Origin of the sequence: Streptomyces sp. CA-142005 (genome assembly GCF_050942335.1) — a bacterium.
Taxonomy (GTDB): domain Bacteria; phylum Actinomycetota; class Actinomycetes; order Streptomycetales; family Streptomycetaceae; genus Streptomyces.
In genome coordinates, this window is sequence record NZ_CP192078.1 from 2,573,257 (window position 1) to 2,755,000 (window position 181,744).

The following is a 181,744-nucleotide window of genomic DNA, read 5'->3' on the forward strand; positions in this document are numbered from 1 at the left end:
CCGCCTGGCAGACCCGGGAGATCGCCGACGCCATGGTCAAGGACTCCGGCGACGAGCTGGTGGCCCTGAAGGTGGACGGCGGCATGACCTCCAACAACCTGCTGATGCAGACCCTCGCCGACGTCCTGGACGCACCGGTGGTGCGCCCGATGGTCGCCGAGACCACCTGCCTCGGCGCCGCCTACGCCGCCGGTCTCGCCGTCGGCTTCTGGTCCAGCACCGACGAGCTGCGCGCCAACTGGCGCCGGGCCGCCGAGTGGACCCCCCAGATGGACGCGGACACCCGCGACCGCGAGTACAAGAACTGGCTCAAGGCCGTCGACCGGACCATGGGCTGGATCGAGGACGAGAGCTGAGCGGCCCACACCGGCTCAGACATCTCTGACGAGGAGTAAGTACCCCACATGACCAGTCAGTCCACCCTGAGTTCCGTGCCTGCCCTGGGGACGCACCCGGCCTCCGGCTCCAACCCGAGCCGGGCCGAGACCAGGGAGCAGCTCTCCAAGGCGTCGTACGACCTTCTGGTGATCGGCGGCGGCATCCTGGGCATCTCCACCGCCTGGCACGCCGCGCAGTCCGGTCTGAGGGTGGCTCTGGTCGACGCCGGCGACTTCGCCGGTGCCACCTCCTCCGCCTCCTCCAAGCTGCTCCACGGCGGTCTGCGCTACCTGCAGACCGGCGCGGTGAAGCTGGTGGCGGAGAACCACTTCGAGCGCCGTGCGGTCTCCCGCCAGGTGGCCCCCCACCTGGCGAACCCGCTCACCTTCTACCTCCCCGTGTACAAGGGCGGGCCGCACGGCGCGGCGAAGCTCGGCGCGGGCGTCTTCGCCTACTCCGCGCTCTCCGCGTTCGGTGACGGCGTCGGTCACCTCCTGTCCCCCGCCAAGGCGGCGCAGGACGTGCCCGAGCTGCGCACCGAGAACCTCAAGGCCGTGGCCGTGTACGGCGACGACCAGATGAACGACGCCCGCATGGCGCTGATGACGGTCCGCGCGGCCGTCGAGGCGGGCGCGGTCGTCCTCAACCACGCCGAGGTCACCGGCCTGCGCTTCACCCGGGGCCGGGTCACCGGTGCCGACCTCAAGGACCGCACGTCCGGCGACGAGTTCGGGGTCAACGCCCGTCTGGTGCTGAACGCGACCGGGCCGTGGGTCGACCACCTGCGCCGGATGGAGGACCCCGACGCGGCGCCGTCCATCCGCCTGTCCAAGGGCGCGCACCTGGTCCTGAAGCGGACGTCCCCGTGGAAGGCCGCGCTGGCGACCCCCATCGACAAGTACCGCATCACCTTCGCCCTCCCCTGGGAGGACATGCTGCTGCTCGGCACCACCGACGAGGAGTACGAGGGCGACCCGGCGGACGTGTCCGTCACCGACAAGGACATAGCGCAGATCCTGGACGAGGCCGCGTTCTCCGTCCGCGACCAGCAGCTCCGGCGCGACCTCATCACCTACGCCTTCGCCGGCCTGCGCGTGCTGCCGGGCGGCCCCGGCGACACCGCCAAGGCCAAGCGCGAGACCGTGGTGACCGAGGGCAAGGGCGGCATGCTGTCGGTCGCGGGCGGCAAGTGGACCACCTTCCGGCACATCGGCCGCACGGTGATGAAGAAGCTGGAGGCGCTGCCGGGTCACCCGCTCGGCGACGACTTCGAGCCGATCTCCTCGCTGCCGAAGAAGCTGCCGCTGCCCGGTGTCGCCAACCCGCGTGCCGTCGCCCACCGCCTGCTGGTGGACCGTCCGGCTCCGGGTCCGCGCATGGCCGCCGACACCGCCAAGCACCTGGCCACCCACTACGGCTCCCTGGCCTTCGACATCGCCCGCCTGGCGAACGAGAACCCGGAGCTGGCCGAGCGCGTCCACCCCGACGCGCCGGAGATCTGGGCACAGGTCGTCTGGGCCCGCGACCACGAGTGGGCCGAGACCGCGGACGACGTGCTGCGCCGCCGTACGACCCTGACGATCCGGGGCCTGGCCACGGACGAGGTCCGCGCGAGGGTGCAGGACCTGCTCGACAAGAAGTAGGCCTCGGTGGCGGCCGGTCCGTTTCCCTGACCGGGACCGGCCGCCACCGCGGCGCCGGACCCCGCCGCACCGGGTCCGGACGACCGAGAGGGGCGGCCCCGCGCCGATGGGGCCGCCCCTCTCGCCTGCCCGGGGGAGCACTGTCAGTGCCGGGTGCTTCCATGGGGGCATGAACAACGATCAAGCGGATCCCGCCGACCTCGCGGCTCTGCGAAAGGCCTTCGCGGTGGACGACGGCGGCACGTCCGCCCTCGGCTGGGCGGCCGTGCACGCATTCGAGGCGGAGCACCACGTGGTGCTGCCCGAGCCGTACCGGACGTTCGTGGCCGAGGTGACCGACGGGTCCTACCAGGGGCCGCCGGAGTACGGGATGGCCGGGCTCCTGGCATGCGCCGGGCACCAGCGGCTCGCCGAGCCGTTCCCGCTCACCCGGACGTGGGTGTGGGAGGCGGACGACGGCCCGTACGAGGACCCCGAGGCCGTGATCGAGCGGGTGGCCCACGACGGTTCTCTGCGGCTGGGGACCGACGGCTGCGGCATGGACTGGCATCTGATCGTCACCGGCCCGCACCGGGGTCACATATGGCAGATCACCGGTGAGGGCGCGCTGCCCTTCGCGGCGGAGTTCGGTCACACCACCGCCGAGCCCGGCTTCGCCGGCTGGGTGCGGCACTGGGCGGACGGCAAGGAGTGGTTCGACGCGCCGCCCGCATAATGTGGCCTGAGACATCCGATGTCTGAGCCACCGCGCGGGCGACAGGGAGGCCGTCATGGCAGTCACCGATGAGGCGATCGAGAAGATCAAGGGCATGATCGTCTCCGGTGCGCTGCGGCCCGGGGACCGGTTGCCCAAGGAGAGTGAACTGGCCGCCGAGTTGGGGCTGTCGCGCAACTCGCTGCGGGAGGCCGTGCGGGCGCTGTCGCTGATCCGGATCCTGGACGTGCGGCAGGGCGACGGCACGTACGTCACCAGCCTCGATCCGCAACTGCTGCTGGAGGCACTGAGCTTCGTCGTGGACTTCCACCGCGACGACACCGTCCTTGAGTTCCTCGCGGTGCGCCGGATCCTGGAGCCGGCCGCGACCGCGATGGCCGCCTTCCGGATCAGCGAACAGCAACTGGACGCGCTGACCGCCCAGTTGGACGCCCTCGGTGCCGAACCCTCGGTGGAGGAGCTGGTCGCCGCCGACCTGGAGTTCCATCGCGGCATCGTGCGCGGCGCCGGCAACTCGGTGCTGTGCTCGCTGCTGGACGGCCTGTCGGGGCCGACCACCAGGGCCCGGATCTGGCGGGGCCTCACCCAGGAGGACGCCGTCGGCCGCACCCTGCGCGAGCACCGGGCGATCCTGGCCGCGCTGCGCGACCGGGACGCGGAGGCGGCCCGCTCCTGGGCGACCGTGCACATCGCGAGCGTGGAGCAGTGGCTGCGCAGCACGCTGTGAAAATGCTTCGCGGCGCCCTGCGAAAGTGCTGCGCCGCAGCCCGCGAAAGCGGTGAAACACCTGTGCGGATCCGTCCGGGCTCCCGGTTGACGGGGGGTGTTCCGCGGTGGCGAACGGGGCAGTGATCCGGTCACTGGCCCCCGCAAGGGGGCTGCGGGCGCCCCCGCCGGACGCCGTAAGGTTGGTGAGTCAAGCGAGGGCACGTCGGAAGGAGGCACTGGGTGATCGAGCTGGAGGGGGTTCCCGAGCTGATCGACCCAGTCATGGTGGCCGCGTTCGAGGGCTGGAACGATGCCGGCGACGCCGCCTCCACGGCGGTCGCGCATCTGGAACGCGAGTGGAAGGGCGAGGTCTTCGCGGCGCTGGACGCCGAGGACTACTACGACTTCCAGGTGAACCGCCCCACGGTGTTCATGGACGCCGGTGTGCGCAAGATCACGTGGCCGACGACAAGGTTGTCGGTGGTGCGGGTCGGCGGCGAGAAGCCGCGCGACCTGGTGCTGGTCCGCGGCATCGAACCGTCCATGCGCTGGCGCTCGTTCTGCAACGAGCTGCTCGGCTTCGCGCACGAGCTGGGCGTGGAGCTGGTGGTCATCCTGGGCGCCCTGCTCGGTGACACCCCGCACACGCGTCCCGTGCCGGTCAGCGGGGTGACGTCCGACCCGGACCTGGCGCAGCGGATGGACCTGGAGGAGACCAAGTACGAGGGCCCGACGGGCATCGTCGGCGTCCTGCAGGAGGCGTGCACGCACGCCGGCGTCCCGGCGGTGTCGCTGTGGGCGGCCGTACCGCACTACGTCTCCCAGCCGCCCAACCCGAAGGCGACGCTGGCGCTGCTGAACCGGCTGGAGGACCTGCTGGACCTGCGCATCCCGCAGGGCGAGCTGCCGGAGGACGCGCGCGCCTGGCAGGTGGGCGTGGACCAGCTGGCCGCGGAGGACAGTGAGGTCGCCGAGTACGTCCAGACGCTGGAGGAGGCCCGGGACACCGCGGAGCTGCCGGAGGCGTCGGGTGAGGCGATCGCCCGTGAGTTCGAGCGGTATCTGCGGCGCCGGGACGTGGGCCCTCCGGGGGGCAAGCCGCGTCCTGCCCCCGGCGGTTCCAAGGACGACGAGGACGACACGGAGGACTGAGGCACCGGGGTACGGCGAAGGGGCGGTTCCCGGGGTTGGGAAGCGCCCCTTCTTTGCGGTGCCGACGCGGTACGGGACGCCGCTTCGGGTTGCCGGGCGGCTGCGGGTCCGTTGTGGTCGTTCGCGCCCACGCGGCGGTAGCCGCATATCAAACACAGCCCCGCGCCCCTGTGGGGCGCTTCCCCTCGCGGTGTTTACAGGGCTACCCCCAGCAGTGCGTCCACCGCGCGGGTGACGACGCCCGGGGCGCCCGTGTCCGTGCCGCCCTGCTCCTCCTGCCGGGCCGCCCAGCGGTCCACCGCCGCCAGGGCGGCGGGGGCGTCGAGGTCGTTGGACAGGGCCTCGCGGATCTCCTCGACCAGGGTGTCGGCGGGCGGGCCGTCGGGGCGGGAGACGGCCGCGCGCCAGCGGGCGAGGCGGGCGACCGCGTCCCGCAGGACCTGGTCGGTCCACTCCCAGTCGGCGCGGTAGTGGTGGGCGAGCAGGGCGAGACGGATGGCGGCCGGGTCGACACCGTCCCTGCGGAGCTGGGAGACGAAGACCAGGTTGCCCTTGGACTTGGACATCTTCTCGCCGTGCAGGGCGACCATGCCGGCGTGGACGTAGGCCTTGGCCATGGGGAACTCGCCGGTGAGCACCTGGGCGTGCGAGGCGCCCATCTCGTGGTGCGGGAAGGCGAGGTCGGAGCCGCCGCCCTGGACGTCGAAGGTCATGCCGAGGTGGTCGAGGGCGATGGCCACGCACTCGATGTGCCAGCCGGGCCGGCCCCGGCCGAGGGAGCCGCCGTCCCAGCTGGGCTCGCCCTCGCGGGCCGCCATCCACAGCATCGGGTCGACGGGGTTCTTCTTGCCCGGGCGGTCCGGGTCGCCGCCGCGCTCGGCGGAGAGCAGCCGCATGGCGGCCGCGTCGAGGTTCGAGACCTTGCCGAAGTTCGGGTCGGACTCGACGGAGAAGTAGATGTCGCCGTCCAGCTCGTAGGCCGCGCCGAGTTCGCGCAGCCGCTCCACGAGGGGGACGATGCCCGGTATCGCCTCGACGGCGCCTATGTAGTGCCGGGGCGGGAGCATCCGCAGGGCGGTCATGTCCTCGCGGAAGAGGGCCGTCTCCTTCTCGGCGAGGGCGACCCAGTCGACGCCGTCCCGCTCCGCGCGCTCCAGCAGCGGATCGTCGACGTCGGTGACGTTCTGGACGTAGTGGACCTGCCGCTTGGTGTCGAGCCACACGCGCTGCACGAGGTCGAACGCGTTGTAGGTCGCCGCGTGCCCCAGGTGGGTCGCGTCGTACGGGGTGATGCCGCAGACGTAGATACGGGCGACGGGACCGGGGTCGAGGGTGACGAGGCCGCCGGTCGCGGTGTCGTGGATCCTCAGGTCGCGGCCCTGACCAGGCAGGGCGGGGACCTCGGAAGCGGGCCAGGCATGCATGTACATGAGCCTAACCGGCCGCCCGCCGCGGATACGAACGGGATCGCGCCCGATGGCCGGTTACGCGGTCTTGTACCTCGAGGCCGGATGTGCCGGCGGTGCTCACACCGGCGGCCAGGGGATGGCGGGCCATTCGCCGTTCGGCTCCGGGTGCACTCCCGTGCTGAGCAGCGCCTCGACACGCGCGCGCGTGGCGTCGATCTCGGCCGCGCTGATCAGCGCGGTCAGCCGTTCGCCCAGCGGCCCGGCCAAGGCCCCGTGCAGCCCGCCGAGGACGTCGACGGCCTCGGTGGTCAGCGGCTCCCCGGCCCAGCCCCACAGCAGCGTGCGCAGCTTGTTCTCGACGTTGAAGGTGACGCCGTGGTCGATGCCGTAGAGCCGGCCGTCGGTGGTGGGCAGCAGATGGCCGCCCTTGCGGTCGGCGTTGTTGATCACCGCGTCGAGGACGGCGAGCCGGCGCAGCCGCTCGTCGTCGGCGTGCACGAGGAGCGCGGTGCGGCCCTCGCCGACCTCGGCCAGGCCGATCGCCTTCCAGCCCGGCTCCGGTTCCTCGGCGTCGACCAGGGCGAGCAGCTCCGCCTCGGCCTGGACGTCGATCCACAGCTGGCACATGCCCTCGCCGTACGGCCCGTCGCGCAGCACGGTCGGCGGGACCAGCCCCCAGCCGATCGCCTCGGAGACCTCGTAGGCGGCCACCTCGCGGGCGGCCAGGGTCCCGTCGGGGAAGTCCCACAGCGGGCGTTCCCCGGCCACCGGCTTGTAGATGCAGGAGGCTTCCCGGCCGTCGAGGGCGATGGTGCAGAACAGTGCGGCGTTGGACGCCTCGCGGATCCGGCCGCGCACGGTCAGCTCACCCCGCGCGAGCAGCTCGGCGGCGGCCGAGTCGGCTGCGGCGTCGGTGGGCGTCACGCTCCGCGGCGGTATCCGTTCTGGCGCGGACATACGTGTCCTTCCGGATCGAGCGGGAGGCTGCACAGCGGGCACGGCGGCCGCCCGGCGTTGACGACGTCGAGGGCGCGCTTGGCGAAGGCCCGGGCCTGCGCGCCGGTCAGCCGGACCCGCAGCATCGGGGGTCCGTTCTCCTCGTCCTGGAGCAGGCGCTCCTCGGCCTCGGCGAGGTCCTCCTCGGTGTCGGCGTCCAGCTCCACCAGGGCCTGCGCCTCGACGATCATGCGCTGTTCCTCACCGTCCCAGGCCAGCGCCATGGTGCCGACGCGGAACTCCTCCTCGATGGGGGTCTCCAGCGGGGCGGTGTCGGAAATCTCGGTGGGCGCCATGGCGGGGACGGCGGCGCTGCCGCCGCTGCGCCGTACGACCTCGTCGAGCAGTTCGTCCATGCGCTCGGCGAGGGCGGCCACCTGGGTCTTCTCCAGAGCCACGCTGGTCACCCGGGAGCCTGCGGTGGCCTGGAGGAAGAACGTACGGCGTCCGGGCAGTCCGACCGTGCCGGCCACGAAGCGGTCCGGCGGGTCGTAGAGGAACACCTGACGGGACACGTCCTGTCTCCATTGAGAGTGAGTGCGGAGAGTGGGTTCGAGAGTTTCAGCGGTGCGGGCCGGTGCGGATACGCGACGGTGCGGACCGCTTCACCCTACTGCGGCCGACGATCACGGTGCGCCCGCACCACCTCCGACCGGTGCGTCGCCCTCGGCAGGTTCCTCGCGCGGGACGAGCGAAGCGAAATCCCCGGTGTCGCCGAGGCGAACGAGGAACGGCCGCAGCCGGGTGTAGCGGATCGCGGTGACGGAGCACGGTTCCACGGAGATCCGCTGGAACAGGTCGAGGTGGAGTCCGAGGGCGTCGGCGACCAGGGATTTGATGATGTCACCGTGGGAGCACATGAGGTAGACGGCGTCGGCGCCGTGCTCGCGCTCCACGCGCGCGTTCCACTCGCGTACGGCCTCGGCGGCGCGGGTCTGCATGGCGCGCATGGACTCGCCGCCGGGGAAGGCGGCGGCCGACGGATGGGCCTGGACGACCTCCATCAGCGGCTCGTCCTTGAGCTCGGCCAGCTTGCGGCCGGACCAGTCGCCGTAGTGGCACTCCCCGATCCGCTCGTCGGTGTGGACGCGCAGGCCGGGGCGGGCGTCCAGCAGCGGCCGTACGGTCTCCTGGCAGCGCTGCAGGGGGCTGGTGACGACTTCCGAGACCGGCAGCGCGGCGAGCCGGCCGGGCAGCGCGGCGGCCTGGGCGGCGCCGCGCTCGTCCAGGGAGACGCCTGGCGTCCACCCGGCGAGCATTCCGGAGGTGTTGGCGGTCGAGCGTCCGTGCCTGACGAGGATCAGCGTGGGCATGCGGCCCAGGGTAGGCGTATCAGCACATGCACCGGTGAACGGGCGAAGGGAGAATGCGCTCCGTGATCGTCGACTGCGCCATCTACCGGCACGGACACCGCACCGAGGGGCCGGAGGACCTGTCCGACGCGCTCTCCGAGGCGCGGGCCGAGGGCGGGTTCGTGTGGATCGGCCTGTACGAGCCGTCCGAGCGGGAGTTCGACCTGGTCACCCAGGAGTTCGGGTTGCATCCGCTGGCGGTCGAGGACGCGCTCAACGCGCATCAGCGGCCCAAGCTGGAGGTGTACGACGACTCGCTGTTCATGGTGCTGAAACCGGTCGTGTACGAGACGCGGAGCGACACCGTCTCGACAGGCGAGATCATGATCTTCGTCGGCAGCTGTTTCGTGGTCACCGTCCGCCACGGCGAGGGCTCGCCGCTGGCCGCCGTACGGCACCGGCTGGAGGAGGAGCCGGAGATGCTCGACAAGGGCCCGACCGCCGTGCTGTACGCGATCTCCGACGCCGTCGTCGACCACTATCTGGAGGTGGCGACGGAGCTGGGGACCGATCTGGAGGAGCTGGAGGCGGAGGTGTTCCTGCCGGACGGCGGCGGCGCGCGGGGCACCGCGTCCCGGATCTACGGCTTCAAACGGCAGATCCTGGAGTTCCGGCGGGCCACCGGCCCGCTGGCGCTGCCGCTGACCCGGCTGGCCGGCACCGGAGCGCTCGGCGGCGGCGGCTCGGTGCCGTTCGTGCACGACAAGGCGCGCCCGTTCTTCCGGGACGTGAGCGACCACCTGGCGCGCGTCAACGAGTCCGTGGAGGCCCTGGACCGGCTGGTGTCGGACGTCCTGTCGGCGCATCTGGCGCAGATGAGCGTGCGGCAGAACGACGACATGCGGAAGATCTCCGCGTGGGCGGCGATGGCCGCGGTCCCCACGATGATCGCGGGGATCTACGGCATGAACTTCGACCACATGCCGGAGCTGCACTGGTTGTGGGCGTATCCGGCGGTGATCCTGGCGATGGCGGCTCTGGAGGTCCTGCTGTACCGCTTGTTCAAGCATCGCGGCTGGCTGTGAGGCGTTCGCCACTCGGGTCCGCGGCTCAGGCGAACTCGTGGGCGGGGGTGGCGGGGCCGCCGAGGGGGTCGCGGCGCTCGGGCATGCGGAGGGTGACCATGCGGCGCCAGCCGGCGAGGCGCTCGTAGGCGTACACCGCGTGTATGCCGGCGGCGAGCAGGGCGTACCTGGCCGTGGACCAGCCCAGGATGCGGCCCATGCGGGCCATCACGGCGAGGCTGACGTCCCGGTGGATGCGGATCTCGGCGAGGGCGCACTCGCGCAGGGTGCGCTGGATCAGCCGGCCGTGCCCGGCGGCGGCGAGCCGCAGCAGTTCCTCATGGGTGTAGGCGAGGTGGTTGACCTCGTCGTCGCAGATCATGCGGACGGCCCTGCCCACCTCGGGATGGTCGGCGAACAGCCTGAGCAGCAGCTCCATCTGCTCGGCGGCGCGCTGTTCGGTGACGCGGCTGTGGGAGAGGTAGACGACGATGTCCCGCTCCGTGAGCGGCTCGTCCCGCCTGAGCCTGTCGTGGGCGAGGCCGATGCCGTGCCGCTCCAGCAGCATCGTGTAGTCGGTCTCGGGCGGTACGGCGACGGGGGCGAGCCCGCGCTTCTTCATCAGGGCGGTGAAGATGCGTCCGTGCTTGTCCTCGTCGGCGCCGTGCCGGGCGATCTTCGGGGCGAGGGCGCGTTCGCCGTGCGGGACCAGCGCGGCGATGCGTCCGTTCTCCCAGCCGCCCTGGGACTCCCCGCCGGCGGCGATGGAGCAGAAGAGCCGGAAGGACTCGTCGTTGTCGAGGATCTCCTGGAACAGTCGCTTGGCCGACAGCATGAACGCCACCTCTCCGCAGGACTCCGCGGCACTCCGCGAACAATTCCGCAGGTTTCCACAAAGAACGAGTCAAATGCGGGCAGAGGCGAGCCGCAACACGGGTGTCCGGCGACTCCGCCGAAAGAAGGAACGCCGGGGTCGTAACCGCGCGGCGTCCGGAGCGTTGTTCCCGGTGACGGCCGTGGCGGGGAAGACCCCCGAGCCCCCACCACGGCCGCTGAAGCTTCCTGGGGCCTAGGCCAGTCCGGCGCGCTCCAGGGCCTCGCTGCCGGCCCGCAGGGAGGCGAGCCGCTCCTCCAGGGTGAATCCGGCCGGCGACAGGCTGAGTGTGGTGACGCCGGCGGCGGCGTAGGCCTTCATCCGGTCGGCGATGCGGTCGACGGAACCCAGCAGAGTCGTCTTGTCGATGAGGTCCTGCGGGATCGCGGCCGCGGCGCCCTGCTTGTCCCCGGACAGGTACTTCTGCTGGATCTCGGCGGCCTCCTTCTCGTATCCCATGCGCTGGGCGAGCTGGTTGTAGAAGTTCTGCTTGGCGCTGCCCATGCCGCCGACGTACAGCGCGGTGTACGGCCGGAAGGTGTCGGCGAGCCGGGCGACGTCCTTGTCGTCGCCGACGGCGATCGGCAGGGTCGGGCAGACGTCGAACCCGTCGAGGCTCTTGCCGGCCTTCTCACGCCCCGCGCGCAGGTACTTCAGGGTGGTGTCCTCCAGGTGGTCGGCTGCGGGGAAGATCAGCAGGGCGCCGTCGGCGATCTCACCGGTCTGCTCCAGGTTCTTCGGGCCGATCGCGGCGATGTACAGCGGGATGTGCTCGCGCTGCGGGTGCACGGTCAGCTTGATCGGCTTGCCCGGACCGCCGGGCAGCGGCAGCGTCCAGTGCTCGCCCTCGTACGTCAGCCGCTCCCGGGTCATGGCCTTGCGCACGATCTCCACGTACTCGCGGGTGCGGGCGAGCGGCTTGTCGAACTTGACGCCGTACCAGCCCTCGGAGACCTGCGGGCCGGACACGCCGAGGCCGAGACGGAAGCGGCCGCCGGACAGCGAGTCGAGCGTCGCGGCCGTCATCGCGGTCATCGCGGGCTGGCGGGCCGGGATCTGGAAGATGGCCGAGCCGACGTCGATGCGCTCGGTCTGCGCGGCGACCCAGGACAGCACGGTCGCCGCGTCGGAGCCGTAGGCCTCGGCGGCCCAGCACACGGAGAAGCCCAGCCGGTCGGCCTCCTGGGCCACGGCCAGATTGTCCCCGTCCATTCCGGCACCCCAGTAGCCGAGGTTGATACCGAGCTGCATGGCCGATCCCCTTACCCATGAGTAACGTTCTGCTGGGGCGACCTTAGCGCGCGGACGGCGATCGGGGGCAGGCGCCGGGCACCTGAAAACAGACGGCTCCACACCCCGATCGGGTTATCCACAGGCAACCCACCGCAGGGGTTCTGGCCAGTAATCTCGCCCGCATGGAGCAGAGGCATCTCGGCCGTACCGGCCTGCGCGTGTCCCGGATCGGACTCGGCACCCTCACCTGGGGCCGGGACACCGACGAGCACGACGCCGCGGACATGCTGAAGGCGTTCTGGGAAGCCGGCGGAACCCTCGTCGACACCGCGGACGTGTACGGCAACGGCGAGGCGGAGTACCTGCTCGGGCAGCTGATGGACGGCCTGGTGCCGCGCCGGGACCTGGTGCTCTCCACCAAGGCGGGCAGCGTCCCCGACCCCGACCGCCGCTTCGACGGCTCCCGCGGCCATCTGCTCGCCGCCCTCGACGCCTCCCTGGCCCGCCTGGGCACGGACCATGTCGACGTGTGGCACGTCCACGCCTACGACCCCGGCACCCCGCTGGAGGAGACCCTCCAGGCCCTGGACACAGCGGTCAGCAGCGGCCGCGCCCGGTACGCGGGCGTCTCCAACTTCTGCGGCTGGCAGCTCGCCAAGGCCGCCACCTGGCAGCTCGCGGCGCCGGGCATCCGCACCCGGCTGGCCAGCACGCAGATGGAGTACTCACTGCTGCAGCGGGGTGTGGAACGGGAAGTGCTGCCCGCCGCGCTGGATCTCGGCGTCGGCCTGCTGCCCTCCTCCCCGCTCGGCCGGGGCGTGCTGACCGGCAAGTACCGGCACACCACTCCCCCGGACTCGCGGGGCGCCTCCGAGCATCTGGCGCCGTTCGTCGAGCCGTACCTGGACGACACGGCGACCCGCATCGTGGACGCGGTGACCACGGCCGCCGACGGGCTCGCCGTGACCCCGCTGCAGGTGGCCCTCGCCTGGGTCCGGGACCGGCCCGGCGTGGCCGCGCCGATCGTCGGCGCGCGCAACACTCAGCAGCTCACGGCGGCGTTGTCAGTGGAGGCCCTTAGTCTTCCTGACGAGATCTGCCGGGCGCTGGACGATGTGTCGGCGCCCGTGCACCGCTATCCCGATCACGACTGGAGCACGCTGTGAGCACGGAGCCGGAGACCACGGAGGAAGCCGGGCCGGGGACGCCGGACACGCCGGAGAGCCCGGGCAGCGAGGCCGCGCCCGCGGGGAGCGGTGCGAACGGCCTTGAGGCGGGCGACGCGGAGGGCGCGAGCGGCGCGGGGGCGAGCGGCGCCGAGGGTGCGAGCGAGGCCGGGGGCGAAGTGGCGGATTCCGCCGGGCAGTCCGGGTCCGAGCCCGAGGGCGAACCGGTCGGCGCCGCGCAGCCCTCCGAGTCCGGGGGCGAAGGCGCTGACTCCGCCCAGTTGTCCGAGGCCGAGGCCGAGTTGGCCGCGCAGCGGATCGAGCGGGAGCGCATCGAGCGGCGCAAGGCGGAGAGGAAGGGCACGATCGAGAGCGGCGCCAAGCTCAGCGGCAAGGCGGCCGACCTGCTCGCGGCGGTGCGGGCGGTGGAGAGCGGCGAGAAGCCCGTGGACACGGCGTTCACCGAGCCCGCGCCGGCCCCGCGCCGCCCGGCCCCGGAGCCCGTGCGCCGGCCGCAGCCCGCGCCCGCCCCGGCCGCCGTCACACCCGGCGCCCCGGCACCGGAGACGGTGGAGGGCGTCCGCCGGGTGCTGGCCGAGGGCGGCGCGCCCGAGGCCCTGGCCGCCCAGGTGGCCGCGGCACTCGGCGAGGGCGCCGATGCGGCGCTCCGCGAGGACCCCTGGCAGCTGCTGCGCGTCGGCGGCGTACGGCCCGACCAGGCCGACGGCTTCGCACGGGCCCTGCTCGGCGCCGCCTGCGGCCCGGGCGACGAGCGGCGGGCTCGCGCGATCACCGTCTGGTTGCTGGAGCAGGCCGCCCTGGCCGGGCACACCGCGCTGGAACTGCCCACGCTCGCCGCGGCGCTGGGCCGGCAGGGCGTCCCGGACCCGGACGCGGCCGTGCAGAGCACGCTCGCGGAGGGTGAGGCCCTGGCCTTCCAGGACGCCCTGGAGGAACCGGGAGCGGCCGCGCCCCAGCCGGCGGAGGAGGGCGAGGACGAGGGCAAGGAGGAGCGGCCGGTCCGGGTCCTCGTGGGCCTGGAGCGGTACGCACTGGCCGAGGAGAGCCTCGCCGACGGCCTGGCCCGGCTGGTCAACTCGCTGTCCAAGGAGACCGAGCAGGCCTGGCAGGCGGCGGTCGGCGCCGCCTTGGGCGGTGCGGCCGAACTGGTCCGCGCGGTCGCCGGGCACGGCCTGGTGCTGCACACCGGCGGGGAGGCGGCCCGCGCCGAACCGGCCGCGCTGCTCGGTGCCGCCCGCGCCGCCGGCCTGCGCGCCTTCGCCGTCTGCCACACGCCGGACGGACGCCACCGCCTCGCCGCGCTGCCGGGCGCGGCGGAGGACGGCGTGGGCACGGTCGCCGGTCTGCTGTCCGGCGCCGAGGGACCGGGCCGGGACGCGGACGGCTCGCTGGAGCTGGATCTGCTGATCGTGCTGGACGCGCCGCAGCTCGACGTGGAGAGCGCCGCGATGCTGGTGGAGTCGCTGCCCGACGGGGCCCGGCTGGTGCTCAGCGGCGACCCGGCGGTGCTGTGGTCGGCCGGACCGGGGCGGGTCTTCGCCGACCTGCTCGCCGCCCGGGTCTGCCCGCAGCTCGCCTCCCGCCTTCCCGACCCGGGTCCGATCGGCGAGCTGGTCTCGGGCATCGGCATCGGCGAGCTGAACCAGGTCGCCGCTCCGGGCAAGGAGGTCGTCATCGTCCCGGTGCGGGAGGCGGGCGAGGCCGTGCACCGGACCGTCCAGCTGGTCGCCGACTCGGTGCCGCGGGCGCTCGGCGTCCCGGCCGACCAGACCGTGGTGATCACCCCTGGGCACGGCGGCGCCGCGGGCACCCGCGCCCTCAATTCCGCGCTGAAGGAGCGCCTCAACCCCGGCCCGGGCCGCTTCGGCGGCTTCGACCCCGGCGACCGGATCGCCTACTCCCCCGCTCCGGGCCGTACGGTGCCGGGCGTGGTGGTGAAGGCGGACGCGGACGGGCTGCACCTGTCGTGCGCGGGCGACCCGGTGGTCGTGCCGCGCGAGCGGGTGGAGGGTGCCGTACGGCACGGGTGGGCGCTGACCGCGCACCAGGCCGTGGGCGCGCGCTGGCCGGCGGCGGTCGTCGTGCTGCCCGGCGACGCGGCGCAGGCGCTCAGCAGACCCTGGGTGTACACGGCCTTCGGCCGGGCGGAGCGGCATCTGTCCGTGGTGCACGGCGTGGAGCAGGCCCTGCCGAAGGCGGTGGCGGAGATCCAGGCCAAGCCCCGCACGACCCGCTTGCAGACGCTGCTGCGCACACAGGTGCCGGCGAGCTGATCGTCCTTCCGCCGCGTCGGCGGGATCCGGCGGTGCCGTACGGGCCTCGGGCCCCACGGCACCGCCGGGCGGAGATCATCTCCGGGCGTCCTCCGTCTCGTCGTCCTCGACGAACTCGAGGTCGTCCTCCTCGTCGGACTCGTCCTCGTCGTCGAACACCGCGCTCACGTCGAACCGGCACACCACCCCTTGCGGATCGATGTGCTCGAACGGCGCCTCCAGCCATTCCCCCGCCTCGGGGGTCTCGTCCGACGCGGTCACCCAGAGCGTGGAGTCGCCCTCCTCCAGGCCGAACTCCTTGTGCCGGGAGGCGATCTCGTCCGGTTCGAACTCGCCGAACAGGATCCCCAGCGCGCCCGGAACCGTGCCGGCGGCATCCTCGGCCAGGCCGCCCGCGGCCTCGTACTCCGCCGCCTCGACCCGGTCGGCCTGCGCCAGCAGCCGCTGGGGTTCCACCACGGCGTAGTCGCGGCGGATCAGCACGCTGATCGCACTCGGTTCCTCGGGGCCCGCGTACGGCGGCAGCTCCTCCGCACCGGGGATCTCGAAGGGCGTGACCTCGTCGTAGCGGTCGTAGAGCAGCTCGTCGTACGCCTCTGCGGCCGCGGCCAGCTGGTTGAACGCCTCCAGGACGGCCGGGTCGTCCTCACCAGACCTGCGTTCGACCGCGGCGAGATGACGGTCGAGCGCGGTCTTGATCGCCTCGGCGGCGGCGCGTACCTCGGCAGCGGTGGGCTGCGCAGCATCAGACATAGTGCAGACGCTATCCGTACCGGGCCCCAGCCCGCACAATAGATGCGATGCCGGAATACGAATTTGTCGACGTGTACGTGCCTCGCGGGGTGTCCCGCAAGGAGGCCACACGCCTGCTGACGGACCATGCCGAGTACGGACACTGGGAGTTGGACCGACTGAGCCTGCTGCGCGACGGCAGCCGCAAGGTGCGGTTGCGCCGGCGGATCATCCGCCAGGTGCGTGCCACGTGGTGAGGCCGACCACCTGACGGAGCGGGCCCCGCCGGCAAGGCGGGGCCGCTCCGCACCCGACGCTGCCCGCTAGGCCGCGGCTCGCGCCTTGCGGTAGAGCAGCGCGCCCGCGAGCAGTGCGCCCGCGCCGACCGGCAGCGCGAGGCCGACCGGCAGGTCGCTGCCGGTGTGCGCGAGCTGCGCGTTGGTCAGGGGCTGGGCGGACCGGCCGCCCGTCTGCTTGACCTGACTGGACCCGTGGGACCCCTGAGGCGTGTCGCCACCCTTGCCGGGCGGGGTCGTCGGGCTTCCCGGGTGGCCGGGCTGGTGCGGGGTGCCAGGGTGACTGGGGTGACCCGGATGGCCCGGGTGACCCGGATGGCCCGGGTGACCCGGATGGCCCGGGTGACCCGGATGGCCCGGGTGGCCCGGGTGGCCAGGATGTCCGGGGTGGCCCGGCGGGTTGCCGTGGCCGCCCGGCGGCTGGTGATCGCCGCCCCCGTTGCCGCAGTCGTTGCCCGTGGTGGCGTTGCCTGCCCCGATGACGTTCACGCTGTTGCCGCAGACGTTCACCGGGACGTCGATCGGCACCTGGACGGTGTTGCCGGAGCCGACCCCCGGCGAGTCGGCGGTGCGGCCGCTCGCGTGCGAGCCGCCGGAACCGCCGTGGCCCGCCGAGGCGCCGCCGTGGTTGGCGCATGTGTTGCCCGCGGACGGGTTGAGCAGCCCGACGACGTTCACGGTGTTGCCGCACACGTTCACCGGCACGTGCACCGGTGCCTGCACCGTGTTGCCGGACAGTACGCCGGGTGAGCCGGCGGCGATGCCGGACGCGCCCGCGTCGGCGTGGGCGTAGCCGCTCGCGGCGGCGATCACACCGGTGGCGGCCGCCATCGTCATCAGGCCCTTGCGGGTGCCCTGTCGCATGGTGAGTTCCCCCCTGCCTTCGTTGTTTCGATCCTTCGGATCCTCGGGACCGGATCCGATTCCGGGTGAAAAGACCGGTCGGCCCCGGAGCGCACGGCGCGCGCTCCGGGGCCGACGGCTCGTAGAAGACGCCCCCTCGGGACAAACGCCCCCTCAGGGAGCCGGCGTCAGTGGTTGACGCAGGTGTTGCCGAAGGCGGGGTTCAGGAGCCCGATCACGTTGACCGTGTTGCCGCAGACGTTCACCGGCACGTGCACGGGCACCTGGATGACGTTGCCGGAGACGACACCCGGAGAGTGCACGGCGGCACCCTGGGCACCGGAGTCGGCGACGGCGAGGCCCGCTCCCGCGAGGACCAGCCCACCGGTGGCAGCCGCAGCAGCGACGACCTTCTTGATCATTCTTCCTCCTTGTTGGCAATGCGACCCCAAGGTGCGGGATCGCATCACCTGTAACGAGGAGGGAGTAATGAGGCTACGAGCTTATGGTCGCATTCACCCTTCTCAGTCGTTGTCGTACGGCTGCCCGAATGTCCGCAGGCCACGCCCTCACGACGCGTCGATGAACCGGTCGAGCACCCGCACGCCGAACCGCAGCCCGTCCACCGGCACCCGCTCGTCCACGCCGTGGAACATGCCGGCGAAGTCCAGCTCCGGCGGCAGCTTCAGCGGGGCGAAGCCGAAGCCGCGGATGCCGAGGTCGTCGAAGGACTTGGCGTCGGTGCCGCCGGAGAGCATGTAGGGGATCGCTTTGGCGGTGGGGTCCTCGGCGACCAGCGCGGACTGCATGGCCTCCACCAGCGCCCCGTCGAAGCTGGTCTCGACCGCCTTGTCGGTGTGCACGTCCTCGCGCCGGACGTGCGGCCCGAGCAGCCGGTCGAGGTCGCCGAGGAACTCCTCCTCGTGGCCGGGCAGGAAGCGGCCGTCGATGTGCGCGGTGGCCTCGCCGGGGATGACGTTGACCTTGTAGCCGGCGTTGAGCTGGGTGGGGTTCGCGGTGTTGCTGAGGGTCGCGCCGATGAACTTGGCGATGCCGCCGAGCCGGAGGAGGGTGGACTCCATGTCCTCCGGGTCCAGCTCGGTGCCGAGGGCGTCGCCCAGCTCGTCGAGGAACGCCCGGGTGGTCTTGGTGACCCGCACCGGGAACTTGTGCCGGCCGACCCGGGCCACGGCCTCGGACAGCTCGGTGATGGCGTTGTCGCGGTGGATCATCGAGCCGTGCCCGGCGGTGCCGGCCACGGTCAGCTTCATCCAGTGCATGCCCTTCTCGGCCGTCTGGATCAGATAGAGCCGGCGCTGCTCGTTCACGGTGAACGAGAAGCCGCCGACCTCGCTGATCGCCTCGGTGACGCCGTCGAACAGCTCGCGGTGGTGGTCGACCAGGTGACGGGCGCCGTACGTGCCGCCGGCCTCCTCGTCGGCGAGGAAGGCGAGGACGATGTCCCGCGGGGGCCGCCGCCCGCTCCTGAGCCGGTCGCGCACGACCGCGAGGGTCATGGCGTCCATGTCCTTCATGTCGACGGCCCCGCGCCCCCACACGCACCCGTCGGCGACCTCGCCGGAGAACGGGTCGTGGGTCCAGTCCGCGGCGTTGGCCGGTACGACGTCCAGGTGGCCGTGGATCAGCAGCGCGGGCCGGGACGGGTCCTCCCCCTCGATGCGGGCCACCGTGGAGGCGCGGCCCGGGTGCGACTCGAAGATCTTCGGCTCGAGACCGACCTCGGCGAGCTTCTCGGCGACCCACTCGGCGGCCTTGCGCTCGCCGGGGCCGGAGTGGTCGCCGTAGTTGCTGGTGTCGAATCGGATCAGCTCGCGGCAGAGGTCCACGACCTCGTCCTCGCCGGTGACGCTCCTGGCCGTGTCCGTCTCGCTCACGTGCTTCCTCCCGCGCTGTCGCTGCTGGTGGTCCTCCACATCCTCCCTCTCCCCCGGCCGCGGCCCAAGACCGGTCCCGGCCCGTCACACACCGTTCACGGACGACCGGCGCCGCGGGCGGGGGTGATCAGCCACCCCCGAAAGCCTGGTAATGTTTCCTTCGTCGCCGCGAGGGAAACCCCGCCGAAAGGGTTCCACAGCACGACAGACACCTTGTCCGGGTGGCGGAATGGCAGACGCGCTAGCTTGAGGTGCTAGTGCCCTTTATCGGGCGTGGGGGTTCAAGTCCCCCCTCGGACACCAGTGAGGGCCCCTGCTCAGCAGGGGCCCTTCGCTTTGCCCGCGAGCCGGCGGAAACCTCAACTGCCCCGGGATACCCCCTTGTTGACCGTGTGTGAGGCATGTCTCGCCCGGCGTGAAGTCGGCAGGTCAGGGGCCCGGAGGCGGGTCGCCGCGGTCACCCGAACGGCCCTCCCGGGCGGCTGCGCGAAGGGACGAAGCCTAGCGTCGTACTAATATTTCCGGCTTGTCACTCAGCCGGACCCGACGTGAGGACCCGATGGCAGCCATAGACGAGAGCAGCGCTCTCGGCCTGCTCGACGAAGAGATCCGCACGCAGTTCGGCGACCGGGCACGCTTCTCCGCCGGTCCCGCCGCCTCGCCGCGGACGCTGGTCGACGTCTTCGACGCGACCGTGCGGTCCCACCCGGACGAGCCGGCGCTGGACGACGGCACGACGTGCCTCACCTACCGTGCGCTGGCCGCCGAGGTGGAGCGGCTGCGGCAACGGCTCGCGAGCGCCGGGGTCGGACTCGGGGACCGGGTCGGGGTGCGGGTCCCCTCGGGGACCAACGAGCTGTACGTCGCCATCCTCGCCGTACTCGCCGTCGGTGCCGCCTATGTCCCCGTCGACGCCGAGGACCCGGACGAGCGGGCGGAGCTGGTGTTCGGGGAGGCGGAGGTACGGGCCGTCATCGGCGCCGGGCACAGCATCGGCGTCCAGGGCGGCACCGGTATGGGCACCTCCGGCTCCCCGGCCGCGCGGCCCGGCGCCGAGCACGACGCCTGGATCATCTTCACCTCCGGGTCCACCGGGAAGCCCAAGGGCGTCGCCGTCACGCACCGCAGCGCCGCCGCGTTCGTGGACGCCGAGGCGGCCCTGTTCCTCACGGAGGAGCCGATCGGACCCGGCGACCGCGTCATGGCCGGGCTCTCCGTCGCCTTCGACGCCTCCTGCGAGGAGATGTGGCTGGCCTGGCGGTACGGCGCCTGTCTGGTGCCGGTGCCCCGGTCGCAGGTCAGGAGCGGTGCCGATCTCGGGCCCTGGCTGGTCGAGCAGGAGATCACCGTCGTCTCGACCGTGCCCACACTGGCCGCGCTGTGGGAGCCGGAGGCGCTGAGCGACGTACGGCTGCTGATCTTCGGCGGTGAGGCCTGCCCGCCCGAACTGGCGCAGCGGCTGGTCACCGAGGGGCGCGAGGTGTGGAACACCTACGGGCCGACCGAGGCGACCGTGGTTGCGTGTGCGGCGCTCATGACCGGCGAGGAGCCCGTCCGGATCGGGCTTCCGCTGCGCGGCTGGGAGCTCGCCGTCGTCGACGACGGCGAGGAGCCCGTGCCCATGGGCGGCACCGGACAGCTCGTGATCGGCGGGGTCGGGCTCGCACGGTATCTCGATCCCGAGAAGGACGCCGAGAAGTACGCGCCGCTGCACTCGCTGGGCTGGGAGCGGGCCTATCGCAGTGGTGACCTGGTCAGGGCCGAGCCCGAGGGGCTGATCTTCCTCGGGCGGGCCGACGAGCAGATCAAGCTCGGCGGGCGGCGGATCGAACTCGGGGAGGTGGACGCCGCGCTGCAGGCCCTGCCCGGGGTCGCCGGGGCCGCGGCCGCCGTGCGCACCGCCCGCGGCGGCAACCAGCTCCTCGTCGGTTACGTGGTCCCGCAGGACGGCTGGGACCAGGCGGCCGCCGTGGAGAGGCTGCGCGCCGAGCTGCCCGCCGCGCTGGTGCCGCTGCTCGCGCCCGTCGCCGAGCTGCCGACCCGGACGTCCGGCAAGGTGGACCGGGACGCCCTGCCCTGGCCCCTGGAGGGCGTGGAGTCCCCCAAGGCCGAGCTGTACGGCACCGAGGCCTGGCTCGCCGAGCAGTGGGCGGAGGTGCTGGGCATCCCGGTGACCGGCGCGTCCGACGACTTCTTCGCGATCGGCGGCGGCTCGCTGGCCGCCGCCCAGCTCACCACCCGGCTGCGCACCCGCTACCCGAGCGCCGCCGTCCTCGACATCTACCAGCAGCCCACGCTGCGCAAGCTGGCCCGGCGGCTGGACGCCTCGGCGCAGGACGACGGCCGGGCCCGCACGATCGCGCCGGTTCCGGTCCGCGCCCAGGCCGTCCAGCTCCTGCTGCTGCTCCCGCTGGTCACCCTGCTCGGGCTGCGCTGGACGACGGTCCTGGCCGCCGTCGGGAACCTGCTGCCCGGCTACTCCTGGCTGCCGACCGCCCCCTGGTGGCTGCTCGCGGCCGGGGCCCTGCTGTTCTTCACCCCGCCCGGCCGGATCGCCCTCGCGGCGGGCGGGGCGCGGCTGCTGCTGCGGGGCGTGCGGCCCGGCCGGTACCCGCGCGGGGGAAGCGTGCATCTGCGGCTGTGGACGGCCGAGCGGCTGGCCGAGTTCAGCTGGGCCACCTCGCTGACCGGTTCCTGGCTGGAGCGGTACGCCCGCGCCCTGGGCGCGAAGGTCGGGCCCGAGGTGGACCTGCACTCGCTGCCGCCGGTCACCGGCATGCTCAAGCTGGGCCGGGGCGCGGCCGTGGAGTCCGAGGTGGACCTGTCCGGGCACTGGCTGGACGGCGACCGTCTGGAGATCGGCCCGGTCAAGGTCGGCGCGCACGCCACCGTCGGGACCCGCAGCATGCTCTTCCCGGGCGCCCGCATCGGCAAGCGGGCCGAGGTGGCCCCCGGCTCGGCGGTGAACGGGCAGATCCCGACCGGCCAGCGCTGGGCCGGCGCGCCCGCGGTCAAGCTGGGCAAGGCCAAGCGCAACTGGCCCAAGGAGCGGCCGCAGCGGGGCACGCACTGGCGGGTCATGTACGGCATCACCGGCCTCGGCTTGAGTTCGCTGCCGCTGCTCGCGGGGGTGGCCGCGCTGCTGGTCGCCCGGCTCTTCGTGACGCCCGGAAGCTCGCTCACCCGGGCGCTGCGCGGAGCCGCGCTCGGGCTGGTGCCGGCCACGCTCGCCTACGGGCTGGCGTACGCGCTGCTGGTCCTGGTCGCCGTACGCGTGCTCAGTCTGGGGCTGCGCGAGGGCACGCATCCGACGCACAGCCGGGTCGGCTGGCAGGCGTGGACCGTGACGCAGCTGATGGACCGGTCCCGCGAGACGCTGTTCCCGCTGTACGCGGGGCTGGTCACGCCGGTGTGGCTGCGGCTGCTGGGGATGCGGATCGGGCGCCGCGCCGAGGTGTCGACCGTGCTCGCGCTGCCGAGCCTGACCACGGTGGGCGACGGGGCCTTCCTGGCGGACGACACGCTGACGGCGCCGTACGAGCTCGGGGGCGGCTGGGTGCGGATCGGGCGTGCGGAGATCGGGCGGCGGGCCTTCCTGGGGAACTCCGGGATGACCGGTCCGGGCCGGAGCGTGCCGGACGGCGGTCTGGTCGGCGTGCTGTCGGCGACGCCGAAGAAGGCGAAGAAGGGCACCTCGTATCTGGGGCTGCCGCCGGTGAAGCTGCCGCGCAGCGCGGCCGGCGGGGACCAGAGCCGTACGTACGAGCCGCCCGCCCGGCTGCTGTGGGCGCGCGGTCTTGTGGAGCTGTGCCGGATCGTGCCGGTGCTGTGTTCGGCGGCGCTGGCCGCGGCGACGGTGGCGGCGCTGTGTGCGCTGGGTCCGTGGGCCTGGGCGCTGTCGGGGCCGGTGCTGCTCGGGGCGGGTGTGGTCGCGGCGGTCGTCTCCGTGATCGCGAAGTGGCTGCTCGTGGGGCGGCACCGTACCGGGGAGCATCCGCTGTGGAGTTCCTTCGTGTGGCGGGGCGAGCTGGCGGACACGTTCGTCGAGGTGCTGGCGGTGCCGTGGCTGGCCGGGGCCGTGCCGGGGACGCCGGTGATGACGGCGTGGCTGCGCGGACTCGGCGCGCGCATCGGCCGGGGCGTGTGGGTGGAGAGCTACTGGCTGCCGGAGGCGGACCTGGTGACCCTGGGGGACGCGGCGACCGTCAATCGCGGCTGTGTGCTGCAGACACACCTCTTCCACGACCGGATCTTGCGGACGGATACTGTGGTCCTCCGTGAGGGCGCCACGCTGGGCCCTGGCGGGATCGTGCTGCCCGGCAGCACGGTCGGGGCCCGTACGACCCTCGGGCCCGCGTCGCTCGTCATGGCCGCGGAGTCCGTCCCGGACGACACCCGCTGGCTCGGCAACCCGATCGAGGCATGGCGTCCCTGAGCGCGGGCCGCGCGGGGCCGGTGGGCGCACCGGCAGCCAGTGGTGGCACAGCGCAGGGAGCGGACACAGCAGTGGCAGTTCAGCAGTCGGCCGACCGGGACCCGTACTTCCCGGACAACGGTGACCCCCGCTACCGGGTGCACCGCTACGAACTCGCGCTGGACTACCGCCCCGGCCCTAACCGGCTGTCCGGCACGGCCCGGATCAACGCCATAGCGGGCCGCGCGCCGCTCACGGAGTTCCAGCTCAACCTGGCCGACTTCAGGATCGGCCGGGTGCGGGTGGACGGCCGGCAGCCGCACTTCACGCACCGCGGCGGACGGCTGCGGATCCGCCCGGCCAAGCCCGTCCGGGCCGGCGCCGCGTTCACGGTGGAGGTCCAGTGGTCCGGCAACCCCAGGCCGGTGGCCAGCCCGTGGGGCGGGCTCGGCTTTGAGGAGCTGGCCGACGGGGCGCTGGTGGCGAGCCAGCCGGTGGGGGCGCCGTCCTGGTACCCGTGCAACGACCGGCCCGCCGACAAGGCGTCCTATCTGCTCTCGGTGACCACCCCGTCCGCGTACACGGTGGTCACGGGCGGGCGCCTGCTGACCCGGACGACCAAGGCGTCGACGACGACCTGGGTGTACGAGCAGTCCGCGCCCACGTCCAGCTATCTGGTCGGCCTGGTGATCGGCAGGTTCCAGACGGTGCTGCTGGGCGACCCCGGCCCGGGGGGCGTGCCGCAGCACGGGCACATCCCGGCACGGCTGCTGCCCGAGTTCTCCCGTGACTTCGCGCGGCAGCCGGCGATGATGGAGCTGTTCCAGGAGCTGTTCGGGCCGTACCCGTTCGACGGTTACGCGGTCGCGGTGACCGAGGAGGAGCTCGATGTGCCGGTCGAGGCACAGGGGTTGTCGCTGTTCGGCGCCAACCACGTGGACGGCGCCCGGGGTTCGGAGCGGCTGGTGGCGCACGAGCTGGCGCACCAGTGGTTCGGCAACTGCGTGACCATCGCCGACTGGCGGCACATCTGGCTGAACGAGGGCTTCGCCAAGTACGCGGAATGGCTGTGGTCCGAGCGCTCCGGCGGCCGCAGCGCCCAGCAACTGGCCGCGGCGGCGCACCGGTTGCTGGCCACGCTGCCGCAGGACCTCAGGCTGGCCGATCCGGGCCGCAGGGCGATGTTCGACGACCGGCTCTACGAGCGGGGCGGGCTGACCCTGCACGCGGTGCGCTGCGCGCTGGGCGACGAGGCGTTCTTCCGGATGCTGCGCGGCTGGGTGCGGCTGTACCGGAACGGGTCGGTGACGACGGAGGCGTTCACCGGGCACGTGGCCCGGTTCGCGCAGGAGCCGACGGACGGGCTGTTCCAGGAGTGGGTGTACGGGGCGAAGCTGCCGCCGCTGCCGGTGCTCCGGAACGTTCCGTAGCGGTTTGCCCGGATCCGTGGCGGTCTTTCTAGACTTGAAGGGTGGCCCGGCCCAATGACGAGGTCGAGGCGCTCCTGCGGGAGTACGCGGACCTCATCGCGATCACCGGAGGCGACGCCTTCAAGGCGCGCGCCTACGAGAAGGCGGCGCGTGCCATCGGCGGGTACCCGGCCGACATCTCCAAGCTGGGCGAGGACGGCCTGAAGGAGATCCCGAACGTGGGGAAGTCGATCGCCGACAAGGTGGCCGAGTACCTGCGCACGGGGAAGATGGCGGTGGTCGAGGAGCGCCGGGCGAAGATCCCCGCCGGGGTGCGGGAGCTGATCACCATTCCCACCCTGGGCCCGAAGAAGGCGCTGCGGCTCTATGAGGACCTGCACATCTCCTCGGTGAACGAACTGGCCGCGGCGATCGAGGCGGACGCGCTGGCCGATCTGAAGGGCTTCGGCGAGAAGACGCAGGAGAACATCCGGCACGGCATCGAGCTGCTCCAGCGGGCGGGCGCCCGGGTGCCGCTGTCGCTGGCCCTGGACACCGCGGAGGAGATCGTCGCGGAGCTGTCCGCGGTGACCGGCTGCAAGCGCTGCGCGTACGCGGGCTCGCTGCGCCGGATGCGGGAGACCGTCGGGGATCTGGACGTCATCGTCGCGGCGAGGAAGTCGGAGCCGTTCATGGCGGCGCTGTGCGAGCTGCCGGCCACCGCGGAGGTCATCGCACGGGGCTCGAAGAAGACGTCGATCCGCACCGCGAAAGGGCTCCAGGTCGATCTGCGGGTGCTGCCGCCGGAGTCGTGGGGCGCCGGGATGCAGTACTTCACCGGTTCCAAGGCGCACAACATCCGTACCCGCACCATCGCCGTGCACCAGGGGCTGAAGCTGTCCGAGTACGGCCTGTTCGACGCCGAGAGCGGGGACTCCCTGGCTTCGCGCACCGAGGAAGAGGTGTACGCCCGGCTCGGCCTGCCGTGGATCACACCGGCGCTGCGGGAGGACCGCGGGGAGATCGAGGCGGCCCTGAACGGCGAGCTGCCCGAGGTGGTGACCGAGAAGGACATCCGGGGCGACCTGCACTCCCACACCGACCTCACCGACGGGCTGGCGCCGCTGGAGGAGATGGTGGCGGCGGCCGCCGAGCGCGGCTACACGTACTACGCGGTCACCGATCACGCGCCCAACCTGTACATGCAGCGCATGACCGACGAGAAGATCCTCGCCCAGCGGGAGCGGGTGCGGGAGCTGGACGGCGCCCATCACAGGATGCGGCTGCTGCACGGCACGGAGCTCAACATCGACCCGGACGGCGGGGTGGACTGGCCCGGGGAGTTCCTGGCCGGCTTCGACCTGTGCGTGGCCTCGCTGCACTCGCACTTCGACCTGGGCCGCAGGGCGATGACCCGGCGGCTGGTGCGGGCCTGCGAGAACCCGTACGTCAACATCATCGGGCACCCGACGACCCGGCTGATCGGCAAGCGGCCGGGCGTCGACGCCGACTGGGACGAGGTGTTCGCGGCGTGCGCGCGTACCGGCACCGCGCTGGAGGTCAACGCGCAGCCGGACCGTCTCGACCTGCGCGACGAGGACATCCTGCGCGCCAGGGAGCAGGGCGTGAAGTTCGCCGTGGACACCGACGCGCACTCCGTCCCGCACCTCGCGCAGTTGCGCTACGGCGTCGGCACGGCGCAGCGGGGCTGGCTCACCCGGGACGACGTGATCAACACCTGGCCGCTGACCCGGCTGCGGCGGTTCCTGCGCAAGGGGAGGTGAGGCGCCTCACTCCCGGTCCAGCCACAGGGGTGAGAGGTCTTCCTCCTCCTCCGTGTCGGCCGCTCCCACAGCCCTGATGTCCCCGTCGGCGGCGCGCAGCAGCCTGCGGCCCATGGCGATCAGGGCACGTCCGGCGGCGAGTTCGTCGCCTATCTCCGGCACATCGGGGTCGTACGGGTTGCGGCGGGCCTCCGCGTGACTCTCCAGGACGTTGTCGCCGGTGTCCAGGACGATCCGGGCGGTGGTGTCCGGGTCGTGCTCGGACAGGTACAGATTCAGCCGCCACTCCTTGACGGCCGGAGGACGGCTGGTCATGGGTCGAGTCATAGTCCGCCTCCCAGGGCTGCGTCGCCCTTCCACTGTGCACCCCGCCGACGTCGGACGCCTCCCCTGGTACAGGGAGAATGTGGCCCATGACCTCCCGTGACTGCCCTTGCGGACTCCCCCTGCCCTACGACGCCTGCTGCGGCCGTTTCCACACGGGAGCGGCCGCCGCGCCGAGCGCCGAGTCGCTCATGCGGTCCCGGTACAGCGCGTTCGTGAAGGGGGACGCGGGGTATCTGCTGCGCACCTGGCATCCGCGGACCCGGCCCGAGCGGCTTGACCTCGACCCGCGGACGAGGTGGACGGGGCTGGAGATCCTGGACACCACCGACGGGTCGGCCTTCCACACCACCGGCACGGTGACCTTCCGCGCCTCCTACCGGGGCGGCTCGCTGCACGAGCGGAGCCGGTTCGAGCGGGTCGACGGCGCCTGGGTGTACGTGGACGGGGACTTCCTGGACTGAGAGGTGCGGGACCGGCCCGGACTAGGGCGCCAGGATGTCCAGTTCCTGCAGCGCGCCCACGGTGATCTCCCTGGTCAGCTGCTCGGCGCGGGTCACGTCGCCGCCGCGGATCGCCTCCGCCAGCTGCACATGCAGGGTGACCGCCGCCGGGTCGGGGTCCTCGAACATGACCTCGTGATGGGTACGTCCCGCCAGGACCTCCGCGACGACGTCGCCGAGCCGGGCGAACATCTCGTTGCCGGAGGCGTTCAGGATGACCCGGTGGAAGGCGATGTCGTGGACCAGGTACTTCTCCAGCTTGTGGCCGCGTGAGTTGGCCACCATGCCGAGCGCGCACTCGGTGAGTTCGGCGCACTGCTCCGCCGTGGCGTGCTTGGCGGCGAGGCCGGCCGCGACCGGTTCGATCGCGGAGCGCAGCACGGTCAGCGAGCGCAGCTGGTGCGGGCGGTCGGCGCCGGCCAGGCGCCAGCGGATGACCTGCGGGTCGTAGACGTTCCACTCGGACTTGGGGCGGACGGTCACGCCCACGCGTCGGCGGGACTCCACCAGGTGCATCGACTCCAGCACCCGGACCGCCTCACGCATCACGGAGCGTGACACCTCGAAGCGCTGTGCGAGTTCGTCGGTGCGCAGCACGCTGCCCGGCGGGTACTCGCCCGCCGTGATCGCGGGGCCGAGGGTCTCCAGTACATGGCCGTGCAGCCCCCGGCCCGGTGTGGTCATGCACTCAGCGTACGGCGTGGATCACCGACTGAAAAAGTCAGACTTATATGTCACACACTCTTGAATTCGTCGTACCTAATGGGTTTCAGTGTGGCGACGCCGCTGCGGCGTCGGATGTCGAGGAAGACAGCGAGGCAGTGATGCGAACCCCCCAGGTCGTCGTCGTGATGGGCGTCGCGGGGACGGGCAAGACCACCATCGGTCCCTTGCTCGCCGCGCGGCTGGGCGTCCCGTACGCCGAGGGCGACGACTTCCACCCGCAGGCCAACATCGACAAGATGTCGGCCGGGATCCCGCTCGACGACACCGACCGGTGGCCCTGGCTGGACGCCATCGGTCACTGGGCGCACGGGCGGGCCGGACTGGGCGGGGTGGTCAGCAGCTCGGCGCTGAAGCGGTCGTACCGCGACCGGCTTCGGGCCGCCGCTCCCGGAGTGGTGTTCGTGCACCTCTCCGGCGACCGGAAGCTGATCGAGGACCGGATGAGGCAGCGGCAGGGGCACTTCATGCCGACCGCGCTGCTGGACTCCCAGTTCGCCACACTGCAGCCCCTGGAGCCGGACGAGGCGGGAGTCGCCGTGGACGTCAGCGGCAGCCCCCAGGAGATCACCGAGCGTGCCGTGAAGGCACTCGAGGCGCTTCCCGACACCACCGCGTAGCACTCACCCCCGTCCCCCCGTAACGCAAGGGAACACCCGTGACCAGACTCAGCGTCGAGATGCTGGCAGCGGACACGCCTCCGCCGATCACCTCCGCCGGACACGCCCAGCTGGGCATCGCCGTCCTGGTGGGCATCGCCGTGATCGTCCTGCTCATCACCAAGTTCAAGCTCCATGCCTTCCTGGCGCTGACCATCGGGTCGCTGGCGCTGGGCGCGGTCGCCGGAGCACCGCTCGACAAGGCCATCACCAGCTTCACCACCGGGCTCGGCACCACCGTGGCCGGCGTGGGCGTCCTGATCGCGCTCGGGGCGATCCTGGGCAAGCTCCTCGCCGACTCCGGCGGCGCCGACCAGATCGTCGACACGATCCTCGCCAAGGCCGGCGGGCGCGCCATGCCGTGGGCGATGGTGCTGATCGCCTCGGTGATCGGCCTGCCGCTGTTCTTCGAGGTCGGCATCGTGCTGCTGATCCCGGTCGTGCTCATGGTCGCCAAGCGCGGCAACTACTCCCTGATGCGCATCGGCATCCCGGCGCTCGCCGGCCTTTCCGTGATGCACGGCCTGATCCCGCCGCACCCCGGCCCGCTGGTCGCGATCGACGCCGTCAAGGCCAACCTGGGCGTGACCCTGGCGCTCGGTATCCTGGTCGCCATACCGACGGTGATCATCGCCGGTCCGCTGTTCTCCAAGGTCGCCGCCCGTTGGGTCGACGTCCAGGCGCCCGACCGGATGCTGCCGCAGCGCGCCTCGGACGAGTTGGAGCGCCGTCCGGGCTTCGGCGCGACGCTCGCCACCGTGCTGCTGCCGGTGGTGCTGATGCTGGCCAAGGCGCTGGTGGACATCGTCGTCGACGACCCGACGAACCTGAACCAGCGGGTCTTCGACATCATCGGTTCCCCGCTGATCGCCCTGCTCGCCGCCGTGCTCGTCGGCTTCTTCACGCTGGGCCGGCCCGCCGGGTTCAGCAAGGAGCGCCTGCAGCAGACCGTCGAGAAGGGCCTGATGCCCATCGCGGGCATCCTGCTGATCGTGGGCGCGGGCGGCGGCTTCAAGCAGACGCTGATCGACTCCGGCGTGGGCCAGATGATCCTGGACATCTCCAAGGACTGGTCGATCCCGGCGCTGCTGCTGGCCTGGCTGATCGCGGTCGCGATCCGGCTGGCCACGGGTTCCGCGACGGTGGCGACGGTCTCGGCGGCGGGCCTGGTGGCCCCCCTCGCAGCCGACATGTCGACCACCCACACCGCCCTGCTCGTCCTCGCCATCGGCGCCGGCTCACTCTTCTTCAGCCATGTCAACGACGCCGGTTTCTGGCTGGTGAAGGAGTACTTCGGGCTGAGCGTCGGACAGACCGTGAAGACATGGTCGGTGATGGAGACGATCATCTCCGTGGTCGCCGGCGGTCTGGTCCTGCTGCTGTCCCTCGTGATCTAGGAGCGCCACGGCGATGACGGCTCACCCTCTCTTCGACATCGGCGGCCGCACCGCCCTGGTCACGGGCTCCAGCCGGGGCATAGGCCTCGCGCTGGCCCGGGGCCTGGCCGAGGCCGGCTGCACGGTCGTCCTCAACGGGCGCGACCCCGGCCGGCTGGCCAAGGCCGCGGAGCACCTCCCCGGTGACATCCGTTCGGCGGTGTTCGACGTGACCGACGGTCCGGCCGTGGCCGCCGGGATCGCCGACGTCGAGGAGCGGGTGGGCCCGCTCGACATCCTCGTCAACAACGCGGGCATGCAACTGCGCGCCCCGCTGCTGGAGTTCACCGACGCCGACTGGCACCGGATCCTGGACACCAACCTCACCAGCGCGTTCCTGGTCGGCCGCGAGGCCGCCCGGCGGATGACGGAACGCGGCCACGGCAAGATCATCAACATCTGCTCGCTGCAGAGCGAGGTCGTCCGCCCCGGCATCGCGCCCTACGCCGCCACCAAGGGCGCCCTGAAGATGCTCACCAAGGGCATGTGCGCCGACTGGGGGCCGTACGGCGTCCAGGTCAACGGCCTCGGCCCCGGCTACATCGAGACCGAGCTGACCCGGCCGCTGGTGGCGGACGAGGAGTTCAGCGCCTGGGTTCGCCGGCGCACCCCGGCGGGCCGCTGGGGCCGCACCGAGGACCTGGTGGGCGGCCTGCTCTTTCTCGCCTCGCCGGCCTCCGACTTCATGGGCGGGCAGATCCTGTACGTCGACGGCGGCATGACGAGCGTGCTCTGAAAGGGGCTGCGGCGATGCGGGGTTGTGTGGTCCACGGCGCGGGCGATCTGCGGGTGGAGGAGCTGCCGGTGCCCGAACCGGGGCCCGGCGAGGCCCTGGTGGCCGTCCGCTACGGCGGGGTGTGCGGCTCGGACCTGCACTACTGGCGGCACGGCGGGGTCGGGGACTTCCGGCTCCGGGAGCCGATGCTGCTCGGGCACGAGGTGGTGGGCACGGTGGTGTCCTACGGCACCGGGGCCACGGGTCCCGCGCCGGGTACGGCCGTCGCCGTGCACCCCGCCACACCGTGCGGGCACTGCCCGGAGTGCTCCGACGGGCGGGCGAACGTGTGCCGGGACACCCGCTACCTGGGCAGCGCGGCCCGCTTTCCGCATGTCCAGGGCGCCTTCGCCGAGCGGATCGCCGTACCGGCCGGTCAGCTGCGGGCGCTGCCGGACGGACTCGGGCCGCGGCGGGCCGCCCTCGCCGAGCCGCTGTCCGTCGCGCTGCACGCGGTGCGGCGGGCCGGGGACGTGTCCGGCCGGCATGTGCTGGTGACCGGGGCGGGGCCCATCGGGTGCCTGGTGGTCGCGGCGGCGAAGGCGGCCGGCGCGGCACGGGTGACGGTGACGGATCTCGTGCCGGAGGCGCTGGGTCACGCGGCCGGGGCCGGGGCGGACACGCTGGTACGGGCCGACGATCCGGGCGATGCCGGGTGGCCGGGGGAAGTCGACGTGGCCGTCGAGGCGTCGGGGGTCGCGGCCGGGCTCGACACCTGCCTGCGGCGGGTACGGCGCGGTGGCGTGGTCGTACAGCTCGGGATGCTGCCGCCGGGACAGTCGCCGTTCGCAGGGAACCTGCTGGTGAGCCGGGAGATCGAGCTGCGGGGAGCGTTCCGCTTCGACGCCGAGTTCGACGACGCGCTGGAACTGCTGGCCGCGCGGGCGGAGTTCGACATCCTGGTCAGTGCCGTGGTTCCGGTGGCACAGGCCGCGGACGCGTTCGTGCTGGCCGCGGATCGGAGCCGGTCCTGCAAGGTGCTGTTGGAATTCTGAGGGGCGACAGCGGCTGACACGTGGCCGCGCCACAAGGGTTACGGACGCCACAGCGGGTGCTCCCGCTTCGCCCACTCCCTGCTCACCGTCCCCGTGCGCAGCCCCCGTCTCGCCTCCGGGTCGCCCAGGGCCATGCCGATGTGGCCGGCCAGGACCACGCCGATGGTCAGGGCGAGCCAGTCGTGGACGAAGGTCGCCGAGGTGCGCCACTCCAGCGGGGCCAGGTGGGTGAACCACATCAGCAGGCCGGTGCCGAGCATGACCAGGGTGGCGCCGGCGATCCAGGCGGCGTAGACCTTCTGGCCGGCGTTGAACTTCCCCGCCGGGCGCGAGGAGCGGCGCTTGTCACGGCGCAGGGCGGCGCGCAGCCAGAGCCGGTCGTGCGGGCCGAAGCGGTTGAGGAAGCGCAGGTCGCTGCGGAAGGCGCGGGAGGCGAGGCCCAGCAGGACCGGGACGGGCAGGGCGAGTCCGGCGCACTCGTGGACGCGGACGACCAGTTCCCGGCGTCCGACCATGACCGCGAGCTGGGGGATGTAGAGGACGGCCGCCGTGAGCACGCAGACGCCCATCAGCGCGGCGGTGGCGCGGTGCACCCAGCGCTGGACCGGGCCGAAGCGGCGGATCCGGGTGCCGGGCGGGGCCGGGGCGTCAGCTCGTAGGCTCATCGGTCCGTCCGTTCGACCGGCCGACCCAGGCGTCGACGTCGTAGCCGAGGCGCTCCCAGTAGCCGGGCTCGACCTGGTCGGTGACCGTGATCCCGGAGAGCCACTTGGCCGACTTGTAGAAGTACATGGGGGCGACGTAGAGCCGGACCGGGCCGCCGTGGTCGTGGCCGATGTCCTTGTCCTGCATGCGCAGGGCGACCAGGATGTCCGGGCGGCGGGCCTGGGCGAGGGTGAGGCTCTCGGTGTAGGTGCCGTCGAAGCAGGTGAAGTGGATCGCCTTCGCCCCGGGACGGACCCCGGCCGCGTCCAGGAGGTCGGAGAGGCGTACGCCCTCGAAGGGGGTGCCGGGGACCCGCCAGCCGGTGACGCACTGGACGTCCTTGACCAGCCGGGTCTGCGGGAGGGCGCGCAGATCGGCCAGGGTGTAGGTGTGCGGGCGGTCGACCAGGCCGCCGATCTTCAGGTGGTAGTCGGCGGCGTTCAGGCGCGGCACCGACGCGGCGACGGAGTAGTAGCGGAATCCGCCGCCGTTGGGCAGCAGCCCGGTCAGTCCCGTGGGGTCCTTGCCGGCGACGGCGCCGAGGACGCCTTCCAGGCCGCGTTGCAGCGTGGGCGCGGCGACGACGCCGAGCGCGCCCAGGCCGAGAGTGCCGAGGAAGACCCGGCGGCCCATGGGTGTGCCGTCCCGTTCCTCGGACTGTTCAGAGTTCACGCGTTCATTCGAGCACTCGGGGCCCCCGGGGGCCAGGGAATCCGGTCAGTGGTCAGGGTTCTGTAATCACTTCTTGCGTACGTCGCGCGGAGGCATGCCGTTCAGTGCCCCAGCGCGCGGGCGCGGGCCGTGCGGAAGGCCGCGCGGGGGTCGCGGTGGACGTAGGACCAGGGTGCCGGGGTGGCGTGCCGGCCGATGCGCCGGAAGAGGGCCGCCGCCTCGGCCGGGCGTCCGGCGCAGGACAGGGCGAAGGCGAGGTGGTTGAGGTCGATGTGACGGCGGGGGTGTTCGTCGTGCTCCCACTCCAGCCACCAGTCGAAGCAGGCGCGCAGGATGCGGCGGGCCCGGGGGCCGGACCAGTGGCCGGAGGCGGCGGGGCCGGCCGGGGCGAGACCGGTGGCGGCCAGGACGCGGTAGCGCTCGGCGTAGGCGACGACCGGCAGGACGGCGAGCGGGGAGTCGGCGGGGGCCTCGGCGGCGGCCAGCTCGGCGACGTCGTACACCTCGTGGTCCTCGGCGGCCCGGCCGCCGGAGGGCCGTTCGGCGAGGCGGGCGAGGAGCAGATGGTGGGCGTGGTGGTGCTCGGGGTGGCGGCGGCGCAGCTCGGCGAAGGTGCCGAGCACCTCGCGCTCGGGGCCGAGGGTGCGGGCCAGCTGGAGTAAGCCCAGCCAGGGGGTGGGGTCGGCGGGGGCGAGCGCGGCGGCGGTGGCGCAGGACTCGCGGGCCCGGTCGGGGTCCTCCTTGCCGCGCAGGGCGCGCTGGACCCGGGCGAGGGCGTACAGCGCGGCGGCGTCGGCGGAGCCGGGTTCGGCGTGCAGCCAGTCGCGGGCCCAGGCCACGGCGTACGGCTCCCGGGCGAGCACGGTGAGGCGGTGGCCGCGGCGGTCCCAGTCGTCGCCGGTGTGCCGGAGCAGGGAGCGGGCGGCCTGCCGCCGGCCCTGGGTGAACGCGGCGCGCGCGGTGCGCAGTTCGGCGTCGTCGAAGGTGCCGTCGAACATGTCGTCGAACGTGCCGTCGAAGCCGCCGTCGATGGCGCCGGAGTGGTCCGGGGCGGTGTCGCCGGACGGGTCCGTCGGGGCCCGGCGGTCGCCGAGCAGGGATGGGAGAGGGGGCACCGCGGAACTTCCTGTTTCTCGGGCTGCCATCGGCCGATCACGCACAGCAAACCCCCAGCCGGGGTTTGCGTCAAGCGGAGCAGGGCTGTTACCGGGTTCAACTGCCGTTGCACAAAGGAAAGTTGAGGAACTCCGCGCAGGTGGGCCGGGGCCGGGGCGGGGGTACCCGACGGCCCGCTGTGGCGTACGCCATGGCGCCGGGCCGGCCGGCCCTCCAGCATGGCGGGTCAACCGCCCTGTTCCGCGCACTTCCGGGTCGATGCCGTCCCGGGGACGCTACAGTCGGCCCCTACGCACCCGTGGTCCGGCCGGATGATCGAGGTACGCAGCGTGTCCGTTCTGGTTCTCCTTCTCGCCGTGAGTGCCGCCTGCTGTCTGGGCTTCGGGTTCGTGCTCCAGCAGAACGCGGCGCAGAAGGCACCTCTGAGCGACTTCCTGTCCTTCCGGCTGCTGCTCGACCTGATGCGGGTGCCGCGCTGGCTGGGCGGGCTCGGTCTGATGGTGGCCGGCATGGTGCTCGGCGCGGTCGCGCTCGGCAAGGGCGAGATCTCCCTGGTCGAACCGCTGCTCGCGACCAATCTGCTGTTCGCGCTCGCCCTCTCCCGGCACCAGACCAAGCAGCCCCTGGGCCGCCAGGGCTGGGCGGGGCTGGCCCTGCTCGCCGGCGGGGTGAGCGCGTTCATCCTGGCGGGCGAGCCGCGCGGCGGCAACGCCATCGCCGATCCGCTGCGGCACTGGCTGATCATCGGTGCGATGGTCGGCGCGGCCCTGGTGCTCACGACGTACGGCAAGCGCTCCCGGCTGAGCTGGGGCCCGGTGCTGCTGGCCACCGCCGCCGGACTGCTGTACGGCGTACAGGACGCGCTGACCCGGGTGAGCGGGACCCGCTTCTCCGAGGGCGGCTTCGCCGAGCTGTTCACCGGCTGGCAGCCGTACGGCGTGCTGGTGTGCGGGGTCACCGGGCTCGTCCTCGTGCAGAGCGCCTTCGAGACGGCCCCGCTGCGCATGTCCCTGCCGGCGCTGACCGCGGCCGAGCCGCTCGCCGGGATCCTGTGCGGGGTCGGCTTCCTCGGTGACCGGCTGCGCACCGACACCGGGGCGCTGGCGTGGGAGGCGGCCGGCCTCGCGGCGGTGGTCGCGGGCATCGTGCTGCTCGGGCTGCACCCGGCGATGCCGTGCGGCTCGGCGGAGTCCGAGCCCCCGGCCCGGAACCTCCAGCGGCGCTGACGCCGCCTGCTTGGATGAGGGCATGAACCCTGCTGACGAGATCCTCGACATCGTCGACGAGCACGACCGGGTCGTCGCCCAGTGCCCCCGCGGTGAGGCGTACGCCCGCGGGCTGCGCCACCGGTGCGTGTTCATCCAGGCCCGGGACGCGGCTGGCCGGCTCTTCGTCCACCGGCGCACGGCCACCAAGCTGGTCTTCCCCGCCCTGTACGACATGTTCGTCGGCGGCGTCGTCGGGGCGGGCGAGTCCTACGACGAGGCCGCGCTGCGGGAGGCCGAGGAGGAGCTGGGGGTGACGGGCCTCCCCCGGCCGACGTTTCTCTTCAAGTTCCTGTACGACGACGGGGCCGGGAACAGCTGGTGGTCGTCGGTGTACGAGGTGCGCTGCGAGCTGCCCGTACGGCCGCAGGTGGAGGAGGTCCAGTGGCACGCCTTCCTGCCCGAGGAAGAGGTCGAGTGGCGGCTCGGGGAGTGGGAGTGGGTGCCGGACGGGCTGGCGGCGTACGAGAGGCTGAGGGCGTTCCGGGCGGCCAGGTGACCGCCGGGTAGGGTCGGCCGCGTGAGCGAATTCGTACGGAACATCCGGCTGTGGTTCGCGCCGGAGCAGGTGCGGGACGAGGGCGGCACGCCCGACTACCGGTTCTCGCTGGCCAACGAGCGCACCTTTCTCGCCTGGCTGCGCACGGCGCTCGCACTGATCGGCGGCGGATTCGCGGTGGACCAGTTCCTGCCGGACCTGCGCTGGGCGTGGCGGGTCGGTCTCGCGCTCGCGCTGCTCGGCGCCGGGGTGCTGTGCTCGCTGCGCGCGGTGAACCACTGGGTGCGCTGTGAGCGGGCGATCCGGCGCGGTGAGGACCTGCCCGCGTCCCGGTTCCCGGCGCTGCTGAGCCTGGTCGTCGCGGTGGTGGCGGTGGTGATGGTCGTGGTGGTGCTGGCCGGATGGGCGGGGTGAGCCCGGCCGGGCGCGACCCCGGGCTGCAGCCGGAGCGCACCCGGCTGGCCTGGCGCCGTACGACCCTCTCCGCCACCGTGGCCGCCGTACTCGCCGTCAAGACCGCCCTGCACGGGGGCGCCTCGGCCACCGGGGTGACCGTCTGCGCCCTGTGCTGTGGGCTCTTCCTGGGCTTCCTGGCCGTGGCCCACCGCCGGATCCGGGCCCTCGCGAGCGGTCCCCGCCCGCAGGCGCTCGCTCCCCGGCACGCGACGGCGGCGGCGCTGTGCGCGGTGGCGCTGGCTTTGTGCGCGGCGGTGCTCGTGGTCTAGGGCCTGCCGTGGTCTAGAAGGTGCCCTCCTGACTCGTGCTGTAGAGGGTGCTCTCCTCCCCCCTGTTCCAGACGGTGCCCTCCGCCTCCTCCCGGTCCATCGTGACCACGATCTTGCCGCGGGTGCGGCCCTCCTGGTTCAGCCGGTGCGCGTCCGCCGTCCGCTCCAGCGGGAAGGTCTCCTGGACGTGCACCGAGATCACGCCCCGCTCGGCGAGGTCGGAGAGCCTGCCGAGGTCCTGGGCGTCGGGGCGGACGAAGCAGTAGCGGCCGCCGAGGCCCACCACCCCCGGGTCGGCGATCGACGCCAGCCGGCCCTCCGGGGCGAGCAGGTTGGCGGAGGTCTTCAGGGTGTCCCCGCCGACGGTGTCGAAGACGGCCTCCACGCCGTCCGGGGCGAGCGCCCGCACCCGTTCGGCCAGGCCCTCGCCGTAGGTCACCGGCTCGCCGCCGAGGGCGCGCACATGGTCGTGGTTGCGCTCGCTGGCCGTACCGATGACCCGGGCGCCGAGGTGGGCGGCGATCTGGACGGCGAGGGATCCGACCCCGCCGGCCGCCGCGTGCACCAGCACGGTCTCGCCGCGCGCCATCTCCAGCGCCCTCACGAGCACCTGATAGGCGGTGAGTCCGGCGAGCGGCAGGCCGGCGGCCTCCTCGAAGGACAGGTTGCGCGGCTTGCGGGCCAGGGTGCGCACGGGTGCGGCGACGTACTCGGCGAAGGTGCCGCGGGAGAGGAAGTCCTCGCGGCAGTAGCCGATGACCTCGTCGCCGACGGCGAACTCCGTGACCGCGGCGCCGGGCTGGACGACCACACCGCTGACGTCCCAGCCGGGGATCACCGGGAAGACGGCGTCCAGGACCGCGTCGAGGTATCCCTCGCGGCACTTCCAGTCGACCGGGTTGACGGCCGCGGCACGGACCTTGACCAGCACCTGGTCGGGGCCGACCTTCGGGTCGCGCACCTCGCCGTACTCCAGCACCTCGGGCCCGCCGTAGTGGCGGTAACTGATGGCCTTCATGCCCTCGACCCTCCGGGGTACTCGTACGGCACGCAAGCCGTATGCACCGATATGCACCACATCGCCCCATAGCCTGTCCGTCGCCGACACCCCGTATCCCCGAAGGTGAGCACCATGACCACCCTTCACCAGGAGCACAGCGAACACGGCACGCACAGCCACGGTCCGGGCTGCGGGCACAACGCCGTGCCGCACGGCGACCACCTGGACTACGCACACGACGGACATCTGCACCGCGAGCACGAGGGTCACTGGGACGAGTGCGAGCCGTCCGGGCACACCGTCCACGAGGGCCATGAGCACGTGCACTACGACGAGTGCGGGCACGCGCAGGTGCCGCACGGCGATCACATCGACTATCTGCACGGCGGCCACCGGCACGCCGAGCACGACGGCCACTGGGACGACCACTGACCACCAGGCCCCGACAGGGCCGACGGCTCCCCGGGCAGCGCTCCGGGGGGCCGTCGGCCTATCGTGGCTCCGGTCACGTTTGACCTTCTGATCGCTCCGCGTACTGGACTACATACCGACCGGTCGGCATCATGAGTCGAGTCCTGTTCACCCGTTCGTAGGAGTGATGTATGAGCGCCGACCACCCGCCCGGACTCGACCTGGACCGGCTGCGCGCCCACCTCGACCGCGAGCGCCCCGGGCTGGTGACCGGCCCTCTCACCGGCCGGCTGATCGAGGGCGGACGGTCGAACCTCACCTACGCGCTCTCCGACGGCACCTCTAAGTGGGTCGTACGCCGGCCCCCGCTCGGTCATGTCCTGGCCACCGCGCACGACATGAAGCGCGAGCACCGCGTGATCAGCGCCCTGCACCCGACCCGGGTGCCGGTGCCTCGCCCGGTGCTGCTGTGCGAGAACCCCGAGGCCAACGAGGTGCTCGGGGCGCCGTTCTACGTCATGGAGTTCGTCGAGGGCACCCCGTACCGCACCGCCGAGCAGCTCGCCCCGCTGGGCCCCGAGCGCACTCGGAACGCCGTGCTGTCCCTGGTGGACACGCTGGTCGAACTGCACGCGGTCGACCCCGCCGCAGTGGGGCTCGCGGACTTCGGGCGCCCCGAGGGCTTCCTGGACCGGCAGCTGCGCCGCTGGGGCAAGCAGCTGGACGCCTCCCGCAACCGCGAACTGGCGGGCATCGACGAACTGCACGCCGCCCTCGGCCGCTCCCTGCCCGCCTCCCCCGCCCCGGCCGTCGTCCACGGCGACTACCGGCTCGACAACGTCCTGATCGGCGACGACGACAAGATCAAGGCGATCCTCGACTGGGAGATGTCGACCCTCGGCGACCCGCTCACCGACCTCGGCCTGCTGGTGATGTACAGCCGGCCGCTGGGCATGGCCGAGTCCCCGGTCTCCACCACGGCCGAGGCCCCGGGGCACCCGTCCCCCGCAGAGCTGATCGAGCGGTACGCCGAGCGCTCGGGACGCGATGTCTCCGGCGTCTCCTGGTACACGGCGTTCGCCTGGTTCAAGCTCGCCGTGATCCTGGAGGGCATCCACTACCGGTACACGCTGGGCCAGACGGTCGGGCGCGGCTTCGACCGGATCGGCGACCTCGTGCCCGTCTTCATCGACCACGGACTGACCACTCTTCAGGAAGGCTGATCCGGACATGGACTTCGCGTTCGACGCGCGCACCGAGGAACTGCGCGCCAGGCTCCTCGCCTTCATGGACGAGTACGTTTACCCCGCCGAGGCGGTCGCCGAGGAGCAGCGGGCCGCGCTCGCCTCCCCGTGGGACACCCCGGCCGTGGTCGGGGAACTCAAGGCCGAGGCCCGCAGGCAGGGCCTGTGGAACCTCTTCCTGCCCGACGCCGAGTACGGCGCGGGACTCACCAACCTCCAGTACGCGCCCCTCGCCGAGATCACCGGCCGCTCCCCGCATCTGGCGCCCACCGCGACCAACTGCGCCGCGCCCGACACCGGGAACATGGAGGTGCTGGCGCAGTTCGGCAACGAGCAGCAGCAGAAGCAGTGGCTGGAGCCGCTGCTGGCCGGTGAGATCCGCTCGGCGTTCGCGATGACCGAGCCGGAGGTGGCCTCCTCGGACGCCACGAACATCACCACGCACATCGAGCGCGACGGCGACGACTACGTCATCACCGGGCGCAAGTGGTACATCTCCGGCGCGATGAACCCGGACTGCAAGATCTTCATCGTGATGGGCAAGACGGACCCGGACGGCGCCGACATCCGCCGCCAGCAGTCCATGGTCCTGGTCCCGCGCGACACCCCGGGCGTCACCGTGAAGCGCGCCATGCAGGTCTTCGGGTACGAGGACCACTCGCACGGCGGCCACGCCGAGGTGATCTTCGACCACGCGCGCGTGCCGGTCACCAACCTCATCGGCGAGGAGGGCGGCGGCTTCGCCATCGCCCAGGCCCGGCTCGGCCCCGGCCGGATCCACCACTGCATGCGGCTGATCGGCATGGCCGAGCGGGCCATCGAGCTGATGTGCCGGCGGGCGGTGTCCCGTACGGCGTTCGGCAAGGCGCTGGCGCAGCAGGGAGTCGTCCAGAACTGGATCGCGGACGCGCGGGTCACCGTCGAGCAGCTGCGGCTGCTGGTGCTGAAGACGGCCTGGCTGATGGACACCGTCGGCAACAAGGGCGCCCACACCGAGATCCAGGCCATCAAGATCGCCACGCCGCGCGCGGTGGTCGGCATCCTGGACCGCGCGATCCAGCTGCACGGCGCGGGCGGGGTGAGCCAGGACTTCCCGCTGGCCGAGCTGTACGCGAGCGCCCGCACCCTGATGCTGGCCGACGGTCCGGACGAGGTGCACCAGCGGTCGCTGGCGCGGCGGGAGTTGAAGAAGTACCTGTGAGGTGCCTCTAGTAGCCGCCTGAGTAATGGTGGTCCTCGCGGGCGAGGGTGCGGAGGAACGCCAGGAACCGGTGCAGGAGATTCGGTCTGCGAGTCATGCGTCCAGCGTGGCCCGCAGGCCGTCCACCGGTCCAACAGATGGTTTCGCTGGACCGCATCTCTAGAATAGATGGATGGAGATGCGTCAGCTGCGCCACTTCATGGCGGTGGTGAACGAGGGCAGCTTCACCGCCGCCGCACGCGCCGAGCTCATCGTGCAGTCCGCGCTCAGCACGTCCGTCCGGAACCTGGAACGGGAGCTGGGCGCCGACCTGTTCGACCGTGCAGGCCGCCGGGTGGTGCTCACCGAGGCCGGCCGGGCCCTGCTGCCCCAGGCCCGCGCGCTGCTCGCGGGCGCCGATGCGGCCCGGGAGGCGGTCGCGGCCGTGGCGGGACTGGCCGTCGGCCGCGTGTCCATCGGTACGATCCAGACCCTGACCTGCGTGGACCTGCCCGCCGAACTCGCCGGCTTCCACCGGGATTTCCCCGGCATCCAGGTCTCCGTGCGGGACGCGACCGTCGCCGAGCTGACCGAGGCGCTGAGAGCCGGCGAGCTGGACCTGGCGTTCGTCGCCCCGGAGGCGCGCGACCTGCCCGAGGGTCTGCACGCGCACGCCACCTGGCACGAGGAACTGGTGCTGATCACCGCGCCGGGACATCCGCTGGCCGAAGCGGGCCGCACGCTCATCAGGGACCTCGCCGACGAGCCCTTCGTGGACTTCCGTGCGGGAACCGGCCTGGAGACGGCCGTACGGCGCCTCGCGGCCCACTGCGGCCTGGACCGCCGTATCACCTGTGATGTCACCCAGATCGGGCTGCTGGTGGACCTCGTCCGGGCCGGGATCGGGGTGGCGTTCGTGCCCCGGGCCATCGGCGAGCGGGCCGGGCTGCCGTGCGTGCGGATACGGCAGCCGGAGCCCGGCCGTACGGTCGTTCTCGCGGGACGCGGCCCACAGCCCCGGAACCCGGCCGCCGCGGCCCTCGTCCGTCACCTCACGGACGCAGCGCCCGCAGCAGCAGGTCGGCGAGGTGGTCGGCGACCTGCTGCCCGGTGAGGGGGCCGTCCGGGCGGTACCACGTGGACAGGTGGTGGACGGAGCCGAAGTGGTAGTCCACCACCAGGTCGGCCGGGGTCGCCGTGGAGAAGACGCCCGCCTTCTGGCCCTCCTCGATCAGCGCGCGGAACCGTTCGTGGTAGCGCCGGCGCTCGGCGCGCACCTGCTTGTTCTTCTCCGGGCTGAGGTGGTGCATGGACCGGAAGAAGATCATCGCGTCGTCGAGGTTGTCGATCGTGGTGACGACCACGTCCGCCGCGGCGGCTCTGAGCCGCTCCTCCACCGGCGCGTCCATGCCGGCGAAGTGGTCGAGCCGCTCCTGCTGGATGCGCAGCACGCGCGCGTACACCTCGTGCAGGAGGTCGTCCTTGGAGCCGAAGTAGTGGTACAGCGCCCCCTTGGTGACGCCGGCCGCCTCGACGATCTCCTGCACGGAGGTGCGGTCGTAACCCTGCTCGGCGAAGAGCCGCGTGGCGGCGGCCAGCAGCCGCTGCGGAACGGGCGTACCGTCTCCGTCCGTCGTCCTGGGCACTGCCGCCACCTGCCTTTCCGTGATGCTTACCGAATGTCCTGCGTGCGGGAACGCAGTTCCCGACGGAGGATCTTCCCACTAGCCGTCTTGGGCAAGTCGGGCAGGATCTCCACCTGACGCGGGTATTTGTAGGCGGCCAGTCTCTCCTTGCAGTACACCGCGAGTTCCTCCGGGGCCGCCTCCGCGCCCTGGCGCAGGCTGATGTAGGCCTTCACGGTCTCGCCGCGGTAGCCGTCGGGGACACCGACGACGGCCGCCTCGCGCACCGCGGGGTGGGTGTACAGCACGTCCTCGACCTCGCGGGGCCACACCTTGAAGCCGGACGCGTTGATCATGTCCTTCTTGCGGTCGACGACGTACAGCCAGCCCTGGGCGTCCATGAAGCCGATGTCGCCGGTGCGCAGCTCGCCGTCCGGGAAGGACTCGGCCGTGGCGTCCGGGCGCCGCCAGTAGCCGGGGACGACCTGGGGTCCTCGTACCACGATCTCGCCCTGCTCCCCGAAGGGCACCTCCGCGCCCTGCTCGTCCACGATCCTGACGACCGTGTCGGCGCCGGGCAGCCCCACCGACAGCGTCCCGGAGACGGGGTCCACGGGGGCCTCCAGGCCGGGCGGGACCGAGGCGCAGGGGGCGGTGCACTCGGTCAGGCCGTAGCCGACGCGTATGTACGGCCCGAAGCGCTCGCGGAACTTCTCCACCAGGGCCGGGGGCACGGGGGCGCCGCCGGAGGAGATGTTCACGAAGGAGGCGAAGTGCTCGCGGGTGGCGTCCGGGTGGGCGGCCAGCGCCATGAACGCGGTGGACGGCCCGACCGTGTAGTGCGGGTGGTGCTCGGCGAAGGCCTCCAGAACGAGGCCGGGCTCGAAGCGGTAGGCGAGCACCAGGGTGCCGGCGCTGTTCAGGCAGGCACCGAACTGGCAGACCATGCCGGTGATGTGGAACAGCGGCGCGAGCGCGTAGTAGACGGGCGCCTCGGGCAGCGCGAGCCCGGTCCGCTGCCGCTCGGCGTTGTGCATGATGTTGCCGTGCGTGTTGGTGGCGCCCTTGGGGGTGCCGCTGGTGCCGGAGGTGTAGCTGATCAGCGCGATGTCGTCCGGGCGCGGGTCACGGCCCTCGGGCGCCTTGCCGCCCTGCCGGGCGACGGCCACGAGGTCGTCGGTGTCCGGCGCCTGGGGCAGCCGCTCGAAACCGAGCACGCGCGCGTCGTTGCGGGTTTGGAAGTCCAACTCGCTCGTGGTGAGCACGATCCGCACCGGCGAGCCGGCGGCGGTCTCCCCGAGGTACGACTCCCAGGCCCGCTCGGAGCAGACCAGCGCGGCCACCTCGCCGTCCCGCAGGATGTGGCCCATCTCGGCCGACTTGTACATCGGGTTGACCGGGACGACGGTCGCGCCGGCCTTCCAGGCGCCGAGGACGGCGAGCACGAAGTGCGGGGAGTTCTGCAGCAGCACCGCCACCCGGTCGCCGGGCTCCAGCCCGCGCGCGGCGAGGTGGGCGGCGACGGAGTCGCTCAGCTCGTCGACCTCGCGATACCTCAGCCGGGCGTCGAAGTAGGCGAGGAAGGTGCGCTCGGGCGCCTCCGCCACGGCCGCCCGCAGGGCGTGCACCAGCGAGTCGGCGGGGTCGATCGGGCCGCGCTGGGCTTCGTCGAGCAGGGCCAGCCAGGGCCGTGCGGCGTACCGGGAGGCCGTCACCGGGCCTCCTCCCACTTGCGCTGGATGTGGTTCATGCCGCTCAGCCAGCGATCCGGATCGGTGGCCCGCGCCTGGTAGTACTCGGCCACCTCGGGGTGCGGCAGGATCAGGAAGCGGTCCTCGGCGATGCCCCGGAACAGGGCGTCGGCGACGGCCTCCGGTTCGATCGCGGTCGGCTGCAGCACCAGGTCCCCGGCGCTGCCGGTGGCGGCCAGCATGTCCGTGCGCACACCCTGCGGGCAGATCGCGTGCACCTTCAGACCCCGGTGGCGGTACGTCAGCGACAGCCACTCGGCGAAGGCGTAGGCGCCGTGCTTGGTGACGCTGTACGAGGGCGCGCCGATCATGGTGAGGAGCCCGGCGGCCGACACGGTGGACACGAACCGCCCGGCGCCCCGCTCCAGCCAGGACGGCAGCAGTTCGTGGGCGGCGCGGACGTGCGCCATCACATTGACGTCCCAGGCGACCGCCCACGACTTCTCGTCGAGCGGCCCGCCCGCGCCGCCGTCCTCGAAGGCGACACCGGCGTTCGCGCAGTAGACGTCGACGGTGCCGCCGAGTGCGTCACGGGCCTCGGCGACGATCGCGGAGGCGTCGCCCGGCACGGCGATCCCGCCGATCTCCCCGGCCACCGCCTTGGCCTTCTCGCCGTCCAGGTCGTTCACGACGACCCGGGCCCCCTCGGCGGCGAACCGCCGGGCCAACGCGGCCCCGATCCCCCCGCCGGCCCCGGTGACGACCACTCCCGCATCCTGCACGGCTTCCACCATCGGTCTCCTTCGACACGACTCAGCGCGGCGCGCATCGGCTCTGGTCGGGCCAGACTAACCGGTCGGTATGTGTGAAGGAAGGGCCACCGCACCAACCTCTAGCCATGCATCTGTCTCGACGGAACTTGCTCGCATCGGCCTCGTTGGCGGCCCTGCCGGCCGCCCCCGCACACCGCGAAGAACTGCGCACCGGCTTCGAGAGACTCGCAGCCGACGGCTACTCCCTGCTCCAGGGCCGGCGCGTCGGCATCGTCACCAACCCCACCGGCGTCACCCGCGACGTCCGGCACATCGTCGACGTCATGCACGCCGACCCCCGTGTGAATCTGACGGCCGTCTTCGGCCCGGAGCACGGCTTCCGGGGCACCGCCCAGGCCGGCGGCTCCGAGGGCCGCTACGACGACCCGGCGACGGGACTGCCGGTCTACGACACGTACCTGAAGAGCGGACAGCCGCTCGCCGACGTCTTCACCGCCGCCGGCGTCGACACCGTCGTCTTCGACATCCAGGACGTAGGCGCCCGCTTCTACACCTACATCTGGACGCTCTACGACTGCATGGAGGCCGCGCAGCTCGCGGGCAAACGGTTCGTCGTCCTCGACCGGCCCAATCCGGTGACCGGCCGCGAGGCCCAAGGCCCCGTCCTGCACAAGGAGTTCGCCACGTTCGTCGGCCGGCAGCCGATCGCCCAGGCGCACGGGATGACCGTGGCGGAGCTGGCGCGACTGTTCAACGGGGAGTTCCTGAGCAGGCCGGTCGCGCTGGACACCGTACTGATGACGGGCTGGAGGCGAACCCGGTTCTACGACGCCTCCGGGCTGCCGTGGGTGCCGCCGAGCCCGAACATGCCGACCCCGGACACCGCTCTCGCCTACTCCGGCACCTGCATGTTCGAGGGCACCAACGTCTCCGAGGGCCGGGGCACGACCAGACCGTTCGAACTGCTCGGTGCCGAGGGCGTCGACGGCCGCTGGGCCGCCGCGGCGAACGAACTCGCGCTGCCCGGTGTCCGGTTCAGAGAGGCGTACTTCACGCCCACCTTCTCCAAGTTCCAAGGCAAGACGGTCGGCGGGGTGCAGATCCATGTGCACGACCGGGCCGCCTACGACCCCGTCCGCACCGGCATCGCGCTGCTGGTGACCGTCCGTAAGGTCTGGGACGGCTTCGCATGGCGGTCGGACAACTGGATCGACAAGCTCACCGGCTCCACCCGGGTGCGCACGATGATCGACGCGGGGGCCGGCACGGACGAGGTGGTCGGCGCCTGGCAGGAGGAGCTGGCCGCCTTCCGGCGGGTGCGAAAGGAATATCTCCTCTACAGGTGAGGCGCCGTGTATGGCCAACCCTGCCCCGGAGCAGGACGATGCGTCCGCAGCACATCGTTACGCATCGTTGCAGGCGGGACGAGGGAGCCTGGCATGGCGGATCCCGGGATGAGCGTGTCTCCCTACTGGGAGCTGACCTTCGACGCGGACGGGGACGTGGACGGCCCCGAACGCGACCATCTGATGACACAGGTCACGGAGTACGGCGTCCGTGACCTGCTCGTCTTCGCGCACGGTTGGAACAACGACCGGTCCGGCGCGACCGCGCTGTACCGGCGTTTCCTCGCACCGGTCCCGGGGCTCGCGCCCCGGGCCCGGCTCGGGTACGTCGGCGTGATCTGGCCGTCGATGCGGTTCAGCGACGAGCCGATCCCGGACTTCCCGGCGTCGGTGGCGGCCGTGGCGGATCGGACCGTACCGGGTCCGGCGCTGGACAAGGACACCCGGCGGGCCCTGCTGGAGACCTTCCCGGGGCGGGCTCCGGTCATCGACCAGCTGGCCCGGATGCTGGACGAACGGCCCGTCGGGGACGCGGGACTGACCGAGTTCGGACGGCTCGTGCGGCTGCTGCTGGACGAGGGGCGGCGGCTGGGCGCGGCCGACACCGACGAGGACGGCGAGCCCACGGTGTTCACCGAGGACCCGGCGGCCGCCTGCGACGAGTTCGCCGAGGCGCTGGCCGCCGTCCGATCGCCCGGCGCCCCGGCCGGGTTCGGCATCCCCAACCCCTGGGAGGGCGCCAAGGAACTGCTGCGGCAGGCGACGTACTACACCATGAAGCGGCGGGCCGGGACGGTCGGCGAGCACGGGCTCGGGCCGGTGATCGGGCAGTTGGCGCACGCGGCGGCCGGGGTGCGGGTGCATCTGGTGGGGCACAGCTTCGGCGGGCGGCTGGTGTCGTTCGCGCTCGCCGGGCTGCCGGACGGGGTGGGCACGGTGAAGTCCGTGACCCTCCTGCAAGGCGCCTTCTCGCACTACGCGTTCGCGGACCGGCTACCGCAGGACCCGGGCAAGGCGGGGGCGCTCAAGGGCCGGCAGCGGCGCGTCGACGGCCCGCTGGTGTGCTGCTACTCGCACTTCGACGCCGCGCTCGGCACGTTCTATCCGCTGGCCTCCCGGCTGTCCGGGGACGACCGCTCGTGTGCGGGCAGCGAGATCGCGGCCGTGCTGGGGCCGCAGTGGGGGGCCATGGGGCACGACGGAGTGCAGGCGGTACCGGGCACCGCCCGGCTGGACCTCGCGTCGGCCCTCGCCGGAGCGCTGCCCGCGTCGGGGTGCGTGAACGTCGACGCGGCCGCGGTCGTCCGCCGCGGCGGCCCGCCGTCCGGGGCGCACAGCGACATCGTCCATCCGGAACTGGCACGGCTGGTGCTGGCCGCGGGCCGCATCACGTGACCGGCCGCCAACGGCAGTCGGCCCGGCGGCGTTCGCCAACGGCCGTGGGCCTGCTGGTGCTGGCCCACGGCCATTGGCTGCCAGCGTTGGCCAACAAGCGTTGACCTTACGGGCAGTGGCCTACGGCTGTTGGCAAACCCGCGCTGGCACACCGCCGTTGGCAAACAGGCGGTGGCCCACCGCCGTTGGCAAACCGGCGCCGGCCAACAGCCGTTTGCCAACGCCGGTTTGCCACCCCTTGGTCACCGGTGCGACGTGTACTCCACCACCTGCTGGAACGTCGGCCGGTTCTGCCAGCTGATCTTGCCGTGCTTGATGCCGCCCAGGGTGCGCTGGACGATCGAGTCGGCGCACCACTGGTCGCCGGCCGAGCACTGGTCGTCGCCCGGGTAGACCTGGGCGGCGGTCATCCCGGCCGCCTGGTCGAGGGTGCCGATCAGGGCGTCCCGGCAGGCGCCGAGGCTGCCACCGCCGCAGTACTTCTCGGCGAGCCCGCCCTGCACGTTCTCCCCGAGCACCGCCCGGATGTCCTTGTCGACATAGCTCCACCAGCCGTACTGGAAGGAGCTTCCGGCGTGCGAGCCGGTCGGGCCGTGTCCGGCGGACGGGGCCTCGTCCACGGGGATGTCGTCGGTGATCGCGCTGTACAGATCGCTGCCGAGGCCCGGTTCGAACTCCGCCTTGACCAGCAGCGGCCACCAGGCGTCCAGGATGCGGATCGCGTCGGCGTCCCGGTAGGTCTTCGAACCGGCCGACGTCTCCGTGCGCTTGGCGCCCGCGCTCACCCACGCCTGCAGCTTGCCCACCGCCGCGGCGGCCGTGGAGTCGGTCACCGGCGATGAGTTGATCACCTTGAGCAGCTTCGGCAGCACGTCCTCGGCGCGCAGGTCGGCGAGGGCCGCGTCCGCCATGGCCTGCACCAGCTTCGTACGGGTCACCCCGCCCGCCGCCACCAGCTTCTTCACCCGGTCCTGAAGCAGGTTGCCCCGGTGCACGGACCCGTCGCCCCAGGAGGAGGTCGTGTAGTCCTTGGCCTGCTTGTTGTTCCAGGAGATGTAGTAGTCCTGGTCGACGGAGTTGGGGTGGGCGGAGGCCGGGGTGTAGTCGGCCGTGTTGGTGGCCGGGTCCCAGTTCCGCCACTCGTACGCCGGCTGCGCCCAGACCGGGAACTCGGCGTCGACGCCGGACGCCCGGACCGGGTTGTCACCGCTGTTGTAGTACGCGGTGTGCTGGGAGTCGGCGTAGAACCAGTTGAAGGTGTAGTTGATGTGCTGGGCCGCGCTCTGGAAGTCCTTGGGGCCCTTGACGTAGTCGGGGTCGTTCAGCATCTGGAAGCCGATGATCGAGTCGGCCTCGTGCAGATACGAGGACCGCAGTGTGGTGTAGGCGACCTTCTTGCCGCCGACGGTCGCGCGGTACTCCACCGGGCCGTACTTCGTCCGCCACACCCGCATGGTGTACGACCCCGCCGGCGTGCTGTCGGCCGTGGTCGGTGACCAGGAGTTCTTCTGCTCGACCTTGTCCATGGCCGTACAGGTGCCGTGGTACAGGTAGTGGTAGTCGTCCTGGCACAGTTCGACGGCGTAGGTGTCGATGATGTCCTGGCCGGAGGTGGTCGCGCTCCAGGAGTAGTCCTGGCCGCGGCCGAGTTCGACGTACATGCTCAGGCCCGCGAAGGAGGCGCCGCGGGCGCTGATGCCCGGGCCCTGGATCTCCTGGAGCATGAGCAGCTGCGGTGCGAAGTAGCCGGTCTGCGGTCCGAAGACGGCGATCGGGTGACCGCTCGCGGTGTACTTGCCGCTGACGACGAGCGCGTTGGACATCCCGCGCTTGGCGGAGCCGAGCGTGGTCCTGGCGGCGTTGGCGGACGTGCTCCGGGCGGCCGCGGTGGCCGCGCTGCCCGTACGGTCGTAGACCAGCGGTTCCTGGGCGACCGAGCCGGCGTCGGGGAGGGCCTCGCCCTGGGCGTCGGCGGGCTTGGTGCCGTACGGGAAGCTCGTGCCGTCGTGGACGGTCAAGACGGCCTCGGGATCGTTGCGCTCGCGGAAGGACTCCCAGACCCTGGTGCCCTCCTCGACGCCGTACTTCTGCTGGGCGGCGAGCAGCGACAGGGCGTTGTTGACCTCGCCTCCGCCGCCTGAGCCGAACAGCGAGCCGATCACGGAGGCCAGCGCCACGAGGTCGGTGACCTTGAAGTGCTCGATGGTGCCGGCGTTGGTGATCGGGTCCTTGTGGCCGGTGAGGTCGTACTCTCCGGGGAAGTAACGGCCGCTGTCGGAGGCGTCGATGTAGGCGTTGACGCCGTCGAGGTAGGCCTTGACGTCGGCGAGGGCCTGCTGACCGCGGGCGCCGCTCTTCGCGACGGCGTTGTCGATCTGCGCCTGCAGGTCGGCCTCGGTGTAGGGCGCGTTGCGGTAGAACTCCTGCTCCAGGCCCTGGTTGGCGGCGGCGCCGCCGGCGAAGGAGGTCAGCTGCCCGCGGCCGACGTGCCGGAAGACGTCCATCAGCCACAGCCGGTCCTCGGCCGCCGCGTAACCGGCGCCGTACTCGGTGCCGTACCGGGTGGAGCCTGTGATGTGCGGCACACCGGTCTTCTTGTCCCGGACGATCGTCACGTCGCCGCGACCGCCGGGCTTCTCGGTGGAGGCGACCTGGTCGGACGGGACGCCGAAGGAGGCGTCGTTGAAGAAGTTGCCGATGGTGGAGTCGGTGAGGCCCGAGTAGCCGGAGGCCAGGCCCGCGTACGGGCCGAGCTGGTCCTCGGCGTGCGAGGGCTGGGTGCCGAAGGCCTGGTTGAGCAGGATCTGGGCGAGCGTGGCGTTGCCGTTCTCGCCGGGCGGCAGGATGTCCGAGCACTGGCCGCCGCAGTAGTCGTTCGAGGCGGTGGCGGCGGCCGCGGTCTGGGTGAGGGGGGAGAGAAGTCCGGCGACGAGAACGCATATCGACGCCGTCTTCAGGAACCCGGCGAAGCGGCGGGACGTTCTCAGTCTGTCAAGGGTGGTACGTGGGGTTCGCCGTGGCATGGCAGCTCCTAGCGACAGAGGTGGCCGAACGTTACCGCCGGTATCCCCAGCTTTAAAGATGAACATGCGTCACTTTCCGGAGTACGCAAGCGGGACCACGAGAAGAGATGGAGCCGAATCGCCTGTCGATACGTCTATTCGGCGACGTCCGTGCGACGACGCCGAAGTGACCGAAGTACAGGTGCAGGTGTGACGGAGGTGCAGGGCGATGGCCGGTTTCCGGAGTCTGGCGAGACAGGTACGCGATCCGGACTGCGATCTGGCACTGCGGCGGTACTCACTGCGCAAGTGCCTTGAGAAGTTCGCCCCTTACGGGCATCGGGCGACCTGGGACCATCTGTGCTCCCGGGCGGGCTTCGGCCCCGAGGACCGCTCCCCCGACCCGGCGCGGCTCGTGGCCGCACTGGAGGAGCTGGAGGAGGCGCGGTCCGTCTGGCTCGCCTATGAGACCGACTTCACCGAGCGGCGCAGGAAGGAGAAGCACGACGGGCTGCGCCGGCCGGGCAGCGTGGACGACTGGCACCGGCTGACCTGGGGAGGCTTCGGGGTCGCCTGGTGCGACGACCCGCGGCTCCACCCCGACGAGCCGCTGGCCGAGGTGCTGCGCCGGCTGATCGCCGCCCTGGAGCGGGAACCGGGCTCGGGCTGCCCGGTGTGCGGCGGGCACCGCCTGGTCTGGCGGTACGGCCTGGACCACGAGCCGTCGTCCGGCCCGGTCTGCACGGACTGCGGCATCCTCGTGCCGCGTCCTGTGCTCACGCCGCGGGCGCTGGAGTTCGCCCGCCGGGGCGCACTGCTGATGTCGGCCTGAGCGGCGGCATCACAACGGGGGGCTTTTCTTGGGGGGCGTGTAGGGGATGCCGCGCCCCCTGCCGTGCGGCGAGCGCGGAGAGCGCGGCCGTTGTCGGTGGTGACTGTCACCATCGGGGCATGGTGCAGGTGTGTCTCAACGGAAGCCGTTCGGCCGCTGTCGGCGCGGGGCTGCCGATGTCGCCCGAGGAGATGGCCCGTTCCGCGGCCGAGGCCGTGGCGGCCGGGGCCACGTCGGTCCATGTCCACCCGAAGACGCCGTGCGGGCACGACAGCCTCTCCCCACGCGTCCTCGCCCCGACCCTGGCGGCGATACGGTCGCGGGTGCGGGTGCCGGTCGGGGTGACCACCGGTGCCTGGGCGGAGCCCGATCCGGCGGCGCGGCTCGCCCGGGTGCGCGGCTGGTCCGTGCCGCCCGACTTCGCGTCGGTCAACTGGCATGAGCCGGGCGCCGAGGCGGTCGCCGAGCAGCTCCTCGCCATGGGCGTGGGTGTCGAGGCGGGCATCTGGTCCGGCACCGACGGCGCGGCCCGGTTCGCGGCCTCTTCTCTCGCGCCGAGGGTGCTGCGCGTGCTGGCGGAGGTGACGGACCCGGACCCGGCGACGGCCGAGGCCTCGGCGCGGGCCCTGCTGGCCGGGCTGGGCACCACCCACGGCCGCCCGGTGCTCCTGCACGGCGAGGAGGGCGGCACCTGGCCGGTGCTGCGGCTGGCCGGACGGCTGGGCCTCGCCACCCGGATCGGTCTGGAGGACACCCTGTTCCTGCCGGACGGTCGACGGGCGGCGGGAAACGCTCAGTTGGTCGCGGCGGCACTGGTCCAGTACGGGTCGTTCCAGCGCTCGCCGTAGGGCAGCCCGACGAGCCGGGCACGGATCGCCAGGTCCGGCTCTCCCTGGGCGCGCAGCCGCTGCGGGGCGTGCCGGGCGAGCCAGGACTGGAGTTCGGCGACGGCAGCGGCCTGGTCCTCGGGCTCCCACCAGGTGAACGGCCAGTCATCGGTGACCAGCTCGTACAGCCAGGAGCGGGCGCAGGCGACGAGGTGGGCGTCGGCGGCCGGACCGGGCTCCCACCGGTCGAGCAGCGGGGTCATCGTGCGCAGGATGGAGGCGCAGGTCTCGAAGACGTGCTCGGCGCTGTACGGCGGCTCCGGCGAAGCGAGCACCTCCTGCCACCAGGCGAGCGTGAACGCCTCGACGGCCGCGGCCTGCTCGGCCGGCCAGGACCGCCAGTCCACCCGGCTCAGCCCGTGCGGCGCCCAGCCGACATCGTCCAGTGTGCCGTCCGCCATCGCGTGCGCGCACTGGGGCAGCAGGCGCCGCATCACGGCGGCGTGGTCCTCGAAGTGGTCCGGCACCTTGCGGACGAAGCGGCTCAGCAGGTCGGCCCGGAGACGGGTGTACGGCGTGCGCAGATACGCCGTCTCCTCCTGTGCGAAACAGCGCTCGCAGCCGGTCTCGGCGGGGCTGGAGAAGCCGTTGAAGACGGTGTCGATGTCCGCGAGGGCGGCGGCGAGGGCGGGCGTGGGCATGGGAGTGGGCTCCCGTCGGTACTCCGCGCACGGCGTCGCCGCCGGCCGGAGATCACGACGCTACCAGCCGCTAATCCACTGGCTCCAGCCATTTCCGCTCCGGAGAGTGGGACGCGATGACACACGTCTGAGGGCCCTCAACGCGCCCGTTCACCCCAGGAGTTGTGATGTCGACGCTGCGCGTCACCGCCGAAGTGCTGACCGTCCACGAGCATCCGAACGCCGACGCGCTGGAGCTGGCCCAGGTGGGTCTGTACCGGGCCGTCGTCGCCAAGGGCGCGTACCGCACCGGTGAGGCCGCCGTCTACATCCCCGAGCAGTCCGTGCTCCCGCCCGGTCTGATCGAGGAGCTGGGTCTGACCGGACGGCTGGCGGGCGGCGAGGCCAACCGGGTCAAGGCGGTGCGGCTGCGCGGCGAGCTGTCGCAGGGCATCGTGTGCCGGCCGAAGGCGCTGGCGGACGTCGATCTGGCGCGGGCGGCGGCCGAGGGGACGGACTTCGCCGGGCGGCTGGGCATCACCAAGTGGGTGCCGCCGGTCCCGCCGACCATGAGCGGCGAGGTGGAGTCCGCTCCCGGCCTGCTGCCCTGGGTCGACATCGAGAACATCCAGCGTTACCCGGACATCTTCACCCCGGGTGAGCCGGTCGTCCTGACCGAGAAGCTCCACGGCTCGGCCTGCCTGCTGACGTATGCCGCCGACGAGGGCCGGGTGTTCGTGTCCTCCAAGGGCTTCGGCGCCAAGTCGCTGGCCCTGAGGGAGGATCCGCGCAACCTGTACTGGCGGGCGATCCGGGGCCACGGCGTCGCGGAGGCGGCGGCCCGGCTGGCCGAACGGCTCGGGGCACGCCGGGTCGGCATCTTCGGTGAGGTGTACGGCGCCGGGGTGCAGGACCTGTCGTACGGCGCCGACGGGCGGCGGGACACGCTGGGGTACGCGGTGTTCGACGTCTCGGCGGACGTGGCCGGCACCGTGCGCTGGCTGGACGCGGCGGAACTGCTGGAAGGGGAGCTGCCGGTGGTGCCTCGGCTGTACGCGGGGCCGTACGGCATCGACCGGGTGCTGGAGTTCGCGAGCGGCCGGGAGACGGTGTCCGGGCGGGGGCTGCATCTGCGGGAGGGCGTGGTGATACGGCCCGCCGTGGAGCGGTACAGCACGGTGACCGGGGGCCGGGCGATCGCCAAGGCGGTCAGTCCGGCGTATCTGACGCGCAAGGGCGGCACCGAGTACGAGTGACCGGGCGCCCGGTGCCGTGGCCGGGCGCCGGCGCCGGGCCTCAGCGCCCCTCCGCGAACAGCCGCGACCCCGTCAGCCGCTCGCCGAACACGTCGTCCGGGTTGGACAGGACGCAGGTCTCCAGGGACAGACACCCGCAGCCGATGCAGTCGGTGAGGTGGTCGCGCAGACGGTTCAGCTGCCTGATGCGTTCGTCGAGCTCCGACCGCCACTTCTCCGACAGCCGCGCCCAGTCCTCCCGGGTCGGTGTCCGCTCCTCGGGAAGCTCGGCCAGGGCGTCCCGGATCGTGGACAGCGGGATGCCGACGCGCTGCGCGGCCCGTACGAAGGCGACCCGGCGCAGGGTGTCGCGGCTGTACCGGCGCTGGTTGCCGGGCGTGCGGCGGCTGCTGATCAGGCCCTTGGACTCGTAGAAGTGCAGGGCGGAGACGGCGGCGCCGCTGCGCGCGGACAACTGGCCGACGGTCAGCTCGTGGATCTTCTCGGGGATCTGGGGCACCCCTCAGAGCCTAGTCGCCCGGTGAAGGCCGCGATCCGTTGACAGGCGCCCCTCACCCGACCATGCTAAGCAGTTGCTTAGAGACGTGAGCGGTACGCGAGCGAGAGGCCGGAACCATGGCAGAACCGAGGACCTTCACCTCCCCCGACGAGCTGAGGGCGGCCGTCGGCGAGCAGCTGGGGTACACCGACTGGCTGGAGGTCGACCAGAAGCGCATCGACCTGTTCGCCGAGGCCACCGGTGACCACCAGTGGATCCACGTGGACCCGGAGAAGGCCGCCGCGGGCCCCTTCGGGACGACCATCGCCCACGGCTATCTCACGCTCTCCCTGCTCCCGCTCTTCGGCCCGCAGCTGATCCGGGTCGAGGGCGTGAAGATGGGCGTGAACTACGGCACGAACAAGGTCCGCTTCCCCTCCCCCGTCCCCGTCGGCTCCCGGCTGCGCGCCACCGCGACGATCAGCGGCGTCGAGGACGTCACCGGCGGGGTACAGGTGACGGTCGCCTTCACCGTGGAGCGCGAGGGCGGCGACAAGCCGGTGTGCGTCGCGGAGTCGGTGTCCCGGTACTACCTGTGACCCGGAGGGCGCCCTACCCGGCGCCCACCATCCGCAGCACGAGGTCGGCGTAGAGCGCGCCGACCTCCTCGGGGGTGAACGGGCCGTCCACGTTGAACCAGCGGGCCACGTCGATGCACAGCGACAGCACGGCGAGGGTGGTGCCCTGCACGTCCAGCACGTCGAACTCGCCCGAGGCCACGCCGTCCTCGATGATCCCGCGCACCTCGGCGTCGACCTGGCGGCGCAGCGCGACGATCTCGGCGCGGCCCTCGGGGCCGAGGGCGTCGAGTTCGTACTGCACGACCCGGGCGGTGGTGCGCCGCCCCGCGTGCCAGCGGACGAAGGAGCCGACCGCGTCGGCAAGCCGCTCGGTGGCGGTGCCCTCCCGCTGGGCGGCCGTGCGCAGGATGTCGAGGGCCTTGTCGTGGCCGATGCGGCTGATCCGGTGGAGCAGCTCTTCCTTGGTCTTGTAGTGGATGTAGAGCGCGGCCGGGCTCATGCCGGCGCGGCCCGCGATGTCGCGGGTGGTCGTGGCGTGGTACCCGCGCTCGGCGAAGGCCTCCACGGCGGCGACGAGCAGTCGCCGGGCCGCGTCCGGGGTGACCTCTTCCCACGGCTCCACTTCGCCGCCGGTCGTCTCCTCCGCCGTACTCATCGCTCGCTCGCCCCTCTCGGTGACAGGAGCACCACCATACCGCCGTCGGTGAGCGAGCGCTTAGTGCGCCTGCTCAGATCTTCTCGAAGGGGTCGTGCTCGGCGAGGAGCTTCTCCAGGCGCGCCTGGTCCACGCGGCTGACGATCCGCCCCGCCTCCTGGCGGTCCCGGATCACCTTGGCGAGGGTGAAGGCGGACGTGACGAGATACAGGACCGCGATCGCGAGGAAGGCCCGGACCCAGGCGTTGGTGTCGAGCTGGTAGATGCCGACGGCCGTGGCCGCCATGGCGATGGAGAAGGAGGCGACGGCCTGCCCGTAGAAGGCGGCCGTGCTCTGCTGCTTGACCGGTGTCTCACTCATGGAGAAGAGCATCGGCGGACGTGGTCCGCGCCACATCCGCCGAAGTACTCAGGCGCGTACTCAGATGCTCAGAACGCCGAAACCCCGGTCAGGGAACGGCCGATGAGCAGCTTCTGGATCTGGCTGGTGCCCTCGTAGAGGGTCATCACGCGGGCGTCGCGCAGGAGTTTGCCGGCCGGGTACTCGTCGATGTAGCCGTACCCGCCGAAGACCTGCAGGGCGTTGTTGGCGGCGCGGACGGCGGCCTCGGAGGCGAACAGCTTGGCCTTGGAGGACTCGACGGCGAACGGCTGCCCGCGGTCGATCAGATCGGCGACGCGCCAGGTGAGCAGCCGGGCGGCGTCCACGTCGACGGCGATGTCGCTGATCAGCTCCTGCACCAGCTGGTGGTGAGCGATCGGCCTGCCGAACTGCTCGCGCTCACCGGCGTACCGCACCGCCGCGTCCAGCGCGGCCTGGGCGATGCCGACGCAGCCCGCGGCCACCGACATCCGCCCCTTGGCCAGCGCGGACATGGCCACGGAGAAGCCCTTTCCCTCCTCGCCGAGCATCGCCGACGCGGGCACCCGCACGTCCTGGAGGACCAGCTCGGCGGTGGCCTGGCCGCGCAGGCCGAGCTTGCCGTGGATGGTGCGGCGGGTCAGTCCGGGGGTGTCGGTGGGGACGAGGAAGGCGGAGACGCCCTTGTGGCCGGGGGCGTCGGTGGAGCGGGCGAAGAGGAGGACGACGTCGGCCCAGGTGCCGTTGGTGATGAACATCTTGGCGCCGTTGATGACGTAGTCGTCGCCGTCGCGCACGGCGCGGGTGGTGAGGTTGCCCGCGTCGGAGCCGGTGCCGGGCTCGGTGAGGCCGAAGCAGCCGACGTACTCGCCCGCGGTCAGGCCCGGCAGCCAGCGCCGCTTCTGCTCCTCGTCGCCCCATGCGGCGATCGTCTTGGCGACGAGCCCCAGGGACACGGACACGATCCCGCGCACGGAGGAGTCGCCGCGCCCCAGCTCCTCGGTGACCAGGCAGTACGCGAGATGGTCGCCACCGGAGCCGCCGTACTCCTCGTCGATGGTCAGCCCCAGGAAGCCGACCTCGCCGAGCTTCTTCACGATCCCCCGGTCGACCTCCTCGGCCCGGTCCCACGCCACGACATGCGGGGCTATCTCGCGCTCCACGAAGTCCCGGGCGAGCTGCCGTACGGCGGCCTGCTCCTCGCTCAGCTCCAGGTTCACCACGTGATCACCCCACACAGAAAGGATCCGTCGACGGATCTTGAAAGCTGTACATTTAAATTAGCACTGCTAGTTTACGGTCGCAGCCCTACTATGTGCGCCATGGCCCGACCGCGCAAGCCCCTCCTCAGCACCGACCGGATCGTCGAGACGGCCCGGGACCTCGTGGACCGGGAGGGCCTGGCAACCGTCTCCACCCGCCGGCTCGCCGCCGAACTGGGCGTGAGCGGGCCCTCGCTCTACAACCACTTCCGCACCAAGGACGAGATCCTGGAGGCGGTCGCCGACTCGGTGAGCGGTCTTGTCGACCTGTCGATGTTCCAGGACGGCCGGAACTGGCGGACCGCCCTGCACGACTGGGCCGTCTCCTACCGGGCCGCCCTGCGCGACCACCCGAACATCGTCCCGGTGCTGGCGCGGGGCCCCGGGCGCCGCCCTGCCGCGCTGCGCCTGGCCGACGCCGTGTACGGCGCGATGGTCGACGCCGGCTGGCCGCCGGCCCAGGCGACCTCCATCGGCGCGCTGATGCGGTACTTCATCATGGGTTCCGCGCTCGGTTCGTTCGCCGGGGGCTTCGTGGACGACGCGAGCGCGTACGACCCCGCCGACTACCCCCATCTCGGCCAGGCCCATCTGCTCGCCGAACAGCAGGAGAAGATCGACGAGCGGGCCTTCGAGACCGGCCTGACGGCGCTGCTGGACGGGCTGGCGCAGCAGTTCGAGCAGGTGCGGCAGCAGGCGCAGCAGGGCGTGCAGCGATAATTCGGTGGGGGCCGAAGTGTCCGTGCCCCATCCTGGACGGCATGACCGCCAAGGATCCGCAGGCGGCCGGCCTGGCCGCGCTCGCCTCCCTGATCGCCGACGAGACCCGGGCCGCGTGTCTGCTGGCGCTGCTCGACGGGCGGGCCTGGACGGCCGGTGAGCTGGCCCGGCGCGCGGGCGTCGCCCCGTCGACGCTCAGCGAGCACCTGGGCAAGCTGGTGGCCGGGGGCCTGCTCGCGGAGGAACGGCAGGGGCGCCACCGGTATGTGCGACTGGCCGACGCGCGGGTGGCGGCACTGGTCGAGGATCTCGCCGCGCAGGTGCCCCCGGCGGCCGTACGACGGCCTCCTCGCACCTTGAGTGAGTCGAGCGCCGGGTCGGCCATGGCTCGGGGGCGTACCTGTTACGACCATCTCGCGGGGCGGCTCGGGATCGCGGTCACGGACGCGCTGACCCTGCGGGGGTTGCTGCGGCAGGACACCGGGTTCGCGCTCACCGACGCGGGCGTGGAGTGGTTCCGTGCGGCGGGGATCGCCCTGGAGGTGTCGGGTCGGCGTCCGCTCGCCCGGGCGTGCCTGGACTGGACCGAGCGGCGGCCTCATCTCGCGGGGGCTGCGGGGGCCGCGCTGTGCCGGCACGCGCTGGACGCGGGATGGTGCGTGCGGATCGGGTCGGAGCGGGCGGTGAAGGTGACTCCGTCGGGGGAGCGGCAGTTGGCGTCCCTGCTGGGCATCTCGCGGGAAGAGCTGTGCTGAGTGCGGCCCCGGCGCCCCGTCCGATTTCCGCCAGCCCGGAGAACAGTCGATGCCTAACCTCGGGAGCATGATGAACGCCGCCCCACGCCACCACCTGCTGCCCGCCGGCGCAGCCGCAGTCACCGTCGTGCTCTGGGCGTCCGCCTTCGTGGCGATCCGGAGTGCGGGACAGGAGTACTCCCCCGGCGCGCTGGCCCTGGGGCGGCTGGCGTCTGGGGCCCTCGCGCTGGGGGTCATCTGGGCCATACGCCGGGAAGGGCTGCCGCCCAGGGCGGCCTGGCGCGGGATCCTGCTCTCCGGGCTGCTGTGGTTCGGGTTCTACATGGTCGCCCTGAACTGGGGCGAGCAGCAGGTGGACGCCGGTACCGCCGCCCTCGTCGTGAACGTCGGCCCGCTGCTGATCGCCCTGCTCGGCGCCCGGCTGCTCGGTGACCCGATGCCGCCGCGGCTGCTGGCCGGGATGGCCGTGTCGTTCGCGGGCGCGGTGACCGTGGGGCTGTCGATGTCGGGCGGCGGCCGCAACTCGGTCCTCGGCGTGCTGCTGTGCCTGCTCGCCGCCGTCGCCTACGCCTCCGGTGTCGTCGCGCAGAAGCCGGCCCTGGGACACGCCAGTGCCCTGCAGGTGACGACGTTCGGGTGCCTGGTCGGCGCCGTGGCCTGTCTGCCGTTCACCGGGCAGCTGGCGCACGAGGTCGCCCACGCGCCCGCGTCGGCGACCCTGAACATGGTCTACCTGGGCGTCTTCCCGACCGCTCTGGCCTTCACGACCTGGGCCTACGCCCTGGCCCGCACGACCGCCAGCCGGATGGGCGTGACGACGTACGCCGTGCCCGCGCTGGTGGTGCTGATGTCGTGGCTGGCGCTCGGCGAGGTACCGGGCGTGCTCACGCTGGGCGGTGGTGTGCTGTGTCTCGCGGGCGTGGCGGTGTCGCGGTCCCGGGCGCGGGCCGGCCGGACGGTCCGGGTCGCGGCCGGTGAGGAGCCGCGACCCGAGAAGGTCACCTGAGCCGCCGGACCGGCCGGCGGCGGGCGACCGGCGTCAGAACACCACCAGCGCCCGGCCGCCCTTGCCCGCGAGCATGTTCTCGAAGGCGGCCGGGATCCCCTCCAGGGCGATCCGTTCCGTCACCAGCGCCGAGAGGTCCAGGCGGCCCTCCCGTACGTGCCGGGCGAGCACCGGCACATCGCGGGCGGGGTCCGTGTTGCCGTAGACGCAGCCGGACAGGGTGCGGCCCCAGTGGAAGATCTCCAGGGCGTTGAAGGTGACCTCCTGGTCCTTGCCCCCGATGCCGACGACCGTCGTACGGCCGCCCCGGCGGGTGGAGTCCCAGGCCGCGCGGATCGACATGGCGCGGCCCGCGCACTCCACCGAGACGTCCACGCCCTGCTTGCCGGTGAGGGCCCGGATCTCCCGGGGAGTGTTCTCGGAGGCGAGGACGTAGTCCGTGGCGCCGGCCGCGCGGGCCAGCTCCTCCTTCTCCGGGGACACGTCGACGGCGATGATCCGGGACGCCCCCGCGATGCGGGCCGACTGGAGGGTGGCGAGGCCGACCCCGCCCGCGCCGAAGACGGCCACCGTCTCGCCCGGGCGGACCTTCGCCGAGTGGTGGACGGCGCCGTAGCCGGTGAGGACGGCGCAGCCGAGGAGGGCCGCGTCCACCAGCGGCACACCCTCCGGCAGGGGCAGCACGCAGGACGCGGAGACGACCGTCTCCTCGGCGAACGCGGCCACGTTCAGACCGGGGTGCAGGTCGGTGCCGTCCGCGGTGCGGGCGTAGACGTCGGCGGCGCCGTTCAGGGCGTTGGCGCACAGCCAGACCTCGCCGAGCCCGCAGGCGTGGCAGCTCCCGCAGGACGGGGCCCAGTTGAGGACGACGGGGTCGCCCGCGGCGACATGGGTGACGCCCTCGCCGACGGCCACGACCGTGCCGGCGCCCTCGTGGCCGAGGACGGCCGGGACCGGGACGCGCATGGTGCCGTTGGACAGGGACAGGTCGGAGTGGCAGACACCGGCGGCGGCGAGGCGGACCCGGACCTGGCCGGGGCCCGGGTCGGGCAGGTCGATGCCGGTGATCTCCAGGGGCGCGCCGACGGCGGGCAGGACGGCGGCTCGTACGGCCATGACTCGCGTACTTCCTTAGAACTGGAGGGACTTGGTCTGGAGGTACTCGGTGAGTCCGTGCGCGCCGAGTTCCCGGCCGACTCCGGACTGCTTGTAACCGCCGAAGGGGGCGAGGGGGTTGAACCGGCCGCCGTTGATGTCCACCTGGCCGGTGTCCATGCGCCGGGCGAAGGCCACCGCCTCGTCGTCGTCACCCGCCCAGACGGCGCCGGCGAGGCCGTACACCGTGCCGTTGGCGATGCGCAGGGCGTCCTCCTCGTCCTCGTAGCGGAGGACGGACAGGACCGGGCCGAAGATCTCCTCCTGGGCGATGGTCATGTCCTCGGTCACGTCGGCGAAGACCGTGGGGCTGATGAAGTAGCCCTTGTCCCGAGGGGATTCGGGGCCGCCGGCGACCAGGCGGGCGCCCTCGGCGACGCCCTTCTCGATGTAGCCGCGCACCCGCGACCGCTGCTTGGCGTTGACCACGGGGCCGATGCGGTCGCCGTACTTGGCGGCGGCCGCGGCGGCCAGCTCGACGGCCTCGTCGTACCGGTCGCGGTGGACCAGCATGCGGGTCCAGGCGCTGCAGGTCTGGCCGGAGTTGGACATCACGTTGGCGACACCGACGTTCACCGCCTTGGCGAGGTCGGCGCTCGGCAGGATGACGTTGGCGGACTTGCCGCCGAGTTCGAGGGCCACCTTCTTGACGGCCGCGCCCGCCACCGCGCCGATCCGCCGGCCGACGGCCGTGGAGCCGGTGAAGGAGACCAGGTCCACGCCCGGGTGCTCGGCGAGCGCCTGGCCGGCGACCGGGCCGAGGCCGGTGACCAGGTTGAACACACCGGCCGGCACGCCCGCCTCGTGGACGGCCTCGGCGAACAGCTGGGCGGTGAGCGGGGTGTCCTCGGCGGGCTTGAGGACCACCGTGCAGCCCGCGGCGAGCGCCGGGGCCACCTTGGCGACGATCTGGTGCAGGGGGTAGTTCCAGGGGGTGATCGCGGCGACCACGCCGATCGGCTCGTGCAGGACCGTGGAGTTGCCGACCTTCTCCTCGAAGGAGTGGGTCGCGGCCAGCTCGGCGTAAGAGCCCGCGACCGCGATCGGCACGGCCGCGTGCACGGCCTGGGAGAACGGCAGCGGGGCGCCCAGTTCGGCGGTGACCGTCTCGGCGATCTCGTCCTTGCGGGCCACGAGGACGTCGCGGAGGGCGCTCAGGCGCGCGGCGCGCTCGGCCGGCGGCGTGGCGGCCCAGGCGGGCAGGGCGGCCCGAGCCGCGCGTACGGCGCTGTCGACGTCCAGGGCGCCGCCCGCCGGGACCCTGGCGATGACCTGCTCGTCGGCCGGGTTCACGACCTCGATGACATCCGGGCTCTCGGCGGGGCGCCAGGCGCCGTCGATGTACAGGCCGTCGTGTGCCTTCATGGTGCTTCCTCCCGGCGGGTCTGCGTCGTCCGGGCACACAAACTAGCGGCGTTAGTTTTTTGGCGCCAGACGTACCCGGACATCATCGCCGGGCCGGCCGGTACGCATGCGTCCGGGTGCCGGTCCGCACGCGCCCGGGTGCCTGTGTTCGCCGGTCCCGGGTGCGGGTGCTCATTCGTCCAGGTCGGGCAGCCGGTCGGGGGACGGGCAGATGCGATCGCCCTGCTGGTCGAAGACGAAGAGATGGGCGAGGTCGACGAGGAGCGGGACCTGCATGCCGTGGTGCAGCCGGAGGTCCGGCGTGGTGCGCACCACCAGATCGCCGGGGAGACGGCCCTCCGGGGGCGCGGGCTCGGGCCCGCCGTCCGCCCCGTGTTCGAGCACGACCACCGGTCCGGCGCGCCGCGCACCGGCCCGTTCCCGCAGCCGGTCCAGCGCGGTGGGGCCTTCCCTGCGTCGCCGTCGCGCCGGCCGGGCGGCGGGGCGCGGGGCCTCCAGCTCGGGTACGACGGCGGGCCGGGAGCCGGTGCTGAAGTGGACGAGGATCTCGTGCCCCTGGAACTCCACGTGTTCCACCAGCCCGGTGATCGCCACCTCCCCCGGCCGGGCGGAGCTGTGCTTGGCGATGCGCACCGCCTCCGACCGCAGCCCGACGATCACCTCGCGGCCCTGCTGCACGCGCAGCAACTGATGGTCCAGGCAGAGCGGTTCGGGCAGCCGCAGGGCCTGCTTGCCCAGGCTGATCGTCATCGCGCCGTCCAGCGGGGCGCGGACCAGGCCGCGCAGCAGGTTGATGCGCGGGGTGCCGATGAAGGCGGCGGTGAAGACGTTGCGGGGCAGGGCGTAGACCTGGCGCGGGGTGCCGACCTGCTGGAGCACGCCGCCGCGCAGTACGGCGACCCGGTCGCCGAGGGACATCGCCTCGGCCTGGTCGTGGGTGACGTACACCGTGGTGACCCCCAGCTCGCGGGTGAGCTGGGATATTTCGGCGCGCAGGTGGTTGCGGAGCTTGGCGTCGAGGTTGGAGAGCGGCTCGTCCATCAGGAAGGCGGAGGGGTGGCGCGAGATGGCCCGGCCCATGGCGACCCGCTGCCGCTCGCCGCCGGAGAGCTGGCTCGGGAAGCGGTCGAGCAGGTCCTCGATGCCCAGCATGCGGGCGGTGGCGGAGACACGCGGGCCGGGGTCGGCTCCGGGGTCCTCGATGCGCAGCGGGAAGCCGATGTTGTCGCGGCCGGTCATGTTCGGATAGAGGGCAAAGTTTTGGAAGACCATGGCCATGCCCCGCTCGGAGGGCTGCCAGTGGTTGGCGTACTCGCCGTCGAGCAGCAGCTCGCCCTCGTCGATGTCCTCCAGGCCGGCGATCATCCGCAGCACGGTGGACTTGCCGCAGCCGGACGGGCCGAGCAGGACCAGGAACTCGCCGGGCGCGATGTCCAGCGAGAGCCCGTCCACCACGCGCGGGCCGCGTGGGTAGGACTTGCTCACGTCGTGCAGTTCGATGGCGCGTGTCATGCCTGCCGCCCCCGGGGGCTGTCCGGAGCGCCGCTGCTCCGTGGTCCGAAGACCCCGCGCGGGTCGAACGGGGCCTGTGGGTCACGGAAGTTAACGGAATGTACCCGGCCGGGGGAAGACATCGCGCGGCCCGGCCCGTCACTTGGCCGCGGTCAGGTGGGCGAAGACCACCACGTTGCTGGTGTAGCCCGTCCGCCGGCTGAAGAGGCCGCCGCAGGTGAGCACCCGGAGTTCGGGGCGCCGGGTCCGGCCGTAGACCTCCTTGTCCGGGAAGCCCGCCTTGTCGAAGACCTTCACCCGGTCCACGGTGTAGACGGCGGTACGACCGTCGGCGCGCCCGACCTCGACGGTTTTGCCGGGTCTGACATAGGCGAGCGCGGCGAAGACGGCGGGGCCGGTCCTGGTGTCGCGGTGGCCGACGGCGACCGCGGTGCCGGTCTCGCCCGGTGTGGGCCCGCCCTCGTACCAGCCGACCAGCTTCGGTTTGTCGACCGGCGGCGTCTCCAACTGCCGTTCTTCGTTCAGCCGGACGCCCGCGACCGGGGCGTTGATCCCCAGCGAGGGGATGCGGAAGGACGTCGGCCGGGACCGGGGCAGCGGGCGGGGCGGGGGCGCGGGGCGTGCGTCGGCACGGGAGGGGCCCGGTCCGGCGACCGCCACCCCGTCCGGGCCGCCCGCCTCGCCGGTCCGGCCGGACCCGCCGTGTGCCCCGCACCGGTTCCCGGCCGTCACCAGGACGGTCACCAGCAAGGCCGTCCTGGTGAGGCGGTAGGCGCGGGTCCGGTACCAGGGCCTGCGTCTGCGCCTACGCGGCGCCATGGGGCCGCCGGCGGTTGCGCCGGAGGTACACGGCACCGCCGACCGCGGTCAGACCCACGACGCCCGCGGCGGCCACCGGGGAGTACGCCGCGGCCGTGTCGATCAGGCCGCCGCCACCCGCGTGCACGCCGCCCCTCGGGTCGTAGTGGTCGCCCCGTCCCCACGCTCCGTCGTCCCGGTGGTCGTCCGAGATCTGACCGCCCGGGTCGTGTCTCTCCTCGTGCCTTCTGCCGTGGCAGTTGACGTGGAAGATCTTCTCCTTGGTGGCGCCGGAAACGACCCAGGAGAGCGTGTACTGCCCGTCGGCCAGCCCGATGGTCTCCGTGCGACCGGCACCCCCGCCGAGCTGGAGGGTACCGGTGGTGGTGGCCGCGGTGGGCAGCGGGGGCATTGGCGTGATCGTGTAGGCGATGGTGGGCAGGCGGTCGAAGTTGATGGCGTCCAGCTTGAACTTGCAGACCACCGGCGCGTCTTCCGCGTCGCCGGGGTGCGTGCCCACTGGCTGGATCCTGATGTCGCCGTTCTCCCCGATGGCCGCCGCGGTCGGCGCCGCCACCCATGACGCGCCCGCGATGCCGAGGGCGGCGAGGAGGACAGTGGCGCCCGCGCGGGAGCCGAAGGCACGTGGTGAGGTCAGGGTGGGCATGCACATTCCTCCGCGTCAGACGATTTTCATATAAATCGCTTGTTCGTCTGGACTGTGCTTGATGAGCATGACATCTGACGATCCGACACCCGGCGCGTCGTCAGAGATCGCTCGTGCGGCGCAACCCCGGGCGCCACGGCCCCCGACGCGCGGTCGGTCCGAGCCCCTCCGGGTTCCGCGGCGACCGCAGCGCCACCCCCGAGGACAGCAGCAGCAACGCCCCCAGCATGACGAACGGTGCCGCGACCCCCGCCAGCCCCGCGACGAGGCCCGCCGCGGCCGGCGCGGCCACCTGGCCGAGCCGGTTGCCGGTCAGGCGCAGCGCGAGCGCCGTGGAGCGGGCCTCGCCCGGCGCCGCCTGCACCACCGTCGTCATCGACAGCGGCTGGCCCACCCCCAGACAGAAGCCCAGCACCGTGAGCATCAGACCGAGCGCCCACACCGGCACCGGCACCGCGACTCCCGCGCACAGGACCGCCGCCAGGAAGCAGGTCAGGGTCAGGAGAGCGGGACGGCCGAGCAGCCGGAGCAGTGGGGTGGGGACCAGACGGCAGGCGATCGTGGCGCCCGCGCGCAGGCTCAGCAGGACGCCGATCACCGAGGGGGCGATGGCCCGGTGTTCGCCTACCACCGGGAGATACGCGGTGAGGATGTCCGTCGCGGACAGCACGGACAGGCTGATCAGCATGCCCGCGGGCACTCCCCGGGCGCGCAGGATGCGGCCCACCGGCACGGGATCGCCCTGCCGGGTACGGGACTTGACGGCCGTACGGTCCTCGATGCGCCACAGCGAGGTGAAGGCGACCGCCGCGCCCGCGCCCGCCACCACGAGGGCGAGCGCGCTGCTGTGCGCCATGTCCGGCCCGCCGATCAGGGCGCCGGCGGCGACGGGGCCGATGAGCTGGCCGAGGGAGGCGCCGATGGTGAAGTGCCCGAAGTTGCGGTCCTGTTCGTGCGGCGCGGACTGGCGGGCGACGAGCGACTGGGCGCCGATGACGAAGCACAGGTGACCGAGGCCCATCACCCCGCTCCACAGGGCCATCGCCCACAGGGAGTTCACCAGTCCGCTCAGCGCGCAGCCGCCGGAGATCAGGACCACGCCCACCGGCAGCAGGGGGGCGCAGCGGCCGTGGTCGGTGCGCCGGCCGAGCGGTACGGCGGCGAAGAGGGGCAGCAGGGCGTAGACGCCCGCGATGACGCCGACCGCCCGCTCGTCGGCGCCCAGCGCGAGGGCCCGGTAGGAGACGGCGGGCCGGGCCATCGACACCGCCCCCTGCGCGAAGCCGAAGGCGAGGACGAGGCGGAGCAGCCAGCCGCGGTTCCCACCGGGCGCCATGGAAGATCCCTCCCTGGAGAGTCAGATGATGCCGAAGAGGAGTCCCGCCCCGAGGACCACCAGCGAGGTCAGGGCGGCCCACTTGACCACGAACCGGGTGTGGTCGCCGAACTCCACCTTGGCCATGCCGACCAGGACGTAGACGGCGGGGACGAGCGGGCTGGACATGTGCAGGGGCTGGCCGATGATCGAGGCGCGGGCGATCTCCAGGGAGGAGACGCCGTGCGCGTGGCCCGCCTCGGCGAGCACCGGCAGGATGCCGAAGTAGAAGCCGTCGTTGGACATGAAGTACGTGAGCGGGATGCTCAGCACACCGGTGACGAGGGCCATGTGCGGGCCCATCCCGGCGGGGATGTTGTCGACCAGCCACGTGGCCATGTGGTCGACCATGCCGGTGCCCTGGAGGACGCCGGTGAAGACGGCGGCGGCGAAGACCATGCCGGAGACGTTCAGGACGTTCTCGGCGTGGGCGGCGATCCGGGCCTTCTGGTCGGGCATGTGCGGGAAGTTGACGGTCAGGGCGAGCGCCGCGCCGAGCAGGAACAGCACCGGGATCGGCAGCCACTCCATGATCATGGCGGTGAGCAGGACGACCGTGAGCAGCGCGTTGAACCAGTACAGCCTGGGCCGCAGGGTGGCGCGGTTCGGGTCGAGGCCCTGGAAGCCCTCGCCGTCGTCCGGCTCCTCGGGCAGGCCGCGCCCCGGACCGCCGGCAGGCGCAGGGGACTTGGCGGAGCCCGCACCGACGAGGGCGGTCTCCTTCTCCTCCACCAGCACCTCGTCCAGCGTGAGCACGCCGAGCCGCTTGCGCTCGCGGCGGCCGAGGACGTAGGCGAGGCAGAACACGAACAGCAGACCGACGCCCAGCGCCGGGATCATCGGCACGAAGATGTCGCTCGCGTCGACCTTCAGCGCCGTCGCGGCACGGGCGGTCGGGCCGCCCCACGGCAGCGTGTTCATCACGCCGTTGGCCATGGCCGCCACGCCGGTCATCACGACCAGGGACATCTTCAGGCGCTTGTACAGCGGGTACATCGCCGAGACGGTGATCATGAAGGTGGTGGAGCCGTCGCCGTCCAGGGAGACGATCGCGGCGAGGACGGCCGTACCGACGACGATGCGCAGCGGGTCGGCCTTGCAGAACCTGAGGATGCCCCGCACGACCGGGTCGAAGAGGCCGACGTCGATCATCACACCGAAGTAGACGATCGCGAACATGAGCATCGCCGCGGTGGGGGCGAGGCCGGTGACGCCGTCGATGACGTAGTCGCCGAGCTTGGCGCCCTTGCCCACGAACACGCAGAACAGCGCGGGTATGAGCACGAGCGCCGCGATCGGCGACATCTTCTTCAGCATGATCAGGACCAGGAAGGTCGCGATCATGGCGAAGCCGAGGATGGTCAGCATATGAGTGGATACCTAACGTTCGCCCTTGAACATCCCACCTGAGGGTCGGCGGTGCGATGACGTTAGGTCGCGTCGACTGGCGTTAACAAGATGTTGACGCGTGAGCAATAAGCGCGAAAGTCCAGGTCACAGGCTTGCGGCGAGCTGGACGGGGACGCCGTTGAGGACCGCGTTGCCGGAGAGCGGGTCGAGCAGGGTGCCGTCGAGGAGCTGGTTGACGTTGACGCCGGGGCTCTTCATGGCGTGGCTCATCCGGGTTCCGGCGCGGTCGTGGCCCCAGCCGTGCGGCAGGCTCACCACCCCCGGCCGTACGGCGTCGGTGACCTCGGCCGGCGCCACCACCTCTCCCCCGGCGCCCTTCACGCGGACGTCCGCCCCGTCCCGGACGCCGAGCCGGGCCGCGTCCTCGGGGTGGATGTGCAGGGTGCAGCGGTTGGAGCCGCCGGTGAGCGCGGGCACGTTGTGCATCCAGCTGTTGTTGGAGCGCAGGTGGCGGCGCCCGACGAGGACGAGGCCTTCCGGGCGCTCGCGCAGGGCCTGGTGGAGCCGGGGCAGGTCGGCGGCGATCGGCCCGGGCAGCAGCTCCACCTTGCCGCTGCGGGTCTTCAGCGGCTGCGGCAGCCGCGGGCGCAGCGGGCCGAGGTCGATGCCGTGCGGGTGGGCGAGCAGCCTGGCCAGGGTCAGCCCGTCGGGCCGTACGCCGAAGCCGTCGCCGTACGGGCCGAGGCGGAGCATCAGGTCGAGCCGCCGCTCGGGGCCGGTCTCGCCGGTCAGTTCGGCGGCGAGTTCGCGCGCGTCACGGCCGTACACCGGGGAGTGCTTCTCCTGGACGGCCTTGCCGAGGGTCTGGTCGATGACCATGGCGTCGACGGCGGCCGGGTCGGCGCCGTGCATGCCGGTGGCCGCGAGGATCAGCCGGGCGAGGATCTCGCTCTCGGCCATGCGGCCGGGCTCCAGCGGGACGGCGGGGCGTGAGTAGCGGACCTGGTTGCGCACGGCGAGGGTGTTGAAGGCGAAGTCGTGGTGCGGGCTCTGGGAGGGCGGGGGCGGGGGCAGTACGACGTCGGCGTGCCGGGAGGTCTCGTTCAGATACGGGTCGACGCTGACCATGAAGTCCAGCGAGTCCAGCGCCTTGTCCAGGCGGTCGCCGTCGGGCGCGGACAGCACCGGGTTGGCGGCCACGACGATCAGGGCGCGGATCGGCTCGCCTGCGTCCGTCGCCGTGTCGATCTCCTCGGCGAGCGCGGAGAGCGGCAACTCACCCTTGGCTTCGGGGAGTTGCCGGACCCGGGAGTACCAGCGGCCGAGCGTGAAGCCGCGGCCGGGGCCGGCCGGGCGGGGCGCCTTGTCGGTGGCGGCCTGCGGGAAGAGGGCGCCGCCGGGCCGGTCCAGATTGCCGGTGAGGACGTTGAGGACGTCCACCAGCCAGCTGGCCAGGGTGCCGTGCGGGACGGTGCAGCTGCCGATGCGGGCGTAGACGGCGGCGGTGGGGGCGGCGGCGAGTTCGCGGGCGAGGGTGCGGATGGTCGGCGCGTCGACGTCACAGGCCTCGGCCACGGCTTCCGGAGTGAAGTCGCGTATGGCTTCCCGGAGTTCGTCGAGACCCTGGACGTGCGGGGCGAGGTGGGCGAGGTCGGCCAGGTCCTCCGCGAAGAGGGTGTGCGCCATCGCCGCGAGCAGCAGGGCGTCGGTGCCGGGGCGGATCGCGAGGTGCCGGTCGGCGAGCCTGGCGGTGCGGGTGCGGCGCGGGTCCACCACGGTGAGGTGTCCGCCGCGGGCCTTGAGCGCCTTGAGCTTGCCGGGGAAGTCGGGGGCGGTGCACAGACTGCCGTTGGACTCCAGCGGGTTGGCGCCGATGAGGAGCAGGTGGTCGGTGTGGTCCAGGTCCGGTACCGGGATGGCGTTGGCGTCGCCGAAGAGCAGGCCGCTGGAGACGTGCTTGGGCATCTGGTCGACCGTGGAGGCGGTGAACAGGCTGCGGGTGCGCAGGCCGGCGAGGAGTACCGGCGGGTAGAGGGCGCCGGCCACGGTGTGCACGTTGGGGTTGCCGAGGACCACGCCGACGGAGTCCGGGCCGTGGCCGTCCACGACGGGGCGGAGCCCTGCGGCGACCGCGTCGAAGGCCTCCTCCCAGGTGGCCTCGCGCAGCTCGCCGTCCCGGCGGACGAGGGGGCCGCGCAGCCGGTCGGGGTCGGAGTCGACGGCCCCGAAGGAGGCGCCCTTGGGGCAGATGAAGCCCTTGCTGAAGACGTCCTCGCGGTCACCGCGGGCGCCGGTGACACGGGTGCCTTCGATGGTGAGGGTCAGCCCGCAGGTGGCCTCGCACAAGGGGCAGATTCGCAGGGCGGTGCGGGACACGGGTCCTCCCGGGGGTGGGCGGCGATGCCGGGCGAGCGCGGAACGGCTCGGGGCGAGCATACCGACCGGTATGCACGGAGGGGAGGGCTCTTCCCGTGAACGATGAGCGGTGAACGTCAGTCGAGCACGCGCGCCAGATACGCCCGCAGCAGCTCACGGGTCTCGGCGATGATCGCCTCGTCGCCGTCGGGGTCGGTGCGGAAGGCCAGTTGGACGAGGGCGTCCGCGCTCTCCACGGCGACCAGGAAGACCCGGCGCAGGTCCTCGTCGGGGGTGCGGCCGAGGTAGCCGGAGAGCAGGTCGGTGAGGCGGTCGGCGACGCGGGTGTTGGGCTCGGCGTGGCGGGCGCCGACCGGTATCTGGTTGCCGAAGTCGACCAGGGAGAAGCCGGGTGCGGTGCGCTTCATCGCCAGGTACTCGTCCAGGACCGCGTCCATCGCGGCGCGCCAGTCCCCCCTGCTCGCCTTCTTCAGCCGCTCGGTGACCCGCTCGGTGTACCGCTCCAGGTTCCGCTGGGCGAGGGCGTCGGCCATCTGCCGCTTGTTGCCGAAGAACCGGTAGACGGAGCCGATGGGCACACCGGCGCGCAGGGCGACCGCGCGGGTGCTCAGGGCGTCGTAGCCGACCTCGTCGAGGAGTTCGGCGCAGGCGTCGAGGATCCTGGTCAGCCGTTCGGCGCTGCGCCGCTGTACGGGCGCGCGGCGGAGCGATGTCGCGTGGGGCACGGACTTCATGATGCCTCTCCGCCGGGATCGGGTGAACCTCGCCCTCCACTACGCGCAGGAGTGGCCGGTGCACTCATGTCCCGGCGGACGGGGGCGCCGTGCCGGCCGAGGGCTCGGCCGGCGAGGTCTCCGCGCCGGACACCGTTATGTCGGCGGTGCTCTGCACCGGTTTGCCGTGCACGGCCCACACGGTGCCGTCGTCGGCGTACAGGCGGGCGGTGACGTGGTGCGTGCCGTGCGGGACGAGACCGTCGGGCAGGTGGTACGCGGGGGTACGCAGCCGGGTGATCCGGCGGCCGTCGACGAAGAGGTACACGAGCCCGCGCCCGCCGACCGCCGTGGCTCCGGTACCGGGTGCGGAGCAGCGGAAGCGGTGGAACGTCAGCCGGACGTCCCAGCCGCCGCCGGAGTCCGGGGTCACCTCGACCCCGACCTCCGGCGCGTTCTTCTTGTCGACCTCGCGCAGATGCCGGCCGCTGTCGTCGGTGTCGTCCAGGACCTTGCCGACCGGCGACGGCGACACCGTGCCGGCGCGGGCGTGCCCGGTCGTGCAGGCCACCGCGCCGAGCGGCAGCAGGGCGCCCGCCGCGAGCGCGGCGAGCGTCCTGCGGGTCCACGACGTCCTCGGCATGCCCCGGAGAGTAGAACAACCCTCCGGTCCCCCGAATCCGCCTGAAGTCTGGTTCCGCGCACCCCGCGAGGTCCCCCTGGCGGAGTACGCGCGGCCGTGTACGGACGCACCCGCGGTCAGCGTCGGGGCGAAGTCACGGCGGGTGCCATTCGAAGAGTCACGGCGGGTGCCATTCGAAGAGCAGGATGCTCGCGTCGTCCCGCAGCCGGTGGCGCTGGTGGTCGAGGAGGGCGTGGATGAGCAACCGCAGCACCTCGGCGGGGCGTTGCCCGGCGGCGGAGGAGCGGATGATGAAGTCGGTGAACCGGTCGAGGCCGAACTCCAGCCCGTTCGCGTCGCGTGCCTCCACGACCCCGTCGGTGTACAGCAGGATCTGGTCGCCCGGTTCCAGTGTCGTCTCGTGGACCTGCCGGGCTGCCGGAGCGAGCTCGCCGGCCAGGCCGATCGGCGGCTGCGGGGGGCTGTCCAGGGCGCCGTGGACCACCCGCTCGGAACGGATCAGCAGCGGCGCGGGGTGACCGCAGTTGACCCAGCGCAGCACCCCGGTGACCGCGTCGAGCCGGCACAGCACCCCGGTGCAGAAGTGGTCGGGCAGCCACCGGGCGAGCGCCTGGTCGACGGAACCGACGACGTCGGCCAGGTCGCCGCCGCCGCGGCGGGTGTTCCGCGCCGCCGCCATGGCGACCGACGTGGTCAGCCCGGAGGCCAGATCGTGGCCCATGGAGTCGAGGATCATGGTGTGCAGCACGTTCTTGACCACCGAGTGGTCGAAGGCGTCGCCCGCGATGTCGTAGGCCGGTTCCAGGACCGCGGTCGAGACGCACCTCCGGCTGCCGATGGTGCGGGGTGGCAGGAACGCCCGCAGCATCTCGGCGGGCAACCCCATGGTCGCGGTGCGGATGCGGGCGGCGAGCCAGTCGCTGTAGGCGCGCTTGGAGGTGATCAGCATGGCGAACAGATGGGCCAGCATCCTGCTGCGGCGCATGCGTACCCCGTCCAGCGAGGTGGTACGCACCGCCAGCACACCCAGCCGCTCCGCGCCGTCGACCAGAGGCATCCAGACGATCACGCCGTCGTCGGCGTCGACCACGCGCGGGGAGATGGTGCGGTACGCCCAGCCGGCCGACGAGCCGGTCACCGACAGCGGCTCCACAGCCTCGTCGAGTGGGATGAGCAGCCGTTGTTGCAGGTCGGCGAGGTAGATCAGCGCACTGTCCAGGCCGAGTGCCGAAGCGCCCCGGTCCGCCAGGGCGGCCAGTTCGAACGGCAGGGCCGTCTGCGCCTCGATGATCAGCTCTTCCAGCCGACCCTCGTCGACGGCGGCGGCGTCGGAGCCGGCGGACGCCTGCGGTGGGTCCGGCACGGGATCACCCCTTCCGCGCCCAGTCTCACACCGATACCGCTCCCTCTCACGTCAGGCACGGTCGTGCCGGGCAGGGGGTCTCTTCGCGTCTCCCGCCCGCCGGCGGAGTCCTGCGGTCCTCTTGCGCCCGCCTCCACCTATTCCTACGGTGATGCATAGGAATCAGGAGCGCGAGGGAGCGATCATGAGCGGGGACGCGCGGAAGACTGCCGCGGGACTGTCGTATCTGACCGGATTCGGCAACGAACACGCCTCGGAGGCGGTGCCGGGTGCGCTGCCCGAGGGCCGCAACTCACCGCAGCGGGCGCCGCTCGGGCTGTACGCGGAGCAGCTGAGCGGTACGGCGTTCACCGAGCCGCGGGCGCACAACCGCCGCTCCTGGCTCTACCGGATCCGCCCCTCGGCCGCGCACCCGCCGTTCACCCGCACCGACAACGGCGCGATCCGCACGGCCCCCTTCACCGAGACCGTGCCCGACCCCAACCGGCTGCGCTGGAACCCGCTGCCCGAGCCTCCGGCCGGCACCGACTTCCTCGCCGGCCTGTGGACGCTCGGCGGCAACGGCGACGCCACCCAGCGCACCGGCATGGCCGTGCACCTGTACCACGCCAACACCTCGATGGAGCGCGTCTTCTCCGACGCCGACGGCGAGCTGCTGATCGTCCCGGAGCGCGGCGGACTGCTCCTGCACACCGAGTTCGGCCGGCTCGCCGTGGAACCGGCACATGTGGCGCTGATTCCCCGTGGGGTGCGCTTCCGTGTGGAGCTGATGGACACTGCGTCCGATGGCGGGCAGAGCCCGACCGCCCGGGGTTATGTGTGCGAGAACTACGGCGCGCCGTTCCAGCTGCCCGAGCTCGGCCCGATCGGCGCCAACGGCCTCGCGCACGCCCGGGACTTCAGGGCACCGGTGCCGGCGTACGAGGACGTGACCGGCCCGGTGGAGGTGGTGAACAAGTTCTGCGGCAACCTCTGGACGGCCACCTACGACCACTCCCCGCTCGACGTGGTCGCCTGGCACGGCACCCATGTGCCGTACGTCTATGACCTGCGCCGTTTCAATGTGATCGGCACCATCTCCTACGACCACCCGGACCCGTCCATCTTCACGGTCCTGACCTCCCCGTCGGACACCCCGGGCCTGGCCGGGGTCGACTTCGTCGTCTTCGCCCCGCGCTGGCTGGTGGGCGAGGACACCTTCCGGCCGCCGTACTTCCACCGGAACGTGATGAGCGAGTACATGGGCCTGATCGAGGGCGCGTACGACGCCAAGGCGGAGGGCTTCGTGCCCGGCGGCGGCTCGCTGCACAACATGATGTCGGCGCACGGCCCGGACCGGGACACCTTCGACAAGGCCAGCGCGGCCGAGCTGAAGCCGCAGAAGATCGACGACGGGCTGGCGTTCATGTTCGAGACTCGCTGGCCGGTGACCCTCACCCCGCACGCGGCGGGTGCGGACCACCTCCAGCAGCGCTACGACGACGTGTGGCAGGGGCTCCAGCGCCATTTCCGCGCCTGACGCGTGTGTTGCGCCTGACGTTCATCGACAGGTACGGATAGCCGAGTGACCTCCTTCGCCCCGGATTCGATCGTCCTGAACCGCAAGCTGCCGCTGTGGTACCAGGTGTCGCAGTCGCTGCGCGCCTCGATACTCGGCCGCTCCCCCGAGGACCCGCTCCGGCTGCCCACCGAGGAGCAGCTGGCGGAGCACTACGGCGTGAGCGTGCTGACCATGCGGCAGGCGCTGAAGGAACTGGAGGACGAGGGACTGATCAGCCGCCACCGGCGGCGCGGCACGTTCATCGAGCCCGGCGTCCGGCGGGGCGCGCCCGTCCGCCTGCTGGGCTCGGTGGACGCGATCGTGGCCCAGCAGTCCGGGATGACCACCGAGCTGCTGGACCACGGCAGCACACCGGTGCCCGCCGGTCTCACCGAGTACTTCCCGGACCTCGCCGAGGTGGCGGCGTACCACCGCCTCCGCAGCGACGAGAAGACCGGCGAGCCGACCAACCACGCCGTCAACCACGTCCGCCCCGAACTCGCCGCCCGCATCGACCTGGACGACCTGGTGCGCTGGCCGATGACGAAGGTGCTGCGGGATGTGGTCGGGGCGGACATCAGCCGTATCACGGACACGGTGGAGGCACGGCTCGCGGACCCGGAGACCGCCCGGCTGCTCCAGGTGCCGCTGCTGAGCCCGATCCTGCACTACACGGGGGTCACGTACGACAGCGGCGGGCGCGTGCTGGATGTGGCGGTGATCCAGTACCGGGGTGACCGGTTCTCGTTCACGGTCACCTTGGACGCGACCTGATACCGGGTCGGGGACAGGTCGTACCATGCCCTGCGTGACGCACGACGACGCTCCGCTGCTGGCGGACCTCATGCCGTGGTCCGTCGCACCGCTGCGGCCCGGCCGCACCTGGCCGACGGCACCCGATCCCGGTTCCCTGAAGGCCCGCTGGGAGGCCCTGCTGAAGGCCGAGGGACCGGACCGTGAGGCCCTCTTCGAGCCGACCCGCGCCCGCACGCCGAACTCCGCGGTGGGCCAACTCCCCGGCTGCTCCACCGGTACCGAGCGGCTGGCCCGTGCCGAGGGTCCCTGCGCCGAGCCGGTCCGCGTCCTCGCGGCACCCTTCGACGAGCAGTGGCTGATCCCGGACCACCGGCTGATCGACGCCGCGCGCCCGGAGTTGTGGCGGGTGGCGGACGCCCAGCAGGTCTTCGCGGTGGAGTCGGGGGACGAGCACGCCCCGCTCCTGGTGACCTCGCTGCTGCCGACCCTCCGCACGGGCCGCGTCCGCCCGCTGTACCGCCGCCCCGGCGGCGAGGAACCGAACCTCGCGCCGGGCCTCACGGCCCACCTCGCCGACCGCCTGGGCGCGTCCCCCGCTCCGGTCGACGTCCTCTCCTGGATCCTGGCGGCCGCCGCTCCCGGCCTCACCGTCCCGCTCACCGACGACCCCGGTCTCTGGTCGGCCGGCGTCGAGGTCGGCCGCCGCATGCTGTGGCTGATGCGCCGCGACGGCGAACGCCCCAAACTGCCCGGCGGCCGCCGCCCCTACGTCCGCGCACCCCTGCCCGCCCGGCCCGTCACCCTGCACTACGACCAGGACGAGGAGACCCTCCACGTGGACGAGGGCCGCATCTCCCCCGTCCCGCCGGAGGCCTGGGAGTACGAGGTGGCCGGGGTCCGGGTCCTGGAGTCCTGGTTCGGCACGCGCACGGCACCGGCCGAGCCGGGCACTCTGGCCGCGATCCGCCCGGCCGTCTGGCCGCAGCCCTGGACGTCGGAACTGCTGGAACTGATCACAGTCCTGGCCCTGCTGGCGGAACTGCGGCCGCAGCGGGCCGAGCTGAAGGTGACGACCGCGATCACGGCGACCGACCTCCGGGAGGCGGGCGTCCTTCCGGCGCCGGAGGCGTCCCGTCGCCCCGCCTCGGTCCTGGACCATCACGAGGAGGGCCCGGAGGGCCAGTTCGTCCTGATCTAGCGGCGCTTCAGGGCGGCCTCCAGCCGTGCGACGTCCTCCGCGTCCTTGGCACGGCGCGGCCGGGAGGGGTCCCAGACGGGCATCATGCGCTTGATCTCGATCTGGGCGAGGGGACCGACGATCGGCGCCTCGACGGCACCGATGCGACCCGGCGCGGCGTCCAACAGGCCCTCCGGCCAAGGGGTTCCGGCCCAGGGGCCGCCCGCGACGACCACGCGTCCGGCCGCGTCCCGGTCCACCAGGGTGAAACTGCTGTCCAGCCCGTCCCGGACGAAGTCGAGCTGAAGACCGGGCGGCGGCCCGGGGACCGGCGTGTGGCCGAGCCGGGTCAGCAGGGCGGCGACGGCCGCCGAGTCCTTGGACCAGGCGAACCAGTCGATGTCCCCGTGATCGCGGGTGACCTCGCCCAGGAAGAAGTCCATGGCCCAGCCGCCGCGCAGCCAGAGCCGGATGCCGTCGTGGCGCGCCGCCGCCAGCGTCTGCTGGACGAGCAGGAGTTGACGCCCGGCGCGTTCGTGGTTCACCGGCTTCCGCGCTCCGGGTCGAAGCCGTCGAGCACCCTGCCCAGCGCCCGCTCGAAAACGGCCTCCAGGTCGATCGGCCCCGCGTCCTCCGCGAACGCCGCCGCCATCCTCGGATACGCACCGGAGGCGACCTGGCCCCCGAGATAGGCGATCCGCACCGCGTTCTCCTCGTCCTCCGACCACGGCAGCGCCCGCACCCGTTCGGCCGTGTCGAGTTCGTTGCGGACGTACGTCGTCACGACGCCGTTCAGCATCGCGATCAGCTCCAGCTTCGTGCCGTAGGACGCCTCCAGCGGATCCAGGCAGGCCAGGCAGTGCTCCAGATACCGAAGAGCGTGCGGGCTGAAGCCGTAGACCGGGGACATCAGCCGGGGAATCCACGGATGCCGGTGCATCAGCGAGCGCGTCTCGCGGGCCACCCGGAGCATGTCGGCCCGCCAGTCCCCGCCCGGCTCCCACAGGACGTGTTCCGCGCTGACCGCGTCCATCATCAGCTCGTACAGGTCCTCCTTGCGGGGGACGTAGTTGTACAGGGACATCGTGCCGCAGCCCAGCTCGGCCGCGACCTGCCGCATCGAAACCGCGTCGAGCCCCCGCGCGTCGGCGATCCGGACGGCGGCCGCCGCGATGTCGTCGCGGGTGTACGCCGGCTTCGGACCCCGGCCGGTGCGCTCGGGGCGCGCCCAGATCACTTCGGGGACGGCCCCTCGGACTGACATCGGTCATCACCTCGGTCACCATCCTAGTTACGTACAGCGTACGCAGTGCGGTATGGTCACAGCATGGCTACTACGTACGCTGTACTTAGTGAAGGTCTGGAGAAGCGCTTCGGCGCCGTGCACGCCCTGCGGGGACTGGATCTGGCCGTGGCCGAGGGCACGGTCTGCGGGCTGCTCGGGTCGAACGGGGCCGGCAAGACGACGGCCGTACGGCTGCTGACCACGCTGCTGCGGCCGGACGCCGGCTCGGCTCGGGTCGCCGGGCACAATCTCGTCCGGGAGGCGGACGCCGTGCGCCGCCGCATCGCCGTGACCGGGCAGTACGCCTCGGTCGACGGCGACCTCACCGGCCGGGAGAACCTCCGGCTGTTCGCCCGGCTGCACCGGGTGCGTGAGCCGGCCGCACGGGCGGACGAGCTGCTGGAGCGCTTCGGGCTGACCGAGGCCGCCGGCCGCAAGGCGTCGGCCTACTCCGGCGGCATGCGGCGCCGGCTGGACCTCGCGGCGAGTCTGGTCCGCCGCCCCGACGTGCTCTTCCTCGACGAACCGACCACCGGACTCGACCCGGCCAGCCGCGCCCGCGTCTGGCAGGCGGTGCGCGACCTGAAGGCGGACGGTACGACCGTGCTGCTGACCACCCAGTACCTGGAGGAGGCTGACCAACTCGCCGACGACATCGCCTTGGTGGACCGGGGCCGGGTCGCGCACACCGGCTCGCCCGTCGAACTCAAGGCGCTCATCGGCTCCTACGCGGAGGCCGTGGTCGCGGACGGCGACGCACTGCCGAAGGCCGCGGCCGTGCTGGACCGGCTCACGGGCCGCGAGCCGGCGTTCGACCGTGAGCGCAACGCCGTCGGGGCCGTCACCACCGACTCCACCCTGACCCTCCCCCGCCTGGTGCGCGAACTCGACGCGGCGGGCGTGCCGTTGCTCGACGTGAGCCTGCGCCCGCCCACCCTCGACGACGTCTTCCTCCGGCTCACCGGAGAGCCGACGCAGACCAAGGAGCTTGCCGCATGAGCGCGCTTGCGTTGACGTACGACGGACTGGCGATGACCGGCCGGCAGCTGCGCCGGGTCCGCAACAACCCGGGCCTGGCGATCCTCACCCAGATGATGCCGATCAACATGCTGCTGTTCTTCGGCTATGTGTTCGGCAGCGCGCTGGCCATGCCCGGCCGCGAGTACCGGTCCTTCCTGGTGCCGGGGCTGCTGGTCGCGACGGCGGCGGGCGGGCTGATGACCGGCATGTTCCAGGCCGCCGCGGACACCCACCGGGGCGTGATGGACCGGTTCCGCACGATGCCGGTGAGCCGGGCCGCCGTACCGCTCGGACAGGCGGCCGCGGACCTCGTCGTGACCGGTATCGGGACCGTGCCGCTGCTGCTGGTCGGGCTCGCGGTGGGCTGGCGGATCGAGGGGTCCGCGCTCGACGCGGCCGGTGCGGTGGGGCTGCTGCTGCTCTTCCGGTTCGCCTGCACCTGCGCCGGCATCTTCCTCGGGCTGCTCACCCGCAGCGAGGACGCGGCCGGGCAGCTCGGGGCCTCCTCCTTCGTGCTGCCGCTGCTGTCCAACGCCTACATCCCCACCGACAACCTGCCGGGCTGGCTGCGCGCCCTCGCCGAGTGGAACCCGATCAGCGCGGTGACGACCGCCCTGCGGGACCTGTTCGGCAACGCGACGGTCCCGCCGGACTCCGCCTGGCCGGTGGCCCACCCGGTCGCCGGGTCGCTGGCCTGGAGCCTGGTCCTGACCGCGGTGTTCCTGCCGCTCGCGGTACGCCGGTACGCACACGGGGAGCGCTGAGGGGTAGCCGCCGCGCTGCTGACAAAGCCGCCGGTCACGGGCCATGATCCGGTCATGGAACAGCCCACGGATCAGCAGCCCCTGCCCCTGCCCCTGGACGGCATCACCGTCGTCGCCGTCGAACAAGCCGTGTCCGCGCCCTTCGCGACCCGGCAGCTCGCCGACCTGGGCGCCCGGGTCATCAAGGTGGAGCGGGTCGACGGCGGCGACTTCGCGCGCGGGTACGACACGGCGGCCCGCGGTCTCGCCTCGCACTTCGTGTGGTGCAACCGCGGTAAGGAGTCCCTCGCGCTGGACCTGAAGGACCCGCGCGGCCTGGAGGCCGTACGGCGGCTGATCGCGGACGCGGACGTGTTCGTGCAGAACCTCGCCCACGGGGCGGCGGCCCGGCTCGGCCTCGACGCGGCCACTCTCTGTGCGGCGCACCCGCGGCTGATCGCCGTGGACATCTCCGGGTACGGCTCCTCGGGCCCGTACGCGGACAAGCGGGCGTACGACATGCTCGTGCAGTGCGAGGCGGGGCTCGTGTCGGTGACCGGGACGCCGGAGCAGCCGGTCAAGGCGGGCGTCCCGGCGGCGGACATCGCGGCGGCCATGTACGCGTTCTCGGGCGTCCTGGCGGCTCTCGTCCGGCGCGGCACGACCGGGCGGGGCGGACCGGTGGAGGTGTCGATGCTGGAGGCGCTCGCCGAGTGGCTGGGGCATCCGCTGCACCATGCGATGCACGGGGGTGAGCCCCCGGCGCGCACGGGCCTGGCGCACGCCGTCATCGCGCCGTACGACGCCTATGCGACGGCGGACGGCGGGCGCGTGCTGCTGTCGGTGCAGAACGACCGGGAGTGGCGGCGGCTGGCCGAACAGGTCATAGGGCGCCCGGAATTGGGGATGGATCCGGCATACGCGACGAACGCGTCACGGGTCGCGAACCGGGAGAAGACGGACGAGCTGGTGGCGCGGGCGCTCGGCGTGCTGGACGCCGACGAGGCAATGGCCCGGCTGGAGAAGGCCGGCATCGCCTGCGCCCGGCTGCGTGATCTGCACGAACTGGCCGGGCATCCGCAGCTGGCGGCCCGGGAGCGGTGGCGTGAGGTGGGGTCGCCGGTCGGGCCGCTGAAAGCGCTGCTGCCTCCGATCACACTGCCGGGCGGGGACGAGGCGCGGATGGGTGATGTGCCCGCGCTCGGGCAGCACACCGAGGCGCTGCTGCGTGCCGTGGGGATGACGGACGACGAGATCGCAGCGATGCGCCGGGACGGTGTGGCGGCCTGAGCGCGCGGCACACTTCAGTGCCGGTGGCCGCCGAACAGCGAACGGCGCAGTCGACGCAGCGGGGCGAAGAGCGAGACCCGCCTCACCCGGGCACCCCGGCCCGTACGCTCGTGCGTGGTGTCACGCGACGTCAGCTCGCGCATCAGGGAGGTCGCCTCGACCGTCTCCCGCTGCGGTATGGCGGGACCCGCCAGCACCGACAGATGGCGGTCGAGGCGCGAACTCGTCGCACTGCTCCCGCAGGTGATCGCAGGGACCCTGGCCCTGCTGCGCACTGTTATCTGCTCCATGTCACTCCCCACCCGTACGAGTCCACCCGGCCCGGGCAGAGTAACCCTATCGCCCCAGGGGGGCACGCGTGTATCGCGTCCACAGGATTCACCTTCCCCGCAAGGCTGTTGACCATCCCACTTCGACTACTCTCCGAATCCGACCGATTTCAGGGTGAGTTGGACAATGGGCTGGCCGGTGGGTTGCGGTGAGCCGCCGTCAGGCTCGACGGTTACGGCGAGTGACGTCGAGGACGTGTCGAGACCCTTCGCGACCAAGGGCGTGTCGCCCGCGAAGAGCCCGAGGGAGCGCGGTTGCGCCCGGGGGCGCATGAGCCAGAGCTGCCGGACGCGGCCGGCGGGCGGGCTGCCGTACCCGCTGAGGGTGACGACGGCTTCCCCCTCCGAGGCGGAAGCGATCACTCCGACAGCGCGGCCCCGGGCGTCCTTGCTGGTGATGGCGCGGGCGTCGGGCGCGGCCAGAACGTGGGCGATCTCACGTCCCCGGGCCCGCTCCGCGTCCAGCCGGTCCTGGGTGTGCCGGGCCTGCACGGCGAAGAGCGAGGCGACGACGAGGGCCGCCGCAGCGGTGGCCGTGGCGAACGGCACGAACAGGGGGCGCCTGCGGGGCGCACGGATGCGTCCCGGCGGGGGCTGGGTGCCCCAGACGTGCGGCGGCAACTGGGGCGTGCGCTCCCGGGCCGGGCCCTGCTCCTGCTGGGTGGTCTGTACGGCGGCCAGGACCCGCTCGCGCAGCGCGGGCGGCGCGTGGGCCGCCGTGGACCAGGCGAGGCGCACCGCGTCCTCGGCCAGCTCCCGCACCTCGGCGGCGCAGCGGTCGCAGCCCTGCAGGTGTTTCTCGAACCGGCGCCGCTCGCCCGGTTCGAGGGCGTCGAGTGCGTAGGGCGCGGCGAGGGAGTGCAGGTCCTCGCGGCGCAGCAGCTTGCCGAGGATGCTCATGCGGCGCCTCCCAGGCACTCGCGGAGCCGGGTGAGCCCGTCGCGCATCCGCGTCTTGACCGTGCCGAGCGGCAGTGAGAGCCGCTCGGCCACCTCACGGTAGGTGTAGCCGTCGTAGTAGGCGAGGGTCACGGACTGGCGTTGCAGGTCCGTGAGCCGCCGTAGACAGCGGCGCACCCATTCGCGTTCCAGCCCCGCCTCGACCTCCTCGGCGACCTGGTCGAAGGCGGGCTCCCCGGCCCGCAGGGCCTCCCGCTGCTCGCGTTCGCCGGCCGCGCGGGCGCTGCGCACCCGGTCGACGGCGCGGCGATGGGCGAGGGTGAGGATCCAGGACAGCGCGCTGCCCCGGCCGGGGTCGTACCGGGCGGCCGAGCGCCATGTCTCCAACAGCACCTCCTGGGCGACCTCCTCGGACTGGGCGGGGTCGCGCACCACCCGTCGCACCAGTCCGTACACCGGCCCGGACACCAGTGCGTACAGATCCTCGAACGCCCGCTGGTCGCCGCCCGCGACGAGTATCAGCAGCTCGTCCGCCCGCATGCGGGCCCCCTCTCCGTGGCCACAGCCGGCCCTACCGCGCACTCCACGCATCCGCACGACCGCACACCTCCCGCGGGAGATACGGATCGGCGGGCCGAAAACGCGGGTCGGGACGTGTCCAAAAGTTTTTTTCCGGCCGACCAATCCGATCGGCCGGCCCGCTCCGAAGACCCGTCCGTCAAAGGCAAGTCGGCACTGAGGACGGACGGCATGACACCTCTCTTCTCCAGGGGGCCCTTCTCAAGGAGCGGCACGGGACGCGCGGGCCTGGCCGTGCTCCTTTGTGGTGCGCTGGGGGCCGGAGGGCTCGCGGCCGCCGGCGTCGCCGTGCTGGAACCCGGGGCGGCCTCCGCCTCCTCCCACCGCGAGGCCCCGCTGATCTCGGGGACCCCGCAGTACGACAACACCGACCTGTACGCGTTCGTCAGCCCGGATAAACCCGACACGACGACCATCGTGGCGAACTGGATCCCGTTCGAGGAGCCCGCGGGCGGACCGAACTTCTATACGTTCGCCGACGACGCGCAGTACGACATCCACGTCGACAACAACGGTGACGCGCAGGGCGAGTTGCTGTTCCGCTACACCTTCAAGACCCACACGAAGAACGGCAACACGTTCCTCTACAACACCGGTCCGGTCACCAGCCTGGCCGACCCCGACCTCAACATCACGCAGACGTACGACATCGATCTGATCCGGCTGAAGAACCAGCACGTGATGTCGGACACCAAGCTCGCGGACGACGTGCCGGTGGCGCCGTCGAACGTCGGCAAGGCGTCCATGCCGGACTACGCCAAACTGCGTGCGCAGGCCGTGTACAAGACGGCGGGCGGCGCCGCGACCTTCGCCGGGCAGGCGGACGACCCGTTCTTCGCGGACCTGCGCGTCTTCGACCTGCTGTACGGCGGCAACCTCAGCGAGGTCGGCCGGGACACCCTGAAGGGCTACAACGTCAACACCATCGCCCTGCAGGTGCCGAACGACCTGATCCGCGAGTCGGCCGGGCAGCCGGTCGTCGGCATCTGGTCCACCACCCAGCGCCGCAACGCCCAGGGCTACTACAGCCAGGTCTCCCGCCTGGGCAACCCGCTGGTCAACGAGGTCGTCAACCCGCAGAAGGACAAGGACAGGTTCAACGCCTCGCAGCCCTGGTACGACGCCCAGTTCCTGAAGAACGTCACCAATCCCGAACTGCCCAGGCTCATCGAGTCGATCTACAAGATCAAGGCGCCCGGTGAGCCGCGCAACGACCTGGTCGACGTCTTCCTGAAGGGCGTGAAGGGCCTCAACCAGCCGCCGAACGTGCGCCCCGCGGAGGAACTGCGCCTGAACACCTCCATCAAGCCGGCCATGCATCCCAAGCGACTCGGCGTCCTCGACGGCGACAACGCCGGTTTCCCCAACGGGCGCCGGCTCACGGACGACGTGATCGACGAGGCGTTGCAGGTCGTCGAGGGTGAACTGGTCGGCTCGAAGAACGACTTGGGCGACGCGGTGGACAAGAACGACAAGGGCTTCGAGAAGTACTTCCCGTACGTCGCCGAGCCGACCTCGGGTTCGCGCGGCCGGCTCGCCAAGGGCACGACCGCGGGAACGGACGTCCGCAGCCAGCTGGGCGACGCCCTGCAGCCGGCCGGGTCCTCCGGCGCCGGTTCCGGCAACACGGTGCTGATCGCGGCGTCGGCGGCCTCGGGCGCGGCCGGGATCCTGCTCCTCGGCACGGCCGTCGGCTGGTGGCGCCGGCGCATCCGGCGCCCGTACTGACCCGCCCCACCCCAGACCGGCGCGGCCCGTACCTTCCCCTCCCCCACGGCGGGCCGCGCCTTCCACACGACCGACCACGCAGGAGACGGCATGGGCCCGCGCAGACAGGACGACGACATGGACGGGCGGAAGGGCGACGCCGGGCAGGAGGCGAGCAGCGGGCGCCAGGGCAGCGCCGGGCCGATGGTGGGCGCCGCCGACGGTGATGTGCCGGACGCTGCCGACCCGGGCTGCTCCGAGGCCGAACGCGCGGAAGCCGGTTCCTGCGAGTCCCGGGACGCGGGCACTCAAGCGCCTGCGCCCGGCGTCGACGGGTCCCCGGCCCCCGGGGCCGACCAGCGCGTGGCCGCCGTTCGGCGGTTCGTCACGGCGGGTCGGCGCTGGCGGGCCGCTCGACTCGTCGGATGCGCGGCCCTGCTGGCCATGGCGCTGACCGGCGGGGCCATCGCCCTCGGGACCGATCGGGGGGCCGTCACCGTGCCGGCCGCCTCCATCGCCGTGGATCCCGGTGTGCTCGGCGGCGGTGACCTGGACGCGGGCATCACCGCGCTGCAGACGCATCTGCGGACCCAGCCCAAGGACTCCGGCAGCTGGGCCACGCTGGGCCTGGCCTACGTCGAGCAGGCACGGACCAAGGGCGATCCCTCCCGGTACGCGCAGGCGGACAAGTCACTGCGGCGGTCCCTCGCGCTGGTCCCGGACAACGACCAGGCGCTGGCCGGCCGCGCCGCCCTCGCCGCGGCCCGGCACGACTTCGAGGACGCCCTGACCTACGCGGAGAGGGCACTGCGGCAGAACCCGTACAGCGAGCGCGCGCTGTCCTCCCGTATCGACGCCCTGGTCGAACTCGGCCGGTACGCCGAGGCCTCGAAGGCCGCCGAGACCGCCGACGCCCGCAAGCCGGGCGTGCCGGTCTTCACCCGGTACGCGTATGTGCGTGAGCTGCGGGGTGACGTGGCGGCCGCACGCCGGGTCCTCAAGCAGGCGCTGGCGGGTGCGACCTCACCGGGTGACATCGCGTACGTGTCCGCCCAGCTCGGCCAACTCGCCTGGAACCAGGGCGACTACAGGACGGCGCTCACCTGCTACGCCCAGGCCCTCGCCGCCGACGACACCTACCTTCCGGCGCTGGAGGGCCGGGCGCGGGCGCAGGCGGCGAGCGGGGACCGCGCGGCGGCGATCAAGGGGATGGAGACCGTGGTGGCCCGGTATCCGCTGCCCGGTCCGCTGGTCGAACTGGGCGAGCTGTACGAGGCGCGGGGCGCGGCCGGCGACCGGGCCAGGGCACGGCGGCAGTACGCCCTCGTGGACGCGTGGATCGCGCTGGCCCGGGCCAACGGCGTCGACGCCGACCTCGACACCGCGCTGGCCGCCGCCGACCACGGCGACCGGGCGGCCGCCCTGCGCGCGGCCCGCGCCGAATGGGCCCGCCGGCACACCGTGCACACCGCGGACGCGCTGGCCTGGGCGCTGCATGTGAACGGCCGGGACGCCGAGGCCCTGCCGTACGCCCGCCGGGCCACCGCCACCGGTTACCGCAACGCGGCCTTCCTGTACCACCGCGGAACGATCGAGCTGGCCACCGGCCACCGCACGGCCGGCCGCGCCTCCCTCACCTCGGCCCTCCGCCTGAACCCCGGCTTCTCCCCGCTCGGCGCGGCCGAGGCCCGCAAAGCCCTGGAGGCCGCGCAGTGAAGCTCCGCCTGCCCTTCCTGCTCCTCGCCGGCTGCGTACTCGCGCTGCTGCCGGCCGGCCCGGCGAGCGCGCACCCGCTCGGGAACTTCACCGTCAACCGCTACGACGGCCTGGTCGCCGCCCCCGGCCTGCTCCGCGTCGACCACGTGGAGGACCTCGCCGAGATCCCGGCGACCCAGGCCGGGCCCGACCTCAGGCGGCTCGGCATGGGCGAGTGGGCCCGGCAGCGGTGTGCGCGGGCCGCCGAGGACAGCAGGCTCACGGTCGACGGCCGTACGGCCACGCTGACCGCCGTCGGCGCCACGGCGCGGCTGCGCCCCGGTCAGGCCGGGCTGCACACCCTCCGCGTGGAGTGCCGGCTCACCGCCCCGCTCCCCCGCCGCGCCACCGTGGCCCTCGGCTTCCACAGCGCGGACGCCACCGGCGGCCCCGGCTGGCGGGAGATCACCGCGCGCGGCGACCGTATGACGCTGACCGCGACGGACGTGCCGAAGGCATCGGTCTCGCACGAACTGACCACGTACCCGAAGGACTTGCTCTCCTCGCCGGCCGACACCACCGCCGCCTCCGTGCGCCTGCGCCCCGGCGGTCCGGCCCTCGCCGAGGAGCGGCAGACGGAGCCAGGAGCCGCGATCCTGCCGCGGGGCGCCGACCGCTGGACCCGCGCGCTGGACGACCTCGTGGCCCGCCACGACCTCACCGTCGGCTTCGCCGCGCTGGCGCTGCTCGTCGCGGTCGTCCTGGGCGCGATGCACGCGCTCGCCCCGGGCCACGGCAAGACCCTGATGGCCGCCGCGGCGGCGGCCCGTGGGGGCCGGGCGAGGCTTCGGGACGTGCTGCCGCTGGCCGCCTCGGTCACCGTGACCCACACCCTCGGCGTGGTCGCCCTGGGCCTGCTCGTCACGGCCGGATCAGCCGCCACACCCTCGGTGATCGCCTGGCTGGGCATCGCGGGCGGGGCGCTGGTCCTGACGGCCGGCGCGGGCCTCGTACGGAAGGTGTGGTCCGCCCGCCACCACCAACACGCCCACAGCCACAGCCACAGCCACTCCGGTCACAAGCACACCCACTGCGGACACACCCACACCCACACCCACACCCACGGAGGCCACACCCTCCGCGGCACCCTCCTGCTCGGCTTCGCCGGTGGGCTGGTGCCCAGTCCCTCCGCCGTGGTGGTCCTCGTCGGTGCCGCCGCGCTCGGCAAGGCCTGGTTCGGGCTGCTGCTCGTCGTGGCCTACGGCGCCGGGCTCGCGCTGACGCTCACCGCGGCCGGGTTCGCCGTGGTGCGGCTGGGTTCGGGGGTGAGCCGGGTGCTGGAGCGGCGTCCACGCTGGACCGCCCACCCGGTGGCAGCGCTGGTGCGCCGCTCGGTGCCGCTCGCGTCCGCGCTGGTCGTCATGGCCCTGGGCGCCGGATTGGTGCTCAAGGGGGCCGCATCCGCGCTCGGCTGAGCTAACTTGGGGTGAAATCACGCGACGGGGAGAAATCGCACACCTTGCCTTGGGGGGCGCCCGTGTCCGAAGAGCCGGGCCGCGAACGTGTGATCGCGGGCCGCTACCGTCTGCTGTCCCCGCTCGGCGAGGGCGGCATGGGCACCGTGTGGCGCGCCCGGGACGAGGTGCTGCACCGCGAGGTGGCCGTCAAGGAGGTGCGGGCCCCGGCCGGCTTGCCGGCCTCCGACGTGGAGCGGTTGTACGCGCGTCTGGAGCGGGAGGCGTGGGCGGCGGCCCGGGTCGCCAACCGCAATGTGGTCACGGTGTACGACGTGGCCATGGAGGGCGGCCGGCCGTGGATCGTGATGGAGCTGGTACGCGGGCTGTCGCTCGCGGACCAGTTGGAGGCGGAGGGGCCGCTGTCGCCGCAGCGGGCCGCGCACATCGGTGCCGAGGTGCTGTCCGCGCTGCGCGCCGCGCACGCCGCCGGGGTGCTGCACCGGGACGTGAAGCCGGCCAACGTACTGCTGGCCAACGACGGCCGGGTGGTGCTGACCGACTTCGGGATCGCCTCGGTCGAGGGCAGCTCGGCGCTGACCATGACCGGCGAGGTGATCGGCTCGCCCGAATTCCTGGCCCCGGAGCGGGCGCTGGGGCGGACGCCGGGGCCGGAGTCGGACCTGTGGTCGCTGGGGGTGCTGCTGTACGCGGCGGTGGAGGGCGTCTCGCCGTTCCGGTACGACACCCCGATCAGCACCCTGCGCGCCGTGGTGGACGAGGAGTTGCCGCCCGCGCACCGGGCCGGCCCGCTCGCCCCGGTCATCGAGGGGCTGCTGCGCAAGGACCCCGCCGAGCGGCCGGCCGCCGAGCGGGCGGAGCACGACCTGCGGATCGTCGCGGCCGGCGGTGCCCCCGCCGGCGGAGGTGCGCCCCGGGCGGCCACGATGCCGGTGCCGCCGTACACCGCTCCGACGGTCGCGGCCCCGCACCGACAGCCCTCCCCCACCCCGCCCCTGCCCGGCACCACGGCGCCCACGACGTCCACGGCGTCCGACGAGCCGCACCGCGACCGGCGGGCGGGCGCGGTGCTGGTGGCGGGCCTGCTCCTGGTCGCACTGGCGCTGGCGGGACTGACGTACGCGCTGCTGAACCGTCACAACGGCGGTGGCGAGGCGAACGCGGGCGACGGCACCCGGACCAGCGGCGCTGTGCGGACGCCGAGCGCGCACGGCACCACGCACTCGGGCACGACCTCGCCGCCGTCGGCGAGCGCCGGCACCTCGGCGAGCACCCAGCCGGCGCAGTCCGTGCGGGTCACCGTGGCCGGCGCGAACACGACGTACTCCGGGAGCTGTCCGCCGCCGGACGCGCAGACGCCCTCGTTCACGGCGACGTTCACGGTGGGACGGCTGCCCGCGCAGGTGGAGTACCGGTGGGTGACGACCCGCGGATCGGTGTCCGACCCGGGATGGCACACGCTGTCGTTCCCGGACGGCGGCGGGAAGTCCCGGCAGGTGCGGGTGACCCTGACGGTGTACCGGGGCGGCGGGACGACCGAGGACCAGATCAGTGTGAAGGTGCGGGCCCCCGTGCAGACCACGTCGAACGCGGTCCCGTTCACGGTGAGCTGCACGACCGCCACGGCGACGGAGACCCCGTCGGGCGGGGCCTCCGCTTCGGCGTCGGGCTCGCCGGAGAGTTCACCCTGAGGGGCGAGCCCGTTCGGGTCACGCGTTGTTCGTGAACACCGGCAGATAGCCGCCGGAGTGGCCGGCCGCGGTGGGGTGGTACGACTCGCCGATGTCGAGCCAGTTGACGCTGTGCAGCCAGGAGGCGCCGGAGCAGATCTCGTGGGTGGAGAACGCGGAGCGGACGTCGCCGAAGACGAAGCCGTGGGCCTGGGCGCGTTTCTGGATGGCGGCGTCCATGTAGTCGGCCGCGCCGTTGATGGCGGACCGCTTGGTGTCGGAGAGCCCGAGACAGGTCTGGCCGAGCAGGTAGAAGCGGGGGTAGCTGAGCACGACCACCCGGGCGTTGGGCGCCTTGGCGCTGATCGCGTTGTAGACGGTGTCGAGCTTGCCGGGGAGCGTGGAGTCGACGTACGCCTCGGCGGTGGCGATCCTGGACAGGCAGGCGCTGTCGGACTGGATCACACAGGTCGTCATGACGTCGGAGAATCCGGCGTCGTTGCCGCCGATGGTGATGGACACCAGTGAGGTGGAGGAGTTCAGGGAGCCGAGCTGGTTCGCCATCACGTCGTCCGTCGTGGCGCCCGAGCAGGCGTTGAACGCGAACGAGGACGGGCTGTGGGCGGCGTTCCACAGGTACGGGTAGGCCTTGGTGCTGCGGTCGCAGGAACCGCTGGAGCTGATGTAGCTGCCCGCGCCGACTCCGGAGGAGTAGGAGTCGCCGAGGGCCACGTAGCCACCGGTGGCGGCGGTCGCGTGGCCGGCTCCCGTGAGACCGAGGCCGGCGGCGAGGAGGAGCGAAGTAACGAATCCGGTAAGTCGGGAACGTCTCATGGAACCTCCTTTAGCAGGATCTCTGCCACAACTGTCGTAGCAACTACGCGTGTTGACGGGAAGTGTCCATGCCAAGACTTTTCCGGCCTCAACGGGATCAACGCGAAACGTTCACCGCTCATCCGGTGTGCATGCGTGCGAGGGTCGTTGACAGGGCGTCAGTGACCGGCAAAGGGGGGAATGAATGTTTAAAGACGGATCGTCCGTCTTGACGCCCTCCCGGGGGCTGGGCCACATTGAAGCCCGACATCAGGCGCGTCGGGGGGCAAAGTCGCCAATGCAGACCATACGCATCAAGACATCTTCATTGCCGCTGCTCGCGGGGGGCGCGACCGCGGCGGCACTGACCGGCGCGCTGCTCGCACTCATCGATTCCCCTTCTCCGCTGCGCGGCCCGTGCACCCTGCTCTTCCTGTTCGCGGCGCCGGCCGTGGCGCTCGCCGCGGCACTGCGCGGGCTGGATCCCTTCGGCCGTGTGCTCTGCGCGCTTGCGGGCTCGGTCGTCGTCAACATGCTGGTTGCCCAGGGCATGCTCGCGGTCCACCGCTGGTCGGTCCGCGGCGGGGTGGTCGCGGTGACCGTGCTGAGTCTGCTGCTTCTGCTCCTCGCCGTGATCCGGGAACGAATTTCCGGAAAAGGCACACAAGACCGAGCAACACCGGCCAAAGTTGTGTAACGGTCAAACCAACAAAACCGTGAGGCAGCCCCCAGGGGTTGCCTTTAGGGTTCAATCGTCAATACCGTCGTACATCTCACCCGCACCGGCACGTCGGCACTCGGCACCAGGGGAGGGCTCAGGGGCCGCGACGTCCACCGGCGCGGGGCGCGGTAGGGGGGTGCCGTGCTCGGTGACCGCAACTGTGACCGAGTCGTGCCGCGCGACCGGCTGCCGTCTTTCTCCGGCGGACCGGCCAGCTTTGCCAGCTCATCGGCGTGCACGGAGACCAGTTCACCGCGCCGAAGATGAGAACCCCCCTTTCGAACCGGACACAGAGCCGGGCCGCCCGGGGGTGGGCGGTCCACCGGACGAGAGGGAAAAGACCCATGAGTTCCGTCCTGCGCCCGCCTAGTTCGGGGCAAGATCCTTTAATCGCCGCGCACTACCGGCCGATCTCGTCCCACCTGGCGATCACTCCGCCGGTGAGCGTGGTCATTCCCGCCATGAACGAGGCGGAGAACCTGCCCTACGTCTTCAAGACGCTCCCGGACTGGATACACGAAGTCGTGCTGGTGGACGGCAATTCCACGGACGACACCGTCGAAGTGGCCCGGTCCCTGTGGCCGGACGTCAAGGTCGTCGAACAGCGCGGCAGGGGCAAGGGGGATGCCCTGATCACCGGGTTCGAGGCCTGCAGCGGCGACATCATCGTGATGGTCGACGCGGACGGCTCGGCCGACGGCGGCGAGATCGTGAGCTATGTCTCCGCCCTGGTCTCCGGCGCCGACTTCGCCAAGGGCTCGCGCTTCGCCAACGGCGGCGGCACCGACGACATGACCTTCATCCGCAAACTCGGCAACTGGGCGCTGTGCACCGTCGTCAACCGCAAGTTCGGCGCCCGCTACACCGATCTCTGCTACGGCTACAACGCGTTCTGGCGGCACTGCCTGGACAAGATCGACCTCGACTGCACCGGCTTCGAGGTCGAGACGCTGATGAACATCAGAGTGGTCAAGGCCGGCCTGAAGGTCCAGGAGATCCCGAGCCACGAGTACCTCCGCATCCACGGCACCAGCAATCTGCGGGCCGTGCGCGACGGGTTCCGGGTGCTCAAGGTCATCCTCGGGGAACGCTCCAACCGGCGTGAGCTGCGCCGTCAGGAACGCCACTCGCCGATGCTCGACACGGTCCGGGGAGAGGTGTCTTGACAGATCCCGGCATCTCCGTCGTGATCTGCGTGTACACCGAGGACCGCTGGGAGGACATCCTCGCGGCGGTCTCCTCGGTGCGCGCGCAGTCGTACCCGGCGCTGGAGACGCTCCTGGTCGTGGACCACAACCCGGCCCTGAGGGACCGGCTGGAGCGCGAGTACAAGGAGACCGGCGGCGTCCGGGTGCTGGCCAACGCGGGCCCGCGCGGCCTGTCCGCCGGCCGCAACACCGGTATCGCCGCCTCCCACGGCGAGGTCATCGCCTTCCTGGACGACGACGCCGTGGCCGAACGCGACTGGCTGCGCCGCTTCGCCGAAGGCTACGCCGACCCGCGTGTGATGGCGGTCGGCGGCCGTACGGTGCCCGTCTGGGCCTCGGGCCGGCGGCCGGCCTGGTTCCCGGAGGAGTTCGACTGGGTGGTGGGCTGCACCTACAAGGGGCTGCCGCCGGGCCGGGTCCGGGTGCGCAACGTGCTCGGCGGAAACGCCTCCTTCCGGCGTACGGCCTTCGCGGCGGCGGGCGGATTCGCGACCGGCATCGGCCGCGACGGCGACCGCCGCCCGCTGGGCTGCGAGGAGACGGAGCTGTGCATCCGGCTCACCCGCGCCCGCCCCGACGCCGTCCTGCTCATCGACGACCGCGCGGTGATCCACCACCGGGTGCCCGAACCCCGCGAGCACTTCGCCTACTTCCGCACCCGCACCTACGCCGAGGGCCTGTCCAAGGCGCTGGTCGCGAAGAGCGTCGGCCCGGACAAGGGCCTGGAGTCCGAACGCCGGTACACCACCAGGGTGCTGCCCGCGGGGGTCGCTCGTGGCCTGCGGGACGCCCTGCTGGCCCGGCCGGGCGGCGCCGGACGCGCGGGCGCGATCCTCGCCGGGGTGCTGAGCGCCGCCGGCGGCTACGCGCTCGGCAGCCTGCGGGCGCGGCGGGGCGGTACGACGTTCTCGGTGGCGCCGATCGAAGGGGGCACAGGTGAGCGGACCGAAGGGGGCACAGGTGAGTGACACTCCCGTACCGATCCTGATGTACCACTCCGTCGCCACCGCACCCAACGACGCCACCCGTGCCCTGTCGGTCGCGCCGGAGGCGTTCGCGGAGCAGATGGCGCTCATCGGCGACCTGGGTCTGACCCCGGTCGGCACCGCCGACCTCGCGGGACGCTGGCGCTCCGGGCGCCCGCTGCCGGCCCGGCCGGTGCTGATCACCTTCGACGACGGCTACGAGGGCGTGCACCGGCACGCCCTGCCCGTCCTCGCCAAGCACGGCTTCCCGGCCACCCTGTTCGTCTCCACCGGCTGGATCAGGGGCGCGTACGACACCGGGGGCGGCCTCGACACCATGCTCGACTGGCGGCAGGTGCGCGAACTGGCCGCCGCCGGCGTCGAGATCGGCGGGCACAGCCACACCCACCCCCAGCTCGACCAGCTGGACGACGGCGCGCTGCGCACGGAACTGATCCGCTGCACGGAGATCGTCACCGACGAACTCGGCGCGCGGCCGGTGTCCTTCGCCTACCCCTACGGTCACTCCGACCGCAGGGTCCGCCGGGCCGTGCGCGAGCACGGGTACGGCCAGGCCCTGGCCGTCGGCAACGGTCTCGCCCGCCGTCGCCAAGGGCCGTACGCGCTGCAGCGGGTCACGGTCCGGCGCACCACCGGCGCGGAGGAGTTCGAGCGGCTGCTCCACGGCCGGGCCCTCGCCCGCACCTTCGCCAGGGACCGCGCCCTCACCAAGGGCTACGCCCTCGTCCGCAGAGCCCGTCAGGTCCGCCGGAAGGCCATCCGTTCCCGTGTCTGACACGACCACCACCACGACCGAGTCCACGACGACCGGCGCCGAGACGCCCCGGAAGTCCGGGCGCCGCCTCCGGCTGCCCGGAACCGGCCGGTCCTCCGGCGGCAGCCCGCTGTTCCGCAACGCCTACGCGCTGATGCTCAACACCGGCATCTCCGCCGTCCTCGGACTCGGCTTCTGGCTGGCCGCGGCACGCTACTACTCCGATTCGGCGGTCGGGCAGGGCTCGGCCGCCATCGCCGCCATGAAGTTCCTCGCCGGGCTGACCGCGGTGACCCTGACCGGTGCCCTGGCCCGCTTCATCCCGGTCGCCGGGCACCGCACCGGCAAACTCATCTTCCGTACCTACGCGGGCAGTTCGCTGCTGGTGGCGCTCGCGGCGGGGGTCTTCCTGCTGACCCTGGACACCTGGGGGCCGTCGTACCGCTTCCTGCACGGGACGGTCAACGGGCTCGGGTTCATCGCGGCCGTCGTCGCCTGGAACGTGCTCACCCTGCAGGACGGGGTGCTGACCGGGCTGCGCAGCGCGACCTGGGTGCCGGTCGGCAACACCGTGTTCTCGGCGGTGAAGCTGGCCCTGCTCGTCGCGTTCGCCGTCGCCATCCCGACCACCGGTGTCTTCGTGTCCTGGGTGGCCGCGATCGCCACCTCGGTGGTGCCGCTGGGCTGGCTGGTGTTCCGGCGGCTGGTGCCCCGGCACGTCAGGACGACCGAGGGACGCGCCGAGCCACCGACGCTGAAGCAGGTCGGCAGGTTCCTGGCCGGGGACTACACCGGTTCGCTGTTCTCGCTCGCCGTGATCTACCTGGTCCCGGTGATCGTCGCCGCGCAGGTCAGCTCCGCCGAGAACGCCTACTTCTACATCGCCACCACCATCGGCGGCACCACCGACCTGCTCGCCATCAACATGGGCGCGTCCCTCACGGTCGAGGGCTCGCACGACCCGGGACGGCTGGCCGCCAACACCCGGGCCGCGCTGAGGCGGATGGCCCGGATCATGCTGCCGATCGCGGCCCTGTGGATCATCGGCGCGCCCTGGATCCTCGGCGTGTTCGGCTCGGGCTACGCGCACGCGGCGACCCCGCTGCTGCGCTGGCTCGCGGTCGGCTCGGTGCTGCGGGTCGTGATCGAGACGTACTTCGCGGTGCTGCGGGCGCGCAGCCGCACCGCCGGACTCGCCTGGCTGCAGGGCCTGCTGTGCGTGCTGACCCTCGGCCTGACCCTGCTGCTCCTGCCCCGGATGGGGCTGACCGGCGCGGGTCTCGCCGAGGCCGCCAGCCTGGCGGTGATCGCCGCGATCGCCGCGCCGAGGCTCTTCAGGACGATCCGTACCGCGGCCGACGCCGTGCCCGACACGGCGGCACCCGACGGGGACCTCGCCGACCTCGGGGCGCGCGAGGCCCGCGAGCTCCCGGCCGCCGCCCCGGCGCGCCGGCACAGCCCGGCCTGGGCGCTGGACTCCGACACCCTCGCGCTCGGCGTGCACGTCGACTTCGACCACGTGGAACGCCGTCCGGACGTCCGCCCGGGACCCGGCACCCCGCCCGCCGGTACGCCGGTGCTCCCGCCCGCGCGTCCGGTGGGGCTCCCGGTGGAGGAGCGGGAGCCCGGCAGCGAGGCCTCACTGGGTCCCGCCGAGGCCGAACTGCTGCGGGAGGCGGAGGCGGCGGAGGTCGACGCGCCGTTCACCGAGGAGGAACTCGACGCGTCCGTCGGCGGGATCGACTCCAGGCTGGACATCGACGCGCCTCTCGCGCAGGAGCCGGCGGACCCCGCCGTACCGGACGAGCCCATGCCCGACGAACCGCCCGCCCCGGTGTCGCTCCGGCAGCGGCTGCTGCCCACCCGCACCGGTGTGGTCCTCGGCTGTCTGCTGATCGCCGCGCTGCTGCTGTACTGGGTGCCCGCGCTCCGGCTCGACGAGGCCGACCTCGACCGGATGGGCGGGCTCGGGCTGGTCTCGGTGCTGCCGCTGCCGACGCTGGTCGGAGCGGCCCTGCTGGTGACCGTCTTCGCCGCGCTGCTCTGGCTGCGCCGCGAGCACCGGGCGCTGCTGCTGCTCACCCTGCTGGCGACCGTCGTGTCGCTGCACGCGCTGCCCGCGGTGATCGAGACCGAGCCGCGCTTCCCGACGGCCTGGCAGCACCTCGGGTTCATCGACTACATCGACCGCACCGGGTCCGCCGTGCCGGACCTGGACGCCCGCTGGAGCTGGCCGGGCTTCTTCGCGGTGGCCGCGTTCGTCGGCCGGGCCTGCGGGGTCACCGACTTCACCGAGGTCATCCGCTGGTGGCCGACGGCCGTCCAACTCGCCTATCTGGCACCGGTGTTCCTGCTCACCCGGTCCCTGCGGGCGAGCTGGCGGGCGAAGTGGACCGGCGTGTGGCTGTTCGTGCTGTGCGGCTGGGTGGGCCAGGACTACTTCTCCCCGCAGGGCTTCACCTACCTGCTGTACCTGATGTTCGTGGCGATCCTGCTGGTCTGGTTCCGCCCGCCGCGCGTGATCTGGACGAAGTTCCGCCCGGGCGAGGCCGAGGTGGAACCGGCCGACCGCCGCCGGCGGGCGGTGCTGCTGCTGGTGCTGATCGGCCTGTACGCGGCGAGCGTGCCCGCGCACCAGCTCACCCCGTTCGTCATGCTCGGCGTGCTCGCCGCCCTGGTCCTGCTCGGCCGCTGCGAACTGCGCGGGCTGCCGCTGCTGTTCGCGGTGCTGGTCGCGGTGTGGGTGGGCTTCATGGCCGAGCCGTACTGGTCCGGGCACTTCGACGACCTGTTCGGCGGGGTCGGCGGCGTCGGCAGCAATGTCTCCACGTCCGTCTCCGGCCGGATCCAGGGCGGCAGTTCGACCCACAAGCTGGTGCTGTACACCCGGGTGCTGCTGGCCGGCTCCGTGCTGGCCCTCGCCTGCTGGGGCTGGTGGCGCCGGCGCTTCCACCGCTACCGCGAACGTTCGCTGCTGGTGCTCACCTTCGTGCCGTTCCTGGGCTTCGGCATGCAGTCGTACGGCGGCGAGATGGCGCTGCGCGTCTTCATGTTCGCGGTGCCCGGCGCGGCCCTGCTCGGCGCCCTCGCCCTCTTCCCGCGCACCGGCGTCACCGAGAAGGAACGCGAGAAGGACCGGGTCAGCCTCGCCCCGCTGGCCGCGCTGCTGGCCGGACTGCTGCTGATGGGCGGCTTCCTGGTGGCCCGCTGGGGCAACGAGCCCTTCGAGCGCACCCGGCCCGGCGAGGTCGCCGCCATGAACTGGGTGTACGCCCATGACAAACCGACACTGCGGCTGCTGTGGCTGACCCAGGACACGGTCAACGACGTGACCCCGGCCATGCCCTGGGGCGCGAAGGACATGGAGCGGGTGAACTACGTGCCCACTTTGGCCCCGACCGACCCGGTGCTGGTGTCCGGCCTGGTCAAGGCGCTCAAGGACGCCGGCTTGAACTCGTATCTGATGATCAACCGCAGTCAGGTGACCTATCTGCAGCTGGACGCGGGCTACTCCGCGACCTGGGAGCCCCGGCTGATCGAGAACCTGGACAACCGGCAGGAGCTGAGGAAGGTCCTGGTCAACGACGACGTCACCCTGTTCGCGCTGCGCGAGCGGCCGGCCGGCGCGGTGCCCAGGCCGCATCCGGGACCGATCGGGCCCCAGGTGACCTGGACCCCGTGGTCGGTGGTCGGCGCGCTGGCCGCCGTCGTGCTGATCCTGCTGCTGGCCGGCCGGGAGGTCGTACGCGTCGCGGTCCCGCCCGGGGTACGTCAGCTGCGGCTGCTGCAGGGCGCGTTCTGGTTCTCGCTGCCGCTGCTGGCGGTGGTGCTGGCCTCGCTGGTGCAGCGGTTCCTGACCATGAAGTGAGGGCGGCTCGGCCGGTCAGCGGTCGAGCCACTTCAGTTCGTACGCACGCAGGTCGAACCGCTTGCCGTCGACCTGTGCGCTGATGGTCCGGTCGAGGGTGTTGACCACCAGGACGGTCCTGCTGTCGGCCAGGACCCGGACGTTGGGCACGTCGTCCGCCGCGACCTGGACCGTCTCGTACCTGGTGCCGGGCGGGAACGCCTTGGCGAACCGGGACACCAGGTCGTACATGGGCAGGGCCCTGCCCCCGTCGGAGCCGTCGGTGGGCGTCCACAGGCAGCCGGCGCAGCCGGTGCCCGTCTTCTCCTCCGGGTTCCAGTAGAAGCCGGACCCGGCGCCGCCCTTGACCATGGCGATCATCCCGGTGGCCTGTACGGCGACGCGGTGCTGCTCGGACCAGCCCTTGCGGTCGTCGTTGCCGTCGCCGGGCTCCACGTAGTACTCGGCCCACCACAGCGGCAGGCCGTGGGTCTGCCGCCGTACCCAGGCGCTGACCGCCGTCAGCTTGTCGGTGGCCGCGAACTCGTCGGGCAGCATCTCGTCGTCGCGGGTGTAGCTGGAGCCGTCGACCACGGTGAAGTCGGCGCCCGCCTTGTGCGTGTTCCAGTAGGAGAAGGCGTCGAGCACCCGCTGGTCCATGGCGCCCCAGGGCCCCTTCAGCGCGGTGGAGGCGTCCTGGTCCCGCGGGTCGACGCTGTCCATCACCAGGTAGGGCCCGCCGACCATGATGTCCTGGTCGACCTTCTTCAGCGCCCGGTACACGAGGTTGTACAGCTTCGTGTACCCCTCGTAGTCCCAGCGGGACTTGGCGTCGTTCCAGAAACCCTTGAACTCGTTCCAGACGATGAAGTGCTTCACGTCCGGGTAGCGCCGGGCCACGGTGGCGGCGAGGTCGGCGAAGTCCTGGTAGTGGTCGGGGGTGGGCGCCGTCTCCAGGGCGGCCTGGCTCCAGTTCGTGTTGTCGGCCCCGGCCTTGCCGCCCTTCATCCAGTCCGGGGAGCAGCACAGGGTGATCACCGGGGTGCCGCCGGAGGCGCGCATGAAGTCGACACGGCGGTCGAGGGCGCCGAAGTCGTAGTGCCCCCGCACCGGTTCGGGATTGTCGGCGCCCCAGCCCATGATGTGCTGGTTCTGCGCCAGCCCGGCGTCCTGTCCGAGCAGGTGCCTCACCCGCGCGGTGGCCGCGCCGGCGCCTTCGTCGGCGCTGTACTGGGTGTGCGTGAACCCCCAGCCGACGTACGGCTCCGGCTTCGCGCCGGGACGGGCGGGGGTGCCGTGCACCTTGTCGCCGTCACGTGTGGTGCCGGCCGTACTGGGCCCGTCGGACAGCGTGCTGAACAGGGTCACCGCGAGGGCCAGCGCGGCGACGCCCACACCGAGCAGGGCGGTGAGCCGCCACCGCCGAGTATCCGAATCCCACCCATGACGTCCCATCGGGGACAACAGTAACGGCGGAGGCAACGCCTCCGGCAGCTCTCGGGAACACCCGGAACAGTCTTGGAACACCCGGAACAAGGGGAGGAAATGCCGTGCGCCGAGCGCATCCGTGCCGGATCATGGCCGCATGTCTGCGAACCCACACGACGCTCTGCCGATCCGGCTCAACGTCGACGACTCCGACTCGCCGTCCGACGTCGTCGACGCGCTGTTCCTCGGCCGCTTCGCGACGGGCGAGCAGCCGTTCTCGCACGCGGCGAACATCGACCGGGTCCGCTCCGGCGCGACCCTCGTGCCCGACGGCGCCCGGGTGCTGCGCGTCGCCCGGGACGACGACCGCAGCGCCACCCTCGCCGAGGGCGACGGCTGGACCCTGCTGGTCTCCCGCTGGAACCGCGGCGCGGACGTCACGGTGACCGCGACCAGCGCCGAACTGGCCAAGAAGGTCCTCGACCAGGCCACGGACGGCGCCGCCGACGAGCCGGAGCCCCAGCCCGAGAACGTCACGATGGGCTTCTGGTACGTCTCCCCCAGGCGCGGCCCGCACCGCACCACCCGGCAGATCTCCGCGGGCACCTGGGAGGAGGTCCGGCCCAACTACACGGCCCCCGTGGCCGAGGCCATGGACCGCCTGATGAAGACGACCCCGGAGGACATCGCGGGCCGCCTGCTCCTCCTCCACGGCCCTCCGGGCACCGGCAAGACCTCCGCCCTGCGCACCCTGGCCCGCTCCTGGCGCGACTGGTGCCAGGTGGACTGCGTCCTGGACCCCGAGCGCCTCTTCTCCGACGTCGGCTACCTGATGGACATCGCGATCGGCGAGGAGGACGGCCCCGGCAAGGGCCGCTGGCGGCTGCTGCTGCTGGAGGACTGCGACGAGCTGATCCGGGGCGAGGCCAAGCACACCGCGGGCCAGGCCCTGTCCCGGCTGCTGAACCTCACCGACGGCCTGCTCGGCCAGGGCCGCAACGTCCTGGTCGGCGTCACCACCAACGAGGACCTGGAGCGCCTGCACCCGGCCGTGGTCCGCCCCGGCCGCTGCCTGGCCCGTATCGAGGTGGGCAAGCTGACCCATCGGGAGGCGGTGAACTGGCTCGGCGGCGACGCCGACGGCCGGGAGGACGCCGTCGGGCGGGAGGGGGCGACGCTGGCCGAGCTGTTCGCGCTGCGCCGGGGCACGGCACCGACCTCGGTGCCGGGGGCGCGGGACGGCGCGGACGCGGGCCTGTACCTGTAGTGCTTTGATGGTGCTGTGACCTTGTTCGTCGGCACCTCCGGGTGGCAGTACCAGGACTGGCGGGACCTCGTCTATCCGGCCGGGGTCCCGGCGCGGCTGTGGCTGGAGGAGTACACGCGCCTGTTCGCGACGGTGGAGATCAACAACGCGTTCTACCGTCTCCCCTCCCGCGAGAACTTCGAGGCGTGGCGGGACCGGGTCCCGGAGGACTTCGTGGTCGCGGTCAAGGCCAGCCGCTATCTGACCCACATCAAGCGCCTGAAGGACCCCGAGGAACCGGTCCACCGCCTGATGAGCCACGCGGCGGGCCTCGGCGACCGCCTGGGCCCGGTCCTGCTCCAGCTGCCCCCGACCCTGCGCGCGGACCCGGAACTGCTGGACGCCTGCCTGGCCCGCTTCCCGTCCGGTACGCGGGTCGCGGTCGAGCCGCGTCACGACTCCTGGTGGACGCGGAAGGTACGGGACGTCCTGTCGGCCCGGGGCGCGGCCCTGTGCTGGGCGGACGTCCTGGCCCGCCCGGTCACCCCGCTGTGGCGCACCACCGACTGGGGTTACGTCCGCTTCCACCAGGGCCGCGCCCACCCCTGGCCGCGCTACGGCAAGCGGTCCCTGGAGACGTGGGTGGACCGCATCGCGACGACCTGGGAGCGTGGGGAGGACGTGTACGCGTACTTCAACAACGACCCGGGCGGGGCGGCCGTACGGGACGCGGTGGCGTTCGGGAGGGCGGCGGACCGGGCGGGCCTGCGGGTGACGCGCATTCCGGAGCCGGCGAGCCTGCGCTGACCTCTCCCGTGGCGAAGGTGCCGGGACTCTCCTCAGCCCCCTTCGTAGGCCGCCCGCAGGGCATCGCGCACGGCGGCCGACGCCGCGTCCTCGGTCAGCCCGAGCCGCCGGGCACGCTCGGCGTACGCCTGAGCCGCCAGGGAGGCCTCGCGTTCCGCGGCCGAGCCGGCGGCGGCCACGAACGTGCCGTTGCGCCCCCGCGTCTCGATCACCCCGTCGCCCTCCAGCGCCCGGTACGCCTTGGCCACCGTGTTCACCGCGAGGCCCAGGGACTCGGCCAGCCCCCGCACGGTCGGCAGCCGGTACCCCACCGGCAGCGCCCCGGACCGCGCCTGCTCGGAAATCTGCGCCCGCACCTGCTCGTACGGGGGCGCGCTGTCGTCGATGCGGATCTTCAGGTTCACGGGGCGATTGTCGCGCACCCGCCGGAAAATGAGAGGCATCCCCGGCGCGTACCGCCGTACGGTGCATCCCCATGACTGTGATCGTGCGCGACCTCCGCCCCGGCGTCCCGGCCGACACCGAAGGCTTCGTCCGGGTCCGCCATCTCGCCCTTCCGTACATCCTGTTCACCTCGGACTCGATCCGTCACGACGCCCTCCACATGCCGCCCGAGGCGCGCTACCGCCCGCTGGTCGCGGAGGAGGACGGCGAGGTGATCGGCACCGCCCAGGTCCACCTGGCCCACGACAGCGTCGAGCCGGGCCAGGGCCTGGTGAACATCTACGTCCGGCCGGACCGGACCGGTCGCGGCGCCGGCGGGCTCCTGCTGCGGGCGGCCGAGGAGCACCTCATCGCCCAGGGAGCGACCAGGCTGCTCGGCTGGGTCCTCGACGAACCGGCCAACCGCGACTTCGCCGAACGCCACGGTTATCGGGGCAGCCGGTCCGCCCACTTCCTGCGCCTCGGCCTGGCGAGCGCCTCCCTCCCGCCCGTCCCGCCGACCCCGCCGGGCGTCGAGCTGCGCACGGCCGCGGAGTTCGCGGCCGACCCGCGCCCGCTGTTCGAGCTGGACGCGGAGACGATGCTGGACGAACCGGGGGACGTCGACCACGAGTTGACCGACTACGAGGCCTGGGTCGAGCAGTACTGGAAGCATCCGCTGCTGGACCGCGACCTGACGGTGGCCGCGTGTGTCGAGGGCCGGCCGGTCGCCTTCAGCGTGGCCTACACCGACGGCGGCACCCGCTACGTCTCCGCGATGACCGGCACCGCACAGTCCCATCGCGGGCGCGGCCTGGCCAAGCTCGCCAAGATCCACTCCCTGCACCGGGCCCGGGCGGCCGGCATCACCGAGGCCTTCACGGGCAACGACACCGGCAACGGCCCCATGATCGCGATCAACAAGTGGCTCGGATACGAGATCTGCGCCACGGAGGTGCGTTATGTCCGCGAACTCGGCTGAACCGACGGCCCGGCTGGACGTCGTCCTGGTCAAGGCCGGCCGGACGAAGATCCGTTACCCGGCCGAGCTGCTCGATGACGACGGCACCCGCATCGCCGTACGCGCGCCCTGGGCGGGCTCCGGCGTCCGCGACTTCGGCTTCGTGCGCTTCGAGGCGGGCGACGTCTTCACCGAGTACTACTGGCGCGACCGCTGGTACTCGGTGAAGGAGGTGCGCGCCGCCGACGGCACCGTGAAGGGCTGGTACTGCGACATCACCAGGCCGGCGGTCCGTACCGATGGTGAACTGGTCGTGGAGGACCTCGACCTGGACCTGTGGCGGTCCGCCGACGGCAGGGACGTACGGCGGCTGGACGAGGACGAGTTCGCGGAGAGCGGCCTTGCGGAGACGGACCCCGGGGCCGCGTCCGCCGCCGTGGCCGCACTCGACGAACTGGAGGCACTGGCCCGCACCGGCGGCTTCCACCGGTTGCTGACCTGACACCCCCGGTCAGAGGGGCGCCCCCTGCCTCACACCCCCGCGACCACCGCGTACCGCTCGTCCTCCACCGGCTTCCCCCACAACAGCGAGTCGTCGGACAGTCGCTCCACGCGCACGTCCGGGCTCAGCGGTGCCAGGAGTGCGGTGAGGCGGTCGGCGGGGATTCCCGTGGGGTGCAGGGTTCCCCACACGCCCTCGATCAGCACGAAACGGCCCCCGGGGCGCAGAAGGTCCCGCCAGTGCCGCACGGCCCGGCCGGGCTGCGGCAGAGTCCACAGGACGTGCCGTACCAGGACGACGTCGAAGCGCTGCTCCCCCACCGGTGGAGCGGCCGCTTCTCCGCGTAGGACCACCGCGTCGCGCCCGGCGAGCTTGGCGCGGGCCCGCTCGACCATGGCCGGGGACGAGTCGACGCCCGTCACCCGGTGTCCCTGTTCGGCGGCGAGGAGCGACAGGCTGCCGGTGCCGCAGCCGAGGTCGAGGACGTCGGCGGGGCGCTCGGGCAGCCAGGAACGGAGCCGGTCCGCCCAGGCCGCGCGGGTCTCGGGGTCGCGCAGGCCGTGGTCCGGCTCGTCGTCGAAGGCGCCGGCCTCGGCGTCCCAGTCGACTTCCGGGGTACTCGTCGCACCTGTGTCGTCATTCACGTCCGTCATGCCCCAAGAGTGACAGCCGCCACTGACAACCCGGCTCCGATGAGGAACTCTCGCCAAAAGCGTCTACCACCGTGACAACACGGAAACACGGTAGGCACTGAAGGAGGCAGCCATGCGCCGCGTAACCGTGCAGAAGCCCCTGAAGAAGACGGACGGCCGCCGAATCCGCGAAGAGGCCGACGACAACCCCGCGAAACGTCCCGAGGTGCGCAAGGACATCGCGCGCACCTGGTGGCCCGACGGCTGACCCCGCCAGGGCCGTTTCAGTCCAGCCGCTTGCGGTAGTGGATCCGGTCGTAGGGGCCGTCGACACGGCGTTCCACGACCTCGTATCCGTACTTCGGATAGATCTCCTGGTTCTCCCACATCAACGCGTTCGTGTAGAGCCTGATCTCGCCGAGGCCCAGCTCACGCGCGCGTGCCTCGACGAAACGCAGCAGCCGCCGTCCGACGCCCGTGCCGTGGGCGTCGGGGTGGACGGCGATGCTGTCCAGGAAGAGGTGGCCGGCGAACGCCTCGATCACGACCAGCCCGTCGACGGGCTCTCCGGTGACGAACACCTTCCCGGCGGCCACGTTCGCGGCGTGGTCCGCCTCCATGGGCTGCGGCACCACACCGATGCGCTCGATGTAGGGGCGGTAGGCGGCGTCCGTCACGGCCGCGACGGCCGGCACGTCCTCGGCGCGGGCCGGCCGCACCCGCTCCGGGATCTCCTCGATCATGGACGCACGCTATCCGCCCGAGCCCGGCACGGGCACCCCTTGGTCAGCGGGGGCGGCCCGCGCCGTCAGGAGCCGGCGGCGGACAGGTGGCGGGCCGATTCGGCGGCCGGGCGCCGCATGACCGTGCGGCTGGCGCGCCGCATGGTGGTCCGTACGACGGGGGCCGCCCGCCGGCCGGCCGGCGGGCGCGCACCCAGGCGTACGTGAATGAGACGCGGCTCCCGCCGGCGGGCAGCGGGTCGATGACGTAGGTGATGCCGTAGGCCCGGCGCCCGGCCGACCGCGCTGACGTTGTGTTCGACGACGCGCCGCGACGCCTCGGCCTCGACGACCTCGATGGTGACGTCGGTCCGCAGCGCCAAGTCCCCGCCGGAGAACACCCAGCCAGGGGTGCCAGGAGCCACGGCCGATGGGGATGTCCGGGGTTCATCGCCTCCCAGCTCAACCCATGGGCCGGAAGCCTGCCGAGCGGTAAGCGGAAGGCTTCCGAGATGTCCCGCCTCGCCACGCGCTGTGCCGGAGGCTCTGCCTGATCACCGGGGCGAGCCGAACGGTGGAGGCCGGGCTAAGATCGCGCCATCGCCGTTGCGGTCACCGCACGTCGAAGCGATTGGCGAGGGCTTCATCGCCTCCCTGAACCCAGTTGGCCGAAGGTTCGGGCTCCGGGAGGCTCCGTAAAGGGGAGAGGCAGGGGGGGCTCACCATGGAAGAGCCGCGTCGCCATGGCGGCCGGTACGAGCTGGGCACGATACTCGGCCGTGGTGGCATGGCCGAGGTCCATCTCGCCCATGACATCCGCCTGGGCCGCACTGTCGCGGTGAAGACGCTGCGGGCGGACCTCGCCCGCGATCCGTCGTCCCAGGCCCGGTTCCGCAGGGAGGCCCAGTCAGCCGCCTCGCTCAATCATCCCGCGATCTGCGCGGTCCACGACACCGGCGAGGACTTCGTCGACGGCGTCTTGATCCCGTACATCGTCATGGAACACGTGGACGGCTCGACCCTGCGCGAGCTGCTGCACAGCGGTCGCAAGCTGCTGCCCGAGCGCGCCATGGAGATGACCGTCGGCATCCTCCAGGCGCTGGATTACTCCCACCGCAACGGCATCGTCCACCGGGACATCAAGCCCGCCAACGTGATGCTCACCCGCACCGGCCAGGTGAAGGTGATGGACTTCGGCATCGCGCGCGCGATGGGTGGCTCCGGCATGACGCTGACGCAGACGGCCGCGGTGATCGGCACCGCACAGTACCTCTCGCCGGAACAGGCGATGGGCCAGACCGTTGACGCCCGCTCCGACCTGTACTCCACCGGCTGCCTGCTCTACGAACTGCTCACCGTTCGGCCGCCCTTCATCGGCGACTCCCCGGTCGCCGTCGCCTACCAGCACGTACGCGAGGCCCCGCAACCGCCGAGCTTCTTCCATCCTGAGATCCCGCCCGAGGTGGACGCGATCGTCCTGAAGGCGCTGACCAAGGATCCTGGCTACCGCTACCAGTCCGCCGACGAGATGCGCGCGGACATCGAGGCGCACCTCGACGGCCGGCCGGTCGCCGCCATGGCCGCGCTCGGCGCCGTCGGATACGGGTACGGCGGCTACGCGGACAGCGCACCGACCACCGCCCTGCCGACGCTGCAGCAGCCGCGTCCCGCGCTTGTCCAGCAGCCCCCGCAACCATCTGGCTACAGCGACGACGGCGGCCGCCCGGGCGGCGCCGGCTTCGACGCCGGGTACGCCGATCCGGCACCTGCCGGAGACCGGCGTCTGTCGCGGGCCGCGCTCATGGGCATCGGCGTGGCCGGCCTCGCTCTGATCGGCATTGTCGTGGGCAACACGCTGGACGTCGGCGGCAACGACCAGCAGCCGACCGCCGACACCTCCGCCACCTCGAGCAGCGGCCAGTCCGGGACGGACACCGCGCAGGCCCAGGCGAAGTCGCTCGACGCGCTGCTGCAGTCGAGCAAGAGCAGCCGCACGGCGGTGATCGGCGCGGTCGCCTCCATCAAACAGTGCAGCGACCTCGCTGGTTCGGCGACCGACCTGCGCACCGCCGCGAGCCGGCGCGACGACCTGGTCACCAAGCTCTCCCAGCTCACCTTCGACAAACTACCCGATCACGGCGACTTGGTGGCCCAGCTCACCACGGCCTGGAAGGCGTCCGCCGCCGCCGACAACCACTACGCCGCCTGGGCCGACCAGGCGGCCGGCGCCAGCGGCTGCCATAACGGCCACGCGACGAAAACCGACCAGACCGACCAGGGCAACGCGGCCAGCGACCAGGCGACCCGCGCCAAGAAGAAGGCTGCCGCCCTGTGGAACCCCATAGCGCGGCAGTACGGTCTCCCGCAGCGCCAGTTCAACGAGCTCTGAGCCGCCGGCCGCGGCACCGAGCAGACCGTATGAACCGAGCCGGTCGCCGAGACGACAGGACAGGTTCGGGCCGCTGTGGTGAGGCTCGGCGCAAGGGCGCATGGTGGGCGCTTCTGGCGCATGTCATCGGTGGCAGCACGCTTGAGACATCGTCTGGACGGTTCCCCGGTGCACGCGCTGGCGCGAGCCAATCGGGGAGCCGTCCGGGGCGTCCGACTGCGAACGAACCTGAACGGGCGCGGACAGTCACGCTGCTCGGGCGCTGGTGGACCACCGGGTTCCTCCCCCTCTTCCTGAGCCCCCGGTTAGTCCGGCCTTAACGGCACCATAAGGATCTCCTCCGTCCGCCTCCGGCAGGCGATTTCGCGGTTTCTTGGGGCTAGTTTCGGATCACCCCCTACGGGTTCCACCCGAGTTCCCCCGGTTCCCCCCGGAGTTCCGACCCCACCGATGGACCGTTTGCCGAGGAGTTCCGCATGCCCGTTCGCGCCCGTCGTAGGGCCGCCGTCGTCGCCGTGCTCGGTCTGCCGCCCCTCGCGCTGACCGTGCTCGCCGCCTCTCCGGTGTCCGCGCACGGTTCGATGGGCGACCCCGTCAGCCGGGTCTCGCAGTGCTACGCGGAGGGTCCGGAGAGCCCGAAGTCGGCCGCGTGCAAGGCGGCCGTGGCGGCCGGCGGCACGCAGGCGCTGTACGACTGGAACGGCATCCGGATCGGTGACGCCGCCGGGCAGCACCGGAAGCTGATCCCGGACGGCAAGCTGTGCAGCGCGAACAACGAGGAGTTCAAGGGCCTCGACCTGCCCCGCGCCGACTGGCCGGCGACGAACGTGCACAGCGGGCCGTACACCTTCAGGTACCGGGTGACGGCGCCGCACAAGGGCACCTTCAACGTCTATCTCACCAAGCCCGGTTACGACCCCGCCAAGCCGCCGGCCTGGTCCGAGCTGGACCTGGAGCACCCGGTGGCGACGGTCACGGACCCGGTCGCCGCGGGCGGTTTCTACACGTTCTCCGGCACGCTTCCCCAGCGGACCGGCCGGCAGCTGCTGTACGCGATCTGGCAGCGCTCGGACAGCCCGGAGGCGTTCTACTCCTGCTCGGACGTGGACTTCGGCGGCACCGGCACGGGAAGCGCGGGCGGCGGCCCCGCCCCCCACGGCTTCCGCGCCCTCCGACCGGCAGACAGCGGCCGGTGCCGACAAGTCGACGATGCGGCACCACGGTCACGTCGGCGACACCGCCGGCACGCCGGCCCGGCAGCCCTCGCAGCAGTCCTCGACCGCGCCCAACGAGCCCAAGGCGGCGGGTGCTTCGCACGGCCTCGCCGAGACCGGCGCCTCCGCCGGAACCGGCTACCCCGCGATCGGCGGTGCGGCGGCGCTGGCACTCGGTTCGGCGGCGCTGTTCCTGTCGGTGCGGCGGCGCCCGGCGGACGGGCCCACCGCCGCTGAGGTTCCGGGGCCTGTCCGGCGGCTCAGGCCGGACAGGCCCCGGCGGCGCGTCAGCTGAAGACGGACGCGCAGGTGGTGGCGGTGGCGTGGGGCGGGTCGAGCGCGTTGGTCACCTCGTGGAAGGCGATCCGGTCGAACAGGCCGATGGCGACGTGCTCGGAGAGGTCGAGCGGGCACAGGTCCTGGAGCAGGACGTTGTGGACGTCGGAGCCGCTCAGGTACTGGCTCTGCCAAGGGGTGGCCACCTCGTCGTACTTGGTGGCGATGACCGTGTAGTGCACTCCGGGGACGGTGTCGCCGCCCGCATTGAGCTTGGTGAGGAAGTCGGAGCCGGGGATCTGGTCGGCGAGACCGGGGGTGGTGGCCTTGACCAGGTCCGAGGCGCCGGGGAAGTACGGCAGCAGGTTGGTGAGGCCGCTCAGCGTGGCGCCGTGGTTGTCGGGAGCCAGGCCGACGAGGGCGTTCACCTTGCCGGCTCCGCCGAGGAACTTCAGGTAGTAGCGGGGCATCATGCCGCCCTGGGAGTGACCGACCAGGTCGGCCTTGGCGGCTCCGGTCGCGGCGAGCACCCTGTCCACGAAGGCCGACAGCTGGTCGGCCGACTTGTCGATGGGACCGAGGCCGTAGAAGAGGGGGACGCCGGTCAGCTGGCCGTAGTCGAGGGAGTAGACGCAGTATCCGCGGTCCTTCAGGTACGGGGCCAGGGAGAGCCAGTTGTCGACCGAGTTGCCCAGGGTGCCGTGGACCAGGACGACGGGGCGGGGGTGGGCGGCGGAGGGCTTGCAGGAGAAGTCGTTCCATCCACTGGAGGGGGCCGTGTCGGCGGCAGCGGCGGTGGCGGCGGGAACGGTGGCGACGGCGGCGGTGAGGAGCAGCGCGGCGAGCGGTCTGAGCGCTCGCTTCCAAGGCAGCATCGTGTGATCTCCTTGCGGCTCAAGGGAGGTGGGGGCCTTACCCTGTGATCCGGATCACGAGGATGCTGTTCATTCGTCAAGTTACGGGCGAGTAGCGCACGTGTGAAGTTACGCGTCAGTAAAAACTTCCAGTGATAACCGGAGCACCACCGGACCCTGACGGATCATCACCAGGCCGGCCTCACCGGACCATAGGGAGCGATCCGCGCCAAACGCTCCCCCAACACGCGCACTTCACCCTCGCCCAGCAGTTCGGCCCATCGCCCCACGACCTCGGCCGCCGCCGCCTCCGCCGCCCGGGTGCAGGCCCAGCCGCGCTCGGTCAGCACGACCAGCCGCGCCCGCGCGTCCCGCGGATGCGGCCGCCGCTCGGCGTACCCCTTCCGCACGATCTCGTCCACCAGCTGGCTCGCGGCCTGCTTGGTCACCCTGAGGTGCGCCGCGAGGTCGGTGACCGTGGCCCCGTCCGGGGCGAGCCGCGCGAAGGCGAAGCCGTGCGCCGGCCGCACATCGGCGAACCCGCGCGCCACCACCCCGTCATTGATGCGTTGCGTGAGGTCGCCGGCGGCGGCGAGCAGGGCGGCGGACAGGGCCATGGCTTCGGAGTTCTGCACGGAGGCATTGAAACACCGTTGACAAGTTGGTCAAGCAGCTTGACCATATAGTCAAGTCACTTGACCAGTTGAACGGAGAACACCGGCATGCCCGTCGTCCGCTCTTCCGAGGCCACGACCCATGAGATCCACGGCGCCCGCTTCGTCTCGTACGCCACCCCGCTCACCGGCAGCAAGGAACTCTGCGCCTGGCGCGGGGAGATCCCGGCCGGCACCAAGGCGCCCGCCCACACCGTCAACCGCGAGGAGATCTTCCATCTGCTCGTGGGCGAACTGCTGATCACCCTCGACGGCCGCACCGAGCGCATCGGCGCGGGCGACACGGTGATCGTCAACGCCGGTACGACCTTCGCCGTGGAGAACCCGGCCGATCACACCGCGCTGTCCTGGGTCACCACCTCCGTCGGCCTGCAGGCGGAGCTGGCCGACGGCACCCGCATCACGCCGCCCTGGGCCAACTGACCGACGTGGAGCCGCCACCACGCCCCAGCGCTCCCGGCATCACCGCCCTGGGCCCGAACTTCGCCCGCGCGCGGTCCGCGACCTCCTCGATACGGCGGACCCTCTCGTCCACGGGGTCGAAGGTGAGCTGGTAGGAGGCCTGGTCGGCGGGGGCCAGGCCCTCGGCGCGCAGGGCGAGCGCGCGGACCCGGGCGCGCTGCAGGCCGAGCGCCTCGTACATGCCGTAGGCCGCCCTGGTCAGGGCCGCCGAGTGCGCGGTCGGCTCCTTCAGGGTGCGGCTGCGGGTGGTGGAGGACCGGTCGGCGTAGCGCACGGTGAGGGTCAGGGTGCGGCAGACCTTCCGCACCGCGCGCAGCCGGGCGCCCAGCTCCTCGGCTGCGGACAGCAGCGCCCTGCGGTGCCGGCCGGGGTCCAGCTCGTCGAGGTCGAAGGCGCGTTCCGTGACCAGTGACCGCGATACGGAGTTCGGTACGACCCGCCCCCGGTCGATGCCGCTCGCCTTCTCGTGCAGCTCGCGGCCGGCCTTCGCGCCGATCAGCCGCTGGAGCGTGGACAGCGGCGCACCGGCGACCAGGCCCAGGGTGTCCAGGCCGTACTCGCTCAGGGTGCGGGCGGTCGCCGTGCCGACGCCCGGCAGCGCGGACACGGGCCGCTCGGCGAGGAACTCCGCGATGCCGTCCGGGTCCTCGGGCACGGCACACGTCACCCCGGGCCGGGCGTCCTGCAGCGCCACGCGGGCCAGCATCGGGCCGGGACCGGCGCCGATCACACAGTCGACGCCGTACAACGCGAGGGCCCGTACCCGGATCACGGAGGCCAGCTCCACCGCGCCGCGCCCGAAGTACCGCTCGGCACCGCGCAGATCGGCCAGCGCCCCGTCCGGCGGCAGCGCCTGAACGACCGGGGTGAAGTCCTCCAGCAATCCGAGCAGTCCCGGCAGGGCCGCCTCGTGCATCGGCGGCAGCTGGAAACGTAGGCAGAGGATGGTCATCCCGCACTCCCCGGACTCTGGTGCCACAACTTCCGTACGGCAGCAGGCCCTTGTGCGGCCTCCTGCCCCGCGGGCCGCAGGTCGGCCCACGGATGCATCTGGTATCCGGTCGGCAGCTGGATCCGCCGCCCACCGGTCGGATCGCCGCCCGCTCCCTCGGCCACGGGCTCCGCGAGCCGCGCCGCCACCTCGTCGAGACCGCCCTCGGCACGCAGTTCCACCAGCTCGGCGAGGTTCCAGGCGGCGGACCCCACCACGCTCAGACTGCGCGGACCACGCCGCTGCACCACTCCGCGCACCAGCAGCAGCCACGAGTGGAAGACGGTGTGGGCGCACGCGTCGTGCGAGTCGTCGAAGAACGCCAGGTCGACCAGCCCCGTGCCGTCGTCCAGCGTGGAGAAGATGACCCGCTTGCCGGAGCGGATCGGCGGGGTCTGGGTGGCCGCCTTGGCGCCCGCGACCAGCACGGTCTCGCCGTGCCGCGCCTCGCGCAGCCGGCGCGCGGAGACCACGCCCAGTTCCTTCAGGAACTCCCGGTGGTCGTCCATCAGATTGCGCGAGGCGTCCATGGACAGCACACCCAGCTCGGCGCTGAGCCGTTCCGCCGACGTCAGGTCCGGCAGCCCCGCCGGCGCGGTCTTCCGCCCGCCCGCTGGGGGCACCTCCCACACGTTAGGTAGTGGGGGAGGAAGCTGACCGCCGCCACCGCTCCGGGCACCCCGGTGCAGCTCGGTCAGGTGCAGTTGCAGATCGCGCCGGTTGGCGCCGAAGGCGTCCAACGCCCCCACCTGGGCGAGCCTCTGCGCCAGTGGCCGGCTCGGCCGCGCCCGCTCCCAGAAGTCCACCAGGGAGGAGTACGGCTGCCCGTCCGCGATCCTCTTCGCCTCGGCCTCGCTGATGCCGTGCACATCGGAGAGGGCGAGCCGCAGTCCCCACTCACCCGATTCAGACACCAGTTCGATCCGGTGGGCGACCCCTGACACGTTCACGTCCAACGGCAGGATCGGCACCCCGCGCCGCCGCGCGTCCGCCAGCAGCAGCCGCTTCGGATACATCCCGGGGTCGTGCGTGAGCAGCCCGGCGTAGAAGGCGGCCGGGTGATGGGCCTTCAGCCAGGCCGACTGGTAGGTCGGTACGGCGAAGGCGACGGCGTGCGCCTTGCAGAACCCGTACGACCCGAAGGCCTCCACGATCTCCCAGGTCCGCCGAATCGTTTCCGCGCTGTACCCCCGAGCCGCCGCCTGCTGTGCGAACCACACCTTGATCCGCCCCTGCGACTCCGGGTCGGACAGCCCCCGCCGCACCCGGTCGGCCTCGCCCCGCCCGCACCCGGTCATGATGGCGACGATGTCGATGACCTGCTCGTGGAAGACGACGACGCCGTACGTCCCGCGCAACGGCTCTTCCAGATCCGGATGCGGATAGCGCACCGGCGCACGCCCGTGCCGCGCCTCGATGAACGGCCGCACCATGTCGGCGGCGACCGGTCCGGGCCGGAACAGCGAGATGTCGACGACCAGATCATGAAAGGTGCTCGGCTGCAGCCGCCCCACCAGATCCCGCTGACCGGGCGACTCGATCTGGAAGCAGCCCAGCGTCTCGGTGGACCGGATCAACCGGTACGTCTCCGGATCCCCGGCCGGCAGCGCGTCCAGGTCGACCGGCTCGCCCGTCACCCGCTCCACCTCGGCGACCGCGTGCGCCATGGCCGACTGCATCCGCACGCCCAGCACATCGAGCTTGAGCAGCCCGAGGTCCTCCACGTCCTCCTTGTCGAACTGCGACATCGGCAGCCCCTCACCGCTGGTGGGCACCACCGGCGTACGGGCGAGAAGCGAGGCGTCGGACAGCAGCACCCCGCACGGATGCATGGCGATGCCGCGCGGCAGGGCATCGAGCGCCTCGACGAGCTCCCACAGCCTGCCGTACCGCTCCCCTTCCCGCTGAACCTCCCTCGCGAGCCGCTTCAGCTCGGGCAGCTCCTCCAGCGCGGCGCGCGCGTCCCGGGCCCGGATGTGCGGAAAGGACTTGGCCACCCGGTCGATCTCACCCGGATCCATGGACAGGGCGGCACCCACGTCCCGGATGGCATGGCGCACCCGATAGGTCTCCGGCATGGAGACGGTCGCCACCCGCTCCTCGCCGAACCGGTCGATGATCGCCCGGTAGACCTCCAGCCGCCGGGCGGACTCCACATCGATGTCGATATCGGGCAGCACCACACGCTCCTTGGACAGGAAGCGCTCCATCAGCAACCCGTGCTCGATCGGATCGGCGTGCGCGATACCCAGCAGATGATTGACGAGGGAACCCGCCCCGGAACCACGAGCGGCCACCCGGATCCCCATCCTCCGCACGTCGTCGACGACCTGAGCGACCGTCAAGAAGTAAGAGGCGAAGCCATGATGGGCGATGATGTCCAGCTCGTGGTGCATCCGCTCCCAGTACGCGCGCCGGCCGCCGTACCCGAGCCGCACCATCCCGGCCGCGGCCCGCGAGGCAAGGGCCCGCTGGGCGGTGCGCCGCCCGGCACCCACCAGATGCGCCTCGGGAAAGTGAACGGTCCCGATACCGAGATCCCCCTCGGGGTCGACCCGGCACTCGGCGGCCGTGGCCAGGGTCTGCTCCAGCAGCCGGCGGGCGGTGTCCCGCCGGTACCCGGCAGCCTCCACGACCCGCTCGGCGACCTGCAGCATGGCCTGCGCGTCCTTCAGCCAGGCCTCGCCGGAGTCCAGCTCCCCGCGCGGGTCGATCGGGACCAGCCGCCGCGCGGCGTCCAGCACATCGGCGACGGGCCCCGCCCCCGGATCGGCATACCGGACGGCGTTGCCGAGCACCGGCCGGATCCCCTGTTCGGCGGCGAACCCGACGGTACGGGCGGCCAGCCGCAGCGAGCCGGGCCCCGTACCCCCACGGCCGTGCCAGACGGTCTCCAGTCGCAGCGCGTCACCGTAGACCTCGCGCCAGGGGCCGAGCAGCCGCGCGGCCCGGTCGGGGCGTCCCGCGGCAAGCGCGCGACCCACGTCCGACTCCGGACCGAGCAGCACGGTCAGGCCGTCGCCGTGATTGTCCGGCCAGGGCAGCAGGGGCACACCCGCTCCCGCGTGCGCCGCCGTGACGATCCGGCACAGGTCGGCCCATCCCCGGGCGCCGTCCCGGGCAAGAAAGATCACACGAGGAGCCGACTCGTCCACGAAGGCCCCACCGCGCACCGGCACCTTCCGCCTCTCCCCCCGGCTCCGCTCGAGCGGGGGGACTCCCGCCCGGGGCACGGCCTCGGCCGCGCCCACCGCCAGATCCACCCCGAAGACCGGCCGCACCCCCACCCCGGCACAGGCCTTGGCGAAGCGCACCGCCCCCGCGACGGTGTCCCGATCGGTGAGGGCGAGCACGTCCATCCCCCGCTCCGAGGCACGCTCCGCCAGCCGCTCCGGATGGGATGCCCCGTACCTCAGGGAGAACCCGGAGACGGTGTGCAGATGCGCGAAGCCCGGCACGCGCACCTCCCGCAGTCGTGAGCCCCGAACAGCTCTCGAACATCAGTTCCCTACTTCCACCCCCACCATACCCCTCATTCTCGAACGCGTGTACGACATCCGCTCGACCGTCTGCCACCTGCGCAAACCCCGCCCACCAGGGGATACGACGGAGCCCCGCCCCCACGCACCCGGGGGACGGGACTCCACGAAACGCACGCACACCCACAAGGCGTCAGCCGATCTGCGCCCCCGTGGCGGACAGCGCGGCGGTCACCGGCTGGAAGAACGTCTCCCCGCCGGAGGTGCAGTCACCGCTGCCCCCGGAGGTCAGCCCGATGGCGTTGCTCCCCGAGAACAGCGACCCGCCGCTGTCACCCGGCTCGGCGCACACATCGGTCTGGATGAGACCGCTGACGGTGCCCTCCTGATAGTTCACCGTGGCGTTCAGCCCGGTGACCGTGCCGTCGTGCACATGGGTCGTCGACCCACTGCGCGTCACCTTCATGCCCACCGTCGCCTCGGCGGCACCGGTGATCTTCTGCGTGGACCCGTCGTACAGGTCGACCTCGCTCGGATGGTCCACCTGCGCCGTGTACTTCACGAGCCCGAAGTCGGTCCCCGGGAAGTGGGACTCCGCGTTCTGCCCGATCTCCTGGCCGCTGGAGTCCGACCAGGTGGAGATCGCCGCGGTGCAGTGCCCGGCGGTCAGGAAGTACGGCTGCCCGTCCTTGACCACGTTGAACCCGAGCGAGCAGCGTCCGCCGGACCCGCTGATCGCGTCGCCACCGGCGATGAAGGGCTTGAACTCCCCCTTCGACCTCCTCAGCGCCGCCTTGCCGCCGAGCCCGTCGACCACCTTGCTCAGCTTGGCCCACTCCGCGCCGGAGACCGTCTTGTCGGCGGTGACGACGACCTTGTTGCTCACCGGGTCGGTCGCCCAGGACGTCCCCGGTATGGTCGCGTCCTTCTTCAGCGTGGTCCGCGCGCCGTCGAGGGCGGCCGGCGAGTTGGTCACGAGTCTCGCCCTGGCTCCGGCCGCCTCGACCTCGCTCACCGCGCCCTGGTCGAGCACGTTGACGACGAGACTCCTGGCCCGGGCGTCGTAGTAGCTCCCGGCGGCGTCGGAGCCGAGGTTCTTCAGCAGCGTCGAGGCGAGGTTTCCGGCCGCCGGAGCGGACAGGACCTTCGGTTCCGGAGCCGACTTCGCCGGCTCGCTGGCGTTCGCATTCTGCAAGGTGACACCCGCGGCGACCAGTGCGGCGATTCCCGCGCCGGCCACGGCGATCCGCCGCCTGGGTATGCGTCGGTGCTTCAACTCACGTCCTCCTGTGGGGGGATGACCGGCCAGACCGTGGGGGACCTGACAGGCCGGAAGGCTGGTTGACGAGCGCCCACTCTTCCGAACGACACAGGGAGCACACAAGGTTGACTTCAGGACGCGCGTAGAGAGGGCTTGCACACCCCTCTCTACGTGACCGTGGATAGTCACGCCAGGGACGTTCGCACAGCAAACACGACACACACGTAACCCACACCGAACGGCGACGACACCGCCTGGCCGAAACCGAACATCCCCGCACCGACGAGAAACCCCCGCACACCCCAAGGCGTGCGGGGGCTCCGAGGAAGCCGGAGTCGGACTCGCTACGGCAGCGTGACCCCGTAGTAGCTCAACGCCTCGGTCACCGGCTGGAAGAACGTCGTACCGCCGGAGGTGCAGTCACCGCTGCCCCCGGAGGTCAGACCGTAGGCCACGGTCCCCGCGTACAGCGGACCACCGCTGTCGCCGCCCTCGGCGCACACCGTGGTCTGGATCAGCCCGTAGACGATGTCACCGCCGCCGTAGTTGACGGTCGCGTTCAGCGCGGTGACCCGGCCACTGTGCGTACCGGTGGTGGAACCACGCCGGTACACGGTCGTGCCCACGGACGGCGTGGCCGCGCTCGTGATGGACTGGCTGCCCACGGAACTCGGGTGCGAGATCGAGGAGTTGGTGTACCGCACCAGGGCGAAGTCGTTGCCCGGGAAGCTGTAGCCGACGTTGGTGCCGAGCACCGTGGTGTGGCTGGAGTTGCTGTACCAGGTGGAGGCCACCTCGCCGCAGTGACCGGCGGTGAGGAAGTAGTACGTGCTGCCGCTGTGCACGTTGAAGCCGAGCGAGCAGCGGTACTGGCCACCGTAGATGGCGTCGCCGCCGGTGATCAGCTTGTTGAACGTGCCGGGGGTGTGCTTGATGGTGAGCGCGCCCGCGTCGGTGCCGGCCTGCCGCTTGATCTTGGCGATCTCGGCCTTGGACACCGTGCTGTCGACGGTGACGACGACGCGGTTGGTCTTGCTGTCCACCGCCCAGGCCGTACCGGGTATGTCGGCCTTGAGAACGGCGGAGTTGGCCTTGCTGAGCTGGGCGGCGCTGAACGTGTGGGCGTCGCTCGCGTTCGCCGTGGGGGCAGCGAAGGCGGCCGCGGCCAGGAAGCCGGTGGCCACGGCGATCAGCCGGGTCCGTCTGGCGGTGCCGCTGCCGGAAGTGGTGCGCTTGATCCTCACTTGTCGTTCCCTCCCAAGGGAAGTCGGGGGCCCGCGTGGGGTCGGGGCCCGTGAGGCGCAGCCAGGAGGGGGTGACCGGGTTCCGCACACGCATGCCCCCTGACCAGCGCTGGGGGGAGTATTCGGCCGAACGACCGGTCGGCACAAGAGTGCCTTTCGGCCGTTGGCTTTTAAACCACCTTTGCCCGGTGGTCCCCTGACGTCCGATCAGCGCACGCCGACGTCAGCTCACCGCACGCTCCCCCGCCTCGATCGCCACGTCCAGTCGGTTGCCGGGCGGCGGGAACGGGCAGATGAAGTGGTCGGCGAAGGCGCACGGCGGGAGTTGGGCGCGGTTGAAGTCGACGGTCGTACGCCCCTCGGCGTCCGGCGGGGCCGGGTGGAGGAAACGGAACCGGAAGCTGGTGTCGCCGCTGGTGGCGTCGGCGAACACCGCCCACAGCTGCCCGTCGCCCTGCTGTGCGACCCGCAGCGTCAGCTCCCGCCCGTCCAGGGTGAAGGCCAGCTCACCGGCGAGGGCGAGCCCCCGCTCGCGCCCGTCCGCGTTGCCGACCCGCACGGTGCGGGTGTCGTCGTACGGCGTGAACCGCCCCGGGACCGACCAGCGGGCGTCGTACGGGGTGGCCTCGATGCCGTCGAAGGCGCGGCGGGCAGCGGACCCGGGGTCGTACACCCGCACCCCCCACACACCCTCGCGCACCAGCACGACCAGCCGCTTCTCCCCCAGCGCGACGCGCGCCTCGGCCGCCGGCCCGCGGTCGGCGGCGAGCCGGACCTCACCCGCGAACGGTCGTCCGTCCACGCTCAGGCCGTCGGCCTCGGCGGCGGTGAGCACCACGCCTTCCCCATCGGCCACCCAGGTCCCGGGAATGGCCGGAATTCGCCCGTCCGGAAAGTCCTCGACCCAGTGCGTGGCGGTCAGCGCGAGCGGGCCGTAGGGCTCGGAGACCCTCTCGACCCGCTGCTCGTGCCACTGCTTCCACGCATCGGCTGCGTCCGTCGTCATGCCGTCTTTCCCTTCGTCTGCGTCATCTGCGGTCGGGCTTCCCGTACCGGGTGATCCAGCCCGAGATGGGAGCGGAGAGTGGTGCCCTGGTATTCCGTACGGAACACGCCGCGTTCCTGGAGCAGCGGCACCACCCGGTCCACGAACTCCTCCAGTCCGTCGGCCGCGAGAGCGAAACCGTCGGCCGTTCCCGCGCGGACATGGGCGTCGAGGTCGGCGGCGACCGAGTCGGGCGTGCCGACGAAGGACGGCCCGCCGCTCGCCTCGATCACGGTCTCCCGGCTGGAGAGTCGCTTCGCCTCCGCCAGCGCCCGCCATCTCCCGACGCGTGCCAGGGTTTCGGCGTCCCCGCTCCGAGGAGCGATCCCGGGCAGCGGGCCGTCGGGGTCGTGGCCGGAGAGGTCCACGCCCCAGAGCCGCTCCAGCACGTACCGCGCGTACTGCGGGGTGACCCGTCGCCGTCTGATTCCGGCGGCCCGCTCGTGCGCCTCGGCGGCGGTGTCCCCGAGGACGACGGTGACAGCGGGCATGATCCTCAGGTCCTGTGGCGCACGGCCGTGGGCCGCGAGCCGCCGCCGGACCTCGGCACGGCGGGCGCGGGCCGTCTCCCACGAGCCGTGCCGGGTGAGGAGCACATCGGCCGTGGCCGCGGCCAGCTCCCGTGCCTCCTCGGACTCGTCGCCCTGGATCACCACGGGCCGCCCCTGCGGTGAACGCGGCGGCCCGAACGCGCCGGCGAGGTCGAAGTGCCGGCCCCGGTGCGTGAACGGCCGGGGCGTCCCGTCGGGTGTCCAGGAGTCCCACAGCAGCTTCGCCACGGTGACGAACTCGGCGGTCCTCGTGGAGTGGGGGGCGCGCTCCGGGGGGGGCGCCGGGGCGGAAGTTCCCGGCGGCGTCCGGCGTGGCCGCCACCCGCCAGGCCGCCCGGCCCCCGCTCAGGTGGTCCAGCGTGCCGATTCTGCGGGCGAGTTCGTACGGCTCACCGAAGGCGGTGTCCGCCGTGGCGGCGAGCCCGAGCCATGTGGTGCCTGCGGCGAGGGCGTTCAGTAGGGTGACCGGCTCGGGCCATCCCACCGGGTCCAGGTCGTGCGGCCGCCCCCGGTGCTCGGGCAGCCGCAGCCCCTCGTCGAGCAGCAGGAAGTCGAACCGCCCGCGTTCGGCGGTGCGGGCGAGGTGTTCGCAGGCGGGGAAGGCGATCCGCGAGCCGGCGCGGGGAGCGGCCCAGACCGCGGTGTCCTCGGCCGCCGGGAACCGGACCGCCAGATGCATCCGCGGTCGTGCGGTCATGACGTTCCCCCGGTCATGACGCTCCTCCCGGTCACGGTGTTCTCCGTGGTCACGGCGTACTGGTTGGCGGGCCGGGCCAGGCGCAGGTGCTCGCGCAGGGTGCTGCCCGGGTAGAAGGTGCGGAACAGGCCGCGGTGCTGGAGCAGCGCCACCGTGCCGTTGACCAGCCGCTCCAGGTCACGGCGTGGCTCGACGGGCACGAGGTGGAAGCCGTCGGTGACACCGTCGGCGTGCCAGCCGGCGACCAGTTCGGCCAGGTCGACCGGGCCGCCCCGGTACAGCGGGCCCCGCCCGGTCGCCCGCGGGCCTCCGCCCCCGTGTCCGGGCTCGGCCGCGTGCTCCCCGTCGCCGAGGTCGACCAGCAGGCTCACCAGGACCCGCAGGGTGTCCGGGTCGCGCCCCGACTCGGCCGCGCGAGCGCGCAGTTCGTCGCGTACGGCGGTGGCCTGCGCCGGGGTCGCGGCGCGGACCAGGGCCACGTCGGCGTACCGGGCGGCGACGGTACGGGCCTGGCGCTCGGTGGCGTCGACCAGGCGGACGGGGTGGCCCTGCGGTGGCCGGGGCACGGTCGAGGGGCCCCGGACCGAGAAGGCGGTGCCGGTGTAGTCGACGTGGTGCAGCTTGTCCCGGTCCAGGAAGCGGCCGGTCGGCAGGTCCCGGATCTCGGCGCCGTCCTCCCAGCTGTCCCACAACTTCGCCGCCACCTCGGCGACTTCGCCCGCTTCCTGCCACAGCTCCCGGACGGGCGCCGCGGTCCGGCGGCCGAAGAGCCGGGCCTCGTCCTCACCGGCGGACACGTCGATCCGCCAGCCGGCCCGCCCGCGGCTGACCCAGTCCAGCGTCGCCACCGCCGCCTGCACCCGGAAGGGCTCGGTGTGGGTGGTGGTGACGGTCGGGACCAGGCCGATACGCCGGGTCGCGGGCGCCGCCCGGGCCAGCACGGCGAGCGCATCGGGTCCGGGCCGGGCGAAGGAGTCGTCCAGCGTCACGAAGTCCAGCCCTCCGCGCTCGGCCAGCCGGACCAGTTCGACGTACGGTTCGGCACCGGGACAGTCCGGCAGATCGACGGCGGCGGCGAGGTGCAGCGGCCCACGGCCGTACGAGGCGCCCATGTCTCACAGCACCTTCGCCAGGAACGCCCGGGTCCGTTCGTGCCGGGGCCGGTCCAGCACCTCGGCCGGCGGCCCCTGTTCGACGATCCTGCCGTCGGCCATGAACACCACCGTGTCGGCGACCTCACGGGCGAAGGCGATCTCGTGCGTGACGACGATCATCGTGGTGCCCTGGGCCGCCAGGTCCCGGATGACGTCGAGGACCTCGCCGACCAGCTCGGGATCGAGCGCCGAGGTCGGCTCGTCGAACAGCAGCAGCCTGGGCTCCAGCGCGAGTGCCCGTGCGATGGCCACCCGTTGCTGCTGCCCGCCGGACAGCTGCCGTGGGTACGCGTCGGCCTTGTCGCCGAGCCCCACCCGCTCCAGCAGCCGGCGCGCACTCTCGACCGCCTCCTTCCGGGGGCGTTTCAGCGCGGACACCGGGGCCTCGACGACGTTGTCGAGGACCGTGAGGTGGGGGAAGAGGTGGAAGTTCTGGAAGACGAACCCGATCCGGGTGCGCTGCCTGAGCACCTCGCGCTCGGGCAGCTCGTGCAGCTTGTCCCCGGCGCGCCGGTACCCCATCAGCGAGCCGTCGACGCTGATCTCGCCCCGGTCCGCCTTCTCCAGATGGTTGATGGTGCGCAGCAGCGTGGACTTGCCGGAGCCGGAGGGGCCGAGCACGACCGTCACCTCGCCGGCGCGCACCTGGAGATCGACGCCCTTGAGGACGGCGAGCGGGCCGAAGCTCTTGTGCACCGACCTGATGTCGACCATGACGCTCATCGCGCGAGTTCCCTTTCGAGTGAGGTGCTCAGGAAGGCCAGCGCCGCCCGGGCGGTGGCGTCGTTCTGCCGGAACGCGGCCCCTCCGGTGCGCGGCCGGGTGAAGGCGCCGGGGGTGCGGGCGTCGGTGTACGGGCCGAGCGCGAAGCGCCGGGGATGCGGACGCCCGGCGCGATCGAGGATCCGGCCGTCGCCGGGGTCGACCCGGAGCAGTCCGTCGGGGGTCTCGGCGGCGCCGTCGGTGTGCAGTGCGCGCAGCAGGCGGTCGCGGGCCCGTCCGACGGTGGGCTCCGGCAGCCGGGCCTCGACCAGCGCCCGGGCCTCGACGCAGAAGCCCGGCACGGTGGGACTCGTGGCCCGGAACACCCCGTCCTCTGCGGTGACGGTCATGTCGGCGCCGACGAACCTGAGCAGGCCGGCCCGGGACAGTGCGAGCATCTGCCGCAGCCGGGGTCCGGGCGGCCCGGACGCCAGGTAGCTGAAGAAGCCGTGCCACCAGGGGCCGATGTTCCCGAGGCGGACGAGCTGCCCGTAGACGGAGAGCAGCCCGAGGAAGACGCCCAGGTCCGCGCTGTGCGAGGCGTCGTGCCGGCGGTTCAGGTCCGCCTCGACATACTCCCGCAGGCCCTCCTGGAAGTCCTCGTGCGAGGCGTAGCGCACCCCGTCCAGCGGATGGTCGAGCGCGGCGAGGTCGAGCCGGTCGGCCGGATCCGGCACGGCGGCGGCGACCAGCGCCCGGACCTCGGCGACGTCGCTCGCGGCCGCGTACTTCTCCTCGAAGTCGGTCCAGGCCGTCGCCGTACGCTCGGCGTGGGCGGTGAAGAGGCGGTGGTAGTGGGCGAAGCCCAGCTCCTTCTCCACCAGCGGCCACACATCGCGCCGGAAGTCGAGGCCGCCGGGACGCGCCCGCAGGGCCTCGACCTGGGCCGGGCCGAGGAAGCGGGGCAGCGGGGGCCGGTCGCCGGTCCAGTCGTAGCCGATCTTCGCGTGGTACGGCACTCCGCGCCGGGAGCCGACGAAGAGCACCGGCTCCCGCCCCGAGGGAACGTAGGTGTCGCCCTCGTACCGTCCGCCGCGTCCCTCGGTGAGCAGCACCATCAGGTCGACGAAGGCCAGCCCGAAGCCGCGCACGAGGACGGGTTCGCCGGGCTTCAGCGGGGACAGGTCGCTGTCGGCGGTGAAGTCGGGCGGCAGGTGCACCAGGCCGTGCTCGTGTGCGTACGCGGCCAACTCGCCTTGTTCGGCGTCCAGTCGGGCGTCCAGGTGGCCGATCGCGAGGATCACCAGGTCGGCGGGGAGGGGACGCGGGTCGCCCTCCAGCCACACCTGCTGGCGGCCCTCGCGTGGACCGCCGATCCGCACGGCACGCCGGGGATGGTGCCGAACGGTGATGCCCTCGGGCAGCTCGGCCCGGGCGCGCTCGTACACCCAGCGCAGATAGCGGCCCTGGAGCTGCCGGTCGGCGAAGGTGCCGCCGTCGAGGCCGGCCCACTCGTGCAGGGTGGGGCCCTCGTGCACCGGTCCTTCCATGGTCACCGTCTCGTCGGTGAACATGGTGACGTCCTCGGCGTGCGAGTTCATCCACAGCAGCGGTGACTGCGCCTGGCGCCAGATGCGACCGCCGCCGGGCGGATGCGGGTCGACCAGATGGATGTCGAGGCCGCGGCCGGCGTACAGCTCGGGGGCGTTGGCGGCGATGCGCTCCAGCAGTCCGGTCCCCCGCGGCCCGGCTCCCACGATCACCAGCTGCGGCCTCATCGGGCGTGCTCCGTGCCGCGCGCGTAGTACTTCTCGATGTAGTGCTGGCCGAGGCCGAGTGCCGAGGTGACGACCGCGTACCAGAGGGTCGCGACCATCAGCAGCGGGATGACCTGGTAGGTGCGGTGGTAGATCAACTGGGCGGAGAACAGCAGGTCGTTGACGGCGAGGACGCTGACGATCGAGGTGCCCTTGAGGGTGCCGATGAGCATGTTGCCGGCGGGCGGCACGATGGAGCGCATGGCCTGCGGCAGCACGATCCGCCACCAGCGCCGCGACCGGCTCAGGCCCAGTGCCTGGGCGGCCTCGATCTGCCCGCGGTCGACGGAGAGGATGCCGGCCCGGACGACCTCGGCGGCGAAGGCGGCCTCGTGCAGGGTGAGTCCGACGATCGCGACGGCGACCGGGGTGAGCAGGTTGACGGTCTTCACACCGAAGACCTGCGGGTACAGCGCCCCGATGTTGAACCACAGCAGCAGCTGCACCAGGATCGGGATCGACCGGAACAGCCACACATAGCCCCAGCCGACCGCGCGCAGCACGGGGTTGACGGAGAGCCGGAACGCGGCGAGCAGGGTGCCGAGGGCGAAGCCGAGGACCATGACGACCGCGGTCAGCCACAGGGTGAGCCAGAGGCCGCGCAGGACGGAGCCGGAGGTGAAGTAGTCGGCGACGACGTCCCATTGGAACGCCTTGTTGCGCAGGACGGAGGTGACGGCGAACCCGAGCAGCACGAGGACGACGACGGCCGCCGTCCACTGGCCGTAGCGGCGCTGCGGGACGATCCGCGGGGCGTCCGCGGGTTCGGGAATCCCCGATGGGGTGGGGGTTTTGGCGAGGGTGTCGGATGACATGCGAAGGCTCCGTGACGCGAAGAGACGTCAGAACACGGGTGGTGCCTTCACACGGACGCGCCGTGCGGCGCGGGTACGGCCGAGCCCCTCAGCAGGGCCGTCCACCGAGAGTACGTGGGCGTTCGCCTCCGCTGTCAAGGCTGTCCGAACTGTGAGCCGTACGTCTCAAGTCAGTTGACGCGGAACCGGATGCCTGTTCCACTTGGCCCATGCATCCACAGCAGTGGCTGGTCACCCGCTCCCACATCGACTTCGGTCGCGTGTGGTCCTCTTCCTGTTGAGCTGACCCCCTGCCTGCGCCTGCCCTCCGGGCGGGCGCCCTCGCGTTCTCCCTCTTCCTCTTTTCCTCGCCTTCACACGCGCACCCCTCCCCTCGCGCTCTGCACCCCCGTCTGACCCCAGGAGACCGCTACCGATGCGCACGCGGCTTTTTGCACCTTTTGTCAGCATTGTTTCCGCCACCCTGCTCCTCACCGCCTGCGGCTCCGGCTCGGGCGGCACGGACGCCTCCGCGGTGGCGGCGAAGTCCGGCGACGTGCCCACCACGGACGTCGTGTCCACGGAGAAGAAGGACGCGGCGGCGGCCGGGTTGCTGCCCGCCGGCACCACCCGCCTCACCGTCGCGATCAGCGTCGGCGGCACCCCGCCCGGCACTACGTATCTCTCCGACGGCAGAACGCTGACCGGCCAGGACGTCGACTTCACCAAGGCGGTCGCCAAGGTGCTCGGCATCCGGCTGAAGGTGGAGCAGGCGAGCTTCGAGGCGATCCTGCCCGCGCTGGAGAGCGGCAAGTACGACTTCGGCGCGTCCAACTTCGGCGTCACCGACGAGCGCCGCAGGACCGTCGACTTCGTCACCTACATCAACGACGGCCAGGGCTTCGCCACCCGCAAGGACAGCAAGCTGACGAGGATCACCGACCTGAGGCAGCTGTGCGGGCTGAACGTGGCGACCGGCGCCGGCACGACCTTCGAGGCCACGCTGGAGGAGAACAAGCACGTGTGCACCGACGCGGGCAGGAAGCCGTACCAGGTGCAGACGTACTCCGAGCCCAGCGCGATCTGGTCCTCGGTGCAGCAGGGCCGCAGCGACGTGGTGATGTCCACCATCAACGGCCTGCGCTACGCCGTGGCCCACCAGCCGGGCCTGAGGTTCCTGGGCGAGTACCACCGCCTGGACGTGGGCTTCGCCTTCAAGAAGGGCACCAGGCTGGCGCCCGCCTTCCAGGCCGCGGTGAACAGGCTGCTGGCCGACGGCACGTACGAGAAGATCCTCAGGAAGTGGGGCACGACGGGCTCGGCCATCGCCAGGTCGCGGATCAGCCCGCCGGAGCTGAAGAACTGAGCGGGACGGTCACAGCCCGCAGTCACAGCACGAGCAGCACTCACAGCACTCGCAGCACTGGCAGGCCTCGCAGCACGACCCGTCGCAGTCGCAGTTGGCGCAGCAGCCCTCGCGCTTCTTCCGCGACCAGGGGCCCTCGAACTCGTCGGCGCAGCACACCTTGCAGGTGCAGCACAGGCCGAGGGCGGCCGCGCAGCCGGCCCAGAAGCCCCGCTTGTCCGGGTGCTGCGGCTGCCCGCCGAAGGGGTTGCCGTACGGATGGCCGGGCGCGTTCGGCGCGTGGTGACCGGGCGGAGGTCCGAACGAGGCCTCGGGGGCGTGTCCGCACGCGCGCGTGCCGAACGCGCGGTCCACGGAGCGCTCCAGCTCGTGCACGAGCAGCAGATGGACCAGCCTGCCGTCGGCGAACTCGGCCTCCCGCAGGGCGAGCCGGATGCCGTGCAGGGCGTCGTCGGCGAGCCGGCGGGCCTCGGTCCGGGAGGTGCCCGTGGCGGTGAGCGGGTTCCAGGCGCCCGCCGCGGCGTCGGCCTCCTGGTCCTCCACGGCGTCCAGCAGATGCGCGAGCCGGCCGAAGAGCCGGCCCGCCTCCGCGAGCACGGTCGCGTTGCCCGGCCGTCCGGCCAGCGCCGCGGTGTGGGCGAAGGCGGCGGCGGTCGCGGTCTCGGTCGGCTCGGTGACCGTCAGGATCGGGGTGCCGTGGCCGGCGAGGGTCTCCAGGCCGAGCTGCCGGTCGACGGCCTCGACCAGGACGCCGGTGTCGAAGCCGACCGCTGCGCCGCTGTGGGCGCCGGCCCTGCCCCAGCCCGCGGCGACCCGGCGCGCGGCGGCGGCCAGGGGCCTGCGGGCCAGCAGCCCGTCCCGGTCGGCGACGTGGTCGCGCACCTTCGCCGCGGCGAGCACCAGCGAGACGGCGGCGGCGAGCCGGGCGCCCTCGCCCTGGGCGACGGAGGCGGTGCGCATCCCGCGCAGCGCGCACGGCCCGGCCGTACGGCGGCCGTCGGCGGTCCGGCCCGTCTGAGCCTCCGTCAGGACCGATATGAGAAGTCCGTCATAGTTCGTCACGATCCGCGCGAGTTGCCCGTGATCGCGGCGCAGGGCGAGGCAGAGTCCGCACAAGTGCGCCATCCACTCGGCCTTGAGACTCTCGCCGAGTCGATGAGAGCACGGTCTGACGATTCCGAACACGACGATCCCCCGTGGTGTGGTACGACGTTGACATTCACCCGTACGCACCGATGATCACCCATCCGCCGCAGACAATCATATTTCACTCTCAGTCAGCAGCCGTATGTGTCGCGACCCTTGGGGCACAAGGACTCTCGACGGATCGGCTGTGCACCAGTACCGTCACAAACCCCCCGCGCGGCGTCTATCCACTTGGCGCGCCGTCCGCATCATGGATGACCATAGGGACGCGGAAAGCAGAAAGAGACCGCTGTGAGAGGAGGCGTCCATGGGATCGGTACGCAAGGCGAGTGCGTGGCTCGGCCTCGTCGACGACAACGATGACGAGCGTTACTACGACGACGAGTACTCCGAGGGCTCCGAATCCGGGGACGCCTGGGTCACCGACCCCCGGGTGAAGGTGGCCTCGGACACGGCCGAGGAGAAGGGCCGCCGGATCGGCACGGTCACCCCGGACAGCTTCCGGGACGCCCGTGTCATCGGCGAGCTGTTCCGGGACGGTGTCCCGGTCATCATGAACCTCACCAACATGGAGCCCGGCGACGCCAAGCGCGTCGTGGACTTCGCGGCGGGGCTCATCTTCGGGCTGCGCGGTTCGATCGACCGCGTGTCCAACCGGGTGTTCCTGCTCACGCCGGCCGACACCCAGATCATCAGCGGCGAGGCGTCCGCCCACCGCGAGGACGGCTTCTTCAACCAGAGCTGAGGCAGGGCCGCCCGCCGGCCCTGCCCGCCCCGGGCCTCACCGGAAGGCGTCGAGCCCGGTGAGCGCCTTGCCCAGCACGAGCTGGTGCATCTCGACGGTGCCCTCGTAGGTGAGCACCGATTCGAGGTTGGTCGCGTGCCGCATCACGGGGTATTCGAGGGAGATCCCGTTGGCACCGAGGATCGTCCGCGCCGTACGGCAGATCTCGATGGCCTCGCGGACGTTGTTGAGCTTGCCGAAGCTGACCTGCTCGGGACGCAGGCGGCCGGCGTCCATCCGCCGCCCCAGATGGTGGGCGAGCAGGATCCCCTTGTGCAGTTCCACCGCCATGTCGGCGAGCTTGGCCTGGGTGAGCTGGAAGCCGCCGATGGGCCGGCCGAACTGCTCCCGCGTCCGCGCGTAGTCGAGGGCCGCCTCGAAGCTGCTGCGCGCCGCGCCCATCGCACCCCAGACGATGCCGTACCGGGCGTGCGACAAACAGCTGAGCGGTCCGCGCAGTCCGGTGACCTCGGGTAGTACGGCCGTAGCGGGCAGCCGTACGTCGTCCATCACCAATTCGCTGGTGACGGAGGCGCGCAGGGACCACTTGTGCTTGATCTCCGGTGCCGAGAAGCCGGGGGTGTCGGTGGGCACGACGAAGCCGCGGATGCCGTCCTCGGTCTGCGCCCAGACGACGGCCACCCCGGCGACCGACCCGTTGGTGATCCACATCTTGCGGCCGTTCAGAACCCAGTCGTCGCCGTCGCGCTTGGCGTGGGTGCTCATGGAGGCGGGGTCGGAGCCGTGGTCGGGCTCGGTCAGGCCGAAGCAGCCGATGACCTCGCCGGCCGCCATGCGGGGCAGCCACTGGAGCTTCTGTTCCTCGCTGCCGAACCGGTGGATCGCGTACATGGCGAGGGAGCCCTGCACGGAGACGAGGGACCGGATGCCGGAGTCGGCGGCCTCCAGCTCCAGGCAGGCGAGCCCGTACTGCACGGCACTGGCCCCCGCGCACCCGTAGCCGCTGAGCGACATCCCGAGCGCCCCGATCCCGCCGAGCTCCTTCGCGAGCTCGCGGATGCCGGGCAGCTCCCCCTGCTCGTACCACTCGGCGACGTACGGCAGCACCCGGTCGGCCGCCCAGGACCGCACGGTGTCCCGCACGGCCAGGTCCTCCGGTTCCAGCAGGTCGTCGAGGCCGAGCGGGTCGGCGGGGTCGAACGGGGGCAACTTCGCGGACGCGGACATGAGGCACCCTCCGGCACACAGAAAACTAGCACTGCTAATCACATGGGTGCCGCCGACGTTACGGCGCGGTGTCCCGCACGTCCAGTACGCCGGGCGCGTCAGGCCGAGACGCGGGGCTCCGCCACTTCCCGCTGTGCGGGCAGCTCCACCGCCTCCACCGCCGTCTCGGGTTCCGCGCACTGCATGACCCGCGGCAGCCGCAGCGCCATCACCGCGCCCAGCAGCAACAGCCCCGCGCTCACCAGCAGCGTCACGTGCAGCCCGTGCACGAAGGAGTCCCGGGCGACCCGGCGCAGCGCCGCCCCGGTGGCTCCGCCCAGCCGGCCGGCGACGTCGTAGGCCTCGCCGAGCGAGTGACCGGCCGCGTCGGAGGCGTCCCGGGGGACGCCCCGCACCGCACGCAGATGCGGCGCGTAGGCCGCGTTCATCACGCTGCCGAGCAGCGCGATGCCGATGCCGGCGCCGAGCTGGTACGACGTCTCGCCGATCGCGGCCGCGCCGCCGGCCTGGTCGGCCGGGCACTCGTTGAGCATCGACTCGTACGCCCCGAAGAGCGTGGTCTCCAGACCGAAGCCGAGCAGGACGAAACCGGAGAGCAGCAGCGGTGCGTTGTCCGTGCCGCCCATCGCGGTGAGCGCCAGGACCGCGGCGGCGGTGAGGCAGAAGCCGAAGCAGACCATCCGGCGCGGCCCGAAGCGGCGCAGCATCCGCGCGCCCGCCAGGCCTGCCGCCATCGCCGCGACGGTCAGGGGCAGCAGCCTCAGACCGGTCTGCAGCGGGGAGAGCCCGAGCACCAGTTGCAGATACTGGGCGGCGATCAGCTCCAGGCCGACGAGCGCGAGCATCGCCAGCACGATGCAGCCGACCGAGGTGCTGAACGCGGGCCGGCGGAACATCCGCAGGTCCACCAGCGGATGGGCGAGCCTGCGCTGCCGTCGTACGAAGAAGAAGAGCAGGGCCGCGCCGGCCAGCAGCGGCAGCAGGGTGAAGGGGCTCGCCGGTGCCTCGCCGCCGCCCAGCCGCTTCACGCCGAGGACGACGCCGAAGAGACCGCCGGCCGCCGTCAGGGCGCCGACGACATCCCAGGGACCGCTGCCGTCACCACGCGATTCGGGCAGCAGGATCCGGCCGACCGGCAGGCTGACCAGCATCAGCGGGATGTTGACGAGGAAGACCGCACCCCACCAGAAGTGCTCCAGCAGGAAGCCGCCGAGCAGCGGGCCGACGGCCGCGCCGACGGCGGCCACCGCGCTCCAGATGCCGATCGCGAGCGCGCGCTCGCGCCGGTCGGGGAAGACCTGACGCAGGATCGACAGGGTCGCCGGCATGATCATGGCGCCGCCGACGCCGAGCAGCGCGCGGGCGAGGATCAGCGTCTCGGCGGTCTGCGCGAGGGCGGCCACGGCGGAGGCGACGCCGAACAGGCCGTAGCCGAGCAGCAGGACGCGTCTGCGGCCGACCCGGTCGCCGAGGGTGCCGAAGAGGATCAGCAGCGAGGCGCAGACCAGCGGATAGACGTCGACGATCCAGAGCAGTTCTATGGCACTGGGCTTGAGGTCCTCGGTGACGGCGGGGACCGCCACGTGCAGCACGGTCGCGTCGAGGGCGACGAGCAGCAGGCTGACGCAGAGGACGACGAGGACGACCCAGCGGTTGGCCCCGGCACCGGTCCCGGCCGCCCGACGGCGCGGCCGTACGGCAGCCGTGGTCGTCCCGGACATGTACGTACCTCCCAGATGTGCCGCGCGCGGGGCGGACCGACGGGGTGGGGACTCCCTGTCGTACGGCCGGAGAGGAGCGGGGTCTCCGGCCCGCGCAAACCCACGCGGGTGACTCGTCAGCGTACGCGAGTTCGCCACGGGGGCACGTGGCGGACCTCTCACACACGGGACGGAACCCGTGTGGCGTACGCCACGTCGTTCCCTCTTGACCACGCCCCGGGGGCCGTTCCGGTTCCGCGGCCCGGCCCGTCGATAATCGAGTCCGTGACCGATCTTGAGACGCGTGTGGCCCCGCCCCACACCCCACTTCTGCGCCGGGCGGCCCCCGCCCTCCTGGGCTATGCGGCGGTCCGCGCCCTGGGGCTGGTCGTGCTGGCGTTGTGGAGCGCCGCGCGCGGCAAGAGCGCGTACACCCTGCTGACCGCTCGCTGGGACTCGCTCTGGTACACCCGGGTCGCCGAGCTGGGGTACGGCTACGAGGTGCGGCTGCCGAACGGCGACGTCCACTCCAATCTGGCGTTCTTTCCGCTGCTGCCGTGGCTGGAGCGGCTGGGGCACGCGGTCACACCGCTGTCGTACGCGGACTCCGGTTTCGCGGTCGTCCTGCTCGCCTCGCTCGCCGCGGCCTGCGGGATCTTCGCCGTCGCCGACCGGGTGTACGGCCCCCGGGTGGGGATCTGCGCCGTCCTGCTGTGGGAGGTGCTGCCGGTCGGGATCGTGCAGTCGATGGCGTACAGCGAGTCGTTGTTCACGGCGCTGGCGGCCTGGTCGCTGTACGCGCTGCTGACCGGCCGGTGGATCACCGCGGGCACGCTGGCGGCGCTGGCCGGGCTGACCCGGCCGGTGGGGGCGGCGGTGGTCGCGGCGGTATGGGTGGCGGGCGGGCTCTCCTTCGTATGGGGGCGGAGCGCGGTGCGCACGCCCAGCGCATACGACAACGGGCACGCCCCAGCGCACACACCCGGCGCATCGGACGACTCGCACGCCCCCGCGCGCACGCCAGGCGCGCAGAACGCTTCACACAACCCACCGAACACCGAGCCCTCGAAAGTCACTCAAGCCCCCGCAACCCCACCCGCCCCCGCATGGCGCCGTGCGCTCGGCATGGCGATCGCTCCGCTCGGCGCCGCCGCCTATGTGCTCTGGGTCGGGCGGCGGACCGGGAAGGGATTGCTCGGATACCTGGACGTTCAGGCCGGATGGCGCAATGGGTTCGACGGCGGCTACGCGTTCGCACGCTTCGTGGCCGACAAGTTCACGTCAATTCCGTCCGCGTTCGCCGGCGCCGGTCTGATCATCGGAGTGGCCCTGCTGCTGTGGCTGTACGTGACCGGCGTCCGACAGCGCCAGCCGGTCGAACTGCTGGTGTACACGGGCGTCGTCCTCGTTCTCGCCCTGTGCGCGTCAAGTTACTTCGGCTCCAAGCCGCGACTGCTGATGCCCGCCTTCCCCGTGCTGCTGCCGCTCGCCGGCGCCCTCGCCCGGCTGCGCACGTCCCGAGCGGTGCTGGTCACGGCCGGGTTGGCGGTGGCCACGGCGGTCTACGGGGCGTTCTGGCTGAACGGCTCCGGTCCCCCGTGACCGACGCGACCGGCCGATGACGTCACGGAAAATTCCACGCCAGGACCGGGTTAACACATTCATAAGCGCCGTATAAACAACGCCCGGCATGATCAAAGGAATTGAAGGGAACCGCCTCGCAGGATTGCGGAATGCCGTGAATTCGGGCCGCGCTTGAGAGGTTTCCCACATCACATCGTCATCACAAAGCCGCTGTTTCGACCGGGAACACAGCTCACTCGCTGTAACGTCGATTGGGTGCGTACCGAACGAAACCTCACCCGGCGTCTGGACCGGGTGTTCGCCAGACTCGACCGTGAGCCGGAACGACCGGCCCACATCGATGTGCCAAGGATGAGCCGGCACCGGGTCGTTCTGTTCACCGCGACCCTGGCTTTCTACCTGGCGATCGTGTGGGCCGTGGTGATCACGTCCTGGCTGGTCCGGCTCGACTGGCAGGTCATGTTCTTCCGGCCGTACCAGCAGTGGCCGCAGATCCACGCCTTCCTCGACTACTACGTGGTGCTCGGCCAGCGCGGCCCCACCGCGGTGATGGTCGCGGCCTGGCTCGGCTGGCGCTCCTGGCGGCAGCACACCCTGCGCCCGCTGCTCACCCTGGCCACCTCGCTGCTGCTGCTGAACATCACGGTCGGCGCCGCCAAGCTCGGCATGGGGCGCCTCGGTCCGCACTACGCGACCGTGATCGGCTCGAACGAGATGGGCCTGGGCGGCGATATATTCCCCAGCGGCCACACCGCCAACGCGGTCGTGACATGGGGCATTCTGGCCTATCTGGCCTCCACCCCGAGAGCGCGCCGCTGGCTGTCGGCGCTGTCCGCGATCACGGCGCTGGGCGTCGGTCTCACCACCGTCTACCTCGGTACGCACTGGCTGAGCGACGTGCTGCTGGGCTGGGCCGCGGGCCTGCTGATCCTGCTCGCCCTGCCGTGGTTCGAGCCGCTGATCGCCAGGACCGAGGTGGCGCTCTTCGACCTGCGCGACCGCTGGCGCGCCCGCCGCAGCCGGCCCGTGCCCGAACCGGCCGTCCCGGTCACGCCGGTGGTGCTCAGGCCGGCCCGCGCACCGGCCGAGCAGCCCGCCCCGGCGCGCGAACCGGCCGCGTCGACCCGTGCCTCCAGAGGGCTGGCGCATCTGGCCCCGGGACCGCACACGACGCGTTCGGAACGCACCCCGGTCACCCCGGTGGGCAGCCGTCGCACACCGACCACCGCCTGCCGCGCGGCACCACCCAGCCGGCCCGGCCGCTGACCGGCGGCTGAGGCACGGACCGACGTCGGGGCCCGGTACGCACAGCCGCCCCGCACCACGACGAAGGCCCCGCTTCCCGGAGGAGGGAAGCGGGGCCTTCGCCCTGCGGGTGTCCGAAGGCGCGGCCCTCAGCCCTTCCACGCGCGGGTCACCACGTCGTCCCGCACCTCGAAGTTGAGCCGGCCCACCCGGTACTCCATGGTGATGATCGCGCCCGGCGGCAGCGACCGTACCGTCGTCCACCCCCGCTCCCGGGCGAGCCGCTCGGCGAGCGCCGCGTCGAGGCCGACGTACCCGTCCGGACTGTCCTGGGGCTCCGCTGGCGGAGTGGGAATCGGTGCCATGCCGCCACGCTACCGCGCAGCGCAAGGTAAGGGTCGTATCCGGCTCCCGTCACACTTCTGTCACAGCCGCCGGCCCGCGTTTCCCCCGAACCGAGTCACACGTACGGGCGTTTCCACGGGGCGCACCGGGGTAATCGAACGGAATTCACAGCACTCCTGAGCGGCCCGCGGAATTACCCGGCGGAAACTTCCACCGCCGGGATCCGCACTTGGTCCAGAGGGGTGATTCCGCGCGCAATCCGGCGGGGCCGGCAGGGCATCTGACGCCGCATAGAAATTTTCACGAATTCAGCACATCGGCGGTGTACGCCCCCTGTCGGAGCGGGTCACCCCGCGAGCATCATGGCGCCGGCACGCGGGTACGCGGGCCGGCGGACCCGGGCGCGACGATGCGAAGGGGCGAGCGATGGGGACCGAAACCGCGGGAGCGACGGCAGGGCCGGTGTGCGGCAGGAACCGGGCCGGCCGGCTGGTGGTCGACTGGCTCACCACCACCGACCACAAGAAGATCGGGCATCTGTACCTGATCACGGCGTTCGGCTTCTTCCTGGCCGGCGGGGTCATGGCGCTGCTGATGCGCGCGGAGCTGGCCCGGCCGGGACTGCAGATCATGAGCAACGAGGAGTACAACCAGCTGTTCACGCTGCACGGCACGATCATGCTGCTGCTCTTCGCGACCCCGAGCTTCGCGGGCTTCGCCAACGAGCTGATGCCGTTGCAGATAGGCGCGCCCGATGTGGCGTTCCCGCGCCTGAACATGCTGTCGTACTGGCTGTTCGCCTTCGGCGGGCTGATCGTGCTCGGCTCGCTGTTCACCCCGGACGGGCCCGCGGCCTTCGGCTGGTTCGCCTACGCGCCCCTCAACAGCTCGCTGCACTCCCCCGGCGTCGGGCCGGACCTGTGGATCATGGGGCTGGCGCTGTCCGGCTTCGGGACGATCCTCGGCGCGGTCAACTTCATCACCACGATCATCGGGATGCGCGCGCCGGGCATGACGATGTTCCGGATGCCGGTCTTCACCTGGAACACGCTGTTCACGTCGATCCTGATCCTGCTGGCGTTCCCGGTGCTGGCGGCGGCACTGCTGGTGCTGGAGGCGGATCGGCGGTTCGGCTCGCAGGTGTTCGAGGCGGCGAACGGCGGGGCGCTGCTGTGGCAGCACCTGTTCTGGTTCTTCGGGCATCCGGAGGTCTACATCATCGCGCTGCCGTTCTTCGGGATCGTCACGGAGATCATCCCGGTGTTCAGCCGCAAGCCGGTCTTCGGCTATCTGACGCTGGTCGCCGCGACCATGGCGATCACCGGGCTGTCGGTCGTGGTGTGGGCGCACCACATGTTCGCGACCGGCGCGGTGCTGCTGCCGTTCTTCTCCTTCATGTCGTTCCTGATCGCGGTGCCCACGGGCGTGAAGTTCTTCAACTGGACCGGCACCATGCTGGGCGGCTCGCTGTCCTTCGAGACGCCGATGCTGTGGGCCACGGGCTTCCTGGTGACGTTCCTGTTCGGCGGCCTGACCGGGGTGATCCTGGCGTCCCCGCCGCTGGACTTCCACGTCACGGACTCGTACTTCGTGGTCGCGCACTTCCACTACGTCGTGTTCGGCACGGTCGTCTTCGCGGTCTTCGGCGGCTTCTTCTTCTGGTGGCCGAAGTTCACCGGGAAGATGCTGGACGAGCGGCTGGGGAAGATCCAGTTCTGGACCTTGTTCACCGGTTTCCACACCACGTTCCTGGTGCAGCACTGGCTGGGTGCCGAGGGCATGCCGCGCCGGTACGCCGACTATCTGGCGGCCGACGGCTTCACCGCGCTCAACACGGTCTCCTCGATCGGCGCGTTCCTGCTGGGCCTGTCGACGCTGCCGTTCCTCTACAACGTCTGGAAGACCGCCAGGTACGGCGAGAAGGTCGACACCGACGACCCCTGGGGCTACGGCCGCTCGCTGGAGTGGGCGACCTCCTGCCCGCCGCCCCGGCACAACTTCGTCACACTCCCCCGGATCCGCTCGGAGTCCCCGGCGTTCGACCTGCACCACCCGGAGTACGCGGCGAAGGAGCAGGCGCCGCGGTCCGCGCCAGAGCCGCATCGAGCCGGTCCCGGATCCTCCTGATCTCCTCGGTCAGCCCGGCGGGCTCGATCACCTCGAAGGGCAGGCCGGTCATCATGATGTGAACGACCATCACCTCCAGGTTCGGCGCTCCGCTGCGCAGGACGCAGGCGTCCTCCCCGTCCGCCTCCAGCGTCCCGGCCGACGGCGAGATGCGCTCCGCGGCCGCGTGCAAGGGCACCAGCAGCCGTACGGCGGAGTGCGTGGCGTAGGCGCGCGTGGAGACGCCCGTGGAGACGTAGGCGGCCAGATCCTCCGCCGGGGGCTCGCGCGGGGTGAAGCGGGGCCCGTGCGGCGGCTTGGGGGTGATGCGGTCGACGCGGAAGGTCCGCCAGTCCGCGCGGTCGACGTCCCAGGCGACCAGGTACCAGCGCCGCTCGGTGCACACCAGCCGGTGCGGCTCGACGGTACGGCGGCTCTCCGCGCCGTCGTGCGTGCGGTACTCGAAGCGCAGCCGCTCGGCGTCCCGGCACAGGTTGGCCAGTTCGGTCAGAAGCGCCGGGTCGACGTCCGCGGCCGGCGGGCCGCCGCGCAGCATCGGCACGGTGAAGGCGCCCAGGGCGCTCACCCGGCGGCGCAGCCGGCCCGGCAGCACCTGCTCGAGCTTGGCGAGGGCGCGCACGGAGGTCTCGCCGATGCCCTCGATGCCCTGCCCGGCGGCGGTGCGCAGGCCGACCGCCACGGCCACGGCCTCGTCGTCGTCCAGCAGCAGCGGCGGGAGTTCGGCGCCCGCGCCCAGCTGGTAGCCGCCGCCGGTGCCGGGGCTGGCGTTGACCGGGTAGCCCAGCTCGCGCAGCCGGTCCACGTCCCGGCGGACCGTACGCGTCGTGACACCGAGCCGGTCGGCGAGTTCGGCGCCGGACCACTCGCGGTGGGCCTGGAGCAGCGAGAGCAGACGGAGCAGACGTGCCGAGGTCTCCAGCATGGTCCGAGTCTGCCAGGAGATGCGGACAGCCGCTGTCCTCGACGGACAGCGGCTGTTCTGCGGGGGTGCTCAGAGCGCGAGGCGCTGGCCGGGCACGATCAGGTTCGGGTCCTCGCCGATGACCTGCTTGTTGGCGGCGTAGATCCGCTGCCAGGTGGTGCCGTGCCGCTCGGCGATGGCGCTCAGGGTGTCGCCCTCGCGGACGGTGTAGTCACCGTGGGAGGCGCTGCGGCCGGTGTGGGCCGCCGAACGTTCCGGCGTCTTCGCCGGAGCGGACTTCACGGGCGCGGACTTCGTCGTCACGCTGCTCTTCGGGGCCGCCGAACCGGAGGAACCGGTGTGCGCCGCAGCGGGAGCGGCGCCGGAGGCTCCGGCGCGGGCGGAGCAGACCGGCCAGGCGCCCCAGCCCTGGGCCTGCTGGACCTTGGTGGCGACGGCGATCTGGGCGCTCCTGGAGGCCTGGTCGGCCGTCGGGGCGTAGGCGGTGCCGCCGTACGCGCGCCAGGTGCCGGCGGAGAACTGGAGCCCGCCGTAGTAGCCGTTGCCGGTGTTGATGTGCCAGTTGCCGCCGCTCTCGCACTGGGCGATGCGGTCCCACACTCCGTTGTCCGCCGCGGCGGCGTTGCCGGTGGCGGCCAGCAGTCCCAGCGGGGCCAGCAGCGCGGCTCCGGCCAGCGCGGCCGCCGTACGGCCCTTGCGGGCGCCCTCGGGACGGGTGGTGTTGCGGGTGGTATCGGCACATTCGGACATGTAATTCCCTCTCCACGAACCCGGGCTCCCCCAGGCGGAGCACGTCTCGCCGCGCAGGACCGCGGTTGCTCGTGCCCGCCCCGTCCGGGTGACCGGTGCCGGCGCTGGTGCTGTGCCGGTGCCGGGCGTCGGACGTACCCGAGCGGTGCTCGCTGCACACGGCGGAGGAATGTAGGGAGGACGAGCGGTCGGAATCAACCAACTCTCTGTCATTCCAGGCCAGTTGCCCATTACCCCGGGTAGCGGCGATTTTCGGCCACCCACTACATCCCCTGATTTCCTGATTTTTCGACCAACGACTGAAGCGATCTGTGACCCACTTCACCGCTCCAAGTTCCTTGACTCGGCGACGAGTTGACCGTGAGTAGCGCATTCCGGACCGTTGGTGACCGTATGCACCGGTCGGTTCGAACCGGTTGCCGCCGGGGCGTGACTCCCACCACAGGACGTCCGTTGTCTTCTTCATGAGCCCGGAACCCCGGGACTCAGCGGCCGGGAGCCACCCGGCCGACCCAGCACCGCATCCCGAGGGAGCCACCGTGCCGCGCATGCTCGACGTCAGTGACGCCGTACGCGCCGAGATCGGCGACGAAGAAGCCGACCGGCTGCTCGCCGGAGAGAACGCCCCGGGCAGTTACGACTGCACGTCCTGCCGCACCCCGGGCGACTCCGAGCAGGAGCGCACCAGCACCGTTCTGTTCGTCGGCGACGAGACCGCCGTCCTCGCCTTCGCCCACGCCAGCTGCCTGCCCTCGCAGGTCGTCCAGGTCACCGAGGAGCAGCTGCGGGGCGCCGTCCGGTCCATCGGCGACGTCGCCGCGGGCTCCGCTGCCGCGGGTTCCGCCGCCGCGGGTGAGCCGCACAGGGCCGTGCCCGAGCAGGCGGTGCTCGGCGTGACCAGCGGACTCGTCCTGATCGAGGGCGAGTTGCACCCCGCGCTCGTCGTCGAGCCGACCTCGCCGATCGTGCGCCCGGGCTCCACCGGGATCGGCGACGACTTCCTCCCGCTGCTCATCGAGCAGGGGTTCATGCCGCTGACCGAGCTGGCGTCCGTGCCGCCGGTGCTGCACGGCTGGTCGGTGCTGCTCGCCGTGGGCCAGCTGCACGCGGTGCTGCAGCCTTCGGCGAACGGCGGGCAGGTGGCCTGGTGGCAGGCGCATCAGCCGCTGCAGGTGACGGACAGCTGGCGGGCCGCTGCGAACAAGCACCAGCAGGTGCTGATGTTCGCGGCGCCGGTGGGTTCCATCGGCCGTCAGCCGCGGGAGGATCTGCTGCGGGAGTCTCTCGACAGGGCCGCGGCCAGCGGGAAGTTGGTCGCTGCGGCGCTTCCTCTCGCGGGTACGTGATTCCTTTCGACCGAGTGGGTGGGGAGCCACGGCGCGTTCGCGAGGGCGGCGCGCCGTGGCCGTCCGCGCCCGCGCGGCGGAGCCGCACATCGGCACCGCCCCGCGCCCCCAAAGGCATGCCGCACAGCCGCATCTCTTTGGGGACGCCGTCGTTTGGACATACGTGCACGCATACGACGCTCCCCCTCCCCGCCGGTCCGCCTTCGTCTCTGTTCCCTCTGCGCGGTTGGCGCAGGACGGGGGCGGTGGGGTCTCGGCCACTCCCATCTACGACTCGCTCTACGCGGAGTGGGTCAAGACCTTCCGTACGCTGCCGGGTGACCGCAGCGGGGAGGAGGAGCTGACGTTCAGCCCCTTCGGGCAGCTCGTGGACCGCTCGGTGTCCTACGGGGGCCACCGGGCGGGGTCGTTCAGCAGCTCGTACAGCGCCTACAGCGCGGGGGCGTACAGCGCACGGCAGCAGTCGCAGTGGCAGCGGGTGGGCACGCTGGGGCGGCACCAGCAGGACACCGGGATGCAGCACGTGCCGGCGGCGCTCCCTCCGGGGCCGCGCCGGGGCGTGTGACCGGCACACGGTGAAGGGCGGCACCCGGATCTCCGGGCGCCGCCCTTCACGTCGTACGGCCTTGTTTCTCCCCGCCGTTACTTCTTCTTCGCGCCGCGCTTCTCGCGCACCCGCACGGAGATGTGGATCGGGGTGCCCTCGAAGCCGAACTCCTCGCGCAGGCGGCGCTCGATGAAGCGCCGGTAGCCGGCCTCGATGAAGCCGGAGGCGAAGAGGACGAACCGCGGGGGCTTGGTGCCGGCCTGGGTGCCGAACAGGATGCGCGGCTGCTTGCCGCCCCGGATCGGGTGCGGGTGGGCCGAGACCAGCTCGCCGAGGAAGGCGTTCAGGCGGCCGGTGGGGACACGGGTCTCCCAGCCGGCCAGGGCGGTCTCGATGGCCGGGACCAGCTTCTCCATGTGGCGGCCGGTGCGCGCCGAGACGTTCACGCGCGGGGCCCAGGCGACCTGGCCCAGCTCGGTCTCGATCTCGCGCTCCAGGTAGTAGCGGCGCTCCTCGTCGAGGGTGTCCCACTTGTTGTAGGCGATGACCATCGCACGGCCCGCCTCGACGGCCATCGTGACGATGCGCTGGTCCTGCACGGAGATGTTCTCGGAGGCGTCGATCAGGATGACGGCGACCTCCGCCTTCTCCACCGCGGCGGCGGTGCGCAGGGAGGCGTAGTAGTCGGCGCCCTGCTGGAGGTGGACGCGCTTGCGGATGCCGGCCGTGTCGACGAACTTCCAGGTCACGCCGCCCAGTTCGATCAGCTCGTCGACCGGGTCGCGGGTCGTGCCCGCCAGCTCGTTGACGACGACGCGCTCCTCGCCGGCGACCTTGTTCAGCAGGGAGGACTTGCCGACGTTCGGGCGGCCGATGAGCGCGATGCGGCGCGGGCCGCCGATGCCGGCCCCGCCGAAGGTCTCGCGCGGCGCGTCCGGCAGCACCTCCAGGACCGCGTCGAGCATGTCGCCGGTGCCGCGGCCGTGCAGCGCCGAGACGGGGTGCGGCTCGCCGAGGCCGAGGCTCCACAGATAGGCCGCGTCGGCCTCGCCGCTCGGGCCGTCGACCTTGTTGGCGCACAGCACGACCGGCTTGCCGGCCTTGCGCAGCAGCCGTACCACCGCCTCGTCGGTGTCGGTCGCGCCGACCTTGGCGTCCACGACGAAGACGACCGCGTCGGCCGCCTCGATCGCGTACTCGGCCTGGGCGGCCACGGAGGCGTCGATGCCGAGGACGTCCTGCTCCCAGCCACCGGTGTCGACGACCTTGAAGCGGCGGCCGGCCCACTCGGCCTCGTAGGTGACGCGGTCGCGGGTGACGCCCGGCTTGTCCTCGACGACCGCCTCGCGGCGTCCGATGATCCGGTTCACCAGGGTCGACTTGCCGACATTGGGGCGGCCGACGACGGCGAGCACGGGCAGCGGACCGTGGCCCGCCGCCTCGATGGCGCCCTCGACGTCCTCGATGTCGAAGCCCTCTTCCGCGGCGAGCTCCATGAACTCCGCGTACTCGGCGTCGCCGAGAGCCCCGTGGTCGTACTCGTGCTCAGCCGAGTCGCCGGGCTGGATGTCGTCGTTCATGTAGTCCGTACCTCGTCGTTCTTCGTGGTGATCGGTGGAAGTGGCCCTGCCGGGGTGAACCCTCGCGGGCTGATCCACTACTCAAGTGTCGCCTAGCGCCCGGTCAGGCGCCTGGCGTTTTCCAGGTGGCTGGTGAGCTGCTTCTGGATGCGCTCGGTCGCCTCGTCCAGCGCCTTGCGCGTGCGCCGGCCGCTGCCGTCGCCCGCGTCGAAGGGGTCGCCGAAGACGATGTCGATGCGGGAGCGCAGGGGCGGAAGCCCCTTTATCAACCGGCCGCGCCGCTCGGAACTTCCCAGTACGGCGATGGGCACGATCGGCGCCCCGCTGCGTACGGCGAAGTAGGCGAGCCCGGCCCGCAGCGAGGCGAAGTCGCCCTCGCCCCGGGTGCCCTCCGGGAAGATGCCCAGCACTCCCCCGGCCTCCAGTACGCCGAGGGCCCGGGTGATCGCGGTGCGGTCGGCGGCGGCGCGGTCCACCTTCAGCTGGCCGATGCCGGTCAGGAAGGGGTCCAGCGGGCCGACGAAGGCCTCCTTCTTGATCAGGAAGTGCGTCGGCCGGGGCGCCACGCCCATGACCATCGGGCCGTCGACGTTGTGGGAGTGGTTCACGGCGAAGATCACCGGGCCGCTCGTGGGCACCTTCCAGGCGCCGAGCACGCGCGGCTTGAACAGCCCGTGCATCAGGCCGACGCCGATGCGCCGCCCGACCTCGGCGCCCCGCAGCGAGGGAAGCTTCTCCGAAGCAGCTGACGGACGGCTCACTTCCCGGCCCGCTTCTCCTCGACCAGGGTGACCACGCACTCGATGACCTGGGTGAGGGTGAGTTCGGTGGTGTCCACCTCGACCGCGTCGCCGGCCTTGGCGAGGGGCGAGGCCTTGCGGGAGGAGTCGGCCGCGTCCCGCTTGATCAGGGCCTCGCGGGTGGCGTGGATGTCGGCGCCCTTCAGCTCGCCGCTGCGGCGGGCCGCGCGGGCCTCCGGGGAGGCGGTGAGGAAGATCTTCAGGTCCGCGTCCGGGAGGACGGTCGTACCGATGTCACGGCCCTCGACCACGATGCCGTTCTCCGCGCCGGCGGCCAGGGAGCGCTGCAGCTCGGTGATCCGGGAGCGCACCTCGGGCACCGCGCTGACCGCGCTGACCTTGGAGGTGACCTCCTGGGTGCGGATCGGGCCGGACACGTCGACGCCGTCGACGGTGATGGCCGGGGCGGCCGGGTCGGTGCCGGAGACGATCTCCGGCTTGCCCGCGACGGCTGCGATGGCGGTCGGGTCCTCCAGGTCGATGCCGTTGTTCACCATCCACCAGGTGATCGCCCGGTACTGGGCGCCGGTGTCCAGGTAGCTCAGGCCGAGCTGCGCGGCGACGGCCTTCGACGTGCTCGACTTGCCCGTGCCGGAGGGGCCGTCGATCGCGACGATCACGGGCTTGGCGGTCGGGGCGGCGCCGTTTTCCACGGAGGGACACCTTCCTGGGTGCGGTGTGGGCGGGTGCGGGGGGCAGGAGCGCCCTGCACAAGGTTACTGGGTGCGGGTCACTCGTCCGGACGCACAGGCCCGCCCTACTGCCGCAGCGCCCAGCCCCGCTCCCGCAGCGCCTCCTTCAGCACCGGCGCCGCCTTCAGCTCCACGCTCAGCTGCACCAGACCCGCCTGCTGCCCGGTCGCGTGCTCGATGCGCACGTCCTCGATGTTGACCCCGGCACGTCCGGCGTCCGCGAAGATACGGGCCAGCTGGCCGGGCTGGTCGTCGATGAGCACGACGACGGTCTCGTACACGCGCGGCGCGCTGCCGTGCTTGCCGGGTACCCGCACCTGGCCGGCGTTCCCGCGGCGCAGCACGTCCTCGATGCCGGCGGTGCCCTCGCGCCGCTTGGCCTCGTCGGAGGACTGCAGGGCGCGCAGGGCCTCGACGGTCTCGCCCAGGTCGGCGGCGACGTCGGAGAGCAGGTCGGCGACCGGGCCCGGGTTGGCGGACAGGATGTCGATCCACATGCGCGGATCGGAGGCGGCGATCCGGGTCACGTCCCGGATGCCCTGCCCGCACAGCCGTACGGCGGACTCCTCGGCGTGCTCCAGGCGCGCGGCGACCATGCTGGACACCAGGTGGGGCATGTGGGAGACGAGGGCGACGGCGCGGTCGTGGGCGTCGGCGTCCATGACGACCGGCACGGCCCGGCAGTGCGAGACCAGCTCCAGGGCGAGGTTCAGCACCTCGGTGTCGGTGTCCCGGGTCGGGGTGAGCACCCACGGGCGGCCCTCGAAGAGGTCGCCGGTCGCGGCCAGCGGGCCGGACTTCTCCCGGCCGGACATCGGGTGGGTGCCGATGTACGACGACAGGTCCAGGCCGAGCGCCTGAAGCTCGCGGCGCGGGCCGCCCTTGACGCTGGCCACGTCGACGTAGCCGCGCGCCGCGCCCCGGCGCATGGCGTCGGCGAGGACTCCGGCCACATGGGCGGGCGGAGCCGCCACGATCGCCAGGTCGACCGGGCCCTCGGGGGCCTCGTCGGTGCCGGCGCCCAGCGCTGCGGCCGTACGGGCCTGCGCGGGGTCGTGGTCGGCGAGGTGCACGGTGACACCGCGCTGGACGAGGGCCAGGGCGGCGGAGGTGCCGATGAGGCCGGTGCCGATGACGAGGGCGGTTCTCACTGGGCGATGTCCTTGCGCAGGGCGGCCGCGGCGCCGAGGTAGACGTGGTTGATGTCGGCACGGGGCCGGTCCGACTCTATGTGCGCCAGCAGCCGTACGACCCTTGGCATGGCGCCCTCGATGTCCAGTTCCTGGGCGCAGATCAGGGGGACGTCGACGATGCCGAGCTTGCGGGCGGCAGCGGCCGGGAAGTCGCTGTGCAGGTCGGGGGTGGCCGTGAACCAGATGCTGATCAGGTCGTCGGCGGTCAGTGCGTTCCGCTCCAGGACGGCGGTGAGCAGGGCTCCTACCTGCTCGTCCATGTGCCCGGCCTCGTCCCGCTCGAGTTGGACGGCTCCCCGGACCGCTCGTACCGCCACGGCGCTGCTCCCTGCTGACATGCGGATCTTTTCTTGGTCCGTCCAGCGTAGTCAGCACGCGCGGACCAAGCGCACGGCGCCCGACCGCTGAGACGATGCGGTGGATCCGGAATCCGGTATGTACCTGTTTCGACGTGTTGTACGGAGGTCGGCATGGCTGAGGGCGCGACGCGGCGCACGGTTCTGGCGACGGGCGCGGCGGCGGTCGTCGCACCCGTCGCGGCATGCGGTGGCGGCGGCAGCACGAGCGGCGGCGCGGAGCTGGCCAAGACCAGTGACATCCCCGAAGGCGGAGGCAAGATCTTCAAGGACCAGAAAGTCGTCGTCACCCAGCCGAAGAAGGGCGACTTCAAGGCCTTCTCGGCGATCTGCACGCACTTGGGCTGCACGGTGAGCAGGGTCGCCGACGGCACGATCGACTGCCCGTGCCACGGCAGCAAGTTCCACGTCGCCGACGGCTCGGTGGCCCACGGCCCGGCGAAGAGGCCGCTCCCGGCGAAGTCGATCAAGGTGGAGGGAAATTCGATCAAACTGACGTGAGGGGTCGGCGTACGCTCCCGGAATGCAGCCCGAGACCCTGGTACGCGACCACACCGTCTACGCCTGCGTCATGGGTTCCCGGACCTTCGGTCTGGCGACGGACACGAGCGACACCGACCGGCGGGGCGTGTTCCTCGCCCCCACCCCCCTGTTCTGGCGGTTCGAGAAGCCGCAAACGCACGTGGAGGGGCCGGGCGAGGAGCAGTTCTCCTGGGAGCTGGAGCGGTTCTGCGAGCTGGCGCTGCGCGGCAACCCGAACATCCTGGAGTGCCTGCACTCGCCGCTGGTGGAGCATGTGGACGACACCGGCCGGGAGCTGCTGTCCCTGCGCGGGGCCTTCCTCTCCCGCCGGGCCCACGACACCTTCACCCGTTACGCCCTCGGCCAGCGCAAGAAGCTGGACGCGGACGTCCGCACGCAGGGTGCCCCGCGCTGGAAGCACGCCATGCATCTGCTGCGGCTGCTGACGAGCGCCCGTGAGCTGCTGCGCACGGGCGAGCTGCGGATCGACGTCGGCGACCAGCGGGAGCCGCTGCTCGCGGTGAAGCGGGGCGAGGTCTCCTGGGCCGAGGTCGAGAGGTGGATGGCCCGGCTGGGGACGGAGACGGAGCAGGCCCTGCGCCACAGCCCGCTGCCGCCGGAGCCGGACCACGCACGCGTGGCCGACTTCCTCTTCCGCACCCGCCGGGCCTCGGCGCTGCGCTGAACGCTCCGGCACAGCGCCCCGGCGCCCCGGTCAGCCGCCCAGGCGGACCCGGACCACGAAGTCGTGCAGCGCGTCGTACGCACCGGGCGCGTCGGGCAGGGACGAGGCGGACTGGGCCTCGTCGAGCTCGGCGTGCAGCCGCTCCACATCGGCCTCCACGCGCGTGTGCGCGACATCCGCGCTGCCGTGCTCCCGCTCCGCCTTGGCGGCTATCAGCTCGGACAGATAGCCGGGGGCGTCGAGGTCCTCCAGCAGCGTGGGCAGGTGGGCCTGGACCTCCCGGTCAGCCGCCCAGGCGGACCCGGACCACGAAGTCGTGCAGCGCGTCGTACGCACCGGGCGCGTCGGGCAGGGACGAGGCGGACTGGGCCTCGTCGAGCTCGGCGTGCAGCCGCTCCACATCGGCCTCCACGCGCGTGTGCGCGACATCCGCGCTGCCGTGCTCCCGCTCCGCCTTGGCGGCTATCAGCTCGGACAGATAGCCGGGGGCGTCGAGGTCCTCCAGCAGCGTGGGCAGGTGGGCTTGGACCTCGCCGCTGCGCATGAGGTGGATGCCGGTGAGCAGCACCCGGAACGTGTAGAGCAGCGGCTTGAGTTCGCCGGTCTTCTCGAACAGCCGCCACTGGGTCACCGCGAAACCCCGGTAGTGGTGGGCGTGGTGGCTGGTGAGGACGCCGGGGGCGAGGGCGGCCAGCTCCCGGTGCGCGTCCCCGGTGTGCACGACCAGCGGCGAGAGCAGCTGCTCCAGCACATAGCCGTTGCGGCGCAGCATCAGCCGTACGAACTTGCGCAGATCGTGGGTGACGAGGTCCAGTTCGACGCCGTAGCGCACCCAGGTCCGGGAGCGGGTCTCCTCCGGCTCGCGCAGCCCGACGAGGTCGGCCGCCGGGAGCACATGGACGCCCCGCAGGTCCACGTCGGAGTCCTGCGAGGGGAAGCCGTACAGATGGGCTCCGGAGACGGTCGCGAACAGCAGGGGGTCGGGCTGTTGCGCGACCACCGGCTTCAGGTCGATGTCGAGGTCGTCGATCATGGGCCTAAGCGTCCCAGAGCGTGCCCAGCGCCGACAGATCGCCCCGGTACTCGATCCGTTCCGTCCAGTCGGCCGGCCAGGCGTCCTCGCCCAGCCACGCGCCCGCGAACGCGCCGGTGAGGCAGGCGATGGAGTCGGAGTCGCCGGAGGAGCAGGCCGCCCGGCGCAAGGCGGTGACGGGCTCGTCGGGGAAGAGCAGGAAGCACAGCAGCCCCGTGGCGAGGGCCTCCTCGGCGATCCAGCCCGCGCCGGTGGCCAGGCACGGGTCGGTCTCCGGGGAGACGGTCCGCACGGCCTGCTGCAGCCGGTCGAGGACGGCCAGGCACTCGTCCCAGCCACGGGCGATGAAGTGCTCGGGGGTGGGGTCCTGGGAGCGGGTCCACAGGTCGCCTAGCCAGGTGTGGTCGTAGTGCGTGCGGTGGTCCAAGGCGTACGAGCGGAGTTGTCCGACCAGTCCCGTGGGGTCGGTGCCCCGGGCGAGCAGGTGGACGGCGTGGGCGGTCAGCTCGGAGGCGGCGAGCGCGGTGGGGTGGCCGTGGGTGAGCGCGGACTGCAACTGGGCGGCGCCGGCGCGCTGTTCGTCGCTCAGACCGGGGGCGAGCCCGACGGGGGCGACGCGCATGTTGGCGCCGCAGCCCTTGGAACCGACCTGACTGGCGTCCTGCCAGGCGCGGCCCTCCTCCGTCAGCAGGCCGCACGCGGTCAGGCAGGTGCGGCCCGGGGCGCGGTTGTTCTCCGGCGAGTGGTACCAGTCCACGAACTCCTCGCGCAGCGGCCGCTCCAGCCGCTGCGGGGCGAGGAACCCGCGGTCCATGGCCGTCCTGAGCGCGCGCCCGACGGCGAGGGTCATCTGGGTGTCGTCGGAGACGAAGGCGCGCCGCGGCAGCTCCATCTCCCGCCAGGGCCCGCACTTGGCGAGGATCGACGGTACGTCGTTGAACTCGGTCGGGAAGCCGAGGGCGTCCCCGAGGGCGAGGCCCAGCAGTGCCCCGGTGGCCGCACGCTTGGACATAGGATCACCATCCCCCTTTATCGTCACTCTGACAATAAAGGGGGATGGTGATCGCGGCAAGGCGTTTTCGAGGTCGGCCTAGAGGTCGACTTCCTTCATCAGCATCCCGACCTCGGTGTTGGACAGGCGCCGCAGCCAGCCCGACTTCTGGTCGCCGAGGGTGATCGGCCCGAAGGCGGTGCGGACCAGCTTCTCGACCGGGAAGCCGGCCTCCGCCAGCATGCGCCGCACGATGTGCTTGCGGCCCTCGTGCAGGGTCACCTCGACCAGGTAGTTCTTGCCGGTCTGCTCCACGACCCGGAAGTGGTCCGCGCGCGCGTAGCCGTCCTCCAGCTGGATGCCGTCCTTCAGGCGCTTGCCCAGGTCGCGCGGGATCGGGCCGACGATCGCCGCGAGGTAGGTCTTCTTCACGCCGTACTTGGGGTGGGTCAGGCGGTGCGCCAGCTCACCGTGGTTGGTGAGCAGGATGACGCCCTCGGTCTCGGTGTCCAGCCGCCCCACGTGGAACAGCCGCGTCTCGCGGTTGGTGACGTAGTCCCCGAGGCACTGCCGCCCCTCCGGGTCCTCCATCGTGGAGACGACACCGGCGGGCTTGTTCAGCGAGAAGAACTGGTACGACTGCGTCGCGACCGTCAGGCCGTCGACCTTGACCTCGTCCTTCTCCGGGTCGACCCGGCGGCCCTGCTCCAGGACGATCTCGCCGTTGACCTCCACCCGCGCCTGCTCGATCAGCTCCTCGCAGGCCCGCCGCGAGCCGTAGCCGGCGCGCGCGAGGACCTTCTGCAGCCGCTCGCCCTCCTGCTCGGCGCCCGGGAAGGTCTTGGGCAGCTTGACGTCCTTCTTGCCGGCGTAGCGCTCCCGGTTGCGCTCCTCGACCCGCGCCTCGTACTCACGCGAGCGCGCGGGGGCCGTCCGGCCGCGCCCGCCGCCCTGCTGGGCCTGCTTGGGGCCGCCCTTGGCGCCACCGCGGGCCGCGCCGCCGCGCCCGGACTTGGGGCCGTCCTTCGTGGCCCCGGGGCCCACGTCGTAGCGGCGCTCCTCGGGGCGGGGCTTGCGGGGACGGCCCTGCCCCTGCCGCTCGTCCCGGTTGTTGCCGGCGCCGCGGTAGTTACCGCGCCCGCCGCTGTTCCTGCCGCTGCCGCTGCTTCGCATCAAGGTTTCCGTCTTAGTCGTCTGCGTCCTGAGCACCGGGCGCGTCGGGCGCGTCCGGGTCGAACGACGGCACCCCTTCCTGGGTCTCGGCCTCGATCGCCTCCGCCTCCGGGAGGAAGGGCGCGAGCTCCGGAAGCTCGTCCAGGCCACGCAGGCCCATCCGCTCCAGGAAGTAGTTCGTCGTCCTGTACAGGATCGCACCTGTTTCGGGTTCCGTGCCCGCCTCCTCGACCAGACCCCGTTGCAGGAGGGTGCGCATCACACCGTCGCAGTTGACTCCGCGTACGGCGGAGACGCGGCTGCGGCTGACCGGCTGCCGGTAGGCGACGACCGCGAGGGTCTCCAGCGCGGCCTGGGTGAGCCGGGCGGTCTGGCCGTCCAGGACCAGCCGCTCGACGGCGGGGGCGTACTCGGCGCGGGTGTAGAAGCGCCAGCCGCCCGCGACGAACCGCAGCTCGAAGCCGCGGCCCTGCACGGTGTACTCGTCGGCCAGCTCCCGCAGCGCGTCCGCGACCTGCCGTCTCGGCCGCTCCAGCAGCTTGGCCAGGTGCTCCTCGGTCGCGGGCTCGTCCACGACCATGAGCATCGCCTCCAGGGCGGGCTTGAGGTCGAGGTCGGCGACGCCGCGCAGTCCCTGGGGGAGTTCCGTGGTCTCGCTCATGCCTTCTTCTCCTCCTTGGGCTGCTCGGGCGGCCGGTCGAACTCGTCGGTGACCATCGGTGCCGTGTCGGTGTCGCCGCCGGTCCAGCGCACCAGCAGCTCCCCGAGCGCGGCCTCCTGTTCCAGGGCGACGGCCTTCTCGCGGTACAGCTCCAGCAGGGCGAGGAACCGGGCCACGACGGTGAGGGTGTCGTCGGTGTCCTCGACCAGCGCCCGGAAGCTGGCCTCGCCCAGCTCCTTCAGCCGCGCGACCACGATTCCGGCCTGTTCCTGCACGCTGACCAGCGGGGCGTGGATGTGGTCGACATAGACCTGCGGCTTGGGCTTGGGCTGCATCGCCTTGACCGCGAGCCTGGCGAATCCCTCGGGGCCGATGCTGATGACGACCTCGGGCAGCAGCTCGGCGTGCTGCGGCTCCAGGCCGACGGTACGGGGCCAGCGCCGGGCTTCCTCGTCGAGCCGCCGGTTGAAGATGTCCGCGATCTGTTTGTACGCGCGGTACTGCAGCAGCCGCGCGAACAGCAGGTCCCGCGCCTCCAGCAGTGCCAGGTCGGCCTCGTCCTCGACCTCGGCGGCGGGCAGCAGCCGGGCCGCCTTCAGATCGAGCAGCGTGGCGGCGACGACGAGGAACTCGGTCGTCTGGTCCAGGTCCCAGTCGGGTCCCATGGCCCGGATGTGCGCCATGAACTCGTCGGTGACCTTGGAGAGCGCGACCTCCGTGACGTCCAGCTTGTGCTTCGAGATCAGCTGGAGCAGCAGATCGAAGGGACCCTCGAAGTTGGCGAGCCGCACCTTGAAGACACCGTCGACGGAGCCTTGGGACTCCACGGTCTCTCCTGTCCCACCGACTCCGGGCACCGAGGCATCGGCGAACACGGCCGCCTCCGGCTCGACGACCGCGAGAGCCCCGGGCTCGGCAGCTGTACGAGCTTCCGGCCCGGTGACCGCAGGAGCCTCGGGCTCGGCGGGCGCGGACCCCTCGGAGCCGGAAACCGCGGGCGCCTCCGCCCCGGCGACAGCGCGAGCGTCGGACTCGGCGGCTGTACGAGCTTCCGGCCCGGTGACCGTGAAGGCTTCGGGCTCGACGGCCCCCCGCTCTCCCGGCTCGGCGAGCGCCGGCCCGTCGGAGCCGGCAACCGCAGGCGCCTCCAACCTGCCGACTGCGCGGACCCCGGGCTCGGCAGCTGTACGAGCTTCCGGCGCGGCGACCGCGGGAGCCTCGGGCTCGGCGGGCGCGGACCCCTCGGAGCCGGAAACCGCGGGCGCCTCCGCCCCGGCGACAGCGCGAGCGTCGGACTCGGCGGCTTTACGAGCTTCCGGCCCGGCAGCCCCCAGCCCTTCCGGCCCGGCGGGCACGGACCCTTCTGAGCCGGAAACCGCTGGCGCTTCCGGCCTGCCGACTGCGCGGGCTTCCGACCCGGCGACTGCGGGAGCGTCGGGCTCGGCAGCTGGGCGAGCTTCCGGCTCGGCAGTCACCAGCCCTTCTCGCTCGGCGGGCACTGGCCCCTCGGAGCCGCCACCCACGGGTACTTCCGCCCTGCCGACTGCGGGAGCTTCCGGCTCGGTGGTCGGTGGTTCTTCGGGCGGTGTGGGCGCCGGTGACTCGGGTGGGGTGGTTGCGGGTGTCTCTGCCGGGAGGCCTTCGTGCCCATCGGGCTGTGCCGGAGACTCGGACCCGGGCGCCGGATCGCTCTCCGGCGAGACCGGCGGAGCCACTCGGGGGACCCCTGGACCCCGCCCCAGCGCACGCCGACGGCCGGCGCCGGCGCCGGGGTGGGGAACGTCGTTCGAGGTCATGGCCCCCGCAGGCTACCCCTACCGCCCCCGCAGCCGGCGTACGAGGATGCTCGCGTCACCGCGGGACTCCAGGTCGGCCAGGACCACGGCCACCGCCTCGCGGACGATCCGCCCGCGGTCGACCGCGAGCCCGTGCTCACCGCGGAGCACCAGCCGGGCGTGCTCGAGATCCATCAGCTCCTCGGCCGACACATACACCGTGATCTTCTCGTCGTGCCGCTCGCGCCCGCTGGGCCGCCGCGTCGCCGCCCGCCCCCGCTTGCGCGGCGCCTCGGCGGCGGAGGGTGCGACAGAGCCGTCCGGCGCCGCCTGCCGACGCGCCGGGCGGGTGCGGGACTCGCCGGCCCCGTCCTGCTCGGCCTCCGCCGCGGCGTGCTCCGCTCCCTCGCCGTCACCGCCCTGGACCGGCACCGACTGCGGTGCGTCCTCGCCGGCGGCCGCGTCGTCGCTCTCCCCCGCGGGAGCCGGCACCCGGGCCTCACCGCCCGCCGCGCGCCGAGGAGTCGACGGCTGAAGCGCCGTCCCCCCTGTCGTACGGAAGAGTTCGTCGGCCCCGGGCAGACTCACTCGGCGTGACACCGGGCGAGCACCTCCCTGGCGAGCTGGCGATAGGCGGCGGCACCGACGGAGTTGGAGGCGTACGTGGTGATCGGCTCACCGGCGACTGTGGTCTCCGGGAAGCGGACCGTGCGGCCGATGACGGTGTGGTAGACGTGGTCGTCGAAGGCCTCGACCACACGCGCCAGCACCTCACGGCTGTGGACCGTGCGCGAGTCGTACATCGTGGCGAGGATGCCGTCCAGTTCGAGCTCGGGGTTGAGCCGCTCCTGGACCTTCTCGATCGTCTCGGTCAGCAGGGCCACACCGCGCAGGGCGAAGAACTCGCACTCCAGCGGCACGATCACCTTGTGAGCGGCCGTCAGGGCGTTGACGGTGAGCAGGCCGAGCGAGGGCTGGCAGTCGATCACGATGTAGTCGTAGTCGGGCATCAGCGGCTTCAGGGCACGCTGCAGCGTCGACTCGCGGGCGACCTCGGAGACCAGCTGGACCTCTGCGGCCGACAGGTCGATGTTGGAGGGCAGCAGGTCCATGTTGGGGACCGCGGTCTTCAGCAGGACCTCGTCCGCGGACATGCCCCGCTCCATGAGCAGGTTGTAGACCGTCAGATCGAGTTCCATCGGGTTGACGCCGAGTCCCACCGACAGCGCGCCCTGCGGGTCGAAGTCCACGAGCAGCACGCGCCGCCCGTACTCCGCGAGCGCGGCACCCAGGTTGATGGTCGACGTGGTCTTGCCGACGCCGCCCTTCTGGTTGCACATCGCGATGATCTTCGCGGGGCCGTGGTCGGTCAGCGGGCCCGGGATCGGGAAGTACGGCAGCGGGCGTCCGGTCGGACCGATGCGCTCGCGGCGCTGGCGGGCCGCGTCGGGCGCGAGCGTGGCCGCGTACTCCGGATCGGGCTCGTACTCGGCGTCGGGGTCGTAGAAGTGCCCCTCGGGCAGTTCGTCGTAGTCGGCGAAGTGGTTGTGGGGCGCGCCACTTCCGTCGCCGGCCATGGCGTTCACGTGATGGCCATCCATGCTCGGGTGTGCTGTCCCGGCCGCCTGCGGACCGGAACTCTGGTGGGCTGCGAAGGTGCGCACAGCTACGGAGCCGACAGCCTCGAATCCCGCGGGGCCCTGGCCCCGTGCAGGCATTCCTGGTTGACCACCCCCGGGAGAAAATGTCGACTCATTCACAAGTCGTCTTACCTCCTTGGTGACCAGGAAACTTCTAGACAAGGTCAGCGTGGCACCATGCCGACGGTTGGCGACTCTATGGCGTGTCGGCGGTCCGCAGCAACACAATCCGCCGGACCCGGCAGGATGTGTCGGCAATGAAACATCTCGCTGTCAAGGGCGTACGGCCGTCGCACAGCAGGTTTCACCGGTGTACGAATCGGTCGAAGAGTTGCGTTCGAGGCGAGTTGACCAAGAGTCGCCAAGTGACCATACACACATCCGGCCGGACCTTGTCGGGCAAGGTCCGGCCGGGTGCGCGCTATTGACGAGCCGTGTTGACGAATCGCCTTTTACGACCTGGTGACTTAGCGACTCAGCAGGTCACGGGGGTCAGCCGAGCAGGGTCTCCAGCTCGACGTGCTCCAGGCCGTGGGCCTCGGCGACCTCCTTGTAAACGACCTTGCCGTCATGGGTGTTGAGACCCTTGGCGAGCGCGGCGTCGCGGCGCAGCGCCTCGACCCAGCCGTTGTTGGCGAGGGAGACGATGTAGGGCAGCGTCGCGTTGGTGAGGGCGTTGGTGGAGGTGTTGGGCACCGCGCCGGGCATGTTGGCGACGCAGTAGAAGACCGAGTTGTGCACCTGGAAGGTCGGCTCGGCGTGCGTCGTCGGGTGAGAGTCCTCGAAGCAGCCGCCCTGGTCGATCGCGATGTCGACAAGGACACTTCCGGGCTTCATGCGGGCCACCAGCTCGTTGGTGACCAGCTTCGGGGCCTTGGCGCCCGGGATGAGGACCGCGCCGATGACGAGGTCGGCGTCGAGGACGGCCTTCTCCAGCTCGAAGGAGTTGGACATGATCGCCTTGACCTTCGTACCGAAGATCTTGTCGGCCTCGCGCAGCTTGTTGATGTCGCGGTCGAGCAAGGTCACGTCGAAGCCCATGCCGACGGCGACCTGGGTGGCGTTCCAGCCGGAGACGCCGCCGCCGATGACCACGGCCTTGGCCGGGGTCACACCGGGGACGCCGCCCGGCAGCACGCCACGGCCGCCGGCCGCGCGCATCAGGTGGTAGGCGCCGACCTGCGGGGCCAGCCGGCCCGCGACCTCGGACATGGGGGCGAGCAGCGGCAGCGCGCGGTTCGGCAGCTCGACGGTCTCGTAGGCGATGGCCGTGGTGCCGGACTCGATGAGCGCGTCCGTGCACTCCTTGGAGGCGGCCAGGTGCAGGTAGGTGAAGAGGATCTGGTCCTTGCGGAGACGGTGGTACTCCTCCGCGATGGGCTCCTTGACCTTCAGCAGCAGGTCGGCGGTGGCCCACACCTCGTCGGCGGTGTCGAGGATCGCGGCACCGGCGGAGACGTACTCCTCGTCCGTGATCGACGAGCCGAGGCCGGCGCCCCGCTCGACGACGACCTGGTGGCCGTTGCGCACCAGCTCGTGCACACCGGCGGGGGTGATGGCCACCCGGAACTCGTTGTTCTTGACCTCGCGGGGGATGCCGACCTTCACGTCGATCACGGTCCTTGGCTCAGAGGGTATGGGGGTGCTTCAAGACGTACCCAGACATGCAAGGGCATACCGGGAGACACCGCAGGAGAACGTGCGGCAGAGCCAGTTTAATGAAGGTGTTCCGAGTGTCTAGCCTTCCATTGCATCAATCTTCGCTGGATGTACTGCGGATTTCGCAGGCATCGGCGTCCTGTTTGGGGCTTGTCCCGTCCTCCGAGCCCTCCTCCTCCAGCATGCGCCCGGCCGCCGCGCGGTGCAGACGGGCGGCGGCGGGGTCGCCGAGATGGTCCAGCGTGTCGGCGAGCCGGAGCTGCAGCGCGGCCTGCAACCGGACGTCCTCGGCGCGCCGCGCCCACTCCACCGCCTCGAGGCAGGTGCGCAGCGACTCCTCGAACCGTCCCGCGTACTCCTGCACCCGGGCCAGCTCGCTCAACGCCCGCGCGTGGGCGGCGACATCACCGCCCCTGCGATAGCCGGCGACGGCGGCCCGCCAGTTCCGCAGGGCCTCGTCGTAGCGGCCCGCGTAGGTGTGGGCGGTGGCGATCCGGCCGTACAGCCGGGCGGCCTGCTCACGCTCGCCGCGCGCCAGCCGCTCGGCGAGGGCCCGGCCGAACCAGTCCGTGGCCCGCTCGTAGTCCCCGAGCTCCTGGTAGGCACCACCTACGGATTCCATTGCGCGGCCGGTCGCGTACGGGTCATTCGCTCTGCGTCCGGCGGACAGAGCCAACCGATACCGTGCCAGTGCGTCCTGGGTACGGCCGGTCTGCGCGTCCACGTCGCCCAGGTTCAGCAGGGCCGCGGCCTCCTCCCGGGCCAGTCCCCGCCGCTTGGCGACATCGAGGACCAGGCTGTGCACCTCGTACAGGTCGGGAGCGGCGGCCTGCGTGCCTTCGTGCGCCACCATGGCCCTGACCAGCTGGGACATCAGCCGCCGGGCGAGGGTGTCCAGCTCACCGTCGGCCACCGCCAGGCGTGCGCACGCCAGCAGCGCGGGGCGCCGGACGCGCAGCCAGTCGGCGGCCGCCCTGGGGTTGGGGAAGCGCACCTCGGGGGGCATCGCGCTCAGCTTCTCCCGGGCCTGCTGGCTGTCCGTCTCGGTGATCGCCCGGCACGACTGCAGCAGCCGCACCGTCCGCTCCAGCATCCGGGCGCGGGCCAGCTGCAGCTCCGCCGGCCGCTCCTGGCTCTCGGCGCAGGCCCGCAGCAGCGGGTGCAGACAGCCGGGGACGTCGTACTGGGGCAGCGGGGAGTCCACCGCGCGCAGCAGGCCGAGGGCGACGAGCTCGTCCAGGCCGGCGCGGGCGGCGCTCACCGAGCAGCCGGCGAGAGCCGAGGCGGTGTGCGGGTCGATCAGGCCGGCCGGGGCGAGGGAGAGCAGGCGCAGTATCCGGGCGGCCGGGCCGGGCAGGTCGCCGAGGACGTGCCGGAAGACCCGGGCGAGCGGGGTGCCCTCCGGGCCGTCTTCGGCGGCCGCGTGCAGCCGTTTGGCGAGGTCGGAGACGGCGGCCTTGGGGCGGGCGGCGAGCCAGCCGCCCGCCAGCACCAGCGCGGTCGGATGGCCCTGGCAGGCCTCCACCAGGCTCTCGGCGGAGCGCGGGTCGACGGTGATGCGCACGGTGCCGGTGTAGCGGGTGAGGAGTTCCACCGCCGACTTGGTGTCCAGGCCCCCCAGGGTGCAGGGGCGGACGTCCGCGATGCCGGTGAGGGGACCCGCGGAGACGGCCAGCACCAGGCAGTCCGGCGCCTCAGGGAGCAGCGCGTCGACCTGCTCGGCGCCGGCCGCGTCGTCCAGGAGCAGCAGGGCGCGCCGGCCGGCGAGGGCGGTGCGCAGCGCCTCGGTGAGGTCGTCCTCGGCGGCGCCGGCCGGGGCCGGGAGCTCCAGCGCGGCGAGCAGGTCACGGGCGGCGCGCCCGACGGGGAGGGGGGTGCCGTCGGGCTCGCTGAGCCGGGTCCGCAGCACTCCGTCGGGGTAACGGTCCTCGATCTGCCGGACGAGTTCCTCGGCCAGAGCGGTGCGGCCGGAGCCGGGGCGGCCCGCGATCAGCAGCACGCGCGCGCGTGGCGCCTTGCGGCCGGAGAGGGTGTCCAGTCCCGCGCGCTCGATGTCCGCGCGCAGCTCCTTCAACTCCCTTGTGCGGCCCAGGAAATGGTCGTGTGCGCCCTCGTGCGCCGACAGTCGCACGCCGCCTGTGTCCACCGCCTGATCCGTCACGGGCCACACTCCCGTCCCACCGCACACGCAAGCCCGCCGGATCTTCCGCTACGGGCGTGCAAGAGCCTAGTTCACGCTGTGCGAGGTGCCGTGAGGAGCGTGACGGCCAGGTCCCCTGATCGGATCAGGCGATCGTCACACCAGTACGCCGGTCGAGTCCGGTTCCAGGCTCCTGGTGCGGCTCAGGACCGGGCTGCGGGTGCGGGTCAGGACTGGAAGGGCCGGGCCGGCCATTGCGCGTCGGCCGGGCGGAGCGCGTCGAGGCCGTCGCCGCCGCGCGCGGCCACCAGGGAGAGGACGCCGACGACCAGGCAGTTGTTGTGCACATCGCCGGCCAGGATCCGGCGCACCAGCTCCTCGACGGGCACGCGCGCGTGCTCCATGTCGGTCTCCTCGTGCTCCGCCTCGAACCGCTCGCCCTCGGCCTCGGACAGGTCGCGGGCGAGGAAGATCCGTACGGCCTCGTCGCAGCCGCCGGGCGTGGTGTAGACGTCGGTCAGCACCCGCCAGTCCTCGGCCTTGACGTGCGCCTCCTCGTACAGCTCGCGCTGGGCGGCGTGCAGCGGGTTCTCGCCGGGCACGTCGAGCAGACCGGCCGGGATCTCCCACAGCTTGTGCCGCACCGGGTGGCGGTACTGGTTGATCAGCAGCACCCGGTCCTCCTCGTCCAGGGCGAGGACGGCGACCGAGCCGGGGTGGACCTGGTAGTCGCGGCGGGCCACCGATCCGTCGGGCATGACCACGTCGTCCGTGCGGACGGAGGTCTTGTTGCCCGTGAAGGGGGTCTCCGTCGCCCGGATCTCCCACTCCTCGGGGGTGTCCTTGATCGTCATGCCCTGTCCTTCCCCAAAACGCCAAGCGGCCGGGGCGCGATCGTTCTGAACCCGCGCGCCCCGGCCACCGTACAACCCTTGTGTTACTTCGAGATCTTCCGCTCGACCGCGGCCTTCACCAGGCCCGCGAACAGCGGGTGCGGACGCGTCGGCCGCGAGCGCAGCTCCGGGTGGGCCTGCGTGGCGACCAGGTAGGGGTGGACGTCACGCGGGTACTCCACGTACTCCACGAGCTTGCCGTCCGGCGAGGTGCCCGAGAAGAGGATGCCGGCCTTCTTCTCCAGCTCCGCGCGGTAGGCGTTGTTGACCTCGTAGCGGTGGCGGTGCCGCTCCTCGACGTACTCCTTGCCGTCGTACACCTCGCGCACGATCGAGCCCTCGGCCAGCTTCGCCGGGTACATGCCGAGGCGCATCGTCCCGCCCATGTCGCCCTCACCGGCGACGATGTCCAGCTGCTCGGCCATGGTGGAGATGACCGGGTGGCCGGTGGCCGGGTCGAACTCGGTGGAGTTGGCGTCCGGGATGTCGGCCAGGTTGCGCGCGGCCTCGATCACGATGCACTGCAGGCCGAGGCAGAGGCCGAGCAGCGGGATCCTGTTCTCGCGGGCGTACTTGATCGCGCCGACCTTGCCCTGCACACCGCGGTCGCCGAAGCCGCCCGGGATGCAGATGCCGTCGACGTCGGACAGCTGGGCCTTGGCCCCGGCCGGCGTCTTGCAGTCGTCCGAGGTGACCCACTTGATCTTCACACGCGCTCGGTTGGCGAAGCCGCCGGCGCGCAGCGCCTCGGTCACCGACAGATAGGCGTCGGGCAGGTCGATGTACTTGCCGACCAGCGCGAGGGTGATCTCGTGCTCGGGGTTGTGGACGCGGTCCAGCAGGTCGTCCCAGGTCGTCCAGTCGACGTCGCGGAACGGCAGGTCCAGCTTGCGCACGACGTAGGCGTCCAGGCCCTCGCCGTGCACGGTCTTCGGGATGTCGTAGATCGAGCGGGCGTCGGGGCAGGCGACCACGGCGGCCTCGTCGACGTCGCACATCAGCGAGATCTTCCGCTTGATCGCGGTCGGCACCTCGCGGTCGCAGCGCAGCACGATCGCGTCCGGCTGGATACCGATGTTGCGCAGCGCGGCGACGGAGTGCTGGGTCGGCTTGGTCTTCAGCTCGCCGGAGGGGCCGATGTACGGCAGCAGCGAGATGTGCACCACGAAGACGTTGTCCCGGCCGACCTCGTGGCGGACCTGGCGGACGGTCTCCAGGAACGGCAGCGACTCGATGTCGCCGACGGTGCCGCCGACCTCGGTGATGACGACGTCCACCTCGTCGGTGGCCATGCGCCGGATGCGGTGCTTGATCTCGTTGGTGATGTGCGGGATGACCTGCACCGTGTCGCCCAGGTACTCGCCGCGCCGCTCCTTGGCGATCACCGTGGAGTACACCTGGCCGGTGGTGACGTTGGCGGTGCCGTCCAGGTCCCGGTCGAGGAAGCGCTCGTAGTGGCCGATGTCCAGGTCGGTCTCGGCACCGTCGTTGGTGACGAACACCTCACCGTGCTGGAAGGGGTTCATCGTGCCCGGGTCGACGTTCAGGTACGGGTCGAGCTTCTGCATCACGACGCGCAGGCCCCGGGCCTTGAGCAGCATGCCCAGGCTGGAGGCGGTCAGGCCCTTGCCGAGCGAGGAGGCGACGCCCCCGGTGACGAAGATGTGCTTGGTCGTCGTGGATTTGGGCGGCATGGCCAAGAGGGGGCTCCCGTGGTCGCTGTCTGTGATGCGGTGCGGCTGCCGTCCCGGATGTCTCCGGAGGTGCCGTCGCTGCGGTTCGGGGGTTTCGGGCCCACCGGTCCACGGGCTACCAGGGTATCAGCGCCTGGCGCGGATGGCTTCCGGCCACGCTCTGCGCTCGCCTGGGCACGGGGCGATCCGCCACACTGGGCACAGGCACGCAAACGTCACATGGTCATCACCCGCTGCTCACCCGTTCGGCCCACACAGGTTGCCCGGAGCGGCGCGCAGATCATCTACGTGCGTCGTATCCTGCTCGGACACTCGCTGCCGAGCCCGGCCGGAACGACGGCACACCCCCGCCACCATCACCCCGGAACAACGTGAGCGCGGCAGTTCGTTGAGCAAAGACTGTCGTATTGCCTCAGGGCTCGGCGGGCTGCTTTGCTTCACCGCTCAACGACGCATAACAACGACCCCTTGACCGCACTAGCGACAGCCCCCCTGCGCGGGGGTGACGTGGCCGTTCGACTGGAGTTGCACGTGGCCGGGCGCATCGAAGACTACGCACTCATCGGAGACATGCAGACCGCAGCCCTGGTCTGCCGGGATGGCACGGTGGACTGGCTGTGCCTGCCCCGCTTCGACTCGCATGCCATCTTCGCCGGCCTGCTGGGCACCGAGGAGCACGGCTTCTGGCGGCTCGGACCGGCCCACGCCGCCGACTGTCCGCCGCCCACGGCCGCCCGGCGGAGCTACCGGGGCGACTCGCTGGTCCTGGAGTCGGAGTGGGACACCCCGCGCGGCACGGTCCGCGTGACCGATTTCATGCCCCCGCGTGAGGGCGCGCCCCAGCTGATCCGGATCGTGGAGGGCGTCACCGGCCGGGTGCCGATGCGCTCCGCGCTGCGGATGCGGTTCTCCTACGGCCGGGTCATCCCCTGGGTGCACAAGCACGAGGGCCGTACGGTGGCGGTCGCCGGACCGGACTCGGTGTGGTTCGACACGGAGGCCGAGACCTACGGGAAGTCGCTGACGACGTACGCGGACTTCACGGTCGCCCCGGGTGACCGGATCGCCTTCACCATCTCGTGGCAGCCCTCGCACAAGGAGCCGCCGTCGCTGCCGGAGCCCGAGGCCTCGCTGGAGGCGACGGAGGAGTTCTGGCGCGAGTGGGTCGAGCACTGCACGTACCACGGGCCGTACCGGGAGGCGGTGATCCGCTCGCTGATCACCCTGAAGGCCCTGACGTACGCCCCCACGGGCGGCATCGTCGCGGCCCCGACGACCTCGCTCCCGGAGGACATCGGCGGGGTCCGCAACTGGGACTACCGCTACACCTGGCTGCGCGACGCCGCGATCACCCTGTCCTCCCTCCTGCGCACCGGCTACCGCGAGGAGGCCCGCGCCTGGCGCGAGTGGCTGCTGCGCGCGGTCGCGGGCGACCCGGACAACCTGCAGATCATGTACGGCATCGCCGGCGAGCGCGAGCTGGGCGAGGCCGAGCTGGACTGGCTGCCGGGCTACGAGCACTCGGCCCCGGTCCGGGTGGGCAACGGCGCCGCGCACCAGCTCCAGCTGGACGTGTACGGCGAGGTCACCGAGGCCCTGCACCTGGCGCACATGACGGGCCTGGCCCGCAACGACTACGCCGCCCTGCTCCAGCTCAAGCTGATCCGCTACCTGGAGGACCACTGGCAGGAGCCGGACGAGGGCATCTGGGAGGTGCGCGGCCCGCGCCGGCACTTCGTGCACTCCAAGGTGATGGCCTGGGTCGCGGTCGACCGCACCATCAAGCTGATCGAGTCCGGGGACGCGGACGGCCCGCTGGAGCGCTGGAAGGAACTGCGCGACGACATCCACCGGGACGTCTGCGAAAAGGGCTACGACAAGGAGCGCAACACCTTCACCCAGTCCTACGGCTCCCAGGAGCTGGACGCCTCGCTGCTGCTGATCCCGCAGATGGGCTTCCTGCCGCCGGACGACAAGCGGGTGATCGGCACGATCGAGGCGATCCAGCGCGAGCTGTCCACCCCGGACGGGTTCATCCTGCGCTATCCGACGGAGGGCGCCCACGCGGGCGTCGACGGCCTCCCGGGCGACGAGGGCGCCTTCCTGGCCTGCTCGTTCTGGATGGCGGACGACCTGGCGATGATCGGCCGGGTCGACGAGGCCCGCAAGCTGTTCGAGAGGCTCCTCGCGCTGCGCAACGACCTCGGCCTGCTCGCCGAGGAATGGGACCCGCGCCTGCAGCGGCAGGTGGGCAACTTCCCGCAGGCGTTCAGCCATGTGCCTCTGATCGATACGGCCCTGCGGCTGACGGCTTCGGGGGCGTACGGGGGCTGAGCGGCCCGCCTAGGCTGGAAGGCGGCACCCTGCCGGAAAGGGGGCTGCCATGGCTGTCCGTTCCAAGGCCCACTCCGCCCTCGCCGCGCTCCGCGAGGATCTGGCCGGCGACGTGTTCGCGCCGGGGGACCCGGGCTACGACGAGGCCCGGGCCGTCTTCGACGCGATGACCGACCGGCGGCCTGCCGTGATCGCCCGGTGCGCGAACGCGGCCGACGTCGTCCGAGCCGTGCGCTTCGCGCGCGACCTGGACCTGCACATCGCCGTCCGCGGCGGCGGGCACGGGCTGGTGGGGGCCCGGGTCGACGGTGCGCTCGTCGTGGATCTGCGCCGAATGCGCGAGGTGACCGTCGACCCGGCGGCCGAGGCGGTCCGGGTCGAGGGCGGGGCCACGACGGGCCACCTGGACCGGGCCACCCAGGCGTACGGCCTCGCGACCCCCGGCGCCCGGACTCCGGCCACCGGGGTCGGCGGATTCGTCCTCGGCGGCGGCACCGGCCGGCTGGACCGTGCCTTCGGCCTCGCCGTGGACAACCTCATCGGCGTGGAGCTGGTGACCGCCGACGCCGAGCGGGTGCACGCCAGCGCCGACGAGAACCCGGAGCTGTTCTGGGCGCTGCACGGCGGGGGCGGCAACTTCGGCATCGCCACCGCGCTCACCCTGGAACTGCACGAGCTGCCGGAGTTCTCGGTCGCGCTGCTGCTGTTCCTGCCGGAGTTCGGCCCCGACGTGATCCGCACCTTCCGCGAGATCATCCGTACCGGTCCCGACGAGGTGAGCGGCGCGGTGATGTACCTGGCGCTGGACACGGTGCTGTGCGGCGCGCTGCTGACGTACGTCGGCGGCGAGAGCGGGCTGCGCAAGCTCGCCGAGCCGCTGCTGGCGCTGCCGCACGAGACGCAGGCCGTCGGCGCCCTGCCGTACGCGGATGCGCAGGGCCTGCTGGAGCCCTTGACCGGCCTCCGCACCCACTGGTCGGCCGAGTGCCTGACGGAGCTGCCCGAGGAGCTGGTGGACCGCTTCTGGGCCCGCGCGGACGGCATGCCCGTGGCGCACGGCAGCCGGCACGTGATCTTCCCGCTGGGCGGCGCGATCGCCGCCGGGCCCGGTGCGTACCCGGTGCCGTACCGGGACGCGTCCTGGATGGTGCACCCCTGCGCCTCCTGGGCGGACCCGGCCGACGACGAGCGGGCCATGGCCTGGGTACGGGACGCGTGCGCCGACGTACGGCCCTGGAGCACCGGTGCCGTCTGCCTCGACCTCGTCGGCGACGAGGGCCCCGAGCGCGTCCGGGCGGGCCTGGGCGCCGGGAATCTGCTGCGGCTGGAGAAGGTGAAGCGGCGCTACGACCCCGACAACGTCTTCCGCTTCAACCACAACATCAAGCCCGTCTGACCGGGAGCTGTCCCGAGGGCGTTTACGCAGGTAGCGTCCGCTGCATGGACAGCCGCACGGACAACCGATTCGACACCCAGGGCGCCGGGATCACCGTTCGGCGGGCGCTGGAACTGCCGGGGCTGCGCAGCGGGCTGCCGGAGATCCTGGCGGGTGCCGACCGGCTGGGTCGCACGGTGCGCTGGGTGCACGCGGGCGAGGTGCCCAACATCGCCTCGCTGCTCAAGGGCGGCGAGCTGCTGCTCACCACCGGCTACGGCCTCGGCACGCGTCCGGCCGAGCAGCGGGCGTTCGTGCGCACCCTCGCCGACCGCGGGATCGCCGCCCTGGTGGTGGAGCTGGGCCCGCGCTTCAGCCGGCTGCCCGCGGCCCTGGTGGACACCGCGCGCGCCGCCGGGCTGCCGCTGGTCCAGCTGCACCGCGAGGTGCCGTTCGTGACGGTGACGGAGGAGATCCACACCGAGATCGTCAACGGCCACTACGCCCTGCTCCAGCGCGCCGAGGAGGTGCACCGCCGCTGCACCGAGGCGCTGCTGGGCGGCGGCGGGGTGCCGCAGGTGCTGGGCATCCTGGCGGACTTCAGCGGCAACCCGGTGTTCCTGGAGACGGCCGACGGCCGGCTGCTGTACGCCGCCGGGGAGGGGCCCGAGGGCGCGGACCCGCTCCAGGTGTGGGAGGGGCTGCGCGGCCCGCACAAGGACGTGCCGCCGCCCGCCGGTTCGGTGCTGGTGGACGTGCCCGGCGGCGGCCCCGGTACGGCGGGCTCGGTGCGCGCCCGCCTGGTCCTGCTGCCGGTCCGCGCGCCGCTGGCCCCGGTGCACCGGATCGCCGCCGAGCGGGCCGCGGGCATCCTGGCGGTGGTGCTGATGCAGGCCCGGCAGGAGGAGGAGCTGGCGGCGCGCGGGCGCGGTGACTTCCTCACCGATCTCGCCGAGGGCCGGATCACCGCGGAGGACGCCCCGGCGCAGGCCCGGGTCCTCGGCTTCAAGCCCGGCGACAGCCCCCTGCTGCCCGTGGTGATGCGGATCGGGGACAGCCTCTCCCCCGGCGGTGGCTGGGCGGTGCTGGCGCGGGCGGTCTCCGAGGAGCTGGCCGCGGTGGGCGTGCCGGTGCTGCTGGGCGTGCGGCCGGTGGAGGGCCGGGTGCTGGTGCTGCTGGGCTTGCGCTCGGAGTCGGAGCGCTCGGCCGTCGCGGACCGGGTGGCGGCCGCGCTGCGGGCGGGCGTGGAGCGGGCCGGGATGCGCCGGCCGGCCTCGCCGCCGCCGGTCGTGGTGGTCGGTGTGGCGGGCGGCTGGGCGGCCGCCTCCGCGGGGCTGCGGCACGCGGCGGAGACGGCGACGGCCGCGCAGGGCCTGACCGACCGGCCCTGGTACGACGCCCGCCGCCTGGACATCGACCTGCTGCTGTGGCGGCTGCGCGACCACCCGGACCTCGCCGCGTTCGTGGACCGGGCGATCGGCCCGCTGCGCGAGCACGACAACCGGTCCAAGCCGCCGCTGCTGCCGACCCTGCAGACCTATCTGGCGCACGCCGGCCGCAAGGCGGAGACGGCCCGCGAACTGCACCTGAACCGGCAGACCCTGTACAACCGGCTCGCCCGCATCGGGGAGTTGCTGGGCACCGACCTCGACGACCCGCAGACGGTACTGGCGTTGAGCCTGGCCCTGCGGGCCCGCAGACACGTGCCCTAGGCGAGCGGCCGGGGCTGGGTCAACTCGTCGTAGACGCTCAGCACTTGGGCGACCGTCTCGTCCTCGGTCGGCCAGCTCGCGGCCTGCCGCGCCCCGCGCTCACGCAGCTCCTCCCGGCGCCCGGGGTCCGCGAGCAGCCGTACGACGGTGGACGCGAGTGCCTCCGGGTCGCCGTACGGGACGAGTTCGGCCGCGTCGCCGACGAGGTCGGGGATGCCGCCGACCCGGGTCGCGACGAGGGGCACGCGCGCGTGCAGGGCCTCCTGGGCGAGCACGGACCGTGACTCCCAACTGCTCGTCAGCAGCGCCAGATCGGCGGCGGCGAGCAGCTCGGGCACGTCCTCGCGGGTGCCGATGAGCCGCACCGGCAGCTCCTCGTCCTCGATCCGCCGCTGCAGCGCCGCCCGCAACGGCCCCTCCCCGGCGATGACGACCAGCGGCACGGGGTCCAGGTCCCGCCAGGCGCGGGCCGCGTCGAGCAGGAGGTCGTAGCCGCGGTGCCGGTCGAGGGAGCCGACCGCGATGAGCAACGGGCGGCCGATGGCGCCGAGTTCGGCCCGGGCCTTGGGGCGCAGCCGGTCGGGGTCGTCGAGGACGACCGGCCGCCGCTGCCCCGGCAGGCCGACGGCGGCGAGCCGGGCGTCCCGCGCCCCCGTGTCCCGGGCCCGGTCAACGAGGTCGGAGCTGGTACCGAGGACCACGGCCGCCGTCCGCACCACCCGCCGCTCCAGCAGCCGCAGCAGATGCGCCCGCGGACCCTCCGCCCGGGCCCGGTTGTGCCAGGTGACCACCAGCGGGGTGGACCGGCCGCTGAGCGCGAGGACGGCCCGGAAGGAGGCGTGCAGCCCGTGCGCGTGCACCAGGTCAGCGTTGGCGCAGGCGGTCCGCAGCGCGGCCACGGCGACGGGGTCGCTGCTGCGCGGCACGTGCACGTGATCGGCTCCGGCGCCGGTGAAGTCGTAGGCGCGGTCGGCCTCGACGGGGGCGCACACCGTGACCCGTACGCCCCTCGCGACGAGCCCCTCGGCCAGCGAGCGCACGTGCGCGCTGCTGCCGGCGTTGCCCCCGCCCAGCACCTGCACGGTGCGCAGCGGCGACTGGCCGTGCGGTGCGTTGCTGCTCAGGGGGCTCACGGGGCCGGGGCTCCTGGTTCGGCGTGGGCGGTCACGAGGAAACGTACAGAAGGTAGCGGGCTCAGGGGGGCGGAAGGACATACCCCGCGCGCCTCCCGCGCGGACCGGTGTGTGTCCTCAAGCATGCCAGGGTGAACGGCCGTTACGGGAAATCCGCAGGGCGCACTGTGCGGCGGGCCGGGGCAATGCGCCGGAGCGCGTCACCCACACGAGTGAGGGAAACGGCGGCACGGCCGAGCGCCGTGCGACCGCGTCCGGCGAGGTCAGACGCTCACAGCGCCCGCGCCCACGCGCTCACCCGGTCCCCGTACACGGCGGCGGCCACGACCGCGGCGGCGTGCACGAGAAGTCCCGCGCGCCGGTTGCCCGCCACAACGGCCGCCCCCAGCGCGGCGCCGAGCGCGTGCGCCCCCGTGTCCCCGATCATCACGCGCTCCCCGAGGTCGTCGGGCAGCACGGCCGCGGCGCCACCCATCGCGACGGCCGACAGCTCGGCCGCGGGTCCCTTCCGCGACAGCCCCGGGGCGCCGAGCGCGAGCACGGCGCCGGCGGCCCGCCCGGGCCGTACGTCGAGGAGGTTGACGAAGTGCGCGGCACCGGCGATGACGACCCCGGCGAGCACCTTGTCCGGCACCCGCTCCTTCATCACCGCCCCCGCGACCAGCCCGGCGGCCGAGATCCCGAACAACTTCACGGCCCCGCTGGTGACTTCCCCGTCCCGCAGCGCCCCGAGATGCGCCCGGAACCCGCGCCGATGGTCCCCCGCGACATCGTCGTACGCCCCGCAGACCCCGGCGGCGAGCACGGCGAGCCCGGCCCCCGGATGCACCCGCGCGGCGGCGACAGCCGTACCGAGCGCCGAGGCGGGCCCGGCGTACAGCCCGACGGTGCGCCCGGCGTGGTTCTTCCGCTCCCACGACTCCCGCCCGCCGGGCGCCGCCTTGCGCAGCACGGCCTGGCCGGCCCGGGTGAGCGCGGCGGACAGCAGGAAGGAGCGGGACGTACGGTCGGCGATCATCCCGCCACTCTAGAACCCGAACCGGCTACAGGTCCGCCCTGGCCGTCGCCAGGAGTTCCTCCGCGTGGGCGCGGGCCGTCTCGGAGTCCTCCTGGCCGGCCAGCATGCGGGAGAGTTCGCGGATGCGTTCCTCGCCCTCCAGGACCTTGACGCCGGAGCGGGTGACCGAGCCGTCGTTGGTCTTCTCGACCAGCAGCTGCCGGTCGGCGAAGGCGGCGACCTGGGGCAGGTGGGTGACGACCACGACCTGCGCGGTCTTGGCGAGCTTGGCCAGCCGGCGCCCGATCTCCACCGCGGCCTTGCCGCCGACACCGGCGTCGACCTCGTCGAAGAGGTAGGTCGGCACGGGATCGGTGCCCGCGAACACCACCTCCACGGCGAGCATCACGCGGGACAGCTCACCGCCGGACGCGCCCTTGGCGATGGGCCGCGGCGGGGCGCCCGGGTGCGGGGCGAGCAGCAGCTCGACCTCGTCCACGCCCGACGGCCCGTAGGCGACCGGACGCCCGCCAACCTCGACGCCCTCCGGGTCCTCGGTCTGCCGGATGGCGAAGGACACGCGCGCGTGAGGCATCGCCAGCGAGGCCAGCTCGGCCGTCACGGCGGCGGCGAACCGCTCGGCGGCCTCCGTCCGCGCGTCGGTCAACGCCTGTGCCAGACCGCCCAGTTCGACACGGAGCGCGTCCCGCTCGGCGGTCAGCTCCCCGATCCGCTCGTCGTCGCCGTCCAGCTCGGTCAGCCGGGCGGCGCTCTGCTCGGCCCAGGCGAGGACGGCGTTCACGTCGTCGCCGTACTTGCGGGTCAGCGCGTTGAGGGCGGCCCGCCGCTCCTCGACCGCCGCCAGCCGCAGCGGATCGGCGTCCAGGTCGTCGGCGTACCCCGCCAGCTCCCCGGCGACATCGCCGAGCAGGATCCCGATCTCCCCGATCCGGTCGGCGAGGGAGGCCAGCGCCGGGTCGTGCGAGCGCACGGCCTCCAGCGCGCGGTGGGCGCCCGCGACGAGGGTCGAGGCGTCGATGCCCTCGGGGTCCTCGGGATTGCCCGCGAGAGCGGCGTGCGCGGCCGTCGCGGCGGACGACAGCGCCTCGGCGTGCCCCAGCCGCTCGGCCTCCTCGGCCAGCTCGACGTCCTCTCCGGCGCGCGGCTCGACGGCGGCGATCTCCTCCAGGCCGTACCGCAGCATGTCGGCTTCCTGCGCCCGCTCACGCGCGCGCGTGGTGATCTCCTCCAGCTCGGCGGCGACGGCCCGCAGCCGCCGGTAGGCCTCGGTGTACTTGGCCAGGGGTACGGTGACGGCGTCCCCCGCGTACCGGTCCAGCGCCTGCCGCTGCCGGGACAGCTTCAGCAGCCCCTGCTGGTCGGTCTGCCCGTGCACGGCCACCAGGTCGTCGGCCAGCTCGGCGAGCAGCCCCACGGGCACGCTGCGCCCGCCGAGGTGCGCCCGTGAGCGCCCCTCGGCGGAAACGGTACGGCTGATCAGCAGGGCGCCGTCGTCCAGCTCGGCCCCGGCCTCCTCGGCACGTACGACGGCGGCGGCACCCGCGGGCACGGTGACCCGTCCCTCCACGACCGCCTTCTCGGCCCCGATCCGCACGAGCGCCGGGTCCGCCCGCCCACCGAGCAGCAGCCCCAGGCTGGTGACCACCATGGTCTTGCCCGCACCCGTCTCACCGGTGACGGCGGTGAACCCGGGCGACAGCTCGACGACGGCATCGTCGATGACCCCGAGCGACCGTATCCGCATCTCCTCCAACACGGAGAAGACCTTACGAGGTCGCAGGGCCTGAGTGCGACGGGCCCCGGTCCGGTTGTGTGAAGGTGCAGGTGACGGATGCGGATCGGTTCCGCATTGTCACCCGGGCGAGTGCTGCGTCCGCGGGGCGGCGCCCCGAGCGTGGCGTCCTCAGTGCGGTCCCTCGAGCAGGGCGACGCCGTCGGGCACGCCCCAGCCGGTGACGGCGCCGTACCCGGACTTCACCGGACAGCCCACCGCGGGCGGGTGCGAGGCGTTGTCGTGGGCGGCGGCGATGTCGCGGCAGGCGACCTCGCCGAGCGGCCGGCCGTTGGTGCCGGTGTCGTAGAGGAACGGCGTGAAGAAGCGCTGCTGCCTCTCCGCCGGCAGCAGGGCGTTGATGCGGGCGATCAGAGAGGCCACAGCGGGGCGGAGGCACTGGTGCCTCCGGCGGGGAGCGGAGCGCCCTGGAAGACCAGGTCGTATCGAGCGCGACGCTAGTGCGGCGCCCCCCGCCACCCCGTGGTCGGCAGCGCGAACTTCGCCACCAGCCGGTCGGTGAACGACGAGTGGTGCAACCGAGCCAGCCGCACCGGTACGGCTCCCCGCCGTACCTCCACCCGCGCCCCCGGCGGCAGCTCGACCGTCCGTCGCCCGTCACACCACAGCACGCCCGGCGGAATGTGCGGCAGGACCTCCACCGCGAGCACCGAATCCGGCGACGTGACCAACGGCTTCGCGAACAGGGCGTGCGCGCTGATCGGCACCATCAGCAGGGCCTCGACCTCGGGCCACACCACCGGGCCGCCCGCGGAGAACGCGTACGCGGTGGATCCGGTGGGCGTCGACAGGACCACCCCGTCACACCCGAACCCCGTCACCGGGCGCCCGTCGATCTCCAGCACGACTTCCAGCAGCTTCTCGGCGCCGGCCTTCTGCACGGCCGCCTCGTTCAGCGCCCAGTCGGTGTGCACGATGTCCCCGTTGCGGTGCACGACGACGTCGACGGTCATCCGCTCCTCGACCTCGTACGACCGCGCCACCACGCGGTCGACCACCCGGTCGAGGTCGTCGCGTTCGGCCTCCGCGAGGAAGCCGACGCGCCCCAGGTTGACGCCGAGCATCGGCACCCCGGACGCCCGGGCGAACTCGGCACCCCGCAGCAGCGTGCCGTCTCCGCCGAGCACGATCAGCAGCTCGCACCCGTCGAGGCACTGCGGAGTGGCCTCCTTGACCAGCTGCACCTCGTCCGGCAGCGGCAGGTCGAGCGCCTCCTCCTCCAGCACCCGCACCCCGATGCCATGCCGCAGCAGGCCCTTGACGACGAGTTCCGCACTGCGGATCGCCGCGGGCCGCCCGGTGTGGGCGAGCAGGAAAACAGTACGCGCCAGGTTCTGTGTCAACGCGGCCCCTCCGCCACTGCACGGTCGACGTCGGCCGGGTCCACCTGGGGTGCCCCCGCCCGCAGCCAGAGAAAGTACTCGACGTTCCCCGAGGGGCCGGGCAGCGGACTGGCGGTGACACCCTGCACCCCGAGCCCCAGCTCCCAGGCCTTCTCGGCCACTCCCCGCACGGCCTCCGCCCGCAAGAGCGGACTCCGTACGACACCCCCGCTGCCCAGCCGCTCCTTGCCGACCTCGAACTGCGGCTTGACCATCATCACCAGGTCGGCGTCCGGCTTCACGCACCGCTTCAGGGCCGGCAGCACCAGTCCGAGCGGGATGAAGGACAGATCGCCCACGACAAGATCCACCGGTTCTCCATCGATCGCCTCGAGCGTCAACTCGCGTACGTTCGTACGGTCCTTGACGGTGACGCGTTCATCGTTCTGGAGAGACCAGGCGAGCTGTCCGTATCCGACGTCCACCGCGACGACGTGCGCGGCGCCCGCGCGCAGCAGGACGTCGGTGAAGCCGCCGGTGGACGCGCCGGCGTCCAGCGCGCGCCGGCCCTCCACCACGAGCCCCTGCGGGACGAAGGCCTCCAGCGCGCCGGCGAGCTTGTGCCCGCCCCGGGAGACGTAGTCGGGGTCGCTGTCGTCGGACTGGACCACGATCGCGGCCGCGGTCTCCACCTGGGTGGCCGGCTTGGTCGCCACGGTCTTGCCGACGGTGACCCGCCCGGCGGCGATCAGCTGGCTGGCGTGCTCACGCGAGCGCGCGAGCTTCCGGCGGACCAGCTCCGCGTCCAGACGGCGACGTGCGACTCCTGCCACGTTCGGTTCAGCTCCTGTGTCGGTACGCCGGTGAGGGCGCCTGTGGGTGCGAAGGCGGGGGCCCCGGGGGTCCCGGGCGGACGTCGAGCGCGGTCAGCGCGTCGCGCAGCCCCCGGTGTACATCCTCGTACACCTCGACGTGCCCGTCGGTGGCGAGGTGGTCGGCGTCGGCCAGCCGCTCCAGCTGGGCGTCGACCTCGGCGTTGCCGGTGGGGGTGCGCGGGACGTTCAGGGGGGCGGGCGCGGCGGGGTCGTACGCCTCCGGTGCCGCCACCGCCTCCTGCACCGAGTCCTGCGGGATCTCCGTCTCCGCAACCGAGTCGCTCATGCCCCGACGCTACCCCGAACCGCTGCGGTACCGTCGTGGGCGATGGCCACGATCGAGGAGTGCCGCGCCGCACTGGAAAAGCTTTCGGACAACATGCAGGGCGCCGAGGGCGACGTTCGGGCGGCCGCCGCCCTGGACCGCTCGGTGAGCTGTCACATAACCGACCTGGACGTCACCTTCACCGGCCGGATGACGGGCGGGCGGATCGAGGTGGACGAGACCCATCCCGGGCCGCCGCGTGAGAAGGCGCAGATCAGGCTCGCCATGGCCGGGGACGACCTGGTGTCCCTGGTGGGCGGCGCGCTGAACTTCGCGACCGCCTGGGGCAAGGGCCGGGTGCGGCTGGAGGCGAGCCTGCTGGATCTGTTCCGGCTCAGGAAGCTGCTGTAGGCCTCCGGCTCAGGAAGCCGCTGCGCTTCGTGCCTTCCGGGCTGCCGGTACCACCAGGGGCGTCCCGGTCTCCGGGTCGTCGATGACCTGACAGCGCAGCCCGAACACCCGCTCCACCAGCTCGGCGGTGACGATGTCGTTCGAGGCGCCCTCGGCGATCACCTCGCCGCCGCGCAGCGCGATGAGATGGGTGGCGTAGCGGGCCGCATGGTTGAGGTCGTGCAGGACGGCGACCAGGGTGCGGTCCTGGGTCTCGTGCAGCTCGGCGCACAGGTCGAGGACGTCGATCTGGTGCTGGATGTCGAGGTAGGTGGTCGGCTCGTCCAGGAGCAGCAGCGGGGTCTGCTGGGCGAGCGCCATGGCGATCCACACCCGCTGCCGCTGCCCGCCGGACAGCTCGTCGACGTACCGGTCGGCCAGCTCGGCGACCCCCGTCCGGCGCATCGACTCACTCACGACCCGTTCGTCCTCCGCCGACCACTGGCGCAGCAGGCCCTGGTGCGGGTAGCGGCCCCGGCCGACGAGGTCGGCGACGGTGATGCCGTCGGGCGCGATGGACGTCTGCGGCAGCAGGCCGAGGGTCCGGGCCACCTTCTTGGCGGGCATCGACTGGATGACCTGCCCGTCGAGCAGCACCCGGCCCTCGCTCGGCCTGAGCATCCGCGACAGCGCCCGCAGCAGCGTCGACTTGCCGCAGGCGTTCGGGCCGACGATCACCGTGAAGGAGTTGTCCGGGATCTCCACGGACAGCCGTTCGGCGATGACGCGCTGGTCGTAGGCGAGGGTGACGTTCTGCGCGGACAGGCGGTTCACGGTGCTCCCGGTCGTGTTCGTGTCGGTGCGGCTCATATCCGGCCCGCCCTGCGCTCCGTGACCAGCAGCCACAGCAGATAGCCGCCGCCGAGGACGCCGGTGACCACGCCGACGGGCAGCTGGTCGGCGCCGAAGGCGCGCTGCGAGGCCCAGTCGGCGGCGACCAGCAGGGCGGCGCCCATGCAGAGGGAGGGCACCAGGTTCGGGCCCGGTGAGCGGGTCAGGCGCCGGGCCAGCTGGGGCGCGGTGAGCGCGACGAAGCTGACGGGTCCGGCGGCCGCGGTGGCTGCGGCGGTGAGCAGCACGGCGCAGACCGTCAGCACCAGCCGCACACACTGCACACGGACCCCGAGGGCGTTCGCGACGTCGTCGCCCATCTCCAGCATCCTGAGCCCGCGCGCGTTGACGAGGACGAGCGGGACGAGGACGGCGCACAGCGCGAGCAGCGGCCAGACCTGGTCCCAGTCCCGGCCGTTCAGTGAACCGGTCATCCACACCACCGCACGGGCCGCGTCGACCAGGTCGGCCTTGGTGAGCAGATAGCCGTTGACCGCGGTGGCGATCGCGGAGACACCGATGCCGACCAGGACGAGCCGGTATCCGTGCACGCCCTGCTTCCAGGCGAGCAGATGGATGGCGAGTCCGGTCACCAGGCCGCCCATCAGGGCGCCGACGGTGACCTGCGTGGTGCTGCCGGACAGCAGCACGATGACCACCAGCGCGCCCGCCGTCGAGCCCTGGGAGAGGCCCAGCACGTCCGGGCTGCCGAGCGGGTTGCGGGAGACGGACTGGAACAGCGCGCCGCCCAGGCCCAGCGCGGCGCCGACCAGCAGGCCGACCAGGACGCGGGGCAGGCGCAGCTCGTTCACGACGAAGTCCTGGTAGGCGCTGCCGTTCCCGGCGAGGGTCCGCAGCACGTCGGCCGCCGGGATCTTCGCGTCGCCGGTGCCGATCAGCGCGACGCCCGCCGCGCAGGCGGCGGCCAGCAGCAGGACCACGACGAGCAGGGCCCGCAGGTCCAGGCGCAGGGAGAGCCCGCCGGGAGTGCGGACGGCCCGGTTCACGGATCGGGTCTTCACAGCTGGGCCGTCCTGCGCCGTCGTACGAGAAAGATGAAGACCGGGCCGCCGATGATCGCGGTGACGATGCCGACCTGGAGTTCCGAGGGGCGGGCCACGACCCGGCCGACGACGTCCGCGCCGAGCAGCAGCACGGGCGACAGGACGGTGGCGTACGGCAGGATCCAGCGCAGGTCCGGGCCGGTGAAGGAGCGCACGACGTGCGGCACCATCAGGCCGACGAACACGATCGGTCCGCAGGCGGCGGTGGCGGCGCCGCACAGGACGGTGGCGGCGAGCATGGCGAGGGCGCGGGTGCGGCCCAGGTTGGCGCCGAGGGCGCGGGCGGTGTCGTCGCCCATCGCGACGGCGTTCAGCGGCCGGGCCAGGGCGAGCGCCAGGACCATGCCGGCCGCGAGGAACGGCAGCACCTGCAGGATGGTCGCGTTCGTGGCCGAGGCCAGCGAACCCACCGTCCAGAAGCGCATCCTGCCGAGCGCCGCGTCGTCCAGGATCATCGCGGCCTGCAGATAGCCGTACAGGGCGGCGCTGATGGCGGTGCCGGCGAGCGCGAGCCGCATCGGGGTGGCGCCCCGGCTGCCGCCGAGGAACCACACCAGCGCGCCGACCGCCGCCGCCCCGAGGAAGGCGAACCACACATAGCCGGTGAGGCTGGTGACGCCGAACCAGGTGATGGCCGTGACGACGGCGGCCGAGGCACCGGCGTTGATGCCGAGCAGTCCGGGGTCGGCCAGCGGATTGCGGGTGAGCGCCTGCAGCACCGCGCCCGCGAGGCCGAGCGCGGCACCGGCGAGCAGGCCGAGGACCGTGCGCGCGAGCCGCTCGTCCACGACGACGTCGCCGTAGGTCCCCGTGTCGTGGAACAGGCCGTGCCAGACCTGGTCCGGTGGGAGGGCTTTCGCCCCGATCGCGATGCTCGCCAGGGCGACGAGCACCAGGATCGCGGCGGAGAGCAGGAGCCCAAGGGGCCTTGCCGCCCGGTGGGTCGGGGACGCGGGGGCGGTCTCCGCGCGCTGTTCCGGAGGACTGTCGACCAACACGAGGTTAGGTTAGCCTACCCTCGCTATCGATCTCGATCCCGGGTGCGGACGCCTCACAGTCCGAGCCGCGCCAGCGCCTTCCCCCCGTCCAGCTCGCAGCTGCCGTCGCCGGCCGCCGTCCAGGCCGCCGCGCACAGCGCCCGCAGCCCGTCCAACGGCTCCCCGCCGCCCTCCAGCTCCAGCCGGTCGGCCCCGGCCGTGGCCGTCCAGCCACCGCACCGGAAGCCCTCCGTGAGCGGGCTGACGTCCGGCTGCCCGGTGAGCAGTCCGCGCAGATCGGCGTCCACGTACGTCGGCCGGTGGTGCGGTGGCGCCGCGAGCAGCCGGACGCCGTCGGTGACACCGGTCAGCACCAGCAGCGAGTCCACCCCGCCGTTGAACGCGCCCTCGATGTCCGTGTCCAGCCGGTCCCCGACCACCAGCGGCCGCTTCGCGCCGGTCCGGAGGATCGTCTCGCGGTGCATCGGCGGCAGCGGCTTGCCCGCCACCTGCGGCTCCTTGCCCGTCGCGATCCGTACGACCTCCACGGCCGCCCCGTTGCCCGGCGCGATGCCGCGCCCGCTGGGAATCGTCAGGTCGGTGTTGGACGCGAACCACGGCACCCCGCGCGCCACCGCGTACGACGCCTCGGCGAACCGGCCCCAGGTGAGGTCCGGCCCGCCGTACCCCTGCACGACCGCCGCCGGATCGTCGTCCGCCGACTCCACGGGCACCAGGCCCCGCTCGCGCAGCGCCACCCGCAGCCCCTCGCCGCCGATCACCAGCACCCGGGCCCCGGCCGGCACCTGCTCGCTGATCAGCCGCGCGACCGCCTGCGCCGAGGTGATGACGTCATCGGCGCCCGTCGGTATGCCCAGCTCCGTCAGATGCTCGGCCACGGTGTCCGGGGTCCGCAGCGCGTTGTTGGTGACGTACGCCAGATGCATCCCGCCGGAACGCGCCACCGCCAGCGAGTCGACCGCGTGCCGGATCGCGCTCCCGCCCGCGTACACCACCCCGTCCAGATCGAGCAGCGCCGTGTCGTACGCCTCGCTCAGGGGCTGCCCACTGCCCTCGGGCCTCGTCCTGACCGCCTGGCTCATTCCACATCGCTCCTCGTTCGACCGTCTTTCCCCCGATCATCCCGCACCCCACTGACACACGTACGATGCCGGGATGAACACTGCAGGTCACTCGGAAGCAACGGCGCGCCGGGGCCTGGAACTCACCCCGTTCCGCGGCCTTCGCTACGACCCCGACCGGGTCGGCAGCCTCGCCTCCGTCACCTCCCCGCCCTACGACGTCGTCGTACGGCCCGACGGGGTGCACCACCTCCAGTCCGCGGACCCGTACAACATCGTCCGGCTGATCCTGCCCCAGGCCGGCACCCCGAGCGCCCGCACCGAGCAGGCGGCCGACACCCTGCGCCGCTGGCTGGACGAGGGCATCCTCACCGCGGACCCGGAGCCCGGCCTGTACGTCTACGAGCAGCAGGACGAGAGCGGGATGCTCCAGCGCGGTGTCATCGGCGCCCTGCGGGTCTCGGAGCCGGCCGAGGGCGTGGTGCTGCCGCACGAGGACGTCATGCCGCCCGTGGTCGCCGACCGCGCGGCCCTGATGCGGGCCACGCGCGCGAACCTGGAGCCGCTGCTGCTGACCTACCGCGGCGACGGCACGGCGGCCGAGGTCGTCGAGCGCACCGCGGAGAAGCCCCCGCTGCTGGCCACGACCACCGAGGACGGCTTCCGCCACCGCCTCTGGTCCGTCACCGACCCCGCCGACCTGGCCCGCATCCAGTCCGACCTGGCCCACCAGCAGGCCCTGATCGCCGACGGCCACCACCGCTGGGCCACCTATCTGCGGCTGCGCGCCGAGCACCCCTCCCCCAGCCCCTGGGACCACGGCCTGGTCCTGCTCGTCGACACCGCCCGCTACCCGCTGCGGGTCCGCGCCATCCACCGCCTGCTGCACGGGCTTCCGGTCGCCGACGCACTCGCGGCCGTGGAGGGCCTGTTCCGGGTACGGCGCCTCGACACACCGCTCGCCGAGGCGCTGGAGACGCTGGCGGACGCGTCCTGCGCGGGCAACGCCTTCCTGCTGGCCGGCGACGGCGCCTTCCACCTGCTCGACCACCCGGACCCCGACCTGCTGGCCCGGACGATCCCGGCCGACCACCCGGCGGCCTGGCGCTCCCTGGACGCCACGGTCCTGCACGCCACGCTCCTCGACCATGTCTGGCACATCCCCGAGGACTCACCGGCCCACATCGCGTACATCCACGACACGGCCGCGACGGTCGCCAAGGCGGAACGCGACGGCGGTACGGCCGTCCTGATGCACCCCGTCCGCGAGGAGGTTGTACGCGACCTGGCCCGACAGGGCGTCACGATGCCCCGCAAGTCGACGTCGTTCGGCCCGAAGCCGGCGTCGGGGCTGGTGCTGCGGGCGCTGGAGATCTGAGTACCGGGAACGCGAAAGGGGGCAGGTTCCCCGGGAACCTGCCCCCTTTTCAGTGACCGTCTTGCAGTGACCGTCTTGCAGTGACTGCCTTTCGGTGACTGCCGTCAGTCCTCGTCGCCGTCCTCCTGCGACGGCTTCTCGGGCTCGCCCTCGCTCTCGTCCAGGGCGTCGACGAACTCCACGCCGTCCAGCTCGGCGAGCCGGTCGGAGGCGTCCGTGCTGCCGTCCCGGTCGGCCTCCACGGCCTTCGCGAACCACTCCCGCGCCTCGCCCTCCCGGCCGACGGCCAGTAGGGCGTCGGCGTATGCGTACCGCAGCCGCGCGGTCCACGGCTGGACCGAGTTGGAGGCGAGCTCGGGGCTCTGCAGGGTCACGATGGCCGCGTCCAACTGGTCCATGTCCCGCCGGGCACCGGCCGCGACGAGCCGCATCTCGACCTGACCGGCCTTGTCCAGCTTGTGCACCTCCGGGGCACCGGCCATGTCCAGCGCCTTCTCCGGCCGCCCGAGCCCGCGCTCGCAGTCGGCCATCACCGGCCACAGGTCCACGCTGCCGGTCATCCGCCGCGCGGCCCGGAACTCCGCGAGGGCCTCGCCGTACTTCTGGTTGGCGTACGCCGCGAACCCGGCGGCCTCGCGTACGGCGGCCACGCGGGACGCCAGGCGCAGGGCCACCTTCGAGTAGGCGTAGGCGCCCTCGGGGTCCTCGTCGATGAGCCGGGCGACCATCACCAGGTTCTTGGCGACATCCTCCGCGAGCGTCTTGGGCAGGCTCTGGAGCTCCTGCCGGACGTCCTTGTCGATCTCGTCACCGGTGACGTCCTCCGGGATCGGCAGCCGCTTGATCGGCTCGCGGTCCCGGTCGCGGTCACGGTCACGGTCACGCTCGTCGCGGAAGCGGCCACCGCCCCGGCGGTCGTCGCGCCGGTCGTCGCGGCGGTCGTCACGCCCCCGGAAGCCGCCAGGCCGTCCAGCACGGTCGTCCCGGCGGGGCCCACGGCCACCGCGGTCGTCACGGCCGCGGAACCCGCCGCGCTCACCCCGGTCGTCCCGGCGGTCGTCCCGACGGAAACCACCGCGGTCGTCACGGCGGTCGTCACGCCGGTCGCCGTAGCCACCGCCGCGGCTGTCGTCACGCCGGCCGTAGCCGCCACGGTCGTCGTCGCGGCGGTAGGACGGGCGGTCCCCACCCCGGTCGTCACGACGGAAGCCGCCACGGTCGTCACGGCGGTCGTCCCGACGCGGCCCACGGTCCCGGTCGTCCCGCTGGTACGCCGGACGCGCACCCCGGTCACCCTCACGACGATCGTCCCGACGGCCATAACCACCACGGTCGTCACGGCCGCGGAACCCACCGCGCTCACCCCGGTCGTCCCGGCGGTCGTCACGGCGGTCGTCACGGCGGTCGTCACGCCTGTCGTCACGCCTGTCGTCGCGACGGAAGCCGCCACGGTCACCGCGGTGGTCATCGCGCCGGCCGTAGCCGCCACGGTCGTCGTCACGGCGGTAGGACGGACGGTCCCCACCCCGGTCGTCACGACGGAAGCCGCCACGGTCGTCACGGCGGTCGTCCCGACGCGGCCCACGGTCCCGGTCGTCCCGCTGGTACGCCGGACGCGCACCCCGGTCACCCTCACGACGATCGTCCCGACGGCCATAACCACCACGGTCGTCACGGCCGCGGAACCCACCGCGCTCACCCCGGTCGTCCCGGCGGTCATCCCGACGGTCGTCACGCCTGTCGTCGCGACGGAAGCCGCCACGGTCACCGCGGTGGTCATCGCGCCGGCCGTAGCCGCCACGGTCGTCGTCACGGCGGTAGGACGGACGGTCCCCACCACGGTCGTCACGACGGAAGCCGCCACGGTCGCCGTGGTAGCCGCCGCGTTCACCACGGTCACCACTGTCCCGTCGCCGCTGGTCGCGCTCCGGTCGCTCGTCGGGAGAGTTGGTGGACATGGTGACTCCTGTCTTAGGTACCGCAAGCATTGTAAAAACGAAAGGACCCCTGGTCCCAGCTGAACGCTGGTGACCAGGGGTCCTTCCAAAGATTGTTCGGCGGCGTCCTACTCTCCCACAGGGTCCCCCCTGCAGTACCATCGGCGCTGTGAGGCTTAGCTTCCGGGTTCGGAATGTAACCGGGCGTTTCCCTCACGCTATGACCACCGAAACCCTAATGGTTTCGAGCGAACAAGCACACTCTGTAGTTATGCGTTCTGCTCAAAGCCGGCAACGGTCGTTGCCTCAGAACTAACACAGTGGACGCGAGCAACTGAGGACAAGCCCTCGGCCTATTAGTACCGGTCACCTCCACCAGTTACCTGGCTTCCAGATCCGGCCTATCAACCCAGTCGTCTACTGGGAGCCTTACCCCATCAAGTGGGTGGGAGTCCTCATCTCGAAGCAGGCTTCCCGCTTAGATGCTTTCAGCGGTTATCCCTCCCGAACGTAGCCAACCAGCCATGCCCTTGGCAGAACAACTGGCACACCAGAGGTTCGTCCGTCCCGGTCCTCTCGTACTAGGGACAGCCCTTCTCAAGACTCCTACGCGCACAGCGGATAGGGACCGAACTGTCTCACGACGTTCTAAACCCAGCTCGCGTACCGCTTTAATGGGCGAACAGCCCAACCCTTGGGACCGACTCCAGCCCCAGGATGCGACGAGCCGACATCGAGGTGCCAAACCATCCCGTCGATATGGACTCTTGGGGAAGATCAGCCTGTTATCCCCGGGGTACCTTTTATCCGTTGAGCGACGGCGCTTCCACAAGCCACCGCCGGATCACTAGTCCCGACTTTCGTCCCTGCTCGACCCGTCGGTCTCACAGTCAAGCTCCCTTGTGCACTTACACTCAACACCTGATTGCCAACCAGGCTGAGGGAACCTTTGGGCGCCTCCGTTACCCTTTAGGAGGCAACCGCCCCAGTTAAACTACCCATCAGACACTGTCCCTGATCCGGATCACGGACCCAGGTTAGACATCCAGCACGACCAGACTGGTATTTCAACGATGACTCCACACACACTGGCGTGCGTGCTTCACAGTCTCCCAGCTATCCTACACAAGCCGAACCGAACACCAATATCAAACTGTAGTAAAGGTCCCGGGGTCTTTCCGTCCTGCTGCGCGAAACGAGCATCTTTACTCGTAGTGCAATTTCACCGGGCCTATGGTTGAGACAGTCGAGAAGTCGTTACGCCATTCGTGCAGGTCGGAACTTACCCGACAAGGAATTTCGCTACCTTAGGATGGTTATAGTTACCACCGCCGTTTACTGGCGCTTAAGTTCTCAGCTTCGCCCCACCGAAATGGAGCTAACCGGTCCCCTTAACGTTCCAGCACCGGGCAGGCGTCAGTCCGTATACATCGCCTTACGGCTTCGCACGGACCTGTGTTTTTAGTAAACAGTCGCTTCTCGCTGGTCTCTGCGGCCACCCCCAGCTCACCAAGTAAATTGGATCACCAGGACTGGCCCCCCTTCTCCCGAAGTTACGGGGGCATTTTGCCGAGTTCCTTAACCATAGTTCACCCGAACGCCTCGGTATTCTCTACCTGACCACCTGAGTCGGTTTAGGGTACGGGCCGCCATGAAACTCGCTAGAGGCTTTTCTCGACAGCATAGGATCATCCACTTCACCACAATCGGCTCGGCATCAGGTCTCAGACACGTGCAGGGCGGATTTGCCTACCCTGCGTCCTACACCCTTACCCCGGGACAACCACCGCCCGGGATGGACTACCTTCCTGCGTCACCCCATCACTCACCTACTACCAGCTTGGTCCGGCGGCTCCACCACTCCCCTTTGCCCGAAGGCTCCGGGGCGGCTTCACGGCCTTAGCATCACTGGATTCGATGTTTGACGCTCCACAGCGGGTACCGGAATATCAACCGGTTATCCATCGACTACGCCTGTCGGCCTCGCCTTAGGTCCCGACTTACCCTGGGCAGATCAGCTTGACCCAGGAACCCTTAGTCAATCGGCGCACACGTTTCTCACGTGTGAATCGCTACTTATGCCTGCATTCTCACTCGTCAACCGTCCACGACTACCTTCCAGTGCCGCTTCACCCGGCAGACGACGCTCCCCTACCCATCACAGCACCCGTTGGGGCTATACGCTGCAATGACACGACTTCGGCGGTACGCTTGAGCCCCGCTACATTGTCGGCGCGGAATCACTAGACCAGTGAGCTATTACGCACTCTTTCAAGGGTGGCTGCTTCTAAGCCAACCTCCTGGTTGTCTGTGCGACTCCACATCCTTTCCCACTTAGCGTACGCTTAGGGGCCTTAGTCGATGCTCTGGGCTGTTTCCCTCTCGACCATGGAGCTTATCCCCCACAGTCTCACTGCCGCGCTCTCACTTACCGGCATTCGGAGTTTGGCTAAGGTCAGTAACCCGGTAGGGCCCATCGCCTATCCAGTGCTCTACCTCCGGCAAGAAACACACGACGCTGCACCTAAATGCATTTCGGGGAGAACCAGCTATCACGGAGTTTGATTGGCCTTTCACCCCTAACCACAGGTCATCCCCCAGGTTTTCAACCCTGGTGGGTTCGGTCCTCCACGAAGTCTTACCTCCGCTTCAACCTGCCCATGGCTAGATCACTCCGCTTCGGGTCTTGAGCGTGCTACTGAAGCGCCCTATTCGGACTCGCTTTCGCTACGGCTTCCCCACCCGGGTTAACCTCGCAACACACCGCAAACTCGCAGGCTCATTCTTCAAAAGGCACGCAGTCACGAGGATCCGAAGATCCCGACGCTCCCACGGCTTGTAGGCACACGGTTTCAGGTACTATTTCACTCCCCTCCCGGGGTACTTTTCACCATTCCCTCACGGTACTATCCGCTATCGGTCACCAGGGAATATTTAGGCTTAGCGGGTGGTCCCGCCAGATTCACACGGGATTTCTCGGGCCCCGTGCTACTTGGGTGTCTCTCAAGCGAGCCGTACAGATTTCGACTACGGGGGTCTTACCCTCTACGCCGGACCTTTCGCATGTCCTTCGCCTATCCATACGGTTTCTGACTCGCCGACCAGCCGGCAGACTGATCAAGAGAAATCCCACAACCCCGCATGCGCAACCCCTGCCGGGTCTCACACGCATACGGTTTGGCCTCATCCGGTTTCGCTCGCCACTACTCCCGGAATCACGGTTGTTTTCTCTTCCTGCGGGTACTGAGATGTTTCACTTCCCCGCGTTCCCTCCACACTGCCTATGTGTTCAGCAGTGGGTGACAGCCCATGACGACTGCCGGGTTTCCCCATTCGGAAACCCCCGGATCAAAGCCTGGTTGACGACTCCCCGGGGACTATCGCGGCCTCCCACGTCCTTCATCGGTTCCTGGTGCCAAGGCATCCACCGTGCGCCCTTAAAAACTTGGCCACAGATGCTCGCGTCCACTGTGCAGTTCTCAAACAACGACCAGCCACCCATCACCCCGAACCCGAAGGTCCGAGTGCACTGGGGCCGGCAGCTGAGGAAAGTTTCGTTCCCTCAGACACCCAACAGCGTGCCCGACACCCTCGCCACTCGCGGCCTGTGTTCCACGCTCCGAAGAGCAGTACTAGCAGCCCGAGCTGGCTGAAGATGCCGAGTAGTCAACGTTCCACCCATGAGCTAACCACCGTCGATCATTCGCCGACGTAGTGGCTCTGGCTGCCTCGCGGCAGCTAGATGCTCCTTA

General features: G+C 72.0%; 160 protein-coding genes, 1 tRNA gene, 2 rRNA genes and 5 pseudogenes (1 of these 168 cut by a window edge). 72 read left to right on the forward strand and 96 right to left on the reverse strand.

Features of this window, described 5'->3' with window-relative positions; all coding sequences use genetic code 11:
- From glpK to ACQPXS_RS12320, 5 genes are all read left to right on the forward strand, one after another.
- On the forward strand, positions 1–356 hold the 3' end of the coding sequence (glpK, locus tag ACQPXS_RS12300; protein WP_433449234.1) for a glycerol kinase GlpK. The gene continues 1,183 nt to the left of window position 1, outside the view; 356 of the gene's 1,539 nt are visible here — the last part of the coding sequence; its start codon lies beyond the left edge, outside the window; it ends in the stop codon at positions 354–356.
- 48 nt (positions 357–404) lie between these two features.
- The gene (locus tag ACQPXS_RS12305) at positions 405–2,021 is read left to right on the forward strand and encodes an FAD-dependent oxidoreductase (RefSeq protein ID WP_433449235.1); all 1,617 of its coding nucleotides are present in this window, start codon (positions 405–407) and stop codon (positions 2,019–2,021) included.
- Between the two features lie 169 nt (positions 2,022–2,190).
- Positions 2,191–2,736 (forward strand): SMI1/KNR4 family protein, encoded by a 546-nt coding sequence (locus tag ACQPXS_RS12310; protein WP_433449236.1) that lies wholly within the window; start codon positions 2,191–2,193, stop codon positions 2,734–2,736.
- 55 nt (positions 2,737–2,791) lie between these two features.
- On the forward strand, positions 2,792–3,463 hold the full coding sequence (locus ACQPXS_RS12315) for a FadR/GntR family transcriptional regulator (protein ID WP_351804172.1): 672 nt from the start codon (positions 2,792–2,794) through the stop codon (positions 3,461–3,463).
- A 221-nt stretch (positions 3,464–3,684) separates the two neighbouring features.
- Positions 3,685–4,596: a PAC2 family protein gene (locus tag ACQPXS_RS12320; protein WP_351804170.1), complete on the forward strand. Its 912-nt coding sequence runs from the start codon at positions 3,685–3,687 to the stop codon at positions 4,594–4,596.
- Between the two features lie 194 nt (positions 4,597–4,790).
- Here ACQPXS_RS12320 and mshC read toward each other — a convergent pair whose 3' ends face one another.
- The 4 genes from mshC to ACQPXS_RS12340 all read right to left on the reverse strand — a co-directional run bounded on the left by mshC (position 4,791) and on the right by ACQPXS_RS12340 (position 8,314).
- Positions 4,791–6,020 carry a cysteine--1-D-myo-inosityl 2-amino-2-deoxy-alpha-D-glucopyranoside ligase gene (mshC, locus tag ACQPXS_RS12325; RefSeq protein ID WP_433449237.1) on the reverse strand — a complete coding sequence of 410 codons (1,230 nt, stop codon included), beginning with the start codon at positions 6,018–6,020 and terminating at the stop codon, positions 4,791–4,793.
- 102 nt (positions 6,021–6,122) lie between these two features.
- Complete coding sequence (locus ACQPXS_RS12330; protein ID WP_433449238.1) at positions 6,123–6,962, reverse strand: SCO1664 family protein; 840 nt, start codon at positions 6,960–6,962, stop codon at positions 6,123–6,125.
- The gene (locus ACQPXS_RS12335) at positions 6,926–7,516 is read right to left on the reverse strand and encodes a DUF3090 domain-containing protein (protein WP_055703632.1); all 591 of its coding nucleotides are present in this window, start codon (positions 7,514–7,516) and stop codon (positions 6,926–6,928) included. Before ACQPXS_RS12335 ends, ACQPXS_RS12330 begins: the two co-directional genes overlap by 37 nt.
- 111 nt (positions 7,517–7,627) lie before the next feature.
- Complete coding sequence (locus ACQPXS_RS12340) at positions 7,628–8,314, reverse strand: histidine phosphatase family protein (RefSeq protein WP_433449239.1); 687 nt, start codon at positions 8,312–8,314, stop codon at positions 7,628–7,630.
- 62 nt (positions 8,315–8,376) lie between these two features.
- On the opposite strand from ACQPXS_RS12340, the gene corA reads away from it, so the two are divergent.
- A complete protein-coding gene (gene corA / locus ACQPXS_RS12345; RefSeq protein WP_433449240.1) occupies positions 8,377–9,378 on the forward strand; it encodes a magnesium/cobalt transporter CorA in 1,002 nt (333 codons plus the stop codon).
- Positions 9,379–9,403: 25 nt separating this feature from the next.
- Here corA and ACQPXS_RS12350 read toward each other — a convergent pair whose 3' ends face one another.
- Together ACQPXS_RS12350 and ACQPXS_RS12355 are read right to left on the reverse strand one after the other, a co-directional pair.
- The gene (locus ACQPXS_RS12350; protein WP_356311357.1) at positions 9,404–10,192 is read right to left on the reverse strand and encodes a ferritin-like domain-containing protein; all 789 of its coding nucleotides are present in this window, start codon (positions 10,190–10,192) and stop codon (positions 9,404–9,406) included.
- A 234-nt stretch (positions 10,193–10,426) separates the two neighbouring features.
- A complete protein-coding gene (locus ACQPXS_RS12355; RefSeq protein WP_433449241.1) occupies positions 10,427–11,482 on the reverse strand; it encodes an LLM class F420-dependent oxidoreductase in 1,056 nt (351 codons plus the stop codon).
- Between the two features lie 164 nt (positions 11,483–11,646).
- Between ACQPXS_RS12355 and ACQPXS_RS12360 the strand changes: the two genes are divergently transcribed.
- Positions 11,647–12,630 (forward strand): aldo/keto reductase, encoded by a 984-nt coding sequence (locus ACQPXS_RS12360; protein ID WP_433449242.1) that lies wholly within the window; start codon positions 11,647–11,649, stop codon positions 12,628–12,630.
- Positions 12,627–14,924: a helix-hairpin-helix domain-containing protein gene (locus tag ACQPXS_RS12365; RefSeq protein ID WP_433449243.1), complete on the forward strand. Its 2,298-nt coding sequence runs from the start codon at positions 12,627–12,629 to the stop codon at positions 14,922–14,924. The genes ACQPXS_RS12360 and ACQPXS_RS12365 overlap by 4 nt, the downstream gene beginning before the upstream one ends.
- Positions 14,925–14,999: 75 nt before the next feature.
- Here ACQPXS_RS12365 and ACQPXS_RS12370 read toward each other — a convergent pair whose 3' ends face one another.
- Positions 15,000–15,677 (reverse strand): hypothetical protein, encoded by a 678-nt coding sequence (locus ACQPXS_RS12370; protein WP_351804153.1) that lies wholly within the window; start codon positions 15,675–15,677, stop codon positions 15,000–15,002.
- Positions 15,678–15,724: 47 nt separating this feature from the next.
- On the opposite strand from ACQPXS_RS12370, the gene ACQPXS_RS12375 reads away from it, so the two are divergent.
- Positions 15,725–15,913 (forward strand): DUF5703 family protein, encoded by a 189-nt coding sequence (locus tag ACQPXS_RS12375; RefSeq protein WP_043407302.1) that lies wholly within the window; start codon positions 15,725–15,727, stop codon positions 15,911–15,913.
- 66 nt (positions 15,914–15,979) lie between these two features.
- Here the strand turns inward: ACQPXS_RS12375 and ACQPXS_RS12380 are convergent, their stop codons facing one another.
- From ACQPXS_RS12380 to ACQPXS_RS12390, 3 genes are all read right to left on the reverse strand, one after another.
- Complete coding sequence (locus tag ACQPXS_RS12380; protein ID WP_433449244.1) at positions 15,980–16,816, reverse strand: chaplin; 837 nt, start codon at positions 16,814–16,816, stop codon at positions 15,980–15,982.
- A gap of 167 nt (positions 16,817–16,983) precedes the next feature.
- Entirely contained in the window at positions 16,984–17,217 is a 234-nt protein-coding gene (gene chpH, locus ACQPXS_RS12385; protein ID WP_351804149.1) for a chaplin ChpH, read from the reverse strand.
- A 147-nt stretch (positions 17,218–17,364) separates the two neighbouring features.
- Positions 17,365–18,690 carry a M20/M25/M40 family metallo-hydrolase gene (locus ACQPXS_RS12390; protein ID WP_433449245.1) on the reverse strand — a complete coding sequence of 442 codons (1,326 nt, stop codon included), beginning with the start codon at positions 18,688–18,690 and terminating at the stop codon, positions 17,365–17,367.
- A gap of 215 nt (positions 18,691–18,905) precedes the next feature.
- Between ACQPXS_RS12390 and ACQPXS_RS12395 the strand changes: the two genes are divergently transcribed.
- The 4 genes from ACQPXS_RS12395 (at position 18,906) to polX (ending at position 26,297) form a co-directional block, all read left to right on the forward strand.
- A tRNA-Leu gene (locus ACQPXS_RS12395) sits at positions 18,906–18,993 on the forward strand.
- 256 nt (positions 18,994–19,249) lie between these two features.
- Positions 19,250–23,125, forward strand: coding sequence for a Pls/PosA family non-ribosomal peptide synthetase (locus ACQPXS_RS12400; RefSeq protein WP_433449246.1), 3,876 nt, complete (start codon positions 19,250–19,252; stop codon positions 23,123–23,125).
- Positions 23,126–23,196: 71 nt separating this feature from the next.
- Entirely contained in the window at positions 23,197–24,534 is a 1,338-nt protein-coding gene (locus ACQPXS_RS12405) for a M1 family metallopeptidase (RefSeq protein WP_433449247.1), read from the forward strand.
- Positions 24,535–24,575: 41 nt separating this feature from the next.
- A complete protein-coding gene (polX, locus tag ACQPXS_RS12410; RefSeq protein WP_366486488.1) occupies positions 24,576–26,297 on the forward strand; it encodes a DNA polymerase/3'-5' exonuclease PolX in 1,722 nt (573 codons plus the stop codon).
- Between the two features lie 6 nt (positions 26,298–26,303).
- Here polX and ACQPXS_RS12415 read toward each other — a convergent pair whose 3' ends face one another.
- Positions 26,304–26,624: a dsRBD fold-containing protein gene (locus ACQPXS_RS12415; RefSeq protein WP_351804138.1), complete on the reverse strand. Its 321-nt coding sequence runs from the start codon at positions 26,622–26,624 to the stop codon at positions 26,304–26,306.
- An 86-nt stretch (positions 26,625–26,710) separates the two neighbouring features.
- Between ACQPXS_RS12415 and ACQPXS_RS12420 the strand changes: the two genes are divergently transcribed.
- Positions 26,711–27,085, forward strand: a complete 375-nt coding sequence (locus ACQPXS_RS12420; protein WP_433449248.1) for a YchJ family protein — start codon at positions 26,711–26,713, stop codon at positions 27,083–27,085.
- A 21-nt stretch (positions 27,086–27,106) separates the two neighbouring features.
- Here the strand turns inward: ACQPXS_RS12420 and ACQPXS_RS12425 are convergent, their stop codons facing one another.
- Complete coding sequence (locus ACQPXS_RS12425) at positions 27,107–27,808, reverse strand: FadR/GntR family transcriptional regulator (protein WP_433449249.1); 702 nt, start codon at positions 27,806–27,808, stop codon at positions 27,107–27,109.
- A gap of 140 nt (positions 27,809–27,948) precedes the next feature.
- Here ACQPXS_RS12425 and ACQPXS_RS12430 point away from each other — a divergent pair, with 140 nt between their 5' ends.
- Genes ACQPXS_RS12430 through ACQPXS_RS12445 form a run of 4 tightly spaced genes read left to right on the forward strand, consistent with a single transcriptional unit; the run spans position 27,949 to position 31,712 of the window.
- Positions 27,949–28,467: a gluconokinase gene (locus ACQPXS_RS12430; protein WP_351804132.1), complete on the forward strand. Its 519-nt coding sequence runs from the start codon at positions 27,949–27,951 to the stop codon at positions 28,465–28,467.
- 38 nt (positions 28,468–28,505) lie between these two features.
- The gene (locus ACQPXS_RS12435; RefSeq protein ID WP_356311380.1) at positions 28,506–29,903 is read left to right on the forward strand and encodes a GntP family permease; all 1,398 of its coding nucleotides are present in this window, start codon (positions 28,506–28,508) and stop codon (positions 29,901–29,903) included.
- Between the two features lie 13 nt (positions 29,904–29,916).
- A complete protein-coding gene (locus ACQPXS_RS12440) occupies positions 29,917–30,678 on the forward strand; it encodes an SDR family oxidoreductase (protein ID WP_433449250.1) in 762 nt (253 codons plus the stop codon).
- A 14-nt stretch (positions 30,679–30,692) separates the two neighbouring features.
- Positions 30,693–31,712, forward strand: coding sequence for an L-idonate 5-dehydrogenase (locus ACQPXS_RS12445; protein ID WP_433449251.1), 1,020 nt, complete (start codon positions 30,693–30,695; stop codon positions 31,710–31,712).
- Positions 31,713–31,750: 38 nt separating this feature from the next.
- Here the strand turns inward: ACQPXS_RS12445 and ACQPXS_RS12450 are convergent, their stop codons facing one another.
- The 3 genes from ACQPXS_RS12450 to ACQPXS_RS12460 form a co-directional block, all read right to left on the reverse strand.
- A complete protein-coding gene (locus tag ACQPXS_RS12450; protein WP_351804124.1) occupies positions 31,751–32,377 on the reverse strand; it encodes a cytochrome b/b6 domain-containing protein in 627 nt (208 codons plus the stop codon).
- A complete protein-coding gene (locus ACQPXS_RS12455) occupies positions 32,361–33,089 on the reverse strand; it encodes a molybdopterin-dependent oxidoreductase (RefSeq protein WP_356311388.1) in 729 nt (242 codons plus the stop codon). The genes ACQPXS_RS12450 and ACQPXS_RS12455 overlap by 17 nt, the downstream gene beginning before the upstream one ends.
- 101 nt (positions 33,090–33,190) lie before the next feature.
- Positions 33,191–34,204 (reverse strand): hypothetical protein, encoded by a 1,014-nt coding sequence (locus ACQPXS_RS12460; protein WP_433449252.1) that lies wholly within the window; start codon positions 34,202–34,204, stop codon positions 33,191–33,193.
- 330 nt (positions 34,205–34,534) lie between these two features.
- Between ACQPXS_RS12460 and ACQPXS_RS12465 the strand changes: the two genes are divergently transcribed.
- Genes ACQPXS_RS12465 through ACQPXS_RS12480 form a run of 4 tightly spaced genes read left to right on the forward strand, consistent with a single transcriptional unit; the run spans position 34,535 to position 36,694 of the window.
- Positions 34,535–35,431: a DMT family transporter gene (locus ACQPXS_RS12465; protein WP_433449253.1), complete on the forward strand. Its 897-nt coding sequence runs from the start codon at positions 34,535–34,537 to the stop codon at positions 35,429–35,431.
- A 22-nt stretch (positions 35,432–35,453) separates the two neighbouring features.
- Entirely contained in the window at positions 35,454–35,969 is a 516-nt protein-coding gene (locus tag ACQPXS_RS12470) for an NUDIX domain-containing protein (protein ID WP_433449254.1), read from the forward strand.
- 21 nt (positions 35,970–35,990) lie between these two features.
- A complete protein-coding gene (locus ACQPXS_RS12475; RefSeq protein ID WP_433449255.1) occupies positions 35,991–36,383 on the forward strand; it encodes a YidH family protein in 393 nt (130 codons plus the stop codon).
- Complete coding sequence (locus ACQPXS_RS12480; RefSeq protein ID WP_351804114.1) at positions 36,371–36,694, forward strand: DUF202 domain-containing protein; 324 nt, start codon at positions 36,371–36,373, stop codon at positions 36,692–36,694. The genes ACQPXS_RS12475 and ACQPXS_RS12480 overlap by 13 nt, the downstream gene beginning before the upstream one ends.
- A gap of 13 nt (positions 36,695–36,707) precedes the next feature.
- Here the strand turns inward: ACQPXS_RS12480 and ACQPXS_RS12485 are convergent, their stop codons facing one another.
- Positions 36,708–37,712, reverse strand: a complete 1,005-nt coding sequence (locus ACQPXS_RS12485) for an NADP-dependent oxidoreductase (protein ID WP_433449256.1) — start codon at positions 37,710–37,712, stop codon at positions 36,708–36,710.
- 114 nt (positions 37,713–37,826) lie between these two features.
- Between ACQPXS_RS12485 and ACQPXS_RS12490 the strand changes: the two genes are divergently transcribed.
- The 4 genes from ACQPXS_RS12490 to ACQPXS_RS12505 all read left to right on the forward strand — a co-directional run bounded on the left by ACQPXS_RS12490 (position 37,827) and on the right by ACQPXS_RS12505 (position 41,643).
- Positions 37,827–38,126 carry a hypothetical protein gene (locus ACQPXS_RS12490; protein WP_356311398.1) on the forward strand — a complete coding sequence of 100 codons (300 nt, stop codon included), beginning with the start codon at positions 37,827–37,829 and terminating at the stop codon, positions 38,124–38,126.
- A gap of 170 nt (positions 38,127–38,296) precedes the next feature.
- A complete protein-coding gene (locus tag ACQPXS_RS12495) occupies positions 38,297–39,328 on the forward strand; it encodes a phosphotransferase family protein (protein WP_433449257.1) in 1,032 nt (343 codons plus the stop codon).
- Positions 39,329–39,335: 7 nt separating this feature from the next.
- Positions 39,336–40,550 carry an acyl-CoA dehydrogenase gene (locus ACQPXS_RS12500; RefSeq protein WP_433449258.1) on the forward strand — a complete coding sequence of 405 codons (1,215 nt, stop codon included), beginning with the start codon at positions 39,336–39,338 and terminating at the stop codon, positions 40,548–40,550.
- Between the two features lie 172 nt (positions 40,551–40,722).
- Complete coding sequence (locus ACQPXS_RS12505; RefSeq protein ID WP_433449259.1) at positions 40,723–41,643, forward strand: LysR family transcriptional regulator; 921 nt, start codon at positions 40,723–40,725, stop codon at positions 41,641–41,643.
- On the opposite strand, the gene ACQPXS_RS12510 is transcribed toward ACQPXS_RS12505, so the two are convergent.
- The 3 genes from ACQPXS_RS12510 to ACQPXS_RS12520 are packed head-to-tail and all read right to left on the reverse strand — an operon-like array spanning position 41,582 to position 44,639.
- Positions 41,582–42,175, reverse strand: coding sequence for a TetR/AcrR family transcriptional regulator (locus tag ACQPXS_RS12510; protein WP_351804102.1), 594 nt, complete (start codon positions 42,173–42,175; stop codon positions 41,582–41,584). The two genes, ACQPXS_RS12505 and ACQPXS_RS12510, sit on opposite strands and share 62 nt — an antisense overlap.
- Before the next feature lie 26 nt (positions 42,176–42,201).
- On the reverse strand, positions 42,202–43,869 hold the full coding sequence (locus ACQPXS_RS12515; protein ID WP_433449260.1) for a class I adenylate-forming enzyme family protein: 1,668 nt from the start codon (positions 43,867–43,869) through the stop codon (positions 42,202–42,204).
- The gene (locus ACQPXS_RS12520; protein ID WP_433449261.1) at positions 43,866–44,639 is read right to left on the reverse strand and encodes an SDR family oxidoreductase; all 774 of its coding nucleotides are present in this window, start codon (positions 44,637–44,639) and stop codon (positions 43,866–43,868) included. The genes ACQPXS_RS12515 and ACQPXS_RS12520 overlap by 4 nt, the downstream gene beginning before the upstream one ends.
- 104 nt (positions 44,640–44,743) lie before the next feature.
- Here ACQPXS_RS12520 and ACQPXS_RS12525 point away from each other — a divergent pair, with 104 nt between their 5' ends.
- Both ACQPXS_RS12525 and ACQPXS_RS12530 read left to right on the forward strand, forming a co-directional pair.
- Complete coding sequence (locus ACQPXS_RS12525; protein ID WP_433449262.1) at positions 44,744–45,964, forward strand: exo-beta-N-acetylmuramidase NamZ family protein; 1,221 nt, start codon at positions 44,744–44,746, stop codon at positions 45,962–45,964.
- A 93-nt stretch (positions 45,965–46,057) separates the two neighbouring features.
- Positions 46,058–47,359, forward strand: a complete 1,302-nt coding sequence (locus tag ACQPXS_RS12530) for a serine-threonine protein kinase (RefSeq protein ID WP_433449263.1) — start codon at positions 46,058–46,060, stop codon at positions 47,357–47,359.
- 242 nt (positions 47,360–47,601) lie between these two features.
- On the opposite strand, the gene ACQPXS_RS12535 is transcribed toward ACQPXS_RS12530, so the two are convergent.
- Positions 47,602–50,382, reverse strand: coding sequence for a penicillin acylase family protein (locus ACQPXS_RS12535; RefSeq protein ID WP_433449264.1), 2,781 nt, complete (start codon positions 50,380–50,382; stop codon positions 47,602–47,604).
- A gap of 208 nt (positions 50,383–50,590) precedes the next feature.
- On the opposite strand from ACQPXS_RS12535, the gene ACQPXS_RS12540 reads away from it, so the two are divergent.
- Positions 50,591–51,193 carry a hypothetical protein gene (locus ACQPXS_RS12540; protein ID WP_356311416.1) on the forward strand — a complete coding sequence of 201 codons (603 nt, stop codon included), beginning with the start codon at positions 50,591–50,593 and terminating at the stop codon, positions 51,191–51,193.
- A 119-nt stretch (positions 51,194–51,312) separates the two neighbouring features.
- The gene (locus ACQPXS_RS12545; protein ID WP_433449265.1) at positions 51,313–52,041 is read left to right on the forward strand and encodes a 3-keto-5-aminohexanoate cleavage protein; all 729 of its coding nucleotides are present in this window, start codon (positions 51,313–51,315) and stop codon (positions 52,039–52,041) included.
- Here ACQPXS_RS12545 and ACQPXS_RS12550 read toward each other — a convergent pair.
- A complete protein-coding gene (locus ACQPXS_RS12550; protein ID WP_433449266.1) occupies positions 51,987–52,721 on the reverse strand; it encodes a hypothetical protein in 735 nt (244 codons plus the stop codon). The genes ACQPXS_RS12545 and ACQPXS_RS12550 overlap by 55 nt on opposite strands.
- A 167-nt stretch (positions 52,722–52,888) precedes the next feature.
- Between ACQPXS_RS12550 and ACQPXS_RS12555 the strand changes: the two genes are divergently transcribed.
- On the forward strand, positions 52,889–53,956 hold the full coding sequence (locus ACQPXS_RS12555; protein ID WP_433449267.1) for an RNA ligase (ATP): 1,068 nt from the start codon (positions 52,889–52,891) through the stop codon (positions 53,954–53,956).
- A 40-nt stretch (positions 53,957–53,996) separates the two neighbouring features.
- On the opposite strand, the gene soxR is transcribed toward ACQPXS_RS12555, so the two are convergent.
- Complete coding sequence (gene soxR / locus ACQPXS_RS12560; protein ID WP_351804081.1) at positions 53,997–54,455, reverse strand: redox-sensitive transcriptional activator SoxR; 459 nt, start codon at positions 54,453–54,455, stop codon at positions 53,997–53,999.
- A gap of 116 nt (positions 54,456–54,571) precedes the next feature.
- Here soxR and ACQPXS_RS12565 point away from each other — a divergent pair, with 116 nt between their 5' ends.
- A complete protein-coding gene (locus ACQPXS_RS12565; RefSeq protein ID WP_351804079.1) occupies positions 54,572–55,033 on the forward strand; it encodes a MaoC family dehydratase in 462 nt (153 codons plus the stop codon).
- Positions 55,034–55,046: 13 nt separating this feature from the next.
- On the opposite strand, the gene ACQPXS_RS12570 is transcribed toward ACQPXS_RS12565, so the two are convergent.
- From ACQPXS_RS12570 to ACQPXS_RS12580, 3 genes are all read right to left on the reverse strand, one after another.
- Entirely contained in the window at positions 55,047–55,670 is a 624-nt protein-coding gene (locus ACQPXS_RS12570; protein ID WP_433449268.1) for a TetR/AcrR family transcriptional regulator, read from the reverse strand.
- Between the two features lie 73 nt (positions 55,671–55,743).
- Positions 55,744–56,031 carry a YiaA/YiaB family inner membrane protein gene (locus ACQPXS_RS12575; RefSeq protein ID WP_351804076.1) on the reverse strand — a complete coding sequence of 96 codons (288 nt, stop codon included), beginning with the start codon at positions 56,029–56,031 and terminating at the stop codon, positions 55,744–55,746.
- Between the two features lie 68 nt (positions 56,032–56,099).
- Positions 56,100–57,251, reverse strand: coding sequence for an acyl-CoA dehydrogenase family protein (locus ACQPXS_RS12580; RefSeq protein ID WP_433455796.1), 1,152 nt, complete (start codon positions 57,249–57,251; stop codon positions 56,100–56,102).
- 102 nt (positions 57,252–57,353) lie between these two features.
- On the opposite strand from ACQPXS_RS12580, the gene ACQPXS_RS12585 reads away from it, so the two are divergent.
- The 3 genes from ACQPXS_RS12585 to ACQPXS_RS12595 all read left to right on the forward strand — a co-directional run bounded on the left by ACQPXS_RS12585 (position 57,354) and on the right by ACQPXS_RS12595 (position 59,774).
- Positions 57,354–58,013: a TetR/AcrR family transcriptional regulator gene (locus ACQPXS_RS12585; protein ID WP_433449269.1), complete on the forward strand. Its 660-nt coding sequence runs from the start codon at positions 57,354–57,356 to the stop codon at positions 58,011–58,013.
- 41 nt (positions 58,014–58,054) lie between these two features.
- The gene (locus ACQPXS_RS12590) at positions 58,055–58,768 is read left to right on the forward strand and encodes an ArsR/SmtB family transcription factor (RefSeq protein ID WP_433449270.1); all 714 of its coding nucleotides are present in this window, start codon (positions 58,055–58,057) and stop codon (positions 58,766–58,768) included.
- A gap of 67 nt (positions 58,769–58,835) precedes the next feature.
- Positions 58,836–59,774: a DMT family transporter gene (locus ACQPXS_RS12595; RefSeq protein WP_433449271.1), complete on the forward strand. Its 939-nt coding sequence runs from the start codon at positions 58,836–58,838 to the stop codon at positions 59,772–59,774.
- Positions 59,775–59,807: 33 nt separating this feature from the next.
- Here the strand turns inward: ACQPXS_RS12595 and ACQPXS_RS12600 are convergent, their stop codons facing one another.
- From ACQPXS_RS12600 to ACQPXS_RS12650, 11 genes are all read right to left on the reverse strand, one after another.
- Positions 59,808–60,890, reverse strand: a complete 1,083-nt coding sequence (locus tag ACQPXS_RS12600; protein ID WP_433449272.1) for a Zn-dependent alcohol dehydrogenase — start codon at positions 60,888–60,890, stop codon at positions 59,808–59,810.
- Positions 60,891–60,905: 15 nt separating this feature from the next.
- On the reverse strand, positions 60,906–62,294 hold the full coding sequence (locus ACQPXS_RS12605; protein ID WP_433449273.1) for an aldehyde dehydrogenase family protein: 1,389 nt from the start codon (positions 62,292–62,294) through the stop codon (positions 60,906–60,908).
- Positions 62,295–62,465: 171 nt separating this feature from the next.
- On the reverse strand, positions 62,466–63,806 hold the full coding sequence (locus ACQPXS_RS12610) for an ABC transporter ATP-binding protein (RefSeq protein WP_365330257.1): 1,341 nt from the start codon (positions 63,804–63,806) through the stop codon (positions 62,466–62,468).
- A 138-nt stretch (positions 63,807–63,944) separates the two neighbouring features.
- Entirely contained in the window at positions 63,945–64,625 is a 681-nt protein-coding gene (locus tag ACQPXS_RS12615) for a class F sortase (RefSeq protein WP_433449274.1), read from the reverse strand.
- A complete protein-coding gene (locus ACQPXS_RS12620) occupies positions 64,612–65,271 on the reverse strand; it encodes a hypothetical protein (RefSeq protein ID WP_433449275.1) in 660 nt (219 codons plus the stop codon). The genes ACQPXS_RS12615 and ACQPXS_RS12620 overlap by 14 nt, the downstream gene beginning before the upstream one ends.
- A gap of 100 nt (positions 65,272–65,371) precedes the next feature.
- Complete coding sequence (locus ACQPXS_RS12625; RefSeq protein WP_433449276.1) at positions 65,372–66,607, reverse strand: MFS transporter; 1,236 nt, start codon at positions 66,605–66,607, stop codon at positions 65,372–65,374.
- Positions 66,608–66,628: 21 nt separating this feature from the next.
- Positions 66,629–68,014, reverse strand: a complete 1,386-nt coding sequence (locus ACQPXS_RS12630) for a CitMHS family transporter (protein WP_433449277.1) — start codon at positions 68,012–68,014, stop codon at positions 66,629–66,631.
- Positions 68,015–68,140: 126 nt separating this feature from the next.
- Positions 68,141–70,372, reverse strand: coding sequence for a molybdopterin oxidoreductase family protein (locus ACQPXS_RS12635; RefSeq protein WP_433449278.1), 2,232 nt, complete (start codon positions 70,370–70,372; stop codon positions 68,141–68,143).
- A gap of 116 nt (positions 70,373–70,488) precedes the next feature.
- Positions 70,489–71,106: a TetR family transcriptional regulator gene (locus ACQPXS_RS12640; protein WP_433449279.1), complete on the reverse strand. Its 618-nt coding sequence runs from the start codon at positions 71,104–71,106 to the stop codon at positions 70,489–70,491.
- Positions 71,107–71,170: 64 nt separating this feature from the next.
- Positions 71,171–71,728 (reverse strand): hypothetical protein, encoded by a 558-nt coding sequence (locus ACQPXS_RS12645; protein ID WP_433449280.1) that lies wholly within the window; start codon positions 71,726–71,728, stop codon positions 71,171–71,173.
- 157 nt (positions 71,729–71,885) lie between these two features.
- Complete coding sequence (locus tag ACQPXS_RS12650; protein WP_433449281.1) at positions 71,886–73,091, reverse strand: PP2C family protein-serine/threonine phosphatase; 1,206 nt, start codon at positions 73,089–73,091, stop codon at positions 71,886–71,888.
- A gap of 184 nt (positions 73,092–73,275) precedes the next feature.
- On the opposite strand from ACQPXS_RS12650, the gene hmgA reads away from it, so the two are divergent.
- From hmgA to ACQPXS_RS12665, 3 genes are read left to right on the forward strand one after another with little or no spacing between them, the layout of a single operon-like run.
- Complete coding sequence (gene hmgA, locus ACQPXS_RS12655; protein WP_433449282.1) at positions 73,276–74,610, forward strand: homogentisate 1,2-dioxygenase; 1,335 nt, start codon at positions 73,276–73,278, stop codon at positions 74,608–74,610.
- Positions 74,611–74,655: 45 nt separating this feature from the next.
- Positions 74,656–75,405, forward strand: a complete 750-nt coding sequence (locus ACQPXS_RS12660; RefSeq protein ID WP_351804045.1) for a GntR family transcriptional regulator — start codon at positions 74,656–74,658, stop codon at positions 75,403–75,405.
- 25 nt (positions 75,406–75,430) lie between these two features.
- Positions 75,431–76,585, forward strand: coding sequence for a type ISP restriction/modification enzyme (locus ACQPXS_RS12665; RefSeq protein WP_433449283.1), 1,155 nt, complete (start codon positions 75,431–75,433; stop codon positions 76,583–76,585).
- On the opposite strand, the gene ACQPXS_RS12670 is transcribed toward ACQPXS_RS12665, so the two are convergent.
- Together ACQPXS_RS12670 and ACQPXS_RS12675 are read right to left on the reverse strand one after the other, a co-directional pair.
- Positions 76,582–77,109, reverse strand: coding sequence for a nucleotidyltransferase domain-containing protein (locus ACQPXS_RS12670; protein WP_433449284.1), 528 nt, complete (start codon positions 77,107–77,109; stop codon positions 76,582–76,584). The two genes, ACQPXS_RS12665 and ACQPXS_RS12670, sit on opposite strands and share 4 nt — an antisense overlap.
- Complete coding sequence (locus tag ACQPXS_RS12675) at positions 77,106–77,828, reverse strand: TetR/AcrR family transcriptional regulator (RefSeq protein WP_433449285.1); 723 nt, start codon at positions 77,826–77,828, stop codon at positions 77,106–77,108. The genes ACQPXS_RS12670 and ACQPXS_RS12675 overlap by 4 nt, the downstream gene beginning before the upstream one ends.
- A 63-nt stretch (positions 77,829–77,891) precedes the next feature.
- On the opposite strand from ACQPXS_RS12675, the gene ACQPXS_RS12680 reads away from it, so the two are divergent.
- From ACQPXS_RS12680 to ACQPXS_RS12690, 3 genes are read left to right on the forward strand one after another with little or no spacing between them, the layout of a single operon-like run.
- The gene (locus ACQPXS_RS12680) at positions 77,892–78,848 is read left to right on the forward strand and encodes an ATP-binding cassette domain-containing protein (RefSeq protein ID WP_433449286.1); all 957 of its coding nucleotides are present in this window, start codon (positions 77,892–77,894) and stop codon (positions 78,846–78,848) included.
- Positions 78,845–79,633, forward strand: a complete 789-nt coding sequence (locus tag ACQPXS_RS12685; protein ID WP_433449287.1) for an ABC transporter permease — start codon at positions 78,845–78,847, stop codon at positions 79,631–79,633. The genes ACQPXS_RS12680 and ACQPXS_RS12685 overlap by 4 nt, the downstream gene beginning before the upstream one ends.
- A gap of 54 nt (positions 79,634–79,687) precedes the next feature.
- Positions 79,688–80,902, forward strand: coding sequence for a CaiB/BaiF CoA transferase family protein (locus ACQPXS_RS12690; RefSeq protein ID WP_433449288.1), 1,215 nt, complete (start codon positions 79,688–79,690; stop codon positions 80,900–80,902).
- 14 nt (positions 80,903–80,916) lie between these two features.
- Here ACQPXS_RS12690 and ACQPXS_RS12695 read toward each other — a convergent pair whose 3' ends face one another.
- From ACQPXS_RS12695 to ACQPXS_RS12705, 3 genes are all read right to left on the reverse strand, one after another.
- Positions 80,917–81,192, reverse strand: a complete 276-nt coding sequence (locus ACQPXS_RS12695; RefSeq protein WP_351804031.1) for a hypothetical protein — start codon at positions 81,190–81,192, stop codon at positions 80,917–80,919.
- A gap of 126 nt (positions 81,193–81,318) precedes the next feature.
- Positions 81,319–82,131, reverse strand: coding sequence for an anti-sigma factor (locus tag ACQPXS_RS12700; RefSeq protein WP_433449289.1), 813 nt, complete (start codon positions 82,129–82,131; stop codon positions 81,319–81,321).
- Positions 82,128–82,670: a sigma-70 family RNA polymerase sigma factor gene (locus tag ACQPXS_RS12705; RefSeq protein WP_433449290.1), complete on the reverse strand. Its 543-nt coding sequence runs from the start codon at positions 82,668–82,670 to the stop codon at positions 82,128–82,130. Before ACQPXS_RS12705 ends, ACQPXS_RS12700 begins: the two co-directional genes overlap by 4 nt.
- 210 nt (positions 82,671–82,880) lie before the next feature.
- Between ACQPXS_RS12705 and ACQPXS_RS12710 the strand changes: the two genes are divergently transcribed.
- From ACQPXS_RS12710 to ACQPXS_RS12725, 4 genes are all read left to right on the forward strand, one after another.
- Positions 82,881–84,437, forward strand: a complete 1,557-nt coding sequence (locus tag ACQPXS_RS12710; protein WP_433449291.1) for a DUF4331 domain-containing protein — start codon at positions 82,881–82,883, stop codon at positions 84,435–84,437.
- A 90-nt stretch (positions 84,438–84,527) separates the two neighbouring features.
- Positions 84,528–86,132 (forward strand): tetratricopeptide repeat protein, encoded by a 1,605-nt coding sequence (locus ACQPXS_RS12715; protein WP_433449292.1) that lies wholly within the window; start codon positions 84,528–84,530, stop codon positions 86,130–86,132.
- Positions 86,129–87,586, forward strand: a complete 1,458-nt coding sequence (locus ACQPXS_RS12720) for a nickel transporter (protein WP_433449293.1) — start codon at positions 86,129–86,131, stop codon at positions 87,584–87,586. Before ACQPXS_RS12715 ends, ACQPXS_RS12720 begins: the two co-directional genes overlap by 4 nt.
- Before the next feature lie 62 nt (positions 87,587–87,648).
- Complete coding sequence (locus tag ACQPXS_RS12725; RefSeq protein ID WP_433449294.1) at positions 87,649–89,277, forward strand: serine/threonine-protein kinase; 1,629 nt, start codon at positions 87,649–87,651, stop codon at positions 89,275–89,277.
- Between the two features lie 18 nt (positions 89,278–89,295).
- On the opposite strand, the gene ACQPXS_RS12730 is transcribed toward ACQPXS_RS12725, so the two are convergent.
- On the reverse strand, positions 89,296–90,090 hold the full coding sequence (locus ACQPXS_RS12730) for an SGNH/GDSL hydrolase family protein (RefSeq protein WP_351804017.1): 795 nt from the start codon (positions 90,088–90,090) through the stop codon (positions 89,296–89,298).
- Between the two features lie 277 nt (positions 90,091–90,367).
- Here ACQPXS_RS12730 and ACQPXS_RS12735 point away from each other — a divergent pair, with 277 nt between their 5' ends.
- The 5 genes from ACQPXS_RS12735 (at position 90,368) to ACQPXS_RS12755 (ending at position 97,606) form a co-directional block, all read left to right on the forward strand.
- Positions 90,368–90,766: a hypothetical protein gene (locus tag ACQPXS_RS12735; RefSeq protein ID WP_433449295.1), complete on the forward strand. Its 399-nt coding sequence runs from the start codon at positions 90,368–90,370 to the stop codon at positions 90,764–90,766.
- A 368-nt stretch (positions 90,767–91,134) separates the two neighbouring features.
- Positions 91,135–91,956 carry a glycosyltransferase family 2 protein gene (locus ACQPXS_RS12740; protein ID WP_351804013.1) on the forward strand — a complete coding sequence of 274 codons (822 nt, stop codon included), beginning with the start codon at positions 91,135–91,137 and terminating at the stop codon, positions 91,954–91,956.
- Complete coding sequence (locus ACQPXS_RS12745; RefSeq protein ID WP_433449296.1) at positions 91,953–92,966, forward strand: glycosyltransferase family 2 protein; 1,014 nt, start codon at positions 91,953–91,955, stop codon at positions 92,964–92,966. Before ACQPXS_RS12740 ends, ACQPXS_RS12745 begins: the two co-directional genes overlap by 4 nt.
- Complete coding sequence (locus ACQPXS_RS12750; RefSeq protein ID WP_433449297.1) at positions 92,959–93,759, forward strand: polysaccharide deacetylase family protein; 801 nt, start codon at positions 92,959–92,961, stop codon at positions 93,757–93,759. Before ACQPXS_RS12745 ends, ACQPXS_RS12750 begins: the two co-directional genes overlap by 8 nt.
- On the forward strand, positions 93,752–97,606 hold the full coding sequence (locus ACQPXS_RS12755; protein WP_433449298.1) for a polysaccharide biosynthesis C-terminal domain-containing protein: 3,855 nt from the start codon (positions 93,752–93,754) through the stop codon (positions 97,604–97,606). Before ACQPXS_RS12750 ends, ACQPXS_RS12755 begins: the two co-directional genes overlap by 8 nt.
- 15 nt (positions 97,607–97,621) lie before the next feature.
- Here the strand turns inward: ACQPXS_RS12755 and ACQPXS_RS12760 are convergent, their stop codons facing one another.
- Complete coding sequence (locus ACQPXS_RS12760; RefSeq protein ID WP_433449299.1) at positions 97,622–99,040, reverse strand: GH39 family glycosyl hydrolase; 1,419 nt, start codon at positions 99,038–99,040, stop codon at positions 97,622–97,624.
- A 130-nt stretch (positions 99,041–99,170) separates the two neighbouring features.
- Here ACQPXS_RS12760 and ACQPXS_RS12765 point away from each other — a divergent pair, with 130 nt between their 5' ends.
- Complete coding sequence (locus tag ACQPXS_RS12765) at positions 99,171–100,280, forward strand: DUF5925 domain-containing protein (protein ID WP_433449300.1); 1,110 nt, start codon at positions 99,171–99,173, stop codon at positions 100,278–100,280.
- Between the two features lie 15 nt (positions 100,281–100,295).
- Entirely contained in the window at positions 100,296–101,066 is a 771-nt protein-coding gene (locus ACQPXS_RS12770) for a DUF72 domain-containing protein (RefSeq protein ID WP_433449301.1), read from the forward strand.
- Positions 101,067–101,098: 32 nt separating this feature from the next.
- Here ACQPXS_RS12770 and ACQPXS_RS12775 read toward each other — a convergent pair whose 3' ends face one another.
- On the reverse strand, positions 101,099–101,470 hold the full coding sequence (locus ACQPXS_RS12775; protein WP_365330207.1) for a GntR family transcriptional regulator: 372 nt from the start codon (positions 101,468–101,470) through the stop codon (positions 101,099–101,101).
- Between the two features lie 71 nt (positions 101,471–101,541).
- On the opposite strand from ACQPXS_RS12775, the gene ACQPXS_RS12780 reads away from it, so the two are divergent.
- The gene (locus tag ACQPXS_RS12780) at positions 101,542–102,471 is read left to right on the forward strand and encodes a GNAT family N-acetyltransferase (RefSeq protein ID WP_433449302.1); all 930 of its coding nucleotides are present in this window, start codon (positions 101,542–101,544) and stop codon (positions 102,469–102,471) included.
- Complete coding sequence (locus tag ACQPXS_RS12785; protein WP_433449303.1) at positions 102,452–102,952, forward strand: DUF402 domain-containing protein; 501 nt, start codon at positions 102,452–102,454, stop codon at positions 102,950–102,952. Before ACQPXS_RS12780 ends, ACQPXS_RS12785 begins: the two co-directional genes overlap by 20 nt.
- Before the next feature lie 29 nt (positions 102,953–102,981).
- Here the strand turns inward: ACQPXS_RS12785 and ACQPXS_RS12790 are convergent, their stop codons facing one another.
- Positions 102,982–103,605 (reverse strand): class I SAM-dependent methyltransferase, encoded by a 624-nt coding sequence (locus ACQPXS_RS12790; protein WP_433449304.1) that lies wholly within the window; start codon positions 103,603–103,605, stop codon positions 102,982–102,984.
- 112 nt (positions 103,606–103,717) lie between these two features.
- Here ACQPXS_RS12790 and ACQPXS_RS12795 point away from each other — a divergent pair, with 112 nt between their 5' ends.
- Positions 103,718–103,852 (forward strand): hypothetical protein, encoded by a 135-nt coding sequence (locus ACQPXS_RS12795; RefSeq protein WP_351803991.1) that lies wholly within the window; start codon positions 103,718–103,720, stop codon positions 103,850–103,852.
- 16 nt (positions 103,853–103,868) lie between these two features.
- Here ACQPXS_RS12795 and ACQPXS_RS12800 read toward each other — a convergent pair whose 3' ends face one another.
- Both ACQPXS_RS12800 and ACQPXS_RS12805 read right to left on the reverse strand, forming a co-directional pair.
- Positions 103,869–104,327, reverse strand: coding sequence for a GNAT family N-acetyltransferase (locus tag ACQPXS_RS12800; protein ID WP_433449305.1), 459 nt, complete (start codon positions 104,325–104,327; stop codon positions 103,869–103,871).
- 65 nt (positions 104,328–104,392) lie between these two features.
- Positions 104,393–104,731 (reverse strand): hypothetical protein, encoded by a 339-nt coding sequence (locus ACQPXS_RS12805; protein WP_433449306.1) that lies wholly within the window; start codon positions 104,729–104,731, stop codon positions 104,393–104,395.
- A 299-nt stretch (positions 104,732–105,030) separates the two neighbouring features.
- Between ACQPXS_RS12805 and pknB the strand changes: the two are divergent.
- Positions 105,031–106,401, forward strand: a pseudogene (gene pknB / locus ACQPXS_RS12810) (Stk1 family PASTA domain-containing Ser/Thr kinase); the annotation flags it as partial.
- A gap of 770 nt (positions 106,402–107,171) precedes the next feature.
- Positions 107,172–108,204: pseudogene (locus tag ACQPXS_RS12815) on the forward strand (lytic polysaccharide monooxygenase auxiliary activity family 9 protein).
- On the opposite strand, the gene ACQPXS_RS12820 reads toward ACQPXS_RS12815, so the two are convergent.
- Together ACQPXS_RS12820 and ACQPXS_RS12825 are read right to left on the reverse strand one after the other, a co-directional pair.
- Complete coding sequence (locus ACQPXS_RS12820) at positions 108,197–109,060, reverse strand: esterase/lipase family protein (RefSeq protein ID WP_433449307.1); 864 nt, start codon at positions 109,058–109,060, stop codon at positions 108,197–108,199. The pseudogene ACQPXS_RS12815 and the gene ACQPXS_RS12820 sit on opposite strands and share 8 nt — an antisense overlap.
- A gap of 167 nt (positions 109,061–109,227) precedes the next feature.
- Positions 109,228–109,674 carry a MarR family winged helix-turn-helix transcriptional regulator gene (locus ACQPXS_RS12825; RefSeq protein ID WP_365334275.1) on the reverse strand — a complete coding sequence of 149 codons (447 nt, stop codon included), beginning with the start codon at positions 109,672–109,674 and terminating at the stop codon, positions 109,228–109,230.
- A gap of 87 nt (positions 109,675–109,761) precedes the next feature.
- Between ACQPXS_RS12825 and ACQPXS_RS12830 the strand changes: the two genes are divergently transcribed.
- The gene (locus ACQPXS_RS12830) at positions 109,762–110,136 is read left to right on the forward strand and encodes a cupin domain-containing protein (RefSeq protein WP_433449308.1); all 375 of its coding nucleotides are present in this window, start codon (positions 109,762–109,764) and stop codon (positions 110,134–110,136) included.
- Here the strand turns inward: ACQPXS_RS12830 and ACQPXS_RS12835 are convergent.
- The 10 genes and pseudogenes from ACQPXS_RS12835 to ACQPXS_RS12880 all read right to left on the reverse strand — a co-directional run bounded on the left by ACQPXS_RS12835 (position 110,114) and on the right by ACQPXS_RS12880 (position 123,931).
- Complete coding sequence (locus ACQPXS_RS12835; RefSeq protein WP_433449309.1) at positions 110,114–111,127, reverse strand: DNA polymerase Y family protein; 1,014 nt, start codon at positions 111,125–111,127, stop codon at positions 110,114–110,116. The two genes, ACQPXS_RS12830 and ACQPXS_RS12835, sit on opposite strands and share 23 nt — an antisense overlap.
- Positions 111,124–114,624: a DNA polymerase III subunit alpha gene (locus ACQPXS_RS12840; protein ID WP_433449310.1), complete on the reverse strand. Its 3,501-nt coding sequence runs from the start codon at positions 114,622–114,624 to the stop codon at positions 111,124–111,126. The genes ACQPXS_RS12835 and ACQPXS_RS12840 overlap by 4 nt, the downstream gene beginning before the upstream one ends.
- Positions 114,625–114,838: 214 nt before the next feature.
- A complete protein-coding gene (locus tag ACQPXS_RS12845) occupies positions 114,839–115,921 on the reverse strand; it encodes a S1 family peptidase (protein WP_433449311.1) in 1,083 nt (360 codons plus the stop codon).
- A 329-nt stretch (positions 115,922–116,250) separates the two neighbouring features.
- Entirely contained in the window at positions 116,251–117,150 is a 900-nt protein-coding gene (locus ACQPXS_RS12850) for a S1 family peptidase (RefSeq protein ID WP_433449312.1), read from the reverse strand.
- A 223-nt stretch (positions 117,151–117,373) separates the two neighbouring features.
- On the reverse strand, positions 117,374–118,156 hold the full coding sequence (locus ACQPXS_RS12855) for a DUF1684 domain-containing protein (protein WP_433449313.1): 783 nt from the start codon (positions 118,154–118,156) through the stop codon (positions 117,374–117,376).
- A pseudogene (locus tag ACQPXS_RS12860) lies at positions 118,153–119,443 on the reverse strand (NtaA/DmoA family FMN-dependent monooxygenase). Before ACQPXS_RS12860 ends, ACQPXS_RS12855 begins: the two are co-directional and overlap by 4 nt.
- Complete coding sequence (locus tag ACQPXS_RS12865; RefSeq protein WP_433449314.1) at positions 119,440–120,555, reverse strand: LLM class flavin-dependent oxidoreductase; 1,116 nt, start codon at positions 120,553–120,555, stop codon at positions 119,440–119,442. Before ACQPXS_RS12865 ends, ACQPXS_RS12860 begins: the two are co-directional and overlap by 4 nt.
- A gap of 3 nt (positions 120,556–120,558) precedes the next feature.
- Entirely contained in the window at positions 120,559–121,320 is a 762-nt protein-coding gene (locus tag ACQPXS_RS12870; RefSeq protein ID WP_433449315.1) for an amino acid ABC transporter ATP-binding protein, read from the reverse strand.
- Positions 121,317–123,077 carry an FAD/NAD(P)-binding protein gene (locus ACQPXS_RS12875; protein WP_433449316.1) on the reverse strand — a complete coding sequence of 587 codons (1,761 nt, stop codon included), beginning with the start codon at positions 123,075–123,077 and terminating at the stop codon, positions 121,317–121,319. Before ACQPXS_RS12875 ends, ACQPXS_RS12870 begins: the two co-directional genes overlap by 4 nt.
- A complete protein-coding gene (locus ACQPXS_RS12880) occupies positions 123,074–123,931 on the reverse strand; it encodes an amino acid ABC transporter permease (RefSeq protein ID WP_433449317.1) in 858 nt (285 codons plus the stop codon). The genes ACQPXS_RS12875 and ACQPXS_RS12880 overlap by 4 nt, the downstream gene beginning before the upstream one ends.
- A 415-nt stretch (positions 123,932–124,346) precedes the next feature.
- Between ACQPXS_RS12880 and ACQPXS_RS12885 the strand changes: the two genes are divergently transcribed.
- Complete coding sequence (locus ACQPXS_RS12885; protein WP_433449318.1) at positions 124,347–125,276, forward strand: transporter substrate-binding domain-containing protein; 930 nt, start codon at positions 124,347–124,349, stop codon at positions 125,274–125,276.
- 9 nt (positions 125,277–125,285) lie between these two features.
- Here ACQPXS_RS12885 and ACQPXS_RS12890 read toward each other — a convergent pair whose 3' ends face one another.
- Positions 125,286–126,461 (reverse strand): DUF5685 family protein, encoded by a 1,176-nt coding sequence (locus ACQPXS_RS12890; protein ID WP_433449319.1) that lies wholly within the window; start codon positions 126,459–126,461, stop codon positions 125,286–125,288.
- A gap of 268 nt (positions 126,462–126,729) precedes the next feature.
- Here ACQPXS_RS12890 and ACQPXS_RS12895 point away from each other — a divergent pair, with 268 nt between their 5' ends.
- Positions 126,730–127,167 (forward strand): cell division protein SepF, encoded by a 438-nt coding sequence (locus ACQPXS_RS12895; RefSeq protein WP_365334263.1) that lies wholly within the window; start codon positions 126,730–126,732, stop codon positions 127,165–127,167.
- A 36-nt stretch (positions 127,168–127,203) separates the two neighbouring features.
- Here ACQPXS_RS12895 and ACQPXS_RS12900 read toward each other — a convergent pair whose 3' ends face one another.
- On the reverse strand, positions 127,204–128,394 hold the full coding sequence (locus tag ACQPXS_RS12900) for an acyl-CoA dehydrogenase family protein (RefSeq protein ID WP_433449320.1): 1,191 nt from the start codon (positions 128,392–128,394) through the stop codon (positions 127,204–127,206).
- A gap of 98 nt (positions 128,395–128,492) precedes the next feature.
- Positions 128,493–130,115 (reverse strand): MFS transporter, encoded by a 1,623-nt coding sequence (locus ACQPXS_RS12905; RefSeq protein ID WP_433449321.1) that lies wholly within the window; start codon positions 130,113–130,115, stop codon positions 128,493–128,495.
- 264 nt (positions 130,116–130,379) lie between these two features.
- On the opposite strand from ACQPXS_RS12905, the gene ACQPXS_RS12910 reads away from it, so the two are divergent.
- Positions 130,380–131,696, forward strand: coding sequence for a mannosyltransferase family protein (locus ACQPXS_RS12910; protein ID WP_433449322.1), 1,317 nt, complete (start codon positions 130,380–130,382; stop codon positions 131,694–131,696).
- Between the two features lie 237 nt (positions 131,697–131,933).
- Positions 131,934–132,955: pseudogene (locus tag ACQPXS_RS12915) on the forward strand (phosphatase PAP2 family protein).
- A gap of 117 nt (positions 132,956–133,072) precedes the next feature.
- Here the strand turns inward: ACQPXS_RS12915 and ACQPXS_RS12920 are convergent.
- On the reverse strand, positions 133,073–133,288 hold the full coding sequence (locus ACQPXS_RS12920; RefSeq protein WP_351803911.1) for an I78 family peptidase inhibitor: 216 nt from the start codon (positions 133,286–133,288) through the stop codon (positions 133,073–133,075).
- A gap of 406 nt (positions 133,289–133,694) precedes the next feature.
- On the opposite strand from ACQPXS_RS12920, the pseudogene ctaD reads away from it, so the two are divergent.
- Positions 133,695–135,380: pseudogene (ctaD, locus tag ACQPXS_RS12925) on the forward strand (aa3-type cytochrome oxidase subunit I); the annotation flags it as partial.
- Here ctaD and ACQPXS_RS12930 read toward each other — a convergent pair.
- Both ACQPXS_RS12930 and ACQPXS_RS12935 read right to left on the reverse strand, forming a co-directional pair.
- Positions 135,271–136,317 (reverse strand): helix-turn-helix transcriptional regulator, encoded by a 1,047-nt coding sequence (locus tag ACQPXS_RS12930; protein ID WP_356314192.1) that lies wholly within the window; start codon positions 136,315–136,317, stop codon positions 135,271–135,273. The pseudogene ctaD and the gene ACQPXS_RS12930 overlap by 110 nt on opposite strands.
- A gap of 69 nt (positions 136,318–136,386) precedes the next feature.
- Positions 136,387–137,067, reverse strand: a complete 681-nt coding sequence (locus tag ACQPXS_RS12935) for a transglycosylase family protein (RefSeq protein ID WP_356314189.1) — start codon at positions 137,065–137,067, stop codon at positions 136,387–136,389.
- 539 nt (positions 137,068–137,606) lie between these two features.
- Here ACQPXS_RS12935 and ACQPXS_RS12940 point away from each other — a divergent pair.
- Both ACQPXS_RS12940 and ACQPXS_RS12945 read left to right on the forward strand, forming a co-directional pair.
- Positions 137,607–138,413 carry a hypothetical protein gene (locus ACQPXS_RS12940; protein ID WP_351803905.1) on the forward strand — a complete coding sequence of 269 codons (807 nt, stop codon included), beginning with the start codon at positions 137,607–137,609 and terminating at the stop codon, positions 138,411–138,413.
- A 163-nt stretch (positions 138,414–138,576) separates the two neighbouring features.
- The gene (locus ACQPXS_RS12945; RefSeq protein ID WP_433449323.1) at positions 138,577–138,978 is read left to right on the forward strand and encodes a hypothetical protein; all 402 of its coding nucleotides are present in this window, start codon (positions 138,577–138,579) and stop codon (positions 138,976–138,978) included.
- A gap of 77 nt (positions 138,979–139,055) precedes the next feature.
- Here ACQPXS_RS12945 and der read toward each other — a convergent pair whose 3' ends face one another.
- The 5 genes from der to aroH form a co-directional block, all read right to left on the reverse strand.
- Positions 139,056–140,540 carry a ribosome biogenesis GTPase Der gene (gene der, locus ACQPXS_RS12950; protein ID WP_351803900.1) on the reverse strand — a complete coding sequence of 495 codons (1,485 nt, stop codon included), beginning with the start codon at positions 140,538–140,540 and terminating at the stop codon, positions 139,056–139,058.
- 92 nt (positions 140,541–140,632) lie between these two features.
- Positions 140,633–141,340: a lysophospholipid acyltransferase family protein gene (locus ACQPXS_RS12955; RefSeq protein ID WP_433449324.1), complete on the reverse strand. Its 708-nt coding sequence runs from the start codon at positions 141,338–141,340 to the stop codon at positions 140,633–140,635.
- Positions 141,298–141,993: a (d)CMP kinase gene (cmk, locus tag ACQPXS_RS12960; protein WP_351803896.1), complete on the reverse strand. Its 696-nt coding sequence runs from the start codon at positions 141,991–141,993 to the stop codon at positions 141,298–141,300. The genes ACQPXS_RS12955 and cmk overlap by 43 nt, the downstream gene beginning before the upstream one ends.
- Positions 141,994–142,097: 104 nt before the next feature.
- Positions 142,098–143,183, reverse strand: a complete 1,086-nt coding sequence (locus tag ACQPXS_RS12965; RefSeq protein ID WP_433449325.1) for a prephenate dehydrogenase — start codon at positions 143,181–143,183, stop codon at positions 142,098–142,100.
- Entirely contained in the window at positions 143,180–143,542 is a 363-nt protein-coding gene (aroH, locus tag ACQPXS_RS12970; protein WP_433449326.1) for a chorismate mutase, read from the reverse strand. Before aroH ends, ACQPXS_RS12965 begins: the two co-directional genes overlap by 4 nt.
- A gap of 153 nt (positions 143,543–143,695) precedes the next feature.
- On the opposite strand from aroH, the gene ACQPXS_RS12975 reads away from it, so the two are divergent.
- Both ACQPXS_RS12975 and ACQPXS_RS12980 read left to right on the forward strand, forming a co-directional pair.
- Positions 143,696–144,082 carry a Rieske (2Fe-2S) protein gene (locus ACQPXS_RS12975; protein WP_433449327.1) on the forward strand — a complete coding sequence of 129 codons (387 nt, stop codon included), beginning with the start codon at positions 143,696–143,698 and terminating at the stop codon, positions 144,080–144,082.
- Positions 144,083–144,104: 22 nt separating this feature from the next.
- On the forward strand, positions 144,105–144,788 hold the full coding sequence (locus tag ACQPXS_RS12980; RefSeq protein WP_433449328.1) for a nucleotidyltransferase domain-containing protein: 684 nt from the start codon (positions 144,105–144,107) through the stop codon (positions 144,786–144,788).
- Between the two features lie 30 nt (positions 144,789–144,818).
- Here ACQPXS_RS12980 and ACQPXS_RS12985 read toward each other — a convergent pair whose 3' ends face one another.
- The 12 genes from ACQPXS_RS12985 to ACQPXS_RS13040 all read right to left on the reverse strand — a co-directional run bounded on the left by ACQPXS_RS12985 (position 144,819) and on the right by ACQPXS_RS13040 (position 158,447).
- Positions 144,819–145,124 carry a DNA polymerase beta superfamily protein gene (locus tag ACQPXS_RS12985; RefSeq protein WP_433449329.1) on the reverse strand — a complete coding sequence of 102 codons (306 nt, stop codon included), beginning with the start codon at positions 145,122–145,124 and terminating at the stop codon, positions 144,819–144,821.
- Positions 145,072–145,821, reverse strand: a complete 750-nt coding sequence (locus ACQPXS_RS12990; RefSeq protein ID WP_433449330.1) for a nucleotidyltransferase domain-containing protein — start codon at positions 145,819–145,821, stop codon at positions 145,072–145,074. Before ACQPXS_RS12990 ends, ACQPXS_RS12985 begins: the two co-directional genes overlap by 53 nt.
- A gap of 4 nt (positions 145,822–145,825) precedes the next feature.
- On the reverse strand, positions 145,826–146,833 hold the full coding sequence (locus ACQPXS_RS12995) for an ADP-ribosylglycohydrolase family protein (RefSeq protein ID WP_433449331.1): 1,008 nt from the start codon (positions 146,831–146,833) through the stop codon (positions 145,826–145,828).
- A gap of 78 nt (positions 146,834–146,911) precedes the next feature.
- A complete protein-coding gene (locus ACQPXS_RS13000; protein WP_356314156.1) occupies positions 146,912–147,985 on the reverse strand; it encodes a pseudouridine synthase in 1,074 nt (357 codons plus the stop codon).
- A 13-nt stretch (positions 147,986–147,998) separates the two neighbouring features.
- A complete protein-coding gene (scpB, locus tag ACQPXS_RS13005; RefSeq protein WP_351803880.1) occupies positions 147,999–148,646 on the reverse strand; it encodes an SMC-Scp complex subunit ScpB in 648 nt (215 codons plus the stop codon).
- Positions 148,643–149,797 carry a segregation/condensation protein A gene (locus ACQPXS_RS13010; protein ID WP_433449332.1) on the reverse strand — a complete coding sequence of 385 codons (1,155 nt, stop codon included), beginning with the start codon at positions 149,795–149,797 and terminating at the stop codon, positions 148,643–148,645. The genes scpB and ACQPXS_RS13010 overlap by 4 nt, the downstream gene beginning before the upstream one ends.
- A gap of 663 nt (positions 149,798–150,460) precedes the next feature.
- Positions 150,461–151,021 (reverse strand): hypothetical protein, encoded by a 561-nt coding sequence (locus tag ACQPXS_RS13015; protein WP_351803878.1) that lies wholly within the window; start codon positions 151,019–151,021, stop codon positions 150,461–150,463.
- A complete protein-coding gene (locus ACQPXS_RS13020; RefSeq protein WP_351803876.1) occupies positions 151,006–152,139 on the reverse strand; it encodes a ParA family protein in 1,134 nt (377 codons plus the stop codon). Before ACQPXS_RS13020 ends, ACQPXS_RS13015 begins: the two co-directional genes overlap by 16 nt.
- Positions 152,140–152,553: 414 nt before the next feature.
- Positions 152,554–153,669 (reverse strand): alanine dehydrogenase, encoded by a 1,116-nt coding sequence (ald, locus tag ACQPXS_RS13025; protein WP_351804478.1) that lies wholly within the window; start codon positions 153,667–153,669, stop codon positions 152,554–152,556.
- A gap of 145 nt (positions 153,670–153,814) precedes the next feature.
- Positions 153,815–155,881 (reverse strand): tetratricopeptide repeat protein, encoded by a 2,067-nt coding sequence (locus tag ACQPXS_RS13030; RefSeq protein WP_433449333.1) that lies wholly within the window; start codon positions 155,879–155,881, stop codon positions 153,815–153,817.
- A gap of 206 nt (positions 155,882–156,087) precedes the next feature.
- On the reverse strand, positions 156,088–156,714 hold the full coding sequence (locus ACQPXS_RS13035; protein WP_351803872.1) for an NUDIX hydrolase: 627 nt from the start codon (positions 156,712–156,714) through the stop codon (positions 156,088–156,090).
- Positions 156,715–156,797: 83 nt separating this feature from the next.
- On the reverse strand, positions 156,798–158,447 hold the full coding sequence (locus ACQPXS_RS13040; protein WP_351803870.1) for a CTP synthase: 1,650 nt from the start codon (positions 158,445–158,447) through the stop codon (positions 156,798–156,800).
- Positions 158,448–158,978: 531 nt separating this feature from the next.
- On the opposite strand from ACQPXS_RS13040, the gene ACQPXS_RS13045 reads away from it, so the two are divergent.
- Genes ACQPXS_RS13045 through ACQPXS_RS13055 form a run of 3 tightly spaced genes read left to right on the forward strand, consistent with a single transcriptional unit; the run spans position 158,979 to position 163,868 of the window.
- The gene (locus ACQPXS_RS13045) at positions 158,979–160,781 is read left to right on the forward strand and encodes a glycoside hydrolase family 15 protein (protein ID WP_433455798.1); all 1,803 of its coding nucleotides are present in this window, start codon (positions 158,979–158,981) and stop codon (positions 160,779–160,781) included.
- A 49-nt stretch (positions 160,782–160,830) separates the two neighbouring features.
- Positions 160,831–162,177: an FAD-binding oxidoreductase gene (locus ACQPXS_RS13050; protein WP_433449334.1), complete on the forward strand. Its 1,347-nt coding sequence runs from the start codon at positions 160,831–160,833 to the stop codon at positions 162,175–162,177.
- Positions 162,178–162,221: 44 nt separating this feature from the next.
- The gene (locus tag ACQPXS_RS13055; protein ID WP_433449335.1) at positions 162,222–163,868 is read left to right on the forward strand and encodes a PucR family transcriptional regulator; all 1,647 of its coding nucleotides are present in this window, start codon (positions 162,222–162,224) and stop codon (positions 163,866–163,868) included.
- On the opposite strand, the gene ACQPXS_RS13060 is transcribed toward ACQPXS_RS13055, so the two are convergent.
- The 7 genes from ACQPXS_RS13060 to ACQPXS_RS13090 all read right to left on the reverse strand — a co-directional run bounded on the left by ACQPXS_RS13060 (position 163,865) and on the right by ACQPXS_RS13090 (position 170,294).
- Positions 163,865–165,001: a glycosyltransferase family 4 protein gene (locus ACQPXS_RS13060; protein ID WP_356314137.1), complete on the reverse strand. Its 1,137-nt coding sequence runs from the start codon at positions 164,999–165,001 to the stop codon at positions 163,865–163,867. The two genes, ACQPXS_RS13055 and ACQPXS_RS13060, sit on opposite strands and share 4 nt — an antisense overlap.
- Positions 165,002–165,272: 271 nt before the next feature.
- On the reverse strand, positions 165,273–166,019 hold the full coding sequence (locus tag ACQPXS_RS13065; protein WP_433449336.1) for a hypothetical protein: 747 nt from the start codon (positions 166,017–166,019) through the stop codon (positions 165,273–165,275).
- A gap of 25 nt (positions 166,020–166,044) precedes the next feature.
- Complete coding sequence (gene recN / locus ACQPXS_RS13070) at positions 166,045–167,763, reverse strand: DNA repair protein RecN (RefSeq protein WP_433455800.1); 1,719 nt, start codon at positions 167,761–167,763, stop codon at positions 166,045–166,047.
- Between the two features lie 159 nt (positions 167,764–167,922).
- Positions 167,923–168,174 carry a hypothetical protein gene (locus ACQPXS_RS13075; RefSeq protein ID WP_433449337.1) on the reverse strand — a complete coding sequence of 84 codons (252 nt, stop codon included), beginning with the start codon at positions 168,172–168,174 and terminating at the stop codon, positions 167,923–167,925.
- 74 nt (positions 168,175–168,248) lie between these two features.
- Positions 168,249–169,154: an NAD kinase gene (locus ACQPXS_RS13080; RefSeq protein WP_351803860.1), complete on the reverse strand. Its 906-nt coding sequence runs from the start codon at positions 169,152–169,154 to the stop codon at positions 168,249–168,251.
- Positions 169,151–169,966: a TlyA family RNA methyltransferase gene (locus ACQPXS_RS13085; RefSeq protein ID WP_351803858.1), complete on the reverse strand. Its 816-nt coding sequence runs from the start codon at positions 169,964–169,966 to the stop codon at positions 169,151–169,153. The genes ACQPXS_RS13080 and ACQPXS_RS13085 overlap by 4 nt, the downstream gene beginning before the upstream one ends.
- A gap of 7 nt (positions 169,967–169,973) precedes the next feature.
- On the reverse strand, positions 169,974–170,294 hold the full coding sequence (locus tag ACQPXS_RS13090) for a hypothetical protein (protein ID WP_433449338.1): 321 nt from the start codon (positions 170,292–170,294) through the stop codon (positions 169,974–169,976).
- A 42-nt stretch (positions 170,295–170,336) separates the two neighbouring features.
- On the opposite strand from ACQPXS_RS13090, the gene ACQPXS_RS13095 reads away from it, so the two are divergent.
- The gene (locus ACQPXS_RS13095; protein ID WP_433449339.1) at positions 170,337–170,684 is read left to right on the forward strand and encodes a sterol-binding protein; all 348 of its coding nucleotides are present in this window, start codon (positions 170,337–170,339) and stop codon (positions 170,682–170,684) included.
- A 9-nt stretch (positions 170,685–170,693) separates the two neighbouring features.
- On the opposite strand, the gene ACQPXS_RS13100 is transcribed toward ACQPXS_RS13095, so the two are convergent.
- The 4 genes from ACQPXS_RS13100 to ACQPXS_RS13115 are packed head-to-tail and all read right to left on the reverse strand — an operon-like array spanning position 170,694 to position 174,698.
- Complete coding sequence (locus ACQPXS_RS13100; RefSeq protein ID WP_433449340.1) at positions 170,694–171,533, reverse strand: ABC transporter ATP-binding protein; 840 nt, start codon at positions 171,531–171,533, stop codon at positions 170,694–170,696.
- Positions 171,530–172,576, reverse strand: coding sequence for a FecCD family ABC transporter permease (locus ACQPXS_RS13105; protein ID WP_433449341.1), 1,047 nt, complete (start codon positions 172,574–172,576; stop codon positions 171,530–171,532). The genes ACQPXS_RS13100 and ACQPXS_RS13105 overlap by 4 nt, the downstream gene beginning before the upstream one ends.
- Positions 172,573–173,616 carry a FecCD family ABC transporter permease gene (locus ACQPXS_RS13110; protein ID WP_433449342.1) on the reverse strand — a complete coding sequence of 348 codons (1,044 nt, stop codon included), beginning with the start codon at positions 173,614–173,616 and terminating at the stop codon, positions 172,573–172,575. Before ACQPXS_RS13110 ends, ACQPXS_RS13105 begins: the two co-directional genes overlap by 4 nt.
- Positions 173,617–173,669: 53 nt before the next feature.
- Complete coding sequence (locus tag ACQPXS_RS13115) at positions 173,670–174,698, reverse strand: HAD-IIA family hydrolase (protein ID WP_433449343.1); 1,029 nt, start codon at positions 174,696–174,698, stop codon at positions 173,670–173,672.
- A 73-nt stretch (positions 174,699–174,771) separates the two neighbouring features.
- Between ACQPXS_RS13115 and ACQPXS_RS13120 the strand changes: the two genes are divergently transcribed.
- The gene (locus ACQPXS_RS13120; RefSeq protein ID WP_356314115.1) at positions 174,772–176,055 is read left to right on the forward strand and encodes a DUF1015 domain-containing protein; all 1,284 of its coding nucleotides are present in this window, start codon (positions 174,772–174,774) and stop codon (positions 176,053–176,055) included.
- 104 nt (positions 176,056–176,159) lie between these two features.
- Here ACQPXS_RS13120 and ACQPXS_RS13125 read toward each other — a convergent pair whose 3' ends face one another.
- The 3 genes from ACQPXS_RS13125 to ACQPXS_RS13135 form a co-directional block, all read right to left on the reverse strand.
- On the reverse strand, positions 176,160–176,891 hold the full coding sequence (locus tag ACQPXS_RS13125) for a hypothetical protein (RefSeq protein WP_351804472.1): 732 nt from the start codon (positions 176,889–176,891) through the stop codon (positions 176,160–176,162).
- 1,216 nt (positions 176,892–178,107) lie between these two features.
- A 5S ribosomal RNA gene (rrf, locus tag ACQPXS_RS13130) occupies positions 178,108–178,224 on the reverse strand.
- Between the two features lie 104 nt (positions 178,225–178,328).
- A 23S ribosomal RNA gene (locus ACQPXS_RS13135) occupies positions 178,329–181,443 on the reverse strand.
- Between the last annotated feature and the right edge of the window lie 301 nt (positions 181,444–181,744).

Coding starts and splice junctions, on each gene's coding strand:
- ACQPXS_RS12305 (WP_433449235.1), top strand. CDS start 405: ATGACCAGTCAGTCCACCCTGAGTTCCGTGCCTGCCCTGGGGACGCAC.
- ACQPXS_RS12310 (WP_433449236.1), top strand. CDS start 2,191: ATGAACAACGATCAAGCGGATCCCGCCGACCTCGCGGCTCTGCGAAAG.
- ACQPXS_RS12315 (WP_351804172.1), top strand. CDS start 2,792: ATGGCAGTCACCGATGAGGCGATCGAGAAGATCAAGGGCATGATCGTC.
- mshC (WP_433449237.1), bottom strand. CDS start 6,020: ATGCATGCCTGGCCCGCTTCCGAGGTCCCCGCCCTGCCTGGTCAGGGC.
- ACQPXS_RS12330 (WP_433449238.1), bottom strand. CDS start 6,962: ATGTCCGCGCCAGAACGGATACCGCCGCGGAGCGTGACGCCCACCGAC.
- ACQPXS_RS12340 (WP_433449239.1), bottom strand. CDS start 8,314: ATGCCCACGCTGATCCTCGTCAGGCACGGACGCTCGACCGCCAACACC.
- ACQPXS_RS12350 (WP_356311357.1), bottom strand. CDS start 10,192: ATGCTGTCGGCCAAGCGACTGTTCCAGGAGATCCTCGACAACGACGAG.
- ACQPXS_RS12355 (WP_433449241.1), bottom strand. CDS start 11,482: ATGCAGCTCGGTATCAACCTCGGCTACTGGGGTGCCGGAATGGACGGG.
- ACQPXS_RS12360 (WP_433449242.1), top strand. CDS start 11,647: ATGGAGCAGAGGCATCTCGGCCGTACCGGCCTGCGCGTGTCCCGGATC.
- ACQPXS_RS12370 (WP_351804153.1), bottom strand. CDS start 15,677: ATGTCTGATGCTGCGCAGCCCACCGCTGCCGAGGTACGCGCCGCCGCC.
- ACQPXS_RS12375 (WP_043407302.1), top strand. CDS start 15,725: ATGCCGGAATACGAATTTGTCGACGTGTACGTGCCTCGCGGGGTGTCC.
- ACQPXS_RS12380 (WP_433449244.1), bottom strand. CDS start 16,816: ATGCGACAGGGCACCCGCAAGGGCCTGATGACGATGGCGGCCGCCACC.
- chpH (WP_351804149.1), bottom strand. CDS start 17,217: ATGATCAAGAAGGTCGTCGCTGCTGCGGCTGCCACCGGTGGGCTGGTC.
- ACQPXS_RS12400 (WP_433449246.1), top strand. CDS start 19,250: ATGGCAGCCATAGACGAGAGCAGCGCTCTCGGCCTGCTCGACGAAGAG.
- ACQPXS_RS12415 (WP_351804138.1), bottom strand. CDS start 26,624: ATGACTCGACCCATGACCAGCCGTCCTCCGGCCGTCAAGGAGTGGCGG.
- ACQPXS_RS12420 (WP_433449248.1), top strand. CDS start 26,711: ATGACCTCCCGTGACTGCCCTTGCGGACTCCCCCTGCCCTACGACGCC.
- ACQPXS_RS12425 (WP_433449249.1), bottom strand. CDS start 27,808: ATGACCACACCGGGCCGGGGGCTGCACGGCCATGTACTGGAGACCCTC.
- ACQPXS_RS12430 (WP_351804132.1), top strand. CDS start 27,949: ATGCGAACCCCCCAGGTCGTCGTCGTGATGGGCGTCGCGGGGACGGGC.
- ACQPXS_RS12440 (WP_433449250.1), top strand. CDS start 29,917: ATGACGGCTCACCCTCTCTTCGACATCGGCGGCCGCACCGCCCTGGTC.
- ACQPXS_RS12445 (WP_433449251.1), top strand. CDS start 30,693: ATGCGGGGTTGTGTGGTCCACGGCGCGGGCGATCTGCGGGTGGAGGAG.
- ACQPXS_RS12450 (WP_351804124.1), bottom strand. CDS start 32,377: ATGAGCCTACGAGCTGACGCCCCGGCCCCGCCCGGCACCCGGATCCGC.
- ACQPXS_RS12470 (WP_433449254.1), top strand. CDS start 35,454: ATGAACCCTGCTGACGAGATCCTCGACATCGTCGACGAGCACGACCGG.
- ACQPXS_RS12480 (WP_351804114.1), top strand. CDS start 36,371: ATGGGCGGGGTGAGCCCGGCCGGGCGCGACCCCGGGCTGCAGCCGGAG.
- ACQPXS_RS12485 (WP_433449256.1), bottom strand. CDS start 37,712: ATGAAGGCCATCAGTTACCGCCACTACGGCGGGCCCGAGGTGCTGGAG.
- ACQPXS_RS12490 (WP_356311398.1), top strand. CDS start 37,827: ATGACCACCCTTCACCAGGAGCACAGCGAACACGGCACGCACAGCCAC.
- ACQPXS_RS12495 (WP_433449257.1), top strand. CDS start 38,297: ATGAGCGCCGACCACCCGCCCGGACTCGACCTGGACCGGCTGCGCGCC.
- ACQPXS_RS12500 (WP_433449258.1), top strand. CDS start 39,336: ATGGACTTCGCGTTCGACGCGCGCACCGAGGAACTGCGCGCCAGGCTC.
- ACQPXS_RS12505 (WP_433449259.1), top strand. CDS start 40,723: ATGGAGATGCGTCAGCTGCGCCACTTCATGGCGGTGGTGAACGAGGGC.
- ACQPXS_RS12520 (WP_433449261.1), bottom strand. CDS start 44,639: ATGGTGGAAGCCGTGCAGGATGCGGGAGTGGTCGTCACCGGGGCCGGC.
- ACQPXS_RS12525 (WP_433449262.1), top strand. CDS start 44,744: ATGCATCTGTCTCGACGGAACTTGCTCGCATCGGCCTCGTTGGCGGCC.
- ACQPXS_RS12530 (WP_433449263.1), top strand. CDS start 46,058: ATGGCGGATCCCGGGATGAGCGTGTCTCCCTACTGGGAGCTGACCTTC.
- ACQPXS_RS12535 (WP_433449264.1), bottom strand. CDS start 50,382: ATGCCACGGCGAACCCCACGTACCACCCTTGACAGACTGAGAACGTCC.
- ACQPXS_RS12540 (WP_356311416.1), top strand. CDS start 50,591: ATGGCCGGTTTCCGGAGTCTGGCGAGACAGGTACGCGATCCGGACTGC.
- ACQPXS_RS12545 (WP_433449265.1), top strand. CDS start 51,313: ATGGTGCAGGTGTGTCTCAACGGAAGCCGTTCGGCCGCTGTCGGCGCG.
- ACQPXS_RS12550 (WP_433449266.1), bottom strand. CDS start 52,721: ATGCCCACGCCCGCCCTCGCCGCCGCCCTCGCGGACATCGACACCGTC.
- ACQPXS_RS12555 (WP_433449267.1), top strand. CDS start 52,889: ATGTCGACGCTGCGCGTCACCGCCGAAGTGCTGACCGTCCACGAGCAT.
- ACQPXS_RS12565 (WP_351804079.1), top strand. CDS start 54,572: ATGGCAGAACCGAGGACCTTCACCTCCCCCGACGAGCTGAGGGCGGCC.
- ACQPXS_RS12570 (WP_433449268.1), bottom strand. CDS start 55,670: ATGAGTACGGCGGAGGAGACGACCGGCGGCGAAGTGGAGCCGTGGGAA.
- ACQPXS_RS12575 (WP_351804076.1), bottom strand. CDS start 56,031: ATGAGTGAGACACCGGTCAAGCAGCAGAGCACGGCCGCCTTCTACGGG.
- ACQPXS_RS12585 (WP_433449269.1), top strand. CDS start 57,354: ATGGCCCGACCGCGCAAGCCCCTCCTCAGCACCGACCGGATCGTCGAG.
- ACQPXS_RS12590 (WP_433449270.1), top strand. CDS start 58,055: ATGACCGCCAAGGATCCGCAGGCGGCCGGCCTGGCCGCGCTCGCCTCC.
- ACQPXS_RS12595 (WP_433449271.1), top strand. CDS start 58,836: ATGATGAACGCCGCCCCACGCCACCACCTGCTGCCCGCCGGCGCAGCC.
- ACQPXS_RS12600 (WP_433449272.1), bottom strand. CDS start 60,890: ATGGCCGTACGAGCCGCCGTCCTGCCCGCCGTCGGCGCGCCCCTGGAG.
- ACQPXS_RS12605 (WP_433449273.1), bottom strand. CDS start 62,294: ATGAAGGCACACGACGGCCTGTACATCGACGGCGCCTGGCGCCCCGCC.
- ACQPXS_RS12610 (WP_365330257.1), bottom strand. CDS start 63,806: ATGACACGCGCCATCGAACTGCACGACGTGAGCAAGTCCTACCCACGC.
- ACQPXS_RS12615 (WP_433449274.1), bottom strand. CDS start 64,625: ATGGCGCCGCGTAGGCGCAGACGCAGGCCCTGGTACCGGACCCGCGCC.
- ACQPXS_RS12620 (WP_433449275.1), bottom strand. CDS start 65,271: ATGCCCACCCTGACCTCACCACGTGCCTTCGGCTCCCGCGCGGGCGCC.
- ACQPXS_RS12625 (WP_433449276.1), bottom strand. CDS start 66,607: ATGGCGCCCGGTGGGAACCGCGGCTGGCTGCTCCGCCTCGTCCTCGCC.
- ACQPXS_RS12630 (WP_433449277.1), bottom strand. CDS start 68,014: ATGCTGACCATCCTCGGCTTCGCCATGATCGCGACCTTCCTGGTCCTG.
- ACQPXS_RS12640 (WP_433449279.1), bottom strand. CDS start 71,106: ATGAAGTCCGTGCCCCACGCGACATCGCTCCGCCGCGCGCCCGTACAG.
- ACQPXS_RS12645 (WP_433449280.1), bottom strand. CDS start 71,728: ATGCCGAGGACGTCGTGGACCCGCAGGACGCTCGCCGCGCTCGCGGCG.
- hmgA (WP_433449282.1), top strand. CDS start 73,276: ATGAGCGGGGACGCGCGGAAGACTGCCGCGGGACTGTCGTATCTGACC.
- ACQPXS_RS12665 (WP_433449283.1), top strand. CDS start 75,431: ATGCCCTGCGTGACGCACGACGACGCTCCGCTGCTGGCGGACCTCATG.
- ACQPXS_RS12675 (WP_433449285.1), bottom strand. CDS start 77,828: ATGTCAGTCCGAGGGGCCGTCCCCGAAGTGATCTGGGCGCGCCCCGAG.
- ACQPXS_RS12680 (WP_433449286.1), top strand. CDS start 77,892: ATGGCTACTACGTACGCTGTACTTAGTGAAGGTCTGGAGAAGCGCTTC.
- ACQPXS_RS12685 (WP_433449287.1), top strand. CDS start 78,845: ATGAGCGCGCTTGCGTTGACGTACGACGGACTGGCGATGACCGGCCGG.
- ACQPXS_RS12690 (WP_433449288.1), top strand. CDS start 79,688: ATGGAACAGCCCACGGATCAGCAGCCCCTGCCCCTGCCCCTGGACGGC.
- ACQPXS_RS12695 (WP_351804031.1), bottom strand. CDS start 81,192: ATGGAGCAGATAACAGTGCGCAGCAGGGCCAGGGTCCCTGCGATCACC.
- ACQPXS_RS12700 (WP_433449289.1), bottom strand. CDS start 82,131: ATGAGCATCCTCGGCAAGCTGCTGCGCCGCGAGGACCTGCACTCCCTC.
- ACQPXS_RS12705 (WP_433449290.1), bottom strand. CDS start 82,670: ATGCGGGCGGACGAGCTGCTGATACTCGTCGCGGGCGGCGACCAGCGG.
- ACQPXS_RS12710 (WP_433449291.1), top strand. CDS start 82,881: ATGACACCTCTCTTCTCCAGGGGGCCCTTCTCAAGGAGCGGCACGGGA.
- ACQPXS_RS12715 (WP_433449292.1), top strand. CDS start 84,528: ATGGGCCCGCGCAGACAGGACGACGACATGGACGGGCGGAAGGGCGAC.
- ACQPXS_RS12730 (WP_351804017.1), bottom strand. CDS start 90,090: ATGAGACGTTCCCGACTTACCGGATTCGTTACTTCGCTCCTCCTCGCC.
- ACQPXS_RS12735 (WP_433449295.1), top strand. CDS start 90,368: ATGCAGACCATACGCATCAAGACATCTTCATTGCCGCTGCTCGCGGGG.
- ACQPXS_RS12740 (WP_351804013.1), top strand. CDS start 91,135: ATGAGTTCCGTCCTGCGCCCGCCTAGTTCGGGGCAAGATCCTTTAATC.
- ACQPXS_RS12760 (WP_433449299.1), bottom strand. CDS start 99,040: ATGGGACGTCATGGGTGGGATTCGGATACTCGGCGGTGGCGGCTCACC.
- ACQPXS_RS12765 (WP_433449300.1), top strand. CDS start 99,171: ATGTCTGCGAACCCACACGACGCTCTGCCGATCCGGCTCAACGTCGAC.
- ACQPXS_RS12780 (WP_433449302.1), top strand. CDS start 101,542: ATGACTGTGATCGTGCGCGACCTCCGCCCCGGCGTCCCGGCCGACACC.
- ACQPXS_RS12785 (WP_433449303.1), top strand. CDS start 102,452: ATGTCCGCGAACTCGGCTGAACCGACGGCCCGGCTGGACGTCGTCCTG.
- ACQPXS_RS12790 (WP_433449304.1), bottom strand. CDS start 103,605: ATGACGGACGTGAATGACGACACAGGTGCGACGAGTACCCCGGAAGTC.
- ACQPXS_RS12795 (WP_351803991.1), top strand. CDS start 103,718: ATGCGCCGCGTAACCGTGCAGAAGCCCCTGAAGAAGACGGACGGCCGC.
- ACQPXS_RS12800 (WP_433449305.1), bottom strand. CDS start 104,327: ATGATCGAGGAGATCCCGGAGCGGGTGCGGCCGGCCCGCGCCGAGGAC.
- ACQPXS_RS12820 (WP_433449307.1), bottom strand. CDS start 109,060: ATGCTGCCTTGGAAGCGAGCGCTCAGACCGCTCGCCGCGCTGCTCCTC.
- ACQPXS_RS12830 (WP_433449308.1), top strand. CDS start 109,762: ATGCCCGTCGTCCGCTCTTCCGAGGCCACGACCCATGAGATCCACGGC.
- ACQPXS_RS12835 (WP_433449309.1), bottom strand. CDS start 111,127: ATGACCATCCTCTGCCTACGTTTCCAGCTGCCGCCGATGCACGAGGCG.
- ACQPXS_RS12855 (WP_433449313.1), bottom strand. CDS start 118,156: ATGACGACGGACGCAGCCGATGCGTGGAAGCAGTGGCACGAGCAGCGG.
- ACQPXS_RS12865 (WP_433449314.1), bottom strand. CDS start 120,555: ATGGGCGCCTCGTACGGCCGTGGGCCGCTGCACCTCGCCGCCGCCGTC.
- ACQPXS_RS12870 (WP_433449315.1), bottom strand. CDS start 121,320: ATGAGCGTCATGGTCGACATCAGGTCGGTGCACAAGAGCTTCGGCCCG.
- ACQPXS_RS12875 (WP_433449316.1), bottom strand. CDS start 123,077: ATGAGGCCGCAGCTGGTGATCGTGGGAGCCGGGCCGCGGGGGACCGGA.
- ACQPXS_RS12880 (WP_433449317.1), bottom strand. CDS start 123,931: ATGTCATCCGACACCCTCGCCAAAACCCCCACCCCATCGGGGATTCCC.
- ACQPXS_RS12885 (WP_433449318.1), top strand. CDS start 124,347: ATGCGCACGCGGCTTTTTGCACCTTTTGTCAGCATTGTTTCCGCCACC.
- ACQPXS_RS12895 (WP_365334263.1), top strand. CDS start 126,730: ATGGGATCGGTACGCAAGGCGAGTGCGTGGCTCGGCCTCGTCGACGAC.
- ACQPXS_RS12900 (WP_433449320.1), bottom strand. CDS start 128,394: ATGTCCGCGTCCGCGAAGTTGCCCCCGTTCGACCCCGCCGACCCGCTC.
- ACQPXS_RS12905 (WP_433449321.1), bottom strand. CDS start 130,115: ATGTCCGGGACGACCACGGCTGCCGTACGGCCGCGCCGTCGGGCGGCC.
- ACQPXS_RS12920 (WP_351803911.1), bottom strand. CDS start 133,288: ATGGCACCGATTCCCACTCCGCCAGCGGAGCCCCAGGACAGTCCGGAC.
- ACQPXS_RS12930 (WP_356314192.1), bottom strand. CDS start 136,317: ATGCTGGAGACCTCGGCACGTCTGCTCCGTCTGCTCTCGCTGCTCCAG.
- ACQPXS_RS12935 (WP_356314189.1), bottom strand. CDS start 137,067: ATGTCCGAATGTGCCGATACCACCCGCAACACCACCCGTCCCGAGGGC.
- der (WP_351803900.1), bottom strand. CDS start 140,540: ATGAACGACGACATCCAGCCCGGCGACTCGGCTGAGCACGAGTACGAC.
- ACQPXS_RS12975 (WP_433449327.1), top strand. CDS start 143,696: ATGGCTGAGGGCGCGACGCGGCGCACGGTTCTGGCGACGGGCGCGGCG.
- ACQPXS_RS12980 (WP_433449328.1), top strand. CDS start 144,105: ATGCAGCCCGAGACCCTGGTACGCGACCACACCGTCTACGCCTGCGTC.
- ACQPXS_RS12990 (WP_433449330.1), bottom strand. CDS start 145,821: ATGATCGACGACCTCGACATCGACCTGAAGCCGGTGGTCGCGCAACAG.
- ACQPXS_RS12995 (WP_433449331.1), bottom strand. CDS start 146,833: ATGTCCAAGCGTGCGGCCACCGGGGCACTGCTGGGCCTCGCCCTCGGG.
- ACQPXS_RS13000 (WP_356314156.1), bottom strand. CDS start 147,985: ATGCGAAGCAGCGGCAGCGGCAGGAACAGCGGCGGGCGCGGTAACTAC.
- scpB (WP_351803880.1), bottom strand. CDS start 148,646: ATGAGCGAGACCACGGAACTCCCCCAGGGACTGCGCGGCGTCGCCGAC.
- ACQPXS_RS13020 (WP_351803876.1), bottom strand. CDS start 152,139: ATGCCTGCACGGGGCCAGGGCCCCGCGGGATTCGAGGCTGTCGGCTCC.
- ACQPXS_RS13035 (WP_351803872.1), bottom strand. CDS start 156,714: ATGACGATCAAGGACACCCCCGAGGAGTGGGAGATCCGGGCGACGGAG.
- ACQPXS_RS13040 (WP_351803870.1), bottom strand. CDS start 158,447: ATGCCGCCCAAATCCACGACGACCAAGCACATCTTCGTCACCGGGGGC.
- ACQPXS_RS13050 (WP_433449334.1), top strand. CDS start 160,831: ATGGCTGTCCGTTCCAAGGCCCACTCCGCCCTCGCCGCGCTCCGCGAG.
- ACQPXS_RS13055 (WP_433449335.1), top strand. CDS start 162,222: ATGGACAGCCGCACGGACAACCGATTCGACACCCAGGGCGCCGGGATC.
- ACQPXS_RS13065 (WP_433449336.1), bottom strand. CDS start 166,019: ATGATCGCCGACCGTACGTCCCGCTCCTTCCTGCTGTCCGCCGCGCTC.
- recN (WP_433455800.1), bottom strand. CDS start 167,763: ATGCGGATACGGTCGCTCGGGGTCATCGACGATGCCGTCGTCGAGCTG.
- ACQPXS_RS13090 (WP_433449338.1), bottom strand. CDS start 170,294: ATGAGCGACTCGGTTGCGGAGACGGAGATCCCGCAGGACTCGGTGCAG.
- ACQPXS_RS13095 (WP_433449339.1), top strand. CDS start 170,337: ATGGCCACGATCGAGGAGTGCCGCGCCGCACTGGAAAAGCTTTCGGAC.
- ACQPXS_RS13100 (WP_433449340.1), bottom strand. CDS start 171,533: ATGAGCCGCACCGACACGAACACGACCGGGAGCACCGTGAACCGCCTG.
- ACQPXS_RS13115 (WP_433449343.1), bottom strand. CDS start 174,698: ATGAGCCAGGCGGTCAGGACGAGGCCCGAGGGCAGTGGGCAGCCCCTG.
- ACQPXS_RS13120 (WP_356314115.1), top strand. CDS start 174,772: ATGAACACTGCAGGTCACTCGGAAGCAACGGCGCGCCGGGGCCTGGAA.